Here is a 226,370-nt window from a genome sequence, read left to right on the forward strand (position 1 = left end):
GCAAGAATGGCGGCCTCGCGTTTCACGATCCGTTCCCCACCGCCGGAAGAGGATGGCCGTCCTCTCCGGCGCTTCTTATCTCACCAAGAAGCATGGAAATCATAAGACAAGCATTTCCGGCAAACTCGGGATCATTCTGACGGAGCGATTTTGTGGCGAGATCAAGCCGAGACACGAAGGGCATATCCCTTGATACGGTCGAGTGGCTCGGCGCCAATCGAGAAACAGAATTGACCCGGAGTTTTTCGGAAATGCTTTAGGTTGCCTCAGCCGAGGTGGCGTTCGCCGCGTTTCTTGGCGAGTTCGATCTGCTTTTGCCGCTGTCGGTAACGCAGGCGGTCTTCCTCCGTGCGGCGGTCGTGGCAGTGAGGGCAGGAAACCCCTTCCTCGAACAGCGGTGACGCACGGTCTTCCGGCGTCAGCGGTTCGCGGCAGGCGTGGCAAAGCTTGTGCTCGCCTTCCTTCAGGCCGTGCGTTACGGACACGCGCTCGTCGAAGACGAAGCATGCGCCCTCCCATAGGCTTTCCTCTTCCGGCACTTCCTCCAGATATTTCAGGATGCCGCCCTTGAGGTGATAGACCTCATCAAAACCCTGTTCCTTCATGAAGGCGGTTGCCTTCTCGCAGCGAATGCCGCCGGTGCAGTACATGGCAATCTTGGGCTTGTTGTGCAGGCCTTCGTTGTTGCGCACCCATTCCGGAAACTCCCGGAACGTCTTGGTCTTCGGGTCGACGGCACCCTTGAAGATGCCGATCGCCGTTTCGTAATCATTGCGGGTGTCGATGAGGATCGTTTCCGGATCGGAAATCAGCGCATTCCAGTCCTTCGGGTCCACATAGGTGCCGACGATCCTGTTTGGGTCGATGTCCTCGACCCCCATGGTGACGATTTCCTTCTTCAGCCGCACCTTCATGCGCAGGAAGGGCATTTTCGACGCCCGGCTTTCCTTGTGCTCAAGGGCAGCGAATTCCGGCTGGGCGCGCAGGAATGCAAGCACATTGGCAATGCCTGCGTCCGGCCCTGCGATCGTGCCGTTGATGCCTTCGCGGGCAAGAAGCAGGGTTCCCTTGACGCCGTTTTCATCGCACAACGCCTGCAGCGGCTCGCGGAAGGACTGATAACGCTCAAACCGCGCAAAGTGATAGAGCGCAGCCACGAGGGAGGAGCCGGTCTTGGCGCCGGCAGCGTTTTCGGAAATGTCGATCATGGCCGCGAAATACTGCCAAACGGCCTGTAAAGCAACGGATTTCCGTAGCAAGGGTGCCGGTTTGACTTTGGTCAATTCCAGGCGGCCGCTACTTTCTCATCACATATGTAGTCCCTCCGTTCATCGCTAACGGAGGGATACAGTGCGAGCGGAAGCAGGATCAGGCGGCGTTGGAGAAACGCTGCGATTTGGATTGTCCGTCGAGCGTGAACTGAACCATCAATTCGCTCAGGCGCGCAGCTTCCGTTGCCAGCGCCGCAGAGGATGCGCTGGTTTCTTCGACCATTGCCGCATTCTTCTGCGTGCTTTGGTCCATTTGATTGACCGCGGTGTTGATTTCGCCAAGTCCGGTGGACTGTTCCCTTGCGGAGGTGGCAATGGCGCTGACATGCTCGTTGATCGCAACGATCAGCTTCCCGATCGTTGCGAGAGCCGAACCTGTTTCGGATACCAGTTTCACTCCAGCCTCGACCTCGTTGGTGGAGTTCTGAATGAGATCCTTGATTTCCTTGGCGGCCTTTGCCGAGCGTTGAGCAAGTTCGCGCACTTCCTGGGCAACGACTGCAAAGCCCTTGCCCGCTTCACCTGCACGGGCAGCCTCCACACCGGCATTCAAGGCCAGCAGGTTGGTCTGGAAGGCGATCTCGTCGATCACACCGATAATGTTGGAAATCTGGGTCGCAGAGTTTTCGATGCGGCTCATGGCATCGACGGCCTGGGACACGACGGCGCCGGAGCGCGATGCGCTGTCATTGGCTTCAGTTGCGACGCGCCTTGCTTCCTCCGTCAGCTTCAGCGAAGAGGTCACATTGGCTGTGATCTCGTCCAGCGCGGCTGCGGTTTCTTCCAGAGAGGCGGCTTGCTGCTCGGTGCGGCGTGAAAGATCATTGGTGTTATCGGCAATATTTTGTGTACCGGAGTCAATGTTCATAGCCGCGGTTACGACGACAGAAAGCGTTTGGCGCAACTGGCGAACTGCATTGTTGAAGTTTTCGCGAAGCTCTTCATATTCGGGGGCGAAGCGTTGATCGATCTGAACCGTCATATCGCCCAGCGACAATGCGCGCAGACCTGCCGCAAGGGCGTGGGTTGCTTTGGTCATGTGCGCCAGGCGAACGTGGTCAGCCTCTTCCTTCGTGCGGCGTTCCAATTCGAGTGCCTCGCGGCTTGAGCTTGCATCATGCTGCAGTCTCGCTGTCTCGGCCACGCTATCCTTGAAGTATTGTACTGCTCGGGACATTTCGCCGATTTCGTCGGCGCGATTCTGGTTCGGAACGGGTGTGTCCAGCGCGCCCGTAGATAGTTTGTTCATCACGCGTGAAAGCGACGTCAGCGGCTGGGTGATGGACTTCAGCAGGAAGGCCAGCGCAATGGCCGAGGCAAGCAGCGTCAGGCCTGCGATCCCGGCAAGGCCCGTCAGCGAATTGCGCGTATTCTGCATGATGGATGCCGTGTTGAAGGCAAGCACCATCGTGCCGATGGTCATTTCCTTGTTTTCTTCGGTGTGCTTCAGCGGCACGACTGAAAAGCGCAGTTGATTGCTTTCGTCTTCCGACTGGGTCTTGCCGACTGCCGAAACTGCGGCTGCGACGGTTCCCGCATCCCCCGATGAGAAGAAGGGCTTGCCGGTGTTGTCAACAACCACTGCCGCCTTGAAATCCGTATCGGTGGCAGCCGGCTCGAAGGTATCCTTTGCAAGCCCCTTGTCGAACTGCCACAGAGCGGTTGAAGCGCCTGAGGTCGTCATGGAACTCGTCAGCTTTACCTTGTTGTCAAACATGGCCCGTGCGGAATTGGCCTGCGACCAGCCGGAATAAAGGCTGAGAGCGGCAGAGCCAATCAGGATCAGGGCCAGTGATGGCAGCATGACCTGCATGCGGATGGATTTGCTGTTGAACATGCTATTATCCTGGGGCTTCCGTTTGGCTACGTTGACAAGGCGCTGGCAAGCGCAACTCATTTCTGCGGGTCGAACCAGTATTTCGCATCCATCGCGAGAATGTCGTCCGGCAGATTGGGATTGGGTATCTTGATGATGGTGCGTGTCTTCAGATCGCCCTTGTCGAAGGCGAGCTTGATGTCGGGAAAGGCGGAAAAGACCTTCTCGTATGAACCGTCTTTCCAAGCCGCCTCCAGGCCCCGCATAAGATCGTCGCGAAGTTCCGGCCGCTTCTTCGATATGTAGAAAATGGAGGCGGAGGGGTATTGCAGGATGAGGGTTTTCTCTACCGCGAGACCTGGCACGTCTGAGACAATCTTGGCCTGCTCCGTCAGTGCCTCATTGACGCCACGGGCGAAATAATCGCCGCGACGACCGATGGTCATACGATAAAGGTTCTTCTGCGGCCCGGTGCGCACCGTCAAACCGGAATTACGAAGCACGTCCACATCCGCCCAACCCGTGCCTTGGAGCCCGATGAAGGACTTGAGGTCTCCGAGTGACTTGACCTTACTGAACTCGCTTTGGCGGTCGCCATCGATCAAAAAGAGCCGATAACCGCCAAGGCCACGATCAATGGGGAAAGGAACGGAAAGCAGTTTTGCGGATACGGCTTTTGCGGCATTAACCCAGGCGATGTCGATCTGCGCGCCATTGGCGATTGCATCAACCATACCGGCGTTGGAGCTGTAGCCGGTGGGTGATGGCTTCAAAGCATAGGGCTTGCCGGATTTTTCAATGGCAAGTTTAAGAACTTGAAACCCAAGAGTTTTTTCTTTTTCGCCGGCGGAATTGTAGAAGATGTCGATGTTTTGCTGCGCAAAGGCAGTGCCTGTGAGGCACCACCCTGCAAGACCGATCACGCAAATGCCTCTACGTGTAAACACAGCCAAAGCCCCTCCTGAAATCAAGGGGACTTTGCTGTTTGGGGGTTAACATAGGTTGAAGCGCGTATGCGAAAACTGATAATGTATTTCGATAACTGTCAGGTCTTTCGCATTGCCTGCACGCTACTCCCGATGCATCTCATGCCTCGCCGGGATGGAAGACCCGGATGCGGTGGTTGTCGGCATCGACAGCGGTGAAGGTTCGTCCGAAATCCATTACGCACGGCGCTTGCAGGATGCGTACGCCGAGCTTCGTCCATTCCTCATGGACCGCATCAACTTCGGCATCGCTGGCCGCGCGGATTGCGAGTTCGCAGCCGCCGCCCGTTCCGCCAGAGGCCGGCTCCACCGTGTGGCGCGACCAGAGGCCGAGAACCAGACCTGATGGCAGGGGGAAAAGCGCAAAGGTGGGCGACACCTCCGCCGGCGAAACCTTGAACAGTTTCTCATAGAAGCGCGCGCTGTCTTCCGGCTTGTCGACGTAGAGGATTGTCATCGCGGGGGTCATTGTCTGGCTCATGGATCATCTCCGTTGTTGGGATGAGCGAGACTTACAGCGGCCTCGTGCCAAAAACTGTCAGCATCATTTTACGGCGGTGCTGGACAATCCCTGCTGCTGCTGCCATTGCCGGACAAGCGTGGCCCGGCGTCTGGGGTAACGCTGACCGACGAGTTCCGCGGCCTCGATGCGGTCGGTGCGGAAGTGGCGAAAGTTATGGCGCAGCGTGCACCATGCCACCAGCAGCCGCGTTTCATCGAAATAGGTCAGTGCGCAGGGCCAGATGATGCGGCGCGAGAGCTTGTCCGAGAGATCCCGGTAATCGACCTGGATGGCCTGCTCCTGCCGCATCGCCTGGCGCAGAAAATCGATCGACACCTTCTGTGGCGGCAAATCGGAACTCGGGCCCGCCAGGAATGCGGCTGTTGGAGACTGGCTTCGCAGTTCCGCCGGCAGGACAGCCTCGATCTTGGCGAGCGCATTGACGGCATCTCTGGCAATTTCCGGATCTGCTCTTTGGGAGACGAAGCGGAAGCCGAGGATGAGCGCTTCGATTTCGCCATGGGTGAACATCAGCGGCGGCAGCATGTAGCTGGGGGTCAATACATAGCCGACGCCTGCCTCACCTTCGATTTCTGCGCCCTGGGCCTGGAGAGTTGCGATGTCCCGGTAGAGAGTGCGCAAAGATATACCCAGTTCTTCGGCCAGAACCGTGCCGGCAACCGGGTGACGATAGCGGCGCAATATCTGCAGAAGGTCGAGAAGGCGGGCGGAGCGGCTCATCGCTTAGCCAGATTCTGCCATAGAAGGCGGATCGCGCTTGCCTCCTGCTTCGGGTCCTCGGCGAAGACCAGCGGTGCAAGTTCAAGCGCGTCGCTACGCAGAACCTGCTGCCGTGTGATGATGATGCCGAGAAGGCAGGCCAGCTTGTCGCTGTCGCCAAACAGGGCCGGGCTCTCGTTAACCACCTGCGTCAGGACGCTCAGATCATGCTCATGGCCCAGAAGATCAACCAGTTGTTTCGCATCGGCATGCTTGGCCAGCATGGCTGAAGGCCAGACCTCCTGCAGCAGAGACAGATGCATCCAGTAGACCTGGCCGCATTTGCGCAGGTCGTGAAAGGCTTCAGCATCGCCCTCCGCAAGGCACGCTGCCAGAGCTTCTTTCGCTTGCTTGCCTTGTTTGGCCCAGGCCTTGGCAATGGTCTTCGCCGCCTTGGCGGGCGAGTCCGGCAAGGAAATGTGTTCGGTTGCATCCACCGCCGCATGACATGTTTCCACGGCATCCTGAATTCGTTGCGGGAGGTCGGTTTCGTCAGCGGCGATGCGTTCTCGCCGCTCCGTCAGAACTGACGCGGTGAAGGTGAGGGCATCCTGCTCCTCCGCTGTCGTGGCGTGTTGTGAAAGATAGTCGATGGTTTCAATCAGCGCCGTTGCATCCCTGACGGCCGACAGCGTTCGGGCCATGTCGCGGATACGGGCATTTTCCCGGCGGCGAACATGCCGCGCTTCCGTCTCGATCAAGCGGTAGACGGCGCGAATGCGCTTGAAGCGCTTGCGGGCCGCATGGATGGCCTCATGTGGTCCCTCCGGCTGATCTGTCAGCACATCGATCGCCCGGTTCAACTGCTGTCGGACGACGCGCCGGAACTCCTCGGTGAACGGCTTAGAGGGGTGGATGATAAACGCCATGACCAAGCTCCTTACCCATATCCTGGGTTGCCATGACCATGTTGGAATAGCGCCAGTCGCCGGTCACTTCCTTGCCGATCCACTGTGGGATTGCCGGTGATTGGTCTTCGCTTTCCAGCTCTACCTCGGCCACGACCAAGCCGTGATAGAAGCCCTGGAAGACATCCACCTCCCAGGTGAAGCCTTCATACGGCACGCGGTAACGGGTCTTCTCGATGACATTTCCGATCGCGGCGCGGATCAGATCCTCGCCATGTTCGATTGGAATGTCATATTCGTATTCGTCACGAGCCAGAAGATTGCGTCCGATCTTGATTGTCAAACGCGCAGACTGGCCATCGATTAGCCGCACCCTGACCGAACGATCCTCGCCGATCGCGACATAGCCTTGAACGAATTGGAAAGAGGACGCGACTTGTGAGCGCCAATCCTGCGACTGGACGAGAAATTTTCGCTCGATTTCCTTCGGCATTGCCTGTCCTTCAGTTCATCGATAGCGCTAACCTATTGCAATGGTTTGATCGGCGCCAGAGCTTCTCATCAAGGTTTTTCTCGACAGCGATTGTCTGCCGCGCTATTTCCCTCCACGGATTTAATCGTTTCAAACCGTGTCAAACGGGAGGTTCATCATGAGTGCGAAGACAGAAGCCTTGCTTGCCACCCTGAAGCTGCAGCCGGTGGTTCCGGTTCTGATCGTGGAAGATGCCGCTTCCGCCGTGCCGCTGGCGCGCGCACTTGTCGCAGGCGGCCTGCGGGCGATCGAGATCACCATGCGCACGCCTGCAGCCCTTGATGCCGTTCGCGCCGTTGCCAATGAAGTCGAAGGCGCCAATGTCGGCGCCGGCACCATCCTCAATGCGCGGGATTTCGATGCGGCCGTCAAGGCAGGCTCCACCTTCATCGTCAGCCCCGGCGTGACCGATGGCGTGCTGGCGGCCGCCAAGGATTCGTCCGTGCCGTTGCTGCCGGGTGCCGCGACTGCCAGCGAAGTGATGACGCTGCGCGAAAACGGTTATGACGTCATGAAGTTCTTCCCGGCCGAACAGGCTGGCGGCGCGGCCTATTTGAAGGCTCTGTCTTCGCCGCTGGCAGGCACGCTGTTCTGCCCGACGGGCGGCATATCGCTCAGGAACGCCAAGGACTACCTGTCGCTTCCGAATGTTGTTTGCGTCGGTGGCTCCTGGGTTGCCCCGAAGGAACTGGTGGCCGCGGGTGACTGGGCGGGCATCACCAAGCTTGCATCGGAAGCCTTCGCCCTGAAGGGCTGATTGGTTTGTAAACCCGGCGGAACTTCCTATCTCTCCCTTTGAACGCAAGGGAGAGATGACTGATGTTCGATGCCAAGAAGCTTCTTGACCAGTTCCTGGGTTCGCAGATCCCCGGATTGTCCGGCTCCATGAAGGATCGGGCAGGGCAGGTCGCCGATTACGCCCGCAGCAATCCCATGAAGACCAGCGCGCTGGCGGCTGCCATCCTGGGCACAAAGACTGGCCGCAAGCTGGCGGGCAATGTGGCGACATTGGGTGGTGTTGCCGCGATTGCCGGGCTTGGCTATCTCGCCTATCGGAACTATCAGTCCGGCCAGGCACCGCAAGGCGTGCCGCAGGATGTATCGGCTCTCAACCCGCCGGCCGATTCGCCCTTCAATCCCCAGAATGCGGGCCTCAGCAATGATTTCGCCTTGACGCTTTTGCGCGCCATGATCGCCGCGGCCAAGGCGGATGGCCATATCGACGCCAGTGAGCGGCAGCGGATCATGGAAAAGGTCCATGCCGTGGATCTCGGCTCCGAGGCGGAAGCCTTCCTGGCAAAGGAACTTGCCGATCCCATTGATCTCGATGCGCTCGTGGCGGCTGGCAGGACGGAGGAGCAGCGGGTGGAAATCTACACCGCTTCGCGCTTGGCCATCGATCCGGATACGCGCGCGGAACGCGGTTATCTCGACCTTCTGGCCGGTCGCCTGAGGCTACCGGATGCACTGATCGATCACATTGAAGCAACTGTCGCATCAGCAAAAGTCACGCTTTAGGGTCATTGCGTTTGCCGGTACGCTCCCCTAATCCTCTTCATATCAGGGGAGTTATCAATGCGCGATCTTGCAACGTTCAAGGGATGTCCGCCACCGGCGCCGGTACGGTTGGAAGGACAGTATGTGATTGCCGAGCCCTACGAGCGGGCCGTGCATCTTCTGAGCCTTTGGGAAGCGCTGGGCGGCAAGGACGGCATCAATGACCTCATCCGTTACTTTCCCGGCAAGATTTACCAGACGCCGGATGAATTCGCGGATTGGCTCGATGGCGCCAATCAATCCGGCAGCCTGATCACGCTGGTCTTTCGTGACAAGTCCAATGGCGATGTGGTGGGCATGGCAAGCTACATGCGGCCTGACCCGGCCAATGGGGTGATCGAAGTGGGCTCCGTCGCCCATGGCGCGGCCATGAAGCGCTCGCCGCTTTCGACGGAAGCCCATTACCTCATGGCGAGGCATGTCTTCGAGGATCTTGGCTATCGTCGCTATGAGTGGAAATGCCATAACGAGAACGAGCCGAGCAAGGTGACGGCCAGACGCTACGGCTTCACCTTCGAGGGCGTCTTTCGCCAGCATATGATTTCCAAGGGTGCCAATCGCGACACCGCCTGGTTCTCGATGATTGATTCGGAATGGCCGGTGATCGGAAAGGCATTCGAGGCTTGGCTGGCGCCAGAGAATTTCGACGTGCATGGTCAGCAGACGCGCCGGTTGGAAGACATTCGCGCCGAGTTGCAAGGGCAGGGTTAAGGGTAAGGGCCAAGGGCTTTGAGCACAGACGGAAACGGAAAGTCCAAGTCACCTATGATTGCCGCAGCCATCATCATGGCCGGCTTCATGGTGCTGTTCTTCGTCATGCCCGGCATCATGCTGTGGCTGGCGAAGTTCTCGCCCTGGCTGGCGGCCGCTTTCGGCGCTTTAGCGGTGCTGGCTTTCTTTATGGTGTTCTGGCTGCGGGCTCGCTACCAGAAACGCAGGTGATTAGCCACCCTGCAGGTTCATGCCCTGCAGGGATGCGCCGAGCAGGGCGAGCCCCACCAGCAGGATGAAGAGCGCGCCGAGGATTTCGATCCCGGCTGAAACACGGTGCGCGGCGACCGAGCGGGGTCCGGCAAGGCGAACGGCAATGTCCTTCGCAGTCACTGCTACGAGCGCCAGGATCGAAACCGTGATCGCCGTTCCCAGCGACATGGCAAGAACCGAGAGCGCTCCGCCGATATAGAGTCCGTTCAGGATCGAGAAGCTCATGACTAGGATGGCGCCGGAGCAGGGGCGCAGGCCGACTGCGATGATAGCGGACCAGGCTTCCTGCAGGCCGAACTCACGGCCCTTCAGCGCCTCGGGATCCGGAATGTGCAACTCGCCGCAATCGGCGCAGTAGCTGCCGGCAGCCAGATCATTGTGGTTATGATCCACCTCGATCGCCTGGAAACGGAGGCCTGTCGGGCCCGCACCCGGTGCTGCATTTGCAAAGATGGGCAGTGAGGAACGCCGCGGCCAAAGCTCGTAAACCTTGCGGGCCAGCAGCCAGCCGCCGAACACGGCCACCATGGCAAAGCTCGCCACTTCCATGGCCCAGGTCGCCTTCGTCATCGTGATGCCGGTGCCACGCAGTGCCAGATAGGCGACGGCCACAAGTGCAATCGCCATGGCCCCTTGTACCAAAGCCGAAATCAGCGAGATCAGGATGCCGCGCTTCAAGGCGGTCTCATTGGCGATCATGTAGGACGAGATGACCGCCTTGCCGTGGCCAGGGCCCGCTGCATGAAATACGCCATAGATGAAGGAAATGCTGATCAGCGTCTTCAAGGCCCACGGGTCCGTGCGCATGGCTTTCAACGCACTAGTCAGCGAACGATAGAAAGCCTGCTGGTTGACATTGATCCAGGCAAAGAAGGGACCGAGGAAGCCGGTCGTTTCGAATGAGGGCTCGGCAGCGCCAACGCCCAGCGGCGATTGTGCATGGGCAATGGCGGCAAACCCTGCGAGGGCGATCAAGGTGAGGGCTAGGGTTCGGCGGTTCAGCATGTCACCTCAAGCCGGGTTGCGAACATCTTCGTCATATCCGTGCCCGTCGGGTCGTTGAAGAAAGCTGCGGTCAGCGAATCCTTGTTCTGGGCAATCACCTCATCCGGGTTTGGTCGCACAACCTTGCGCTTGCACGTGGCGAATGCCTTGCCTTCGGTCACAAGATCCTCGTCCTTGGGAAAATCGACGGCTGTGTACATGGAGGGATCATAGACACCGAAGGAGAGCTGGCCTTTCAGCTTTACCGGCTGCGTTGGTTTTACCGCGAAGAAGGCCAGGATCTGTTGATCCTTGTAGACCACATGGATGACATCAGGTTTGGCCACCGGGATGTTCTTTCCATCGACCGTAATGGTCGTGAAGTAGTGAAAATCTGCGAGCGACTTGCGCATCGTCTCACCCAGCTCGGCCAGTTCCTTGTCGTCGAGCTTCAGGTCTGCATTTTTGTCGAAATCGAGCAGGACGCTGGAGGAAAAGACCTCGTCGAAACGCCAGACATTGCGGAGTTCCGCAAGGTTGCCGTCGGCGCCGGCCAATACCTCCAAGCGCGCATCCACGAAGATGTGCGGATGTGCGAACGCCTGCCAAGGCAGCAATGCGAAAGCGGTGGCTGCGAGCCACCCAAGCTTTGTCATGACGTGATTCCAATTGCCCTTTGTGTTGATGTCGACTGCAAATGGGACGGAATTTCGGCTCCGCATTTCACACCTTCCTGAACCAGCTTGACAGGAAGTCTACAAATACGCGCACCTTTGCAGGCAGATACCGTCTATGCGGGTAGACTGCGTAGATGCCGCGATCCTTCACGATATAGTCTTCAAATAGGGAAACCATTTCCCCTGACCGGATGTGCGGGAGGGCTATGAAATCTGGGACCATGGCAAGTCCCAATCCGGCGCGCGCCGCCCGCAACGTTGCCTGCGGGGTGTTGACTTCCAGCGGACCCGTCACCGGGACGCTGATCAGGCCGCCACTCTGATCCTGAAAGCGGATATTGTTGTGCGAGCGTACATTGGTGTCGATGATGACAGGCTTGCCCACAAGGTCTTGCGGATGGTTCAGGGGACCGTGCTTTGCCACATAGTCTGGCGTGGCGCAGGCATAAACCCTGAAGTCGCAGAGCTTGCGGGCGATCATGCCGGAATCCTCCAGCTTGGTGATGCGGATCGCCAGATCGAAGCTTTCCTCAATGAGATCCACGAATCGATCTTCGGCGACGATATCCAGTGATACGTCCGGGTGCTGCTTGGCAAAGTCGATAAGCGACTGGCCCACATCCGCGTCGATGAAGGTTCGCGGCACGGAAACCCGTAGGCGACCTTTGAGGTCGGCATTGTTCTCACGCACGAGATCGGCGAGGTTATCGATCTCCTTGAGGATGTCGGCGGCGGTCCGAAAATAGGTGTGACCGGCTTCCGTGAGCGAGAACTGGCGGGTGGTGCGATTGAGCAGAAGCGCGCCCAGATCATCCTCCAGTTCGCGCACATATTTCGATAGAAGTGCCTTGGAGCGTCCGGTTCGCCGTGCTGCGGCGGAAAACCCTTCTGCTTCAACCACATCGATGAAGGCGCGCATGCGCGTCAGAGTATCCACATCAGGCCTCTCTATGTTGCGATTCCTAGGTGAATGTTCCCCATGTTTTGTGCAACGCAAATTTTTGGCAGATGCTCAAAAAAGTGCTTGATTATGACGGGCGAAAATCTTATCTCCCGGCTTGCCCAAAGTCGCACGTGCCTGTGGGTGTCCGCCGACCCTCGATTAGGTGAGGTCATCGGTAAGGTACCTGGAACTAACCCCTCCAGTCGCTATTCCGGCCAACCGGAAAATGCGAGGACATCTTGAAGCAACGACGGTGCGGGCCTTTCTGGTCTCTGCAGGCTTTCCATCAGCTTGCAATACTGAAGAGGCACACCATCATTGCCGGAAGTGCGGTTGGGATAATCCCTCCAATCCATGGCAGACAAAGCCGGATCAATGCTCTTGGCAGGGCGTTGACCCAAACCCTGCGCATCAGGCGCGAACGAAGCACCGGGATTTCCACCGGCCGGGCCTCGCTCACCTGTCTGCGCGTCTTTGTCCTTCGGCTCGCCGGAGAAGCTTAATAGGGATTAGACCAATGACGACCGCTCGTATCCTTGACTTTCTTCGCACCGAACGTCCGGAAGGCCCGTGCCTCGTCGTGGACCTTGACGTTGTGCGCGACAATTTCCACGCGTTCCGTCATGCTCTGCCGGACAGCGCGATCTACTACGCCGTCAAGGCTAACCCGGAACCGGCGATCCTGAAGCTGCTCGCTTCTCTCGGCTCCAACTTCGACTGCGCATCGGTTGCCGAAATCCAGATGGCATTGACCGCTGGCGCGTCCGCTGAGCGCATCTCCTTCGGCAACACGATCAAGAAGGAGCGCGATATCGCACGCGCCTTCGAACTTGGCGTTGGCCTTTTCGCGGTCGACAGCCATGAGGAAGTCGAAAAGGTTGCCCGTACAGCCCCAGGCGCACGCGTGTTCTGCCGTGTTCTCACGGATGGCGAAGGCGCTGAGTGGCCTCTGTCGCGCAAGTTCGGCTGCGTGCCGCAGATGGCCGTCGATGTTCTGGTCTATGCGCACCAGCTTGGCCTGGAATCCTACGGGGTTTCCTTCCATGTCGGCTCGCAGATGACCAAGGTCGACGCGTGGGACGCAGCTCTTGGCGATGCCAAGCGTGTTTTCGCACAGCTGGCCAAGCAGGGCATTTACCTGCAGATGGTCAACATGGGCGGCGGCTTCCCGACGAAGTACCTGCGTGACGTGCCTTCGGCAGAAGCCTATGGCAAGGCCATCTTCGCCTCGCTGCGCAAGCACTTCGGTAACAACCTGCCGAAGACGATCATCGAGCCGGGTCGCGGCATGGTCGGCAATGCGGGCGTGATCAAGGCGGAAGTGGTTCTGGTGTCCAAGAAGTCGGACAATGACGAACATCGCTGGGTCTTCCTCGACATCGGCAAGTTCGGCGGTCTGGCCGAAACCATGGACGAAGCCATCCGCTACCCGATCCGCACCGAACGTGACGCCGACGAAATGGAAGCTTGCGTGATCGCCGGTCCGACCTGCGATTCCGCCGACGTGCTGTACGAGAAGAACATGTATCCGCTGCCGATCACGCTGACAGTGGGCGATGAGGTTCTGATTGAAGGTACCGGTGCCTACACCACAACGTATTCGGCGGTTGCGTTCAATGGCTTCGATCCGCTGAAGGCCTATGTGATCTGATTTCGCGGGCTCCGGTTTTTACCGGAGCCGCACCCACCCTTATTCATCCGAGCCGTTTGAACGGTATTGAGCTTCGGAGGCCGCCATGGCCGCTGTTCTTGACACTGTGCGCGCATTGTTTGCGCCTGATACCTTTACCGTTGCCGAGGAAAACCCGGCTGATGTCGTTGCCCGCGAAGCGCTGCTGGATCGCCAGATGGGTGCCGACCGCCGCAAGAAGTCTTCCGAAAAACTGCGTCGCGGTCGTCTGCCGGCCCAGGGCCTGGCCTTGGTCGCCCGCGATTCCAAGGGGCATGTTATCGGCACCGTCCGCCTGTGGAATGTCGAGGCCGGCGTTGGCCGCGATGGCGTTCCAGTCGAGGCACTTCTGCTTGGCCCACTGGCGGTTGACTCGGCCCATGAGGGCAAGGGCATCGGCTCGGCTCTGATGCGCGCCGCCATCACCGAAGCGGCCCGCCGTGGTCATGGCGCGATCCTGCTCGTGGGTGATGCACCGTATTATGAGCGATTCGGCTTCTTTGCCGACAAGACCCGGCACCTCATGATGCCGGGCCCCTTCGCCCGTGAGCGCTTTCTCGCGCTTGAACTGAAGGACGGCTGGCTGGAAGCCGCCGCCGGGATGCTGGCGGCAAGCGGCCGGAAACTGTCGCGCCCGACACTGAAGCGGGCTGCATAAGTCCATCTCCGGCGCGCGTCCGCGCTGTCCATAGGCGAAGGAAGAGGCCGGTGCTCCAACCCTGCGGAGCGCCGGCCTTTATTTCTTGCAAAATCGCTGTGCCGACCGATTCTGCTGAGGCATTCCTGCAACAGTTGTGGACAGCGGTTGCGAGACGGGTTCTGAGCTTGGCAAACGTCAAATCGCATTGATCGAAATCAACGAGCTGCATGCACGCGCTGCTACTCCTCTCTTCATCACAGAATGGACGTTTCGAGGAGAATGACATGATCAAGTTTGCGCCCGCCATTGTCGCCGGCCTTCTGGCAACGACAAGCATCCTGGCTGCCGGCGCGGCTTGCGCCGCCGATGTAACCGCTGCTGCTCCGGCTCCCGTTGCGACGGAAGCTGCCCCTTCGCTCAGCCCTTGGCAGATCCGCGTTCGCGCGCTTGGCGTGATCCCGAACGACTCCGGTTCGGTCAATGGTGTTGCTGGTTCGGATCTCAAATACAGCAACTCAATCACGCCCGAACTGGATATCAGCTATTTCTTCACGGAAAATTGGGCAGCCGAGCTGATCCTCGGTACGACAAGCTCCAAGATTGCTGGTGACGGTTCGCTTGCGGGTGTGAATGTCGGCAAGACCTGGATCCTGCCTCCCACTGTTACGCTGCAATATCACTTCACAGATTTCGGTGCATTCCGCCCTTACGTTGGTGCGGGCTTGAACTACACCTTCTTCTACAACGAATCGGAGAAGGCTGGTTTTCGTAACCTCAAGGTCGATAACCACGTTGGTGCGGCTCTGCAGGTCGGCTTCGACTACATGCTCGACGAGCACTGGGGTGTGAACTTCGATGTCAAGAAGATCTTCCTGAAGACCGACTGGTCGGCTGATCACCAGACGCTTGGCCCGCTCTCGGGCAAGGCCAAGCTCGATCCCTGGCTGATCGGCGCCGGTGTAACCTATCGCTTCTAATTAGAAGCAACGAGACTCCAATTCCTGAAGGATCGTCTGGATGGGGGCATCCGGCACCGTGGCAGGTTTCTTCAGGGAATGGGAGGGAGCGGGGATCGGCGCTGACGTGCCGGTCCCCGCTGCCGTTTGTGCGCCTGTCTGCACTTTGGATAATGCGCGATTGCCCGATTGCCATATGGTGATGGACTTGATGACGTTTCTGCCTATTTTCCGCAGGTATGAAAGCAATCGTTACAGGCGGTGCCGGCCTTATCGGCACAGGAATTTGCCGGACGCTTCTTGATCATGGTTGGCAGGTTGCCTCCTTCGATGTGAAGCAGCCAGATACCGGACTTGTGGAGAAGGGGCTTGTTTCCATTCACTGCGATGTCGGCGTTGAAGAGGCCGTGGCGCAGGCCTTCGAGGAACTGGCCTGGCCTTCTCTTGATCTGCTGGTCAACAATGCGGGAAAAGCTGGCCCCGACAACGGGCCGATCGAGAAGATGACGCTTGCAGACTGGCGGCGGGTGACGGACAGCCATCTCACCTCTGCCTTTCTGATGACACGCTCCGCCGTGCCTTTGATGGGTCAGGGTGCCAGCATCATCAACATGGCCTCCACGCGCGCCTTTATGTCTGAGCCGCAAACAGAAGCTTACGCGGCCTCCAAGGGTGGGCTTGTGGCGCTGACCCATGCACTTGCCGTCAGCCTGGGCCCCAAGATCCGCGTCAATGCCATTGCACCCGGTTGGATATCTGATGGCGAGGATCTAAGGCCTGAAGATCATGCCCAGCATCCGGCTGGCCGGGTTGGTATGCCTGAGGATATTGCCGAGGCGGTTGTTTATCTCGCACAGGCCGGTTTCATGACCGGTCAGGTTTTGACGCTGGACGGCGGCATGACGCGCAAGATGATCTACGCGTGATAACCGCTTTGCTAAGATTAGGTAGGGTCAGGCGGCCCGTGATGTCCCGCGTCTGCTGACCTGCGTCTGACTATTGAATTGGAAGCGGTTCACAAGGCCGCGCAGGTTTTGCGCACCTTCCGCCAATGTCTGGCTGATCGCAGAGGTCTCCTCCACCATTGCCGCATTCTGTTGGGTCATCTTCTCGAAACTCTGAATCGCATTCGAGATTTCGTCCAGTCCCGAAGCCTGCTCACGAGAGGCCGTTGCGACAGCATCAATATTCACATCGATGCGTTCCACGAAGCTGCCGATCTGGCTCAGTGCCTGACCCGTCCTATCGACAAGCGTAACGCCGGAGGATACCTCGGCGCTGGTGCGCTGGATCAGAGCATCGATCTCCCGGGCGGCGTTGGCGGAACGCTGAGCGAGTTCGCGCACTTCCTGCGCTACCACGGCAAAGCCTTTGCCTGCTTCGCCTGCACGGGCTGCTTCAACGCCGGCGTTGAGCGCCAGCAGGTTCGTCTGAAAGGCGATGTCATCGATAACCGTAATGATCTTGCCGATCTCGCCGGAAGCGCCTTCGATGCGGTCCATGGCGAGCACGGCATTGCGGACCACTTCGCCAGACGCCACAGCACATTCTCGCGCCTCACGCACCAGTTGGCGCGTAGCGTGAGCCTTTTCCGATGAGTTCCGGACGGTGGAGGTGACCTGTTCCAACGCCGCCGAGGTTTCCTCAATGGCCGCTGCTTGTTGCTCGGTGCGAACAGCAAGGTTGTATGAGGCCTGATGGATTTCCTGACTATTCTCCACCAGATGCTGTGTTTCGTTCAGCACCTGATGCAGAGTTTGTTGGAAGGTTGCGATCGAGGAATTGAAATCCTGACGCAGGGTTTCGAAGCGGTCGTCAAATGGCGTGTTCAGCGTTGCGCTGATATTGCACTCTGCCAACCGGCGCAGACCAGACCCCAGGGCCTCGACGACGCCGCGCAAAGCTTCCGCCTCTATAGTTCTGTTCCGTTCACGCCGGTTGCGCTCTGCGTCTGCCTCTGCGCGTGCGGCTTCAGCATCTAGTTGCAGGCGCTGATTCTCGAGTCCCGCGGCACGAAACACTTCGACGGCCTGCGCGATGCGGCCGATTTCGTCACTGCGATTGAGGAAGGGGGCCGCCTTCGAAAAATCGCCCTGCGCCATTTGGACCATGAATTCGGTAATATTTCCAAGCGGATTGAGAGCCCTGCGACGAATAAAGAAGACAGTTCCCAGAGCGGTTGCGACCAAGACCACCGCAAGCGCAAGCGATAGAAACTCGCCGCTTGCGGTCTGCGCAGCGGAGAAGCTTTCCATCTGCTGACCGTAGACATTAGCCATATCGACCAGATCGTTCACGGCCTTTTCGTGGTCGTGGAAGCGGACCTTGATCGTATCAAGCGCAGTGTCTATGGCCTGCTGGTTTCCGCCCTTCAACGCGGGCACATATTCCCTTTCGATCGCCTGCCAGACCAGATCACCCTTTGCAATCACGGCGTTGTAAAGCTGGGTGCGCAGATTGTCGGGAAGGGTGGATGTTTTCCAGTAATCGCGGCGCTCTTCATACTGCTTTTTCAGTACAGCGAGGCGCGCCATGTTGCCTTCCGCCGTTTCCGGCTGCGTAACTGCCTCATTCAAAAGGGCATAGGTCTCAATCAGGTAAAGCGGTGGTGGCAGGATATCGGCGACCAGATCCTTGCTATCCACGATCTGCCTGTAAATCGGGCCGTTGATCTTCAGCGTTTGGAGCGTCTTTCCACCCACAAGAGAGACGATGACGATGCCGGCAGCCAAGGCTAACCCAGCCGCTGTGACAACCTTTGAGAGTGTAAGACGCATGCCCGTTCATCCTCTTGGCTGCGCGTCCAATAGGCACAGTAAATCGTGCCAACGGGTGTCAGCCGGCGGTTAGTAAGCCAATATCGACGCAATGAGACACAAATTTACACACGAAGGTCTCTATTCCTTCGTTCGGTATCACAGAAATTAAGACGCCAAATACTACCAGCTCGTTAATCGTCACTTGAATTTTTAACTAAATTTTCCGTAACTGCAATCGTTGGTCATGCGCTTGCATGAGGAGCGCTTTTCACGGGAAATGCAATTGCATCAGAATATTAGGGATTCAGGATGCAATGTCGACAATCCCGCAATCGCCAGCTTCAGACCCAAAGGCCAGAAGCTTGCCGGAATTGCTCCAGCTCAGCGCTGTGATTGCACCTTTCCCAGGACGGCGCAAAAGCGCCTCCTTACCATCGGCAACACGAACCGCAAGAATCATTCCATCAATGAAACCGATCGCAAGAACATCGTCGACGGGATGGAAGGACACGCATGTGGCGAGAATGTTGGCACGAGTACCAAGTTCCAGCGGCGCCTTGCCCATGGGGCCATCCTTGCCAGCAAAGGGCCAGACGATCGCGGCAGGTGCACCTGATGATGCCAGCCACTTACCTTTCGCCGACCAGGAAAGCGACTTGACCTTGGCGGGGTAGCCGGTCATGCGCATGTGGCGCGCTTCGCCGGCCTTGCCGTCCAATTTCCAGCCATGCAGCGCGTTTTCCTGCATGGTGGTGACGAGGAAACGGCCATCTGGTGAGAAGGTCACGCCTGTGTGGGCACCTTTCCAGTCCAGATCCACTGGCGGTGCTGTGGTCGTCACCCAATGCAGCGAAACACCGTTGTAGCGGGCAGCTGCAATGCGCAGACCCTTAGCCGCGAAAGCGAGACCTTCGACGGTGCGTTCCTCGGCAAATTCCTTTTCCGTGCCATCCGCCAGTTTGACGATGCTGCTCTTGCCATAGCTGAAGGCGACGGCGCCCTGTGGCCCGCCCGCGACGACCGAGATCCATTTGCGCGGAACCTCGGCAACGACAGTGACACTGCCATCTGGCTGGATACGGCAGACCTTGCCATCTTCGCCACCCGTCAGAAGGCTGTTGCTGAACGGGTCGCGAATGCACGTCAGAAGTCCGTTATGTGCCTCGGTTACCTGCTCGCCATTGTCGAGGCGGCGGATCTCACCGGTCGCCGTCGCGAAAAAAGGCACGTCATTGATGAAGTGCGCGGCGAGCACATGCCCTTCGATGTCGAAAGGTGCAACGGTTGGCATCGTCTCTTCTTTCCCGAATATTATGCGGTGGCCTGGCAGGCGAGGAAGCTCTTCTCGATCTTCTCCCGATCGAGGTCGCGACCAATGAAGACGAGGCGCGATTCGCGCTTTTCATCCGCCTTCCAATCCCGCTGGTGATCACCCTCGATGATCATGTGTACGCCTTGAACGACATAACGCTGCGGATCATCCTTGAAGGCGATAATGCCTTTCAGCCGCAGGATATTCGGGCCATCCGTCTGGGTGATCTTCTGGATCCAGGGGAAGAAGCGTTCCGGGTTCATTTCGCCACCACGCAGCGAAATAGACTTCACCGTCACGTCATGGATGGCTGACGGAGCTGCGTGATGATGATGGTCATGATCATGGTGGTGATGGTGATCATGCCCGTGATCATGGTCATGATGGTGGTGATGATCGTGATCATGGTGATGATGATCGCAATCCGGACCGCAGACATGATCCTCGTGACCATGCTCCAGGAAATGCGGATCGTTTTCCAGCGCGCGTTCCAGGTTGAACGAACCCTGATCGAGCACGCGGGCCAGATCGACGCCGGAACGGGTGGTCTTGTAGACGCGGGCGGTGGGGTTGATGGCGTGCACGACTTCCTCGATCACGGCCAGCTCTTCCGGCGAAACAAGGTCGGTCTTGTTGATGACGACGACATCGGCGAAGGCGATCTGGTCTTCCGCCTCGCGACTGTCCTTCAGACGCAGCGGCAGATGCTTGGCGTCCACCAGCGCCACGACGGCATCGAGCTCGGTCTTGGAGCGCACATCGTCATCCATGAAGAAGGTCTGGGCAACAGGAACCGGATCGGCAAGGCCGGTGGTTTCCACGATGATGCCGTCGAAACGGCCGGGGCGGCGCATCAGGCCTTCCACGACGCGGATCAGGTCGCCGCGCACCGTGCAGCAGACGCAGCCATTGTTCATCTCGTAGATCTCTTCATCCGACTCGACAATGAGATCGTTGTCGATGCCGATTTCGCCGAACTCGTTGACGATGACGGCGTATTTCTTGCCGTGGCTTTCGGACAGGATGCGGTTGAGAAGCGTTGTCTTGCCGGCGCCGAGGTAACCGGTGAGAACGGTTACGGGAACGGGCTTCTGGGTCACGGTATCGGCCATGGGAACCTCCGGGAAAAACTTCGCTCACCGAATGGAGCGACAGGTATTGCCGTCCATATAAGGTGAGCGCTTTGCGAGTTCAAAGGCTTTTTAATGTTATAAGATCACGTCAAGGTGCCCGGATCGAAGCGGTGAACATCCTCCAACAGCTCCAGTATGCCGCGAACGGCGTGGCTAACGAGAACTTCACCCCTTTGCGCTGTCGCGGCAGTGGCATTTCCGGCGACGCCAACAGGGTTGAGATCACTCATCTTCCAACCAAAGGCGTGCGGGCCATAGGCGCGCAGATGGCGATAATCGCGGATGAAGTCGGACTGGCGGGATGAAAACGCGGCCGCCCTGGTCATGTCAACCTTGTCAGGATAGAGCGCCAGCATGACGGAGGTTTCGATGTCCCCGCCGTGGATGTCGATCGCCTTTTCCTCCGGTGAGATCCATCCCTCCGGTTGGCCAAAGCGGGTCCAGCTGGTGGCGACAGCCAGCATGTTGAAGCGAACCCGGGCCTCTGTCGCGACAATGGTCAGGAGGGGTGAATTTCCGCCATGGGCGTTCAGCATCACGAACTTGCGGATGCCTTTTTCATGCAGGCCTTCGGCAATAGCAAGCCAGCGGTGCAGGGCCTGCGAAAAGGTGAGGGTGCGGGTGCCCGCCACATCCATGTGCTCGACGGAATAGCCGATCCGCTCCACGGGAAGAAAGGTTGCCGGCAGTTCTGGCGGCAGCGCCGCAATGACGCGTTCCACGATACCTGCCGCAATGAGGCTGTCCGTCTCGAAGGGTAGATGCGGCCCGTGCTGCTCATGGGCGCCAAGCGGCAAGACGGCAATCCAGTCAGACCGGTCGGCAGGAGAAAGGGTCGGATCGTTATCTTCAAAGCGAGGCCGGGGTAAAGGCATCTGGCGGTAAGGTCCTGCTTTCGCTATGCATGTTGTACCACATATAGCGATTGCGACGACCGGAGCAAACAGCGGGCAGGGGAATGAGCAAGAAGAAGGGCGACAAGAAGAACAAGGCCGGCAAAGCCAAGGAGCCAATTGCTGCCGCCGAACTTGCATCCGCCATCACACAGACGGCGCGGTCATTGCGGACTGTCCTTTCCCGCAGCCTCTCCGAGGCCGGGCTTTATGCCGGGCAGGATGGCGTCGTGCTGCAACTGGCCGAACAGGATGGACAGACGCCTGGTCAATTGGCGCAGCGTCTTGGTGTCAAGGCACCGACCATGACCCGCACCATTGGCCGCATGGAGGCACAAGGCTTTGTCGAGCGAAGGCCGGACGGGCAGGATGGCCGCCTGACCAAAGTCTATCTCACGGCCAGCGGCCGCCTCACCGTCGAGAAGATCGGGCGCTCGATCGAAGAGTGCGGCGCCTTGGCCACGAGTGGCTTTTCCCAGAAGGAGACCCGCACGCTGTTGAAGCTTCTGCGGGTGATGGAAGGCAACCTTCACGGCGTGCCTGTGATGGATGAGGATGAAGAGTGAAAGCCCTGTTTTGGTACTTGACCAGACGCAAAGTGCGGCGTTTAAACTGTTTAAATATTTTAAGAACGGCGTGAGCCGCCCTGAACCACCTCGGGAGGATCTGTGGTCCAGAAGGTCAAACTTTCCACCATCGCTGAAAGCCTCGGGCTTTCGACAGCGACGATATCGCTTGCACTTCGCGATAGTCCACTTGTGGCCGTCGATACCCGCGAAAAGATCAAGGAACAGGCCCGCGCCCTGGGCTATATCTACAATCGCCGAGCGGCCAGCCTGCGCACGTCCCGCTCGGGCATTATCGGCGTGGTCGTTCATGACATCATGAACCCGTTCTATGGCGAAATTTTAAAGGCCATCGAAAGCGAACTCGACCGCAGCCGCCACACCTTCATTCTGTCCAACCATTACGACTCGGTGGAGAAGCAGCGCACATTCATCGAGACACTCCTGCAACTGGGCGGAGACGGCGTCATCATGTCGCCGGCCATCGGTACGCCCGAGGAAGACCTGAAGCTGGCAGAAGCGAACGGCATGCCCGCCATTCTCGTGGCTCGCTCCATGGAGGGGATGGACCTGCCCACCTATCGCGGTGACGATAGCTACGGCATTTCGCTGGCCACCAATCATCTGATCGGGCTGGGGCATCGCACGATTGCTATGATCGGCGGTACCGACCAAACCTCGACCGGCCGTGACCGTTATCAGGGCTATGTCAACGCACTGCGCAAGGCGGGCATCGAGGTCGATCCGAATCTCCGCATTCCGGGTCCGCGCTCCAAGCAGGGCGGTTTCGAAGCAGCTGTCAATTTCCTTTCGCTGCCGCAGAAGCCGACGGCGGCCGTCTGCTGGAACGATCTAGTCGCCATCGGCCTGATGAACGGCATTGCCCGTGCCGGCCTTCAGCCTGGGCGTGATATTTCGGTGACCGGCTATGACGATCTGGAAGAGGCATCGATTGCGACGCCTGCTCTGACCACCGTCTGGAACGGCCAGACGGAAGTGGGGCGGCTCGCCGCCCGTGCACTTCTCGACCGTCTTGCCGGCAGCCACGAGCCCGACGGCATTCATCTCATCAAGCCGGAAATGCGCATCCGCCAGTCCACCGGCCCTTATCATCCCCGCGCCTGAACATCAGGAAGATTTCCCATGACCGATACAAAAGTTGCCGTGCTCGTTCCGGGTCGCATGCATCCTCGTGCGTTGGCGCGATTGAAAGACGCGTTTGACGTGATCGAAGCCTCGGCTGCCGAGATCCCGAGTTTGCCAGAGGAGGTTCGTGGTCGAGTTCGTGGAGCTGCGACGGCCAACTCCATGAGCGCTACCTGGATGGACCTGTTTCCGCAGCTGGAAATCGTGTCCAACTTTGGTGTCGGCTATGATGGTGTCGATAGCAAGCATGCCGGGACGAAGGGCATCCTCGTGACCAACACGCCGGATGTGCTGAATGACGAAGTGGCCGATACGACGATTGGCCTCTTGATCAACACCGTGCGGCGCCTGCCGGTGGCCGAACAATATTTGCGGGAAGGCCGGTGGGAAAAGGAAGGTCCGTTCCCGCTGTCACCGCTGTCGCTCAAGAACCGGCATGTGGGTCTGGTGGGGCTGGGCCGCATCGGGATGGAGATCGCCAAGCGGCTGGAGCCCTTCAAGGTCAAGATCAGCTACCATACGCGCAGCAAGCGGGATGTTGTCTCCTATGATTACTATGGCTCGGTCAAGGAACTGGCCGCGGCTGTCGATACGCTGATTTCGATCATTCCGGGGACGCCGGAAACGCACAAGATCATCAACGCCGAGGTGCTGGAAGCGTTAGGCCCCAATGGCGTCTTCATCAATGTCGGTCGTGGCTGGAGCGTGGACGAGGATGCGCTGATCGCGGCTCTGAAGGCGGACAAGATCGCGGCCGCCGGCTTGGATGTCTTCTATGACGAGCCAAGGGTGCCGGCAGGATTGCTCACCCTGCCGAACGTTTCCGTGCTGCCGCATGTCGCATCTGCCTCGGTGCCGACGCGCAACGACATGGCCGATCTGGTCGTCGACAACCTGATTGCGTGGTTCAGCGAGAAGAAGGTGCTGACGCCGGTGCCGGAAACACCGGTCAAGCGTTAAACTCAATCGCTGAGAAGCGCACCTTCGGTTACGCGGGCGGCAGCATATTCACGGACGGCCTCGCCAAAGGCTTCGAACAGCGCGCGGGAGGGATTATCCGTTTCCGCCCAGTATTCCGGATGCCATTGAACGCCGACGGCAAAGCCCTTGGCATCGATAACCGAGACGGCCTCGATCGTGCCATCGGGTGCCGTGGCTTCCACCTGCAGGCGCGGTGCCGCATCGTCAATGGCCTGGCGATGCAGGGAGTTCACTTGGATTTCCCCGGAAAGGCCAAGGTAACGGGCGATGCAGGAGCCTTCGCGGACAGAGACGGCCTGGCGAATGGCGTACATGTCATCCCGGCTTTCCACCTGCGGCTTGCGATGATCCCAGATGCCGGGCTTTTCCTGGATCTCGCTGGCCAGCGTGCCGCCAAGTGCGACGTTCAATTCCTGAATGCCGCGGCAGATGGCAAACAGCGGGATGCCGCGTTCGATTGCGCGACGGATCAGCGGCAGGCTGGTTGCGTCGCGCGCCGGATCGAACGGACCATCGGATTCCTTGGCTTCGCGCCCATAAAGCGACGGATGAACATTGCTGGCGGAACCGGAGATCAGCACGCCATCGACCCGGTCCAGCACCGCATCAATGTCGTGTCCCTCCTCCAGTGCTGGCACCAAAAGCGGAATGGCCTTGGCAACCTTCACGGCTGCATTGACATATTGCGTATGCACGGCATGCCAGCGGGAATTGTCCAGAATGCGGATATCGGCTGGAATGGCGATGACTGGCAGCGTCATTGATGTCTCCGTCTTTGCAATGCGGCGTGTTCTGATCCTGGCGCTTCGTCAAGTCAAGATAGTGCTTCGGTGCGGCACCTGGATGCGACGTGATGACGGCTGATTTGTCGTATCAGACGAAAGTTGAATTCCAGAGGTGCTTTTTCAGAGACTCGAGAGGTAAGGCGCGTATTGCAACCTTAGTTGCCGCATGTTTACTTCGTTAAAGGACCGGTAAAAGGAGAAGAGGGACTTTACCGGCCCCATGAAAACGGGAGGTAATTCATGGATCGTCGTTCATTCTTTAAAAAGGCGGCAGTCGGCGGCGTCGGTGCTGTTGCTGCTTCCGGTCTCGCTGCACCGGCACTGGCCCAGTCTCTGCCCAAGATCAACTGGCGCATGACGTCGTCGTTTCCGAAGTCGCTGGATACGATCTATGGCGGTGCCGAAGATATTGCCAAGCATGTTGCCGCCGCCACGGACGGTAATTTCTCCATCCAGACCTTTGCGGCCGGTGAACTGGTGCCCGGTCTGCAGGCTGCGGACGCCGTCTCCGCCGGTACGGTCGAAATGTGCCATACCTGCTCCTACTATTATGTCGGCAAGGACCCGACCTTCGCAATCGGTACCGCCATTCCCTTTGGTCCGAATGCGCGGCTTAGCAATTCCTGGTTCTATGAGGGCAATGGCAACAAGCTGCTGAACGAGTTCTACGCGACCCATGGGCTGGTCGGCTTCATCGCCGGCAATACCGGTGCGCAGATGGGCGGCTGGTTCCGCAAGGAAATCAATACCGTCGACGACTTCAAGGGCGTCAAGATGCGTATCGCCGGTCTCGCCGGGCGCGTTCTGGAAAAGCTCGGCGCCGTGCCGCAGCAGATTGCCGGTGGCGACATCTACCCGGCGCTGGAAAAGGGCACCATCGACGCCGCTGAATGGGTCGGTCCCTATGACGACTACAAGCTCGGCTTCTACAAGGTGGCGAAGTATTATTACTATCCGGCCTTCTGGGAAGGCGGCCCGGTCATCCATGCCTTCATCAACAAGGGCAAGTTCGAGGAACTGCCGAAGGCCTATCAGGCGGCCCTTCAGGATGCCTGCGCCTTTGCCAATACCAGCATGATGGCGAAATACGACTTGAAGAACCCGGTCGCGATCAAGCAGATCGTGGCGCAGGGAACTGTTCTGCGCCCCTTCAGCCAGGATATTCTGGATGCCTGCTTCAAGGCGTCAAAGGAAGTCTATGCCGAGATTTCCGCCAAGAACCCTTGGTTCAAGAAAATCTATGAGGATCAGGTGGCGTTCCAGAAGGAAGGCTATCTCTGGATGCAGCTTGCGGAATATACTTACGATACCTTCATGATGATCCAGCAGCGCAACGGCAAGCTCTGATCGCTTTAGTTACTTTCTAATAATGAAAAGCCCCGGTTCGTCGCCGGGGCTTTTTCATGTGTCTGATCAGAACTTCGGTGGCTGGCTGAGATCCGGCTTTGGTGCACCGGCAGGTGCGCCTGGTTGGTCGCCCCCGATCGGCGGCAGGCCGAAATTGGGCATCTGGTTGCCGCCACCCGGATTGCCGAAGGCCGGCACTTCGATCTTGATCGTGCTGAGGTCCACCGGCGGTGTCTTGTCGAGCCAATAGGTCACGGACTCCGGCCAGAAGATGGTGATTGCCACGAGAATGAGCTGCATGAACACCCATGGGATCGCGCCCATGTAGATGTCCGATGTCTTGACCGAACGGGGGGCAATCGAGCGCAGATAGAAAAGCGCAAAGCCGAAGGGCGGATGCATGAAGCTCGTCTGCATGTTGATGCAGATGAGGACGCCGAACCAGATCAGGTCAATGCCCAGCGAGTTGGCGACCGGCGCCAGCATCGGGATGACGATGAAGGCAATCTCGAAGAAATCGAGGAAGAAGGCCAGCACGAAGATGAAGGCGTTGACGAAGATAAGGAAGCCGACCGCGCCGCCCGGCACGTGAGAGAGCATATGCTCGATCCAGCGGCCGCCATCCATGCCCTGGAAGACAAGGCTGAAACAGGTGGCGCCGACTAGGATGAAGGTCACCATGGCGGTGATGTGCATGGTGGAGTGCATGCCCTGCTTGACGAGATCCCAGGTCAGGCGGCGATGCATGGCGGCCAGCGCCAAGGCGCCGACGACGCCCAGAGCGCCCGCTTCCGTCGGCGTGGCAAGGCCCATGAAGATGGTGCCGAGCACGAGGAAGATCAGCACGATCGACGGGATCATGCCCGCCAGCACCTTGAACACCAGCGCGCGGTTCAATTCGCCACGTGCTTCCAGCGGCAGGGGCGGAATGTCCTTTGGCCGGAAGATGGACAGCGCGAAGATGAACAGGACAAAGATCAGCACCTGCAGGATGGAGGGGCCGATGGCGCCGAGATACATATCGCCGACCGACTTGCCCAGCTGGTCCGCCAGAACGATCAGCACGAGCGACGGCGGGATGACCTGGGTGATCGTACCCGAGGCGGCAATGACGCCGGTCGCAAGCCGCGGATTGTAGCCATATTTCAGCATGATCGGCAGCGAGATCACGCCCATGGTAATGACCGATGCAGCCACCGTACCGGTAATAGCGCCCAGAATGGCGCCAACGATGATGACCGCATAGGCAAGTCCGCCGGGAATGGCGCCAAACAGTTTGCCGGTTCCTTCCAGCAGATCCTCTGCCAGTCCGCATCGCTCCAGGATAGCGCCCATCAGGGTGAAGAAGGGAATGGCCAGCAGCAGGTCGTTCGACACGATGCCAAAGACGCGAAGCGGCAGGGCTTGCAGGAAGGCCGGGTCGAAGTGCCCGGTGAAAATGCCGATCACACCGAACAGCAGGCCGACGGCCGCCAGCGAAAAGGCCACCGGAAAGCCATAGAGCATGAAGATGACCATGCTGCCGAACATGGCCGGTGGAAGAATGCCAAAATCAAACATGTAAATCCCCCCGACCTACGCTTACTGCAGCGGCTTTTCGTACTTGGTATCAATCTCGTACGCGCCGCTGAGCGCCGCGATCCGCTTGATGAGCTCGGACAAGCCCTGCAGGGCCAGAAGCGCAAACCCCGCAAAGATGATGAGCTTTACTGGCCAACGAATGAGGCCGCCGGCATTGGAGGAGATTTCACCTTGTTGGTAGGACAAGAGGAAAACCGGCCAGGAGAGCCAGGCGAGGTAGAGACAGGACGGCAGCAGAAAGAGGATGATGCCGATGATATCCACCCACAGGCGCTTGCGGTCAGAAAGTGCGCCGTAGATCAAATCCACCCGCACATGTTCGTTGGCGCGCAGCGTGTGCGACGCGCCCAGAAGCACGACGAAGCCGAACATGTACCACTGAATTTCAAGCCAGGCGTTCGAGCTGTAATTGAACGCATAGCGGATCATCGCATTGCCGGCACTGACCAGGCAGCACAGAAGAACCAGATATCCGGAAAATTTGCCGATGATCTCGCTGACGCGATCGATCCCGCGGCTCAGGCGCAATAGAGCTGACATCGATTTCCCCCACGGACTTATCTTTGATTTTGCCCGCCTCTCACCTTTCGGCTGTATATGAAGCGAGGCAAAAAGAAAAGTCGTCGGCTAGGCGTACTCCCTAGCGCCAAAGGCGCATTGCAATTCCCGGCTCTTTGTGCAACGCCTATGTGTGGTAGGATATCTGTGCCGCATGCGAGGACGCGGTCTCGGCTGCGGCGTGTAGGGGAGAGCAGTCATATGAATGATCACCAGACAGGACCGGTCGAAACGGGCGCGGCGATGGATTATCGCGAGCACGAGAAAACCTATTCCCTTTTTCTCGCTGGCGCGAAATGGGGCACCATGATGGTGGTGGTTCTGATGCTCGCGATGGCCGGCGGTTTCTTCGCCAACGGCGGACTGCTGGGCGGTATTCTGCTTTTCATCATTCTGAATGCGGCTGGTTTCTACCTTCTGCGATAACGACCTTGCAGGGCATGGCGATGCCGCCGGTGCATCGGGTGGCCTTTGACGACGATTCGCGGCAAGGCGGAGGAATTTAATTTGTCTCAAGTTATATTTGTCGGCCGCGAGGCCGGACAGGAAACTCGCGTCTCTGCATCGGCGGAGACAGTAAAACGGCTGAAAGGGCTCGGCTTCGATGTGATCGTGGAGGCCGGTGCCGGTCTCAAGTCCGGTGTTCCAGACAGTGAATTTTCCAGCGCGGGCGCCGAGATTGGTTCCGCCGCGGATATCTCCAAGGCCGATGTCGTGCTGCTGGTCAATCGGCCCCTGGACACGCTGATTCCGCATTTCAAGCGGGGGGCCCTGTTGCTGGCGGTGATGAACCCCTACGATGCCGCAGCGTCGCTTAACCTGCTGGCTGATCAGGGCGTTACGGCGCTTTCGATGGAATTGATGCCGCGAATCACCCGTGCGCAATCCATGGACGTCTTGTCCAGCCAGGCAAACCTTGCGGGCTATCGCGCGGTGATCGATGCGACGCATGAATATGGCAAGGCCATGCCGATGATGATGACGGCGGCCGGTACTGTGCCCGCCGCCAAGGTGTTCGTCATGGGTGCGGGCGTTGCAGGTCTGCAGGCGATCGCGACGGCACGCCGCCTGGGCGCCGTGGTTTCCGCGACCGACGTGCGGCCCGCCGCCAAGGAACAGGTAGCATCCCTCGGTGGCAAGTTCATCGCCGTCGAGGATGAGGAATTCCGCGCAGCCGAGACAGCCGCCGGGTACGCTAAGCCGATGTCCGAAGCCTACCAGCAGAAGCAGGCGGCACTGGTGGCCGATCATATTGCCAAGCAGGATATCATCATCACCACAGCGCTCATCCCGGGTCGTGCGGCACCCCGCCTTGTGACACGAGCGATGCTAGCCAGCATGAAGCCGGGCTCGGTCGCCGTCGATCTCGCCGTGGAGCGCGGCGGCAATATCGAAGGTTCGAAGGCGGGTGAAATCGTTGATGTGGAGGGTGTGCGGGTCATCGGCTACGCGAATGTCCCTGGCCGTGTCGCAGCTTCCGCGTCCGCTCTCTATGCGCGCAATCTTTATGCTTTCCTTGAAACTTTGGTCGACAAGGCTGCAAAAGAGGTGCGGGTCAACCCGGAGGATGAACTCGTCAAGGCGACCATGCTGACCCATGCGGGGGCTGTCGTGCATCCGAATTTCGCGGCCGCTGCGGAGGCTGCTCGTTCGGCTGCGCCGCAGCCGTTGGATAAGGCGGTATCGGCGAAAGCTGCCAAACCGCGCGCCAAGAAAAAGACCGACGGAAGCCCAGAGAAGAAAGAGGAGCTTTGATGGCGGGCGAAACCATGAACAATGCGCTTGAAGCTCTTGATAAGGCCGTTGCGGCCGTGAAGCTGGCAGCAGAACAGGCACCGGACGCGGTTGGTGCAGCAGCGCACGGCGTCTCCGGCGGTGCGATCGATCCTTTCGTCTTCCGTCTCGCGATCTTCGTTCTTTCGATCTTTGTCGGCTACTACGTCGTCTGGTCTGTGACGCCGGCGTTGCATACGCCTTTGATGGCTGTAACCAACGCCATCTCCTCCGTTATTGTCGTGGGTGCGTTGCTGGCCGTGGGCGTTTCGCTCAGCGGCTTTGCCACCGGCTTCGGCTTCGTGGCACTGGTGCTCGTCTCCGTGAACATCTTCGGAGGCTTCCTGGTCACCAGCCGCATGCTCGCCATGTACAAGAAAAAAGATCGCTGAGGCTGCATCCATGTCCCAGAATATCGCAGCCTTTCTCTACCTCGTCTCCGGCGTGCTGTTCATCATGGCGTTGCGTGGTCTTTCCCATCCTTCCACTAGCCGCACGGGCAATATCTACGGCATGGTCGGCATGGCGATTGCGATCGTCACGACCCTGCTGCTGGCAACGCCCAATTTCGGCGGTCTGGTGCTGATCGTGCTGGCGCTCGCCATCGGTGGCGGCGCAGGCGCCTATATCGCCCGCACGATTCCCATGACGGCCATGCCGCAGCTCGTTGCCGGCTTCCACTCGCTGGTTGGCCTTGCCGCCGTCATGGTTGCGGCTGCCGCCCTTTACTCCCCGGTGTCCTTCGGCATTGGAGCGCCGGGTTCGATCCACGGTCAGGCGCTGATCGAAATGGCTCTGGGTGCGGCCATCGGTGCCATCACCTTTACCGGCTCCATCATTGCCTTTCTGAAGCTGGACGGGCGCATGTCCGGCAAGCCGATCCTGCTGCCTTATCGGCATGCCATCAATATCGCGCTGCTGGTGCTCACGGTGATTTTCATCGTGAACCTCGCCACCAGCGAAAGCCATGTGGCCTTCTGGCTGGTGGTGATTTTTGCGCTGGCGCTTGGCGTCCTCATCATCGTGCCGATCGGCGGCGCCGACATGCCGGTCGTCGTCTCGATGCTGAATTCCTATTCGGGCTGGGCAGCTGCCGGTATCGGCTTCACGCTCGGCAATCTGGCGCTCATCATTACCGGCGCACTCGTAGGCTCGTCCGGCGCGATCCTGTCCTACATCATGTGCAAGGGCATGAACCGCTCCTTCATCTCCGTCATTCTGGGCGGCTTTGGCGGTGAAACCGCCAGTGCTGCCACGGATGATGGCGTGCAGCGCACCGTCAAGCAGGGGTCTGCTGACGACGCAGCCTTCCTGATGCAGAATGCGTCTAAGGTGATCATTGTCCCTGGTTACGGCATGGCGGTTGCACAGGCACAGCATGCGCTGCGTGAGCTTGCCGATACGCTGAAGGAGCATGGCGTCGAGGTGAAGTACGCCATCCATCCGGTCGCAGGCCGCATGCCAGGACATATGAACGTTCTGCTGGCCGAAGCCAATGTGCCCTATGACGAAGTCTTCGAGCTGGAAGATATCAATGCCGAATTCGCGCAGGCCGATGTGGCCTATGTGATTGGCGCAAACGATGTCACCAATCCCGCTGCTCGTGACGATAAGTCGTCGCCGATCTATGGCATGCCGATCCTGGATGTCGACAAGGCCAAGACCTGCCTGTTCGTCAAACGCTCGCTCGGCTCTGGCTATGCCGGGATCGACAATACGCTGTTCTACAAGGACGGTACGATGATGCTGCTGGGCGATGCCAAGAAGATGACGGAAGATATCGTCAAGGCAATGAAGGCTTGAACCCTTTCAACGGCAACAAAAAACCCGGCCTTGAAGCCGGGTTTTTTCATGGGAGAATTCCGCTGGATCAGCCGTCGGTGGCGGCGCCACGGGTGCGCGCCAGGCCATCCTGCGCCGGCTGGTAGCGTGGGTCGAGGCGTGCGGCATGGTTATAGGCCTTGGCCGCCTTATCTTTTTCGCCACGTCGTTCGTAGACGAGCGCCTGGTTTGCCCAGGACTCCGCCAGCTTGTCGTTGAGGTCAATCGCGTGGTTGAAGTCGGCGAAAGCGTTTTCGTCGTCATTCAGGGCGAGATAAGAGATGCCGCGACCGTTATAGGGCTCCGGCGAACTCGGCGACAGCGAGATCGCCTTGGAGAAGTCCTCGATCGCCTGAGCATGCTGGTTGCGCAGCTGGTAGATCAGGCCGCGTCCGTGCCATGCACGGCCATCGGTGGTTTCCGCCTGGATCGCCCGGTTGAAGTCGTTGAAGGCTTCGTTGGTGCGGCCAGCCTGGCGGTAGATGTTGCCGCGTCCGATGAGGGCGACGTCGTAGTTCGGGTTGATCTGCAGGGCCGCGTTGTAGTCGTTTACGGCTTCAGCCGGCTTGCCCATGTTGCGATAGACGAGCGCGCGGTTCGCATAGGCTTGATAGAAGCGCGGATTGATCTGCAGAGCACGGTTGAAATCATCGAGTGCGCGGCGGAACTCACCGGCGCGACCATAGGCAGTGCCGCGTACGTTGTAAGCGTCCGGATCCTGCGGGTTGGACTGAATCACGGCCGACAGCGATGCGATGTTCTCTTCCGATCCTTGCGCCCGGTCGAGGCGGATCATGTCGCTCGTGTTGCTGGTCTGGCATCCAGCCAGCAGGGCCCCTGCCATAATCAAGGTTGCACCGGACAGCGCAGCCCGCATGCGGGGAAGGCGTGTAGCGGTTGCAGCAGTAAGGCTTGTCGCTTTCAAAACAACGGCACTCTTGGCAGCCATCAGGCGCAGGTCCTCGTGTCAGAGCTCGGAAACTGGGCGAACCAGAAAACTAAAAAAAGCGGTGGCGCCTTATATCGCCCCCGCCTTCCAATCACGAAAAAACGTCGAAAAAGCGACCGATTAACGGCTCGCGCCCGTGCGGCCGGCGGAAACGAGGCCTTCGCGCTGTGCACGCTTACGAGCCAGCTTGCGAACGCGGCGAACAGCTTCCGCCTTTTCGCGAGCGCGCTTCTGCGACGGCTTTTCGTAGTAGTCGCGCATCTTCATTTCGCGGAAAATACCTTCGCGCTGCATCTTCTTCTTGAGAGCGCGGAGAGCCTGATCGACGTTATTGTCGCGGACAAGTACCTGCACGTGAATCCCGTTCCTTTGGTTTTTGAGTTAAACGCCCTGAAACTGCGCAGCGGTCAGAGCGATATAATACTACTGCCCGGCTTTTGGCCGTGCGATTGGGGAACGCAGATAGCAGAAGGCTGTTGCAAAGTCTAGCGGGACTCTGGCCCGTCTTCTCAAAAAACCCCGCAATTCCCATGCGAGTTTACAGCAGCGGTGCAAACCGGGTTTTCAATGGCAGATTGCGCGACATATGTTCCCCGTACCACTGCCTATTCATACTCAAAGGAGAACTTTGATGCGAGCGATTTCCTACTCTCAATTTGGCAAACCATCCGATGTCGTCCGTGTGCTTGATGTGCCGACGCCTGTACCTGGGCCGGGTGAGGTGCTCTTGCGAATGCACATGGCGCCGATTCACAATCATGATCTGCTGACAGTCGAGGGGCGCTATGGCTACAAGCCCGCTTTGCCGGCGCTTGGGGGAAGCGAGGGTGTTGGTACGGTCGAGGTTCTGGGCGAGGGCGTGAGCAGCGTTCAGCCGGGACAGCGTGTGGCGGCCAGCGGGCTCAAGGGGGCCTGGGCGGAATTTGCCATTGCCCGGGCCGCTTCAGTGGTTCCCCTGCCGGATGCCGTTCCTGACGAGGTTGGCGCTCAGCTGATTGCCATGCCGCTCAGTGCCCTGACGCTTCTGGAGTTTGCCGAAGCCAAGCAGGGGCAGTGGCTTATACAGAATGCGGCCACGGGCGCTGTCGCCAAGGTCGTATCCCAGTTGGCGAAGTTTCGCGGCATCCATGTGATCAATCTCGTGCGTCGCGCCGAAGCGGTGGCGGAGCTTGAGGTTCTCGGAATCGGTCAGACGGTCTCCACCGCCGAAGATGGCTGGAAGGAAAAAGTGCGTGCGCTGACCGGAGGGCAGGGCATTTCCGTCGCGGTCGATAGTGTTGGCGGCAAGGCCTCCGGCGATCTCCTGTCGCTTCTGGGTGAAAATGGTTTGCTGGTGTCCTTCGGACTGATGTCCGGTGAGCCGATGCAGATTTCTTCCGGCGATCTGATTTTCAAGCAGGCGACCGTCAAAGGCTTCTGGCTGGGCAAGCTGATGGAAACGATGCCGCGCGAACAGGTTGGCCGTTTGATTGGGGAACTGGTCAAGCGTGCGGCATCCGGTGAGTTGGTGTTGCAGGTGGATGGCATCTATCCGCTTGCCGAGGGTTCCAAGGCTCTCGCGGCTGCCGCAGAGGGCGGTCGCCAGGGCAAGGTGCTGATCCAGCTCTAAACGATACCGATAATTTTGCCGGTGTCGAAAGCAAGAAGCGAATGCGTCGCAAAGCAGCCATTGCGACGCCTTGCGATTTGCGATTTGTATGGCTCCACGACAGGCTATTTCGCCTCAAGGAGCTAAAGGCAGATATGCGCAAATATTCGGTCTTTGCGGTGGCCCGAGAGGCCATGCGCAGCCACAAGGGCTGGGAGCAGCAATGGACTTCCCCCGAACCGCGGTCTTCTTATGATGTCATCATCATTGGCGGCGGCGGCCATGGACTGGGTGCTGCCTATTATCTGGCAAAAGAGCACGGCATCACCAATGTGGCGGTGATCGAAAAGGGATGGCTGGGTGGTGGCAATACGGGCCGCAACACCACCATCATTCGCTCCAACTATCTCTATGAAGAGAGCATGGACATTTACGAGCATTCCCTGAAGCTGTGGGAAGGCTTGAGCCAGGATCTCAACTACAATGTCATGTATTCGCCGCGCGGCGTGATGATGCTGTCGCACAATACGCACGACATGCAGAGCTTCAAGCGGCACATCAATGCCAACCGGCTGTATGGAATCGACAATGAGTGGCTGACGCCGGAAGAGGCGAAGAAGTTCTGTCCGCCGCTCGATATCTCCAAGACGGCGCGTTATCCCATCAATGGTGCGGCGCTGCAAAAACGCGGCGGCACGGCGCGACATGATGCGGTGGCATGGGGCTATGCCCGTGCGGCATCCGATCGCGGCGTCCACATCATCCAGAACACCGAAGTCACGGGCATTCGCCGTGGTCCGAATGGTGAAGTCACCGGCATCGAGACCAATCGTGGTTTCATTGGCGCCAAGAAGATCGGCGTTTCCGCAGCTGGCCATTCCTCGGTGGTCATGCAGATGGCAGATGTTCGTGTGCCGCTGACCAGCAACCCGCTGCAAGCGCTGGTGTCGGAGCCTTTGAAGCCGATTTTCCCCTGTGTGGTCATGTCCAACACGGTGCATGCCTATATCTCGCAGTCGGACAAGGGCGAGCTGGTGATTGGTGCGGGCACGGACCAGTATCATTCCTACTCGCAGACCGGCGGTCTGCAGATCATCACCCATACGCTGGATGCGATCTGCGAACTCTTCCCGATCTTCCGCCGTGTGAAGATGATGCGCCAGTGGGGCGGCATCACCGACAACACACCGGATCGCTCCGCCATCCAGAGCGTGACGCCGGTGCCGAACCTGTTCGTCAATTGCGGCTGGGGCACGGGCGGTTTCAAGGCAACGCCAGGTTCCGCCAACCTGTTTGCCTGGCTGATTGCCAAGGGCGAGCCGCACCGGCTGGCGCAAGGCCTGACGCTCGACCGCTTCCGCACCGGACGCCTGATCGACGAAGCGGCGGCTGCCGCCGTCGCGCACTAAGAAGGGGAAACCGATGCTTCTGATCCATTGCCCCTATTGCCGTGACGACCGATCCGAACTGGAGTTCCGCTGGGCGGGCGAGGCACATATTGCCCGCCCCGAGCAGATCTCCGAGATTTCGGACGAGGCTTTTTCCGAGTATTTTTTCATGCGTGACAATACCAAGGGTATTGCCTGGGAGCGTTGGCGCCACATTCATGGCTGTGGACGCTTTTTCAATGCCATCCGCGACACCGTCAGCGATAAATTCCTGTTGACCTACAAGGCCGGACTGCCGCGCCAGCCGGTGCCGGGAACAGAAACAGCAGGCGTTGAGACGGTTGAAGGAGGTGCTGCATGACCTCCTATCGTATCAAGGGTGCAGGCCGTCTGACCCCCGCTCGCACCGCGCGCTTTACCTTCGATGGCAAGATCTACACGGCGCTGGAAGGTGATACGGTTGCCTCTGCGCTTCTGGCGAATGGCGTGCATCTCATGGGCCGTTCGTTCAAATATCACCGCCCGCGCGGCATTCTCTCCGCAGGTGCGGAAGAGCCGAATGCGCTACTGGATGTGGCACGTGATGCCGCCCGCCGTCAGCCGAATGTGCGCGCCAGCGTGCAGGAAGTGTTTGACGGGGCCATTATCCAGTCGCAGAACCGCTGGCCAACGCTCGGCTTCGATATCAGTTCGATCAACAATCTGCTCTCGCCCTTCTTCGCGGCAGGCTTTTACTACAAGACCTTCATGTGGCCGCGTGAGGCCTGGGCGAAACTCTATGAGCCCATCATCCGCCGCGCTGCCGGTCTTGGTGTTGCGCCGAAGGAAGAAGACCCGGACCACTATGCCAACCGCTTTGCTCATTGCGATGTGCTGGTGGCCGGTGCCGGTGCCGCTGGTTTGACGGCTGCGCTTTCTGCAGCCGAAACGGGTGCATCCGTCATCCTGGTGGATGAGCGGGCCGAAGTGGGCGGCGCGCTGCTGTTCGATACGTCTGTCACGATCAATGGCCAGTCGGGCTATGATTGGGCGCAAGGTGTTCTGGTCAAGCTCGCCGCCATGCCGAATGTGCGGGTGCTGACGCGCACGACCGTGTTCGGCTATTACAACCACAACTTCATCGGTCTTGTGGAACGGGTGACGGATCACATGCCGCGTCCGGACAAGTTGCTGCCGCGCGAGCGGTTGTGGCAGGTGCGCGCCAAGAAGGTGGTGCTGGCAACCGGCGCCATCGAGCGCCACATGGTGTTCGCCAACAATGACCGCCCTGGCATCTTGCTGGCCTCTGCGGCGCGCATGTACCTCAACCATTACGGTGTGGCTGTCGGCTCCCGGATCGGTGTCTACACGGCGCATGATTCCGCTTATGAAGCGGCGATCGACCTTAAAAAGGCCGGCGTCGAGATCGCGGCGATCGTCGATTGCCGTGCCAAGCCCGGTGATGCTGTCGTATCCGCGGCCCGCAATCTCGGCATCGAGGTGCTGACCGGCTATTCTGTCATCGATACCGCCGGGCGTCTTCGCATCTCCTCTATGACGGTGGCGCGCAATAGTTCCACCAATCACCGCAAGATCGCGGTCGACGCGCTTTTGATGTCCGGCGGCTGGACGCCGTCCGTTCATCTCTTCTCCCAGTCTCGCGGCAAGCTGAAATTCGATGCGGAGAACCAGCGTTTCCTGCCGAACATCTATGCCGAAAACAGCATCTCGGTCGGCGCCTGCAACGGCACGGATGATCTGAATGCGCTGCTGACCGAGGCATCCGCTGCGGGCGGCGGTTCGGTATCCGTTTCTGGCGATTCCGCATTCACCTGGACAGGTGGCATGATCGGTGCCGCCGAAGGCGCGGGCAAGGATACCACCGTCAAGGCTTTCGTGGATTTCCAGCATGATGTGACGGCGAAGGATATCCGCCTTGCCGTGCGCGAGGGGATGCATTCGATCGAGCACATCAAACGCTTCACTACCAATGGCATGGCGTCTGATCAAGGCAAGCTTTCCAACATGCATGGTCTGGCGATCGCGGCGGAAGTTCTGGGCAAGGAAATCCCGCAGGTCGGTCTCACCACCTTCCGCGCGCCTTATACGCCAGTCACCTATGGCACGCTGATTGCCCATTCTCGTGGAGACCTGTTCGATCCAGCCCGCAAGACGCCGCTGCATGCGGAACTGACCAAGGCCGGCGCCGAGTTCGAGGATGTCGGCAACTGGAAGCGCGCCTGGTACTTCCCGCGTCGGGGCGAGGACATGCATGCGGCCGTCAACCGCGAGTGCCGTACGGCGCGTGAAGTGGCGGGTATCTTTGACGCTTCCACGCTTGGCAAGATCGAGGTGGTCGGCCCGGATGCGGCGAAGTTCTTGAACCTCATGTACACCAATGCTTGGGACAATCTGAAACCCGGCAAATGCCGCTACGGCATCATGACCCGCGAAGATGGCTTCGTTTATGATGACGGTGTTGTCGGGCGCTTGGCGGAAGACCGTTTCCATGTGACGACGACGACGGGCGGTGCGCCGCGCGTGCTGCATCACATGGAAGACTATCTGCATACCGAGTTCCCGGATCTCAAGGTGTGGCTGACATCCACGACCGAGCAATGGGCTGTCATTGCCGTGCAGGGACCGAAGGCGCGTGAAATCATCGAACCGCTGGTGGAAGGACTGGACCTCTCCAGCGAGGCTTTCCCGCATATGAGTGTGGCGGAATGCACGGTCATGGGTGTTCCGGCGCGGCTGTTCCGCGTGTCTTTCACCGGCGAAGTGGGCTATGAAGTCAACGTGCCCGCCGATTACGGCGCCTCCGTCTGGAAGGCGATCTGGGAGCGTGGTGAAGCGCTGGGTGCCTGCCTCTATGGCACGGAAACTATGCACGTTCTGCGCGCTGAGAAAGGCTATATCATCGTCGGGCAGGATACGGATGGAACCGTGACGCCTGACGACGCCGGCTATGGCTGGGCGGTGTCGAAGAAGAAGACTGACTTCGTGGGCATTCGCGGCCTGAAGCGCCCCGATCTCATGCGCTCCGGTCGCAAGCAACTGGTCGGACTTTTGACGGCGGATCCGCTGGAGGTTCTGGAAGAAGGCGGCCAGATCGTCGCTGATCCGAACGAGCCGAAGCCGATGACCATGCTCGGTCATGTTACCTCCGCCTACTGGTCTGAAAATCTTGGCCGCTCCATCGCCATCGCTTTGGTGGCGGATGGCCGCGCACGCATGGGTCAGACCGTCTATATTCCGATGAAAGACAAGACGATTGCCGCTACCGTGAGCGACATGGTGTTCTTCGACAAGGAAGGGGGCCGCATCCATGGCTGATCTCGCAATCCGCACATTGCCGCTGGCCGGTGCTCATGGTGGTTCTGCCTCGGTTCGGCTGGAGCCGGCGCAACCGGCACGCCGCATTTCCCTGCGCGCAGGAGCAGAGGCCGTCGCGGCGTTGTCGACGGCGCTTGGGGTGAACCTGCCGACGGAGCCGAGGACATCTGCCTCGAATGATTCACGTACGGCGCTGTGGCTCGGGCCGGATGAGTGGCTGGTGATCGATGAGGGCGCCGTTGACCTCAACGACAGCGGCACGGGTGTCGCAAACGGTTTGATCAATGCGGCTGCCGGTACCGGCGTGGCGCATTCGGCAACGGATGTCTCTCACCGCAATACGGCCATCCTCGTTTCCGGTCCGGCTGCGGCAGATGTGCTGAATGGCGGCTGCCCGCTTGATCTGTCGCTCAAAGCCTTTCGGGTCGGGGCCTGCGCCCGCACGCTGTTCGGCAAGATTGAAGTCGTCTTGCTGCGTACCGGTGAGCAGAATTTCCGCTTGGAATGCTGGCGCTCGTTTTCGGAATATGCTTTCGGTTTACTTCGTCAGTCGGCAGAAGATCTATAATCTCTATCATGTTTTGCGGGGCCGTGTTTTCTGCGGCCTCGCTGCGGGAATTATTTTGTAAGTTTCGACGAAGATTTACGAAAATTTTAACTATAATCAACTACCCCTGTGATCTTTGATACCCTGTAGTATTGGGAGGGGTGCAGGTGGTTTTCTTTCAGAATTTGAAAATTTCAAGCAGAACGCGGCTGCTTACAGCGCTATCGCTTCTCGGTCTCATCTGTATTACCGGTTTATTCTGGAAAGAGCGCGCTGCAGAGCAAATTCTATCAGAACGCATTCAAGCTGCTGACGTGCTAGACGTTAGCCTTTCTAGGCTCAACGGACTTTTTCTGCAGATCCGTCGACATGAAAAGGACTTCCTGTTGCGGCGGGATGAGGCCTCCGTTGAGAAGCATACTGCAACAAGCCAGCAGATCCAGGCGATGCTTCAGGCCTTTGATAGCGATATCATCGTCGCGGACACAAAGTCTTTGCTGCAGCAGATCCGTAGTGGCTACCAGCAATATTCCGGGAATTTCGAAAAGCTGGTACGGGAGAATCGTGTTCTCGGCCTCAATGCGGATAGCGGCCTGGAAGGCCAAATGCGTAAGGCTGTGCATGCCATCGAAGCTTCACTCGAGTCTGTCAAAAATCCAGATCTGATGGTCGTGATGCTGATGATGCGCCGACATGAGAAGGATTTTATCATGCGGCGTAGTGCCCAGTATGTCGAGGCTTTCGAGCAGCAAGTAAAGCTCTTCAAAGCTTTCCCGGCCTCTGCTTTTGGTACGGCTGATGCCGTTGTAATCCAGAAGAACCTAGACACCTATCAGCAGGCCTTCCGTGCCTATGGGCAGGCGACGCTTGAGGAGGCGCAAAGCCGTCAGGCCGTTTCGGAAAGCTTTTCCGCTATCGAGCCGATCTTCCAACGCCTTTCGGATCGTCTCGCAGCGGATAGGCTCAAGGTGAGTCAGGAGGCAGAGGCCGCGAAGATGGAAGCCATGCGTCTGCTGTTGGTGTCGCTAGTTTTGCTGACAGCCCTGCTTTTTGTCATCGCCACCGTAGTTGGCCGTTCCATCTCCAAGCCGATCGTCCGAGTTACCGAGGCGATGAAAGCTCTAACGGCCGGCAAATTGGATGTGTCCATTCCCGGTGTGGGCTTGAAAAACGAGCTAGGGGAAATGGCTTCAGCTGTTGAGGTGTTCCGATCCAACGCGTTGAGCAACCGGCAACTTGAGGCTGAGACACAGGCGCAACGTAAGGAGGCCGAATTGCTCCGCGCTACGAACGAGCGGGAAGCCTTGTTGCGCGCGCGGCAAATGCAGCATGCTACTGAAGCCTTGGGCGTCGGCCTGAAGAACCTGGCGGCCGGGAATCTCGGCTACTCAATCCAGGAGCCGCTGGCTCCGGATTTCGAGAGCTTGCGCAGCGATTTCAACAGTTCGGTTGCGCAACTTTCCGCAACGATCGCTTCCGTCATCGACGTCTCCCGCTCCATTGATACGGGCGCACGTGAGATTACCGAGAGTGCCGGTGAACTTTCCCAGCGGACAGAGCAGCAGGCAGCGTCCCTGGAGCAGACGGCTGCTGCGCTGGATCAGATCACCACCAATGTTGCAGGCTCCAGCGCCAGCGTGCAGCAGGCGCGTGATGTGGCGGTACATGCCGAGCGCAACGTCGTCGCCTCCAGCGAGGTACTTGGCCGCATGACAAATGCGATGGAGCTCATTGAAAATTCGTCACAACAGATCCGAACGATTATCTCTGTCATTGACGAAATCGCCTTCCAGACGAATCTCCTCGCGTTGAACGCGGGCGTGGAAGCGGCTCGTGCAGGCGAGGCGGGACGCGGTTTTGCGGTGGTTGCGCAGGAAGTTCGTGAACTGGCCCAGCGGTCGGCTAAGGCCGCAGGCGAAATCCGAAACCTCATTGGCCAATCCGGCTCGCATGTCAGCGATGGCGTCGCGTTGGTGCGCGATACTGCAAATTCCTTGCAGTCGGTGGAGGAATCCATCCGCACCATCAACCAGCATATGATGTCCATTGCCAGCGCAACCAAGGAACAGTCGACGGGCCTCGCAGAAGTCAACAATGCCGTCAACCAGATGGATCAGGTGACTCAGCGAAATGCCGCGATGGCAGAGGAAGCAACGGCCGCAAGCGGCATGCTGGCCAAGGAAAGCGCCCGACTGCGCGCCATGGTCTCCCAGTTCACCATCCAGCAGGATGCCCGCTACGCCGTACGCGCGGCGTAGCGCTTGATGGCAGTCGACTAGAGCCTATCAGGGCTAAATGGAATCGTTCTGCCGGAAGCTGCAGATAATGGCGGAAAATGATCCGGCCCGTCAGGTTGGCTGATGCGGGTCATCTGCTTTGTCGAGCGGCTTGGCCGTATGCATTGGCTACGACACGCGCCGCTCTCCTCGCATATGACCCCGCCTGAGCCAACAGAACTGTTTCCATTTAACCCTGATAGGCTCTAATCTTCCGGCCGGTCCTTGGGGTCGAACTGGCAGATGGTGGTCCAGGTGGCAGTCAGGGCCGGCTTCTTCTCGTTCTCGATTTCGACCGTCACGTCATAGGTGGTCATCAGCATGGCGGCGCCGCGAAACCGCGCTTCCGCCAAGATGAAACGTCCCCGCACCCTTTGCCCGGAGCGGACGGGTGAGGCGAAGCGGATCTTGTCGAAGCCGTAGTTCAGCCCCATCACTTGCTCGCGAATGCGCGGTATTGCCGAGTAGTTCAGGGCCGAGAGCAGCGAGAGCGTGAGGAAGCCATGGGCAATCGTGCCACCGAACGGGCTTTCCTTGGCGGCGCGCTCCGGATCCACATGGATGAACTGGTGGTCATGGGTGGCGTCGGCGAATGTGTCGATCATCATCTGGTCCACGACGAACCAGTCGGAGACGCCGACCTGCTGGCCTTCGAGCGCCTTCATCTCCTTCAGCGAAATTTCACCCGGCATGCCTTCATCCATTTCATTTCAGTTCGCGCAGCAGGTGGCGTGCTTATCCGATGTCCTGCAGGCACCATGTGACGGAGCGCGGTGGAAGCACTCCTCCATACTGTCCATTGGACAGGAGGTCCAGCCAGTCGCCGTCGGGGAGGCTCGCAGCCAGCGGCTGCGGACTGCGGTTGAAGATGATGGCGAGTCTCACAGGTTTGCCGGTCGCCGTGTCGTCGGTGCGCAGAACCATGGTCAGCTGCTTGCGTTCAGGCTCTTCCCATTGCTGCACGTTCATGGGCAAACCATCCGCGTTCAGCCAGACGACGTCCTCATTGTGCCCTGTAAAGAATTGCGTTTGCGAAAAGACGCTAAAGCGTCGACGCAGGCTTGCGAGACGGGCCGTGTGATCCACCAGTTCGGGATCGAGTGCGGCCCAGTTCAGCCAGGTGATGCCATTATCCTGGGCATAGGCATTGTTGTTGCCCTGCTGGCTGCGGCCGCCCTCATCGCCCGCCGTCAGCATGATCGTGCCGCGCGTGGCAAACAGGGTGGAGAGAAGGGCTGCCACGTCCCGGCTGCGGGCAGAGAGCACTTGCGGATCGTCCGTCTCGCCCTCGACGCCATTGTTCCAGGAGTGGTTATCATTGTGGCCGTCGCGGTTTTCCTCGCCATTCGCCTCGTTGTGCTTGTGGGCGTGGGAGACGAGGTCCGTCAGCGTGAAGCCATCATGGGCGGCGAGGAAGTTCACGCTGCGCGTTTCATTCAGGCCGTGACGGGAAAAGATGTCGGATGAGCCGGCAAGCGCATGCGCCAGCGCACCCGTCTTGCCGGCATCGCCCCGCCAATAGAGCCTGAGATCATCGCGCGCCCGGTCGTTCCATTCCAGAAACGGGGGCGGAAAATTGCCGAGCTGATAGCCGCCGGGACCGATATCCCAGGGCTCGGCGATCATCACTCTGTCGGATAATACCTCGTCATTCAGGATGGCAGCGAGCGTCTCGCTGTCGCGGGAAAAACCATGCTGGCTCCGACCAATGACGGTTGCCAGATCGAACCGGAAGCCATCCACGCCCGCATGGAGAACGAAGTGGCGCAGGCTGTCGATGATCAGCTGCCTCACCATGGGGTGATCGCAGGCGACCGTATTGCCGGTGCCGGTGTCGTTGATCAGTTCACCAGGGCTGCCGGGCACATGCTGGTAGTAACTCAAATTGTCCAGCCCGCGCATGGAAAGCGTCGCGCCATAGCGATCGCTTTCGCCGGTGTGGTTGAAGACGAGATCGAGGATCACGCCGATGCCGTTTGCGTGCAGCGTCGCAACCGTCTCTGCCAGTTCCCGCATGCCGCCCGGGCAGAGGCGCGGATCGAGTGCCATGAAGCTGACGGGATTGTAGCCCCAGCCATTGGTGAGGCCGAGCGGCGGCAGGTGGCGCTCGTCGATCCAGGCGACGATGGGCATGAGTTCGACGGCATCGACTGCGAGGCGCTTCAGATGCGCCAGCACGGAAGGGTGGGTGAGGGCAGCAACGGTGCCGGCCAGCTTCTCCGGCATATCGGGGTGGCGGATGGTGAAGGGTCTGACCGCGATCTCGTAGACCAGCCCGCCCTTGCGGAAGAGGGGCGCGCTCAGCACCGCCGGTCTGTCACGCGTCACAATCGCCTTCGGCACCAGGGATGCGGTGTCCTTGCCCTTGAGCCATAGCCTCGCATCATGGCGAAAGGGGCGGTCGAGCTCCTTGGCATAAGGGTCTACCAATAGCTTCGACGGATCGAACCAGAGACCGAGATCGGGATTGTAGACGCCATGGGCGCGGAAGCCGTAACGGGTGCCTTCCGGCGCGTCTTTCACGTCAAGTGCAAAAAGCGTATCGCCTTGCCGCTGCATGGGCAGCCGCACTCGCTCGTGCACGCCGTCCTGTTCGAACAGACAAAGATCGATGGCTTCGGCATGCGCCGAATAGACGGAGAAGCGGGTGCCTTTTTCCTGAAGAACTGCGCCAAGCGATTCGTTGCTCATCACTGCACCATTGGGTTGCCGATGCGGTATTCTTAATGCACAAATCTTGCTCAAGGCATGGGAAATAATCGGCAACTGCCCTAGCTAGGTTTATCGCTATCGAAAAATGCTCAGGGAGGAGCGATCATGGCATTTTCCATTCGGCTGCACCGGGTGCTGAGGGCACCGCCGGAGCGTGTCTTTCGTGCCTTCATGGATGCGGATGCCATGGTCAAATGGAACCCGCCCTCCGGGTTCACGGCCCGCATGCATGACTATAACCCCGTGGTGGGCGGCAGCTTCCGCATGTCGTTTACGAACTTCACCACCCAGCAAAGCCATTCGTTTGGCGGCCGCTACCTCGAGATCATTCCCAACGAGAAGATCCGCTACACGGATGCGTTCGACGACCCGAACCTGCCTGGCGAGATGATGATGACTGCGGAGTTTGCCGCTGTGGTGGTGGGGACGGAACTGAAAATCACCCAGGAAGGCATACCGGATGTCATTCCGGAAGCGGCCTGCTATCTCGGCTGGCAGGAGTCGCTGAACCAGTTGGCGCAACTTGTGGAACCGGAAATCCGCGAAAGCTGAGAGAGGCGGGAGGAGGCGACCTCCTCCCCCACACATCCGATCAGGTGATAACCGTTGGCGCGTTGCGACCGGTGCGCGTCTTGATCTCGGCGATCTCGTCGGCAACGGCAATGAGATCGGCCAGTGCCGTCTGCGTTTCGATGCCGTGGCGGCTTGCGTCAGGCTCATAGCGCTCGACATAGACGCGCAGCGTCGCGCCCGAGGTGCCGGTGCCGGACAGGCGGAAGACCACGCGGCTGCCGCCTTCGAACAGCACGCGAATGCCCTGGTTCTTCGAGACGGAGCCATCGATCGGGTCGTTATAGGCAAAGTCGTCGGCGCTTTCGACCTTCAGCGCACCGAAGCTCTTGCCCGGCAGGCTAGCAAGCTTATCGCGCAGATTGGCCACCAGCGCATTGGCCGCTTCCGTATCCACTTCCTCATAGTCGTGGCGGGAATAATAGTTGCGGCCGAATTCCGCCCAATGGCTTTCGACGATCTCCTTCACGCTCTTCTTCTTGGCCGCCACGATGTTCAGCCAGAACAGCACGGCCCAGAGGCCATCCTTTTCGCGCACATGGTTCGAGCCGGTGCCAAAGCTTTCTTCGCCGCAGACGGTTGCCTTGCCTGCATCCAGCAGATTGCCGAAGAACTTCCAGCCTGTCGGCGTTTCATAAATGCCGATGCCGAGCTTTTCGGCCACCTTGTCGGCGGCCGCACTGGTCGGCATGGAGCGGGCGATGCCAGCGATGCCATCTTTGTAGCCTGGGGCGCAGGTGGCGTTGGCGGCGATGATCGCCAGACTGTCCGACGGGGTCACGAACATGCCCTTGCCGACCACCATGTTGCGGTCGCCATCGCCATCCGAGGCGGCGCCGAAGTCGGGGCCTTCGGGGCTCATGACATCGTCATAGAGTTCCTTGGCGTGAACGAGGTTCGGGTCCGGGTGGTGATGACCAAAGTCCGGCAGGGGTTCCGAATTGCGCACGGAGCCCGCGGGCGCGCCGAGACGCTTCTCCAGGATCTCGACGGCATAAGGGCCGGTGACGGCGCTCATGCTGTCGATCACGACGCGGAAGCCGGATTGGATCAGGCCACGGATCGCGCCGAAGTCGAACAGGCTTTCCATCAGTTCGGCATAGTCGGCGACCGGATCGATCACTTCAACGGCAAGGCCTGCGAGATCGGTGCTGCCGATCGTGTCGAGATCGACATCGGCGGCATCAACGATTCTGTAGGTGTCGATGACCTTGGTGCGGGCATAGATGGCGTCGGTGATCTTTTCCGGTGCCGGACCGCCATTGCCGATATTGTACTTGATGCCGAAATCTTCCGTCGGGCCGCCGGGGTTATGGCTGGCGGAAAGCACGATGCCGCCGAAGGCTCCATATTTGCGGATGATGTTGGAGGCCGCAGGCGTCGATAGAATGCCGCCCTTGCCGACCAGCACCTTGCCGAAGCCCGCAGCCGCGGCCATCTTCAGCACCTTCTGGATGACTTCGCGATTGTAGTAGCGGCCATCGCCCCCGACCACCAGCGTCTTGCCCTCAAAGCCTTCCAGCGAGTCGAAGATCGACTGGATGAAGTTCTCGGCATAGTTTTCCTGGGCGAAAACCGGAACCTTCTTGCGCAAGCCTGACGTGCCGGGCTTCTGGTCCTGGTAGGGGGTGGTCGAAACTGTCTTGATCATCAATGCGAACCTTTCGGTAGAAGGCTGGAATAGAGATCGGCGTAGATGGCCGCGCTCTTCTCCCAGGAAACATCTGACTTCATGCCCTGCTTCTGGATCTGTAACCAGGTCTTCGGGTCATGATAAAGGCGGATGGCGCGGCGAACGGCGCGACGCATGCTGTCGAGCGTCACGGGGCCGAAGGAGACGCCGGTTGCGCTTTTTGCGGCAAGCGCCGCGGGATTGGCGTCGATGACCGTATCGTTGAGGCCACCGGTGCGGGATACGACCGGCACGCAGCCATAGCGCAAGCCATAAAGCTGGGTGAGGCCGCAGGGCTCGAAGCGGGACGGAATGAGGATCGCATCGCAGCCCGCCTGCATGAGATGCGACAGCGGCTCGTTATAGGTGACGGCAATGCCGATGCGGCCCGGATGGCGGGCTGCCGCCGCCTGCAGGGCACCCACCAGATCCGCATCGCCCGACCCCAGCACGGCGAGGCGCGCACCCTGCGCCACCATGTCATCCGCCAGCTGAGCAACCAGATCCATGCCCTTCTGCCAGGTCAGGCGCGAGATGACGCAGAACAGCGGTCCGTCGTCTTCGACAAGACCAAACTGTGCTTCCACGGCACGCTTGTTTGCTGGGCGCGTTTTCAGATCGCCGGCAGCGTAGTTCTTGGCGATCGAGGTATCCGCCTGCGGGTCCCAGACATCCGTATCGATGCCGTTGACGATGCCGTGCAGGTCAGAGGCGCGCCGGTTCAACAGGCCTTCCAGACCCATGCCGAATTCGGGCGTCAGGATTTCCTCGGCATAGGACGGGCTGACGGTGCTGACCGCCCAGGCGGTCTGGATGCCGGCCTTGAGGTAACCGACCTGCCCGTAATATTCGACGCCCTCCAGATCAAAGGCATGCGGCGGCAGGCCAAGGCGCGGGAAGATTTCCCGGCCAAAATTTCCCTGGAAGGCAATGTTGTGGATGGTCATGACGCTTGGCACCGCAGGTGCTGCGTCATAACGCAGATAGGCGGGAACGAGACCAGTCTGCCAGTCGTGGACATGCACCAGATCCGGTTGCCAGTCCGGCAGGCGGCCTTGGGCAATATCTGCGCCTGCGCGCGAAAGTGCTGCAAACCGCAGCCAGTTGTCTCCGTAGTCCTTTCCATTCTGATCGAGATAGGGCCCACCGGCACGGTCGAACAGGTCAGGCGCATTCAAAACCAGAAGCTTCAGGCCGGCCACCTCCGCTTCCAGTATTTCCGCACGCACGCCCAGCAGGTCTTCGTATTGAAGGCTGAGCACCGGCGCCTGAAGCGCCTTCATGACGGCAGGGTGACCGGGAACGAGGGTCCTGGTTGCCACGCCCTGTTTCTGCAGGGCCAAAGGCAGAGCGCCCGCCACATCGGCGAGCCCTCCTGTCTTGATCAAAGGGTAGATTTCGGAAGCAACCGAAAGAACCTTCATATGTCTCCCAACGCCTTTGTTCAAAGGTCGAGCTTGTCAATCATCTGCTGTGTAATAAGGCAAATTCCGTTTTCGGTACGGCGGAAGCGCTTGCCATCCAGTTCCGGATCTTCGCCCACCACCAGTCCTTCCGGAATGGTTACACCGGCATCGATGACGACATTGCGAAGCTGGGCGCGACGGCCGACCCGCACATTCGGCAAAATGACCGCTCCCTCAAGACGAGAATAGGAGTTGGCGCGAACACCGGTGAAAAGAAGACTGTTATAGAGCGACGAGCCGGAAATGATGCAATCGCCCGATACGACGGAGGAGACGGCGGAGCCGCGGCGATCCTCATCGTCATGCACGAACTTGGCCGGCGGCGTGATCTCCGCATAGGTCCAGATCGGCCAGGACTTGTCGTAGATATCGAGTTCCGGCACCACGGCCGTCAGGTCGATATTCGCCTGCCAATACGCGTCGATCGTTCCCACGTCGCGCCAATAGGACTTCTTCTCGAAGTCGGAGCGTACGCAGGAATTGGCAAACCGATGTGCCACCGCTTTGCCGTTGGCGACGATCCACGGAATGATGTCCTTGCCGAAGTCGCGGCTGGAATTGGGGTCTGCCGCATCGCGCCGCAGGCATTCCATCAGGAATTTGGTGTGGAAGACATAAATACCCATCGAGGCCAGCGCAAAATTCGGATTGCCCGGAATGCCTGGCGGATCGGCTGGCTTTTCAACGAAAGCGCTGATCTCGTCCTTCTCGTTGACATGCATGACGCCGAAGCCGGTCGCTTCCATGCGCGGCACTTCCAGACAGCCGATCGTGACATCGGCGCCGGAGTCGACGTGCTGCTGCAGCATCTGCTCGTAGTCCATCTTGTAGATGTGGTCGCCGGCCAGGATGACCATGTATTCCGGGTTATAGGCCTCGATGATGTCGATGTTCTGGTAGACCGCGTCCGCCGTGCCTTCATACCACTGGGTTTCGGAAACGCGCTGCGAGGCCGGCAGGATGTCGAAGCTTTCGTTACGTTCCGGACGGAAGAAGTTCCAGCCGCGCTGCAGATGGCGGATGAGGGAGTGTGCCTTGTACTGGGTTGCCACGCCAAAACGGCGAATACCGGAGTTCAGGGCATTGGAGAGTGCGAAATCGATGATGCGGGCCTTGCCGCCGAAATAGACCGCAGGCTTGGCGCGACGGTCCGTCAGTTCCTTCAGGCGGCTGCCTCTTCCGCCCGCCAATACGTAGGCCATCGCATCACGCGCGAGTGGCTGAACACGCTTTGTTGTCATCAATCTTCCTCCCTTACGCAATCAGTATTAGTTTTCCGGCTCAAGCATGATCGTGGCAAGAGGCGGAAGCGTTACGTCAGCATAAATCGTGCCACCGGCATCAACTGCCTGAACACGTCCCCCATTGCCCTTGCCGCTACCGCCATAAATTTCCGCATCCGTATTCAGCACTTCGCGCCAGCGACCGGCACTTGGCAATGGAATGCGATAGTTTTCCCGATAGACGGGTGTGAAATTGGAGATCACCACCACCGGCTTTTCGCCCGGCGCCTTGCGCAGCCAGGCATAGACCGAGTTTTCCGCGTCATCCGCCAGGATCCATTCAAAGCCTTCCGGCTCGCAATCGCGGGCATGTAGCGCAGGCTTAGAGCGATAGGTGAAGTTCAGATCGCGCACGAGACGGCGCATGCCTTCATGCGGATGGTAATGCAGGAGGTTCCAGTCGAGCGAGCGCTCCTCGCTCCATTCGCTCCACTGGGCAAATTCCTGACCCATGAACAGCAGCTTCTTGCCGGGATAGCCCCACATGAAGCCGTAATAGGCGCGCAGGTTCGCAAACTTCTGCCAGTCATCCCCGGCCATCTTGGCAATCAACGAGCCCTTGCCATGCACCACTTCATCATGGCTGAGCGGCAGGATGAAGTTTTCTGAGAAGGCATAGAGCAGGCCGAAAGTCAGTTCATTGTGGTGGAACTTGCGATACACCGGCTCCCGCTTCAGGTAGCTCAGCGTATCGTGCATGAAGCCCATATTCCACTTGAAGCCGAAACCGAGGCCCCCTTCATGCACAGGGTGCGAGACCTTGGGCCAGGATGTCGATTCCTCGGCAATCGTCATCACACCAGGATGGGCGGAGTAGCTCAGTGTGTTCAGCTTCTGCAGGAAACGAACCGCCTCCAGGTTTTCGCGCCCGCCATATTCGTTGGGGATCCACTCGCCTTCCTTGCGGGAATAATCGAGGTAGAGCATTGAGGCGACTGCATCGACGCGAAGGCCATCGAGATGGAATTTCTCGGCCCAGTAAAGAGCGTTGTTGATCAGGTAGGACAGCACCTCGATCCGGCCGAAATTGTAGATCGCCGTGTTCCAATCCGGGTGATAGCCCTGGCGTGGATCGGCATGTTCATAGAGCGCGGTGCCATCGAATTCGCGAAGGCCATGGGCATCGGTCGGAAAATGCGCGGGCACCCAGTCAAGGATGACGCCGATACCGACCTTGTGACAGCCATTGACGAAGCGGGCAAAGCCCTCGGGTTCGCCGAAGCGGGCCGTCGGTGCGTAAAGCCCCGTCGTCTGGTATCCCCAGGACGGGTCATATGGATGTTCGGTAATGGGCAGGAACTCGATATGGGTAAAGCCCATATCGACAACGTAAGGGATCAGCTCTGCCGCCAACTCATCCCAGCTCATGAAGGTGCCATCTGCCCGGCGGCGCCAGGAGCCGGCATGGACTTCATAGATGGAAATCGCTTGGCGACGGTGATCTGCCTTTTCCCAGAAGTCGCGATGGGCCTTGTCGTCCCACTTCTGCTCCAGTTCGGGAGCCGCGACGGAAGCCGTCTGTGGGCGAAGCTCCGCGCGGCGGGCATAGGGATCCGCTTTCAGTGGCAAAGGTTCGCCCGTTTTGCCAATGATCTCGAACTTGTAGGTCGCACCGGGGCGTACATCGGGCGCGAAGATTTCCCAGATGCCTGTATCGACGCGCAGGCGCATGACGTGCCTGCGTCCGTCCCAGTTATTGAAATCGCCAACCACGGAAACGCGTGCCGCATTGGGTGCCCAGACGGCGAAGTGGAAGCCTTCAACGCCCTCATGCTTGATAGGGTGTGCGCCCATCTTGTCGAACAGGCGCAGGTGCGAACCTTCACGGACGAAGTAATCGTCCATGGGGCCGAGGATGGGGCCGAAGCTGTAGGGATCGGTAATTGCCCATTCCACATCGCCGCGATAGGCGCGATAGCGTACGGGTTTTGGGCTTGGCAGCGCAACCGTGCCCTCAAAATATCCGGCTTCGTGGGCAAGCGATAATTCGCCAATTTCGCTCCCGTCGAGCGACAGAACCGTGACCGCTTCCGCACCGGGAATGAAACAGCGGGCGACGACGAAGTCGCCCGCTTTATGGGTGCCGAGGACTGCGAAGGGATTGCCGTGGGAACCGCGGATGATCGCCTCGATCTCGGTAGGAGCAATTGTGCCGGGTCGTCCGTCCTTACCGAGCTGCTTAGGCGTATCGATCATCAGGCTCTCCAGATCTCCGTCGCATACTGGCGAATGGTTCGGTCCGAAGAGAACCAGCCCATGCGCGCGGTGTTGCGGATCGTCTTGGCATACCAGCTGGTCTGGTCGTTCCAGATCTGGTCGACTTCACGCTGCGCTTTCGCATAGGCGTCGAAATCACCAGCGACCATGAACCAGTCGTGATTGTAGATGCCGTCCATCAGGCTGGTGAAGCGGGAACGGTCATCCGGTGAGAAGACACCAGACGCGATGGCCGCCAGCGCCTGTGCCAGTTCGCGCGAGCTTTCGATAATGGCGCGCGGATTGTGACCATCGGCGCGGGTGCGTGCGACTTCCTCGGCGGTCATGCCGAAGATCACGATGTTTTCCGGGCCCACATGGTCACGCATTTCCACATTGGCACCATCCAACGTGCCGATAGTCAAGGCACCATTCAATGCAAATTTCATATTGCCTGTGCCGGAGGCTTCCATGCCGGCGGTCGAAATCTGCTCCGACAGGTCGGCCGCAGGCACCATGACTTCCGCCAGCGATACATTGTAGTTCGGCACGAAGACGACCTTCAACAGACCACGTACCGCCGGATCGTTGTTGATGACGCGGGCAACATCATTGGCCAGTTTGATGATCAGCTTGGCATTGTGATAGCTCGGCGCCGCCTTGCCGGCGAAGAACTTGACGCGCGGCACCCAGTCCAGCTCCGGATGGGAACGGATCTGGTCATAGAGCGCCACCGCCTCAATGATGTTGAGAAGCTGACGCTTGTATTCGTGGATGCGCTTGATCTGGATGTCGAACATGGCCGACGGATCGAGCCTGATGCCCATGCGGCTGCCGATCAGATTGGCGAGCTGAACCTTGTTGGCCCGCTTGATGGCGGCGAACTTCTCCTGGAAGCTCTTGTCGTCGGCAAAGGCGTCCAGCGCCTTAAGCTGCTCGGTGTCGTCCTCGAACGCATCGCCGATCGCATCGCGGATCAGGTTGGTGAGGCCCGGATTGCATTGCATCAGCCAGCGACGCGGCGTGATGCCGTTCGTCTTGTTGTTGATCCGCTCCGGATAGAGGGAGTGCAGGTCGGCAAACACGGTTTCCTTCATCAGGTCCGTGTGAAGGGCAGATACGCCATTGATCGAATGGGAGCCGACAAAGGCGAGGTTGCCCATGCGCACGCGACGGTCGCCGTTCTCATCGATCAGCGAGATCGCGCGGATCTGCGTGTCGCCAAACTTCTTTTCCTTGCGCGCATCGAGCAGGATCTTGGTGTTGATCGTGTAGACGATCTGCATGTGGCGCGGCAGCATGCGCTCGAACAGCGGCACGGGCCAGCTCTCCAATGCTTCCGGCAGCAGCGTGTGGTTGGTGTAGGAGAAGGTCTGTCGGGTGATATCCCAAGCTTCATCGAAATCCATGCCGTGGACATCGCACAGCAGGCGCATCATTTCGGCAATCGAGACGGCAGGGTGGGTATCGTTCAGCTGGATCGAAACCTTCTCGTGAAGGTTTGTAAAATCCGGATACTGCTGCAGATGGCGGCGCAGGATGTCCTGCAGCGATGCGGAGGAGAAGAAGTACTCCTGGCGCAGACGAAGTTCCTGACCGGCTGGGTTTGCATCCGCCGGATATAGAACGCGCGTCAGCGTTTCGGCTTTTGTGCTTTCGCGCAGTGCGCCGATATGATCGCCGGCGTTGAAGGCGTCGAGCAGGATTGGGTCGATCGGTTGGGCCGACCAGAGACGCAGCGTGTTGACGCGCTTGCCGCGCCAGCCGACGATCGGCGTATCATAGGCCATCGCAATCACGCGCTCGGCGGGCTTCCACACGTAGCGCGGCGGTTCGTCATAGCCGCCGACCGTTTCGACGGAGCCGCCAAAACCGATTTCATAGGAGCTTTCGCGGCGCTCAAATTCCCAAGGGTTGCCGTGGGCCAGCCAGCTTTCCGGCAGCTCCACTTGCCAACCATCGGCCATCTGTTGACGGAAAAGGCCATGCACGTAGCGAATACCATAGCCATAGGCCGGGATATCGACGGTGGCCATGCTTTCCATGAAGCAGGCTGCCAGGCGGCCAAGGCCACCATTGCCCAAGGCGGCATCCGGCTCCAGGCCGGCAATGACATCAATGTCTACGCCCAGCGACGTCAGCGCATCGCGGATTTCGTTCAGAAGGCCCATGTTGCTGACAGCGTCGCGCATCAGCCGGCCGATCAGAAACTCCAGCGATAGGTAGTAAACGCGCTTGTCACCAGTACGATAGACCTTGCGGGTGGATTCCATCCACTTGTCGATGACTCGGTCTCGCACGACAAGGATTGTTGCCGTCAGCCAATCATGCGGCTTGGCCACCTTGGCATCCTTGCCGATACGGTAGGTCAACCGTTCGATGATCTCCTCGGCCATGATTTCGGGGCGGGAGCTGCGGGGAGCCGGCTGAGGGATGTCGACTGGGGAGAGATTGTTGCTCATGTGGTAGCCAACTTTGCTGGTGGAACGTGGGAGGGGGCGTTCAAATCAGTCCATCTGGCATGATCTTGGGCAACAGTTTATGCACCGTTATGATGCAGATGCAATGCCTTCTTCACGAGGGTGCGAAAGACTTGGCGAGCAGCACAAGCTATTCCACTTGCTCCGGAAAATGAAAACGCCCGCCAAAAGGCGGGCGACGAATTGCAGATGTTGATCTGTTTCAATTTGTCAATCGGGTAGCAGATTTTGCAGCCTTGTTGGCGATGTCGCCGAAGGCCTGGACAAGTTCAGCCATGTCGTCTGGCTCGTAGTAATAATCGCTGGAGCTTGCGCAGTAGCTTAGCAGCGATTTGCCACGAGTCGGTGCCATGAAGGCGACCGTGAAAATCTTGATACCATCGTTCTTTGCTGCTGCACAGGATGTGCGCACTTGCTGGTCCAGCGAGGAGTCCCAGTAGGAACTGTTGCCGGTCATTTCGCCGTCAGTCATCAGCACGATGAAGCGGTTGAAACTGTCATTGCCTTTGGCTTTCTGGGCGCTCGCTTCCGTTGAGTTGGAGCTTTTGAGTGCATCATAGGCAATCTTCATTGCTCCCGTTGCGTCGGTGCCTCCGGTGGGCCTATTAGGCAGTGCGCTGACATAGCTTGATGCTGCGGCGGTCCCCCAGCTTATGGGAGTGGGTTGCTGCGTTTGGTCCGTATAAGAAACTGCTCCTACCCGCACCAGTGTACCGGCTGGATCCGACTTGTTCAGAGAGTTGAACAACACATTTGCCGCTGTCTTCAGCGCTTCCACTTTGCGGATGTAGCACGGGTAGTAGAACGCTGCATTTGGCCAGGAGTCTTCGGTGTAATTACTGCAAGAGTTGACCGAAGGGTTTTTCTGATCGGTAATGAAAGACATCGAGCCGGAGCGGTCGAGTGCCAGGTACATGGAGATGCCGTTCTGTGTGTCCATGTTACTCGATGCGGTCGATATAACGCGGATCGTCACTGTCTTTCCGGCAATCAGGCTGGTAATCGGGTTCAGTTGGAGATTGTAAGCGGTTTCCAGTTTCAGTTGGAAGCCTTTGCTGGAGCCGGTATTGACCGTCTGGGATGAGCTTACGACCGTGGCTTTTTTGATTTCGTCCTTCAGGGCTGCGCGGTCTGCATCCGACATGCCGCTATCTGCGCTGTGATCAAGAAGTTGGCTCGCCAAAATGTCCCGGGCAAGCGTTTGTGCATCCGGCAGGGGCATGCCCTTTTGGGCCATAGCGGATGCGGCAGCCAGTGCTGCGGCATCGGCCGTTGCCTGAATGTCGTTCTTCTTCTGCATGGCGTTGTTCACGTCCAATGCAATACCGGCAACGCCGATCGTAATCGGAAAAAGCAAGGCACTCATCATGGCGAAATTACCGCCGCGGTCCTTGAGAAGCCTTGTTATGGAAAATGCATTCATTTGCGCCATCCGGTTCACATCATTGAACAGGACTACGGATACATATGAGCTGTATCTGAAGAACTAACCCGATTGATCGGAATTTAATGAATCGCCCGAAATCGGAGCGAATTAGGCTTTAAGCGGGATGACGTCGACGGATTGAATGGTCTGATGCTGGCCATAACTTTTCAGCACACCGATGACGGGTGCGACATCCGAATAGTCGCGACCATAGCCGACCACGATATGATCGGAGGTTGCGGGGATGTTGTTGGTTGGATCGAGTTCGATATAGCCCGTGCTCTTGCCGCACCAGATGCGCACCCAGGCATGCATGGCATCCGCGCCTTCCAGACGCTCCTTGCCCGGCGGCGGAATCGTGCGCAGGAAGCCGCTGACATAGCCTGCGGGAATGCCGAGGCTGCGCAACGCCACGATCATGATGTGGCTGAAATCCTGACACACTCCGCGCTTCAACCGAAAGGCTTCCTTCGGCGTCGTATCGACGGTGGTGGCTTTCGAATCGTAGGTGAAGTCCTTGTGGATGCGCGCACAGATCGCCATCGCGATCTCGCGGACCGTTTGTCCCGGCGTGATGAGCTTGCGAGCGTATTCGGCAATCTGCGCGTCTTCAGGCAGCCGCGGACTGGGCGAGATCAGATGATGCGGGGAATCGGCTGCCACTGACCGCAAGGCCAGTAGTTCCTCGCGCAGCTTCGGCAGTTCCGGTGATAGATCGGCCATCAGCGCCGGTGTCTCGACCTGCACGCGGGCCTGCATGCGAATATCGAGCCGCTCATGCGGGGAGCGAAACAGGATAGAGGTTGCCTGCTGACCAAAGAAGTCGATGAAGCTTGCGCGTTCGTCGGCATGGGGTGATACGGTCAGGGAGCCTGCGATCAGCCGCTGACGGTCCGGAATGGAGATGGGCATGACCCGCAGAAGGTGCCGTGCACCGGAGGGCGGTGCTTCATAGAGATAGCCCATGTGCAGGTGAAGATCATAAAGCATGGGTCTATCCGAAGTAGGTCTGACCAAGCAGGTCGGAAAGCTTTTCCATTTCCGATTCCAGCTTCTGGTAAACCTCGTTGGTCATGGCTTCCGGCGTCATGACGGCAAGGCCCGAATGCAGGCGCATCGCCTCGCGGTCGAGCGGCGACATTTGCCCGCTGCCGAACGGATGCGGCAACTGTTCCACCTCGGTACGGATTTCGTTCAACTGGAACAGGATCGAGCGCGGGTTCAGCGGATCGAGCGCCAGAAGGTCCGTCACCGTCAGGCGGGCGGTGTTCACATTATAACGGCGCCGATGGGTCATGACGCTGTCGCCGATTTCGAGCAGCATGTCGAGCGAGCCATCGGGCGCATCGGGGCCGGACATATGGCCCAGCATGCGCGTCATATGCAGGCCGCGTTCCAGATAACGGCCGATGGAGAGAAAGCGCCAGCCTGTGAAACGGTACATGTTTTCATGCACGAGACCTGCAAAGCCAGCAAGCTTGCGCAGGAGAACGGTCATCGCGTGGGCTGCGTCGTCTCCCGGCTGCACCGCTTCATGGAAGCGCTTGGCGGTCTTGGCGAGATCGTTCAGCGCCAGCCAGCCATCCGGCGAGAAGCGGTCGCGAATATTGCTTGCAGAATAGATGGCGCTGTCGATGTTGCGGATCAAAGGCTCCGGCACGGCTTTCGCCATGTCGATGTCGATACCCTTCATGTAGCGGGTCACGTCTGCCAGCAGCGGCTGGCTCGGATCGGCCGATTCTGCAAAACGCATATGCCACGCACGCAGGATGCGAAGTGCACCTTCCGCCCGCTCGATATAGCGACCCAGCCAGAAGAGGTTATCGGCGGCCCGGCTCGGCAGGCTGCCCGGCATGTTGCGCGAGAAGGTTTCTTCCGGGGGCAGCAGCGTCTGCCGCTCCACCGGCTTGTCGGACACGATCCACACATCCGCGGCCGTGCCGCCCGCTTGCATGGCAATCGCGGCCACATCATCGCCGGAACCGATCCGGGCAAAACCGCCCGGCATGATCTGCCAGCCCTTTTCCGTCCGCGCTGCAAAGACACGCAGCGACATGGGCCGAGGGATAAGCTTGCCGTTGACGTAAGCCGGGGTGGTGGAGAGCGTTACCAGTTCCTGACCGACAAGCTGGTTGCCTTCCGCGGCCAGCCATTTTTCTATCTCGGCCTTCGTGCCGCCGCGCTTTGCGCCGAGCACAGACTGGCCGTTGTCATCAAAGAAGGGCGCGCGCGAATAGGCGGGTCCGATCACCATCTTCCCGATGTTTTCGGCCACATGCTCCCGCTCCGTCTTCTGGCCGCACCACCAGGTGGCGATGGATGGCAGCAGCAGATCCTCATCCAGCAGATGGCGGGAGATGCGCGGCGTGAATGCCAACAGAGCGCGCGTCTCCAGAATGCCGGAGCCCAGAGCATTGACGATTGTGACGGACCCGGCCCGCAGGGCCTGCACCATGCCGGGCGTGCCGATATGCGAATACTGGTTGAGTTCGAGCGGATCGGCATAGGACGCATCGAGACGCCGCCAGAGTACGCCGACCGGCTTCAATCCGGCAACGGTGCGCACCATCACCCGGTCGTTGACGACGGCCAGATCTTCGCCTTCCAGCAGCATGAAGCCGAGATAGCGGGCGATATAGGCATGCTCGAAATAGGTTTCGTTGGCTGGGCCTGGGGTTAGAACGGCGATGCGGTCATCCGGATATTGCTTGTGGGCCTGCAGCGCGTTGCGGAAGGCGCCGAAGAAAGAGGCGAGCCGATGCACATGCGTTTCGCCATAGATATCCGAAAAGGCGCGGGTGGTCGCCACGCGGTTTTCCAGCGCAAAACCTGCGCCTGATGGCGCCTGTGTGCGGTCGGCCAGAACCCACCAATTGCCATCGGGACCGCGACCGATTTCGAAGGAACAGAAATGCAGGTAGTGGCCGTGTGCGGGTTTCACACCCACCAGCGGCCGCAGGAATTCCGGATTGGAGGCGACGAGTGCCGGCGGCAGGATACCTTCTTCCACCAGCCGGTTGTCGCTGTAGATATCCGCGACGGTCCTTTCCAGGAGTTCGGCCCGCTGAACCAAGCCGCGCTCGACCTTCTCCCATTCCTTTGCATCGATCAGGACAGGCACATGCGAAATCGGCCAGCTGCGCTCGCCGCTGCCCTTGGCGCCATAGGCCCTGTAGAACACGCCGGCATCGCGCAGGTAACGATCCGCACGCGCGAAGCGCTCATGCAATTCGCTTTCCGACATGCAGCTCAACGAATCGATCAGGTTTTGCCAGACCGGGCGGATCTGCCCGCTCCGGTCCAGCATCTCGTCCGGCACACCCGGCAGCGCGCGATAGCCAAGGATCGGATCGGTGCCGATCGCTTCGCTCAGTTTCACCGCTTCGCTTGCCGGGGTCACTGCCAATTCACACTCCTATCGGCCGGCGCAGGTCGAGCGTCAGAGGAAACTCTGGCGAAACCAGTTCCGGCATCAATGCATATCGGCCCGCCGTATGCCCCCATGGTTCGAAACGTGCAAGCCTGCGCGCTTCGGCCTCATTGCCATTGACCGGGAATGTCTCGTAATTACGACCCCCGGGATGCGCGACATGATAGACGCAACCGCCGACCGACCGGTTTGACCAGCTATCGTAGATGTCGAACGTCAATGGAGAGTTGACGGGAAGGACCGGATGCAGACCTGACGCAGGCTGCCAGGCCTTGAAACGAACGCCTGCGACCGAAACGCCCGATATGCCTGTGGGCTTGAGCGGGACGGCGCGACCATTGCAGGCCACCTTGTAGCGTTCCGGATTGCTCGTTTCCAGCCTGACCTGCAGGCGCTCGACGGAGGAATCGACATAGCGCACGGTGCCACCGATGGCGCCCTGTTCGCCCATGACATGCCAGGGTTCCAGCGCCTGGCGCAGTTCGAGTTTGGCACCCTCGTATTCCACCTCGCCGAAGAAGGGGAAGCGGAATTCGAGCTGAGCCTCGAACCATTCTGGCCGGAAATCGAAACCGTTCTGGCGCAGGTCCGACAACACATCCATGAAATCGGCCCAGATGTAGTGGGGCAGCATGAAGCGATCGGCAAGCGCCGTGCCCCAGCGCACAAAGGAGCCCTGCACGGGATTGCGCCAGAAGCGGGCAATCAGCGCACGCACCAGCAATTGCTGCGCCAGCGACATGCGGGCGTTCGGCGGCATTTCGAAGCCGCGGAACTCGATCAGCCCCAGGCGACCCGTTGGTCCATCGGGTGAGAAGAGCTTGTCGATGCAGATTTCGGAGCGATGCGTGTTGCCGGTGACGTCCGTCAGCAGGTTGCGGAACAGGCGATCCACCAGCCAGGGCAGGGGAGGAAGCCCTTGTCCCGGTGCTGGCACCTGCGCCAGCGCTATCTCCAGCTCGTAAAGGCCATCATGCCGCGCCTCGTCGATACGGGGCGCCTGGCTGGTCGGGCCGATGAACAGGCCGGAGAACAGGTAGGAGAGCGATGGGTGGCGCTGCCAGTGCAGCACGACGCTCTTCAACAGGTCCGGCCGGCGCAGGAACGGGCTGTCATTCGGATTTGCGCCGCCAACCACAACATGGTTTCCGCCGCCGGTGCCGGTGTGGCGACCGTCGATCATGAATTTGTCGGCACCGAGCCGGCTCTGGCGTGCTTCTTCATAGATGGCGGTGGTGATCTCCACACAGTCCTTCCAGTTGGAAGCCGGGTGGATGTTGACTTCGATGACGCCGGGATCGGGGGCGACGCGGATGACATTCAGCCGCTCGTCATGCGGTGGGGTGTAGCCCTCGATATGGACAGGCAGGCCAAGCGCCTTGGCCGCCCGCTCCGCCGAAGCGATGAGATCAAGATATTCTTCCAGGGCAGCGGTTGGCGGCATGAAGACGCAGAGGCGTCCGTCGCGCACTTCCACCGAAATCGCGGTGCGCACGCGCCCCCCGATTTCCTCATAGGACTGGCCAAGCTGGGTCTGCTGGGCGATGTCGGGCCTCAGCGAATGCTCCGGCATGACGCGACCCTTTTCGGTCGAGAAATCCGGCAGCGGTGGCCGCTCGATCGTGGGATCGACGGGGTTGATATAAGGATACCAGGAGGGCGCGATATAGGGCAGGGAGTTCAGCGGCAGGCGGAAGCCGACGGGGCTGTCGCCGGGGATAAGATAGAGCCGCCCACGCCGGGTGCGCCACTTCTCGCTGACCCAGGTGCGCCCCGAGGCGCGGCTCTGCCAAGCCTGAACCGGCAGCACGTAGCCTGCGGGCGTCGTCAAGCCTTGTGAGAACACCTTGGCAATGCGATTGCGCTCTTCCGGGTCCTTCAGCTTGGAATTGGCTGGATCGACGTTTTCGGGAAGGCTGGCTTCCTTGATGATCCACTCGGCCGGGTCTTCATAGGCGGGTGTCACGTTTTCGGTGGAGAGGTCCAGCTCCAAAGCAATCGCCTGCAACAGACGCGCCGCATCCTCATGGGTCACCTTGTGATCGCGATTTTCGACGGCAATCAGATCCGGGTCGCTCCAGATCGGCAGGCCGTCCTTGCGCCAATAGAGCGAGAAGGTCCAGCGCGGCAGGCTCTCGCCCGGATACCACTTGCCCTGGCCGTAATGCAGGAAGCCACCGGGCGCGAAACGCTCGCGCAGTTTGCGAATCAGAACATCGGCGCGGTCGCGCTTGGTAGGGCCGACGGCCGCCGTGTTCCATTCGTCGGACTGGAAGTCGTCGATGGAGACGAAGGTCGGTTCGCCACCCATGGTGAGGCGCACGTCCTGCGCCTGCAGAACCGCGTCCACCTTTTCGCCGAGCGCGTTGAGGGCATCCCAGCTTTCGTCGGAGAAGGGCTTGGTGATGCGCGGATGTTCGGAAACCCGCGCCACCTTCATGTCGAAGTCGAAGCTGGTTTCGGCCTCGCCGAAGTAACCGCCGGAAATGGGTGCTGCGTTCTTGTAGTGAGGCGTTGCCGCTAATGGGATATGGCTTTCCCCGGTCAGCAGGCCTGAGGTGGGGTCGAGACCCACCCAGCCGGCGCCCGGCAGGTAGACTTCCGCCCAGGCGTGCAGGTCCGTAAAATCGTATTCCGTGCCGGAGGGGCCGTCGAGTGCCTTCAGGTCCGGCGTCAGCTGGATCAGATAGCCGGACACGAAGCGCGCCGCAAAACCCAGATGCCTGAGGATCTGGACAAAAAGCCAGCTCGTATCGCGGCATGAGCCTTTCGCACGCTCGAAGGTTTCCTCCGGCGTCTGGACGCCCGGCTCCATGCGTACGATATAGCCGATCTCGCGCTGCAGACGGGCGTTGAGAGCGACCACCATGTCGACGGTCGGCTGTTCCGAGCGGTCGAGCGTGTCCAGAAACGCCTGCAGAAGCGGACCCGCAGGTTCAGGCGTGCGGTAGATGGAGAGATCCTCCACCAGGTTTTCCGGGTAGTCGAAAGGCCATTTGGTTGCTTCTTCTTCCACGAAGAAGTCGAAGGGATTGTAGACCGTCATGTCCGCGATCAGATCCACTTCTATCTTCAACTCGGTCACCGGATCCGGGAAGACATAGCGGGCCAGATAATTGCCGTAGGGGTCCTGCTGCAGATTGACGAAATGGTTGGCAGGAGAAACCTTCAGGGAGTGGCTGAGTACCCGTGTCCTGGAATGCGCTGCCGGCTTCAGTCGAATGATCTGGGGACCGAGCCGGACGGGTCTGTCATATTTATAATGGGTGAGATGATAAATACTGGCCTTGATCGACATGGGGCTCCTTGTCGGCTCCTGGGCGGCAAGCCGAGGCGAATGAAGAGCCCGAGTTTGTTCAAAGGCAAGGCATAAAGCAAGGTGTCTTTAAGATTTCCTTGCCGAGAAACAAGGTGATTTCAAGCATTTAGAGATAGCGGAAATACCGCAACTAGATCAAATTTTCGGCGCGTCGCATATTTTCTTGGCAGGCCATTGTATGAGCTGCCTCAAATGCGGGCTGCAATAGCGCTCTGAACGGGCTTCCGGTCAGGTTCGCCAAAAATTGCGCCGAATGCCATGTCCACAGGCATGGGCATATTCATCACCGATGTCGAAGTCTAAAAACTAGGCAAAAGCCTAGTTGTTGGGCTTTTGAGCCTAATTTCTGTGCGCCGCCGTATTAGTGGCTATTGGGCTTGTCCTGTTCGGTCAATGCAGCCTCGTGATACCAGCTGCCGCCAAACGCGAGATCCGAGCAGGCGGTCGATGCGGCCGGCTGGATTGCCTTGTTCTTCTCCTGTGCCCAGCGCACATTGCTGCGGCCACCAAAGGGGAAAGGGATGATCTCTGCGGTAGGTCTTTGAATTTCAGTCATTTTCTTCAACCTTGCTATCGATCCGCCTGCTTTGAATGCACAATAAATAATCATGATGCATTCTTTTGCGTCGATTTTGTTGTCTTCTATTTGTGCATTATGGCCATTTTTTATTCAAAAATCAAGATGCCGACGGAGAGATGCTTTCCGAACTGGCCCATGGCCACCTGCTCAACCCGCTAGGGGAGGTGCAGTTCCTTATGGCCGCAAAAACTACGGATTAGCCCCGGAAATGCAGGGGGGCATCACGGTCTCGTGTAAGGCTTTGGCGGAGGAAGCTCTCAACTGGCACGCAATATGCATTTCCTCTTGCAGTCCCGGAGGCGACCTTCATGAGGAAGCGGCGCGAGCCTGGATCTGCAAAAACCTCGCAGCATAGAAACGAGAGATGACTATGACGAAATACAAGCTCGAATATATTTGGCTCGACGGTTACAAGCCGGTGCCGAATCTTCGTGGTAAGACCCAGATCAAGGAATTCGATGCGTTCCCGACGCTGGAGCAGCTGCCGCTCTGGGGCTTCGACGGTTCCTCCACGATGCAGGCCGAGGGTCATAGCTCCGACTGCGTTCTGAAGCCGGTCGCAATCTATCCCGATCCGGCTCGCACCAACGGTGCGCTGGTCATGTGCGAAGTCATGATGCCGGATGGCGTAACCCCGCATCCCTCCAACAGCCGCGCAACCATCCTGGACGACGAAGGCGCCTGGTTCGGCTTCGAACAGGAATACTTCTTCTACGAAAACGGCCGCCCACTCGGCTTCCCGGAACAGGGCTATCCGGCTCCGCAGGGTCCTTACTACACGGGCGTCGGCTACAAGAACGTCGGTTCTGTTGCTCGCGAAATCGTTGAAGAGCACCTCGACCTCTGCCTCGCTGCCGGCATCAACCACGAAGGCATCAATGCCGAAGTGGCCAAGGGCCAGTGGGAATTCCAGGTATTCGGCAAGGGCTCCAAGCGCGCTGCCGACCAGATCTGGATGGCACGCTACCTGCTTCTCCGTCTGTGCGAAAAGTACGGCATCGACGTTGAGTTCCACTGCAAGCCGCTCGGCGACACCGACTGGAACGGCTCGGGCATGCACTGCAACTTCTCCACGACCTACATGCGCGAAGTTGGGGGCAAGGAATATTTCGAAGCCCTCATGGCTGCCTTCGCAAAGAACTGGAAGGAGCACATCGACGTTTACGGTCCGGACAACCACCTGCGTCTGACCGGCAAGCACGAAACCGCTCCGTGGAACAAGTTCTCCTACGGCGTTGCTGATCGTGGCGCTTCCATCCGCGTTCCGCACTCCTTCGTGAACAACGGCTACAAGGGTTACCTGGAAGATCGTCGTCCGAACTCCCAAGGCGACCCCTACGCGATCGCTTCGCGCGTTCTCGCAACGATCGCAGAAGTTCCGACGGCTGCTTCGGCTGCTGCCTGATCGATTTGATCCACCGCGCATAACAAACGGCACCGGAGCGATCCGGTGCCGTTTTGCTTTAGGGAATTCATGACGCGGCTTGCGTTACACCTCGCCGACGGCTTCCCGCCGGCGACGGTCAAGCTCCTCGCTGTAACGACGTAGCGTATGGGCTTCGCTCAGCTGGCCGATCACACGGCGCTCGATCATGTCGTTGACGACGGCGAGCGCTTCGCTCTTCGTCTTGTCGAAGATGGCAGTGGCCTGCTTGGCATTCATCTGCGGCTGCAGGAAATCATTGCGAAACTGGGCAAAATCGATCAGCTGGCTGCGCGGCTCGGTCTGGTCCACTTCGTCGGCATAGATCTCCGGCACGAGGACGATGCCGACATAGCGCTCGCTTTCATCAACCAGGATCACGCGCTGGGCCGAGCCCAATGGAAAAGCTTCGCGGAAATCCTTGAGCGCCATGTCGGCGCGCGCCTTCTTCACGTCCGCACGCATCAGTTTGTCCACTGTCAGGTTCCGGATCCAGCCGACATCATGGGCACTGCGAATACTTTCGCCTCTGAGATGGAAGCGCCAGGTGGCGAATGAATAGCCAAACGTGTTGCGCACCACGAGAGACGAGGTGATGACGGCGGCCAGCACCAGGGCGGTGATGGGAAAGTCGCCGGTAATCTCCAGCGCCAGGAACGTCATGGTCAAGGGACCGCCGATGACGGCGACCGCCAGAGCGCTCATGCCGACCACTGCCAGCACCGTTGGGGTCAGCGTGCCGGTCGTCAGCATGTCGGCGGGTATTGCGAAGATCTTGCCGACCAGCGAGCCCATGAAGAGCGAGGCGAAGAACAGGCCGCCTCTGAAGCCGGATCCAATCGAAATGGCCGAGGCGAAGGATTTCAGAAGGAAGATCCCGATCAGGATCTGTACCGGTGCCTCTCGGTCCAGGTTGATATGCAGGGCTCCGTGTCCGGCCGACAGGACCTGCGGCGTGACAAGGCCCAGCAACCCGACAATTATGCCACCAAGCGCGGGACGCACATAGGGCGGTATCGAGCTTTTGCGGGCAAGCTCCTCCACCCAGGCGACGCCCTGCATGATGAGGATACCGACGGCGGCGCAGGTGGCGCCGAGCAAGATCGCGGGCACATAGTCGGCCGGTGTGATCAGGCCGATTTCGCCCACCTCAATGATGAAGCTGTTTCCGGAAAAGGCGCGCGCGGCGAAGGTAGCGATGATGGCGGCGCCCACGACGGGTGCCAACGCCACCATGCTATAGGTGCCTATGATCAGCTCGAAGGCATAAAATGCGCCCGTCAGAGGGGCGTTAAAGGCGGCCGCAATCGCACCCGCCGCGCCGCAGCCCACCAGAACGCGCATGTCCTCGCGGCGGAGCTTCAGCTTGTTGCCAAGCTTGGAGGCGAGCCCTGCGGAGAGCTGCGTATAGCCGGCCTCAAGCCCCACAGATGCGCCAAAGCCGTTCGAGATCAAATTCTGCACGGCGACGATAACGCTGTCCGTCAGCGAGATGCGTCCGCCATACAACGCGTTTGCCTCAATGGGGTCAACGATCTGGCGCTTCCGCCGCCTCGCCAGAATGAACAGAGTTATGCCGAGCAGTATGCCGCCACAGATAGGGGCGAGAAGCACGATGAGCTGGTTTTCGATTTCCGAGGCGCTGAGCCAGTCATTGTGCCCAATGCCGAAGATCAGGCTGTGCAGGCTGCGCGAGATCCAGCTCATCAGGCTGACAGCACCGCCTGCGGCAAGCCCAATGACCGCCGCGGAAAGGATGAGCCCGAACTCGCTGCCACGAGCGAATGTTCGCGCCTTCACCAGGGCGGCGGTTGATCGAAACACCTGTGTGATTGCGTCGATTGAAAGCGTAGCCATGACTGTTCTTACTCTGTGCCTGCGGCAGCGCTCTGCTTCAGAGGTACCTGCCACTTTGCGCGGTAAAGACATGAGGCTTGCGTTGATTTCAAGGCTCGTATCCTCGGCGGTGTTTCTTGTTAGCAGGATCATTTAGGGCGGTAGATGACGAAGCTACCCCTCAATTTTTCCTGAACGGGCAATTCAGCCGTCATTCAGTCTGCCGGGCCTAACGTCCACCTCAGACATCCACTCGTGAGGTTCTGAAATGAAGGCTCTTCTTATTGCTGCTGGAATCGTTCTGGCCGGAGCGTCTGCAAGTCTCGCACAACCTATCCCCGCGGATCCGCTGCCGCATGAGGGGCTGGTGCAGAAGATCGATTGGGAATGCGGCCGTGGCTGGCGCTTGAACCGCTGGGGTGATTGCGTGCCGATCCGCCGGTACGAGCCGCCACCGCGTTACTGGCACCGCCCGCCGCCTCCACCGCCGCCGGGCTGGGGCCCGCCGCGTGGTGTCTGGGGCCACCCACCACCGCCCCCGCGTGATTGGGGACCGCCGCCGCGCTGGTACTGAGCGACATAAGGGAGCAGATCGAAAGGTCTGCTCCCTTTCCAATGATGAAGCAGCCTTCTGATAAGGTTTCTCTGTAGATCTATTCTTGTTGACGTACGGACATTCAAGTTAACTGCAAAGTAAAAGTGTCGCTCACTCAACTCGCTTAATCGTTGTGTGTTCTAAAGATATTCGATACGCGATATTCAGCAAACGATGTCGAAGGGTTTAAAGTGCGGCATTCAATTTATATTGCGATGCGACGTCTCAAGGCGCTGCATTACGATGAAAAGCTCGCAGTGTTGTCTCTTCATTATCGCAGCGGCCGGATCCGGCAGCTGAAAGATGTGACGCCGGTCATGGCCATGCGGCTGATGGCTTTCCTGCGCCGCATTCATTCCGGTTATCTTGCGCTGATTTGCTCGCTCATCTGAAAGAAAAGAGCCAAACTTTGTTAGCCTGCAACACGTGAGCTGATAACGCTGCGCGCGGCGCCGGGCCCAGAAATGGAAAAATCCGCCGAAGCGGATTTCTCAACATTTTCAATTGGAATGGTGGGCGTGACAGGGATTGAACCTGTGACCCCTACGATGTCAACGTAGTGCTCTCCCGCTGAGCTACACGCCCTTCCGTGGCGGCGGATAGACCATAAAAGCGGTCGCGCCGTCAACCCGTTTTTTTCCGCTTGTGACTGTTTTTTTACAGCCCTCACGGAAAGCCCGGAAAACCGGGCTCAAGCGGCCAGGAGCTTGTTCACTTCGTCCACGAGGTCGCGCAGGTGGAAAGGCTTGGAAAGCACCTTGGCATCCTTCGGCGCCTTGGAATCAGCATTGAGAGCGACAGCTGCAAAGCCGGTGATGAACATCACCTTCAAGTCCGGGTCCAGCTCGGTGGCGCGTCGTGCCAGTTCGATGCCGTCCATTTCGGGCATCACGATGTCTGTCAGCAGAAGGGCGAAAGGCTCTTCGCGCAGGCGGTCATAGGCGCTTGCCCCATTGTCGAAGGACGCTACCTTGTAGCCTGCCTTCTCCAGCGCCTTCACGAGGAAGCGGCGCATATCGTTATCATCTTCAGCGAGAAGGATTTTATGCATCATGGGACCGTTTTGGTTCTCATTCATTCTTCAGCCGCCAAGCTTACCTGTCCGCGCTTAAAAACCGATGAAGGTGGCGGGCGGCAGAGTTTCAGGTAGGGATGTAGATAGTATGGACTTAATGACAGGCAACTGGCAACATGGTGCTTCGACAAGTTCACGACATGGTAAAGGCGGGATGGACTGGGTATCAGGCGAGAGTGAGCCCTTTGAGGTGCGAGAGCCTGAGGTCCAGAGTGTTCCCCTCGTGTTCAGCTCTCCCCACAGCGGGCGCGCTTATCCTTCCGAGTTTCTGGAAAGCTCCAGGCTCGATGCCCTGTCGATTCGTCGTTCGGAAGATCACTTCGTTGACGAACTCTTTGCGGATGCAACGGAATTTGGCGCGCCTTTCCTCGTCGCCCATTTTCCGCGCGCCTATCTGGACGTGAACCGCGAGCCTTATGAGCTTGATCCGCGCATGTTCGATGGTGCCTTGCCGTCCTATGCCAATATCGGTTCCATGCGGGTTGCCGGTGGCCTCGGAACCATTCCTCGAATCGTTGCCGAGAATATGGAGATTTATCGCCACCGCATTTCCGTCGAGACGGCGCTTTGGCGAATCGAAGGTATCTATAAGCCGTTTCATGCGACGCTGAGGCGGCTGATTGCCCGCACACATGCGCGATTCGGGCTTGCCGTGCTGATCGACTGCCATTCCATGCCAGGCAACATCCGGCTTTCAGGCTCTGATCTGCGGCCGGACTTCATCATTGGCGACCGTTACGGCACCAGTGCCTCGGCCGAACTGTCGCGCGCCGCTGTTCATTTCCTGGAGGAGATGGGTTTCACGGCAGTACGCAACAAGCCTTACGCGGGTGGCTTCATAACGGAACATTATGGTCGACCGGTGCGTGGGCTGCATGCGCTGCAGATCGAGGTCAATCGCGCGCTCTATGTGGATGAGGCGACGCTAGAGAAGCGTCCCGAATTCGACATCATTGCCGCGGCGCTTTCTGCCTTCATGCGGCAGATGATTGATTTTGCAGAAGATTACCGCCGCGAAACGGCGCTTGCTGCCGAATAAGCCTCCGGCATCCCAAATTATCCAGAGCGGCCGAGGAGCGAAGTTCTGCCTTGCGGATGTGCCTGCATTGGAGCGCAGGCTAAAAAAAACCGCGCTCAGGGCGCGGCTTTGAGTCTAGGGAGGAAACACCCAAGGAGGGTATTTACAGTCAAAAGACTGTAATGTGACGCTATGGCCGATGTGCCCAAATGTCAAGCACATTGTGTGAGTGACTAAACTCGCGGCAGTTATTTCATGTGGGTCCCGTATTGCCCGCTTCGCCGGATCGTCTAAAAGAGGCGCGTACCCAATATCTGCGAGACCATTATGCTGCCAGATCGTGCTTTTTTCGACAGCCTTGCCGATGCCGCCAAAGGAGAGACGCTGCCGCGCTTTCGCACAGGCACGCTTGTCTCCAACAAGCTTGCAGGCGGGTTCGATCCGGTTACGGAAGCAGACCAGGCTGCAGAGACGGCCATCCGCGACCGCATCATCCAGCATTTCCCGGCGCACGGCATTCTGGGGGAGGAGCACGAATCGATCGGCCTCGATCGCGATTTGGTCTGGGTCATCGATCCGATCGACGGAACCCGTGCTTTCATTTCCGGCGTGCCCGTATGGGGAACGCTGATTGGTCTTTACCAGAAGGGCCGGGCGGTGATGGGCCTGGTCGATCAACCCTTTACGGGAGAGCGCTATTTTGCCGACGGGCAACGGGCCTGGTATCGCGGGCCGGATGGCGAGCGGCAAATTCACACCCGAGATTGCGGTGGCCTTGGCAATGCAACGCTTTTCACCACCTCTCCCCATATCTTCCAGGGTGGAAGCTATGATTTGTACAAGGCGGTTGAGAGCAAGGTCCGGCTGTTCCGCTACGGGGTGGATTGCTACGCCTATGCGCTGCTGGCCGCTGGCCATATCGATCTCGTCATCGAGGACAGCCTGAAGCCCTATGATGTTGGCGCGCTGATCCCGCTCATCGAGCAGGCGGGCGGCATCGTCACGACCTGGGATGGTGGGCGCCCGGAAATGGGTGGCAACATTATCGCTGCCGGTAGCCATGCGGTTTATGAGGAGGCGCTGGCCATTCTCCAGGGTAAAGCCTAAGTTACGCCATCTCGCTATCGAAGGCCTGCGCTATCTCTGTGCCGTTGAAGAAGGCATCAATCGCTGCCAGGACCTGCACACGATAGATGTTTCGCTCCTGAAACAGTTCGTGCCGGGCGCCCGTGATCGTGATCAGCTGACCCGCCCGAAAATTTCTGGAGAGATTTTCCTGTGCCGCATAGGGCACCACGCCATCTAGCATGGGTGCCAGAACGAGCGTCGGTACGGTAATGCGTGTCAGGTGCGTTTGCTGGCGAATGCGAGCGGCAACCTGCAGGCTTTCGTGCAGCCAGCGGGCGGTGGGTGCGCCGATGGTCAGCTCGGGGTGGGCTGCGATGATAGCGGCATTGCGGGCAAAACGGGCTGGATCCGAGGTCAATGGGTTGTTGTCATAGGGCCGATGGCTCTGGTCCTTGCTCAAGGTCACGCGGCCGAAGCCGGTCTTGCTCAAAAGGCCGGACAAGCGGCGCACCGTTCCTTCCGAAGGTCCCTGACCTGTCAGCCCGACGAACGGAGCCGCGAGGGCCATCCGCTCGATGCGGTTTGCCAGTCGCGGTGCATGCGCAAGCGCGATCAAGGCGCCGGTGGAATGGGCCGTCAGGTAGAAGGGAAGGCGGGTATCGGGCAGCACGATCTGTTCCAGGAAGAGGTCCAGGTCCCGCTGATAATCCCGGAAGCGCGCGACGTGGCCCTTTCGAGAATCCTTCAGCAGCCGGTCCGAGCCGCCCTGTCCGCGCAGGTCATAGGTCGCGACCCAGAAGCCGAGGGCATTGAGATCGCGGATTGTCTCAAAATACTTTTCGATGAACTCGTTGCGGCCATGCACCAAAACGATCGTGCCGCGTGCCGGCGAAATTTCCGAACGGAAAATGCCGTAACGCAGACGGATACCGCGATGCCCTTCGAAAAAGCCCGCCGTATGGTTGGCGGGAACAGGGTTGTCAGGCGTCGAATAGAGGATGTCGTCCATGGCTCGCCGCATTTTCAGTTGCTGGAATCTGTAGGGCGCGCTCTGACTTGCGTCAAAGAAAAAAGCACCGGGACCGGCGGGGTCGATAGTGGTCCCGGCGCAAAGGTCAACTGGAGGGAAAGGCACCTCGCTCCAGCCACCGGATGCAAATGCGTCCGGTATTTGCGAGGCTAAGATAGCCAGCCTGAATGCCACAGGAATTGGTCATTCATCATCGGTTCAGGCAGAAAACACGGGCCAAAATTTTCCGCAAAGCAGGGTCTTGAAGCGGCCAAAACCACTTCCCATCTGAGTTCTTGCAGGCGCCAAACGGGCCTGCAAGAACCGGCCAGCGTCGCCAGAAGGGACGCTCGCCCGAACATTAAGATCGCACACGTCGCTTCACAGGAGGACACCATGCGTCACGTTGATTTTTCCCCTCTCTATCGTTCCACCGTCGGCTTTGACCGTTTGTTTTCCATGCTTGACGGCATCGGCCAGCCCGAGCAGGCCCAGACCTATCCGCCCTATAATATCGAGCGCACGGGTGAGAACACCTATCGCATCACCATGGCCGTTGCTGGCTTCGACGAGCGTGAGCTCAGCATTGAAGCACACGCCCATGTGCTGACGGTGAAGGGTGAGAAGTCCGAGGACGAGAATGCCGGAAAGAGCGAATATCTCTATCGCGGTATCGCCAAGCGCGCCTTCGAGCGCCGCTTCCAGCTTGCCGATCATGTGGAAGTGCAAGCCGCCTCGCTAAAGAACGGTCTGTTGCATATCGACCTGCTTCGCAATATTCCCGAAACTCTGAAGCCGCGCCGCATCGCGATTGCTGGCGATCTCGCTGATGCTCCGAAGACCATCGAGGCCCAGCAGGCTCCGCAGCAGATCAACTAACTGCCTAGCCCCTCTCGAATTGGCAGACGTTCAGGCCTCTCCCCCGCGGGAGAGGCTTTTGTCATTATACGGTGGCCGCCACGGGTTTCTTCTGCTGCTTTGCGGCATACCGTTGTGCAAGCACTGCGCAGGCCATCAGCTGGATCTGGTGGAAGAGCATCAGGGGCAGAACGATCGCGCCAATGCTTTGGCCCGCGAAAATCGCACTCGCCATGGGCACGCCGCTTGCAAGGCTTTTCTTCGAACCGCAGAAGGTGATGGTGATTTCGTCTTCCTTGTTGAAGCCCATCAGTCGGCTGCCGAACATGGTCAGGCAGAGGATGGCAGCGAGAAGAATGCCGTTGACCACGATGACCACGGCAATATCTGTAATCGAGAAGGTGTGCCACAGCCCCTCATTCACGGACTCGCTGAAGGCGAGATAGACGACCATCAGGATCGAACCGCGATCAACAGGCATGAGGATCTTCTTGCGGGCGCGGATCCAGCTGCCGATCCAGGGTTCCAGAACCTGGCCCAGGATGAACGGCGCCAGAAGCTGCAATACGATGGTTTCCAATGCGCTGAAGGAGAAGCCGGACTGGCCTTGCGTGGTGAACAGCAAGCCTACCAGGAGCGGGGTCAGGAACATGCCGAACAGGTTGGAGGCGGATGCCGAGCAGATCGCCGCCGGTACGTTGCCGCCGGCAATTGAAGTAAAGGCAATCGACGACTGCACGGTGGATGGCAGAACGCACAGATAAAGGATGCCAATGTAGAGCTTGGGATCCAGAATGGACGGGGGGATGAAACCTAGCGCCAACCCGACCAGCGGAAAGACCGCAAAGGTGGTGAGTAGGATGGTCAGGTGAAGGCGCCAGTGCAGGATACCGGCAATCACCACATCCCGCGAAAGCCGCGCACCGTGTAGGAAGAACAGAAGGGCAATCGCGCAATTGGTTGCGACGTTGAAGTAGGACGCAAAGGCGCCGTGTGCCGGGAACAGGGAAGCAATGATGACCGTCGTCACTAGCATCAATGTGAACTGGTCTGGCAAGAAACGCTGCATGGCGAAATCCTCAATCGTGGCTGCTTTACTTCTCCGTCATCACAAAGCAAGATGCAATAACTAACAGTTATCGCGAAGTGCAATAACATGCTGAGCCTCACGCATCTCAACAGCTTCGTCATGCTGCACCAGACCGGTTCTTTCACTGTGGCCGCCGAGCGGCTGGGGCTTGGGCAATCGACGGTGACCCAGCATATCCAGCGGCTCGAGAAATCTGTCGGAAAGCAGTTGATCTTTCGCAATACCCATCAGGTCCGTATTACCGCGGAGGGGGAGGCCCTGCTCAGCTACGCCCGCGGGATGCTGGAGCTGAACGGCAAGGTCATGTCCCTGTTCAGCGAAAGCCGCCTGCGCGGACGCCTTCGTCTCGGCGTGTCCGAGGATGTCGTCGAAAACCGCCTCACTACAATTCTGGAAGATTTCATCCGTCTGCATCCGCTTGTCGATCTCGAACTCACGGTGGACCTCAGCGTCAACCTCTACCAGATGCTGGAGGTGGGCGATCTCGATCTCGTGCTTGCCAAGCGTCATCTCGGCGAGACCCATGGACAATTGCTCTATCGCGAGCCGCTTGTCTGGCTGGCGCGCGATCCGGATCTGATTCTTTCGCGCGGGGATCCGCTGCCGCTGATCGCCTTTCCGGCGCCGAGTATCACCCGGCGTCTGGCACAGCGGGCACTGGACCGTGAGAAGTGGGCTTGGCGGATCGTCTGCACCTGCGGCAGCCTTTCGGGACTGACCGCTGCGGCTCGCGCCGGCATGGGGGTTTTGGTGCAGCCGCGCAGCATGGCGCCGTCGGGCCTGCGGGAAATACCGGCAGACCGCTTGCCGGCACTGGAGGATGTGGAATTTGTTCTGGTGCCGCGCCGGGGTGCCGACGCGGCGCTGCTGGCCGCCCTGTCAGACCTGATCACGAAGCGGATCGCGCCGCATGCGGGATTGGCGACCGATTAAGCGGTGTCAGCCCGCCGCCACCAGGCGCAGGAATGCATCGACATCGTCTGGTGTTGTTGCAAAGCTGGTGACGAGGCGGATCAGCACATCCTGTTCACTGACCGGTTCCGCCATATCCTTTGGCTCTAGCCAGTCGTAAAATTTTGCACCCTTTTCCCCGGCCGCCTTGGCCGTTGCCTTGGGAAGAACAGCAAAAACCTCGTTGGACCGGGTTTCCCAGGCCAGGCGCGCAGTGTTGGAGCCGTTCAGTCCTGCGCGAAGACGATCAGCCATGGCGTTGGCATGGCGCGCAAGATCCAGCCAGAGGTCATCCTGCAGATAGGCCTCGAACTGGGCGGCGATGAAACGGGACTTGGAAAAGAGCTGGGCAGAGCGCTTGCGGATGAAGGGAAGTTCCTTCGCCATGGCAGGGTCGAAGAATACGATGGCTTCCGCGCACCAGCAGCCGTTCTTGGTGCCGCCGAAAGAGAGGACATCGACGCCGCGCTTCCAGGTCATTTCGGCCGGTGTCGCCCCGAGGTTGACCAGCGCATTGGCGAAGCGCGCACCATCCATGTGCAGCGGCAGGCCATGTTCATGGGAAATGCGGGCGATCTCCTCGATTTCGTCGAGGGTATAAATGGTGCCGGTTTCGGTCGCCTGCGTCATGGTGACGGCGGTCGCGCGGCCATGGTGGACGGCATCCTGAGGATACCGAGCGATGCGGGAGACGAGATGCCTCGGGTCCATCTTGCCGTGCGGACCGTCGACCGGCGACATGCGCATGCCGCTGAAGAAATCCGGCGCGCCACATTCGTCTTCGATGACATGCGCTTCGGAATGCGCAAAGGTCACGCCGCCCGGCTTTGCCAGGCTTGCCAGCGCCAGAGAATTGGCGGCCGTACCGGTCGCGACAAAGAAGACCGAGACCTCGCGTTCGAAGATTTCGTTGAAACGCTGCTCGATGGCGAGGTCCAGTTCACTCGTGCCGTAGGCTGCGGCAAAGCGGGTCGATTCCTTCAGCAGGCGTTCGTTGATGGCGGGATGTGCGCCCGCCCAGTTGTCCGAGGCAAAAAACATGGGGTCGGCTTTCGCAGGTAAGATGACAGCGGCCGGAGATTAGGCTGATCCTCCGTCGGATCAATAGTCTCGGCGCGATAAACCCGCGGACCTGTGTGCGAACGCAATCTTGCGGCTCGAAATGCAGGCCTCTGATAAGAAAATTGCCCGGAACCCACCTCGGCCGTAATTTTCCCTCTAGGAGATCGTTAATTTTCTGGTCTGCGCTCTTGCGGGGCTATAAGCTTTCTGTCATAGATTTTGAAAACTAGGACAGAAATGCTGTCCTAATTCAATTGATCGCCGGATGATATCGTCGCTTCGAAAGAGGGGAGGGTTGTCATCTGGCGGTGCGGTGTCTGGTGTAGGTGCCCTTTGGGTGCAACGCCGGGCTGGCTGTTCAAGATGGTCCCAAGTGGCCGATTGGAGGAATATGATGACGAAGCCTGTATCCACTCCCCACGAGGGTGAGAGCATGAAAGCCGTTATCCCAGCCCGTCTGTCGCCGTCGGGCATGCCCTTCGCGCAGGGTCTCTACGATCCGCGCAACGAGCATGATGCCTGCGGCGTCGGCTTCATTGCCCATATGAAGGGGCAGAAGTCGCATCAGATCGTCAAGGATGGCCTGTTCATCCTGGAAAATCTCACGCATCGCGGCGCTGTCGGCGCTGACCCGCTGATGGGTGATGGCGCGGGCATTCTGGTGCAGATCCCCGATCGCTTCTTCCGTGAGGAAATGGCGAAGCAAGGTGTCACGCTGCCGAAGGCTGGCGAATATGCCGTTGGCCACATCTTCATGCCGCGCGACCCGGAGCAGATCGAGCACTTCAAGAAGGTGATGATCGAGGTCATTGCCGAAGAGGGCCAGCAGTTCCTCGGCTTCCGCGATGTGCCTGTAGATAACTCCTCGCTGTCCAAGGCGCCGGATATTGCCGCGACCGAACCCTATCACTGTCAGATCTTCATCGGCGCCGGCCGCGATGCCGCGACGAACCATGATTTCGAGCGCAAGCTGTTCCTGCTGCGCAAGGTCATCTCCAACCGCATCTACGACCAGTTCGGCGGTCAGGAAACCGGCTTCTATCCGGTCTCGCTGTCCTCCTCGACCATCGTCTACAAGGGCATGTTCCTGGCCTATCAGGTTGGCGCTTATTACAAGGACCTGAGCGATCCGCGCTTTGAGTCTGCGGTTGCCCTCGTGCACCAGCGCTTCTCCACCAACACCTTCCCGTCGTGGAAGCTGGCGCACCCGTACCGCATGGTTGCCCATAACGGCGAAATCAACACGCTGCGCGGCAACGTCAACTGGATGGCGGCGCGTCAGGCCTCCGTGTCCTCGCCCTTCTTCGGCGACGACATCTCCAAGCTCTGGCCGATCTCCTATGAAGGTCAGTCGGATACGGCCTGCTTCGACAACGCACTCGAATTCCTCGTGCGCGGCGGCTATTCCATGGCGCATGCCGTGATGATGCTGATCCCGGAAGCCTGGGCCGGCAACCAGTCCATGAGCCCGGAGCGCAAGGCATTTTACGAATACCACGCTGCCCTGATGGAACCGTGGGATGGTCCGGCAGCGGTTGCCTTCACCGATGGCAAGCAGATCGGCGCGACGCTCGATCGTAACGGTCTGCGTCCGGCACGTTATGTTGTGACGTCCGACGATCGCATCATCATGGCCTCCGAAGCGGGCGTTCTGCCGGTGCCGGAAGAAACCATCGTCAAGAAGTGGCGCCTGCAGCCCGGCAAGATGCTGCTGATCGACATGGAAAAGGGCCGCATCATTTCCGACGAGGAAGTGAAGAGCGAGCTTGCCACTCAGCATCCCTATCGCCAGTGGCTCGACCGCACCCAGATCATTCTGGAAGAGTTGAAGCCGGTAGAGCCGCGCGCGCTGCGCCGCGACGTGTCGCTGCTCGACCGCCAGCAGGCCTTTGGTTACACCTCTGAGGACACCAAAATCCTGATGTCGCCGATGGCGACCACGGGCCAGGAAGCTGTCGGCTCCATGGGCACCGATACGCCGATATCGGCGATGTCGTCCAAGTCGAAGCTGCTCTACACCTATTTCAAGCAGAACTTCGCGCAGGTGACGAACCCGCCGATCGACCCGATCCGCGAAGAGCTTGTCATGAGCCTCGTCTCCTTCATCGGCCCGCGCCCGAACATTCTCGACCATGAAGGCATGGCCAAGGCCAAGCGTATGGAAGTTCGCCAGCCGATCCTGACCAATGGCGATCTCGAAAAGATCCGCTCCATCGGTCACATGGAGGACCACTTCGACACCAAGACGCTCGACTTCACCTATGATGTGGAGCGCGGCGCCGAAGGCATGCCGGAAATGCTGGATCGCCTTTGCGAGCGTGCGGAAGCAGCCGTTCGCGGCGGCTACAACATCATCGTTCTCTCTGACCGCCAGATCGGGCCGGACCGCATTGCCATCCCGGCGCTACTGGCCACGGCTGCCGTGCACCATCACCTGATCCGCAAGGGGCTTCGTACCTCCGTCGGTCTCGTCGTGGAATCCGGCGAGCCGCGCGAAATCCATCACTTCTGCTGCCTGGCCGGGTTCGGTGCGGAAGCGATCAACCCCTACCTTGCCTTCGATACGCTGACGGACATGCATGCCCGCGGCGAATTCCCGAAGGAAGTCGATGCTGAAGAAGTGGTCTATCGCTATATCAAGGCGGTCGGTAAGGGCATTCTCAAGGTCATGTCCAAGATGGGCATTTCCACCTACCAGTCCTATTGCGGCGCGCAGATCTTCGACGCGATCGGCTTGGCATCCGAACTGGTCAACAAGTACTTCTTCGGCACCGCCACGACCATTGAAGGCGTGGGCTTGACGGAAATTGCGGAAGAAACCTTTGCCCGCCATAAGGCAGCTTTCGGCAAGGATCCGGTTCTGGCCTCCACGCTCGATATCGGCGGCGAATATGCCTACCGTATGCGCGGTGAAAGCCATGCCTGGACGCCGGACGCGGTTGCCTCCCTGCAGCACGCCGTGCGCGGTAACAGCCAGGATCGCTACCGCGAATTTGCAGCCATGGTGAACGAGACCTCGCTGCGCATGAACACGATCCGTGGTCTGTTCAAGATCAAGTCCGCGGAGCAGATCGGCCGCAAGCCAGTCTCGATCGATGAAGTCGAACCGGCGGTCGATATCGTCAAGCGCTTCTCCACCGGTGCCATGTCCTTCGGCTCCATCAGCCGCGAGGCGCACACCACGCTGGCGATTGCCATGAACCGCATTGGCGGCAAGTCGAACACAGGTGAGGGTGGCGAAGAGAGCGACCGTTACATGCCGCTGGCGGATGGTTCGCAGAACCCCGAGCGTTCGGCCATCAAGCAGATCGCTTCCGGCCGCTTCGGTGTGACGACGGAATATCTCGTCAACGCCGATATGCTGCAGATCAAGGTGGCGCAGGGTGCAAAGCCCGGCGAAGGCGGGCAGCTGCCCGGCCATAAGGTGGATGCGACGGTTGCCAAGACCCGTCACTCCACGCCGGGTGTCGGCCTCATCTCGCCGCCGCCGCACCATGACATCTATTCGATCGAAGATCTGGCGCAGCTGATCTTCGACCTGAAAAACGTCAACCCGGCTGCCGATATCTCGGTCAAGCTCGTCTCGGAAGTCGGCGTCGGCACGGTTGCTGCCGGTGTTGCCAAGGCACGCGCCGACCATATCACGGTTGCCGGCTTCGATGGCGGCACGGGTGCCTCGCCGCTGACCTCGCTGAAGCATGCCGGTTCCCCTTGGGAAATCGGTCTTGCCGAAACCCAGCAGACGTTGGTGCTGAATGGCCTTCGCTCGCGTATCGCCCTGCAGGTCGATGGTGGCTTGAAGACCGGTCGTGACGTGATTGTCGGCGCGCTTCTCGGTGCGGATGAATTCGGTTTCGCAACGGCTCCGCTGATTGCGGCTGGCTGCATCATGATGCGCAAGTGCCATCTGAACACCTGCCCCGTGGGCGTTGCGACGCAGGATCCGGTTCTGCGCAAGCGCTTCAAGGGCACGCCCGAGCACGTCATCAACTACTTCTTCTTCGTAGCGGAAGAGGTGCGCGAGATCCTGGCTTCGCTGGGCTTCACCCGGCTTGACGAGATCATCGGTGCTTCCGAACTCCTCGAAAAGGATGAGATGCTGGCGCACTGGAAGGCTAAGGGTCTCGACTTCAGCCGTATCTTCCACAAGGTGGAGGCGCCCAAGGCAGCCACCTACTGGACCGAGCGCCAGAAGCACCCGATCGACGACATTCTCGACCGCAAGCTGATCGAGAAGTCACTGCCCGCGCTGGAAAGCAAGGAGTCGGTGGTCTTCGAAGTGCCGATCAAGAACGTGGACCGCTCCGCAGGTGCCATGCTGTCCGGTGCGCTTGCCAAGCGTTGGGGTCACAAGGGTCTCAAGGACGATACCATTCATGTCACCCTCCGTGGCACGGCTGGTCAGTCCTTCGGCGCCTTCCTCGCACGCGGCATCACCTTCGATCTCGTGGGCGATGGCAACGACTATGTGGGCAAGGGTCTCTCTGGTGGCCGCATCATCGTGCGCCCGCCGGAAAACTCCAAGCTTGCCGCTGAGCAGTCGATCATCGTTGGCAACACGGTGCTCTACGGCGCCATCACCGGCGAATGCTACTTCCGCGGTGTTGCGGGTGAGCGTTTTGCGGTTCGCAACTCCGGTGCCATTGCCGTCGTCGAAGGCGTGGGCGATCACGGCTGCGAATACATGACGGGCGGCATCGTCGTGGTTCTCGGCGAAACCGGCCGCAACTTCGCAGCCGGCATGTCCGGTGGCGTGGCTTACGTTCTCGATGAGAGCGGCGATTTCGCCAAGCGCTGCAACATGGCCATGGTCGAGCTGGAGCCGGTTCCGGAAGAAGACGACATGCTGGAGAAGCTCCACCATCACGGTGGCGATCTCATGCACAAGGGACGCGTGGACGTTTCCGAGGACATGACGCGCCATGACGAAGAGCGACTCTACCAGATGATTTCCAACCATCTCCACTACACGGGCTCCACCCGCGCCAAGGAGATCCTGGATCGCTGGAGCGAGTATCGTCCGAAGTTCCGCAAGGTCATGCCGGTCGAGTATCGCCGTGCGCTTGAGGAAATGGAACGCATGCGCATGGGCGTTGCGGCGGAATAGTTCGACAGGCTCCATCGTTGTGATATGCTATCGGCATATGACGGCTTTGGAGGTGGATATGAACGAGCATGGAAAGGACGCGCGTGGAGATGGTGAGGTCGCAGCCGCCATCTTCAAAAATGGTCGAAGCCGGGCGGTTCGCATACCGAAGGAATTCGAGTTCGATGGTGATCGGGCCGTTCTTGTGCAGCAACCGGATGGCTCGATCCTGATGCGGACGGCAGTGACTGCTGGCCTCATCGAGTATCTCAAGCAGGCCGAAGCCTGGACCGGAGAAGACTTCGTTGAAGAGGACGATGATCTTCCACCGCTCCGAGAGGTCGAGATCTGATGCGGTACATGCTCGACACCAACATCGTTTCGGCGATCGTTCGGGACCCGCGTGGGAAGGTTCTTGAACGTCTTCTCGAGGTTGGTGAGGAGAACGCCTTTATCAGTATCATCACCCATGGTGAGATCTGGTACGGCGTAAAGAAGAACGGCTCCGAGGAGCTCGCACGAAAGGTCTCGGCGGTCACGCGGCGGCTTTACGTAGCGCCCCTTCAGTTGCCGAGCGACCAGCGTTATGCCGAGATCCGGCTGGCGTTGAGACAGGGAAAGAATATCGGTCCAAACGACCTTTGGATCGCGGCACATGCAGTGGCGCTCGATGCCGTGCTCGTGACGAATAATGAAACCGAGTTTTCCCGGGTTCCGGGACTGAAGATCGAGAACTGGCTGCGATAGCGGCGGAGAGGAAGCAGAATGCGCAAAGTGCATCTCCTAGTCTCCATCATGCTGGCTACCGCAGTTCCGACCGCCGGCTATCTGGTCAACGGATCGATCGGATTGGAGTTTATCGTGCAGGGGGCGATCATCGGCTTCGCCTACTGGTATTGGGGGCCTTTGGGCCTGCCGTTTTGAAAGGGTAAGACATGGGCAAGGTTACGGGTTTCATGGAAATCGACCGGCAGGTGGCAAAGTACCAGCCTGCGTCGGATCGCATTCGCCATTTCCGCGAGTTCACCATTCCAATGTCGGATGCCGAGGTGACGAAACAGGCAGCGCGCTGCATGGACTGTGGCATTCCCTATTGCCATGGCCCGACCGGCTGTCCAGTTCATAACCAGATCCCTGATTGGAACGACCTCGTCTACAACAACAAGTGGGAAGAGGCGATCCGCAACCTCCATTCCACCAACAACTTCCCCGAATTCACGGGTCGCGTATGCCCGGCACCTTGCGAGGAAGCCTGCACGCTGAACCTGGAAGATGCTCCCGTGGCGATCAAGACGGTCGAGCAGGCCATTGCCGACAAGGCCTATGAGCTTGGCTTCATCTCGCCGCAGCCGCCGACCATCCACACCGGCAAGAAGGTGGCCATCATCGGTTCGGGTCCTGCGGGTCTTGCCGCGGCCCAGCAACTGGGCCGTTCCGGCCATGAGGTTCATGTCTATGAGCGTGAATCCAAGCCCGGCGGGCTGCTTCGCTACGGTATCCCTGATTTCAAGATGGAGAAGAACTTCATCGACCGCCGCGTCGAGCAGATCAAGGGCGAGGGCGTCACCTTCCATTGCGGCGTCAATATCGGCGTCGACCTGCCGATGGAAAAGCTGCTGGCAGACCATGATGCGGTGATCTATTGCGGCGGTTCGGAAACGCCGCGTCCTGCCGGTATTCCAGGTGTGGACCTGCACGGCGTCTATGATGCCATGCCTTATCTGGTACAGCAGAACCGCCGCGTCGGTCGCGAAAATATCGATAGCGTGGGTTGGCCGTCCGAGCCGATCCTGGCTGGTGCAAAGCACGTCGTCGTCGTCGGCGGTGGCGATACGGCATCGGACTGCGTCGGCACGGCCTTCCGCCAGGGTGCCGTGAAGGTCACCCAGCTCGACATCCGCCCCATGCCGCCGGAAAAGGAAGACAAGCTTGCCGTCTGGCCTTTCTGGGCCACCAAGATGCGCACCTCGTCGTCGCAGGCTGAAGGCGCAAACCGCGAATTCCAGGTTGCGACGCTCGAATTCGTGGGCGAAGACGGTCAGTTGACCGGCGTGCGCTGCTGCCAGGTGGATGAGCGCCGCAAGCCGATTGCTGGTACGGACTTCATCATCAAGGCTGATCTCGCCTTCATCGCCATCGGCTTCTCCGGCCCGGCGAAGGATAGCGTGCTGAAGGATCTCGGCGACAAGCTTACGCTCAATATCGATCGCCGTGGCTCCACGAACGTGGTCGCCAACGAAAAGGACTACAAGACCTCCGTCGATAAGCTCTGGGCAGCCGGTGACGTCCGCCGCGGCCAGTCGCTGGTGGTCTGGGCCATCCGCGAAGGCCGTCAGGTGGCCCGCGCCGTGGACGAGGCCTTGATGGGCTCGACGGTTCTGCCGGCCTGATAGGCTCTAAAAGTGATCTTCATCAGCCCGGTTCGCCGGGCTGATCTGTTTCAGCATGCTGACATATTGGACACCATTGATGGCTCTGAAGTTTTATCTTGCCGGACCGGAAGTTTTTCTGCCCAACGCCCGCGATATGCTGGATGCAAAGGCTGCGATGACCCGCGCCTACGGGTTCGAGCCGATCTGTCCTGGTGACGTGACGATCGAACCTGCGCCGACGCTGCATGAATTCGGTCTCAAGATCAGTGCGGTCGATGAGGACATGATGAACCGCGCCGATGGCGTGATTGCCAATCTGACGCCCTTCCGTGGCATCGCCGCCGATGTCGGCACCGCTTTCGAGCTGGGGTATATGTGCGCGCAGGGCAAGATCGTTTCTGCTTATACCAATGTGGCGGAGAACCATTTCCAGCGGACATCCGGTTTCTACAACGGCGAAGTGCGGGAAACAGCGGATGGCCGCAAGCGCGGGCCGGATGGCATGTCGCTTGAGAATTTCGACATGATCGAAAACCTGATGCTGCATGGCGGCGTGGAGCGTCGTGGCGGCTTCATTGCCACGCATGCCGCATCACCCGAGGCGCTTTACACGGATCTGACTGCTTTCGAGGCCTGCCTGAAATGGGTCGCCAGCCGGCATGGCTGATTGCGCAGGCTTCCCTACTGCGTCGAGCCGGTGACTTCGGTCTGATAATAATCGACGCGCCCTACGGGCGGCGAGGGCAGCACCCCCTTGGTCAGCAGCATGTTGCGCGGTGAATCCGGGCTCGGCACGGCGGAATCCTGGCCGCCCAGCAAATCCTTGCCGCCATCGAGATCCGGGTCCGTCAGGGCCACCGGCTGAGAAACAACCTTGGCCTTGTTTTCCGGCGGAACGGCAGAGAGCAGCGGCAGGTTGCCGGAATCAAGCCGGATCAGATTGCCAACCGATAAATCGCCGAGATGGCGGCGGATGAATTTTTCCGCGTAGAAGGCAAGCTTGCGTTTGCCCGCGGTCGTGAAGCTAACGCCGTCTTGTCCGCGCAGGCGCACTGGCTGCCCATTCACGTCGGAACCTGTCATGACAAATTCGCCACCTTCATCCACAAAGCCATCCCAGACGTCGACGAATTCGCCGCCGACTTTTTCCACCTGGTCGCGATAGATGCCGTTCAACGTCAGGGCATCCGCCGTGAGTGCCGGTGACTGAAAGGCGGGCAGGCCCACCCACAGAAGGGGCAGCTTCTGGTCCGTCACCAGTTTCGCAAGCTCGCCGACACGCTGCTCGTATTCTGCCATCCACTTCTCGGAACGGAACTTTTCGCGGTTCTCACCCAATTGCATCTGCTGGCGGTCGTTCGCGCCGAGCATCACGATGACGAGGGCCGGCTTTTCGCTTGCCAACAGTTTTGCCAATTCCCTTGGCCATTCTAGATGATCTTGCCGCACCAGACCGGATGCGCTCTCGCCATGTTCGCTGATCACGATGGAGGGGTCCGGTGCAAAGGCGTCTTCCAAGCCACTACCGAGGCTCATGGCCGTGAAATCACCGATGACGAGTACGCGGCGCGCATTATCGAATTTCTGCGCGGGTTCCGGCTTTGCAGCGGTCGTCGGGGCTGCGGGTGCGGGCACGACGCGGCCTGTCGTTGGGCGATTGCGCTGGCGAGGTTCGCGGATGATGCGCTGCTCCCGCTGGCGCTCATAACCTTCTTCACGCTGCGACGCGCGATTGCCGCCAAAGAGGAAGTCAAACAGAGTCCGTCGTTCCTGCGCGAAGGCCGCGCCAGCATCCAGATGGAAAACCAACAAGGCGCACACCACAGCACTCAAGCGCAGCTTGCGCGATGCCATTGCGCCCTTTCCTGTCCCTGGATCTCTCATGTCAGTCTTTCGCTGGCGGTGCCGCCCGCGACCGAAGCTGTGTTCGGGCACGGCCTAGGGTGAGGACCTGATCATATTGTTGAAATGGCGCGATGAACGGCCATGATATGCGAGGAGAAGCACGCACGGATGGGTTCCAGACCCATTCAAGTGCTTCGACAAAGCAGATCGCAGCCGTTCGCGCGTCCTCTGGATGTGGGCGCTCCGGCGAGCTACATCGTTGAAAAGCCTCGCCGATGCCTGAAGCATCGCCTGCGTTTTCCGCCTCGTATCTCATCCGGATCGCCTCACACCATTTCAACAAGATGATCGGGTCCTCACCCTAATCCACCGTATTCTTATGAAGCATGTGGGCCGAGGGCTCGGCTTGTCAATTGCGCAGCGCTTTCAGCAACGACTTTGATGGTTCGCCATCCGCCTGCATGCCCAACCGGGTCTGGAGCGCGCTGATGGCGGCTTTGGAACCCGAGCCGAAATTGCCATCGACCTCACCCTGATAATAGCCCAATTGTTTCATCCGGTGCTGCAGTTCGAACTTTTCCTTCACATCCAGCACGTTCTGGGGGCGCGGCCAGGTTTGCACCATGCCGCCATAGCCGGCAATTTCATCGGCCAGGAGGCCGACTGCAATCGCGTATTTGTCGGAGGCGTTGTACTTCTTGATGACGAAGAAGTTGTTCATCATCAGGAAGGCCGGGCCCTGTCCGCCAGCCGGCAGCTTCAGCTGCGCGCGATCGTTGCCGCGCGGGAAGGGCTTGCCGTTTGGACGCGTGAAGCCGAGTGCTGCCCATTGTGCCAGCGTCTTTGTCTGGCCGGAGTAACGTGCAGCGCCGGCTGGCAGGGCCGCTTCGTAGCCCCAGGTCTTGCCGTTTTCCCAGCCGTTTTTTGAGAGAAGGTTGGCAGAGGTTGCTAGCGCATCCGGGATCGAATGCCAGATGTCGCGCTTGCCATCGCCATCGGCATCGACAGCATAAAGCAGATAGCTGGTGGGAATGAACTGGGTATGGCCCATGGCACCCGCCCAGGACCCCGTCAGCTGCTTCGGCGTCACATCGCCCGCCTGCAGGATTTTGAGGGCTGCGATCAGCTGCGTCCTGGCAAATTTTGCCCGCTTCTCATCCGCCCAGGCGAGCGTGGCAAGTGCCTGCGGCACAGAATGCAGGCGATCCGGCTTTTCCAGAACCGTGCCGTAATTGGACTCCATCGACCAGATGGCGAGCAGGATGTTGCGGTCCACGCCGAAATGCTTTTCCACGGCCGCCAGCGTGCGGCCGTGACGGGACGCCATTTCGCGGCCGATCTTGACGGTATAGGGGTTTACGCGCGAATCCAGATAGTCCCAAATTTCCGTGGTGAATTCCGGCTGCGTGTTGGCCTTGCGCAGAACGTCCTGATCCGGCTCGCTAATTCCGGCAAATGCGCGCTCGTAGGTCGTACGGCTGATGCCGCTTTTGGCCGCGGTCTCATAGAATTTCGCGATCCACGACTTGAAACCTGAGTCTGCCTTGGCATCTATCGCACTGGTTGCCAATGTGAACGCGGCGATCAGTGAAAACGCGGTTCGGGCGAGGCGATGCTGTTTGATAACTGTCATCGGCAGATTGTTCCTTGTCCATCCCGTCTCAAAAACGCCAGGATCGGGAACCACGCCCTGGCCTTACACGACAGGGTAGGCGAACAGTGTCAACAAATTCTTTACCATGTTCAGGCTGTGTTGTCATTCTTCGTGAAAAGATAGCGGTGCTTCGCTAAATGTGTTGGTGCAATGGCACCACAATGATTGTTTGTGCTTCAGGAGGCATGTGTGGGACAACAGAAAATCCGTAAGGCCGTCTTTCCGGTGGCAGGGCTTGGAACGCGTTTCCTGCCTGCAACGAAGGCTGTTCCGAAGGAAATGCTCACGGTGGTTGACAAGCCGGTCATCCAGTACGTGGTAGACGAGGCGGCGGAAGCAGGGATCGAGCACTTTGTCTTCGTGACCGGTCGCGGTAAGGGCGTCATCGAAGATTACTTCGATATCCAGTTCGAGCTCGAGCAGATGCTGCGCGAGCGCAACAAGAATGCCGAGCTGACGCTGCTGGCGGATCTGCTGCCCAAGGCTGGTACCGCAAGCTTTACCCGCCAGCAGGTTCCGCTTGGCCTTGGCCATGCCGTCTGGTGTGCGCGCGATATCGTCGGCAACGAGCCCTTCGCCGTTCTCTTGCCTGACATGATCATGGCATCGGAAAAGAGCTGCCTGAAGGGCATGGTCGAGCTTTACGACAAGACTGGTGGCAATGTTCTCGCCGTCGAGGAATGCGCGCCCGATCAGGCGCACAAGTACGGCATCGTCGGCGTTGGCGACAAGGTCGGCAGCGAAGGCTTCAAGATCACCCAGATGGTCGAAAAGCCGGCCAAGGGCACGGCTCCCTCGAACTTCTTCATCAACGGTCGTTACATCCTCCAGCCGGAGATCTTCAAGATCCTGGAAACGCAGGAACGTGGCGCCGGCAATGAAATCCAGCTGACCGACGGCATGCTGGCGCTGGCGAAAAGCCAGGAATTCGCCGCCTATCACTTCAAGGGTGAAACCTTCGACTGCGGCGCCAAGGACGGCTTCATTCTCGCCAACCTTGCCTTCGCACTGAAGCGCGCCGATATCCGTCCGCTGATCGAAGGTCCGCTGAAGGACATCACGTCCAAGCTCTGATCGATCTTTGACGTTAGACCCCAAACCCCGTTCGCCGAGATGCGAGCGGGGTTTTCCTTGAGCCATTTATGGTGATAGAGGCGTGAGAGGGGCCAGCTTACCGCCGCAGCGTAAGGCCAACGCCTGCGCGCCAGACATTGCTGCTGGCAGCACTACCGTTATCGTTATACTCGTAGCCGATATTGGCTGTAGCATCGAAGTAGCGGTTGATGTTCCAGACTAGGCCGAATCCTGCCTGCCAGCTGGTTTCATCGCTCTGGTAGGAAAAATCGCGCAGCGTGGTGGAACCGGTCACACGGGCAGTGAGATCGTTCAACAGTTGATGCGACAAGCCCGCCGTCAGCTGATATTCGGTCCAGCCGCTCAGGCCCGCCGTTGTGGAATCCTGCACGCTGGTTTTCAGGCCCAGATCGACATTGGTGCCTCGGCGGGGCGACCAAGCAATATTCCCATCGATCGTGAAGGCATTAATGGTTTGCAGGCGGCTGTCGTCATAATCCACCGTGGCATAGCCGAGCCCCAGCTCCCCGCGCAGCTTTTCACTGAAATCAAACTGCACGCCGGTGCGTGCCGCATAGCTGTAGGAAGAGCGCGCATAGCCGGAATTGTCGAATTCCTGATCATAGAAGGAGCGCCCGGCTGCGAGTTCCACGAAGGGGATGATGGCCTGCGAGAGTTCGTAGCCCAAGCGGACGCGTCCTTCGACTGCCGTGCGGTCGCGGTCGGCAAGGCTGAGGCGGCTGCCATCCGCAAGCCCGATATCACCATACACCGCGCGGTTTGCGGCAATCGCTGCGGTACCACGTAAGACGCCGAAATCCCGCTCGACGGAGGCGCCGCCGGTGAAGCGGTTGACGCTGGCCTGGTTCGTTGCATCGCTGGTCGCGTTTGGGCTATTGGCGTCTTCCTTCTGATAGGCATAGCCGCCGGTGATGTGTGCAACGGTGCTGTTGGAAAGATCGAGCCGCAGGTCCGCATCGAGACGGCCATTGGGCTGGCTGCTGCTACTGCTACTTTCTCCTGAAAGGGTACGATCAAACGTGCCTTCGCCGGTGATGGTCAGGGCATGGCGGCCCCAATCCGAGCTCAGCGTGCCGTTGACGGTGGTCGCGAGATAGCTATGCGAGCTTGATGTTCCCGCGCTCTTGGTACGCTCTGTGTTGACGCTCTGGTTCACAGAGGGCCGCAGAATGAAGCTGCCGAGCCGCACGCCGGTGGCATCGGTGGAGCGTGCTGCTGCTGCGCCGTCCCCGCCGTCAATCGCGGGTTCCGCCGGGTTAAGGCTTTCATCCGTGCTCTGCGTCAGCTGGTTCAGATCATCCGCATCGGTATCATCGGCGCGGCGAAGCGGCGTGGATTGCAGCAGGTTGTTGCCGCGCAGCGTCGTGCTGCCGATCGGGTTCTGGATGTAGTTGGTCGTGTTGGTCTGGCTAGCCGCCGTTGTGTCGGTGCCTGACGTATTGGTCGCAAGACCAGTGGCAGACGGTGCCGTGCTGGAAGACAGGATTCCTGATGTGGTGCCTGCTGTGGTCGCCGTCGATCCGGTGGGCGAGGCGAGGGTCGAAGCGGCGCCTGACGTGGTCGAGCGGTTCGTCAGGCTCTGCGCCCCAGCCGAACAGGTCATCGCAATGCCTGCGCCGGCCATCAGCAATGCCGCTGATGCCCTTCGCAGGACGCGAGTAGAACCATTCACCCTGTTCGTTATCATTGAGCCTGCCCGGCATTGGAATACTTACCCAAAGGTAAAGCGCGATGGTTAATTTTTGGTTGTCACAGCAGTCGTCTTGCCGAACGCAAGGTCGCATGGACAAGCGTGCTGAAGAGCGATAATGCTCCCGCCATGATCAAGAAAGCCGTTCAAACCGTTGATGCAGACAGCGTCCATTCGGCGCTTCGAACCATTGCCGCCGAGAAGGAAGGCCTGGCCGCCATTGAGCGCGCGCTGACCGGTGAACTGGGTGATGCCTTTCGCGCTGCCGTCGATATCATCGCCTCGATTCCGGGACGGGTGATCGTGACGGGCGTCGGCAAGAGCGGCCATATCGGGGCGAAGCTCGCCGCCACCTTTGCGTCAACAGGAACGCCTGCCTCCTTCGTGCATGCGGCGGAAGCCAATCACGGCGATCTCGGCATGATTGCGTCCGGCGATGCGGTGCTGGCGCTGTCTAAAGGCGGCGAAAGTGCCGAACTGAAAAGCATCATCGCCTATACGCGCCGCTTTTCCATTCCGCTGATCGCCATGACGGCATCCTCCGAAAGCTCGCTTGGTCGCGCCGCGGATGTCGTGCTGCTTTTGCCGGATGCGGAAGAAGCCTGTCCGCATGGTCTGGCGCCCACGACTTCGACACTGATGCAGCTTGCTCTCGGTGACGCGCTGGCGCTGGCGCTACTGGAGGCGCGCGGCTTTTCGGCGGCGGATTTCCGCGTCTTCCATCCGGGCGGCAAGCTCGGCGCGCTGCTGACCCATACCGGCGATATCATGCATACCGGCGACCGCTTGCCGATCGTGCCGCTGGGCACGGATATTCCGCGGGCCGTTCAGGTGCTCTCCGACAAAAAGTTTGGCTGCGTCGGGATCGTCGATGGCGAGGGCGTGCTTTGCGGCGTCATCACCAATGGCGATATTGGCCGCCAGCTGCACCGCAACCTCGGCAGTCTGGTCGTCGAGGACATCATGACCCGTTCACCCAAGGCGGTGAAGGCGGATCTGGTGGCAGGTGCTGCGCTTGCTTTCGTGAACCAGCACAATATTTCCGCGCTGTTCGTGGTGGATGACGAGAACCGCCCGATCGGCGTGCTCGGCTTCCACGACCTGCTGCGCATCGGCGTGGCTTGAGGTGTAAAGCACGCTGCGGCTATCAGCCTCCCCGGTAGGTCGCGTTCCCTTGGCAGCGTTTTGCTTACCCCCCTCTGCCCTGCCGGGCATCTCCCCCACAAGGGGGGAGATCAACTTGTGGCACTGCCTCGACCTTTCTGGGCCGTTGGGAAAAGTCGCTTCATCGTGGCGCGCTGGAGAGACGACGAGCGGGAACCGTTCTGCTGATCTCCCCCCCCCCCCGTGTCGGGGAGATGTCCGGCAGGACAGAGGGGGGTAACGACGATCTATGAGCGTTGTGCCGTGTCTTGCAACCAGTCGCGATCAGCCGTGCTTTAGGCCACCGGCTCCACGACCAGTTCGCGGCCGTTCCATGCGGCGACGCGCACCTTCATGCCCGACGGCAGGTCAGGGCCCGACACGGACCACCAGGTATCATCCAGTTTGATGCGGCCACGCCCGTTGCGGATGGGCTCAGCCAGGCTTGCGGTGCGCCCCACAAGGCTGTCGCCGCGCCGGTTCAGCAGAGGCTCGTCCGTGGCACCTTCGCGCGCGGCGAAAACGCGGCGTCCGATTAGGGTCACGACGACGGACAAAGCGGCGAAGAGGATAAGCTGGTTCTGCCAGGTCCACAGTGCCTGATCCCAGAGCGCCAGCGAGGCCGCGCCGATGATGATCGCGGCAACGCCGATCCAGATCAGGAACATGCCGGGGGCTGCCAGTTCGGCAGCCAGCAGCACAAGGCCGAGCAGCCACCAGTTCCAAGGGCCTAGCGATGACACGAGCGACTGGATCATGGCTCAGCTTTCCGAACGGGAAAGCGGATTGACGCTCGGCGTGCTGCGGGGCGTTGCGTTGCGGCGTGGGCCCGCTTGCCCTTCGCTGCCATCCCCGAACACCTCCCGTGCAATCGCACCGATGCCGCCGAGCGAGCCGATCAGCGAGGAGGCTTCCATCGGCATCAGCACCACCTTGGAGTTCGGGGCCGAACCGATCGAGGCCATGGCTTCGGTATATTTCTGCGCCACGAAGTAGTTGATGGCGTTCACATCACCGGCCGCAATCGCCTCCGAGACCAGACGCGTCGCCTTGGCTTCGGCTTCGGCCAGACGTTCACGTGCCTCGGCCTGCCGGAAGGCGGCTTCCCGCTCGCCTTCCGCCTGCAGAACGGCAGCCTGCTTGGCACCTTCGGCCCTGAGGATCGCGGCATTGCGCGAGCCTTCCGCCTCCAGCACCTGGGCGCGCTTTTCGCGCTCTGCCTTCATCTGGCGGCCCATGGCAGTCACCAGATCGGCTGGCGGCTGGATATCCTTGATTTCGATGCGGGTGACCTTGATGCCCCAGGGATGCACGGCGTCATCCACCACGCGCAGCAGTCGCTCGTTGATCGACTCGCGGTTGGAGAGCAACTCGTCCAGATCCATCGAACCCATCACCGATCGGATGTTGGTCATGGTGAGGTTCTGGACAGCGTTTTCCAGATTGGCCACCTGATAGGCCGCCTGTGCAGGGTTCAGCACTTGGTAGAAGGCAACCGCATCGGCAGAAATGCTGGCATTGTCGCGGGTGATTACCTCTTGTGTTGGTACGTTCAGCACCTGCTCCATCACATTCATCTTGGTGCCGATGCGCTCGATGAAGGGCGTAATCAGGTTGAGGCCGGGGTCAAGCGTGCGTGTGTAGCGCCCAAAACGCTCGATCGTATAGCGATAGCCCTGTGGAACCGTCTTGATGCCGGCAAACAGCACGAGGATGACGAAGGCAACGAGAGCGATGACGAGGATATCGAAGCCGGACAGAACCATCTCGGGGTCTCCTGAGGGTGAGGGGCCGTGCCCTTGATGTAAGGGAACATCAATCGACTTGCCAGTGGGGTGTTGTATGGCACTGGAACATGACGTTTGCATCAGGGGCCTGTTTGGAGTATGTGGCGCCCGGGTCAAACCCGCCCGGTCGCAGCCTACCCGGTAAAAACAAGGACACTTGATATGAAGACTCTCGTCGTCTGCTCCGGCGGACTCGATTCCGTTTCGCTTGCGCATAAGGTCGCAGCTGAACAAGATCTGATCGGCCTGATCTCCTTCGATTACGGCCAGCGCCACAGGAAAGAACTGGATTACGCGGCGCTGTGCGCCAAGCGCCTCGGCGTGCCGCACCAGATCATCGACATGGCCTCGATCGGCCGCCAATTGTCCGGCTCGGCGCTGACCGACAATGTCGATGTGCCGGATGGGCATTATGCGGAAGAGACCATGAAGGTCACCGTGGTGCCGAACCGCAATGCCATCATGCTCACTATCGCCTTCGGCATTGCCGCGGCCCGCAAGGCGGATGCCGTGGCGATTGCCGTGCATGGCGGCGACCACTTCATCTATCCCGATTGCCGCCCCGGCTTCATCGACAGCTTCCAGCAGATGCAGAACCACGCCCTGGAGGGCTATGCGGATGTGAAGCTGCTGGCGCCCTTCGTGAATGGTTCCAAGGGCGATATCGTGACGGAAGGGGCAAGGCACGCTACGCCGTTTGCGCAGACCTGGTCCTGCTACAAGGGCGGCGAACGCCATTGCGGGCGCTGCGGTACCTGCGTTGAACGCCGCGAGGCCTTTCATCTGGCCGGTGTTGCGGATCCAACCGATTATGAAGACCCGGATTTCTGGGTGGCGGCCACCAGAGGCTTCAAGGCCGAGGAAGTCTGACGCCCATGTATCGGATTGCCAATGAACCTCACCTCGTGACGGAAGGTGAGGCACCGACGATCCGCATCAGCGAGATTTTTGGCCCGACCATCCAGGGCGAGGGCTTGCTGATTGGTCAACCGACTATCTTCGTGCGCACGGGCGGCTGTGACTTCCGCTGTTCGTGGTGCGACAGCCTGCATGCGGTGGAAAGCCGTTTTCGCGAGGACTGGAAACCAATGTCCGTCGCCGCCATCTGGACGGAAGTGGAGCGCCTGTCCGGTGGCCAGCCGCTGATGGTGACACTTTCCGGCGGCAATCCGGCCATCCAGCCGCTGGAGCCGCTGATCGCGCATGGTCATCAGCGCGGCTATCGCTTCGCGCTGGAAACACAAGGATCGATCGCGCGGCCGTGGTTTGCGGATCTCGACGTGCTGGTTCTTTCGCCAAAGCCTCCGTCCAGCGGCATGGATTTCGACGGCATGCAGTTACGATCCTGCATTGCTGCTGCGGGCAACGGCCCGCGCATGGTGCTGAAATTCGTCATCTTCGACGATGCGGATTTTGCCTTTGCCAGAGAGGTTTCTGCCCTCTGTCCCACCTTGCCGGTCTATCTGCAACCCGGCAACCACACGCCTCCGCCGCCGGAGGATGATGACGCGCGCATCGATCTCGACGGCATTACTGAGCGAATGCGCTGGCTGGTGGACCGGGTGGTGGAAGAGCGCTGGTTCTCCGCGCATGTCCTGCCGCAACTGCATGTGCTCTTGTGGGGTAACAGGCGTGGCGTGTGAGTCAGCGCTCCAGACTGCCGATAAAGCTGGTTCTCCATAATGAATGTGGGGGGCTCGCTCCTAAACCCCCTCTCCCCGCGCGCGGGGAGAGGGCTGGGGTGAGGGGCAAATACATTGAAATAACTTGAGAAATCGCCCCTCATCCGGCTGCCGCCACCTTCTCCCCGTTCTGACGGGGACAAGGAGATCCGCCGCACCATCTCGGCCCGAACTCGACAAGCCGGATTTGTGAGCACGCGGAAGCGGGGGACCTCACTCCCATTCCATCCTTTGATTGGATCATCAATGCGTCCTGACGCAGTCTGTGTCCGTGCAGGCTTGGGGCTCTCATGCAGGACGTTTTCAGCTACCTGGAGCGCGACGCGTTCAAGACGATTTCTCTTCTGAAGCATCTGCAATCCTATCCTGAGGATAGGCAGGCGTTTCATGTTCGGGAGGACGAAAGAGAGGCGGTGCTGGTGCTGCTGCGCAATGCCGCCAGCCCCTATGATCGCGACACCTATCCGGCAGCGGAATACACGGCCTTCATCGCGAGCGATCATCTGGATCTGACCACCCGCTTGCTGGTCCATCTGCCGCATCCTGTTGGGATCGTATTCAAGCTTGGCTCCGAGGCGGACCATGCAGCCGTGGCGCAATCCTACGATCTGACCTGCACAACCAGCCTGCTATCCTTCACGGATTCCGGTGCAGTCGAGCCTTGTGATGTCGGTTCATTGATCGCGGTGACCCATGCTCCGCAGCTGGAGACATGGTCATTGTTTGAAGCAAGAGGTTATGGCCGTGATTGGTTGATGCCGCTTCTTGCCTGTGGCAATGCCTTCGTGGTCGAAATCTGCCAGGCCGGTTCGATTGTCTGCGCCTGCTTTGCCTTCCAGAATTATGGCAGCATCTGGGAGGTTGGCGGTCTTTCCACGCGCCTGGATGCTCGACGTCAGGGCCATGCCGTGCGGGTGGTTCGCTCGGCGCTGGCGGAGATCCAGAGGCGAGGGTTGCAGCCGCGCTATGTGGTCGAGGAAAGTAATGAGGCTTCCCTGCAGCTTGCCCGTAAAATCGGCCTGCACCATGTGTTGACACTGACGCATTTTCTCAGCCTTGCACCCACCGGCACAAGGGGTATTCCATGAAAATTCGCCTCATCCGCAATGCGACACTCAAGCTTGACTATGCTGGCCGGACCATTCTGATCGATCCCTATTTCGCCCCGCGCCACAGCCTGCCATCCTATACCGGCAAGTCGAAAAACCCGCTGGTGGAATTGCGGCTGCCCGTCGACGAGATCCTGTCCGGTGTGGATCTGGTCATCATATCCCACTTGCATTCGGATCATTTCGATAGCGTCGCCAAGGAAAGAGTGCCGAAGACGCTGCCGATCCTCTGCCAACCGGGTGATGAGGAGAAGATCCGCGCTGCCGGTTTCGCGGATGTCACGCCGCTGACAGATGACATCACGTGGAACGGCATCACCATCACCCGTCGCGAAGGCAGCCATGGACTAGGCCCCGTGCAGGAAGCCATGGGCTCGGTGATGGGGATAAGTGTGGAAGCCGTGGGAGAGCCGCATCTTTACTGGCTGGGCGATACGGTGCTTTACCCGCCGGTGCTGGAGGTGATCGAGCGGACGCAGCCTGATGTCATCGTCAGTCACTCCTGCGGCGCCTATTGGGGCAAGGACCTGATCGTGATGGATGCGGCGGAAACCGTGGCGCTCTGCGAAGCGGCGCCGTTTGCAACGGTCATCGCCACGCATATGGAAGCGTTGGATCACGCAACGGTCAGCCGGTCCGATCTGCGGGCGGCAGCCGATGATGCGGCTATTGCTCCTTCACGAATGATCATTCCCGCTGATGGCGAGGAAATCATTCTGACGGCCGCCCGTTAACGCAGGGAGAGTACCTCTTACACCCAGCCCTTCAATTCCTGGCGCACGATGTGCTCGAGAACCCGCATGCCTTCCGCGCTGTCGTTGAGGCAGGGGATATGTGAAAACTTTTCGCCGCCATTGTGCAGGAAATCCTCGCCCGCTTCACCGGCGATTTCCTCCAGCGTTTCCAAGCAGTCGGAGACGAAGCCGGGGTTCAGGATGGCGATGCGCTTGACGCCTTCCTTGGCCAGCTTTTCGACGGTCTTGTCCGTATAAGGCTGCAGCCATTCCTCCGGCCCGAACCGTGACTGGAAGGTCACCATCAGCTTTTCCTTTGGCCAGCCCAGGCGGTCGCGCAGCAGGCGTGTCGTCTTGTAGCACTGGCAGTGATAGGGGTCGCCCTTCTTGAAGTAGGACATGGGGATGCCGTGATAGGAGGTAATCACCAGTTCCGGATCCCAGTCGAGCGTCGCCAGATGTTTCTCGATGGAGGTGGCGAGCGCATCAATATAAACCGGGTCGTCGTGATAGCGCGGCACGGTGCGCAGCGCCGGCTGCCAGCGCATTTTCAGAAGCGCCTTGAAGGCTTCGTCGTTGACCGTCGCTGTCGTTGCAGCGGCATATTGCGGATAGAGTGGGAAAAGCAGGATCTTTTCGCAGCCCGCCTTTTGCAACTCATTCATCTTTGACTGGATGGATGGCTGGCCGTAACGCATGGCCCAGTCCACCTGCACATGCGGCATGTCCGTGAAGGCAGCGGCCATCTTCTCTGCCTGATTGCGCGTATAGGTGCGCAGATAGCTCTCATCCAGATCCTTGTTCCAGATGCTTTCATAGGCCTTGCCGACCTTTTGCGGGCGCTTGTTCAGTACGATGCCGTAAAGGATCGGGTACCAGAGCAGCCGAGACCACTCGATCACGCGCCGGTCTGTGAGGAACTCGGCAAGATAGCGGCGCATGGACCAGTAGTCGGTTCCGTCTGGTGTCCCCAGATTGACGAGCAGCACGCCAACCTTGCCGAAACGAACCGGCGGGTGATCAGAAGGCAGGTGATTGGCGGGCGCGTTCATCATGATGTGCTGGTCCGGGTTTGGGGAATACCGCCTATACGCAGGCAAAAGACGATTGGTTCTATCTAGAAATAAAAAACGGTCCGGGAAAGCCCCGGACCGTCCAACCACATAGACAAATTGTCTTACTTGCTTGGGGCAACTGTTGCAGCTGCGCCAGCCGTTGCAGGCTTGGCAGCTGGAGCGACGTAGCCAGCCGGCGTGGTTTCCGTAATGCGGCCGTCCGTGTACGGCTTGTAAGGCGCATTGGCCGCAATGTACTCGGCCGTCACGTCGGCCAGATCCGGGCCGTAGTCATAGGCGTTCTTGCCGTTCTTGGCGAAGACGCTGTAGCCGTCGCCACCGGCGCGCATATAGTTGTTGGTGACCACGTTATAGGTCTTTTCCGGGTCGATGGCGACGAACTTGCCACCTTCCTTCACCTCGACAGTGCCGAGACGGCTACCGGCTGGCTTGGAGCGATCGAAGGTGTACTTGATGCCAGACACCTGCGGGAAGCGACCGGCGCCGTCATCGATCTGGGACAGACCGTTTTCGAGAGCGGCCTTCACGTCGGAACCCTTCAGCTGGAAGGTTGCCAGCGTGTTCTGGAAGGGCAGCACCGTGATGACGGCACCCATCGTCACCTTGCCTTCGCCGATAGACGTGCGCAGACCGCCGCCGTTCTGGATGGCGATGAACTCGCCCTGGTTCTTCACGCGGTCAACCATCGCGTCGGCAACCAGGTTGCCCATGGAGCATTCCTTGACGCGGCAGATATTGCTTGCGCCTTCGATCGGACCAGCGGATTCGCCTATGATCTTTTCGCGCAGCGCCTTGATCGGGCCGGCCAGTTCCTTAACGCGGGCTTGCATGGCCTCATCCGGCTTGAACGAGGAGTCGATCAGGATCGGATCGCCCTTGGCGCTCTTGACCACGCCGTTGTCATCGAAGGTCACGACCACATCGCCGAGATACTTGCTGTAGGAGGCAGCGGTGACGACCGGCACCTTGTAGCCGCCCGGATTGTCGACCATGGTCGGGTAGGGACCAGCAGCCTTCGGATCGGTATTGGAGAGCAGCGTGTGCGAATGGCCACCGACAACGACATCGACATCAGGGATCTTGGCAATGGCTTCAAGGTCCCGGTTGTAGCCGATATGCGTCAGCGCGATGATCTTGTTGATCCCTTGCGCCTTCAGCTTTTGTGCTTCAGCCGTGATGGCCGCAGCCTCTTCCGTGAACTTGACATAGGGGCCCGGCGAAGCGAGTTCCGGCGTGTCGGCGGTGACTACGCCGATAATGCCGATCTTCTGGCCGCCCACTTCCACGATGGTGGACGGCTTTATGTTCTTCAGCGTGGACTTCGGGTCCAGCGTGATATTGGCGGTGACGACCGGGAACTGCACCTTTTCGAGGAAGGGAGCCAGCGCCTTTTCGCCATCGTCAAATTCGTGGTTGCCGAGCGTCATGGCATCGAACTTGATGGCGTTCATCACCTCAAGCTCAGCGCCGCCCTTGTAGGTGGTGTAGAACAGGGAGCCCTGGAAGTTGTCGCCGGCGTTCAGCGTCAGCACATTCTTGCCAGCCAATGATGCGCGCAGCTGATCGATCGCCGTCTTCAGGCGGGCCGCGCCGCCGAAGCACTGGTTCTTGCTTTCTTCTTCGGCCGAGCAAGTGGAATCGTACTTGTTGATCGACTCGATGCGGCTGTGAAAATCGTTGATATGCAGGATGTTGAGCTCGAAATCTGCGAATGCCGCACCGGCTGAAAGGCCAAGGGATGTCGCGGCCAGTAGGCCAAGACCGAGTTTCTTCATCATGACAAATGCTCTCCTACGTCATTCGGGCTTGTGTCTGTGCCCTGTTCCGCCTGTTTGTATTTGTTGTTTGTGACACGCGTTAGAATTCCATGGTTTCATCATGAGCTGATGACTTCAAGCGAAATATGACAGACGCGAACCGGAATAAAATGCACGCAAAAAGAAACCCCGCGTGAGCGGGGTTCGCATAAATGGATGGTTGGACCGTTACATCCGGCGCGTCAGCGTGAACTGGGAACCGGCGTCCGAGGTGCAGTTCAACTGCGCCGGGGTGACCAGTGCGCAATTCACCTTCGACTGCTTCTGACGCAAGATTGAGGTCATGCTGATTTCCACGAGCGTCGGCGACGTGTTGACATAGGTGCCCGTGGCCAACAGCGCGTTGTTGTCCGTGGAGCGCGTGTTGAACTGGCCCGCCTGGAACGTGGATAGGATACCGTTCGGGTCCGCCCAGGTGCCTTCCACGCCCTGTGGCTGTACCGGTGGCGGCAGGGGCCGGGGACTGGGGGATGATACGCACGCCGTCAGCATGGCTGAGGCGGCAATGAGCGCGAGGCTCGCCTTGATCTTCATTCTTGTCTCCCGCGATTCGGACGCGTCACGTGCGGAACGATGGCGCGAAGCCCTATGTAATGCAAGGAGGAGCTGATCAAAGAGGCATTTCCAGTTTATCCCCGCCTGCGTCATGCACAGGCGGGAATGAATGCGACGAAATTCTGGACGGCGATCAGGTCCGAACCAGGATGTTGCGGAACTGCCAGGGATCCTTCTCGTCCAGGTCTTCCGGGAAGAGGCCCGGACGGCCGTCGAGCGGCGTCCAGTCGGTGTAGTGGCCTTCGACCGGGCCGAGATAGGGCGACTGCACTTCCAGGCAGCGCTTGTAATCCATCTCGTCGGCTTCCACGATGCCAGCCTTCGGGTTCTCAAGCGCCCAGACCATGCCGGCCAGAACGGCAGACGTTACCTGCAGACCGGTGGCGTTCTGGTAAGGGGCGATCTCGCGGGTTTCTTCCAGCGAAAGGCGCGAGCCGTACCAGTAGGCGTTCTTCTCGTGACCGTAGAGCAGGACGCCCAGTTCATCGACGCCGTCCACCAGTTCGTTCTCGTCGAGAACGTGCAGAACCGGCTGTGCATTGCCGCCATTGCCGAACATTTCGTGCAGCGACAGAACCGCATCATTGGCCGGGTGATAGGCGTAATGGCAGGTCGGGCGATAGGTCACGTCGCCGTCCTTGTCGCGAACGGTGAAGTAATCGGCAATCGAGATCGACTCGTTGTGGGTGACGAGGAAGCCGTATTGCGGGCCAGGTGTTGGGCACCAGGTGCGCACGCGGGTGTTGGCGCCGGGCTGTTCCAGATAGATGGCGGCCTGGCAGCCCTTTTTGTGCTTCTTGGCGTTCTTCGGCATCCAGTTTTCATGGGTGCCCCAGCCGAGTTCGGAGGGCTGCAGGCCTTCGGAAATGAAACCTTCGACCGACCAGGTGTTCCAGAACACGTTCAGCGGCTTCGGGTTCTTCGTGCGCTGCGTATCGCGTTCGGCAATGTGAACGCCCTTGACGCCCACCTTCTTCATCAGCTTGGCCCAGCCTTCGCGGTCATCCGCTGCCGGCTCGTCGAACTTCAGACCCGTCTCGTTGGCGATGTTGAGGAGCGCCTGTTTTACGAACCAGGAGACCATGCCGGGATTGGCGCCGCAGCAGGAAACGGCCGTCGTGCCGCCTGGGTTCTTCTTCTTCTCGCTGCGCACGGTTTCGCGCAGCGCGTAATTGGTGCGGTCGGCATTCTTCATGCTCTTGTCGAAATAGAAGCCGAGCCAGGGCTCGACGACCGTATCGATATAGAGAACATCGAGCTTGCGGCAGAACTTGATCATATCAAGCGAGCCGGTATCGACGGAGAGGTTCACGCAGAAACCCTGGCCTTCGCCTTCGGTCAGGAGTGGCTTCAGTAGTTCCTTGTAGTTCTCCTTGGTCACGTGGGCCTGGATGAACTTGATGCCGTGCTTGTCGAGGATCGCCTTGTCGTCATCGCGCGGGTCGATGACAACCATCCGGCTCTTGTCGAACTTGAAGTGACGTTCGATCAGCGGCAGGGTGCCGCGGCCGATCGATCCGAAACCGATCATCACGATCGGGCCGGTGATTTCGGCATAAACCGGATAGGTCTTCTCTGACATTTCTTGCTCCTTCGGCCCTTCGATCTTCTGCCGGGAAGGGCCGTGTTTCGGCTGTGGTTGAATACGCGTGCCACGCATGTGATCGCGCTAGATCACAAAACGTGGTCACAATAAAGAGACCAACGCGACAAGCCTATGGCAGCGGTTGGGGATGGCCCAAGTTTTCTGCGCTCTTTATCAGAAGCTCGACAAATTCCGCCCTTCGATGGGTGAGTCCCTTGTAGGCGGCCTCTTCTGATGTCAGCGCATCCAGTTGGGCGGCGAGATGACGCATCAGCTGAGCGCCATCGGGTTCACGCGCGAGGGCTGCGATCGGGTCCATGTAGATGCGGATGGTGAAGAGGATGTCTCCCGTTTGCGGAAGTTTCCGCAAGGTCTGGCGCTCCACCCGGATAAAACTTTCGGCCGCCGGGATGTCGGGCACCACCCGATCCGACTTCGGCTTTGGGGAGAACAACGCCTCGCTCCAGTTGATCGACCAGTTCAGTCGCTTTACGGATCGGTCGGGCTGAAGACGATCGAACATGCGATTGATCAGCTCCGCATTGCGGCTGCCGCCCTCGAAGCCGGGTACGTCGGCATGGACCTCGTCCATCACACGGCCGAATTTTTCCTCCAAGGACCAGGAGGAGGGGAAGGCTACGAAGGCCGCAGCAATGCGCCAGCCATTGTCGCCGCGCCGCATGATGACCAGATCGTTCTGCACTAAGAGTCCCGCCCGCATCAGCGGCGGCAGGTCGCTTGACCCGAGCGACACGGTGGCTGCGCCCACGACTTCGATGGAGCGGTCTTTCGGTCGGTAAAGGTTCGGATAGCGTTCCGGCAAATAGTCCGCCAGGAGCGTCAGCACTTCCTGCTGTGCGTCCAGCGTGTCCGGCTCTGCACGGAATATGACGTCGCGCTGTGTCGCCAGAAGACGTCGCTTTTCCGTCAGGTAGCGTGCCAGGTCACCGTCCGGCTCGATCCAGTCATTGAGATCCAGCTGCGTCAGGCCAATGGTGAACGGCGTGGAGGAGCCGTCATAGGGCGTGTAGGTTACCATATGCGTTTCTAATCGATCGCCAGCACCGCCGGGATCAGTCCGCGCAGCGAATTCCCGACGAAAATCTTCCGGTCGACCAGATCGGTCGGCTTGAGAACTTCACTTCGCGCTTTCCGTTCCCGTATGAGGTCTGCGCGCAACACGCCCGGCAGCAGCCCGCTGCTGAGCGGCGGGGTGATCAGCTGTCCGTCAGCGGCTTCGACAAAAAGGTTGGTGATGGTGCCCTCGCAAAGCTCTCCCCGCTCGTTGAGCAGCAGCACCTCGTCGGCTTCATCAGGCTTGAATTCGGCACGCGCGGCCTCATAAGGCTCGCGGCGGGTGGTCTTGTGGCGAAACAGGCTATCTTCGGAATCGAGTTTCGTGCGGGCAATCCGCAACCGCCAAACGGTATCTTCGGCAACGGGCTCGAAAGGCGTCGCTGCGACCTCCACCTTGCCACGGAAGGTCATGGTGAGGCGCACCCGCAGCGGCACGTCACCGGTGGCAATTTCCTTCAAGACCTCGTCCGGCTTGACGGGCTGGCGAAAGCCGAGCGCATCGGCTGAACGGCTGAGCCGCCGCAAATGCTGGTCAAGCCGCAGGAAGCCTTGCTCTGGCTCCCAGCGCAAGGTTTCGATCAGCAGGAAATCTGCTGAGGGTTTACTGCGAAGCGCGCTTTGAGAAGACATTCGTCGTATTCCGCCTCCGCCGTCGAATCGTAGACAATTCCGCCGCCGACATTGAAGACCGCTCTTCCGTCCTTGAAAAGGGTCAGCGTTCGAATGGCCACCGAAAAACACATGGGCCCTGCGGGATCGCAGTAACCGATGGCGCCACAATAGACATCACGCGGCCCGGCTTCCAGCTCCCCCAGAATTCTCATGGCCCACATTTTGGGCGCTCCTGTGACGGAACCACAGGGAAACAGCGCCCTCAATATGTCCGGCAAGCCGATCTTGGGCAGGAGTTTTGCGCGCACATGGCTCACCATCTGGTGGACGGTTGGATAGGTCTCGATGTCGAAAAGCCGGGGTACGGTGAGGGTACCCACTTCGCTGATGACGGACACGTCATTGCGCAGGAGATCAACGATCATCCGGTTCTCGGCCTGCGTCTTCTCGTCGGCCAGCATGGCGGCAATGATCGCCTCGTCCTCTTCCGGGGTGGCCCCGCGCGGTGCCGTGCCCTTCATCGGGTGGGTTTCGATGATGCGATCGGCATCTACCTTGAAGAAGAGTTCCGGCGAGCGCGACAGGATGGTCGGGCCGCCGAGATCGATCAGCGCGCCATAGCGCACCGGCTGTCGCTCGGCAAGCGACAGGAAGAGGCTGTGCGGATCGCCATGCCAATGGGCCGTGATCGGCATGGTCAGGTTGGCCTGATAGCAATCTCCGCGACGAATATGGGTATGCAGGCGCGCGAAACGTTCGCGGTAGGTTTCGAAATCCCAGGCGGCGACAGGATTGGTCAGTCCTGCGGATTGACCGGCCTCGGCTGCGCCGCCTTCGACATTGGCTGTTCGTTCCGGTGCCTCAAAGATGCCCATGGCGATCAGCGGGGTTTCCCGGTTCGGCACGATCATAGCTTTGAGCTTTTCCTCAAAGATATGACCAGCCTCATAGGCGATATATCCGGCCAGCCAATGACCTTGCCGCCTCGCTTCTTCCAATCGGGCAAGGGCAGGGATGATGTCGTCTGACGTGTGTGCGGTGACAATGTCCAGTGGCTGCGTGAAGGTCATCGTCTGTCCGCTGCGATCGTCGCGCAGCAGAACATAAGGCATTGAGTGCGGCTTTTGAGATTGCATCCCCCCCTATTGCCATAGGCGGATCGGTCTCACAACGCCGCTCAAAAGCTGGATCAGGCGCTTGCTGTCAGACGCTTCGGTCCGAAGGCATCATGTCCAGATACGGACTGATTGCGGCCGTTCGTCTTGGCGATGTAGAGCGCGCGGTCGGCGCAATCGATGAGCTCGCTCTCGGTCATCGGTTGTGATGGGAGAGCAGTTGCAAATCCAAGAGAGATTGTTATCTGCCCCCATGGTAGATTGTGGGCATGCCCAATTCCAAGCGCCACCACGGCGTTGCGGATCGCTTCGGCCATCTTACGGGCCTCACCTTCCCCGCAATTTGGCAGAAGCACAACCAGTTCTTCACCGCCATAGCGCGCCGCCAAGCCATTCATATTGCTGAGTTGCACCTGTATTGCGGCTGCCACATCTCGCAGTGCGTTATCGCCCGCCCGATGGCCGTAGGTATCGTTGTATAGTTTAAATCGGTCGAGATCGATCATCAGAAGTGACAAGGGCGTTGCCAATTTCTTCGCCTTGGCCATGCAAGCGTCAAGCTGCGCATTGAAATGCCGCTTGTTGTAGAGCCCGGTCAAGCCGTCCGTCGTTGCCAGAGCGTCCAACTCCAGCTTGAGCTTTTGCTGGCGGGTAACATCGCGCGTAATCACAACGATTGCGTCGGGAGCATCACTGCTTTCGTCATGGGTGCAGGACAGCACGCTTTCGAGCCAGATCGTGCTTCCATCCGCCCGTTGCCGTTTTGTCAGCACCGACTCGCTGGTTGAGCCTTCCTTGATCCGGTTCAATGCATCCCGCCAAGCCGCTCGATCTTCCGGATTGTGAGTGTCCAGAATATTCGTACCCAACAGGGTTTCTGCCCTTTGGTCGAAAAGTTTCTCGGCAGCAGGGGATACATATTCGCGCACGCCCTCAATGCTGATCTTCTCGATGACATCGAGCGATAGGCTCGCAATCATCCGGAATTCAGCCTCGCGTGCTACGACCTTCTGTTCACCTATTTCTCTCAACTCGATTTGCCTGACCCACCGGATGGCCAGTCCCATGCCGATCAGATAGGCGAAGATGATACTGAGCCACGGGTATTTCGATTGGTTCAGCCAGAGAAACAGGATCGATTGTTTTGTGCGCGTCGCTATCGCGGTTACGCCCGTCTCCCGGCTGCGATAGAAACCACCGATGCGATCTTGGCCATCGAAACGGGATATGTATTCATAGTTGCCACGCATCACTTTCATGATGTGGTTGCGGTACAATTCCGTATCGGCGATGTTGCTGCCCATCGCCTTCGGGTCGAGTGGCAAGCGTAGCAATATGCCGCCATCCTCCCGCATTAGCGCAAAGGCGTTGTCTTCGTTGACACCGAATGTTTCGATATATTTGACCAGGTGATCGATATCGATCGTGGCGACGATGACGCCGGCAAAGCTGCCATCTGTGTCGTCGACCCTCTTGCTGATCGGAATGAACCATTTTCCGGTTGTCTGGCTTTGCGACGGCAAGCCAAAGCGAGGCGCTATCGAAGCGTTTGTTTGATGAAAGATGAAATATTCGCGATTGGTCAAATCCATGCCTGCCGAGTTGGCGACAAGCGTCGAGTCGACCAAGCGACCATTGGCATCGGCATAGGCAAGGCTGCGCAGCAGCGGGGAGGTCTGCACGACCCGCTGCATTTCCTCGAGAAGGTGCTGGCTTTTGGCTGTGTCGCCCAAAGCTTCTTTCGCATGGGCCGTCAGGTTGTTGAGAGGCTGTTGAACAAGAGCCATGATGTCATTGATGTGCAGCGCAATGGCTCTGGCCGTTTCCATCTGGCGATTTGTCGCGCTTTGCAGCAAGCGTTGCCAATTGGTGTATTCGGCCCACGTGCCGAGAGACGCAAACACCGTTCCTGCCGCGAGGACGACGGCGAGGCGAAACCGGGATCGTTTCTTGACGTTCCGAGGGATCATACGTTCGTAACGGATTCAATTTAAGGAAATCCGATATTCGCTGACATGAGTGAAAAAAATAATAATTGCTTAGACGCTTCTATTAATGACAGCTGCGTCTTGCAGTTGCGGTCGCTTATTATTGTTCACCGCAACTGCATTGTTTCGCTTTAGGCTTGCATTTTACATGCGATCCAGCGTCTCCAATTCGTCGATCAGGCCCTCGATCATGGAAAGGCCCTTGCTCCAGAAGGAAGGATCGGTCGCATCCAGGCCAAACGGTTTGAGAAGCTCGGAATGATGCTTGGTGCCGCCCGCCTTGAGCAGTTCGAAATACTTCTGCTGGAAGCCCTCATTGGCGTTTTGATAAACCGCATAGAGCGAGTTCACCAGGCAATCGCCGAAGGCATAGGCGTAGACGTAGAAGGGCGAATGGATGAAGTGGGGAATATAGGTCCACCAGGTTTCATAGCCTTCGGAAATACGGATCGCCGGCCCCAGGCTCTCGTTCTGGACGGAGAGCCAGAGTTCGCCGATCTGGTCGGCGGTCAATTCGCCTTCCTTGCGGGCGGTGTGCACCTTGCGCTCGAATTCATAGAAGGCAATCTGGCGCACGACCGTGTTGATCATGTCCTCCACCTTCTGGGCGAGCATGGCCTTGCGCTCGCGCTTGTCCTTCGTCTTGTCGAGAAGGGCGCGGAAGGTCAGCATCTCGCCGAAGACGGATGCCGTCTCCGCAAGCGTCAGCGGCGTCTGGCACATCAGCGCGCCCTGGCCGCCGGCCAGCACCTGATGCACGCCGTGGCCCAGTTCATGAGCAAGCGTCATGACATCGCGCGGCTTGCCGAGATAGTTCACCAGAACATAAGGATGAGCGGACGGAACGGTGGGATGCGCAAAGGCGCCGGGCGCCTTGCCGGGACGGGCGGGTGCATCGATCCACTGCTCATCGAAGAAGCGCCGGGCAATCGCGGCCATGTCCGGCGAAAAGGCGCCATAGGCGGACAGCACCGTCTCCTTCGCTTCCGCCCAGGGAATGAGCGCCTTCGGCGTTTCCGGCAGCGGTGCGTTGCGATCCCAGAAGTTCATCTGCTCCATGCCGAGCCATTTCGCCTTCATGGCGTAATAGCGGTGGGAGAGGCGGGGATAGGCTTCACGAACCGCTGAAGCGAGCGCATCCACGACCTCCCGCTCCACGCGGTTGGACAAGTGACGGCTGTCGGCAATGTCTTCGAAGCCGCGCCAGCGGTCGCCGATTTCCTTGTCCTTGGCGAGCGTGTTGGTGATCAGCGTGAAGATGCGGAGGTTGTCCTTGAATGTCTTCGACAGCGCTTCTGCCGCTTTGCGGCGTGTCTCTTCCTCCGGCTCCTGCAGCAGGTTCAGTGTGCGCTCCAGCGGCAGCATCTCACCATCGATCTCGAACCGAAGCTCCGCCATGGTCTCGTCGAACAGGCGGTTGAAGGCGGCGGCGCTCGTCATGGATTTTTCCAGGAAGAGCTGCTCCAGCTTGTCATCCAGCTGGAAGGGCTTGTCCTTGCGCAGGTCGAGAATCCAGGGCGCATAATGGGCGGTCTTGGCATCGGCCTTGATCGCCGCGTCGATGATGGCGTCCTCGATCCTGTTCAGCTCCAGCGGGAAGAACAGAAGATGGGCGGAGAGATCCGTCAGCCTGGACTGCACATCCCCGTAGAACTTCCCGTTGGCGGGATCCGACGTGTTGGAGAAATAGGTGAGGCCTGCAAAGGAGGCGATACGGCCGAGCAGGTCATCCAGCGCATCATACTCCTCGATTGCCGAACCAAGACCCTTATCCCCAGATGCTTTTGCTGCCTCGGTCAACTTGCCCTTCCACTTGGCCTCGAATGCAGTTGCCATCTCGTCCGCGCGGGAAAGATCGGCACGAAAGGCCTCGCTGTCGCGGGAGGGGTACAGGTCTTCCAGCCGCCACAGGGGCAGATCGCCCAGCTGCGCTTCCGTGTTTGCCGCGGCGGAAGCGGCATACTGCGGTGCTCTTGGCGCCGGAGGGAAGGTCGGGTGAACGGGGTTAAAGTGAGACACAAGCAAGCTCCCATTTTCCTGAATGGCGCAATTCGGGGCGCCTCTGCTGTTTTCATGGTCGGCCGTTAAAATGCAAGCTTTTCTCAAAAGGGGATGTTCAACCCTATCTGAGACAACGCGTCATGCAGGTCCTCGTGGGACATTTTGAATTCTGGAGCGAGCATGACGGCCCATATTCTTGTTGTGGATGACGATCCCGTCCAGCGGCGCGTTCTCAAGAACGCTATCGAGCGCTATGGACACGCGGCGCATCTGGCCGAAAACGGCCGGATCGCGCTTGAGTTCCTCAAGCGCAACAGCCGCCAGTTCAACGTCATCGTGCTCGACCTGATGATGCCGGAGCTGGATGGCCTCGGCTTCCTGCAGGCTGCTGCCGAGCTGGGGATGGATATTCCGGTTATCGTCCAGACGGGGCAGGGCGGTATCGAGACTGTCGTGCAGGCCATGCGGGCCGGTGCTTTTGACTTTGTCGTGAAGCCTGTCTCCCCGGAACGCATCGCGGCATCTATTTCGAATGCGCTGAAGGTAGACCATCGCGAAGCCAAGGTGCGGGCCGTTCGCAAGCTGAAGAGCGCCACCGTCGGTTTCGGCGATATCGCATCCGCCAGCCCGGATATGCTGCGCGTCATCGACCTCGCCCAGCGCGCCGCGCAATCCAACATCCCGGTTGTGCTGGAAGGTGAATCCGGCGTCGGCAAGGAGATGATTGCCCGCGCCATCCAGGCCAGCGGCGACCGTGCCAACAAGCCTTTCATCACCGTCAACTGCGGTGCAATCCCTGCTAATCTGGTGGAAAGCATTCTGTTCGGCCACGAGAAGGGCGCGTTTACCGGTGCGACGGAGCGTCATACCGGCAAGTTCATGGAAGCCGATGGCGGCACCCTGTTCCTTGACGAAATCGGCGACTTGCCGCTGGAAGTGCAGGTGAAGTTGCTGCGCGCCGTCCAGCAGGGCGAAATCGAAACCGTCGGTGCCGGCAAGGTGCAGAAGGTGGATGTGCGCCTTATCTCCGCCACCAACAAGGACCTGATCGAAGAAGTACGCGCGGGCCGTTTCCGTGAAGATCTCTACTACCGCCTGAACGTCTTCCCGATCACCATTCCGGCGCTGCGCCGCCGCAAGGAAGATATTCCACATCTGGCGCGTATCTTCACCGAACGCTTCTCGGCGGAACAGAAGCTGGACCAACCGCTTCATGTAGGCGCCGGTGCTATGGCACTTCTCACGGCTTATGATTGGCCGGGCAATATCCGCCAGTTGGAAAACGCCGTCTTCCGTGCTGTGGTGCTCTCGCAAGGTACAGAGCTGACCGAAGCCGACTTTCCGCAGATTGCCGCCCAGATACCGGATTTTCAGAGCGACGAACTGCTTTCGACCGCAGATATTCCGGAGCCGGAACCTGACTTTACCCGGCACGATATTGCTGTGGCGAATGCGGCGCGCCAGCTTCGCTCCGAACTGTCATCGCATCTCTATTCTTCCCCGGAAAACATCATCGTCAGCACCGATGATACCGGCGAGGTGCGTAAGCTCGCGGACGTGGAAGAAGAGCTGATCCGCTTTGCCCTCAAGTTCTACCGTGGGCAGATGAGCCAGGTCGCCCGTAAACTGGGCATTGGCCGTTCAACACTTTATCGCAAGCTCAAGGATTACGGGATTGATCCCGACGACCCTTTGAAGGAGGCGGCGTGAACCCTGCGTCGCCTCATAACCCTGACGACATTGAGTAACATCACAGCTGCGTGAGTTTGCCCGGTCATCTTCGGGCAAGCCTTTTCCCTTACTGATTGTCAACCTTTCGGTAGTGATTTGTTGACTATGAAAGAAGTGCTTGTACATGTGTGGCAGATTTGCCATCGTGTCACCGCATTTCACAGTCATGTGAGGCAGCACCGGTGTTGTCAATCGGACGGGGAACGAATTGCCTTATCAGTTTGCAGATTCCACGCCTTCGGGTGACAGCGGGCGTTGCGTGAAAACGCGCAAATTCTCATTTGTAATGAAGCAGTTGGCAAGCTTTGCATTGTTGGCGGTTATCGCTGCATCGACCGTTTCGCTACCGGCGGGGCCTGCAACCGCTGCAGGAGAGACTCGCAGCCTCAAGCTTTATTTCGTGCATACGGGTGAACGGGCCGTCATCACGTTCAAGCGCAACGGTCGCTATGATGCTTCGGGCCTGCAGCAGTTGAACCAGTTCCTGCGTGACTGGCGCCGTAATGAACCGACCCGCATGGACCCCCGCCTTTTCGATCTGGTCTGGGAAGTCTATCGCCGCTCCGGCGCCACCGATTATATCCACGTCGTTTCCGCCTATCGCTCCCCCACGACCAACGGCATGCTGCGCTCGCGCACCAAGGGTGTGGCTGAGCATAGCCAGCATATGCTCGGCAAGGCGATGGACTATTTCATTCCCGGCGTAAAGCTGGCGGATCTGCGTGCAATCGGCATGAAGATGCAGGTGGGCGGCGTCGGCTTCTATCCCACATCGGGCTCGCCCTTTGTGCATATGGATGTTGGCGGTGTTCGCGCATGGCCGCGTATGTCGCGAGAAGAGCTGGTTCGCCTGTTCCCCAACGGCAATACCATGCATCTTCCGGCAGACGGCAAGCCGCTGCCCGGTTACGAGCAGGCCGTTGCCGATTACAAGCGTCGGGTCGGTGCCGATTCTATCCAGATCGCCAGCACTGCTGGCGGTGCGCCTTCTGTTTCGCGTAAGAAGCCGACCAACCTGATGGCGATGCTGTTCGGCAATAGCGGTGATGAAGACGAGGATGCCGAAGCCATTTCTGCACCTGACAATGTGCCAGCACGTCCATCTGCGCCTGTTCGCACCGCACCGGTGGCCGATACGCCCGCGCAGGCACCGGTTGCCGTGGCTTCCGCCCAGCCTGTAAAGCCACCGCAGCCCGCAGCCGAGCTTCAGGTGGCTTCCGCGCCTGTTCCTCTATCTCGCCCTGCTTTCCGCGAGGATGCAGCACCGGCCGGTGGTCTTGCGACCGCTCTTTATTCGCCTCCGAAGAACACGGCGCAGGAGGCTTTCCTGGCGGCATTGCCCGCAACGCCGGTGACCCCGCTGGCGCGCCCGACGCAGGACAAGGATTTCGAGGATCTCGCCAATTACAGCATTCCCGTTCCCACGCTGCTTGGGCCGCGGGGCCTGAAGGGCGATGCCGAAGGTTCCGGCGTGCAGACTGCTTCGCTCGACAAGAGCTCGCCGGTTGATTTTGCGGCTTCCGCCGTTCCAGTCCCCGTGCACCGGCCTGAGGCTGTTGCTGAGGCCGTGGCTGCTGCTCCGGTTGCCTCGAAGGCGCTGGTCGAACCCGGTTCCGACAAGAAGACATTGACGCCTGAACTCGTTGCCGAGCTTGCCAAGTCTGCGGATGATGCGCCCGTGCTTGCACCGCAGGCAAAGCCCGTGCAGCAGGCTGCTCAGCCTCAGCCGACCCAGCCTGTGCAGGTTGCCATGGCGAATGCACGATCGGATGAAGGTCGTGGACGCGACATGATGTTTGGTGACGGCTTCGATGCGCCCAAACCGGCTGCTGCGCCCGTGCCGAAACCGGCACCTGCAAGCGCGGCGACCTCCGGCAAGGTGGTAAAGGGTGGGGCTGTGTCCAAGCTCGGTGGGCGTCCGGCCAATCCCGGTACGCAGGTGCTGACCCGCGATATGATTGCGCAGTGGGCGCTTGACAAGAATCATGCTGCGCCGACTGCATCGACCAAGGCGCCGCGCGTGGTGAACCGTACGCTGACAGCGGATACCTCGGTTGCCTATGGTGGTGGCTTCAAGCCCGTGACAACAGCCGTGTCCATCGACGAGAACCGTTTCCAGTAACGGACCCCTCTGACCTGTTTTGTAGAAATGAAGAAGCCGTCCCGATTGCTCGGGACGGCTTCTTGCGTCTGGGTTCTCTCAGTATGATCAGGCGGCTTCGTCAGCCGGCGCGATCACCATGCCGAGAGCCTGCAGGTAGGTGTCGAGGATCAGATCCTCTTCCATCCGCTCCTGCTCATCCTTCTTGCGCAGCGCAATGACCTTCTTCAGGATCTTGGTGTCGAAGCCCATCGACTTGGCCTCGCCATAGACATCCTTGATGTCGTCGGCGATGGTCTTCTTCTCTTCTTCCAGTCGTTCGATGCGCTCGACAAAAGCGCGGAGTTGGTCGCGGGCGACGCCATGAGCATCAGACATCGGGGCCTCCTGTCTCTAAGGGGACATGTGTTCGGGTGGTGTCACCTGCCGTGAAGTGCAGGCAAGGTCAAGGCGTTTAACAACGCCTGTGATCATTTGTGCGGGTTGTTGGCGGCGAATGCGGCTTTTTGTGTGTCGCTTGCCTCGTTCTGGTAGCGGCTTTTCCACTCCTCATAGGGCATGCCGTAGACCATTTCGCGCGAGGCATCCTTGCTCACGGGAAGTCCAGCCTCTTCGGCGGCTTCACGATACCAGTTCGACAGGCAGTTGCGGCAGAAGCCGGCGAGATTCATCATGTCGATGTTCTGCACATCGGTGCGTTCGCGAAGATGCTGGACCAACCGCCGGAAAGCCGCCGCCTCCAGTTCCGTCTTCTGCTGTTCGCTGAGTTCCGTCATCCAGTTTGCTCCATCAGGGCCGTTGTCAGGCATATGGCCCGGTGCGTGAGGCGAAAATTTGGTATTCGTGCAAGGCCGGGTCGTCGTTCATCCGATCGAAGATCGGCGCCAGCCGATCCGCCCAGCGGTCGATGCTGTCATCATCGCCGATCAGATCCTGCCGCACTTCCAGAAGTGCGTGGGGAATGCCAGCAAGCATACAGTGCCGATACATGGTATCGCCCTTCAGCGCGCCGTCATAGGGCTCATTGTCACCCACCAGAATATCGCCCGGTTCGCGGAGCAACTGCAGAAGCGGTGCAACGGCACGGTGGTCTGTATCCCAAAGGACAGCGGCGTGCCAGGGTCGGGGCACGCCCTTCCAGGCGGGAGTGTAGGAGTGCAGCGAAAGCACCAGCGGTGCCTTGCCAGACGCCTCCGCCACCGAGGCGATCATGTTTTCCACCGCTTTGTGATAGGGGCGATGATAGGTCTCGAGCCGATGGTTCCACTCTTCCGCTGAGATCGGATGATTGCCGGGAATGATGGCGCCGTCAGAGATGCGCATGATGAGGGTGGGGTCGTCCTCGCCCCGGTTCGGATCGATCAGAAGACGGGAAAAGCGGGAAAGGACGGCGGGAACGCCGAGTCTGGCCGCCAGACGTCGTGTCAAACCTTCGACGCCGATGTCATAGGCGATGTGGCGGGCAAAGGCGGACGCATCCAGCCCCAGCGATCCGTACTGCGGCGGCAGGAGGTTCATGGCATGATCGGCAAGCAGCACCAATCCCTTGTCACGATTGCCATCTATGATTTCATGCGAATCAAATGCCTGCCTTGCCATCTCGCTGCCAAATTCCTCTGCGTTTTGCCCTCCTGTTTGCCTGCTACAGGAGACTTGCGCAAGGGAAAGCGGAATGAAGTCAACTGCTAACCTTGGCAATATAATCGATTAGATTTCATTGACTTTCCAGTGGTGGCGAGCGAAGACAATGCACATGAAATATCATGGAGTCCCAACGGAAGCCGTGCCCAACGTTTTTTCCTCTTTGTTTAGCTGCCGCATGATGCCGGCAATCGTTTTTGCTCTGGTGGGAGCGCCAGTGCTGACGGTTGCCAATGTGGCACATGCGGATTTCCGCGTTTGCAACGGCACCCAGAATCTCGTTGGGGTGGCGATTGGCTATAGGGCCAGCGAAGGCTGGATCTCCGAGGGCTGGTGGCAGGTACCGGCCTCCAGTTGCGCAACCCTCATCGAGGGGGAACTGCAATCGCGCTATTATTACCTCTATGCCGAGGATGCCGCCCGCGGTGGCCGCTGGACGGGCGAGGTGAACATGTGCGTGGCCGAAAACGAGTTCAAGATCACCGGTGTCGGTGACTGCTTTGCCCGCGGGTACCAGCGCATGGGATTCAAGGAATATGATACGGGCCGTCAGGGTAGCTGGATGGTCCAGCTGTCGGATACGCCCGGTACGCAAGAAGGCCGCAACTGATGAAGCGCAATCGCAAAGTTAAAATCCTCGCAACCCTCGGACCTGCTTCTTCCGAAGAGGCGATGATCGAAAAGCTGCATCTTGCCGGCGCCGATCTTTTCCGCATCAACATGAGCCATGCCAGCCACGACCTGATGCGCACGCTGATCGAGCGTATTCGCGCTGTCGAGGCGCGCAATGGCCGCCCGATCGGCATTCTGGCAGACCTTCAGGGCCCGAAGCTGCGTGTCGGTAAGTTTGCCAATACCAAGGTTACGCTGACGCCCGGCCAGACCTTTACGCTGGATAATAATGAAGCGCTTGGCGACGAGACGCGCGTGTTCCTGCCGCATCCGGAAATTCTTCAGTCGGTGAAGGCGGGCGACCGCCTTTTGATCGATGACGGCAAGCTGATGCTGAAGGCCGAAAAGGCGGACGGCAAGAGCATCGTCTGCAAGGTAATTTCGGGCACTTCGATCTCCGACCGCAAGGGCGTGAGCCTCCCCGATACGCTGCTGGCTGTAGGCGTTCTGACCGACAAGGACCGCGCGGACCTCGACGCCGTGCTCGCCACCAACGATGTCGACTGGGTGGCACTCTCCTTCGTGCAGCGCCCGGAAGACCTGGCGGAAGTCCGCAAGATCTCCAAGGGTCGCGTTGGCCTGATGTCGAAGATTGAAAAGCCGCAGGCGATCGAGCGTATCGATGAAATCATCGAACTTTCCGACGCTCTGATGGTGGCCCGTGGCGACCTCGGCGTGGAAATGCCGCTGGAAGCTGTACCCGGTCTGCAAAAGCAGCTGACCCGCGCCTGCCGCCGCGCCGGCAAGCCGGTGGTGGTTGCGACCCAGATGCTCGAATCGATGATCACCGCACCGGTGCCGACCCGCGCCGAAGTCTCCGACGTGGCAACGGCCGTGTTCGAAGGTGCCGATGCGATCATGCTGTCCGCCGAGTCGGCCTCCGGCCAGTATCCGGTCGAAGCCGTCTCCACGATGGCTTCCATCGCCACCACGGTCGAGCAGGATCCGTATTATTCCAACATCATCTACGCACAGCGTCCGCAGCCGGAAGCCACCGGTGCCGATGCGATTTCGCTCGCTGCCCGCCAGATTGCCGAGACGCTGAAGCTGCAGGCAATCGTCACCTATACGTCGTCGGGCAATACGGGTCTTCGCGCCTCGCGTGAGCGGCCGCAGGTGCCGATCATCGCGCTTTCGCCGATCGTCCAGACGGCACGCCGCCTGTCGGTCTGCTGGGGCCTTCACTGTGTGATCGCCGATGAGCCGAGCAACCTTGATGACATGGTCAACAAGGCCTGCCGCATCGTGGTGCAGGAAGGGTTCGGCAAGCCGGGCGATCGCGTGATCGTTTCGGCTGGTGTGCCGCTGGGAACGCCCGGCTCCACCAATATGCTGCGCATTGCCTATATCGGTCCGGATGGCCAGTCCGGCGTCTGATCCGCAGGAATTAAAAGGGGGCTTCGGCTCCCTTTTTCTGGGCTCAATCCTTGATGAGACCGCCGCAGTAATCGAGAGCGTAGGCGACGTCTCCCTCCACCTCGATAATTTCCCTTCCGGAAAAATGGCTGGCATTCCCGTCGTTGCTATCGAGGTAGCGTCCGTATGGACCAATCCATTCAAACCCTCCCAGGAAACGCTGCTCCTGATAGAGAGCCGACAACGCGGCCTTAATGGTCCAGCCGGCGCGCTCGCCGTCAATCAGGTCTGGCCTCAGAATGTATCCGTAATAATTCATGGCCCACACAGCGGTATCGCCGTGCCACAAGACTTCCTGACCGATGAAGTCTGTCCCACCGAAATAGCTGTCGAGATATCGCCACTCGCCTTCCTGCCAACTGAGATCATGAGACCCCACGCGGCAGGAAGCGCTTTTGCGACCGCCACCCACATAGGTCGCCGCTTTGGCGGTGACGATGATCTGATTCAACCGCGACTCGTCCATCTCTCATCTCCCATATATGGAACGAAAGAGGAACATATGTGCATTGTATGGTCAAGGGAGTTTCAGCGATCGCCCGTATCCGCTCGCGCGAGCCTGGCTTCGACCAGGCGTGCCAGTCCTTCCAGATCGCGGTCGTGACCCGCAAGCTTTTCGATGGCGGCGATTGCCAGATCGGTCGCCACGTAATCTGGCTTGTGGCCGAGCCCCTTCACCCAGATCAGTTCGGAATTGCGGATATCGTGCTTCAGGCCGACCGAATGGATATTGGCAAGCACGATCTTGTCCTGATTCCCGGTGATGATGATCGCGGGCGTTTTGATCTCGGTGTACCGGGGTGAAATGCGCGTGACATAGTCCAGGAGGTTTGCAACGTCCTCAGCATTATAGCGGAAGGTATCCGGCCTCAGCACGAGCGCGGGCGCACCCTCATCCACATAGCGCTCGCGGCGCTTGTTGGGGCTGAACACGGATTGCGTCGCTCCGTCCAGCATGGTCAGCCCGGCCGGCATCACAAGTGTATGGCTGAACAGCCAGCCGATGACGGGCGTAGACGTCAGGCGGTAGTGCCAGTCGATACCGCCCGGCCAGGGATGGGTAGCGGGCGACAGGAAGACGGTGCCGAGGGTCCGATCGGGATGGAAGAGGGCGAAGCTCGCGGCAATCGCTCCACCGAAAGAGTGGGCGACGATGATCGCTTTCTCGATGCCATAGGCGGACATGAGCTTGGCGATGGCAGCTGCCTGGCCGTCGGGAAAAGCATTTTCCGGGCCGCCGCGCTCCGAATAGCCATGGCCGGGTCTGTCCACGAACAGCATTTCGGCGCGTCCCATCAGGGGGCGGAGGAAGGTCGCTTCCTGATCGCGGAGATTGCCGCTGGCGCCATGGATGAAAACGAGCGGCGGCAGATCAGCCGCCGGGCCTGCCGGAATGTGCAGCGCGTTCATCCGGTAGCCGCCGACATCCGTCAGCGTGCCGATATTGGGAAACTGCTTTTCGATGGCACGTGCCTTCCAGGCGGTGAAGCCGAAGGCAACTCCAAAGATAAGACAAAGGACGAGCGTCGCTGAAAATAGATAGGCCAGGGGATACCTCAGGTCCGGCTACCGGCCAGCTTTTCGGAAAGCTTGGTCACCTGTTCCTGCGCCTCGCGGTCGGCAGGGTAGACGCTCAGGTAACGCTCCCAGGCCTTCAATGCCAGTTCGTCCTGTCCGTTCTCGGTCAGGATGGTTGCCATGCCGGCAATGGCCGGAAAATAGCGCGGCTCGCGGCGCAGCACCTGCTCGATGTCAGCCATGGATTTGCGCGGATTGCCCATGGTGTAATGCAGCGTGGCGCGGCGGTTCCAGGCTTCCGTATAGGCAGGCTCCAGCAGTGTCACCCGATCCAGAAAATCCAGCGCAGCCGCGTTCTTCTTGTCGGTGATGGCCTTGTTGGCCCATTGCATAAGGAGATTGACCGTTGCGCTGCCGGAATCCGTCCAGTTGGAGGCAATCTGGCTGGCGATACCCTTGGCTTTGTCGGGATCACGTTCGCGCTTGAGCGCCTCGAACAGCTTGTCTGTCGTGACTTTGGCAGACGCCGTGACGGCGGGCTGTGCAGGGGAGGGCGTCGGTGCCGGAGGCAGGGGCGCAGCCGTTTGTGCGGCCGCCATATCGGCAGCCAGAACCAGCACGGGTAGAATCAGAAGGCCAAAACGAAGAAAGCGCATGCGGACAAATTAGACCGCATGCGCTGAACTTCAAACCGAAATTTCAAAGCTTTCGACAAAGTGATGTTGAGAACCGACGAGCGGTTCTAACGATCAGCCCTGGCGAGCCTTGAACCGCGGGTTCTGCTTGTTGATGATGTAAACGCGGCCCTTGCGGCGAACCAGACGGTTATCGCGATGACGGGCCTTAAGCGCTTTGAGCGAGTTCTTGATCTTCATTGTTCTGGTCCGCGTATTCCAGGCCGATAGCGGCCCTGATGTCTCTTACAATCAAAAGCGCGCCCAAGGCTCGCTCTTTAGGATGGGAGGCTGATACAGGTTCACTCCCGGCCTGTCAACCGCAGCCGGGGGCAAAGCCCCGGCATTTCACGGCAAAAGCTGTGTGACATGGCCCATCTTGCGGCCCGGCCGCGCTTCCGTCTTGCCGTAGAGGTGCACCAGAACCTGCGGTCTGGCGAGCCACTCCGGTAGGGAATCGATGTCGTCGCCGATCAGGTTGGTCATCACGCAATCGGAATGACGGATCGGGTTGCCGAGCGTGAGGCCAGCGACCGCGCGAATATGCTGCTCGAACTGGGAGATCACGCAGGCGGCCTCCGTCCAGTGGCCGGAATTGTGGACGCGTGGTGCGATCTCGTTGGCAATCAGCGTGCCATCGGGCATCACGAAGAATTCCATGCCGATCACCCCGACATAATCGAGGGCGGTGAGAAGCCGCTCTGCCGATTCTCTCGCAACCGTCGCCGTCTCAGCGCCGATCGTGGCGGGCAGGGTGGAGGTATGCAGAATGCCATTGCGGTGCACATTCTCCGCAACATCGAAGCAGAGGATCGTGCCATCCTGGGCGCGCGCCGCAATCACCGATACCTCACGCTCGAAGGGCACGAAGCTTTCGAGAATCTGCGGTACGCCTCCCAGCGCCTCGAAGGCACCGGCGGGGTCATCCTGCGGACCCTTGAAGACCCGCTGCCCCTTGCCGTCATAGCCCATGCGCCGGGTCTTCAACACGCCACGTCCGCCGAATTCGGCAAGGGCTGCTTCGAGATCCGCCTGGCTGTCGATGGCACGAAACTCGGCCGTGACGATGCCGCAGCTGTTGAGAAAGCGCTTTTCCGTCAACCGGTCCTGCGCCACTTCCAGTGCTTTGGCGGGCGGGAAGACCGGTCGGTGCGCGGCAAGGCGTTCTGCGGCGCTGACCGGCACGTTCTCGAACTCATAGGTGATGACGTCGCAAGTAGCCGCGAGTTCATCCAGCGCTGCCGGATCGTCATAGGCTGCAACGATCTGCCGGTTTGCTACCTGGGCAGCGGGCGAATCGGGCTGCGGCTCCAGAATGATGGTCGTGAAATTCAGGCGGGCTGCGGCCACGGCCAGCATGCGGCCCAGTTGACCGCCGCCGATGATGCCGATCGTTCTCACCATCAAGGTGCCTCGTCGATGGGGTATTCGGCCACGGAAGCCGTCTGTCGTGCGCGGTACTCGTCCAGCCTGTCGGCAAGATCGTCATCGGAGAGGGCGAGCACGGCGGCTGCCAGAAGGGCGGCATTGACGGCACCGGCGCGACCGATGGCAAGCGTGCCGACGGGAATGCCGGCCGGCATCTGCACAATGGAGAGAAGGCTATCCTGACCGCTGAGCGCCTTGGATTGCACCGGCACGCCGAACACCGGAAGCGGTGTCATCGATGCAGCCATGCCGGGCAGATGAGCGGCGCCGCCAGCGCCTGCGATGATAACCTTGAAACCCTCGTCACGGGCGCTCTTGGCGAACGCTACCAGGCGATCCGGCGTGCGATGGGCGGAGACGATGCGGGCTTCGTAACCGATGTCGAGCGCGTCGAGCGTGTCGGCGGCATTCTTCATCGTTTCCCAGTCGGACTGGCTGCCCATGATGATGGCGACGGGAGGTCTTTCCAACGGCATCTGGTTCTAATACCCCTGTCAGGCAATAATATCCGGAATGATCTGGTCTTCGAGCTGGCTCATCTTGTCCTTGATGGCCAATTTCTTCTTCTTCATGCGCTGTATACGAAGCGCTTCGCAGCCGGTTTCAATCATGGCATTAATCGCGGCGTCGTAGTCTTCATGCTCCTGACGGAGCCTTGCCAGCGCCAATCTGATATCAGCCTGTTCCTGATCGGCCATGTCTTTCGTCCCCATCTATGATTCCGGTCTTTGTCCTGCCGGGGAAATGCCGGAAGCTCCTATCATCAAACCACCGGAACGACTAGTGCAGGCTCCTGCAATTCTTCAAGAGTTTCACGGCAGAAGCTGCCCGCAAGCTTACCAGAACGCTTGGATTTTGAGCAGAACCTCTGCTTTGTGCTGGCTTGAGGCAGGGTTAACGCTCGCGACACTGCCGTTCAACATCATTTAAACATGACCACCAATTCGCCGCACCGAAACCACGTTTTCGCCTTCGACAAAGCCGTTTGTTCGTGTCACAATTCCTTTGCAAACCTGAAGCCATTGGCTGGAGGAAGGCTGGTGGCAGGTAAAAAGGAAGGACGTGCCACATGACCATTCAGGCTCATATCGCATCGCTTGAAAAGAAACACGGTGCTCTTGAGGAGGAGCTCCAAAGCGTTCTTGCGTCCCCCTCATCAGACGATCGAATGATCGCGGAATTGAAGCGTCGTAAACTGCGTCTCAAAGACGAAATGGAGCGGCTGAAGAAAGACACCCGCCATTGATCTTTTCACGGTTCCTATGAGTTCATGAAATGGCCGCCGCCCGGCACGTGTTTCAGATTTCCGTGGCGGTGGTTCTTGTTTTCAGGACCAGAACTGGTCCAGCCAGATATTCAGTTTCTGAAATCCCTTGGCATTGACGGCGTAAATTCGCTTCGTCCCTTGCGACGTCACAGTCACAAGGTTGCTGTCCAGCAATGCTTTAAGATGTTGCGACACTGCCGGTCGGCTGATTGGCAAGCCGTCAGCCAGTTCATTCACCGTTTTGGGTGCGCGTCGTAATTCCTCCAGCAGATAGCGCCGGTTCGGATCTGCTATGGCTGCGAAGGGATCGATTGTGGACATGCTTCAAGCTTACGCGATGCGCGTATCCGCCGCAAGGATATTTGTGCGACGCAATATAAGTCGTTTGTCGTATTCGTCTACGCGAAGAAAGCATCCCAAAGCAGTTTCAAGGATGCGGCCAGTCCCAGGCCATAGGCCAGTGGATAGAAGACATCGGGCTTCAGGCGGCGCACGATCATAGCGCCTGCAAAGGTTGCCAGAAGCGCCACCGGCAGCAGCGTCAGAGAGGTGCTGAAGTTGCGCATGTCGAGCGCGCCGAGCGCCACATAGGGAACGACCTTGATGGCATTGACCAGCGCAAAAAAGCGGACACTGGCGCCGGTATACTTTTTCGGGTCCAACCTCAGGGGAAGCGCGTAGATCTGGAAGGGTGGGCCTCCGGCATGGGCCACAAAACTGGCGTATCCGCACAATGTGCCCCAGAGTGCGGCGGGTCCGATGCGGTGCGGTTTCGGCTCGATCGGCTGGCCCTTGCCGGGACCAAAGGTCTGCCAAAAGTAGCGCAGCGAAAACAGCACCATGGAGACCGAGATCACCACTTTCAGCGCATCCGGCGAAACGAGCGCCGATGTTGCCCAGCCCAGCGCCACCCCCACAAGGCCGCCGGGCAGGATGTAGAGGAAGAGCGTGCGGTCGTTGTGGTGCCGCCAGGCCCAGAGCGCCACCATGTCCATGACGATCAGGATCGGCAGGAAGATGGCCGCTGCATCGAGCGGGCTCACCACCAGCGCCATCAGCGGCACGCCCATCAGCGCGAAGGCACCGCCAAGCCCGCCCTTGGAAAGGCCGACCAGCGTGACGGCGGGCACGGCGGCTGCAAAGAAGGCGAGGCTTGGAAAGGTTATGCCGAACATGGAGCAATCATGGTTGATCGTTAAGCCACTCCGGTCTATCGGGTTTCTGGATGAATGACGAGCCCGGATTCCCTTATGCGGTACTCCGTGCCATGTTCCGCATGCCTTTGCTTCACAACGCCAGATGGGATTACAGATGACCCTTGCCGAAGATCGTTGCCGTCTCGTGCTGATCCTGCCCGATATCGCCGATGATGCGGTTCTTCTGGAGAAGCTGGAGCATGGTTTTCGCGGCGGCGATGTCGCCTCGGTCATCCTGCCGCAATACGGGCTGAACGATTCCGATTTCCAGAAGCGGGCGGAAAAGCTGGTTCCGGTCATTCAGGATGCGGGTGCTGCCGCCATCATCGCGGGTGATAGCCGCGTGGCGGGCCGCGCGCGCGCCGATGGCCTGCATATCGAGGGTAGCATCGAGGAACTGGGCGAGGCGATCGAGAAGTTCACGCCGAAGCTGATCGTCGGCGCCGGTGGGGCGGTGGACCGCCACACGGCGCTTGAGGTCGGTGAAGCTCGTCCCGACTACATGTTCTTCGGCAAGTTCGATGGCGACATCAAGCCGGAGCCGCATCCGAAAAACCTGGCGCTGGGCGAATGGTGGGCCTCGATGATCGAGATCCCCTGCATCGTCATGGGCGGCACGGATGTGGCGGGCGTCGTGGCCGTGGCGGAAACCGGAGCGGAGTTCGTGGCGCTCAGAAGTGCGGTCTTTGATCATTCTGCCGGCATTGCTGCCGCAATTGCCGAAGCGAACGCGCTTTTGGACGAAAAAGCGCCACGGTTTGGCGCTTGAAGGACGCCATGCGTCGCACCGTTCAAACCTTTCGATCCGTTCTTATCCTTGCTGCCGCCTGCGCGGCGAGCGTGCCATTCAACGTTGGCCAGGCTTTTGCGGAGGATGGAGCACGTCGCGCGATATCGCGCCCGGCAGGCGAGGGGGCCGAAACGCTGCGCAAGGCAGTGCCTGATAATGGCGAAGCGGGGAGCGATGCCAATGGCGTCAAGAAGGGCGGCCGTCCGGACGTAGATCTCTATCCTTCCAGTGGCGTCACGCTCTACCAGCGCATGGGCAGCATTCTTCCGCCGCTGCCGCCGGAAAAACCCTACACCGGTCCGATTGACGAAGCCTTCGGTGCCTATCAGCGCGGCCTCTACGAACTCGCTCTGAAGAAGGCGCTGCCACGCGCCGAAGCGGGGGACGCCGCCGCGCAGACGCTTGTGGCTGAAATGATGGTGCGTGGCCAGGGCCTGCCGCAGGATACGCAAGGGGCCGTGTTCTGGTACGGGGAAGCTGCCAAGCGCGGCGATCCCGCCGCCATGTTCCAATACGCCCTGGTGCTGATGGATGGCCGTTATGTCGCCCGCGACAAGGCCAAGGCGGACGATTACATGCGTCGCGCCGCCGAGGCGGGCAATTCCTCCGCACAATTCAACTGGGCGCAGATCTTGGTCTCCGATCATCCGGGCGAGAGCGGCCTGAAGATGGCGCTGCCTTTTTATGAGAAGGCAGCCGCGCAGGGCGTTGCGGATGCGCAATATGCCGTTGCGCAGCTTTATGTGGCGATCAAGGATCTGCCGGCCGAGAAGAAGGCGAAGGCGCGCGACTGGCTGCTGCGCGCCGCCAAGGCTGGCTATGATACGGCCCAGCTCGACATGGGCGTCTGGTACGTCAACGGTGTGGGCGGGGACAAGGATTACGAGCAGGGCTTCAACTGGCTGCGGATTGCGGCATTGCGTGGAAATGTGGTGGCGCAGAACAAGCTGGCGCATCTTTACATTTACGCGCTTGGCACGCGGCCCAATCCCGTCGAGGCCGCCAAATGGTATGTTCTTTCCCGCAGGGCCGGGCTTTCCGATCCTGAGCTTGAGGATTTCTACCTCGGCATCAATGACGATCAGCAGAAACAGGCCATCGACGCCGCCAACAAGTTTCGCAGAAGCGGAAGCTGACCGCCCAAGACGCCGCCAAAGCCTTGTCCTTAACCGCTTGGGCAGACATATTGGCCGCTATGCCTTGAATTCCGGCTCGTTTTGTGGTTCTGAACCCGCCACTCATAGAAGAACGAATACTCGACTGTTCCTGACGACGCAGGGACATCATCCGCACATCCAAGGATCACCTCATGGCTCGCTCAGCCCTTCTCAATGTCATGGTTCAGGCCGCGCTCAAGGCTGGCAAGTCGCTCTCGCGCGATTTCGGCGAGGTGCAGAACCTGCAGGTTTCGGTAAAGGGGCCGAGCGACTTCGTGTCCCAGGCAGACCTGAAGGCAGAAAAGATCGTTCGTGACGAACTTCTGAAGGCGCGTCCTACCTATGGTTTCCTCGGCGAGGAAAGCGAGGAGGAAAAGGGCACCGATGGCGCCCACCGCTGGATCGTCGATCCGCTTGATGGCACGACCAACTTCCTGCACGGCATTCCGCAGTTCGCGGTCTCCATCGCATTGGAGCGCAATGGTGAAATCGTGGCCGGCGTCATCTTCAATCCGGCAACGGATGAACTGTTCACGGCGGAAAAGGGTGGCGGCGCCTTCCTGAACGATCGCCGTCTGCGCGTTGCCTCACGCCGCGTTCTCTCCGATTGCGTCATCGGCTGCGGCGTGCCGCATCTTGGCCGCGGCAATCACGGCAAGTTCCTGGTGGAGCTGCGCCACGTCATGGGCGAAGTGGCCGGTATCCGTCGCTTCGGCGCAGCGGCGCTTGATCTCGCCTATGTTGCGGCAGGCCGCATCGATGGTTTCTGGGAAGTCGATCTCTCGCCCTGGGACATGGCGGCTGGCCTCGTCCTGATTCGTGAAGCAGGTGGTTTCCTGTCCGATATGAAGGGCGGCACGGATGTCTTCAGCCATCGCAGCGTCGTGGCCGGCAACGAGCTGATCCACAAGCAGTTGCTGGAAGTGGTCAACCGCCCGATCCCCTCGAACTGAGGATTTTCGAGCGCGTTCGTGAAAGCCTTGGAAAGACGCGATTTTTCTGAGGCTCCATCACTTCAATTCGTCTCATTTTTGCACTAGCTTCCCGCGCAATGGTAGAGCAGAGGCTGCGTACAAGATGGCGAATGACTCCCTGGCGGATGTGAACGGTTCGGAACTGGCGCCACGCGCCGCGAGCTACAAGCTGTCGAACCCGGTGCCGTTCCTGTGGACCATGGTGATCTTCCTGATCATCATCGGCTTTCTGGCCGCCATTCTCTACCGTCAGGCGCACAATGCCTTCATGACCAATCCGGGCCTGAACAGCCTGATCCTGGGCGTTCTGGCGATTGGCGTCATCCTGATCTTCAACCAGGTGATCAGCCTCATCCCCGAGGTGCGGTGGTTCAATTCCTTCCGGGCGGCCGGCAGCGCAGACCGCGTTGGGCGCAATCCGCGCCTTCTGGCACCGATGCGGGCGCTGCTTGGCCGCAGTCAGAACCTTGCCGTCACGACGACCGTTCTCCGCTCCATCCTCGATTCGATCGGGACACGACTCGATGAGTCGCGCGATATTTCCCGCTACCTGATCGGCCTGCTGGTCTTTCTCGGCCTGCTCGGCACCTTCTGGGGTCTGATCGGCACGATCGGTTCCATCAGCGATGTTATTCAGGGGCTTGATCCGAACTCCGGCAGCAGCAGCGATATTCTGACCGCGCTAAAAACCGGCCTGACGGCACCGCTGTCCGGCATGGGCACGGCGTTCTCGTCCTCGCTGCTGGGTCTTTCCGGCTCGCTGATCCTGGGTTTCATGGATCTGCAGGCGGGGCGCGCGCAGAACCGCTTCTATACGGAGCTGGAAAACTGGCTCTCCTCCATCACCGATGTAACGTCCGAGTTGGCGCGCGCACCCGACAGCGATGCCACGCCGACCGATGATCTCCGGCTGATCGCAGACCAGTTGCGCAAGCTGGTCGCGGCCCAGGCAAAGCGCGAGGATGCCCAGACGGAGCGGTCGCTGGCCGCCATGAACAATCTGGCCGAGAGCATCCAGGGTCTGGTGAAGAATATGCGCAATGAGCAGCAGATGCTGCGCGACTGGATCGAGGCCCAGCAGGAAGAGGCCAAGGCCATGCGCCGCACGCTGGACCGTCTTTCCGACAAAATCTCCGACAAGACCGGGGGCAAGTGAGCCATGGCGCTGGGCAGGAACCGCCGCCGTGAGCGCGGCGTGGATTATTGGCCGGGATTCGTCGATGCGCTGTCGACGCTGCTGCTGGCAATCATGTTCCTGCTGACGGTGTTCGTGTTGGCGCAGTTCATCCTCAGCCGCGAAATCTCCGGCCGTGATGAGGTGCTGACTCGTCTTAACAGCCAGATTGCCGAACTGACGGAACTTCTGGCTTTGGAGAAAAGCGGCAAGCAGGATGTCGAGGATACGCTTGCAAACCTGCAGGCATCCCTGCAAGCCTCCGAGACGGAACGCTCGCGCTTGCAGGCGCTGCTGGAACGGGGCGCCGGTGCCAGCGATACGGCCAACGCCAAGGTGGGCGCGCTGACCGAGCAGCTGAACCAGGAAAAGCAGGTCAGTGCGCGCGCCATGAATCAGGTGGAACTGCTGAACCAGCAGATCGCCGCCCTCAGGGCGCAGATCGCGGCGGTTGAGGCAGCCCTCCAGGCATCGGAAGCCAAGGACCAATCCTCGCAAGCCAAGATCGCCGATCTCGGCCGTCGCCTCAACGTGGCGCTGGCGCAGCGCGTGCAGGAGCTCAACCGCTATCGCTCGGACTTCTTCGGCCGTCTGCGGGAAATCCTCTCCGACCGCCAGAATATCCGTATCGTCGGCGATCGCTTCGTGTTCCAGTCCGAAGTGCTTTTCCCTGTCGGCGGCAGCGAGCTGGATGATGCGGGCCGCGCCGAGATGGACAAGCTCGCCACTGCGCTGCTGGAGCTTGCCCGCGAAATTCCCGCCGAGATCAACTGGGTGCTGCGTGTGGACGGTCACACCGACAATGCGCCACTGTCAGGCACCGGGCGCTACCGCGACAACTGGGAGCTTTCGTCCGCCCGCGCGACGTCCGTCGTCAAATACCTGATCTCCAAGGGTGTTCCGGCCAATCGGCTGGTCGCTGCCGGCTTCGGCGAATTCCAGCCGATTGCCGAAGGCGATACGCCGGAGGCACGCGGACAGAACCGCCGTATCGAGCTGAAGCTTACCGAGCGTTGAAGTCGTCTGTGCGGATTGATCTTTCGGCTTGCCGACATCTTACGTTTGCGTAAAAGTAAATCCGTGGAGCAGGCTTTGCTCTCATCCTTGGGAGGGGATGGATGGATTTCTTCGACGTGATCGTCGTTGGGGGAGGGCTTGCGGGCCTTGTCGCGGCAACGGAGGCTGCAGGCCGTGGGTTGAAGGTCTGCCTTGTCGATCAGGAAGGACCGCAGAACTTGGGCGGTCAGGCCTTCTGGTCCTTGGGTGGCTTGTTCTTCGTCGATAGTCCGGAACAGCGCTTCATGCGCATTCGCGACAGCCTGGAACTGGCCACGCAGGACTGGTTCGGCTCGGCGGCATTCGACCGGCCCGAGGATCACTGGCCGCGCCAATGGGCCAAGGCCTATCTGGAATTTGCGGCGGGTGAAAAGCGAAGCTGGCTGCACGGGCTTGGCATGCGCTGGTTCCCGGTGGTGGGCTGGGCGGAACGGGGTGGTTCTCATGCGGATGGGCATGGCAATTCCGTGCCGCGCTTTCACATCACCTGGGGTACCGGGCCAGGCGTTCTTGAGCCGTTCGTCAAGCGGGCGGAAGCGCTCGCCGCCGAGGGGCGCCTGCATCTGCGCTTCCGGCATCAGGTGGATCATCTCGTCATGCAGAATGGTGTCGCAACCGGCATTGCCGGAACCATTCTGCAGGATGATCCCGTGCTGCGGGGACAGAAGAGTTCGCGCGTAGCGGTTGGTTCGTTCGAATATGGAGCTAGTGCCGTGGTGGTCGCGTCCGGCGGCATTGGCGGCAATCATGATCTGGTGCGGCGAAACTGGCCGGTCGAGCGTCTGGGGCCCCCGCCGCAAAGCATGGTTTGCGGTGTGCCGGCACATGTGGATGGGCGCATGGTGGGCATCTGCCAGGAGGCGGGCGCCTCCGTCATCAATGGCGACCGCATGTGGCATTATACGGAGGGCCTGAGGAACTATGATCCTATCTGGCCGAACCATGGCATACGCATCCTGCCCGGCCCTTCCTCCTTCTGGTGCGACGCGGACGGCAGGCGGTTGCCGGCTCCGGCCATGCCCGGTTTCGATACGCTGGCAACCTTGAGGATACTGGGCGAACGGCGGAGCCCCTATAGCTGGTTCATCCTCAACAAGGCGATCATCAAGAAGGAGTTCGCGCTCTCCGGCTCCGAACAGAATCCTGATCTGACGGGCAAGGATATCCGCCTGCTGTTGAAGCGTTTAGGCTCTAATCCGCCCGGTCCTGTCCAGGCCTTCATGGACAGGGGCGAGGATTTTGCCGTGCGGGAGAACCTTGAGGATCTGGTGACAGCCATGAATGCGATCAGCGGCGAGAACCGGCTGGATCCGGCTGATATCCGCCGTCAGATCGAAGCGCGCGACCGCGAGATCACCAATGGTTTTTCCAAGGATGCGCAGGTGACGGCGATCCGGGGTGCGCGCGGCTATCTCGGTGACAGGCTGATGCGCACCGCTAAGCCGCATCGCCTCCTGGACCCAGCGGTAGGGCCGCTCATCGGCGTTCGGCTCAATGTCCTGACCCGCAAGACACTGGGCGGCCTGCACACCGATCTTTCAGGCCGCGTTCTCGATGCAGCCGGCAATCCGGTGCCGGGTCTCTATGCGGCAGGCGAGGTGGCAGGCTTCGGCGGCGGCGGCATGCATGGCTATAGCGCACTGGAAGGCACCTTCCTGGGTGGCTGCCTGTTTTCCGGCCGTATCGCTGGCCGAAGCGTCGGCGCGTGAAAGCGACGACAGGCCTTATTGCGCCGCGATGAAATCCTGGCTGCCTGCCTCGAACTGCAGGCGGGCAACGCTGGCATAAAGGCCGCCCCTTGCCACCAGCTGCGCATGCGTGCCTTCCTCGACCACGCGGCCCTGATCCATGACCAGAATGCGGTCAGCCTTCAGCACCGTTGCGAGGCGATGGGCGATCACGATTGTGGTCCGATTCTTCATCAGCCCGTCCAGAGCCTTCTGTACCAGTGTTTCGCTTTCGGCATCGAGTGCGGAAGTTGCCTCGTCCAAAAGCAGCACGGGCGCATCCTTCAGGATCGCACGGGCGATGGCGATGCGCTGGCGCTGACCGCCGGATAGCGTCACGCCACGTTCACCGGCCATGGTGTCATAGCCATGATCGAGGCGGGAGATGAACTCGTCCGCTTGCGCGGCAATGGCTGCCTGCCGCACGGCTTCGCGGCTGGCGTTGGGCAGGCCAAAGGCGATGTTGTCATGGATCGAGGCGGCGAAGATCGTTACATCCTGCGGCACGATCGCCATGCGGGCGCGAAGATCTGCAAGCCGTGCCTGGCGCAGGTCGACGCCATCCAGCCGGATGCTACCTGATGTGGGATCGTAGAAGCGCAGCAGCAGCGACAGTACCGTGCTCTTGCCCGCACCGGACGGCCCGACGATCGCGACTGTTTCCCCGGCCTTCACCCGGAAGGAGAGGCTTTCCAGCGTGACGGCGCTGACACGCGATGGGTAGGCGAAGGAGACCTGGTCGAATTGCACGTCCCCTTGCGCGGGCGAGGGAAGGGCGACCGGCTTTTCTGGATCCTCGATGGCAGGCACTTCGCGCAGCAGCTCCGTCAGTCGCTCGGCGGCCCCGCCTGCCTGCGAAAGATCGCCCCAGACTTCCGAGAGCTGGCCGAGCGAGCTTGCGGCAATCACCGAATAGAGAACGAACTGGCCAAGGGTCCCGGCGCTCATCGTGCCGGCAAGAACGCTTTGCGCGCCGTACCAGAGCACGCCGACAATGCTGCCGAACACCAGCAGAATCCCGAAGCCCGTCAGAAAGGCGCGGGAGCGGATCGCAGCGCGTGCCGAAGAATAGGCCGTCTCGACGGTGCTGCCGTAGCGGTCGCCGGCGGCCTGTTCGGCGCCAAAGGCCTGGACGGTACGGGAGGCGGCGATGGTTTCCGAGGCAAAGGCAGACGTCGCCGCCAACGTATCCTGCGCGGCACGGGCGCGGCGGCGAACAGAACGCCCGAAGCCGACCAGCGGAAACACGATCAGCGGAATGGCGCCCAGCACGAGAGCCGAGAGTTTCGCGCTGGTCAGGATCATCATGCCGACCGCGCCGAGACAGAGGATCATGTTGCGCAGCGCCTGCGAGGCGGAGGAACCGAAGGCGGATTTGATCTGCGTGGTATCGGCAGTCAGGCGCGAGACGATTTCACCGGACTGGTTGACGTCGAAGAAGGACGGTGAAAGGCGGGTCACATGGTTGAAGACTTCGCGCCGCAGATCCGCCACCACGCGCTCGCCAATGGTGATGACATAGTAATAGCGCAGCGCGCTGGAGATCGCGAGGAGCGATGCCAGCACCAAGAGCATGCCGAAATAGTTATTGACGAAATTGCCGTCGGCGCCCACGAAGCCATGGTCGATCATGCGGCGGACGGCCAGCGGCAGCGCCAGCGTCGTGGCGGCGGCGAGGCCGAGAAAGACGACGGCTGCGATCACCATGCCCCGGTAGCGGGCAACGTAAGGAAAGAGCCTGACGAGGGGCTGTGGCGACCGGCGGGTCTTCTCTGTAGGGGTGCCGATGTCTGTCACGATCGCCTCATTCAACGCGTCCGGGAGAACTTTCCCGGGTACTTGTGCTTTTGGTGACCTTCCTGTATAGGCTCCGCATCAAATTGGGAAGCCGGGGCCGATAAGGTCTGCGGCTTCATTTATTGAATAGGGTCGCTCGCTGCAATTGCGACAAATGGCCCGCCCAGCAGGAAGAGTGTCATGAAGGCCAACATCCATCCCGACTACCACAAGATCAAGGTCGTCATGACCGACGGCACCGAATATGAAACCTACTCCACGTGGGGTTCTGAAGGCGCGGTCATGAACCTCGAAATCGACTCCAAGTCCCACCCGGCCTGGACCGGCGGCAACCAGCAGCTCATGGACCGCGGCGGTCGCGTTTCCAAGTTCAACAAGCGTTTCGGCGGCCTCGGCCTCTAATTGCTTGCGGGCGCTGGGCCCAATGTGCTGAAACTTATGAGCCGCCCGAAACCTCGGTTCGGGCGGTTTTTCGTTGTCCGTGTGATGGCGCAGTTCGAGGTTCACCCTTGCTGCCCGTCCCACAACCAGATGAGCCTGTCATGCTGCATTCCCTCGGGCGCTTGGGCGCCAAGATTGTTTTCGGTGCAAGCCTTTTCGCCATCAGTGCCGCTGCCGCCTGGGCTGGAGAGGCCCGCATGCTGGTCGACATGACTACCGGCCGTGTTCTGGAGCAGGAAAATGCCGACGCCCTGAACTACCCGGCTTCGCTGACCAAGATGATGACGCTCTACCTCACCTTCGAGGCGCTGCATTCCGGCCGCCTCACCTGGGATACGCGGATCACCATGTCCGAAAATGCCAACGGCAAGGAGCCGTTCAAGTTCGCGATCGGCGCCGGCAAGACGGTAACCGTGCGCGAGGCGGTGACCGGCATGATCGTGCTTTCCGCCAATGATGCGGCTGTCGCCATGGGCGAGGCGCTGGGTGGCTCGGAAGCCGGGTTCGGGCAGATGATGACGGCGAAGGCACGCGCGATCGGCATGGGCCGCACGGTGTTTCGCAACCCAGCCGGTCTGCCTGACCCGGAACAGGTGACGACGGCTGCCGACATGGCGCGGCTCGGTCAGGCGCTGATCCACGACTTCCCTGAGGAATACAAGCTGTTCTCGCAGAAGAGCATGGTGTTTCGCGGCATGAAGCTGCGCGGCCATAACGGTGTGCTGAACACCTATGCCGGCGCGGACGGTATCAAGACAGGCTACACGGAAGCGTCCGGCTATAATCTCGTGACCTCAGTTTCGCGCGGCGGGCATCGATTGGTTGGTGTTGTGCTCGGCGGCAAGACAGCCCAGACGCGTGACGAGCAGATGAAGGCAATGATGGATCGCTACCTGCCGCAGTTGCCGGTTGCCTCACAGAAGCAGCCCGCCAAGGTCAAGACCGCAGCCGCTCCGGCAAAAGTGGCGCAGCCTTAAGAATTCCGGCTTATTGATCCATCGAATGCGCAAACAAAAGCCGCGGATTGATCACGTCCGCGGCTTTCAATTTGAATAGATCTCTTGGATATCAGCCTGCGTTAAAGGCTGTGCGCAGCAGATCCAGCTGAGCGCGAACACTATTTTCGTTGTCTGGAACGATGGCTTCCGCAGGGCGATAGATCTCGCGGTCAAGCAATGCCACGCGGTTTTGCAGGCGGAGCGAGCGCTCAATCAGATCGCGGAAGCCTTCCGGCAGATCACCCCAGCCCGGTGCTAAGCGATCGACGTTAAAGCCGTCCAGGCGCACCTTGCTCTTTTCAGAGAGAACCTGCTCGTGGCTCATTTCGCCGTTGTTAACGGCTCGCTGCAAGAGAAGCCAGGATGCCATCTGCATCAGGCGGGTCGTCAGACGCATGGATTCTGCCGCATAAAGAACAGTGGCAAGGCGCGGAAGAACCTTGGAGGCTGCACGGCCAGGACCATCCAGATAAGCCGCCGTTTCTTCCACGAGGGCCATTCCTTCGGCATAGAGAGCCTTGAACTGCGACGAGTTAGCGACGCGGCCGGCGAAACTGACGGTATTCAATACCTGTTCTGACATTGGGATAATCCTGCTAACGCATCAACTTGATCAGGCTAATGACGCAGCGGCTATTAAGTTCCCTGCGTCGTTTTCATGCTCAGAAGATGATACCTCTAGCTCAAATCCGCAAGCCAATTCTTAAAGAAGGGTTAATTCCCACAATTTACACAGGATCGTAAAAAAAAGAGCCGCGGGAAGCGGCTCTCAAGGTAAAACAGGGAGAAATCAGACCAATTCGCCGATAGGAGAAACCGTCTGAGTCCGGCAGAACCGAACAGATATGATAATCGTCTAGAATGCTTAATATACAGTTAATTTGATTATTCTAAGTATAGATAAATGTATCGTAAGGTTTTTCTCGTTTTCACTTGAAGAGGCTGCCGGCAGCCTTGCGTCCTGCGGCCTTGCGTTCCTTCTCCGCCTCAAGACGGGCAATCTCGCCCTGCAGTAGGAGGATGCGTTGCTGCAGCTCTTCAACTGAAAGTGATGACAGATCGCATCCAATTTCGTGGCTGCTGCGCTTCTTGGGCGCTTCTTCGTCGAACAAATCCATGGGGTTACCTCCAGAAATCGGGAATCGTTTCAGTGAGTCGCGGGCCCAATCTGAGAGGCGCGATCTTTTCAGCGAGGCCAGTGGAGTCCGATATTTCAACACCCACACCGCAAATCGTCGCTGGGCCGCTGGCAGCTTCGAACCGTCCCTTCGGCATCTTGGAGATAAAGCGATTGAGTGGTTCTTCCTTGTCCATACCGAGGGAGCTGTCGTAATCGCCGCACATGCCGGCATCGGACATATAGGCCGTTCCGCCATTCAGGATCTGGTGGTCAGCCGTCGGAACGTGCGTATGCGTGCCCACGACGAGGCTGGCGCGCCCATCCACGAAGTGGCCGAAGCATTGTTTTTCGCTCGTCGCTTCCGCATGGAAGTCGAAGACGATCGCATCCGCCTGTTCCTTCAGCGGGCAGGCAGCAAGGATCGCCTCGCCGGACTTGAAGGGATCATCCAGTTCCGGATGCATGAACACGCGACCCATAATGTTGGCGACGAGAACGCGGGCCCCATTGCGCGCGTAGAACAGCCCTGAGCCTCGACCCGGCGTCCCCGCTGGATAATTGGCGGGGCGCAGGAACTGGTCATGACGGCCGGCAAAGGCCACCGCATCCTTCTGGTCCCAGACATGGTTGCCTGTGGTGACCACGTCGGCGCCAGCATTGATCGTCTCGAGATAGATCTCCTCGGTGATCCCAAAACCGCCGGCGGCATTCTCGCCGTTGACGATGACGAAATCCAGCTTGAGGTCCGAGATGAGGCCGGGCAGACGGTCCCACACTGCCGTGCGGCCGGTCTTGCCTACCATGTCTCCGAGAAAGAGAAGTCGCATACCTATCCAATCAAAGTTCAAAGCGACGGAAACCGCTTTCCGTCAGCACGGCATTCAGCCTGATATCGTGAGGTTCTGCGGGCACTGATGCCACCTCCTGACAATCGAAGGCAATGCCAATCAGCGCTGGCGTCCTGCCTTTTTTACGCATCTGGTCAATAGCACGGTCGTAATAGCCGCCTCCGTAGCCAATTCTCTGGCCTTCAGCATCGAAGGCGGAAAGAGGCATCAGCATGATATCTGGGTCAAGAACCGCGGCATTCGGTCCTGGTCCAAAGGTGCCGAAACCCATCGGCACCAATGGCGCGTCCGGCAAAAGCTCGCGAAACACGATCGTGATCTTGTCGAGGATGACCGGAACGCAGATGCGTGCGCCGCGGGAGCGAAGGATGGAGAGCAGGGGGCGGATATCGGCCTCCGATCGGATCGGCAGGAAGCCGGAGACGATCGAACCCGGCGTGATCGCAACGGCTTCTGCACCGTGTTCGGCAATGGCAAGGCTCTTTTCGATGCGAAGGTCAGGTGGCAGCGCATCCCGCGCCGCCAGCCGTTCCTTGCGCAATTGCGCCTTTTCCGTCTGCCTGTCCGTCATGCCTTTTCCGTTGCGCGGCTCACCAGCAGCTTGTCGATACGTCGGCCATCTAGGTCGATGACTTCGAAGTTCCAACCGTTCCAGCTGAAGCGCTCGCCCAGTTCCGGCAGGTGCTTCAACTCGTCCAGCACAAAGCCTGCCACGGTTTCGTAGTCGGGATCTTCCTTGAAGGAAAAGCCCATCTGGTGCGCGAACTCATCGACAGGCATCCAACCGGCAACCAGATAGGAGCCGTCCTCGCGCTGGACGATGGCTGGTTCCTCGATCTCGTCCTCCTGGAAGACGCCGGTAATGGCTTCCAGAATATCGCCTGAGGTGATGATGCCTTCGAAGTGGCCGTATTCATCATAGACCAGCACCATGTGGGCACTGGATTTGCGCAGTGCCTGTATGACATCCAACGCGCCGGACAGGTCTGAAACGACCGGGGCTTCGCGCATGCGGCTGCGAATATCCGGGTCGGTCCCCTGCATGATGGCTTCATAGGCATCCTTGACGAACAGGACGCCGAGGATTTCATCCGATGAGCCGTTGCGGACCGGCAGGCGAGAGCGCTGGGTTGCCCTCAATTGTGCGCGGATTTCGCTGATGTCGTCTTCTATGTCGATGACTTCCACATCGCGGCGTGGCGTCATCAGGCCGCGCGCGGTGCGATCCGCAAGGCGCATGACGCCGGAAATCATCGCCGACTCCTCGGTCTCGATGACGCCTGCAATCTGTGCTTCGGCCAGAACGGTACGGATTTCCTCGTCCGTGACGCGCTCTTCCGTCTCTCCTTTCTGGCCAAGAATGGAGAGGACCAGACGGCCGGAGGTGTCGAGCAGCCAGACCAGTGGCAGCGCGAAGCGCGACATCAGCAACATGGCCGGTGCCACCTTGGCCGCGACCATTTCCGGCGCACGCAAGGCAATCTGTTTCGGCACAAGCTCGCCGACGATCAGAGACAGATAGGTGATGGCTACGACGACCGAGCCGACGCCCAAGCCATCTGCCCAGCCGGGCGGCAGGCCCTGTGCCTGCAGCCAACCGGCAAGACGCGCGCCAAGCGTGGCACCCGAAAAGGCACCGGAGAGAACGCCGACAAGCGTGATGCCGATCTGGACGGTCGAGAGAAAACGGCCTGGATCTTCTGCCAGGCGTGCTGCAAGAGCTGCGCCGCTGTTGCCTTGCTCTGCCAAAACTCTCAACCGAACTGGACGAGAGGACACAACGGCGAGTTCAGACATGGATAAAACGCCGTTGAGGATGGTGAGAAAGACGACAATCAGTATTTCGGTTATCAAGAGACGCTCATTTGTTACCGTCAGGGCTGAAATGCCATGGATCAGACGAACGATCCCGGAGTGCGCGAAGGCGCCGGCCTGACCTGATGCGCAAACCCAGGATGCGGTATGTTGTTCCGCAAGGGTTGTGCATCAGCTGACGTTGGGAACAATCTTAGCGGCGGCATGCGGCTATTGCAACGCGTTCACGCGGATGGAACCAGTTCCAGATTGAGTTCTGCACGGGTGCCGGCGGGGGAGGGGACGTAAGTCACACTCGAGCCGAGCGTTGCCGCCATGGAACGGATGATGCGGCTGCCGAGCCCCGTCCCCTTTGGAAGGTCGCCCTCCACGAGGCCAATACCGTCGTCCTCCACTGCCAGAAGGGCAGTAGCCGGATCCCGCTGCTCGAGGATGACCCGCACCTCGCCTTCGCCACCGGCTGGATAGGCGTATTTGATGGCGTTGGTCAGCAGTTCGGTCACGATCATGCCAACCGAGACGGCCCGATCCGAGGTGAGGGATACAGGTGCCGCGCGCAGTGTGATGATAGGCCCCTGACTATCCATGTTGACGGAGCGCTGCACTTCCCGCACCAGCGTTTCGAGGTACTTGTCCATCTCCACATGCCGTACATCATCGGATGTGTAGAGGCTGCGGTGCATGCCGGCAATGGCGGTGATGCGCGCCTGCGTTTCCGTCAACGCCTCGCGCACGGTTTCGTCCTTGCTGTTGGAAACCTGCAGCCGGATCAGGGCCGCAACCAGCGCCAGACTGTTGGCGACGCGATGATTGACCTCCGCCAGAAGTACTTCGGCACGCTCCTTGCCAAGCCGGATTTCCTGCTCGGCCTTTTCCTTGGCGCGCTTCAGTTCCGCCGTCGCAATCGCCTGCCGCAAGGCGTTTTCCATCAGCGACCAGAATTCCTCGCCAACCGTTTTGACCACATAATCGGATGCGCCGCTTTTCAATGCGTCTACGGCAATCGTCGCCTCGCTCGAACCGGTCACATAAATAGTCGGAATGGTGATGTCGCGGGCATTCAGTGCCCGCAGGATATCGAGGCCCGTCTCCGCGCGCAGGTAATGATCGAGAACCACCGCATCGAAATGCCCCTCTGTCAAAGCCGAGAGGCATGCCGTACCATCCGTCACATGCTGGACGTCAAAACCCAGCCGGCCAAGTGAACGTTGAGCCAGGCGCCCCAGCGCGACGTCGTCGTCAACATAAAGGATGGCCTGCGGCATCTGCTTCTATCGATGTTCAAGGGATCTGCATGACGGAGAAGAAAAGCCCCAGCTGCCGGATGGCATTCGCAAAGCTTTCATAATCCACCGGTTTGGTGATGTAGACATTGGCGCCAAGATCGTAGCAGCGCTGAATTTCACGCTCGTCATCCGTGGTCGTCAGGATTACGACCGGCAGACGCTTGGCGTGGGCATTGGATTTCACTTTTTCCAGAATGTCGATGCCCGACATATCCGGCAGGTTCAGGTCGAGCAGGATCAGCATGTAGCGACCCTGGATATTGTCGCCTGTACGATCGGCGCCAAGGATGTAATCCAGCGCCGCATTACCACTGGTGAACGGTACGATCTCGTTGTTGACGCCCGCGCGGCGCACGTTCTTCTCGATGAGGCGGGCATGCCCTTCATCGTCTTCCACCATGACGATGGTGACTTCGCGGCCAGCTGCTTTCAAGACCCGTTACTCCTCACATATTGGGATAAATCCAGCGGCAGACGGATAACAAACGTCGCACCGCCACCGAGCGTGGAGGTCACCGTGATCTCGCCGCCCAGATTTCGTATTAGTGACCTGACATGCGCCAATCCGATACCTTCACCCGGCTTGTCTTGCAACCCGGAGCGGCGGAAAAGCTCAAAAACACGCTCATGATCCTCAGGCGCGATCCCACGCCCGTTGTCTGCCACCTCGATTCGAGCCGCTTTGGGCCCGAGCAGATACGCTTTTACACTGAGATGCAAGGCTCTGTCGGGATGCTTGTATTTCACGGCATTGTCGAACAGGTTTCCAAACACCTGCTCCAGCGAGAAACGATCGCTGATGAGAGAACGGACCGAACCCACCGAGATCGTCACCTCGCCACCCGCATCCGACACCTGATGGTTGATCGTCGCTGCAGTGGTTTCCAGCATCTCTGCGAGATTGATCTTTTCCGGCTTCAGTTCGCGGCGCCCGTCGCGGGAAATCTTCAGGATGGCATTGATAAGCCCGTCCATCTTCTTGGTGGAAGAGCGAATGAACGAGATGGCCTCCGGCAGGTCCTCTTCCACGGCAAGCCGGGCTTCGCGAACCTGCTCTTCGTTCAAGGGGGTTCCGTCGGCCAGAATATAAGTGCGGATCGATTTCAGGGTTGCGTCCAGTTCGCTGGTAAAACCCATGATGTTGACCAGCGGTGCTCGCAAGTCGTGGCTGACGATATAGGCGTAGCGCTGGATCTCGCGGTTTGCCTGCATCAGGTCTTCGGTGCGTTCGTTGACGCGCTCTTCCAGATTGGTGTTTAGCTCCTCCACCGCCTGGCGCGCACGCGACAGTTCACGCACATGCTGGTTGACGATGGCGATAGCGCCGCCGACCACCACCAGAATGATGATGCCGCCACCCACCGTAAACCACTGAAGCGCGGAGGCGCTGTCGCGCAGGTCCCGCACGCCCTCATTCAGGCGGCGGTCCAGGTCGCGGATCAGCGTTACCAGTTCCGCGCTGATTTCATCCATGATCTGGCGGCCGGCCGAGCTTCTGAAGATGTCGATTCCCTGATCGAACTTGCCTTGCTCCGCAAGATCGACGGTGCTTTTCATCTCTGCGAGTTTTGCATCGAGAAGCTTCTCGAAATTGTCGATAGGGAACTGGACGAAGCTCTGGGAGCCGTAGATGCCCCGTAACCGCTCTCTCTGCTGCTGCATCCGCTGCGTCGCGGCGATATACGGATCGAGATATTGCTTATCGCCACTCAACAAATAACCACGCTGTCCGGCTTCCGCCGCGCGCAGATAAAGAAGCATATCGGCCGACGCACTGCGCAGTTCGCGCAGTTGAACGACGTCGTTGAAGAAGGATTGCGTCATGCGTGCAATCACCACCGACGAAATGACGATGGCAGCAAGAACAATCGCGCCAATCGTCAGCATCAGCAGCGATGAGCGCGCAAACTTTGTCGTAAGAATTGGCATAATGCGAAAATGACCTGACCCCTGCGGATAAGGTGGGGCGGTCGTCTGAGTTTTCAAGGAAGCGCTAAAGCTAAATATCCTTTAGCCCTGATAGGCTCTAGTCGCGTCCGTAAGTTGCCGAAGCGGAAAAGGGTGGCGAGGTACGATCCACGGCGACCGATGGAGATTTACGATCCTGGGTGCCTACAAACGTAGGTGGGCGCCATATGTCCAAGCCCACAGGCCTGGTCAGGGACAGCTCCCTTTGGATCGAGTATGGCCCCAGGGATTGTGGTTCCTGTCGAGAAGCGCAGACCGTGATCAGGAATATAGGTGAGGATGAAACGTTCCGCCAGTGGGTCCCCACGACTTTCCAGCGCCGCGAATCCGCAATCAGTTTGTGGAGGGCGCGATGCGGGAAACCAGTTTTGCGGTCAGCCCGTCCAGCTTTGTCGTGAGTTCACCGAGGACCGCAACCATCGCTTCTTCGCTGCGCAGTTGGGTTTCCACCGCGCCATCGCGATTGGCTCTCAATCCGGCCAGCTCACTTTCCAGTGATGCAATCCGGCGGTTCAATTCCGCCAATTCGTCCATGACCATGATTCCGGCCATGACGGTGACGCGCAGATCGCCGATCTCGCCGAACTGGCTTTTCAGATGCCCGACATAGCGATCGAAGCGGCTTGCCAGTTCTTCCAGATGGCTTTCCTGGCCTTCTTCGCAGGCCATGCGGTAAGCCTTGCCATCAATGATTACGGTAACCTGGGCCATGGCCGTTCAATCCTTGTCAGCGGTCGAGAACCGCGCGGATTGTCTCCATGGCCGTGACGAGCCGGCGGGAAACCTCGCGGTTCACTTCCTCCAGGCGATTGGCCCGGAATTCAGACTGGTCCAGTTCCTGCGCGAGGCGTGCCCTGTCCGCGTGGACACGCCGCACCTCGGCGTCGACGTCAGCGGTTTCACGCTGGCGCTCGATGCGCATATCGATCGCGTTCTCAAGGCTGCCGATGGCGGCCCAGAGTTCGGATATGGCTGAATCCAACGTTTTTTGCACCGGCATCCTGCTGGTATCGGGGGTTCGGCGAAGCGCGACGAATCGCTTGTTTCCACTGCTTTATCAGTCTTCGACAGTATGCGGGGCAATTATGGTGGTCAATAAAGCGGGTTCCAGCGCGCTTCCTTTGCTGTGGATCAAGGCGCCTCGTGTCCAGATGTTTGAGATGCCTAAGTCTTGGGCAACGCATGGATGATTCGATCAGGAACGTGCCACAGAGGAGCCAGTTTTGTTGACTTGGGCGTCGCACCTGATAAGGATCGGGCGCTCCTCACTTGGTCCCTGCCGGGGCCGTGATTGACACTGCGAACCAGCGGGCTAGCCATGACCTCTTCAGAAAAATATAGCCGGATGGCCAATGCGATCCGTTTCCTTTCTATGGACGCCGTCGAGAAGGCCAATTCCGGGCATCCCGGCCTGCCCTTGGGGGCAGCCGATGTAGCCACGGTTCTTTTCAGCCGTTACCTGAAGTTTGATCCGAAGAATCCGCTTTGGCCGGACCGCGACCGTTTCGTGCTGTCGGCTGGCCATGGCTCCATGCTTCTCTATTCACTCCTCTACCTAACCGGTTATGAGGACATGACGATCGAGGACATCAAGCAGTTCCGCCAGCTGGGTTCCAAGACCGCCGGCCACCCGGAATATGGTCATGCCTCCGGTATCGAAACCACCACGGGCCCGCTCGGTCAGGGCGTTGCCAATGCTGTCGGCATGGCGATTGCCGAAAAGAAGCTTGAGCAGGAATTCGGCTCCGATCTGCAGAGCCACTTCACCTACGCGCTTGTGGGCGACGGCTGCCTCATGGAAGGCATCAGCCAGGAAGCCATCGCGCTGGCAGGCCATCTGAAGCTGAACAAGCTCGTTGTGTTCTGGGACAACAACAGCATCACCATCGACGGCGCCGTTTCGCTCTCCGATTCGACCGATCAGATCGCACGCTTCAAGGCCGTGCACTGGAACACGATTGAGGTCGACGGCCACGACCAGGACGCCATCGCCGCTGCCATTGAGCAGGCGCACAAGTCTGACCGCCCGACCTTTATCGCGTGCAAGACGATCATCGGTTTCGGCGCGCCCAACAAGCAGGGCACGCACAAGGTGCATGGCAACCCGCTGGGTGCCGAGGAAATCGCGGCTGCCCGCAAGCACCTGAACTGGGACGCAGAAGCCTTCTCCGTACCGGCTGATGTTCTCGATGCTTGGCGCGAAGCCGGCCAGCGTTCTGCCGGCGCCCGCAAGGCCTGGGAAGATCGTCTCGCGGCTGCACCTGCCGATATCCGCGCCGAATTCGTTCGCCGTTTCGCCGGCGATCTGCCGGAAGGCTTTGATGCCGCCATCGACGCCTTCAAGAAGAAGGTTGCTGAAAACAACCCGACGGTTGCCACCCGCAAGGCCTCCGAAGACGTTCTCGAAGTCATCAATGGCCTGTTGCCGGAAACGCTAGGCGGCTCTGCCGACCTGACGCCGTCCAACAACACCAAGACTAGCCAGATGCATTCGATCTCGCCGACCGATTTCTCCGGTCGCTACATGCACTGGGGCATTCGCGAACATGCAACCGCCGCTGCCATCAACGGCATCGCGCTGCATGGTGGTCTCATTCCCTATTCCGGCGGCTTCCTGATCTTCTCCGACTACTGCCGTCCGTCCGTTCGTCTGGCCGCCCTCATGGGCATTCGTGTCGTTCATGTCTGGACGCATGACTCGATCGGCGTTGGCGAAGACGGCCCGACCCACCAGCCGGTGGAGCATCTGGCGTCGCTGCGCGCCATCCCCGGCCTGCTTCTGTTCCGTCCGGCCGATGAAACGGAAACGGCGGAATCCTGGCAGCTCGCTCTCAACAACAAGCATCGTCCGTCCGGCCTGGCGCTGACCCGTCAGAACCTGACGCCGGTTCGCAAGACCTATGAGCAGAAGAACCTGACGGCGCAGGGCGCTTACGAACTCGTCTCCGCAGCCGATGCGAAGGTCTCCATCTTCGCCTCCGGTTCGGAAGTCGAGCTGGCGGTCAAGGCAGCCGAAACGCTCTCGGCCAAGGGTGTTGCGACGCGTGTCGTGTCCGTACCGTGCGTCGAACTGTTCTTCGAGCAGTCGGATGAATACCGCAAGTCGGTCATCGGCACGGCGCCGGTGAAGATTGCCGTGGAAGCGGCCGTTCGCGAAGGCTGGGATGCTTTCATCGGCAGCGATGGCGTCTTTGTCGGCATGAAGTCGTTCGGTGCATCCGGTCCGGCGAAGGACCTCTTCAAGCATTTCGGCATCACGGTTGATGCGGTGGTTGCTGCCGCCGAAGCAAAGCTCTGATCCGATCGGGCGCCGCGATGGCGCCCGTTTTTCTTTCGTAAGCTCATTTTGAGGGAGTGAAACACATGACTGTCAAGGTTGCCATCAACGGCTTCGGCCGCATTGGCCGCAATGTTCTCCGCGCCATCGTCGAATCCGGCCGCACCGACATCGAAGTCGTCGCCATCAACGATCTGGGCCCGGTCGAGACAAATGCTCACCTGCTGCGCTACGACAGCATTCACGGCAAGTTCCCGGCAGACGTGAAGGTCGAAGGCGACACGATCATCGTTGGCGGTGGCAAGCCGATCAAGGTAACCGCGATCAAGGATCCGGCCACCCTGCCGCATGGCGAACTCGGCGTTGATATCGCGCTGGAATGCACCGGCATCTTCACGGCGCGCGACAAGGCTGCGGCACACCTGACGGCTGGCGCCAAGCGCGTTATCGTCTCGGCCCCGGCTGATGGCGCTGACCTGACCGTTGTCTTCGGCGTCAACCATGACAAGCTGACCAAGGACCATCTGGTCATCTCCAACGCATCCTGCACCACGAACTGCCTTGTGCCGGTCGTCAAGGTTCTCGATGACGCTGTCGGCATCGATCACGGCTTCATGACGACGATCCACTCCTATACGGGTGACCAGCCGACGCTCGACACCATGCACAAGGACCTGTATCGCGCCCGCGCTGCTGCCCTTTCCATGATCCCGACGTCGACGGGCGCTGCCAAGGCTGTCGGTCTGGTTCTGCCGCACCTCAAGGGCAAGCTGGACGGCACCTCGATCCGCGTGCCGACCCCGAACGTCTCGGTCGTCGACTTCAAGTTCGTCGCCAAGAAGGCAACCACGGTTGCCGAGATCAACGAGGCGATCAAGGCTGCCTCCAACGGCGCGCTGAAGGGCATCCTCGGCTACACGGACGAGCCGCTGGTATCGCGCGACTTCAACCATGACAGCCATTCCTCGATCTTCGCGATCGACCAGACCAAGGTTCTGGAAGGCAACTTCGTGCGTATCCTCAGCTGGTACGACAACGAGTGGGGCTTCTCCAACCGCATGGCCGACACGTCCGTCGCCTTTGCAAAGCTCATCTGAGCTTCCAGAGTGGTATCAACCATTGTCGGGCGGAGTTTCTCCGCCCGATTTTTTATGCCCTAATTAAGCAAGCGAACGTTCTTTGTTCCGTTGCTGCTGCCCGACGACCCGCCTTGATAGGGCTCCATCTTCCAATTCGATGAATTCATGATCATCGAATTGACGACCATGCTGATCTTGCTGGTCTGGTTCGTTGTGGAGTTGTAGGTCACGTCGCGGTTGGGCAGATAGATGATGCCCTCGATCGTCTCGCCCTTCGAGCCATTGAAGATGTACTGCTGCTTGTTGGCATTGTTGCTGCTGTCCGAGGTTTTCTCGAACATCAACAGACCCTTGTAGGTGCCGCTGGTTGGCGCGGTTCCCGTAAAGGTCAGTGCCCCGTTGGCGCGCACTTCGCTATTCACGTCAGGAAAATAGAAGGTCACGCCGTTTGCGATCACGGTGGACCCCGAATTGACGATCATTCGTCCCTTGATGATGTGCAGGCCGGGCTTGAACGTGATTGTCGGGCTGCCGTTGAATGTCACGTCGCAGTGCAGGCCTGGATCGAGCGAAATACTCGTGCCATCCTTCGTGCCGGACGTGGTGCATGTCGCTGGAAGATTAGGTTCGCTGAATCCGCTGGCATAGGGATTGGAGACGGAGCAAGCCGTCTTCAGGTTCGTGAGCGTACCGCCATTCTTGATGTAGTTTGTCCCGGTTACGCAGAACTTCGCGGTATCAATCGTGGAACCGCTATTCATGATGAAGGCCGGATTGGATGTTGACGCGACATCAATCTCGCAAGCCGTGGATTTGACGTTCACCCCCGAATTGACCAACACGGCTTGGCTCTGCTTGCCAAGGACCGTAATGCAGGGCGCAGCAGTGCTCGCTGGTGTCGAGCCTGATGCGAGTGCCGTGGATCGTACGGTAAGCTCGATGGTTCTTATGCCCAGCAGCCCCAGAAACCCGGTCTGGTAGGCGCGTTGATAGGTGGAGGTAAGGCTGCCGTCACTGTTAGGCGTTGCCGTCATGCGTTTCGAGAGGGCCGGCGTCTCGCTTGACGCGCCCAAATCCTGGTCGAACCCGGTCAGGAAAGCTGTGATGGCCTGCTGCTGTTTTTGAGGGTCGGTTTCCTTGGCTGCAACTAGAACAGCGCCATCCAGCGCCACCTGCATTCGCGCGCGTTTATCGGAGGCCATGTAGAGATCCAACGCTCCACCGGCACTACCGATGAGCAATGGCAAAAGGAGAGCGGTGATCAGACCGAAATTTCCAGATCTATCACGGCACAGGAAGTTTAATTCCTGTCTTAATTTTAAAAGATTTTCAACGTGCATACTAACAACTCGATTGTGATGAAAGTTGCCGCAATCTGTGGCTGACGCGCTGAATTCGACTTAATTGAAACTCTAAAATGCGAGGCAAATGTTGGCAGATGGTTCATTGTCAGTCGTTGCGGCATTTTCGCGGTTAACAGTGTGCGGTTAAATAACTTAGGATTGCCCTTCTATTGCCGGATTCGAACCGGTCTAATGTGGATAAAGATTCTCGGCCGGGTTCTCTGGCAATCTGCCAAACCGCCACATGCTCCAATCGAGAACAGGGGTGGTCTGCCGCGTGCTCGCACACTGGTGAAGAACGAATCTATTTTGATCGCGGCACATATGACTGCCGGACGATACTGTGAGATACGGAAGAAGGGGCTTTAAACATTGGAGGCGTTTTACATCATTCTCCTGGTGGGCACGATTCTGGTGCTGGTATCAGCCTTCTCCAGTCTTCTCGCCTTTCGCTTTGGTGCGCCTCTTCTGCTTGTCTTCCTGTTGATCGGGCTGTTGGCTGGTGTGGATGGCCTTGGTATCCATTTCGATAACTACCCGATGGCCTACATGCTGGGATCACTGGCGCTGGCAGTCATCCTGTTCGATTCCGGTTTCGGCACATCCCTGCACGCCTTCCGCATCGCGGCGGCGCCGGCCATTACGCTCGCCACCGCGGGGGTCGTGCTGACCGCCTCGATCTTTGCCTTCGCCGCCTCGCTGCTTCTGGGGCTCAGCTGGTTGGAGGGCTTGTTGCTGGGCTCTGTGGTTGCCTCCACTGATGCGGCGGCTGTATTCTTCCTGCTGCGCATCGGCGGCATTCATATTCGCGACAAGGTGCGTTCGTCGCTTGAAGTGGAATCCGGGACCAACGATCCCATGGCGGTATTCCTCACGGTGTCGCTGGTGGAGATCATCAGCGCCGGACATGGCTCCGGCGGCTTCAATCTCAAGCTCTTGGCCATGTTCCTGGAGCAGATGGGGCTTGGCGTGGCACTGGGCCTGCTCGGCGGCATCATGATCGTGAACGTACTGAACCGGTTGCCCGTCGACCGCGGGCTTGCGCCCATCTTCGTGCTGGCGCTGGCCATGCTGGTGTTCTCCTTCACCGGCGCGGTGGGCGGCAGCGGCTTCCTCGCGGTCTACGTGGCGGGCATGTATGCCGGCAACCGCAAGATCTTCGCCAAGGAAGCGATCACCCGTTTCCAGGACGGGCTGACCTGGCTTGCCCAGATCATCATGTTCCTTGTGCTGGGCCTGCTTGCTACGCCCTCGCAGTTCCCGTCCATCTTTTTGCCCGCCGTGGGCCTCGCGCTGTTCCTGATCTTCGTGGCGCGGCCGATTGCGGTTTGGCTCAGCCTGCTGCCCTTTGATTTCACGCAGCAGGAAATCGGCTTCATCGCCTGGGTCGGTCTGCGCGGCGCCGTTTCCATCCTTCTCGGCATCATGCCCACGCTGGGCGAGATCGATTCCGGCCATATCTTCTTCAACACGGCCTTCATCATCGTACTGGTGTCGCTTCTGGTGCAGGGGTGGACGATCAAGCCGGTAGCGACGAAACTCGGGCTTCTCATTCCGCCCCGCATGGGCGAGGTCGACAAGGTTGAACTGGACCTGCCGGGCCGCGCCACACACGAGCTGATCTCATACCGTGTGATCAAGGACAGTCCGGTGCTGCGGGGCGAGCGCATTCCGCGCTGGGCGATGCCCTCGCTCGTCATCCGCGATGGGCGGAGCATGCGTTATCAATATGCGGGACGGCTGAGAGAGAACGATCAGGTCTATCTGTTCATCGCGCCCGGTTACTCCCGCCTTCTCGACCGGCTGTTTGCCAGCCGCGCGCCTGTTGAAGAGGATGATGCGGATTTCTTCGGGGCTTTTGCGATTTCGCCCTCGCGTCCTGCCAAGGAACTGGATGCCGCTTATGGGCCGGGCCTTCTGTCCGTCGCGGAGCAGGGCATGACGATTGGCGACCTGATGACGCATCGCCTGGGCGGCAAGGCTGATTTTGCCGATCGCGTGCGTCTCGGTTCCATCATCCTCATCGTACGCGAGCTGGATGAGCATGAGCATATCTCGTCTGTCGGCATTTCGCTGGAGCCGGTGGAGCCCGCAACGCGACTGCCGATCTTCATCAACATGCGAGAAATTGCCCACCGTATTCGCGACACGCTGCGCCGTTATCGCGGCAAGAGCGTGCCGCAGGCGGCCGCTGTCTCCGGCCCACCCGGCGGTGGTGAAAATACGAACTGACCGCCTTGCGTCGGGTGGCAGGTCGGGTATGGTCCGCTTCGAAATTCCAACCCATCGAAATGGATTGATACCATGGCGGCCTTCAAGACCCTGGACGACCTCACAGACATCGCTGGCAAGCGCGTACTCGTGCGCGTCGATCTCAACGTGCCCGTGTCGGATGGCAAAGTCACCGACGCAACCCGCATCGAGCGCGTGGCGCCGACAATCCTGGAACTGTCCGAAAAGGGCGCCAAGGTGATCCTGCTCGCGCATTTCGGCCGCCCGAAGGGCGAACCGGTTGCCGACATGTCACTGAAGCTGATCGCCCCTGCCGTCGAGCAGGTTCTGGACCATGCGGTCCTGTTTGCCGATGACTGCATTGGCGCGCCCGCTGCGGAAGCCGTGGCCAAGATGGGCAATGGCGATATCCTGCTTCTGGAGAACACACGCTTCCACAAGGGCGAAGAAAAGAACGACGCGGAGTTCACCAAGGCTCTCGCCGCCAATGGCGATATCTATGTGAATGACGCCTTCTCGGCGGCTCACCGTGCGCATGCATCCACCGAAGGCCTTGCACACCATCTGCCGGCCTATGCAGGCCGCACCATGCAGGCAGAACTGGAAGCGCTCGAAAAAGGCCTCGGCAATCCGTCTCGACCGGTCGTGGCGATCGTCGGCGGCGCCAAGGTGTCGACCAAAATCGATCTTCTGATGAACCTCGTGAAGAAGGTGGATGCGCTCGTCATCGGCGGCGGCATGGCCAACACCTTCATCGCGGCGCGTGGCACCAATGTCGGCAAGTCGCTTTGCGAGCATGATCTGGCCGAAACCGCCAAGCAGATCATGATCGAAGCCGCCAGCGCGCAATGCGCCATCGTGCTGCCGGTGGACGGCGTTGTCGCCCGCGAATTCAAGGCCGGTGCTGCCAACGAGGTGGTCGATATCGAAGCCATTCCGGCTGACGCCATGGTGCTCGACGTCGGCCCGAAGTCGGTCGAAGCCGTCAATGAATGGATTTCGCGCGCACACACGCTCGTCTGGAACGGCCCGCTCGGCGCCTTCGAAATCGAGCCCTTCGATACTGCCACTGTCGCGGCAGCCAAACATGCGGCCGAAGCGACGAAGGAAGGCAAGCTGGTTTCGGTTGCCGGCGGCGGCGACACCGTCTCTGCTCTGAACCACGCTGGCGTGGCCGACGATTTCACTTATGTATCGACCGCAGGTGGTGCCTTCCTGGAATGGATGGAAGGCAAGGAACTGCCGGGCGTAGCCGTTCTGTCCAAGACAGCCTGATCGATAATTACGAAAATGAAGCGCGCCATATAGAGCGGCGCGCTTCGCGGTAAACGATTTAAACTTTTTCACCATCTTTTAAACGATTGAAAAAAATTCAATCGTTTCAAGCGCTAAGCGCAGGATTTCCCTTTAAAAAAACTTCTGTTATCCGCGAGTGATATACAGGGAGTATGAGCGTGTTGAGCGCCAGTTTAAGGGATAGGAGCATGAGTATGGTGGACACCAAGATGTTGAACAAGATCAGTTCCGCACCCGGTTTCATTGCGGCGCTGGATCAGAGCGGTGGTTCAACACCTGGCGCACTCCGCCTGTACGGTGTCGCCGATACGGACTACCAGAGCGAAGAAGAGATGTTCCGCCTGATGCACGCCATGCGCGTCCGTATCATGAAGGCGCCTGCTTTCACCGGTGAGAAGGTGATCGGCGCGATTCTGTTCGAGCGCACTATGGATGGCGATGTCGATGGACAGCCGGTTCCCTCCTATCTCTGGGACAATCGCGGCGTCGTTCCCTTCCTCAAGGTCGACAAGGGCCTCAATGCTGAGGAGAACGGCGTTCAGACACTGAAGGACATGCCGGAACTCGACGCTCTGCTGATCCGTGGCCGCGAGAAGGGCATTTTCGGCACCAAGATGCGCTCGGTCATTGCGCATGCCGACAAGGCGGGCATCGCTGCCGTCGTCAAACAGCAGTTCGAGATTGCACGGCAGATTATCGGCCAGGGCCTGATGCCGATCATCGAGCCGGAAGTTCTCATCAAAAGCCCGACCAAGCAGGAAGCGGAAGCCATTCTTCGAGACGAGATTGCCGCACAGCTCGACAAGCTTCCGGCTGGCGAGACCGTCATGCTGAAACTGACGATCCCGACGGTTCCGGATTTCTATGCGCCGCTGATCGCGCACAAGTCCGTGGTGCGCCTCGTCGCGCTTTCCGGTGGTTACACCACGGCCGATGCCTGTGAGAAGCTCAGCCACAACCGCGGTATGATCGCAAGTTTCTCGCGTGGCCTGACGGAACAGCTTCGTGTTTCCATGAGTGACGCGGAATTCAACGAAAGCCTCGGCAAAACGATCGACCAGATTTACGCCGCGAGCGTCAACAAGGTTTGATCTGATCCTGCCGAAGTATCTGTAAGGCCTGATCTAACGAGATAAAAACGCGACCCGAAGGAACGGGTCCGCCAACCTGCGGGGGAGAAGGCCGCTCTATATGGGGCGGCCTTTCGCGTGTCACAGCCAATGATGGTATGATCACGAACTGGAATTGGTCTTGCTGATGAAGGCGAGATAGACCCTCTGACGATCTAATTCTGGAGGGGGTTGCTATGCCCGCTGCAGGTTTTGTCACCGTTGATGTATTCACCAGGGAGAGGTTTGCGGGAAATCCGCTGGCTGTCTTTCCCGATGCGCGCGGACTTTCGGACGAGCTGATGCAGAAGATCGCCGCTGAGTTCGGCTATTCGGAGATCACCTTCGTCCTGCCGCCGGAGGACCCGAGCAACGATGCGCGTGTTCGCATTTTTACACCCACCGCTGAAATTCCCTTTGCAGGCCATCCCAATGTCGGTACGGCCTTCGTTCTGGGGCAGCAGAAGGAGCTGTTTGGCAAGCCCATTGGCAGCTCGCTGCGTTTCGAGGAACTCGCTGGTCTCGTTGAGATCGAAGTGCTGCGGGATCAGGATGCAGTGGTCGGGGCAACCATCAGGGCGCCGCGACAGCTTGACGTAGGCACAACCGTGCCTGTTGATCGGGTGGCCGATTGCCTCTGCCTTTCGCCTGATGACGTGAAGGTGGTGCGCCATCAGCCGATCACGGTCTCTGTGGGGCTTCCCTTCGTGGCTGCGGAGTTGGTGAACCTCGACGCTTTGGCAAAGGCGTGCCCGAATATTTCCGCCTTCCATAGGGCGCGAGATGCAGCGCCTGAACCCGGATCTGATTTTTCGCTCTTTGCCTATGTTCGTGATCCGCAGGATGAGGGACGTGTTCGAGCACGCATGTTTGCACCGCTCGACAACGTCATCGAAGACCCCGCGACAGGAAGTGCATCCGCCGCGCTTGGCTCCTACTTGGCTGCACAAAGCGGTCAGGCAGACGGTACTTTCTCCCTTGTGATACAGCAGGGAGTTGAAATGGGGCGACCAAGCGAAATCCTGTTGCGCGTTACCCTGCAGGATGGACGCCCAAGCCAAGTGCTCATCAGCGGTCATTGCGCTATGGCCATGCGTGGCGAGATCGATTCCATTTAGCCCTGATAGGCTCTAAGAAACTGGCTCACAGTGCTTGGGCAATGTGAGTACCATCCTGTGCACAATCAGCTGCAATGTGGTCTGCAACGGCCTTTGCCTGCACGCGAATATCAGGCACGGCCGTGATTTCCCAGAAGCGGCTCGCGGTCAGTGCGCCGACGGCAAACAGGCCCGGCTGGATCTCACCTCGGTTGTTCATGACACGAGATTGCGTGTCTACCTCAATGCCAAGGCCAAGCGGGTTGGCACTCACGATCTCGTTGTCGCGCATTTCCCGAAGCAGGGGCGAATGGGCAATGCCTGCGCGTTCCATGCCAGTGCAATTGACGACCCAGTCGGCGGCGATGGTTCGCTGTGACTGCTCGCCCCGCGGTCTATAGTGTATGCAGGCACGTCCACGGTTTTCATCGATGGCTTGCACATAGCCGGCGTGGTTGATGAGCGTGCCTCCCTCCACCAAACCGATGAAGCGCTCGTAAAGAGCGGGATCGATGCGGTGTCGGTGAACATTCCACCAGGGCATGGCATGACGCAGGAAGCGGGCCTTCTGTGCATCCGTCAATTCCTGCCAGAGCGACTGTGTTATGGGCCGTAATCCATCCATCACGCTGCGCCAGGCCACGCCGCTACGCACTTGCTTTCGCAGTGCCGCCAGAATCTGGCTGATCTCGCGCGTTTCCGGCAATTCGGGTTTTTGGGGTGCGCCGTGGCGCAGGTCGTGCGGGTGGGGCAGGAGCCCGCGCCGTGACAGCACATGAATTGCGCCGCGATGTCCTTGCGCGCGCAATGCAAGCACCTGATCGATCATCGTGAGGCCTGAACCCAGCAGGCAGATCGAATCATCACGTCCCACACGCGAAAGCCAACTGAGCCGCCAGGGGCTTTCAATAACCCTTCTACGGATGGCGTGATCAATCATATCATCCTTTACGGGCAGGCGCGCCGCACCCACGCCGAGACAGAGTACGACCTGACGCGCCAGGAGATCTGCCGTGCCGTCGATGCGGAAGCGCCAGCCGTCAGCATCGCTTGTAACGCAGCCGGTTGCTTTCCTGCGGATGAAGTCCACACGCGCGCGGCCATTGCGATTGCGAAGAAGGCCAGCGAGCGTGTCACGCAGATAAAGGCCATAATCATTGCGAGAGGCGAAGAGTTCGGGTGAAACAGATCGCCCCTTCTTCTCCAGCCATTCGAGGAAATTATTGGGTTCTTCCGGCAAGACGCTCATGCGCCCCGCGGGCACGTTGAGCCGGTGAATGTAGAATTCACTGCGATAGGCTGTTCCCCGGCCAAAGCCGGGATCATCGCCGATGACGGCGATCGAGCAATCGCACGGCAATTGCTTCAACAGGTTGATGGTCACTGCGATGGCGGAAAAACCTGCCCCGACGACGGCGACATCATAAGCCATGAAAGCTCCCGCTGCGATTTGATGCTATCCAACGCGCTATACGGCCCACTGGTTCACACGCAGCCGAATGTCTATCAATCCGGTCGTGTTGGCAATCGGGAGGTCGACATCGTATACCAAATCTCGATGATAGGAACCGATTGCGCCGGAGCGATTTTGGTTTCCGGCGAGGAGAAAACCACAGTCGGACCCGTTGGTCCGGCGCGGATTTTCGACGACGTCCGGAGGCGTAAAGCGCCCGGTCCCCTGGCCACGCCGCTTCGCTGAGCGAAGCGGGAAGCTGTGGCCATGGAACATCTCGTTTGCAGGGTTGCCAAGGCAATCCTGCGGCGGGATGGGCCGGAAATCCTTCACCGACTTTGTCGCAATCCTCGACCGATGCGGGAGCATCGCTCTCCGGTATGCGATCCACGTCGGATGAAGGCCTCCGGTCCCACGCAATCGGTTCCTATCATCGAGATTTGGTATTACGCATTCACAGGAAGTCGCGGGCAAGAAGCGTGACGGCCCAGAGCGCCATTGCCAGCAACGCAAGTTTCCAAAAATCGCTACGCCGCTTCAGCAGGGGTAGACCGAGAGGCTTGATGATCTGAACCACCATGGCCAGCATCAGAAGAATGGAAATGAGTTTGGTCATGGATTTTTCCTGAGGCGGCGTGCGTCAGCCACAGGCTGGACATTTTTTGACGTCACCACAGATAGGCGACGGGGGAGATTCGCAACATCCGATTTTTTTGAAGCGGTGCGATTCTGTTCAATGTCCGGAAGATTTTCCGGGTTGGAGCAATCGAAAGATCAGACTTTTAACGATTGTTCCAGACCGGTCGTATAAAATTTAAACAGATCAAACCTCAGCGGCCGATGTCATGCCATCCAATATTTTGCCTGTCTTCAGCCTCCTCGTTGGTACCCTCTTCATCTTTCTCGGCAACGGTCTGCAAGGGTTGCTGCTACCCGTGCGCGGCACGCACGAAGGCTATTCCAACGAAGTCCTTGGTCTGCTGGGAACATCCTGGGCTGCCGGCTTCGTGATCGGCTGCTTCGTTGCGCCTCAGGTCGTGCGCCGCACAGGCCATATCCGGGCCTTTTCCGGCTTTGGTGCCGTCATCTGCATGAACGTGCTGGTGACGGGCATCTTCGTGGACGATGTGGCATGGCTGGTCTTGCGCGCGGTCACCGGTTTCTGCACGGCCGGTACCTCGATGATCATCGAGAGCTGGCTCAATGAGCGTTCCACCAATGAAAGCCGGGGGGCGATCTTCTCGCTCTATATCGCGATTACCTTGATGGGCGTCGTCGGCGGTCAGGTGATCGTCGGCATGGTGGATGTCACGACGCCACTCCTGTTCATGATCTGCGGTATTCTCTATTGCTTCGCCATCCTGCCGACCACGCTTTCCAAGGCGCAGTCGCCGCAACCGCTGAAGCGAGTGAAGCTTGATCTGAGAGCGCTTTACCGCAATTCGCCGATTTCCTTCGTCGGAATTTTAATGATCGGTATGGCGAACGGCGCCTACGGCACGCTGGGTGCCGTCTTTGCCGCCCAGGCCGGTTTGGGCCAGAAAATGATCGCGGCCATGGTCAGCATCACCATCTTCGCCGGTGCGGTCATGCAGTTCCCGGCAGGACGGCTGTCCGACCGCATGGACCGGCGCCATGTGCTGGCGGGATTGTCCCTGGTCAGCGCAGTGGCCGGCCTCGCTGTCGTGCTGTTCCACCCGATGCATGTCTATGCAGTCATCGCGCTGGTTGCTGTCTATGGTGCCGCCGCCAATGCGCTCTACCCCATTGCGGTTGCCCATGCGAATGATTTTGCCGCGCCGGAGGAGTTCGTGAAGGTGTCAGGCGGTCTGCTGCTCCTCTACGGTATCGGCACGATCATTGGCCCCACGCTTGGCGGTCCGGTCATGACGCATTTCGGCCCGCATGCGCTCTTTGCAGTGACGGCTGTGGCGCATCTCGCCGTGGCGGGTTACGCGATCATCCGCAGCCGCCAGAGAGCAGCACCGGCTACGGCAGACAAGGATCTCTATACGACAGCGCCGACCGCTGCCGCGCAGCTGGCCACCCCCGAAAGCGTGATGCTGGATCCCCGCGCGCCAAGCGAAGGTCAACCATCCCGGCGATGACACAAATGTGAGGGCTGGCTGCGGCTTTGCGCTTTACGTGCCATGGGCACTGACCCATCCTCGTCTCCATACCTGAAGGCGGGGGAGGGTGGCATGATGCTGCGGACTGTCGTTCTTGCCGTAATATCATTGATGGCGCTTGTCTCGGTTTCGGAGGCGCAGCAGGAAAAGATACCCCCCAGTCAGTGCCAGGCGATTGCAGGCACCTTGCCCGGCGCCACCTTCGTGCGTTTCCAGCTGCCGCAGTTTGCGCAAGCGACGAACAAGGATGAGGTGAAGATCACCTTCGTCGGGCATTCGACCTACCAGATCGAGAGCCCCGGCGGCGTGGTGATCGCGACCGATTACAACGGCGTCTATACGACACCGAAATTGCCGACGGTTGTCACGATGAACAAGGCGCATTCCACCCACTACACGCTGACGCCCGACCCTTCCATCAAATATGTCCTGCATGGCTGGAGCGATACTACGGGCGAAAAGGCGGAGAATCATGTCGTGGTGGGCGACACCTATATCCGCAACGTTTCGACGGATATCCGTGGCTATGGTGGCTACGAGAAGAACGGCAATTCAATCTTCATTTTCGAGATGGCAGGATTGTGCATCGGCCATCTCGGCCATCTGCATTATGAGCTATCAGACAGCCATTATGCCCAGATCGGTCGCCTTGATGTGGTGATGGTACCCGTGGATGGCGGGTTGACCATGGGAGCCGACAGCATGAGCCGGGTCGTCCAGCGTCTGCGCGCCTCGCTGATCCTGCCCATGCACCGCTTCGGCCCCCCGCTTGAGCGCTTCCTCGGCATGTTCGACGGGTCGAAGTTTAGCGTGTCCTATGCGGAGCAACCGGTCATTACCGTGTCGCTCCGCAGCCTGCCGAAAAAGCCCCTGATCCTCATTCCCCAGGGGCTTTGAAAGGTCGTTAGGCGAAGGTCAGGTGCTGTTTCACGCCGACATCCGGCATTTTCTCGTCGCTCAAATTGGCCTTGGCAATTTCCCAACCGAACTTGAGAGAGCTGTCGGTGGAGGCCCAGATCTCCGCATCATCCACGTGAAGGGCCAGCATGGTCAGCGAGGGATCGCTCTTGCCATGTTCATACCACGCTGCGGTGACGCTGCTCCAGAACTCGTCGATCTTCGCGGGGTCCTTGCGCACGTCGATCACGCCGGCCAGGCAGGCGTGATAATCATGGTTCTTACCGACCACGCAGAAGTGCGCGCGGGTGCCGGGGCGGATAGCTTGAACCAGATCGGTATCGGTCTTGGTATAGAACCAGATGGTGTTCGTCTTCGGGTCGGCATGCGGCGCCATGGGCTGCATATGCATATGTGAGCCTTCGATACCGAGCATGCCTGCATGGATCGAGTTGATTTCCTCCCACAACTGGCGTGCGGGCGCTTCGCGTGCTTCGGTCAGGCTGGCCATACGTCGTCCTCTTTGCTGATTGGTGTTGCACCGAAAAACGACAGCGGGTGCAGGTTTGTTCCGCGATGAGGATGGATGCCTCCGGTGCTGTCTGCGGGTTTGGTCAGAGCTTCGGGCGGTTTTCGCTTGAACCCGCGGCCTTTCGTGCCTATAAGCCCGCCATTCCGGACATTTCAGTGAACAAGGGGTGCCATGGCTGGCCATTCACAGTTCAAGAACATCATGCACCGCAAGGGCAAGCAGGACGGCATCCGCTCCAAGATGTTCTCCAAGCTCGCGCGCGAAATCACCGTGGCTGCAAAGGCCGGTCTGCCCGACCCGACCATGAATGCCGCACTTCGTCTGGCTGTGCAGAACGCCAAGGCGCAGTCGATGCCGAAAGACAATATCGACCGCGCCATCAAGAAAGCATCTGGCGCTGACGCAGAAAGCTATGATCCGATCCGTTACGAAGGCTACGGCCCGGGTGGGGTTGCGGTCATCGTGGAAGCGCTGACCGACAATCGCAATCGTACCGCGTCGAATGTACGCTCGATCTTCACGAAGGCTGGTGGCGCACTGGGTGAAACCGGTTCCGTTTCCTTCTCCTTCGATCACGTCGGCGAAATCGTCTACAAGGCTTCCGCAGGGAACGCCGATGCGGTGATGGAAGCGGCCATCGAAGCCGGTGCAGACGACGTGATCTCCGATGAGGAGAGCCACACGATCATCTGCGCCTTTGAAAGCTTGGGCGAAGTCTCCAAGGCTCTCGAAGCAACACTTGGCGAAGCCGAAACCGTGAAAGCCGTTTGGAAGCCGCAGAACACGGTGCCGGTGGACGAGGAAAAGGCGCAGTCCCTGATGAAGCTCATCGACAATCTGGAAGACGATGACGACGTGCAGAACGTCTATTCCAACTTCGAAGTGTCGGACGAAGTCATGGCGAAGCTTTCCGCCTGATCCACCCTTCAGTCATTCATCGAGAACGCCGTCCCTAGGGGCGGCGTTTTTCGTTTGAGCGGCCGCCGCTACTTGATCTCTTTAGGCAATGTCCGCAGGTTCTCATGATATCTGAAAACTAGTCATAGTTGTTATTTTCGACAGGTAAGCCTCGCGCAGGTTTAAGGTCGGAACGTCTCCCTAAGAACATTTGGTCAGTGTGCTGATCGATCTTGAAGCTTCGCCGGGGGGCAACAATGGTTTCATCCGTCAATTCTACTCGTCTATGGGCTATGCAAACCGTTACGCGCGTGTTCCGGGAAACGAGCAGCTCCTCGAATTCAGATCAGAACGCGTTGAGGCAATCCATTCTGCAGCAGTATGGCGTCTCAACCGATAGCGGTCATGCATCCAGTCTCGCTGATTATCTGATGAGCGATGACAACCAAGATACCTACGGTCTGCCGTCATCTGTCAGCCAGGCCGTTTCCGCAGCTGAAAACCAGTCGCAGCCGGCCAACACAGCGATCGATTCCGTTGCCTTCATGCAGGGTCTGAAGGCGAAGATCAGCGACATGAGCAAGGATCCAAACACAAAGGATCAGGCCGACCAGATGATGAAGGCGCTGCAGAACGGCACGTTGACAATCACCGACGCCGAGACCGGGCAGCAGGTAAAGGCTTGGGATCCCGGTTCGAAGACAGCAACGCCACAGCGAGCGACAAGCACGCCGAAGACCGACTGGGGCTCCTTCCTTCGAGATCATCTGACGCGCGAAAGTGGTGGACGCTACGTGCGCGATGCAAGCGGCAGCAATATCGAGCGTAGCACCGGCAATAGCGCCTATTTCGGCACCCTGAACGATAACTACTATTACATGACCTGGAAGCCGCAGGCCTGAGCAATCAGGCCGCTTCAGCCCAGCGCATTGGCTGCATGAGTGGCAGGCTCGCGAAAAGCTCGACTGAGCGCAGCCGTGCCTTGATATCGTGGATGGGCATCGAAATGATCAGCTCATTCGCGCCAGTGTCGCTGAGGAATGCCGACAACTTGTTCTCGACCGTCGAGCGCGAACCCACGGCCGCAAAGCGCAAGGTGTGTTCCACGTTCGCACGCTCCATATCGTTCCATATGCCATCCATGCTGGACACAGGTTTCGGGAACTTCGTGCGCACATTGCGCCGGAGATTGATGAACTGTTGCTGCGCGGAGGTGAAGAGGCGCTGAGCTTCCTCATCCGTGTCGGCGGCAACCCCCATGACACCCACCATCACATAAGGCTTGCTCAACGTTTCCGAAGGCTGGAAACGTTCACGGTAGATGGCGATCGCGTCAAACAGCATGTCGGGCGCGAAGTGCGAGGCAAATGCGTAGGGCAGGCCGAGCGCGGCTGCCAGATGTGCACTATAGATACTCGATCCCAGGAGCCAGACCGGTACGTCAGTGCCGGTACCGGGGACGGCAAGAATGCCTTGGTCTTCAGACTGAGAGGACGACATCAGTCGCTGCAATTCGATGATGTCATGCGGGAAGTTTTCGGCGCCTGCGTCGAGATTGCGCCGCAACGCCCGCGCGGTCCGCATATCCGTGCCGGGCGCACGGCCAAGCCCCAGATCCACCCGGCCCGGAAATAAGGCGGCAAGTGTTCCAAACTGTTCGGCAATCACCAAAGGCGAATGGTTTGGTAGCATCACACCACCGGAGCCGATGCGGATATGCTGCGTTGCCGCTCCCACATGCTGGATAACGAGTGCCGTGGCGGCACTTGCAATGCCGGGCATGCCGTGATGTTCGGCCAGCCAGACCCGATTGTACCCACTTTCTTCTGCCTTTCGAGCCATCTGGCGCGAGTGATCCAGTGCGTCGGAGACTGAATGGCCTTCCGGCACAGGCGAGAGGTCGAGGATGGAGAAAGGTATCATGGCTTGCGAACTTCCGAGCTTATTTCGTGTCGCAATCCTATTTAGGTGTTCGCGGCGCGATCGTAAGGGGAAGGGCTATATTTCCTTCCCCTGAGTGACCAGTTTCATTTGACGCAGCGCAGATGAGGGCGACGGGTTTCGACCGTTGTCCCCGCCGAGGCGGGCACCGCATCGGGTGAGAAGAGTGAAAGGCGGTTGCGGATCATACCTGCCTCCTGAAGGATGCGCCCATATGTGGTGTGATGGGCTTCGACTTCCGTCTTTACGTCGTGAATAATTGTGTCGACGCGTGTAATGGCCGTATTGGCAAGCGATAGCCGCTGAAGCTCCAGATCCACGTGCTGCCGAATGCGGATCATCGTATCCTTCGCGCCAGCCATCTCGAGCTCCCCCTGACGAAGCGATCGCTGCGCTTCCTCGTTTGCAGACTGAAGGGTTCTAATGCGCCCATCCGCATAATGTGATTGAACCGTCAGTTGTCGGGCAAGCTCGGTCCATTGCTCGGCGAGTTCGGTTAGCGCGGTGCCGGCTGATGAAATGCCATCACGTTGATCTGCCGCGGAACGGTGTGCCTGAATGGCGAGATCTCCGGCTTTTTGTGCAAGCTTATTCAGGTGGGTATTGGCAACACGCTCCGCTTCCAGCCCTTGTTGTGATTGCACCAGAGAGGCCTGGACGCTTTCAACATGCTTGGCTGCCCTGAAGGCCTGCGCTTCCGTGCCCTGTACGTCCTGTTGGCGAAGCTTGGCGGCACGCGCGAGAATCCCTAGCGCCGTCGAGGCCTGATGCGACGCCGCACTGGCTTCCTGCAAGTTTGCCAAGGTCTCGCCAGATGCCCTCTGGATGTCCCGCACGGTATCGGCAATGCTCATGCTACCGGGGATGACGCCGGAAAGATTGGCATTCAAAACCGCAATCAGGCGGTTGAAGCGGACGCGCAGACCTTCCAGCTCCTCCGGGAAGCTGCTGTAGAGAACGGCGCCCAGGTCGCCGTTGGACAGGCGCAACAATGCCTGCTCCAGACGAACAAGTGCTGTGGCCTGTTCGCCGTTGCGCGACGCAATGATGGCCCGCATCCGGGCAATACCGCGGGCGATAGAGCCGAGATCATCGCGCCGTGCGCGATCCATCAGGTCCTTGTCGCAATCCGGCTGTTCGCTATCGGTTGCATGGCGCGCAAGACGTGCCAGCGGCTCACAGAGCCGGCAGACCAAAAGAAACAGTGTTGCACAGCAGGCAAGCGCCGCTGCAATGCTGAAGCCTGCGACCTCAGGCGAAAACCGGTATGCCTTTAGGGCAATCAAGGTTAGCGCTACGAGAGTGAACGCTGCGAGCAGAAGGGTCGCCTCGATCGGTCGATGCTTCAAGCGAGTGAACATCATCATGATGGACCTCCAGTCTTGAATGTACGCGCTCACATAATGTGAGTCGGGCTCGACAGTTGCTCCCAAGGTTTAGAACGACCATGGAAAACTCTTGTAAACTTTAACGCGGCGTTAATCTTCACAGGTGTTTGTTTCGTTTTTGTTCACCTCGGCCATGGCGTGTATCGAAGCCGGACATTAGGATTGGCGGAATGACAGAAACGATTCGTATCATCGGCATTGATCCCGGCCTGCGCCGTACCGGCTGGGGGGTCATCGACACGCTCGGCAACAGCCTGAAGTTCGTTGCTTCAGGCACCGTGACCTCCGATGGTGACATGGACCTTGCCTCCCGTCTTTGCCAGTTGCACGACGGACTGGCCGAAGTGGTGCATAGTTACCGTCCGGATGAGGCCGCGGTCGAGCAGACCTTCGTGAACAAGGACGCGGTCGCGACTTTGAAGCTGGGTCAGGCGCGCGGCATTGCCATGCTGGTACCGGCGCGGGCCGGGCTTCCTGTTGCCGAATATGCACCGAATGCCGTCAAGAAATCCGTGATTGGCGTGGGCCATGGCGAAAAGCAGCAGATTCACATGATGCTGAAGATCCTGATGCCGAAGGTCGAGTTCAAGGGCAATGACGCCGCCGATGCCCTGGCTATCGCCATTTGCCACGCCCATAACCGGGGCGGAGACCGCTTGCGCAAGGTGCTGGCCCGCGCCTAAATGTTCTTGACTTGTTCTTGTGCGTCGTTAAGCAATCAATCCCGGCATTCCCTGTCTTGCTCCTTACACTTCGCATGGATCACCAACGATGATCGGAAAACTCAAAGGCACCATCGACGAGATCGGCGATGATTATGTTCTCGTTGATGTCCATGGTGTTTGCTATGTCGCCCATTGTTCGTCGCGCACGCTGTCGCGCATCGGATCTGCGGGCGAGGCGATTGTCCTCTTCATCGAGACCTATGTGCGCGAAGACCAGTTGAAGCTGTTTGGCTTCCTCAGCGCGCTGGAGCGGGAGTGGTTTCTGCTGCTGCAGAGCGTGCAGGGGGTGGGCACCAAGGTGGCGCTTGCCATTCTTTCCACACTCACGCCGTCTGAATTGGCGAATGCCATTGCGCTGCAGGACAAGGCGGCGGTGTCGCGAGCGCCAGGTGTGGGGCCGAAGGTGGCGATCCGCATCCTGACCGAGTTGAAGAACAAGGCTCCTGCCTTTGCGGGCGAAGCATCCGGCAATATCGGCTTCAAGCGGGAGCTGGCGGAAGGCGTTGCCTCAGCACCCGTCGCGGACGCCGTCTCTGCGCTCACCAATCTCGGCTACTCCCGCGACCAGGCCGCCAATGCGGTTGCCGCAGCTCTCAAGAATGGCGGAGAGGGCGCCGACAGCGCCAAGCTGATCCGGCTGGGATTGAAGGAGCTTTCGCGGTGATTTCCTCCGGTTTTGATTTTTTCTCCCGAATTTGATATCGTCCGACGATGTCCAGAAATGGAGGAATGAGATGACGGTCTGGGAAGCTACACTCTCCTCCAAGGGGCAAGTGACAATCCCGAAGGAGATGCGCGAGGCCTTGAAGCTGAGGCCCGGCGATACGCTTGTTTATTGCCTCATTGACGGTGAGGTCATTATGACGCCGAAGAATATCGATTTGAAAGACTTGGTGGGTTTGCTCGGTGAACCACCTGGAGGGCCGGCGACGCTTGAGGAGATAGAAGACGCAGCGGTAAAGGCCGCGGCTGACAACGTGTTCGATATGTCGGATGACAATGGTGAAGATGTTGCCGCATGATGATGATCGGTTTGGACACGAATGTCCTCGTGCGTTTATTGACAAACGATGATCTGCGCCAGCGACAGGCGGCGCTTGCATTCGCGGAGGGTCTTGGTGAGGCCTATATCGCGTTTGTGTCGCTTCTGACGCTCGTCGAGCTCGATTGGGCGCTGAGAACACGCCTTCGTTATAGTCGTCAGGATGTGGTGCGCAGCATCAGCCTCTTGCTGCAGGCGAGAGGTATGGTTTTTGAACACCATGACCTTGTCGCGCAGGCCTTAGGTCTCGTATCGCGTAAAAATGTAGATTTCGCCGACGCCCTGATTGCCGCGCGCGCATTGCAGGCCGGTTGCCAGTCGGTCAAAACCTTTGACAGAAAAGCCGCAGCCCGCGTACCCGGCATGGAACTCCTCGCATGAGCGCTCACAATCCCGTTCTGACCCCGGAAAAGCGCGGCGAGGATCTTGATGCGGCGCTGCGCCCGCAGTCGCTGGACGAGTTTACCGGTCAGGCGGAGGCGCGCGCCAATCTCAAGATTTTCATCGAGGCGGCGAAGAACCGCGGCGAGGCGCTGGATCACGTGCTGTTCGTCGGGCCGCCTGGACTTGGCAAGACCACGCTCGCGCAGATCATGGCCAAGGAACTGGGCGTCAACTTTCGCTCCACCTCTGGCCCCGTAATTGCCAAGGCTGGCGATCTAGCGGCCTTGCTTACCAATCTCGAAGAGCGCGACGTTCTCTTCATCGACGAAATCCACCGGCTCAATCCGGCGGTCGAAGAAATCCTTTATCCCGCCATGGAGGATTTCCAGCTGGATCTGATCATCGGCGAGGGGCCGGCGGCGCGCTCGGTGAAAATCGACTTGTCCAAATTCACGCTGGTGGCCGCGACCACGCGCCTCGGCCTGCTGACCACGCCGCTGCGCGACCGCTTCGGCATTCCGGTGCGTCTCAATTTCTACACGGTCGAGGAACTGGAATCGATCGTGCGCCGCGGTGCACGTTTGCTGGGCCTCGGCATGACGGACGAGGGTGCCCGGGAGATTGCCCGACGCGCGCGCGGCACGCCGCGCATTGCCGGTCGCCTTCTGCGCCGCGTGCGCGATTTTGCGGAAGTGGCCCGCGCCGAAGCCGTGACCCGCGAGATTGCCGATGAAGCGCTGACCCGCCTGCATGTAGATCATGCGGGTCTCGATCAACTGGACAAGCGCTATCTCAACATGATCGCGGTGAATTTCGGCGGCGGGCCGGTCGGCATCGAAACCATTGCGGCGGGTCTCTCCGAGCCGCGCGATGCCATCGAGGACATTATCGAACCCTATATGATCCAGCAGGGTTTCATTCAGCGCACGCCGCGCGGGCGTATACTCACCGCTACCGCCTGGAAGCATCTTGGCCTGCAGCCGCCCAAGGATCTGGAAGCCGCGCAGTTTCGCCTTACCCTTGAGGATGATTAAGTGATCCGCCGCCGGACCCTTCTCAAGCTGTTGTTGGGCGGCTTCATGAGCCTTGTCGCGACAGCCAGCTATCCATTCGTGGAGTCGATGGGGCGCCCGCGCATCACTCGCTATCGGCTGACCCCCGGTCATTGGGCGCCGGGCCTGAAGCTCAAGATCTGCGTGCTCGCCGATTTTCATGCCTGCCGACCCTGGATGACACCGGCACGCATGCGCTCGATCTGCGGGCAGGCGCAGGAACTCGGGGCCGATATCATCCTGCTGCTCGGTGATTACCTTCCAGGTGTGAAGGTGATGACCGAGAAATTGCCGCCGGAGGAATGGGTGGCGCCGCTGAAAGGGCTCAAGGCACCACTTGGGGTGCATGCCGTTCTCGGCAATCACGATTACTGGGGCGATCGCGAATTTCAAAACGATCCGACGCGTGAGAGCTTTGTGGCCCGCACGCTGAGCGATGCGGGTATCTCCGTCTACATCAACCGCGCCGCTCGTATCGAAAAGGATGGTCAGGCTTTCTGGCTGGCCGGGCTGGGCGACCAATTGGCCATACTGCCGCGAGACCGGCTCAGCCGCGATGATGTCACCGGTATCGATGATCTGCCGGCTACGCTTCTGCAGGTCCGGGATGATGCGCCCGTCATTCTGATGGCGCATGAGCCGGATGCCTTCTTCGATGTCAGCGAGAGGATCGCCTTGACGCTGAGCGGACACACCCATGGTGGTCAGTTCAATCTGTTCGGCTGGCGCCCCTTCACCTCAACGGATGGGTCGAAGCGTTATCCCGCAGGGCTTTACCGCGAAAAGCAGGGCGATCTTATTGTGTCCAAGGGCCTCGGCTGTTCGGCCTTGCCGCTGCGTATCGGCTCATGGCCGGAAATTCTTTTGATCGAATTGGGGTGACAGACGTGGGCAAGCGTATCCGCATCAAGACCAAACCGAAGAAGACATTCCAGATGCGGATCGCGGGGTTGGGCTTTCGCGATGGCCATGTTCTGGTCCATCGCGCCACGCATGAGGATTTCTGGACTTTTCCGGGCGGCGGTGCAGAAATCGGCGAAACCTCGGAAGATACGCTGTTTCGCGAGATGATCGAGGAGATCGAGACGGAGGTTAAGGTCGTCCGGCTCCTCTGGGTAGTCGAGAATTTCTTCAAGCACGAAGCCCGCGATTGGCATGAGCTTGGCATGTATTACCTGATGGAGATCCCTGAGAGTTTTCCATTCGCCTCGGAGGAGATCATTCATCGCATTCAGGACGGCGACAACGAACTCGAATTTAAGTGGGTGCCCGCGACGACCGAGGCACTGACGAAACTCGATATCCCGCCCTACTTCATTGCGGCTGAAATCGAAAACCTGCCGGAAACGCCAAAACACTTGGTCTGGCATGACCATGATCTGGATACGAAGTAGCGGAACCGCTTACGCCGTCTCCCGTTCCTGTTGTGATATAAACGGGAGCGAGTGATGAGCAAGATCAAAGAGGGTGACGAGGTTACCTGGCAGTGGGGGCGCGGCGAGGCTGAAGGCAAGGTGGTCGACACCTTCACGGATGACGTGACGCGCCTCATCAAGGGTAAGAAGATCAAACGCAAGGCCAGTGCAAAGGAGCCGGCCGTTCTCGTACGTCAGGACGACGGCGCCCGCGCGCTGAAAAGCAGTTCGGAAGTCCATAAGAGCTAAGACGGCTGGTCCCCATTTCAACTTCATGCCCTAGAATTGCCCCGGTTTCTATTGCTACAGGCAAGCGACAGAGATTTCAGGGGCACTGGGTTTATGCAGCACCAAGCATTTCATCTGGCCGGCCAGCTTCAGGATGATGGAAGCCATCGGCTGGTTCAGCGGGTCTATTACGAAGACACGGATTTTTCGGGACTGGTGTATCATGCGCGCTACCTGCATTTCTTGGAGCGCGGCCGCACCGATTACCTTCGCTGCCTGGGGTGCGAGCAAAGCCAGCTCGTCAGCGTGGACGAGGAGGGGCTTGTCTTCGTGGTGCACCGCATGGAGATCGACTTCAAGTCACCAGCCCGCATGGATGATGTGCTTGATGTAACAACGCGAACGGAAAAAGCGGGTGGCGCCAAGATGGTGATCCAGCAGGAAATCCGTCGAGGCGAAGTGTTGTTGATCCAGGCGAAGGTCGTGATCGCGGTCATTAACCGTAATGGGCGCCCACGCCGTTTGCCGGAAACTTTGGCTGAGGCTTTTCTTGGGACTCCCCAGTTTAAATCAGATTGATCCGATAGTAACGCATTTTTAACGCTAATATTGTCTTACTGGCATCGATCTACATTGTGCGGTGCACGCCTTCCTTTGACCAAAATTGAAGGCGAGAAGGCCTTGGAAAGCTGGGCTGGCGGGCATGTCAAGCATCCGCACCAATATGAGTGAACGCCATTGAACCGGCCCGTGTCATCGCGCCGGCCGATGGGATTCGGGGATTAGGATAGATGGAACACGCGGATTTGGCGGCGGCTGCAACCTCGGTAAGCCTCCTGTCGCTCTTCATGCAGGCGGGTCTGATCGTCAAGCTGGTCATGATCGGCTTGATCGGGGCGTCGGTCTGGACCTGGGCGATCGTCATCGACAAGTACATCAACTTCGGCAAGGCACGCCGCCAGTTCGATCAGTTCGAACAGGTCTTCTGGTCGGGCCAGTCGCTGGAGGAGTTGTACCGGACGCTGGCCGAGCGCCAGAACACCGGTCTTGCCGCCATCTTCGTCGCCGCGATGCGCGAGTGGAAGAAAAGTTTCGAGCGCGGCGCCCGTTCCCCGATCGGTCTGCAGATGCGTATCGACCGCGCCATGGACGTGACGATGGCGCGCGAAGGCGAGGCGTTTGAAGCCCGCCTCGGATCGCTTGCGACGATCGGTTCCGCCGGTCCCTTCATTGGTCTCTTCGGTACGGTTGTCGGTATCATGACCTCGTTCCAGGCGATTGCCGGTTCGAAGTCCACCAATCTTGCGGTCGTGGCACCGGGTATCGCGGAAGCGCTGCTGGCAACCGCCATCGGTCTCGTCGCCGCTATCCCGGCCGTTATCGCCTACAACAAGTTCACCGCCGATGCCGGCAAGCTGTCGGCGCGCATGGAAGGTTTCGCGGACGAGTTCTCCGCCATCCTGTCGCGCCAGATCGATGAAAAGCTGCAGCCGCGCCAGGCCGCCCAGTAAGGCGAAGCGGCCCCGCGTTTGAAGGAGTAATTCCATGGGTATGTCGGCCGGAGGTTCCAAGGCAGCAGGCGGTGGCCGGCGCGGTCGCCGTTCGCGCCGTCACGGCGGTGCCATCAGCGAAATCAACGTCACGCCACTCGTCGACGTCATGCTCGTGCTGCTGATCATCTTCATGGTGGCCGCACCGATGATGACCGTCGGCGTGCCGGTTGACCTGCCCCAGACATCGGCAAATCCGATGAATGCGGATACGCAGCCGATCACCATTTCCGTCAATGCCAAGGGCGAGATCTATCTGCAGGAAACGCCGATCGTTCTCGATGAGATCGTGGCGAAGCTGCAGGCCATTGCCAAGACTGGCTACAACGAACGCATCATGGTGAAGGCCGATACGGTCGCCGCCTATGGCGTCGTCGCGCAGGTTCTCGGCAGCATTAATTCGGCAGGCTATAAGAATATTGGCCTGATCACTGCACCGAAGCAGGGGAAGTAATCGGTTCGCGATGAGGGGTAGTCTCGGCACATCGCTGGTTCTGCATTTTCTGGTGCTCACCGCGGCGCTGCTGTCACTCAGCGCGCCGGCGCCATTCGAGGTGACGCCGGAGGAATCCGTATCCGTCGATATCGTTCAGTCCATCACCCAGACCCAAAAGGGCGAGGAGAAGGCGCCGAAGAACGAGAAGCCGTCGCCCAAGCCCACCAAGAACCAGAAGGTCGTCGAGAACGCCGAAAATTCTGGCGAGAACGATGTCGACCTGAAAAGCCCGCCGACACCGGCCAAGAAGCCGGTGCAAACGGAGACTGCTGCCGCGCCGCCCAAGGCTGAGCCTGTACCGACCCCGACGCCCGAAACCAACAAGGTGAAGGACATCGTCAAGGAAGAGACGGCGCCGAAGCCTGAAGAGGTGGCAGCCCTTCCGATCCCGAAGCCGGAAATGGTGCCCACGCCGAAGCCCGAGCCTCAGCCAGAACCGAAGCCGCAGGAGCAGAAGACGGAAGACGCGCCGGTGCCGGATGCCATTCCGCTGCCAGCCTCCCGCCCTAAGCCGGAGCCGCCGAAGGAAGAGGCCAAGCCGGTCGAAAAGCCCGTTGAGAAACCGCCGGAAAAGAAGCCCGAGACCAAGCCTGCCGAGAAGACACCTGACAACAAGAAGGTGGCCGACAAGAAGCAGGAGACCGCCAAGTCTCAGGCCGTCAAGGAAAGCGAATTTAACGCCGACCAGATTTCCGCCATGCTGAACAAGCAGGAAGCCGCGGGTGGTGGCGCCAAGCGATCTACCGAAACAGCCTCGCTCGGCGCCAAGAAGACGCTCGGCACCGGTCTCAGTGCTAGCGAAGTCGATGCGGTCAAGGGCCAGATCCAGGGCAACTGGTCGCTTGTGGCCGGCCTCACGGGCGTCGAGCAGGTACGTGTGAAGATCAAAGTGCAGCTGGATAAGTCCGGCAACATCATCGGTACGCCCGAAGTGACGGCAACCGGTGGCCCGGATGCGACCCGCCGCGCTGTCGAAAGCAGTACACGTCGCGCGCTTTTGAAGTCGGCGCCGTTGAAGAACCTGCCGGTCGACAAATATGACGGCGAAAAAGGATGGAATACCCTGGTGCTGAATTTCGATCCAACGGAGTTCGCACTGTGAGCTGGCGTGGTTTGGACAAAATGCTGATCGAAAACCGCTCCCAAATTTCTGTGCCAAACTTTTGTGTAAGGCTGAAAGGCTTGTCTCAATGATCAAGAAATCTCTTCTCCACGCTCTGGCCGTGGCGGCGAGCATGCTGGCGGCGTTTGTCGTTGCGACGCCCGCCAACGCGCTTGTGGAAATCAACATCAACAAGGGCAATGCGCAGCCGCTGCCGATCGCAATCACGGACTTCATTTCCGGCAATGAGCTGGGTGCGCAGATCTCCGGCGTGATCGCCGCCGACCTGCAGCGCTCCGGTCTATTTGCGCCCATCAACAAGAGCGCCTTCATCGAGAAGGTCTCCGACCCCAGCAAGATGCCGCGTTTCGAGGACTGGAAGGTCATCAACGCCCAGGCACTCGTGACCGGTCGCGTGACCCGTGAAGGCGATGGCCGCCTGCGCGCGGAGTTCCGCCTGTGGGATACGTTTGCCGGTGCCCAGATGACGGGCCAGCAGTTCTACACCCAGCCGGAAAACTGGCGCCGTGTGGCCCATATCATCGCAGATGCGATCTACAAGCAGATCACCGGCGAGAGCGGTTATTTCGATACCCGCGTCGTCTTCGTCTCCGAAAGCGGCCCCAAGAATGCGCGCCAGCGTCAGCTTGCGATCATGGACCAGGACGGCTTCAACGTCCGCATGCTGACCAATACCAAGGACATCGTTCTGACGCCGCGCTTCTCGCCGAACCGTCAGGAAGTGACGTACATGTCGTTCGAGGGCCAGCAGCCGCGCGTTTACCTGCTGCAGCTTGAAACCGGACAGCGCGAAGTGGTCGGCAACTTCCCGGGCATGACCTTCTCGCCGCGCTTCTCGCCGGACGGTCAGAAGGTCATCATGAGCCTTCAGCAGGATGGCAACTCCAACATCTACACGATGGACCTGCGCTCGCGCACCACGACGCGCCTGACCAGCACCTCGGCGATCGATACCTCGCCTTCCTATTCACCTGATGGCTCCAGGATCGTCTTCGAAAGTGACCGTGGCGGTCGTCAGCAGCTCTATGTGATGGGCGCGGATGGCTCTGGCCAGACCCGTATCTCCTTCGGTGATGGTGCTTATTCGACACCGGTCTGGTCTCCGCGCGGTGACCTGATTGCCTTCACCAAGCAGTCCGGGGGCAAGTTCTCTATTGGCGTGATGAAGCCGGATGGTTCGGGCGAACGCATCCTCACCAGCGGCTTCCATAACGAAGGCCCGACCTGGGCGCCGAATGGCCGCGTGCTGATGTTCTTCCGTCAGAATGCCGGTGCCGGTGGCCCGCAGCTCTATTCCATCGACCTGACTGGCTATAATGAACAGGCCATCAAAACCCCGGCCTTCGCGTCCGACCCGGCTTGGTCGCCGCTGCTTGAATAGTCTTCGAATTTGAGGCGGGCGAGAGCCCGCCTTTTTCCTGCCGCAATGTCCTGAAAATGCGCCAAATGGGACAATGGTTGCGGATCGTTAACCATAACTGTTGTTACTGGATTAACCAGAAACGGTTAGACTCTGGCAACGCTGTAAATTGTGATCAAGGAGAGACCGGCTATGAGCCGCACCTACACCCCGGCGATGAGCCGCATGCAGACCCTGGCCCGCAACCCGGCCGTTATCGCATTGACGCTGGCATTGGCCCTGGCTGGTTGCGCCAACAAGAAGAACATGCCGAACAATGCTGGCGATCTCGGTCTGGGCGCTGGCAGTGCCGCGACCCCGGGTTCGGCACAGGACTTCACCGTCAACGTCGGCGACCGCATCTTCTTCGACACCGATTCGACCTCTATCCGCGCAGACGCCCAGCAGACGCTCGACCGTCAGGCCCAGTGGCTGCAGCGCTATCCGCGCTACGCCATCACCATTGAAGGCCATGCTGACGAACGCGGCACGCGCGAATACAACCTCGCACTCGGCGCTCGTCGTGCCGCTGCAACGCGTGACTACCTGGCTTCGCGTGGCGTTCCGGCCAGCCGCATGAAGACGATCTCCTACGGCAAGGAACGTCCGGTTGCTGTCTGCGACGACATTTCCTGCTGGTCGCAGAACCGTCGCGCTGTCACCGTTCTCGGCGGTGCTACGAAGTAAGCTTAGTCTTCACGACATTGAGATCAGGGGCGGCCTTTGTGCCGCCCTTTTGGTTTTTTCATAGTTTAGCCGAAGTTCGGTTGTCTTTTCGCGGATAACGCGATTGCATTTTGCCGACATTTGGAAAAATCTCTGCGCGCGCCAAATCAGCGCAGCGTCACGAAAAGCAGGACGGACGACATGAAGAAACTTGTTCTGGCAGCAATGCTGGGGCTTGCGGCCACAAGTGGCCAGGCAGGGGCCTTTTCGCTGTCGAGCTTTAATCCCGGTGCAGGACGCACGGCCCAGCCGTCGCAATCCTCGCAAGCCCCGGTGATCAAGGTTCAAAGCGCCGGTGACTCGGTTCGTATTCAGCAACTGGAGGAGAGTATCCGCCAGCTGAACGGCCGTGTCGAAGAGATGAGCTTCCAGTTGCTGCAAATGCAGGAGCAGATTCGCAAGGCTCAGGCGGATAACGAATTCCGTTTCCAGGAGCTTGAGAAGGGCTCCGGTAGCGGTTCCGCTCCCTCTGTCGCTGCCGCGCCGGCAGCCGGCTCAAAAAAAAACGATGAAATAAGCCGAATCATCGAGACTCCCGCACCGTCTTCTCCGTCCTCCACCGCCAAGACAGCGCCCGGTGAAACCACTCTGGGCTCGATGGAAGTGGATAAATCCGGGGCGCCGGTGCGGGCATCGGCCAATTCGAACGTCAAGAATTCCTCGTCCCTGCCGGGCGTCGATACAGGCGCGCCCGCGCCTTCGCGCGACCAGCAGCAGACGGCCTCGCTTGGCAATGAAAGCGATGCCTACAAGGCCGCCTATAACCATGTGCTCTCCGGTGACTATCAGGTCGCGGAGAAGGAATTCAGCACTTATCTGCAATCCTATCCAAAGAGCGCGCGCGCACCCGATGCCAGCTTCTGGATGGGCGAAGCCCAGTATTCCCAGGGCAAGTATAACGAAGCGGCCAAGACCTTCCTGAACGGTCACCAGACCTATGGCAGCTCGCCCAAAGCGCCGGAAATGCTGCTGAAGCTCGGCATGTCCTTGGCTGCACTCGACAACAAGGAAACGGCCTGCGCAACGCTGCGGGAAGTGCCGAAGCGTTATCCCAATGCTGGCAAGCCGGTGCTGGGCAAGGTTACCAGCGAGCAGAAGCGCCTGGGCTGCAATTGATCACGCGCTTTGCGGCTTCGTCCTCCGTCCTGCTTCCGAAGCCGCCGCGGGATGCTCTTCGTGATATGCTGCACAGGCTGCGTCAGCCGGGGCGCCTGCTGATCGCAGTATCAGGCGGCAGCGATTCGACCGGCCTGCTCGTCGTCCTGCATCAAATTCTCGCGGCGCACGCTGCCGAATTTCCCGACATCTCCCTTTGCGCAGTAACCGTCGATCACGCCTTGCGAGCAGAATCGACAGCCGAAGCGCTGCGTGTCGCAGAGCTTTGTCACTCTCTCTCCATCCCGCATGAAATTGTGAGGTGGGAAGGCGAAAAGCCGAGGACTGGCGTTTCCGCTGCTGCCCGCGAGGCGCGTTACGGCCTGCTGGTGGAGGCCGCGACCCGTCTTGGCGCGACCGCCATCCTGACCGGCCATACGCTGGATGACCAGCGCGAGACGATTGCCATGCGCGCCGAGCGCGGTGGTGATGAGGCTGCCGGGCTTTCCGGCATGGCGCCCTCTGTCCTGCTGCATGGGCGGCATTATCTCTTGCGTCCGTTTCTACACACGACCCGGCAGGCGATTCGCGAGGAACTGGTGGCCGCAGGCATTGGCTGGATCGATGACCCCAGCAATGAGGACCGGCGCTACGAGCGTGTGCGGGTGAGGGGGCTTCTCGCCGACTCAGAATCGGTCTCGTTCGCAGAAATACAAAGGGCTCAGGCCGAGCGTCAGGCCCTCTCTGATCGAGCCGCCGATCTGCTGTCGCGCCATCTGACCATCCGTCACGCGGTGCTTGGACATCTGGCACGTCCGGCTTTGGACGCTGAATGGTCTGTTCTGCGACACGCGCTGCGTTCACTTGCCGCCGTTTTGGGTGGGCGTGACCATTTGCCGCCGGTGGAAGCCGTGGAGCGCCTGCAAGCGCTTACTGGCTCCGGTGAAGCCTTTCGCACCACAATGGGTCGCGTGCTTTTTCATGCCAATAGCGGTGGGCTTTATATCCTGCGTGAGCGGCGCGGGCTTTCTGTCATCATGGTAGCGCCGGGCGAGACTACGGTTTGGGACGGACGCTTTCGGGTGGCCAACTTCAGCGAGCGACCCGTTCGCATTGGCCCGTGCGATGACCCTTTGAGCGACGTAGAGGAGCCTCTTTCCTGTCCGCCGAGCCTTGCGCAGCTTGCCGCTTTGGTGCGGCCAAGGGCTGTGTATGCGGAGCCTTGGAGTGAGGAGAAGATCAGGATCCAGCCGATCCTCGCGCCTTTCGGCCGCTTTCTGCCGCAGTTCGAGAGCAATCTCGCAAAGGTTATTGCCGAAAAATTAGGTCTACCGCCGCTTCCTCTTGGACCATTTAACGCTTTGGAACGGAAAACATGATGGTAAAGAGCGGTTCGCCTTGGCAACGGGTCAGGGCAATCCTATGTTAAGCGGCAAGAAAGATGGGCGCCTTGAGTGGCCCATCATTGTCCGGGGAGTTCGATGAACCCAAACTTTCGTAATTTCGCCTTGTGGGCGATTATAGCTCTTCTGCTGATCGCGCTGTTCAGCATGTTCCAGACGGCGCCGACGCAGACGAGCTCGCGGGAAATTCCGTATTCACAGTTCTTGCGCGACGTCGATTCCGGACGCGTCCGCGATGTCGTGATTACAGGCAACCGCGTTCTCGGTACCTATTCGGAAAATGGTGCCGGCTTCCAGACCTATTCTCCCGTCGTGGATGATACGCTGGTCGATCGCCTGCAGAACAAGAATGTAAATATCGTGGCGCGGCCTGAATCCGATGGCTCGTCCGGCTTCCTGAGCTATCTCGGTACGTTGCTGCCGATGCTGCTGATCCTCGGCGTCTGGCTGTTCTTTATGCGCCAGATGCAGGGCGGTTCGCGCGGCGCGATGGGCTTCGGCAAGTCCAAGGCCAAGCTTCTGACGGAAGCACATGGCCGCGTGACCTTCGAAGACGTCGCAGGTGTCGACGAAGCTAAGCAGGACCTGGAAGAGATCGTGGAATTCCTGCGTGACCCGCAGAAGTTCCAGCGTCTCGGTGGCCGCATTCCGCGCGGCGTGCTGCTGGTCGGCCCGCCCGGTACCGGTAAGACGCTTCTCGCACGCGCTATCGCCGGCGAAGCCAATGTTCCCTTCTTCACGATCTCTGGCTCCGACTTCGTTGAAATGTTCGTTGGCGTGGGTGCAAGCCGCGTCCGCGACATGTTCGAACAGGCCAAGAAGAACGCGCCCTGCATCATCTTCATCGACGAAATCGATGCGGTCGGTCGTCATCGTGGCGCCGGTCTCGGCGGCGGCAATGACGAGCGCGAGCAGACGCTCAACCAGTTGCTGGTAGAGATGGACGGTTTCGAAGCCAATGAAGGTATCATCCTGATTGCCGCGACCAACCGTCCTGACGTTCTTGACCCTGCGCTGCTGCGTCCGGGCCGCTTCGACCGCCAGGTCGTCGTCCCGAACCCTGATATCGTTGGCCGCGAACGCATTCTGAAGGTTCATGCCCGCAACGTGCCGCTTGCGCCGAATGTGGACTTGAAAACCCTTGCCCGTGGTACGCCCGGCTTCTCCGGTGCCGACCTGATGAACCTTGTCAACGAAGCCGCCCTCATGGCCGCCCGTCGCAACAAGCGACTGGTTACCATGCAGGAGTTCGAAGACGCCAAGGACAAGATCATGATGGGTGCGGAGCGTCGCTCCTCCGCCATGACCGAGGCCGAAAAGAAGCTGACTGCCTATCACGAGGCTGGTCACGCCATCACTGCGCTCAACGTGCCGGTGGCCGACCCGCTGCACAAGGCGACGATCATTCCGCGCGGCCGGGCCCTCGGCATGGTCATGCAGCTGCCGGAAGGTGACCGCTATTCCATGAGCTACAAGTGGATGGTGTCGCGCCTCGTCATCATGATGGGTGGCCGTGTTGCGGAAGAGCTGACCTTCGGCAAGGAGAACATCACGTCTGGTGCATCCTCCGACATCGAGCAGGCCACCAAGCTTGCCCGCGCCATGGTGACCCAGTGGGGCTTCTCCGACATTCTCGGTCAGGTTGCCTATGGCGAAAACCAGCAGGAAGTCTTCCTAGGTCATTCCGTCTCGCAGTCGAAGAACGTTTCCGAGGCCACCGCGCAGAAGATCGACAACGAAGTGCGCCGCCTGATCGACGAGGCGTATACGGAAGCCCGCCGTATCCTGACGGAAAAGCATGACGAGTTCGTCATCCTGGCGGAAGGCCTGCTGGAATACGAAACGCTCTCCGGCGAAGAGATCAAGGCGCTGATCAAGGGCCAGAAGCCGTCGCGCGATCTGGGGGACGATCAGCCGACGTCGCGTGGCTCTGCCGTGCCGAAGGCTGGCACCAAGAAGGATGAGCCGAAGGGTGACGAGCCGGAAAGCGGCCTGGAACCTCAGCCGCACTAAAGGCAACCGCCTTGACTATACCAAAGGCCGCTTCGGGAAACCGGAGCGGCCTTTTGTGTTGTGCAAGCCAGATCGCGATGTTTACCCGATGGTAACGGGATATAATCGATTTTGACGGTAATTTATGTGCTTGGACAGCCGAGATATGGCATGAGCAGGCTTGCAAAGCCTTGTAGAGGATAGCCTCGGCTTTGTTGTTCCGCGCAGGCTTTTCCAAAAGCGCGCGACCTTGAAGGAGCTTCTATGACACGTCGCTATTTTGGCACTGACGGCATTCGGGGTCAGTCGAACGTTTTCCCCATGACGCCGGATCTTGCTATGCGCGTCGGAATTGCCGTCGGCACAATTTTCCGCAAGGGCAACCATCGCCATCGCGTGGTGATCGGCAAGGATACGCGTCTCTCCGGCTACATGCTGGAAAATGCATTGGTTGCCGGTTTCACCGCAGCGGGTCTCGATGTCTACCTGCTGGGACCGATCCCGACGCCCGCCGTTGCCATGCTGACCCGTTCGCTACGCGCCGATATCGGGGTGATGATCTCCGCCTCGCACAATCCCTTTGCCGATAACGGCATCAAGCTGTTCGGCCCGGATGGTTACAAGCTTTCCGACGAACTGGAGCAGGAGATCGAGGATCTTCTCGACAAGGATCTCTATTCGCAGCTTGCCAAGCCGAACGATATCGGGCGCGCCAAGCGCGTCGATGGCGACATCTATCGCTATATCGAATTTGTGAAGCGGACGCTCCCGAGGGATGTCACGCTGCACGGCCTGCGCGTGGCGATCGATTGCGCCAATGGCGCTGCCTACAAGGTGGCGCCTGCCGCGCTTTGGGAGCTGGGCGGCGATGTGGTGACCATCGGCAATACGCCGAACGGCACCAATATCAATCTCGATTGTGGCTCCACCAGCCCGGATGCCCTGCGCAAGAAGGTTCACGAAGTGCGCGCCGATATCGGCATCGCGCTGGATGGCGACGCCGACCGTGTGATCATCGTGGATGAACGCGGCGAAATCATCGATGGCGACCAGCTGATGGCTGTCATTGCGGAAAGCTGGGCCGAGGATGAGAAGCTGCGCGGCGGCGGCATTGTCGCAACCGTCATGTCCAATCTCGGTCTGGAACGCTTCCTCAAGGGCAAGGGCCTGTCGCTGGCGCGCACCAAGGTGGGCGACCGCCATGTGGTGGAACACATGCGCCAGCACGATTACAACATCGGCGGCGAGCAGTCCGGCCATATCGTCTTGTCCGACTTCGGCACCACCGGCGATGGTCTGGTGGCGGCGCTGCAGATCCTGGCGGCCGTCAAGCGCACCGGCAAGACTGTGAGCCAGGTCTGCCATCGCTTCGAGCCGGTGCCGCAATTGCTGCGCAATGTGCGCATTGGCGGCGGCAAGCCGCTGGATGACATCATCGTGCGCCAGGCGATCGAAAGCGCCGAGGCCGAACTGAATGGCAGGGGCCGTCTGGTCATCCGCCCCTCCGGTACCGAGCCCCTGATCCGGGTGATGGCGGAGGGCGATGACCGCGGCCAGGTCGAGCGGATCGTCAACGAGTTGATCGGCGTGATCTCGAACGTGCGCACCGCCGCCTGAACGATAACCTCCATAAATTCCCAGGAAAGCCCGCGGTGATCAGCCGCGGGCTTTTGTTTTTAGAGCCATGCAAAGTCTGAATAAGGAGAAGCGTTTCTACCTATGGCTTTACATCTCATTAGGCTTAATCGCTCCTTAACCTTTATCCTTAATAGTTCAACCGATCCCAATTCTGGACGCGTTGCGCGCCGAGAAATAAAAGCTTGGAGTAGGACCTATGAGGAAATCCCTTTTCGGCGCGCTTGCCGTCGTGCTTGGTGCAGCATGGGGCGCGCAGTCTGCCGATCTTTATCAACCCCAGCCCGAACCGCCCCTGCAGGCACCGGAAGTTGCAATACAGCAGTCATCCAGCGGCTGGTACCTGCGTGGTGATGTCGGCTACGGTTTCAAGGATCTGCGCGGCGCAAACTTCTACCAGGGCAATGATTTCAGCGAGAAGGTGGGCTTCTCCCATTCCGAGCTGAAGGATTCCTTCATTCTGGGCGCGGGCGTCGGTTACCAGGTCAACAACTATCTGCGCACCGATCTCACCTTTGACTACCTGTTCAAGAGCAAGTTCGAAGGCTCCACCGTTGGCGGCGGATCCGAATTCGGCGCTTGCGTCGATAGCTGCACCTCCCGCGACCGTTCCAACATGCGCGCCTATAGCTTGCTCGCCAACGCTTATGTCGATCTCGGCACCTACGGCTATGTAACGCCTTACCTCGGTGCTGGTATCGGTGGTACCTATGTGAAGTGGGACAAGCTGCGCAACACGTCCTGCGCCGACGATGGCAGCGGTTGCGATGACACCGTTGAGCATGGTGGCAAGGGAAGCTGGCGCTTTACCTATGCGCTTATGGCCGGTGCATCGATCGATGTGACCTGCAACCTGAAGGCCGATATCGGCTATCGCTACCGTCACGTGAACGGTGGCGACATGTTTGGTTGGGCTGAAAACGGCGGCCCGGGCTTCGACAAGGGCTTTGATGTTCACGAAGCGCGTCTTGGCGCCCGCTATACCTTCGGTGGATGTGACCAGCCGACCTATATGCCGCCTGCGGAAGTGCCGGTTCAGCCCATCGTATATAAGTAAGAACTGCCGCAAGGCGTTTCAAATGCAAGAAAGGCCACCCGTTGCGGTGGCCTTTTTCATGTGCAGGATAAAGAAATGCCCGGCAGCGATGCCGGGCATTCGACAGTCGTCAGCAGCAGTCTTAGAACTCGCGCTTGATCAGCAGCTTGTCCATCGACCAGTGGCCGCCGCCATGGGCGGCAAAGAGGAAGACGCCACCGGTCCAGAATAGCGAAGCCAACTCGGCCTTGGTCTGTACCTGTTCCAGGAAGAAGATGCCGCCATCGGCCAGACGCTTGATGCCGTCAGGCGTGAAGAACGGGCTGCCCGATTTCAGTGCCGCAACGCCCGCATCGGTCAGGAAGGCATGTCCGTAGGGGAAGGCGAAGTGGAACCAGAGCGTGATCGCGAGCATCACGCCGTTCGCAAGCGCAATCGGGCGTGTGAAGAGACCGAGTGCGATCATGATGCCGCCAAAGAACTGCATGGCCGCCAGCATCGGCGAGAAGAGCCAGCCCGGATGGAAGCCGAGGTTCTCGACGAAGCCCACTTGAGCCATAGGCGCCATGATCTTCGGATAGCCTTCCACCATCAGCATGCCGCCAATCGCCACGCGGAAGGCTGTCCAGGCAAATGGTTCTGCAATTTTTTCATAGAATGTACTGAGGAACGGAAGAAAATAATGGCTTTTTTCTTCTGTCTTGCCAGGTGTGTACGTTGCTTGAATAGTCATTGTCAGCCCCTTGGAATAGATCTCGCGCTCCTGCTTTTGCAGACAGGCTTGCCGAACGAATAATCTTGTTTGCCAACCGATCGCGGCAAGCCTTGGGAGGGTGCTCGTCTGCAACCGATGCAGGCAAAACTAGACCTGTTGCGGCAAAATATGTTGATGCAGATCAAGTTTTCTGTGCCGCGTTGAACGGCGCAAAAAAGATGCTTTCTTGCCTTGTCGCGACTTGACCGAACGCACCCATTCCACTAACAACGCTGGCGGGACACCTCTCCCCAACGAGAGGCTAATTACCTGGAAGGGTATCTATATGGCTGATATCGTCGCCCCCGCCGCGCGTCCGGCAAACACTCATTTTTCGTCTGGCCCTTGCTCGAAGCGCCCCGGTTGGTCGCTCGAAGCGCTCTCCGATGCCCCGCTCGGTCGTTCGCACCGCGCCAAGGTTGGCAAGGACAAGCTGAAGCTGGCCATCGACCTTACCCGCGAAATTCTCGAAGTTCCGGCCGATTATCGCATCGGCATCGTGCCTGCATCTGATACCGGCGCCGTTGAAATGGCGCTCTGGTCGCTGCTCGGCGAGCGCGGCGTCGACATGCTGGCCTGGGAAAGCTTCGGCGCTGGCTGGGTCACCGACGTCGTCAAGCAGCTGAAGCTGAAGGACGTTCGCAAGTTCGAGGCCGACTACGGCCTGCTGCCGAACCTCGCTGAAGTCGATTTCGACCGCGACGTGGTCTTTACCTGGAATGGCACCACGTCTGGTGTGCGCGTTGCAAACGCCGATTTCATTCCGGCTGATCGCAAGGGCCTCACCATCTGCGATGCAACCTCTGCCGCTTTCGCGCAGAACCTTGATTTCGCCAAGCTCGATGTCGTCACCTTCTCCTGGCAGAAGGTTCTGGGCGGCGAGGGCGGTCACGGCGTGATCATCCTGTCTCCGCGCGCTGTCGAGCGCCTGACGACCTATGTTCCGGCTTGGCCGCTGCCGAAGATCTTCCGCATGACATCAGGCGGCAAGCTGATCGAAGGCATCTTCGTCGGCGAAACCATCAATACGCCGTCCATGCTCTGCGTCGAGGATTACGTCGATGCGCTCAAATGGGCCAAGGAAATCGGCGGCCTTGAGGCACTGATCGCCCGTGCCGATGCCAATGCCAAGGCGATCTTCGATTTCGTCGCCGCCAATGACTGGATCGAAAATCTCGCTGTTGATCCGGCGACGCGCTCGAATACGTCCGTCTGCCTGAAGATCGTTGATCCGGAAGTGACGGCACTTGACGCCGACAAGCAAGCAGCCTTTGCCAAGGGCATTGCCTCCGCGCTGGAAAAGCAGGGTGTGGCCTATGATATCGGTGCCTACCGCGATGCGCCGGCAGGCCTTCGCATCTGGGCTGGTGCGACGATCGAGACAGCAGACATGCAGGCCCTGATGCCGTGGCTGACCTGGGCTTACGAGACCCAGAAGGCGACGCTCGCCAAGGCCGCTGCCTGATCGAGTTTTTCGGCTTCGCCGCAAGGCGAAGCCACCGCATTCCATTTCCCTGATTGATTGAAACGAACTCTTTGAAGGAGGCCTCGTCATGGCACCTCGCGTTCTCGTGTCCGACGAACTGTCGGAAACCGCCGTCCAGATCTTCCGCGATCGCGGCGTTGAAGTCGATTTTCAGCCGCAGCTCGGCAAGGACAAGGACAAGCTGCAGGAAATCATCGGCAATTATGATGGCCTGGCGATCCGTTCGGCCACCAAGGTCACCGAAAAGCTGATCTCCGCTGCCACCAATCTGAAGGTCGTCGGCCGCGCCGGTATCGGTGTCGACAACGTCGATATCCCGGCTGCGTCCAAGCGCGGTATCATTGTGATGAACACGCCGTTCGGCAATTCCATCACCACGGCAGAACACGCCATCGCGCTGATGTTCGCCGTTGCCCGCCAGCTTCCCGCCGCCGACGTTTCCACGCAGGCCGGCAAGTGGGAAAAATCCAAGTTCATGGGTGTCGAAATCACCGGCAAGACGCTCGGCGTCATCGGTGCCGGCAATATCGGCTCCATCGTTTGCTCGCGTGCCATTGGCCTCAAGATGCACGTGCTGGCCTATGATCCCTTCCTGTCGGCCGAGCGCGCCCAGGAAATGGGCGTTAAGAAGGTTGAGCTGGACGAATTGCTGGCGCAGGCAGACTTCATCACCCTGCACGTTCCGATGACCGACAAGACGCGCGGCATCCTGAACAAGGAAGCGCTGGCCAAGACCAAGCCCGGCGTCCGCATCATCAACTGCGCCCGTGGCGGCCTGGTGGATGAGGCAGCACTCGCCGATGCCATCAAGTCCGGCCATGTTGCCGGTGCCGGCTTCGACGTTTTCGAAGTGGAGCCCGCCAAGGAAAGCCCGCTGTTCGGCCTGCCGAACGTCGTCTGCACGCCGCACCTTGGCGCATCGACCACGGAAGCACAGGAAAATGTTGCCCTGCAGGTTTCCGAACAGATGGCTGACTATCTGGTCAAGGGTGCCGTTTCCAACGCCATCAACATGCCGTCCATCACGGCTGAGGAAGCCCCGATCCTGAAGCCGTTCATCAAGCTGGCGGATGTTCTGGGTGCCTTTGTCGGCCAGGTCACCGAAGGTCCGATCAAGGAAATCGAGATCCTCTATGATGGCCAGACGGCCACCATGAACACCAAGGCCCTGACGTCGGCGCTGCTCGCCGGTCTGATCCGTCCGCAGGTCTCTGACGTCAACATGGTGTCGGCACCGATCATGGTGAAGGAGAAGGGGATCATCCTCTCCGAAGTGAAGCGTGACAAGACCGGTGTGTACGACGGCTTCATCAAGCTGACGGTCACGACCGACAAGCAGACCCGTTCCGTTGCCGGCACGGTGTTCTCGGATGGCAAGCCGCGCTTCATCCAGATCAAGGGTATCAACATGGATGCCGATGTGGGAAGCCACATGATCTACATCACCAACACCGACGTTCCCGGCATGATCGGCTTCATGGGCACGACGCTCGGCAATGCCAAGGTCAACATCGCGAACTTCCAGCTGGGCCGCGAAAAGGAAGGCGGCGATGCGATCGCACTTCTTTACGTCGATGGTCCGGTCGAGGATGCAGTTCTGGCGCAGCTGACGGCCAACCCGGCCATTAAGCAGGCCAAGCAACTGCAGTTTGCTGTCGAATAATTTCGGCAGACGGCAGGTTTAACGAGGCCCGGTGGAGCGATCCGCCGGGCCATATTTGTAATCCACTCGGCTTCTTCTTTTCCTGTTCAAGGCCGATCTTCACCAAGTTTCGGCAAAACCATACGGCGACCTCTAAAATCCTTCACAAAAATCGCTATATAGAATGCGACGCCACAGGTGTGGCTTTGAGAGGAGAAAACGATGTTGTCATCCCTTCGACGCTTCAAGCACGTGTTTGCCGTGCTGGCGATCGGATCGGTGGTATCTCTGGCAGCGGTGGATATGGCCGAAGCGCGACGTGCGAGTTCCAGCGGCAGCCTTGGCAGCCGTGGCGAGCGCACCTTTTCCGCACCGGCCACGACCAATACGGCGCCGGGCACCGCTGCGCCGATCCAGCGTACGATGACACCGAACCAGCAGCAGACGGCTCCGGGCGTGAATGCGCCACAGACCGCACAGCCGCAGCAGCCGCGTCGCGGCCTGTTCAGCGGCTTCGGCGGTGGCCTTATGGGCGGCCTTTTGATGGGCGGCCTTGTCGGCATGATGCTGGGCCATGGTTTTGGCGGCTTCGGCGGCCTGTTGCAGATCCTGCTGATCGGCGGTCTGATCTTCCTCGCGATGCGCATGTTCGCGCGTCGCTCGCAGCCGGCTGCCGATACGGGCCGCTATGCCTATGAGCCGCCGCCGGCGCAGGGTCCGGGCTTCCGCATTCCGCAGATGGGCGGCGGTCCTGCCGCCGCTCCGGCAGCGCCGCGTCAGGCCTCGGCCGCAACCGATGAGATCGGCATCACCAACCGCGACCTCGATGCCTTCGAAGGCATGCTGACGCGGGTGCAGACCGCCTATGGTGCGGAAGACTATGCAAGCCTGCGCGCCATTACGACGCCGGAAGCCATGTCCTATCTGGCGGAAGAACTGGGCGATAACGCCACCCACGGTCTCAAGAACGAGGTGCGCGACGTCAAGCTTCTGCAGGGCGACCTGTCTGAATCCTGGCGCGAGAATGGCCATGAATATGCGACGGTCGCCATGCGCTACCAGAGCATTGATGTGATGCGCGAGCGTGCGACCGGCCGTCTGGTGCAGGGCGATCCGGATCGCCCCACCGAAGCGGTGGAAGTCTGGACCTTTGTCCGAGAGCCGGGCCAGGAGTGGAAGCTCTCGGCCATCCAGGCCGCTCACTGATCGCGAAGCAGTTCGACCGTCTTCCGGTCGGGCTCGCCCTCATAAAATCCCTGAAGGGCTCGCTCGAACGGCGAGCCCTTTTCGCTGACCGCTGCAAACAAAGTCAGGCAGGAACGGAACTTCATGTCATCGGGCGAGCCGAGAATGGCATGCGCTGACTTTTCGCCCGCGTGCCGAAGAACTGTTTCGGTACATTCAATCAGTCGAATTCCCAGTAGCGGATGCGCCAGATAGGCCTTGGCTTCGCTCCGATCATGGATGGCATAACGCTGAGCCATGGCGGAATGCCCCAGACCCTCGATCTGCGGAAAGATGAACCACATCCAGTGGCTGCGCTTGTGGCCGGCTGCCAGTTCCGCCAGAGCCTGGAGGTAGATAGAGGCTTGGGCGGTCACGAAGCGTTGGAGGTCAAATGGATCGTTCTGCATGGTCATTCCTCCCCGGTACGATGAGCGTGTTTGTGACTCACGTTTTTGTCAGCCATTTTATATGATGGTGCGGTTTAATTTGCTGCACTGCACCCTAACTGCCACTGCATGAGACAGCATCTTGAACAATTCATTCTGGCCGTGATTGGTTTCCTACCCGATTGGCTGATCAGCATGATGGTGCTGATTGCAGCAGTGTTTGTCGGCTGGTTCATTCACCGCGTCGTCTTTCGCTTGCTGACGCGGATTGTCGCGGAGCGTGACCTCTTCTGGCGCTCATTGGTGTCGCGCAACCGCCGACCCTTAAGGCTCGCAATCGTCGCCTGGACGCTCACGCCGGCCGTTGCCATCGCTCCGCTGACTGACCCGCAGGCGGGTTTCGTCCGCCATCTGCTCCTGCTGGCGTTCATCCTGATCGTCGGCTGGATGACGCGCACGGCGCTGCACATCTGGATGACGGTCTATCTGCGCCGCTTCAAGCTGGATGCGGAAGACAATCTACTCGCGCGCAAGCATGTCACGCAATCGCGCATCATGGAACGAGTTGCCGCGATCCTGATCGTTTGCGTTACGCTCGCGGCAACGCTGATGACGTTCCCGACGGTCCGGCAATATGGGGTGTCACTGCTGGCCTCTGCCGGTGTGGCCGGTATTGTGCTGGGTCTTGCGCTACAGCCGTTGTTGAAGAATCTGTTCGCGGGCATCCAGCTTGCCATCACCCAGCCCATCCGCATCGACGATGCGCTGCTGGTGGAAGGGGAGTGGGGCAAGGTGGAAGAGATCACCTCGACCTATGTGGTGGTGAAGCTCTGGGATTGGCGGCGCATGGTTCTGCCGCTTGGCTATTTCATCGAAAAGCCTTTCCAGAACTGGACGCGGGAAGGGGCCGCGCTGATCGGTACCGTGATGATCTACCTGGACTATACGGTTCCCGTGGCCGATATCCGCCGCAAGGTGGAAGAGATCGCTGCGAACTCCAGGCTTTGGGACCGACAGGTGGTGAATGTCGCGGTGACCGACTTCAAGGAGCGGGTCATGGAGATCCGAATCCTCGTCTCCGCCAGCGATGCGGGAAAGACCTTCGATCTGCGCTGCGAAATGCGCGAGAAGCTGATCGATTTCATCCAGCGGGAACATCCGCACGCGTTGCCGAAGTTCCGGGCGGAAATGCCTGAGAGTTCTGGCATCGCACGCAGACAGGAGAAGGGGCAAATGCGCAGCGTGCAAGGCTGACGCGATTCGCAAATCTTGCGTTTTTCACTCTTCCTTTCTATATCCGCGCAAAGAAGGCGGCGGCCGATCCCGCCCATGCGACAAGCTTTTTCGCACAATGTGTGGTAAGCCTTGTTCAGATCAGATTGAGAGAGTTTCCGTGAATACGCTGGATTTTGACAAGAGACCGGAGGATACGCGCGTTGTCGTGGCGATGTCCGGTGGCGTGGATTCCTCTGTGGTAGCGGGACTGCTCAAACGCCAGGGCTATGACGTACTTGGCATTACCCTGCAGCTCTACGATCATGGCGCCGCGGTTCACCGCGCGGGCTCCTGCTGCGCGGGCCAGGATATTGATGACGCGCGCCGGGTCTGCGAGACGCTTGGGATTCCCCACTACGTGCTGGATTACGAACGTCGCTTCCGCGAAACCGTGATCAACCCCTTCGCGGAAGCCTATGTGGCGGGCGAAACGCCGATCCCCTGCGTTGCCTGCAATCAGACGGTGAAGTTTGCAGATCTGCTGGCGACGGCGCGTGAGTTGGGCGCGGATGCGCTGGCGACCGGCCACTACATCCGCTCGCGTCCCAATCCGACGGCAGACAACCCGAACCGTCGGGCGCTGTACCGTCCGGTCGACAGCGATCGAGACCAGAGCTGGTTCCTGTTTGCCACCACGCAGGAGCAGATAGATTATCTGCGCTTCCCGCTGGGCGGCATGCCGAAGGCCGAGGTTCGCAAGCTGGCGGAAGAGATGGGGCTCGTGGTGGCCAATAAGGCCGACAGCCAGGACATCTGTTTCGTGCCGCAGGGCAAGTATGCCGACATCATCACCAAGATCAAACCGAATGCAGCGCTGGCGGGTGACATTGTGCATCTCGATGGCCGCGTTCTGGGCCGTCACGATGGCATCCTGCATTACACGATCGGGCAGCGGAAGGGGCTGGGCGTTGCCACCGGCGAGCCGCTCTATGTGGTCTATCTCGATGCGCGCGGCCGCCGGGTGATTGTCGGGCCAAAGGAAGCGCTCGATACGCATCGCGTTTATCTGCGCGACGTCAACTGGATCGGCGATCGTTCGCTTGAAGCGGACGCAGGCCAGGGCTTCGAGTGCTTTGCCAAGGTGCGCTCCACCCGTCCTCCGACACCCGCTGTTCTGCATTGCGATGAACGCGGCGTTTACGTGGATCTGACAGTGGGTGAAGCCGGCGTGGCGCCCGGCCAGGCCTGCGTTCTCTATTCCGCCGAAGGGCCGGATGCCCGCGTTTTCGGGGGCGGTTTCATTGACCGCTCGGAACGGGCCGCAGATGCGGAAGCATCGTTGAAGGCCCTTCTCTCGGCACCGGTTGCTGCCTGAACCAGGTCATTCACGCCGAGGAGGAAAAGCATGGCTTTTCCTCCAAAGCGCGCTTGACTTTGGTCCGAGCCTGCCTTTATAAGCCCCCCATCGCGCCGGACGAGACACATAATTGTCGCAGAAGCGCGGTCCTTGGCGGGGTAGCTCAGTTGGTGAGAGCGCAGGATTCATAACCCTGAGGTCGGCGGTTCAATTCCGCCCCCCGCTACCAAACAAACCAATTTTCTCACAATGTAGATTGCACGCCTTGTCGGAGGTGCAACGCTTGATTTTGCGCGTGTTTCTTCGTCGGGTGTCTATTCTTTTCCTGCAATGGAATTATCGGCAGGCAATTGATTAGATCAAAACGCCTGATATTCTCCCTCCGTCAAAACAATACCTGTTAGCTCAGCGTAAGGGCAGGGGAGAGATCATGAAGCTTAAGAAACACCCATTTATCACCGGCCTGTCTGTTGCTGTTCTTCTCTCGCTTTGCGCGGAAAACGCGTTGGCCTTCGGCGCGATTGCGGTGAATGATGAGCGCGGTCTGGCCGCACGCGATGTTGGTTATGGCGTTGGGTGGGGCAGCACCCGCCGCGATGCCGAACGCGATGCCATCCGCCAGTGCCGGAATGCCGGCAACGATGAATGCAAAGTGGCTGTCTGGTTTGAAACCTGCGGTGCCTATGCGGGCAACCGCGTCCGCTTCGGCATCGGCTATGGCAGCAGGCTCGGTGATGCGGAGCAGGATGCTCTCGACGCCTGCGGCGACAGCAACTGCCGGATCATCGTTTCCGATTGCGAATAACGCCTTTTAAAACAAAGAAGCCCGCCGCTGGTTGATCCAGGGCGGGCTTCTTTGTGTCTGGTGTGGATTATCGCATCAGAGAAGGCACTTGCAGGGCCGAAGCAAGCCGTCGTACCCGGCTCTCGTCATGGTCCCGCCCGCGTTCGATCGCCTCGATTTCTGACACGGTCAGGCCTGAGGTCACCGCGACATCTTCGAGGCTGTAGCCGGCGGCTTGCCGTGCACTAGCGATCGTTTGTGCCACGGAAGCGGCATTGGGATGATCTATGTGATTAAGAGAAATGGTCATTCAGAACTCCTTTGGTAGTGCCGACCGAAGTCGGACGTGAGGGCATCAGCCCAAAGGATGCATTCACTGTCGGCATCTATGCCGCAGTGCAGCATACATAATCCCTAACTTTAAGGGGGCCAACCCCTCATGCTGGGATAAATGGCGGCAGCACGTCAAAAGGCCGGCGTGATCACCGGATTTTGACCATCTGAGTGCGTCTTTGTGGCGGTCTCTGGATTAGGCAGCCACAGGATATATAATTCCGCCTAATGCCTAATATTCCGGCACATGCACGTCCCGCATGATATTTTTCTCTTGAGAGCCTGCCAGTATGGTAAAGTGTTTCTTAGCTCTCTATTGACCTTTCACAAAACTTGAGTTGAATTTCCCTTGAGCATCAGGCTCTTTCCAACTGGAGGCTTCAATGATGATTGCTGGCTTTACCTTGTTTGGCTTTGATTTGTTCGGTCTGTCGCGGCGTCAGCCAGCAGACAAAGAGCGTGTGCAGGTGGCGGAACGCGTCGGCGAACAAAAAAAGGCCGATGATAAGACCGAGGCGGAAACGCGCCCCGATCCGTCCGAGAGTTTCTTCTGGGGCATGTACCCGGTGTACTGAGGTCACAGCACCGCAGGGCACACACGCCCTGCGGTGATGACTACCTGTCTTTTGTTCCTGATCAAAGCGCCATCTCATCAATCTGCTAATCCCCTGAAGGCAAGGTCGCCACACTACGGCCTGTTCAAGTTCTGACCCCGGGGAAAACGTCATGGCCAAGATCCTTTCCATCACGCTCAATCCCACCATCGATCTTTACAATGATGCTGACCGCGTGGTGCCGACGCACAAGGTGCGCGTGCGTGACCAGCGGCAGGAAGTGGGCGGCGGGGGCATCAATGTCGCGCGTGTGATTGCGGAACTGGGGGGCGAGGCGCATGCGGCGTTCCTTTCCGGTGGAGCCACCGGAGCGTTGCTGGAGGAGGCCCTGAGGTCGCTCGGCATTCACTCTCGCGCCTTTCCCATTGCTGGTGCCGTGCGGGTTGCCTTCATGGTGCGGGAGGAGGCGACCGGGCTTGAATATCGTTTCGTGCCCGAGGGGCCGGAGGTGAGCTGGCAGGAGGTTGAGCCGCTTCTGCAAGCCGTCGAGCAGTCCGGCGCCCCCTATGTCGTTGCCAGCGGCAGCCTGCCGCGTGGCCTGCCGGTCGATACCTATGCCCGCATCGCCCGAATCACGGCGCAAAGCGGCTCACGTTTCGTGCTGGATGTATCGGGCGAGCCTTTGCGGGCTGCCGTGGAAGCGGGTGGCCTTTTTCTCATGAAGCCCAGCCTCAGCGAGTTGGAGAAACTGATCGGCCACTCCCTGGATCGCAAGCAAGCCTCGGAAGCGCTGGAGGCTTTGGTAGCGCGCGGCGTTGCTGAGCACATCGCCCTCACACTCGGCGAAGATGGCGCCATTTTGGCCAGTGCGGACGGCGTGCTTGCCGCGCCTGCCATTTCCGTGCCCGTTCGCTCCACGGTTGGGGCGGGCGACAGTTTCGTCGGCGCCTTGGTCTGGGCACTTACGGAAGGCTGGTTGCCGGCAGATGCCTTTCATCTGGGGCAGGCGGCCGGTGCCGCAGCGGTGATGACGACAGGCACCGACATCTGCAAGCGCAGCGATATTCTCCAACTTTACGATCGGGAAAAGGCAGCGAGTGGAATGGTCCCACGCAAATTTGCTGCGGTTTGACCAAGATCATGTGAGCTCTTATCAGAGGTTCCTAAGGTTCTTTCATTCCCGCCGGACAGGATCGGCAAAACAGGGAAGGGAGAAACACCATGCTCTTCAAGACTATTCTCACTGTTATCGGTAGCAAGGAAGGCGAAGCGGATCTGAACCGCGCCATCGAGTTCGCCACCCAGCTTGGCGCGCATCTCACCGTTCTTGCCGTTGATGTGGCGACACCGCCCGTGCTTTCGGATTATCCGGTCGATGTGCTGTGGCTGGAGCAGCGCACAGCCGAAATGAAGACGCTACACGCGGCAGCTGACAAGGCGCAGGCTGCCTGCCAGGTGGCCGGAATTCCCTTCGACCTCGAGCGTTACTATACAGAGGGCGGACTTATCGCGGAGGTTATCTTCCGCAAGGCGCTTTATTCGGATCTGGTGCTGATCGGCGAAAAGGTGCGAGCTTCAAATGATCTGCTGCGCGCTATCGTCGATGGCGCCGTTTTTGAAGCGCAGCGTCCACTTCTGGTGTTGCCGAAGAATGATGCGCTGCCAGCCACGATCAAGACCGTTCTGCTCGCCTGGAATTCGCGAGCCGAGGCAGGTCGGGCCACGCGCGAAGCCATCGAATTCCTTGCGCAGGCGGATGTCGTGCATGTGGCGGTGGTGGACCCGGATGCAGCTTACAGCGAAAACGGCGGAGAGCCGGGCGCGGATGTGGCCGCCTTTCTGGATCGCCATGGCGTCGATGTGACGGTCCACCAGATCGCCAGCGGTGGCCGTCCCGTTCAGGATGTGCTGGCACAATATGCGGCGGATCTCGGTGCGGATCTGATCGTCATGGGGGCCTATGGTCATTCACGTATGCGGGAGCGCATCTTTGGCGGTGTGACGCAATCCATGCTCGAAAGCCCGCCGGTGCCCGTGTTCATGGCGAGGTAAGGAATCAACCGAGCTCGAGCGTGGTAACACCATAGACAAGGCGCTGCTCCAAATCGGGGGCGGCGCCTTTATACATGCGGGTGGTATCGAAGCTTTTGGTAAAGCCGATGTTGGTGAGATGCGCCGAGAAGACGTCTTGCATCTCGGGAACGTCGATAGACACGGGTTCGCCATCCGACGCGACGGTCAGCGCCGCGAACAGAGCGCAGGCGTCTTCATCGCTTTCGGCAAATAGTGGTCCGATCTTGTAGCCATCATGGCAGCGGCGCAGAACGCCATAGCCTGTCAATGTGCCATTACGGATGACCGCGAGTGCGTGCCGCGGCACGCCAGTCCAGCTATCCAGAAAAGCTGAACGGGAAGCGGGGAAGGCGCGTTTGTCCAATGCGGCAATGGCGTCGTGAAGGTCCGGCGTCAGCGCAACAATACCGGCTGCCGTGGGGGAGGGGCTTTGGCTGACACGTCCCGACCAGCGCCAGGTACGGTAAGCCTGAGCAAAGCCCATTCGGGCGTAATTGGCCTGCTGGGCGGGAACGCCATCTAAGCCGATGGTGCGATCTCCGAGGTATGCCATCGCGTGGTCCCAGACCCGCTTACCATGCCCTTTCCCGCGATGGAGAGGCTTACTGATGTAAAGCCCAATGAAGCCAAAGCCCTCGTCGTAAGCGACCGCAGAGATGGCAGATGCCAATTCGCCATTTACGAAACAGCCGAAAAATCCCTGGGGGTCGGCTTCGTAAAAGGCGGTGGCATCGTCAAGCCCCGGGTTCCATCCCTCCAGCTTTGCCCACTTCAGCAGGCATTCGATTTCGCTTTCCAGGAGGGTTCGGATTTGTCGGGTCATCCTGCCTTTAGGGTCTTGGGTTCAAAGCCTTGGAGAAGCCCCAGATAGGGTTTCGAGATAGGTGTAGCGTAGGCTCCTCGCTTTGTGGTTGTCAACCCGAGAGATATCAACCCCTCCGCTTGTTTGACCGCAGCAGCGACGCCATCTACGACGGGGACGTCGAATTCCTCTGCCAAGGTGCGTGTCAGATCCGCCATGCCGGCACAGCCAAGAACGATGGCTTCTGCCTTGTCCTCCCGCAGCGCGGTGGCGATCTCGTTGCGCAAACGGTCGCGGGCGTTGGATTGTGGATCTTCCAGCGACAGAACAGGAATGTCTGCGGCACGCACCTTCACCCGTCCGCTCATGCCATAGCGATGCACCAGATGTTCCAGCGGAAGGCGCGAGCGCTCCATGGTGGTGACGATGGTGATCCGCTGGGCGATGAAGGAGACGCTGGCGAGCGCCGCCTCGCAAATGCCGATGACGGGAATGTTGGCCAGCGCCCGGGCCGCGTCGAGCCCTGTATCATCGAAGCAGGCAATGATGGCGGCATCGGCGCCAGCCTTTTCGCCCTTGGCGATTTCCATCAGCAGTCCGGGCACGGCAAAGGCTTCGTCGTAATAGCCTTCAATGGACACCGGCCCCATGCTTGACGTGGCGGGCACGATCTCCGTTCCAACGGCTGCGACACGCCGTGCCGCGTCGGCCGCCGTCTCGGTCATGGTGGCGGTCGTATTTGGGTTTACCAGTAGAATTTTCATCAGCTGCGTGCCCTGCGCCGGTTCACGGCGATGATGAGGGCAAGCGTGCCCCCGATGACGAGGAAGGAAAAGACAGTCGTGACGGTGCCGAGCGCATAGAGCACAGGCGTCGTGACATTGGTGGTCATGCCGTAGATTTCGAGCGGCAGCGTATTGAAGGTGCCAGCCGTCATCAGCGTGCGGGCAAATTCGTCATAGGACAGGCTGAAGCCGAACAGGCCAACGCCGATCAGGCTGGGTGCGATCATCGGCAGTAGAACGTGCCGAAACGTCTGCCAGGCGCTGGCGCCGAGATCGCGTGCCGCTTCCTCGTAAGAGGGCGAGAAGCGGTTGAACACGGCAAACATGATCAGCACGCCGAAGGGCAGTGTCCAGGTGAGATGCGCACCGAAGGCGGACGAGTACCAGGAGGGCTGGAAGCCGACCTGCTGGAACACGACGCCGATGCCGAGCGAGACGATGATGGAGGGCACGACGAGGCTTGCGACCGAGAGGTAGAAGAGGGGCGTGGCGCCGATGAACTTGCGGCGGAAGGCAAGGCCCGCCAGCAGCGAGACCAGCACCGTCGTGACCATCACCATTAGCCCGAGCGTCAGCGAACGCTGGAAGGAGCCACCGAAATCACCCACGGCCTGCGTCTCAAACAGATTGAAGAACCAGTGCAGCGATACCCCGTTGAGCGGGAAGGTGAGGCCGCCATTTGGTCCCTGAAAGGAGAGGATCAGGATCGCCGACAGGGGGCCGTAGAGAAACAGCACGAAGACGGCGAAGAAGGCGGCGAGAATGTAGAATTCGCGGGAGCGTTTGTCTGAATGCATCTCACAGCTCCTTGCGGATATCGACGATGCGGAGGATCCCCGCGACCATCAAGAGAACGAGGATCAACAGCACTACGGCATTGGCGGCGGCGGCAGGATATTGCAACAGCGACATCTGGTTTTTCATCATCAGCGCAACCGAGGCGCTCTGGCCGCCGGACATGACCTGCACGGTGGAGAAATCCGCCATGACCAGCGTGACCACGAAGATCGTGCCGATCGCCATGCCGGGCTTGGCAAGCGGAATGATGACATTGGCGAGGATCTGCCAACTGGAGGCGCCAGCATCGCGAGCCGCTTCGACAAGAGATTTATCGATGCGCATCAGCGTGTTGAAGATCGGCGTCACCATGAACAGCGTGTAGAGATGCACCATGGCCAGCACCACGGCGAAATCGGAATAGAGCAGCCATTCGATTGGCTCCGGCACGATGCCGGCGCTGACCAGCGCCGAGTTGATCAGGCCGTTGCGGCCGAGCACCGGGATCCAGGAAATCATGCGGATAATGTTGGAGGTGAGGAAGGGTACGGTGCAGACCAGGAAGAGGACGGTCTGCATGGCGGCGGTTCTGATATGGAAGGCCAGGAAATAGGCGACCCAGAAGCCGACGAACAGCGTGATGCCCCAGACGATGACCGCGAATTTCAGCGTGTTGAGATAGGTCTTCCAGGTGACCCAGGAACCGAGCGTTTCGGCATAGTTCATGGTCACGAAGCCCGGATACATCTGGGCGAAATCATAATCCCAGAAGCTGACGACCGCGATCATCAGCAAAGGCAAGAGCAGGAAGCAGGCAAGGATCAGCGTCAGCGGTGCCGCCTGCAGATAGGCCGGCAGCCAGCCGGGCAAGCGGATCTCGCGCTTCGGCTTCGGTTCTCCGACACCCAGGAATCGCACTGTTGCCATTGATCGTTTTCTCCCACATTCGAGGCTATCCTCGATGCATTCACGTCGAGGGTTGCCCCTCATCCCCCTGCCGGGACCTTCTCCCCGCTAACGGGGAGAAGGGGAAAACCGCACCGTTTCGCTTCCCCACAAAACTCTAAGGCATCCGATAAGGCTGCCGTAGTCTCGTCCCCTCTCCCCGCAGGCGGGGAGAGGGTTAGGGTGAGGGGCAGTTCTTTTGTCTGCCGGTCCTTACGCCGCGATGAACTCGTTCCAGCGGCGAACCATGTAGCGGTCTTCGTCCATGACGGAGTTCCAGCAGGCGACCTTGCCCATGCGGTCTTCGAAGGCGCCACCGTCACGCACGGCGCCGGCCTTCTCCATGACCTTGCCTTCCGGCGAGAGGATGTCGCCCTTGGCGGCCTTGCCGTCGATCCAGTAGCCCCATTCGTCTTCGGTCATGAATTTCTTGGCCGTTTCCATGCAGGCCGAGTAGTAGCCCTGACGGTTCAAGTAAGCGCCAACCCAACCGGATGTGTACCAGTTGATGTATTCATAGGCGGCATCCAGCTGCGCGCCCTTGAGGTGGGATGCGAGACCCAGACCGCCGCCCCAGGCGCGGTAACCTTCCTTCAGCGGCTGGTACTTGCAGGCGATGCCCTTGGAGCGGACAGCTGCCACAGCCGGCGACCACATGGACTGGATGACGACTTCGCCCGATGCCATCAGGTTGACCGATTCATCGAAGCTCTTCCAGAAGGCGCGGAACTGGCCCTGCTTCTTGAGGCCGATCAGGAAGTCGATCGTCTTGTCGATCTCTTCCTTGGTCATGTTGCCCTTGTCGGCATATTTGATCTTGCCGGCGGCTTCCATGATCATCGCGGCATCCATGATGCCGATCGACGGGATGTTGAGGATGGAGGTCTTGCCCTTGAAGGCCGGGTCGAGAATGTCGGCCCAGGTGGTGATTTCGCGGCCGACCAGGTCCGGACGAATGCCGAGCGTGTCGGCGTTGTAGATCGTCGGCATCATGGTGAACCATTCGGTCTCACCCTTGGCGAAGGTCTTTGTGCCGGGCTTTTCGACATAGCCGACCGTGTGCGGAGCGGTGCCCTGCGCGATCACGCTATCGGCCTTCAGCTTGCCGTTCTTGAACAGCGGCACGACGCTGCCGTAATTCTTCAGCTTCTTTACGTCCATCGGCTGGATGACGCCGGCCGGATAGACCTTCTTCAGGATCCAGTATTCGATATCGGCGATATCGTAGGAGTTCGGCTGGGTCACGGCGCGCTGGGCGGCGGCGTCGGAATCGGTCGCCGTCATTTCCAGCGTGATGCCGAGGTCCTTCTTGCACTGCTCGGCAATGGCGTTGATGTTGGAAACGCCGGTGCCGAACTGGCGAAGCGTGATCTTCGACTGCGCCCAGATGGTGGGGAAGCCGGTGATGGCGCCGGAGCCGGCTGCGAGACCCGCAGCGGCGGAAGCGGTCTTCAACAGGCTGCGGCGTGTGATGCCGGACGGCTTCTTGGGAGTATCGGTCATTTCGTTATTCTCCTCTGGTGGTTGTTTTTGGCAGTGATGATCAGTTTCCTGCGCGTCCGAGGACGATGACGTCCTCCGGCGCCCAGGACAGCTGAATGGCTTCCCCGACCTTGACCGGGTTGGAAAAGAAGACCTTGTCGCCCAGGATGGCGGTGAATTCCTCGATGCCGGCGCCTGTCGCGGTCAGCTTCACGGACGAGCCGCGATATTCGATGTTGGAGACGGTGCCGGTGAAACCGAAGCCCTCAATGGCGGTCTCGCCGATGCGGATGTGATCGGTGCGGATGGCGATATCGATCGGTTCGCCTGTCTCGGCAGCACTGCCTTCGGCTCGGAAGTCTGCACCTGCGGGCACGGACAGCGTCACCGATCCGTTCTCCGTCTGGCTGACACGGCCGGAAATGACGTTGTGATCCCCCATGAAGCGGGCGACGAAGGCGGTCGCGGGACGCTCGAAGACGGTGCGGGGATGGGCGGCCTGCTCGATGCGACCGTCGTTCATGACCACGATCAGGTCCGCCAGCGCCATGGCCTCTTCCTGGCTGTGAGTGACATGGACGAAGGAAATACCGAGAGAGGTCTGCAGCTTCTTCAGTTCCGCGCGCATGCGGATCTTGAGGAAGGGGTCGAGGGCTGAGAGCGGCTCGTCGAGAAGCAAGGCTTCCGGATCAGTAATCAGGGCGCGCGCCAGGGCCACGCGCTGCTGCTGGCCGCCGGAAAGCTGCGCGGGGTGGCGGTTGGCATAGGGCTCCAGCTGCATCAGTTTCAGCATGTCGAGCGCCTTGGCGCGGCGCGTGTCCTTGTCGACGCCCTTCATCTTGAGGGAGAAGGCGACATTGTCGACGAGATCGAGATGCGGAAACAGCGCGTAGGACTGGAACATCATCGCCGTGCCGCGCTTGGCGGGCGGCAGGTCCGTCACATTGGCGTTGCCAAGCAAGATATCGCCGCTGGTAATGCTTTCATGACCGGCGATCATGCGCAGCGTCGAGGTCTTGCCGCAGCCGGAAGGGCCGAGCAGGCAGCAATAGGTGCCGGCCGGAATCTTCAGGCTGATGGCATGCACGGCAACCGTGTTGCCATATGCCTTGGTAACGGATGCAAGTTCTATCTCTGCGGCCTTCGTCATGAATGTCTCCCGTGACGGCGAGATACATGCAGACTTCATGCCAACTGAATTTCCAGAGCCACACGGCGCGATTTTGGGCGCCTAATGTTCAGGCAAAATGGCGTACGCACAAATGAACGGCAGATGCTGCGCAAAAAATGGCCGTTCGTGTACAATATATGTGTTCGATCGTCGACAATGCAGGATCCGGTTTCGCGATCGGGTCTTTTCAGCCCGCATCATTCGCGTTACAACTGCCGGAACTTGGAAGCACAAATGAATATCAGCGAGAATATAGGCCCTTTCGAACACGCCCCGGATGACCGGGCTGTCGCTATTCGCGATGCACTGCGCAACGCAATCGTCGATCGGCGCCTGGGTCCGGGCACCAAGCTTTCCGAAAGCGAAGTCGGCGCGTTGTTCGACGCCAGCCGCACCGTGGTGCGGGCGGCGCTGCAGATGCTTGCCTTCGAAGGGCTGGTGAAGACGGAACGAAACCGGGGTGCTTTTGTATCCAATCCGACGCCGGAAGAGGCTCGGCAGGTTTTCGCGTCGCGCCGTCTCATCGAACCCGGTATTGTTGCAGCCGCCGTTGAGCGCCTCACACCCGCGGATATCGATGGCTTCCGGCGGCAGCTGGATGAAGAAGTGCGCTTCATGAACGAGCGGGGACCAGCGGCCCGTCGCGCCGAGATCAAGGCTTCCGGCGATTTTCATCTGATGCTGGCGGCTGTCGCCGGCAATGCCATTCTGCAGCGCTTCATGGATGAGCTTGTCGCTCGCTCATCGCTGGTCATTGCGCTCTACGGCAGCACAGGCGTTTCACGCTGCGGCCATAGCGAACATGCCGATATTCTGGATGCCCTGGAAAAGCGGGACGCCAAGCGCGCTTCCGATCTGATGCTGCACCACATCGATCACATCGAAGCGGATCTCGATATCCGTGTGCGCGAGAGCTTGGCGCTCAAGGAAGCGCTGGGCTGAACTTCATTTATACAAAAAGGGCCCCGGAAATTCCGAGGCCCTTTTTGCTGAAATGCGGTGCTCCAATCAGACTAGGCTGCGCGGTCCCATCGGGCGGCGCGATTGGAGGTTTGTGCCTGTGCCGCCAGCCGGAACTGTGCCAGAAGGCGCAGCAGTGCATCAGACTCGGAAGCAAGGGAATGTGCGGTGGCGGTTGCCTCTTCCACCATGGCGGCATTTTTTTGGGTGCCCTGATCCATGGTGTTGACGGCGGTGTTGATTTCCTGAAGGCCGAGCGATTGTTCGCGATAGGCATCGGCGATTGCCTGAACGTGGTTGCTGATATGCTGAACCTGTTCCACGATGTTTTCCAGTGCCTTGCCGGTATTGCCAACCAACGTGACGCCATTGGCGACCTGTTCGCTCGATGTGTTGATCAACGCCTTGATCTCCTTGGCTGCAGAGGCTGAGCGCTGGGCCAGTTCGCGCACTTCCTGGGCCACAACCGCAAAGCCTTTGCCAGCTTCGCCGGCACGTGCCGCTTCCACGCCGGCGTTCAGAGCCAGAAGGTTCGTCTGGAATGCGATATCGTCGATGACGCCGATGATGCTCGAAATCTCACCAGAGGATTTTTCGATGCCGTGCATGGCATCCACGGCTGACCGAACAACCGTGCCAGACTTCCGGGCATCCTCGCCTGTCGTCACGACCAGACGGCGGGCTTCCTCGGCGCGCTTTGCGCCATCCTTCACAGTGGTGGTTATCTCTTCCAGAGCGGCAGCGGTTTCTTCGATCGAGGCTGCCTGCTGCTCGGTGCGTCGGGCAAGATCGTCGCTGGAGGATCGGATCTCGCTTGCGCCGGCGCTGATCGTGTTCGCATTGCTTCCAACGGCCTGCATCGTCTCGTTCAGTTTCTCGACCGACTGATTGAAATCGACTCGCAGCGAATCGAGTTTCTGCGTGAACGGACGATCGATGCGGTGAGATAGGTCGCCATTGGCCAGCGCCTTCAGACCGCCAGCGAGGGCGCCGACCACGTCGGCCAGTGCGGATGCTTCTTCGGCCTTGGCGGCTTCGTGCGCCGCACGTTCAGTTTCGGTCTGCTGACGGGTTGCTTCGTTTGCTGCTGCAAGCCGCGAGCGTTCGATAGCGTTGGAGCGGAAGACTTCAACCGTGTTGGCCATGACGCCGATTTCATCGCGGCGGTCGATGCCATCGATCGGAGTCTCGGTCTCGCCATGGGCCAGCGATTGCATGCGCTCACGCAGACGCTGCATAGGCTTTGTAATGCCGGCACTTGCAACGTAATAGGCAAGGCCAATGGTTGCGATGACAGAGAGGACAAGCGCAATCAGTGTCCTCTGGATGATCACATCCGTTTCAGCAGCGATCGTTTTGCCACCGGTGTCGACGAGAGCTGTTAGATTGCCGTTGTTCGCGCCGGATTTCGCTGAAAAAGATGCTGCAAGCTTATCAAGCGAGCGTGCCAGCTGAATGGCTTCGTCCGTCTTGCCTGCTTCCTTGGCCGCGACGACCTTGGTGAAAACATTCGAAAATTCATCTGCGATCCCAAGAAGTTCGTCGGCTGCCGGCTTTGTCACCGGTACCATCCGGGATATGTCCCTGAGCTTCTGTCGCGCGCCCTCGATGTTCTGGGTGAATACGCCCTTGGCTTCGTCATAAGCCGGAGTGCCCTTCTCCTGGATGGCCACACGATAGATGCCATTCACAGCCGTCCACATGCCAGCGGATGAGCGTGCGCCCAACACGGCTGCACCGGCGTCGTTCACGATAAACGCCGCATAACGATCGTTCGCGATATCAAAGCGATTACTCATGAAGGCTGTGCCTGCCAATGATACCGCTCCCAAGAACAGAATTACGGAAACAATTTTCATCCGGATGGAAAGATGGCGTAACATAATGAACCTACAGGCGCTAAGGCAGCTGGACGGCCAGACGTGATGTCGGCGCGGCGAAGCAAGTGAGGCAGATCACCTCTCCTCAAGGCGTTTGTCATTCTGCTTGGCGGATCATCAGGGGAAATGGTTAAGTTGATCTATAAAATTGCGCCTACTGAAAATAATTATTGTGTATGAAAAGCACGTCAGGGATGTATTTGAGGTCATCCTCAATAAGTCGGAACAAATGCTTTGGGATTGCGTTTTTGCCAGACAACATTACCAGCGCCATCTCGGCTGAAGGCGCAAAGGAGGAAGTCATGTTGAAACTGGTTTCTGTATCCGCACTTACCGCCTTGATGAGCGCCGCTTCCTTTGCGGCAAGTGTTCAGGCGCAAGATCTGGAGCTGCGTGTCGGACCTGACGGTGTTCGTCCTGTTATTCGCGATAACCGCGCACCGGCCTACCGCGAGCGTGGCTGCAGTGAACGCGAAGCGCGTGCCGCTGCTCGCGAATCTGGCCTGCGGGACCCTGAGGTCGTGAGGGTTACGGATCGTCGCGTTGTCGTGCAAGGATTTTCACGACGCGGACAGGAGCGGATCACCTTCGCCAACGAACCGGGATGCCCGGAAATCTAATAGTTCAATGTAACGAAAAACCCCGCTGATCGCAGCGGGGTTTTCTGTACGATGCGTACAACGTGATAGCCACCAAGGGTTGCTTGAGCAGTTATCACGTATATTGCATGTTCCGCGTCCATTTTACCAAATGAGAGTTAGCGATGTCTCTGCCATTTTCCCCAGCCGCCATCTGGCCGATCGTTATGCTGTTCGCCTCCAACATCTTCATGACCTTCGCATGGTACGGGCACCTGAAGCACAAGGGGACCGTGCTGTGGATCGCGATCGTCACCAGCTGGGCGATTGCCTTCTTCGAATACTGCCTCGCCGTACCGGCAAACCGCATCGGCTCCGACGTCTATTCAACTGCCCAATTGAAGACGATGCAGGAGGTGATCACCCTTCTCGTCTTCTCCGGCTTCTCCGTCTTCTGGCTGGGCGAAAACCTCACCTGGAACCACGCCATCGGCTTTGCGCTGATTGCGGTCGGTGCCTCCTTCATCTTCAGGGGCTGATGCGTTTCAGCCATGCGCGCTCGGTGGCGGGCGCTTCATCCGTCGTCACCTGATCGGGCTTGAGGGCCATCAGTGCCGAGAAGCGCTGCCATTCGACATCGCTGAACCCGGCTTCGGGGTCGGCGAGGTTGAAGGTCCATGCATCGACAAGCTTGCTCTCAGCGTGGCAGACGGCAATGAGATCAAGCCCCAACTCATTTGCCTTCAAGATCAGCGGCCAGGACAGATAGACCATGTCTGGCTGCGTCGGCCCGTTGATATCGGCGATCAGCGTTTCTTCTACCATGCGGGGGCCTTCGGCGTCCAAGAGGTCGCGCAACTTGTCGGTGGGATCTATACCTCGGCGGATATCCGGCATCGTGTTTGCCAGATGCGCGATGAAGTCCAAGTCACCCCCGCTGATGATGATGGAGCGGCCGGCATTGGCGAAGTAGTCCCTCAGATGGCTGAGGCCCTTGTCGCCGATGGTGGCGAGAGTGTCCTTCACATCGAATTGCAGCCGGGCTTCCGGGTGGGCGCTTTTCAGCATGTGGGCCAAGTCCTCGCTGAGGATCGGTGCCGTGCCGCCCGAGAGCATCCGGGCTGAGCGGATCGTTTCGGCATTTGCCTCACGCACCGGGCCATGGCCGGTGGTTTCCCCTTGCAGGTCTGCGTCATGCAGGACGACGAAACCGCCATCAGCCCGCACCCGCAGATCCAGTTCCATCGAAGCACCCACCTGAAAGCCCTTTGCCATGGTCTCGGCAGAAAATAGCGGGTCGGCCAGACGACAACGCAGGCGGTGCCACTTCAGCCGGGTCCGGTGACCCTGATGGTAGAGATCCAGTCCGACATTGGGCGCGTGTGCCATGTGCTCTCCACTGCTTGCCTGATCTCCGGTTAGGCATCATTCGAGCCGGAGGCAATCCGTATCATCACCGAGCTACATGTAACTTGTATGGCAGATCGCGCGAACCCGGATGGGGATCTCACTTATGCGATCCGGGAACTGCGAAGGTCCCTTGCAGTTGATACCGTGTCTCCCAACGAACACGAGGTATCAGAATGTCGCAATATCCCACGCCACCGTTTCCGGAACAGCAGCAGCCCATGCCAGGACGTACCGCCGATATGCAGCCGGTGCCTGATCATGGCGAACAGAGCTATCGCGGTTCCGGTCGCCTCGCCGGCAAGAGGGCCGTGATTACAGGGGCTGACAGCGGCATTGGCCGCGCGGTTGCCATTGCCTATGCCCGCGAGGGCGCGGATGTTCTGATCGCCTATCTCGACGAGCACGAGGATGCCGAGGAAACGAAGCGTCATGTGGAGGAGGCGGGCCGTAAGGCGGTGCTGGTGCCGGGCGATCTGCAATCGGCGCAACATTGCCGGTGGATCATCGATCAGGCGGTGAAGGAACTCGGGGGCATCGACATTCTCGTCAACAATGCCGCGCATCAGGCGACCTTTTCCTCCATTGGTGACATCAGCGACGAGGAGTGGGAGCTGACCTTCAAGGTCAACATCCATGCCATGTTCTACCTGACCAAGGCAGCTGTGCCGCATATGAAGCCGGGAAGCGCCATCATCAACACCGCCTCCATCAATGCCGATAATCCCAATCCGTCGCTGCTGGCCTATGCGACGACCAAGGGCGCTATTCAGAACTTTACCGCCGGCCTTGCGCAACTCTTGGCCGAGAAGGAGATCCGCGCCAATGCGGTGGCGCCCGGGCCAATCTGGACGCCGCTGATCCCCTCGACCATGACAGCAGACAAGGTCAAGAATTTCGGCATGCAGGTGCCAATGAAGCGTCCCGGCCAGCCGGCGGAGCTCGCGACTGCCTATGTGATGCTGGCGGACCCTCTCTCCAGCTATGTCTCCGGCACCACGATTGCCGTCACGGGCGGCAAGCCTGTTATCTAGAACTGTGTGAGGCTGTCCTGCATGCCCACTGCCGGGCGTACATCCCCCATAAGGGGCAGTGTTACAGGGGATTCTGATGAGGTTCTGCTTGGAAAAGCATTGTTAGCATTACCTCCAGCATGTCGCGAGTTTGGGAGAGCGCTTTGAGCGGCGAATATTGCTGTACCTTGAAGGGTAGATCGGCGCGAACAGCGCTCATAGGCGGTTAACTTTGCGTCACCTCTGCGCGCACTTCCCAAACCGCGTGCCATCCCCTATCTCTGCCCGCGACCATTCATGGGAGGACATTATGGGCAAGCGTATCATTTTCACCGGCGGCAGCGGCAAGGCGGGGCGGCATGCCATCCCTTATCTGCTGGACAAGGGGCATACGGTTTTGAACCTGGACCTGAAGCCGTTCCCGGATCAATCGGTGCCGACGCTGATCACCGATCTCACCAATTCCGGCGAGGTGTTCAACGCGCTCTCCCAGCATTTCGGCTTCGAGGGACTGGAAACGGGCGAGGGCGTGGCGAAGGTGGATGCCGTGGTGCATTTTGCCGCCATTCCGCGCATCCTGATCCAGCCGGACAATACGACCTTCGCGGCCAATACCGTCTCCACCTACAATGTCATCGAAGCAGCGATGAAGCTCGGCATCCGCAAGGTGGTCATCGCGTCGAGCGAAACCACCTATGGCGTCTGCTTTGCGGAAGGCGATAAGGACTATCATGAGTTCCCGCTGACCGAGGACTACGATGTCGACCCCATGGACAGTTACGGCCTTTCCAAGGTGGTGAACGAGAAGACGGCGCGCGCCTTTGCCATGCGTTTCAAGGCGGATGTCTATGCACTGCGGATCGGCAATGTCGTCTCGACGGAGGATTACGCCCGCTTCCCCGAGTATCTCGCCAATCCGCCCATGCGCAAGCGCAATGCCTGGAGCTATATCGATGCCCGCGATCTCGGCCAGATCGTCGACCTCTGTATCGAAAAGGATGGCCTCGGCTTCCAGGTGTTCAACGCCGTCAACGATACCATCACCGCTAATGAACCGACCCGGGAGTTCTTGGCTAAATATGCACCCGGCACGCCGATCAAAGGCGAGCTATCGGGTCAGGATGCGCCGATCAGCAACCGCAAGATCCGCGACGTGCTTGGCTTCAAAGAGCAGCATAACTGGCGCAATTACGTGAAGGGGTGAGGCATAATGCCTCACCAGCCCGCACCTAAAGCTTGACCGGTCGTCAATTTGCAGCTTCGCCAAAGGCTTTCGGCGCGGCTGCTTCAATGCTTTGGCCGCCCTTATTTATCAGTTGTCAATTGCAATAGAATTCAACTTTAATAACATTTAAAGAATTAGATAAATTTAATATTAAAGAGAATTTTTACCCACCTTTGCAACCCTGCCATGCGCAAGGGGGGCTATTATCATGCGTTTTTCCGACCTTTCCATTTCCACGCGTCTTGGTATCTGTGCCATCGTGCCGCTGATTGCCGTGGCGGTGCTGGCCTGGCTGCTGCTGCTCGACAAGTACGAGACCTATCAGGCCGCAACGCGTATCGCGCAATCCAGCCAGCAGATCGAAGCCATGAGCCGGACGATCAATCGTCTTCAGCTGGAGCGCGGCCGCGCTGCTGGCTTTCTTGGGTCTGGCGGCAAGGCAGGCGGATCGGATTTAAAGGATGCGCGCGAGCACACCGATAAGGAACTTGCACAGCTGCCGGCCGTCCTCGATCAGGCGGTCGCGCTTGGCCTGAAGGCGGATATGCGCGCGAAGATCGTTGCAAACCTTCCTGGTCTTGAACCTTTGCGCAGCAACATCGATCAACTCAAGGCAACGCCTCCGCAGTCTTTTGCCTTTTACACCGGTCTTGTGGCCGATCTTCTCGATGCGACACGCAAGCTGGCGCGGGGTGGCGCGGAAGGTGATGTGGCGACGCGCCTGGAGGCCTATCTCAACCTTGCCGTTGCCAAGGAACTGGCCGGGCAGGAGCGTGGCATGGGCAATGGCTTCATTACATCTGGCCAGGTTCCTGCTGATCTTTATCTCGCTTTTGCGCGGTTTTCCGGCGCCGGCGATATTCTGCTGAAGGAGTTCGCCAAGGTCGATACGGCCGTCGCGGAGACAAAGCTGAAGCCGTTTGCGAACAGTGCCGATGCCGCAGATATCGATCGCTATCGCCTGCAGATGCTGCGTTCCGCCGAAGGAGCTGCGCTGACGGGACTGGACGCCAAGGAATGGTTTGCCAAGACGACGGCGCGCATCAACGCCATTTATGAGGCCGAGGTGGCCGAACTGGCACAGATCCGCAATGCAGCTCATGCCGCTGCAGATGATGCCTACGGCAATGTGGTTCTGGCGACGCTGGTTGCCGGCAGCGCGGTGGCGCTGACGTTGTTTTTGAGCTTCCTCACCATGGTGGCCGTGGTGCGCCCGTTGCGGCGCATGGTTGACGTGACGGAGCGTTATGCCCGCGAGGAACCCGGCCAGACGCTGGCGGTCACCGATGCCAAGGATGAAATCGGCCGCTTGGGACGCGCCATCCTGAAATGCCTCGATAATCACGAGCGCAAGACCCGCGAGGATGCCGAGGAGCGTCAACGCCAGGCAGAATTGCGCTGGCGCGAGAACGAGGAGCGCCATGCCGCCGAGACAGCACGTGCGCGTGCCGTGGAGCTGGCAGTCAAGGAGATCGGCCAAGGCCTTGATCATCTCATTGCGGGCAACCTGACCTATCAGATCTCCGCCACCTTCGTGGCCGAACTGGAGCCGCTTCGCACCGCCTTCAACGATGCCATCCGCCAGTTGAACGGAATTATCCGCAGCGTCTCTTCCACCGCCATCGTTGTCTCCAGCGGCGTTAGCGAACTCCGTGCCGGTGCCGACGATCTGTCAGAGCGCACGCAGCGCCAGGCTGCCTCGCTTGAAGAGGCATCGGCGGCGCTGACGCAAGTCATGGCCACCATGACGGAGACCGGCGAGCGCATGCGCACCGTGACCGGCGTCACCGCTGGCGCGCGCCAGAGCGCCGAGACCTCGCAGAAGATTGCGACAGAGACAGTTGGCGCCATGGAGCGGATTGAAGCCGCCTCCGGCCAGATCGTGCAGATCATCGAAGTCATCGACACCATCGCCTTCCAGACCAATCTTCTGGCGCTGAATGCTGGCGTCGAAGCCGCCCGCGCGGGCGAAGCCGGCAAGGGCTTTGCCGTGGTCGCGCAGGAGGTGCGTGAACTGGCGCAGCGCTCTGCTACCGCCGCGCGGGAAATTCGCGGCCTCATCCAGAACGCTGCGGATGCCGTCCACACGGGCGTCGAACTGGTGCAGAAATCCGGTGAGCATATGGCCGAAATCGGCAACCACATTCTGGCGATTGACCGGGAAATCTCCAACATCGCGGAAGGGGCGCGCCAGCAGTCTACGGCGATTTCCGAAATCTCGTCCGCAGTCAATGACATGGACCAGATGACCCAGCGCAACGCCGCCATGGTGGAAGAAAGCAATGCCGCCACCCAGGCGCTGGAGCAGGAAAGCACGCAACTCAGCGAAAAGGTCCGTCGCTTCCGGGTGGAGGAAGGGATGGCACAGTATGCTGGCTATCGCCGCAGCGCCTGAGCCTTCGATTTCTACAAAGAGTCATGCGGGCCTCAGGCCCGCATTGCCGTTTCCAGTACCTCCCACACCTTCGACTCGGTCATCTGCGCCACGTTGAAGCGCATGAAGTTTTCCGCTGTCCGGGCATGGCTGAAGATATTGCCGGGCGCCAGCAGCACGCCTTGGCGCAGGGCCGCTTGCGCGATCGCAGCGGAATCAACTTCGTCTGGAAGGCGGCACCAGAGATAGAAGCCGCCGCGCGGCACGTTCCAGGGCGCAATACCAAGCCGCGCCAGCCGCTCCGCGGCCTCGCGCCTTGCGCGGGCAAGCCGGCGGCGCACTTCCTCCATGTGTTTTCGGTAGCTGCCGCCGGTCAGCACATCGGCAATGATTTCGGTCGCCATCGGGCTCGGGCCGCCAAAATTGCTCGCCACCTGCAGATCGACAAGCCCGTCGATCCAGTCGCGCTTCGCCGCGATATAGCCGCAACGGATGGAGGCCGACAGCGTTTTTGAAAAGCTGCCGATGCGGATCACGTGGGTCAATCCGTCCAGCGCCGCCAATCGCGTCGAAGGCTCCGGCTCGAAATCGGCAAAGATCTCATCCTCCACGATGATGAGGTCATGGGCGGAGGCGAGGTTCAGCAGCCGGTGCGCCTTCTGCGGCGAAATGCTGGCGCCCGTCGGGTTCTGCAGCGCCGAATTGGTGAGGTAGAGGCGGGGCTGGTGGGTGGTGAGCGCGGCCTCGAAGGCGGCCATATCAGGCCCGTCGAGCGTATATGGAACGCTCTCGATCTTCACCTGATGGGCACGGAGCAGCGCCTGAAAATTGAAATAGCAGGGGTCATCCACCAGAACCACATCGCCGGGGCGCAGCAGGAAACGGCAGAGAAGATCCAGCGCCTGGCTGCCCGAGGCTGTCAGCATCAACTGCTCCGGCTCTATCCGCAATCCGTCCTCCGCCGCGCGGCGGATCAAGAGCTGCCGGAGTGTTAGCGAACCAAGCGAACTGCCGTAATCGGTCAGCAGCGTTGTGGAGGCGCGCGACAGGTTCCTGAGGCTCTTGCGAAGGGCCGCTTCCGGCATCCAGGCGGGTGGCAGCCAGCCGCAGCCGGGCATCAGCGCGTCGTCCTCCGCATCCAGCGACTGGCGCGACACCCAGAAGGGATCGACCGCGCGTGCCTGCGGCGTTGCCGTCCTGGCGAGTTTGAGCGGCGGTAGCGCAGTGGCGGAGACATAGAAGCCGGAGCCGGGCTGCGCGCGAATTAGCCCCTCCGCCGCCAGCCGGTCATAGGCCTCAACCACCGTGGAGGGGGAAACGCCCATGGTACTGGCAAACCGGCGGATGGAGGGCAGCCGGTCGCCCGTTGTCAGCGCGCGAGCCTCGATCCTGGCGCGGATGGCGGCCATCACTCTGCCGGTCTGGGAGGTTTCGGTTTGCATGCCTCTTCACTTTCACTCGATGACTTGCCCAATTCACCCCCCTCTGTCCTGCCGGACATCTCCCTCACACGGGGGGAGATCAGCAGAACGGCTCTTCCATCGCTTCCTCTCTGATGTCGAACTGCCAGCATGAAGTTGCCGACGTTCAAGAGGACGTGAGGTGGTCACCACCAGCCGATCTCCCCCCGTGTGAGGGAGATGCCCGGCAGGGCAGGGGGGCACAACCGGAGGTCCATCAGCACCGCTGTGTGGAGCATATGAGCCATACAGTTCATCCAAATTGTACTGTACCGTTTCTGTCCTGAAAAGCCCCGAGGCCGTATAGCTGTCACCCAAATCAAAAGGTGCGGGCATGAAAACATCCATGGAAGGCTTTGGCAGCGGGCTGATCGGCGTTCTGATCTTCAGCGGTTCGCTGCCGGCCACGCGGGTCGCGGTGGCGGATCTGTCGCCGCTGTTTCTGACTTCGGCGCGGGCCGTGATTGCGGCGGCTTTGGCGGCGGCACTGCTGGTGGCTTTGAAACAGGCGCGACCGCAAAAGGCGGATCTCCTCTCGCTCGCCATCATCGCCGGCGGCGTGGTTGTCGGATTTCCGCTGCTGACGGCGCTGGCGCTCAGGCACATCTCGTCCGCCCATTCCATCGTCTTCATAGGTCTGCTGCCGCTCGCCACCGCCATCTTCGGTGTCTTGCGCGGGTCGGAACGGCCAAAACCGCTGTTCTGGCTGTTTTCCGGGCTTGGCAGTGCGCTGGTGGTGGGCTTTGCGCTGGCGAGAGGCGGCGAGGCCTCACTGGCCGGTGACCTGCTGATGCTGGCGGCGATCCTCGTCTGTGGCCTCGGCTATGCGGAAGGGGCCAAACTGTCCCGCAAGCTGGGTGGCTGGCAGGTGATTTCCTGGGCACTGATCCTGTCGCTGCCGCCAATGCTGGTCCTGGCGGTTGCCACACTTCCGGTAGGGTTTGGCAGCATCACGCCCTCCGCTTGGGCGGGGCTGGCTTACGTTTCCGTGTTCAGCATGCTGGTCGGCTTCATCTTCTGGTATCACGGCCTGGCCCGCGGCGGCATCGCGGCAGTGGGACAGCTGCAATTGCTGCAGCCTTTTTTTGGCCTGCTGCTGGCCGCCTGGCTGCTGCATGAGGACGTGACGGCCATGATGCTGCTCAGCACCGCCGGCGTGGTGGCCTGTGTCGCGGCGGCACGGCGGTTTGCACGATAGGGTGGATTTCAACAATGCTACTTTTAACTTTCTGGGCGTCTCTCGTAGGGCAGTGCTTGGGATTGGCGGTGTTTACGTTTCGCTCCTCCGGGTGCTGGCGGGAAATGTGACCGACGCGTTCTCATCGATCAGGCGGGCGCCGCGTTGTCGCGTGGCGTAGCGCCAGAGCCACTGGATGGTAACGAGAAGCCGCTTTTCAAAGTTCACCAATAGATAGACATGCACGAGCGCCCAGAGAAACCAGGCGAGGCGGCCCTTCAGCTTCCATGAGCCAAAGTCGAAGATGGCCGAGTTGCGACCGATGACGGCGGTGTTGCCGCGATTGTGGAAGTGGAAGGGAGGGATGGGCTTGCCTTCAAGCAGGTCCGCCTTCAAGGCCCGCCCCAGATGCTGACCCTGTTGCTTGGCAACCTGCGCAAGCGCCGGCAGCGGCTTTCCGTCATCACCCATGCCAAGCGACGTATCGCCGATCGCGAAGATATCGGGGAAGCCGGTGATGCGCAGATCGGGATCAACAGGGATGCGTCCTCCCACCTTGGCGTCGATGCCAAGCCATTTCGCAGCCGGTGAGGCCTTCACCCCCGCGCCCCAGATAACGCAGCCGGTGCGCAGCCTCTCGCCACCGGCAATCACTTCATCCTGGCCAACCTGTTCGACCCGCACGCCTGTTCGGACCTCAACCCCCATCTTTGCGAGCGAGCGGGTGGCGTAATCCGTCAGGTCCTGCGGGAAGGCTGCAAGAATCCGTGGACCTGCCTCGATCAGGATGACGCGCATATGGTCCGGCGAAAGTTTCCGGAAATCCCGCGTAATCATGAAGCGGCCGAGCTCCGCGATGGCGCCTGCCATTTCGACGCCGGTCGGGCCGCCGCCAATGATGATGCTGGTCAGCAGCGCCTTCTTCTCCTCCGGTTCCTGCGAAAGCTCGGCCCGCTCGAAGGCAAGCAGCAGGCGGTGGCGGATGAGCCGCGCTTCGTGGATGGTTTTGAGACCGGGAGCGACGGCCCGCCATTCATCATGGCCGAAATAATTGTATTCCGAGCCGGTGGCGATCACGAGCCGGTCATAGGGGATCGGCGCGCCATGATCGATCAGAACGTTCTTGCCGGCCACGTCGATGCCATTGGCTTCGGCCAGCATGATGTCGATGTTGGAATAGCGGCCGAGCGTGCGCCGTATAGGCTCGGAGATATCCGCTGGCGATAGAGCCGCGGTTGCCACCTGATAGAGAAGTGGCTGGAAGAGGTTGTGATTCCGGCGATCGATGACCGTCACGTCGATCTCGGAATTGCCAAGCTCTTGTGCCGCCGCCAGTCCACCAAAACCCGCGCCGATGATGACGACCCTGAGGCGCGGTACAAGGGGGCTTTCCTGGCGCAGGGTATCAGCGGGAGAGGTCATCGGCAATTCCTTGATGCTTTGGGAGCGCAGCATCCAGCCTGCCGGTCGGACGCTGCCTCAACCTGTGCCTGCTTCGAAGGTTCCAGCGGAACCTTTGGCAGCCCAATCCGTTCATTTGTCGAAACAACAGGAGGTAAGACCATGAACAGTATCGTTTGGCTTGTGGGCGCCGTCGTGATCGTCATTGCGGTTCTCAATCTCGTCGGTTTCGCTTGAAACCATTGAGCTTGATGGCATCAATGATGCCGTTTGAAGCGGAAATAGCGCCGCCCGTCAGTTCGGGCGGCGCTATTTCTTTTGGTGGGAACACTTATTGTGGATTGTCTTCGTTGCGCATCTTTGCTCAGTGACCCACCTCGCCGGATATCGCCCCCCCTCTGTCCTGCCGCTGCTGGTCGAGCCACGCGTCTCGCCCCGTCCTTCGGACCCCCGCCACAAGGGGGGAGATCGACCCGCTGCGGCCTCTCAATCCCTCTCGGCCGGTATCAGATTCTGGCGACGCTTATTTTTTCGTAGAAGCGAGCGGTCAACGTTCCGCTGATCTCCCCCCTTGTGGGGGAGATGTCCGGCAGGACAGAGGGGGTAAGTTATTCCGACACCAGCACCGCAAAAGGCCATTCGGCAAACAGGGCCGAAAGCACCAGATCGCTCTCCTTGCCATATTGTTCATCGGAAATCACATTGCGGAAGTGCCGGGGACCGATGGCAGAGAGCGGCAGCACGGTCTCGTTCCAAAAATCCTTTGGCACCGGAAGGCCGGTCTTTTCGATGGTATCCAGCACCATGCGCGCGCCGATCACCACCAGACGCTTGCCATCCCATTCGCGGGCGAAGGCGACGATGTGATCGGCCTTAGGTCCGATTGCCTGCAGCGGCACATAATTGCCCTTGGCAAAGAGAGCCGGCAGGTCCTGCCGCAGCGACAGCACGGCCGCAATCATCGCCTGTTTCAGGCGGGCGCTTTTCCAGAATTCGGCTTCCACCACGGCTTCGCCGAAGAGATCTGCGATGAGTGTATCGAAATCGGGTTCGCGCCGGTTATCGGGATCGACCAGACTGAGATCGAAGCCTTCGCTGCCCTGGTAGATGTCGGGAATACCGGGCGCCGTCAGCTTGATCAGCGTCTGCGTCAGGCTGTTGACGGCACCGGCCTGGAAAACAGGCTGCATGGAGGCGGTAAAATCCTGCAGGAAAGTCGCGTTCGCCGGGTCCAGCAGGTGCGAGACATAGGCTTTTACGGCCTTCTCGTAATCCTCGTCACCGTCAGTCCAGGCGGTGCGCAGCTTGGCTTCGCGCAAAGCCTTTTCCGTATAGGCAAGCAGGCGCTCTTCCAGCGCCTTCAGCCCTTGCGGGTCGTCAATCGAGAGATCAACCGGCCAGACACCGACGAGAGCCTGATAGATCATCCATTCCACTTCGGGTTCCGGCGCTGCGCCCTTCTGGAGCGTCTGTACGGCAGCCCTGTTCATGTCCCGCCAGCGCCCGAAACTCTGCTGCCACAGATCAGGGGCTTCGCTGAGAGCATAGAGGCGCGCGCGCGCATCTTCGCCCCGTTTGGTGTCATGCGTGGAGGTGCCGGACAGGCCGTGTGGCTGGCGCTCCTGTCTGGTCTGCATCTCCCGGTGAAAGGCCTCGACGGAAAAGTCGCGCAACCCCGGTTCGCCACCCACCTCGTTCAGGGCGAGCAGCGGGTTGAGGCGGAAGAACAGCGTATCCTCCAGGGACTTTGCCATCAGCGGTCCGGTCAATTGCTGGAAGCGGGTGCGGAACAGCGCGGCCTTTTCATCGAATTGCTGATCGACATCGCCCATCAGGATCCGCGCCAGCAGCATCAGTGCCTGCTCATCCGGCGGCTCCGGGCTTTTGCGCGTCTCGTCCAGCACGTCCTTCAGGCGCTGGTGATCGTGCGGCTCCAGTCCCATGCGCGTGCCATAGGTGCGGTAGACCGGGAAGGCGATCAGAAGCTCGCGCAGGGCCCTGTGCAGCGCCTCCTTTGAGAGCGACATGGTGGCCGCATCACCCGCCGCCATCTCCTGTGCGAGCTTGAGGAGGGTGGAGACTTCGCCGGCAAAATTCACATCCGCCATCAGGCCCTTCGCCTTGCGGAATTCGGCTTTCGCATCGCTGACGCGTCCGGCCGAGGCATCATAAGCCTTGACCAGTTCGGCAGCTTTCACCGGATCGACAAAGAGTTCGGAGAGCGAGGCGATGAATTCGTAACCCGTTGTGCCCTGGATCGGCCAGTCAGAGGGCAGGTTCTCGCCATGGCCAAGGATCTTTTCGATCCAGATGTTCACATCCGGCCCGACCGCCTCGCGCAACCGCTTCAGGTAGCCGGCGGGATCGGCCAGCCCATCCACATGGTCGATACGCAGGCCATCGACGGCGCCGGAATGAACGAGCTCCAGAATGGTGCGGTGGGATTCCAGAAACACCTCCTCATCCTCCACACGCAGGCCAGCAAGGCCGGTGATTTCGAAGAAACGGCGATAGCTCAGGTCCTTGGGTGCATCGCGCCAGGAGGTGAGGCGATAGGTCTGCTGGTCGTGCAGTTCCCGCAGAAATGCGCGGTCGCGGGATTTCTGCGCCAGCATGTCCACGATGTCGCGCGCATCCGCCCGCGAGGCAAAGCTGCGCATGGTGTCGTGAAACGCCTCTTCCAGCTTGGGGCGGGCGGTGGCGGCAAACTCGGCCATCTCGCGTGCGAGCGTCGAGCCGATGCCGGACAGTGCAAAACCGTAACTGGATGGGTTGAGGGGGTAGTGGGTCTCGAAGTAAGCGAAGGCGAGGCAGCCTTGCTCCGGATCGAGGATCACGGATATGTCTCCCGCATCCACGACCTTGTCGAAATCATCACCCAGGAAGGGCAGGGTCAGGCGTCGCTTCCAGTCGACATCGAAAAAATGGCCGTAGCGGCTTGCCTTGCCCCATTCCACAATGCTCCGCCACCAGACATTTTCCAGCGCTGCCGCCATGTGGTTGGGCACGATGTCGAGGATCAGTCCCATCTCCGACTGCTTGAGCGTTGACGCCAGTCTTTCCAGACCTACGCGCCCGCCGAGCTCCGGCTCGATCTTGTTGGGATCGGCCACATCATAGCCATGGGTGGAGCCGGGTGCTGCGGTAAACACCGGCGAGGCATAGAGATGGCTGATGCCCAACCGCTTGAGATAGGGCACCAGATCGACTGCGCGGTCGAACGTCATGCCGTTGCGGAACTGAATGCGGTAGGTCGAGGTGGGCAGGGTCAAGCGGGCAGCCTCCGGCGCTCAAGGTGGGGAGCCCCATGAACGCCAGCGGAGGCTGCAAGTTCCGGGCGATTATCGTTCCGGATTGTCGGCATTCGCCATCGGGCTCGGGCGGCCGTCCTCGCCATCGGTATCCTGGCGCTGGTCCAGGTCTTCCAGATCGCTTTCGACGAGATAGGTATCGCCTCCGCCCAGCCGGGCTGCTTCCTTCACGGCATCCAGATTGGTCATGTCCATCTGCGCATGCAGCGCATCGTCCAGGCGTTCGCGATTGTCACCTTGGAAGCGGCGGCTTTCCTCGCTGCCGATCTTGTCGCTTCTGTCCATCTGGTCCTTGGTCGGGTCTTTGGCGGTCATGGTGTTCTCCTTTGACAGGACCTTGAAACCCCTGAGATGTGTTTCCGGTTCCGCAAGTCGCCTCGGAACCCCATCAGGGTCGATCTTGTTGATCCTGCGTGTTCAACCAAGGAGAACGAACATGCCGGCAAAATCCAAGGCACAGCAGAAGGCAGCGGGTGCAGCGCTGGCCGCCAAGCGCGGTGACATCAAGAAAGGTGAGCTGAAAGGTGCCTCGAAAAGCATGGAAAAATCCATGTCGGAGAAGGAGCTGCATGACATGGCTTCCACAGGCCGCAAAGGGAAACCCGAACATGCGGGCAACCGATGAGTTCCTCCGGAGCGAAAATTTTCCCTCGGAACCAGCTTGCAAGAGACGGCGTTGGGTCGCCGTCTCTCATTCTGTTTCGAGGTCATAGTTGATGTCATTGTTTCCCAGTCCGTCTTCAAAACCAGATCTTGAACCCCGCACCGGCAGCCCCAGCCCTCGCATGGGCCGCGATCAATTTCGCAAGCGTTTCATGACCCAGTTTCGCGACAAGGCGTTCGCGCCGCTCAGCGAAGAACTGGACCGGATCGCTGAGGCTGCCTGGGATGCCTACGAAAATTCTCGCAAGAGCCCGCTGACTCGCAAGGCAGGTCCCGGCTTTGCCGATCCCGATTACGACCTGTCCGAAGACTGGCTGGCGGCGCGCGATGCCATCCGCGAGGCGGGACTTCGCTATCGCGATCCATCCGGCCCTCTGCGCATGCTGCTCGTCAGTGCCTCCTCACGCAGCGAACACACCTGTCCGGGCGAGCTTTCCAAGAGCTATCGTATGGTGAAGATTGCCGAAGAGGCCATGAAACGACGCGGGGCGGAGGTGCGTGTTCTGGACCTCAGCCGTTTGGCCTCCGAATATGGACGGCAGATCCACCCCTGCAAGGCATGCTTTTCCACCGCTGCCGCGCTCTGCCACTGGCCCTGCTCCTGCTATCCCAACTATTCTCTGGGCCAGGTGCATGACTGGATGAACGAGATCTATCCGATGTGGGTGGAGGCGCATGGCGTGATGATCGTCACGCCCGTCAACTGGTATCAGGTGTCCTCGCCGTTGAAGCTGATGATGGACCGTCTGGTCTGCGCCGATGGCGGCAATCCCGATCCGACAAGCACGCATGGCAAGCACGCCAAGGATGCCAAGCAGCTGGAAATGCAGGGCTGGGATTACCCGCGCCATCTCGCCGACAGACATTTCTCGGTCATCGTGCATGGTGATGCGGAGGGTGCGGAAAATGTGCGCCGCAGCCTGTCCGACTGGTTGAAGTCGATGAAGCTTTTGCCTGCGGGACCGGCTGCCGAGGTTGATCGCTATATCGGCTATATGGAGCCGTATGCTACAAACCACAGCGCGTTCGACCGCGACAAGGCCATGCAGCAGGAGGTGCGCAATGCCGCCGAAACCCTGCTGGAGGCGGCCATTGCCAAACGTCTCGGGCAGATCACAGCCGCGGGGACGAACCTGCCGGACCCGCGACCGAAGTGATGAAGCTGCAGTGATCAGGCTGCCTGTGAGCTCTTGCCGTCGCGGCCTTCGTGGATGATCACCTCGAAGCCTTCGAATTGCGGGCTGGAGAGATATTCCACCTTACCGCGGCTTTCGCCGGCGCGGGCATGGGCGGCGCGAAATTGCTCCGATTTCGTCCAGGCGGTAAAATGCTCATGGCTTTCCCAGAGCGTGTGGGAGGCATAGAGCGTGTGGTCATCCAGCTTCGGACCGCGCAGCATATGGAATTCGATATAGCCGGGCACGGTGGAGAGATGGCGCTCCCGGCTTTTCCAAATGTCCTCGAATGCCTCTTCCGAACCATGGGCAATCTTGAAGCGGTTCATGGCGATATACATGGGTGACCTCCAAAACTTTCCTTCAGTGTTCAAGATATCGTTTTTACCTCGGCGGGTGAAGCCCCGTCACGTTTCGCCACCGCCGTCCGGCCTGGTGACGACGAAGAGACCGGAACCGCAGAGGATGGCGAGTACCAGCAGCGCCCGCCATAGAGGTGGCGAGGTGCCGAACACGAAGATCGTATAGCTCAGCGCCATCATCGCAACGGCCGCAATCTTTGCCTTGCGTGGAATGGAGCCGTTGCTGCGCCAGTTGCGAAGGGGAGGGCCGAAGCGCGGATGGGCCAGCAACCATGCCTCCAGCCGTGGCGAGGAGCGGGTGAAGCAGGCGAGCGCCAGCAGCAGAAACGGCGTGGTGGGCAGGAGCGGAAGAAATGCCCCCGCAATGCCCAGCGCCACGAACAACCACCCCAGGCTCAGGTATATCAAGCGCATTGATGCCTCATCGCTCTTTAAGCCGACACTGCATTGATCGACCCTTTGAGTTTGACCTTCATCGATCAACGAACTATCGTATCTGTATTACAAATGGAGGCAAAAAACATGTCGGAGCGTGAGCTGTCAGATCCGATCACCATGCGGCTTCCCTTGGATATCCTATCTGAAATCGAACAGATTGCTGAAATATGTGATCGCAGCCGAAGCTGGGTCTTCGTCCGCGCTCTTAAATCATATTTGGCCGCGGAAGGGCGTGAGATCATCGAACTTGCTCAGGCAAGAAGCGACATTGAAAACGGTCGGGGTCATGACCTTAACGACGTGATTGATGAAGTCGATGCAATCGTCAAGGGAGCCGCTGCTTGAAGGTCACGCTCTCGCCGAAAGCACGAGACTATGTGAGGCGGGAGGCGAAATACCTTTATTCTGGAAATCCCAGAGCAGCACAACAATTTGCTGATGACATCAAGCGCCTACGGCAGGGGCTTAGCCGCTTTCCGGAGATGGGAAAGTTCAACGACGAAATTCCGGTTCCTGGGGTTTTACGCTTTGTCATGGGAGCCTATCTCGTGGATTACGAGATCAGAGGCGACGAGATTTTGATTTTCGCTATCCGTCACGGCCGCGAACGTCCGCCCCGTGTCGAGATAGATGACGATTTCGATCTGGAAGATTGATCCTCCCTTAAAGCCCATTTCCTGTGGTTCGCGTGGTGGCTCCATTTTCCCGGACTGGCAATCGCCGCGACCGTCTTTATATTCCGAGCCAGTTGCAACGGAGTCGCGATTATCCATGTCGAAAAAGAAGGTCCTCGTTGTCGGCGGTGCCGGCTATATCGGTTCGCATACATCCCTTCTTCTGGCAGAGCGCGGCTATGAGCCCATCGTCTTCGATAACCTGTCGAACGGACATGCGGAATTCGTCAAATGGGGGCCGCTGGAACAGGGTGACATCCGCGACCGCAAGCGTCTGGACGAGGTCTTCGCCACCCACAAGCCGGATGCGGTGCTGCATTTTGCGGCGCTGATCGAGGTGGGTGAATCGGTGAAGAACCCGGTTGCCTTCTACGACAACAATGTCATCGGCGCGCTGACGCTGCTGTCCGCTGCCATGGATGCAGGTGTTCAGGCCTTCGTCTTCTCTTCCACCTGCGCGACCTATGGTCTGCCGGAGCGGGTGCCGATGGATGAGACGCATGGTCAGGCGCCGATCAACCCTTACGGCCGCACCAAATTCATCATCGAACAGGCGCTGAAGGATTACGGCACCTACAAGGGCCTGCGCTCGGTGATGCTGCGCTACTTCAACGCAGCTGGTGCCGATTTCGAGGGCCGCATCGGCGAGTGGCACACGCCGGAAACCCATGCCATTCCGCTGGCGATCGAGGCCGCACTCGGCCGCCGCCAGGGCTTCAAGGTGTTTGGCTCCGATTATGACACGCGCGACGGAACCTGCGTCCGCGACTATATCCACGTTCTCGATCTGGCCGATGCGCATGTGCGCGCCGTCGACTATCTGCTCAATGGCGGCGAGACGGTGGAACTCAACCTCGGCACCGGCACCGGCACGACGGTGAAGGAGCTTTTGAACGCGATTTCCGAAGTGTCCGGCAAGCCGTTCCCTGTGGAATATGTCGGCCGCCGCGATGGTGATTCCACGTCGCTTGTGGCCAACAACGACAAGGCCAAGGCCGTGCTCGGCTGGGAGCCGAAATATACGCTTGAGGATATCATCCGCTCGGCCTGGAGCTGGCATTCCAAGGCGAATTTTCATCTGCAATAACAAGAGGCAAGGCAGTCATGGCAGAGAGCGGCGTGAAGCTTGAAGAGAGCTGGAAGCAGGCGCTCGCGCCGCAGTTTGCCGATCCCTACATGGCGGAGCTTCGCCGCTTTTTGACGGCGGAGAAGGAGGCGGGCAAACGCATCTTTCCGAAAGGCAGCGAGTATTTTCGCGCGCTTGATCTGACGCCGATTTCGAACGTCAAGGTGGTCATCCTCGGCCAGGATCCGTATCACGGCGCGGGGCAGGCGCATGGGCTCTGCTTCAGCGTTCGGCCCGGTGTTCGTATTCCGCCTTCGCTCGTGAACATCTACAAGGAGATGCAGACGGATCTCGGCATTCCGCCCGCGCATCACGGCTTTCTGGAGCACTGGGCAAAGCAGGGTGTGCTGCTTCTGAACAGCGTGCTGACGGTGGAGGAGGGGCGCGCCGCCGCTCATCAGGGCCGCGGCTGGGAACGCTTCACTGACGCGGTCATCCGTGTTGTCAACGATGAGTGCCAGCATGTCGTGTTTATGCTCTGGGGCTCCTATGCGCAGAAGAAGGCGGCCTTCGTGGATCAGCGGCGGCATCTGGTGCTGAAGGCGCCGCATCCGTCACCGCTTTCCGCCCATAACGGCTTCTTCGGATCGCGGCATTTTTCCAAGGCCAATGCCTACCTCATTTCCAACGGTCGCGATCCCGTCGATTGGCAGCTGCCGGATAATCCCGGTCTCGATGCGTGAGCTGAAAAGACAGAAAACTGTGAACAATGCGTTTTGATTGTTCACTCTATGCGAGAGCGTCTGTTGTCGCCATCTTCCAGGTCATGAAAACGGCACGCGCATAGTTGCCGTGGAAGATTGAAAGGCTATCGCCATGCTCAAGCAGATCAAGGGCCTGCACCATGTTACTTCGATGGCTGCGAATGCCCGCACAAACAACAGGTTCTTCACCGATACGCTCGGTCTTCGCCGCGTGAAGCAGACGGTCAACTTCGATGCGCCTGACGTCTACCATCTCTATTACGGTGACGAGGTCGGCACGCCCGGTTCTGTCATGACCTATTTTCCCTTCCCACATATCGCCAAGGGCCGTCCTGGCACGGGCGAAGTCGGCACGACAGTCTTCTCCGTTCCTGAAGGTGCGATCAGCTATTGGGGCAACCGTCTCGCTGCCAAGGGCAGTCTGGAAATAAAGGTGGATGAGGCCTTTGGTGAAAAGCGCCTGAACTTCTTCGGTCCTGATGGTGATGGTTTCGCGCTGGTCGAGGTGAAGGATGATGCCCGCGCGCCCTGGACCGGCAATGGTGTCGATACCGATCACGCGATCCGTGGCTTCCACTCGGCCTCGATGCGCCTGCGTGATGAAGGTGCCACGGCAGAGCTTCTGAAGTTCATGGGTTACGAGGAAGTCGACCGCGCCGATGGTGTCGTGCGGCTTGGCATTCCAAGTGGCAATGGTGCCGATTTTATCGACATTGAAACCATGCCGAACATTTCCCGGGCGCAGCTCGGCGCTGGCTCCGTGCATCATCTGGCCTTTGCCGTCGAGAACCGCGAAAAGCAACTGGAAGTGCGTGAAGCGCTGATGGATACGGGCTATCAGGTTACGCCGATCATCGACCGTGATTACTTCTGGGCCATCTACTTCCGCACGCCGGGTGGCGTACTGTTCGAGATCGCCACCAATGAACCGGGCTTTGATCGCGATGAGGACACTGCGCATCTCGGCGAAAGCCTGAAGCTGCCCAGCCAGCATGCGCATCTGCGCTCCTATCTTGAGCAGCATCTGGAAAAGCTGGAAGGCTGATCGGATCCTCACCCTAACCGGCGAGAGGACTCATTCAAAAGTTGCGTGGCCACTGGGGGCCGCGCCCCAATAAGCCTCTCGTACAGTGGGCTGATCCCCAGCAGCCGAATTGATATTTTAGCTGACACTAAATGTTTAGCATTGACTAAATATTTAGTGTCGGCTATCTCTTTGGCATGATCCATCTGCAATCCATCAATGACGTCATGAAAGCGCTTGCCGACCCCACACGGCGAGCCGTTTTCGAGCGTATTGCAAGCGGCGGCGAAATCACGGTTGCCGACTTGACGCGTGGAAGCGGCGTCACGAAAGGCGCTATCTCGCAGCATCTGAAGACGTTGAAGCAGGCAGGTCTGGTCAGTGAAAGACCGCAAGGCCGCAATGTCTATTATCGCGCGGAGCCTGCCGGCCTGGCACCTCTGGCGGACTGGATGAGCCATTACGACCTCTATTGGCGCCAACGTTTCACAGTCCTCAGGGATGTTCTTAAGGAGATAGACCCATGACGGATGATCTGGCGACAGCGGAGACCCGGAGCATTGTAGTTGAGGAGGTTTTTCCTCATTCACCGCAGGTCATCTGGAGAGCGCTCACCGACGGAAATCTGATCGCGCGCTTCCTGATGCTACCTACGAATTTCGCGCCAATGGTCGGCACGCGCTTCACCTTCCAGACAAAACCCGCGGGTGCCTGGGACGGCACGATCCACTGCGAAGTGCTCGAAGTCGTCGACTGTCAGCGCTTTTCATTCTCCTGGAAGGGCGGCGATGATCGCAATGTCGGCTACGGCTCCCGCCTCGATACGGTCGTTACCTGGAGTCTGTCGCCAACGGCAGGTGGCACACGGCTGCGCCTCGTTCATTCTGGCTTTGAGCTTCCGAGAAATGAAACCGCTTACGCGAACATGAGCGGCGGTTGGACCAAGGTGGTGCCCGGCATTGCGCCATTGCTGCATGAGATTGGCGAGCCGGACAAAATCAAGGAGTAGGTTGATGAGCATTCCTTATACGGGCGGCTGCGCGTGCGGCGCTCTTCGTTACTCTGTCGCTGGTGAGCCCGTCGCCATGGTGGATTGCCAATGCCGGCAGTGCCAGCGTGAAAGCGGAACGGGCCATCAATCACATCTGGTCTTTCAGGCCTCCGAGGTCAAAACCCACGGCGATGCTACGGAGTGGCAGATGACGGGCGATGGCGGAACGGTGAAGCGTCGCGCCTTCTGCCCCGTTTGCGGGTCACCCGTGTCCATGATGTTTCCGGCCATGCCGGACATCTTTATCATCCGTGCGGCCAGCCTCGATGAGCCTGCACGCTATGCGCCGACCATGGTGACCTGGACGGATGCGGCTCAGCCCTGGGATCACATTGATGCGACCCTGGTTCAGTTCCGCCGCATGCCGGTACCTTGATCAAGGCCTCCTCCACAACGGGGTCCGTCGCTCTTGAATGACCAGGGACCTTCGCCGATAGTCTCGCTCAACTGCGTCGCATCTGGAGTTGGTTCGTGAGCAAACAGGTCTTCAATCCGCCCTCTGTCCGAAAGCCGTTCGGACATTACAATCACGGACTACTGGTGCCGCCGGGCGCATCGCTGCTGGTGACTTCCGGCCAGCTCGGTATCGCGCCTGATGATACCATTCCGCCCGATGTTACCGGCCAGGCGGAACTCTGCTTCGAGGCGATCAAGGCCATCCTCGCCGAAGCGGACATGACTTTTGCCGATGTCATCCGCATTTCCGGCTTCGTGACGAAGCGCGAGGATTTTGCCGCCTATATGGCGGTGCGCGATCGCTACACGCTGGAGCCCAAGCCGGTTTCCACGCTGATTGTCGTCGGCGGGTTCACAAGGCCTGAATTCCTTGTGGAGGTGGAGGTGACGGCAGCGAAGGTGGTGTGAGGCGGGGCTCATTCCAAGCCCTGCACCGTGTTTGGAACCACCACCCTCTGGCCTGTCGGCCATCTCCCCCACAAGGCGGAGATCGACTCGTCGCACCGCCCGGGCAATCCTCCACAATTGATACAGACGGTCAGGTCGGCGGCCCTCGCACAGAGTTTGCGAGTGAGCGAACGGGGAGCCATTCTGCCGATCTCCCCCCTTGTGGGGGAGATGTCCGGCAGGACAGAGGGGGTAATCTACGCGAGGCAATTGGTGGTCAGGTGAGGGGGGCTCAGCCCTCATCCGGCAGCCAGCTCTTCAGTGCCCGCAGCATGGAAGTCTTCTTGAATATATGCTCGTCCATCCGCGCCAGCAGGTGGTCAAGCACTTCTACCGCTTCCGCTACGGCGGGGCCCTTGTTCAGCATCACGCATTCGGCGCGGGCCGCCATGGCGGCATCTGTCATCTCGCCGCGCGAGGGAAGGCCGTTCTTCACGAGATCCTCCAGCACCTGCGTGGCCCAGATCGTCGGCACCGAGGCTGCCTCGCAGATCCAGAGAATTTCCTCCTGCATCTCGGCCACACGTTCGAAACCGAGTTCGGCCGCCAGGTCGCCGCGCGCGATCATCACGCCAAAGGGGCGCTGATAGCGGAAGGCGGTGGCGATGAGGGCCGGCAAATTGTGGACCGCTTCCGGGTGCTCGATCTTGGCGACCAGACCAAGCGGCTTTTCGCGCGCCGGGGCAGAAGCCAGCGCCGTTTCCAGAAGATCGATATCCTGCGGGCGGCTGACGAAGGAATAGCCAATCATATCGGCGCATTCCACAACCGTTGCCAGATCGGCCTCATCCTTGGCGGTCAACGGTGACAGGCCGAGGGATGTGTCGGGTAGGTTCAAACCCTTTTCCGGCTTCAGCTTGGCGCCGCCTGCCCTGGCCCGGTTGACTCGGACCACCGCTTCATTCCGCGAAAGGCCCTCGACAATGCCTTCCAGCTTGCCGTCATCATAGCGAATGCGGTCGCCGATCGAGAGGCGGGTCACAATTTCCGGTACAGAGACAGAGGCGCAGGCCTGCACGTCATCGGTCAATTCCGGCTCGGCATCGGTCACCAGCCGGAAGAGGTCACCGACATGCAGCTTGATCTTGGCAGGCAAGACCGTTTCAGTCCGGATCTTCGGGCCGGCAATATCCATCAGCACAGGGATCTCGCGGCCCACCTCCTGCGCCGCCTTGCGCACATGGTCCGCCATGGAAAGCCAGGCGTCACGGTCATCATGGGCGCAGTTGATGCGGGCGACGTTCATGCCGCGCTGCGTGAGTTCCAGAATGAAGTCCGGATCATCGGCCGCTTCGCTTGGCAGCGTTACCATGATGCGGCCGCGACGATTGGCTGGCGAGGGGCCAAGCAGCTCTGCGGCTGCCATGTCCAGCAGCGCTTCACCCTGGAAGAAGGCTTCTTCTGTGGGGCGAGGATAGGGCTTCTCGGCGCCGGCGTTGGGCGCAAGGCTTGCCAGCACGGCATCGAGCCCTGCTTGAACGCGGCTTTCAATGCGGCCGAGGGAGGAGAAGCCAAGTGCCATCAGTCGGCGCTGCAGCGGTCTTACGTCGCGGGATCGCAGGGCAAGGTAGCGCGCCAGATTCTCGATCTTATTGCGATCGTCGTCGCTGAGGCTGGCCCCCTGGATCAAGCCTGACAGTGTTTCCTGCGCCTCGCGCTCCACGGTATCACGCAACGTGCGCAGTTCGTCCATCAGTCTTGAAAGTGCGGCCTGTTCGCTTTGGGGGGCTGTTTGCAACATGGTACTCTCCCGTTAAGTCCGAGCTAGAGTGCGGCGCGGACTTAACGGGTAGATGACAGGGATCGTCGGGGATTTGACGATGCGCAAGCTGCTTGAGGACTAATAGCCGCAGGCGTGCAGTTGTTTTTCGTAACGGGCGGCCATGCTAGCGGAACGTTGCGCGGCAGCGCGGATGGCGGAGGTGAATTGGCCCCGCGCATAGCCTTTGTGGCCGGCGTAATAGGCGAGATAAAGGCGGTAGCCGTCATTCAGTGCGATGCCGTTCTGGCGGTTGCTCTTGTTATGGAACCAGGCGACGAAATGGATGGAATCGCCGAAATCGGTGCGGCTTGCGCCCCAGCGCCCGGTTTCCCGCTTGTACACGGCCCAGGTGCCGTCCAGCGCCTGCGCATAGCCATAGGCTGTCGAAAGTCGCTTCCAGGGGATGAAGCCAAGAATGTAAGTGCGGCGCGGCTTGGCATAGGCGCGGAAACCGGATTCGGTATAGATCGTCGCCATCAATACGGGAACGGGCACGCCATATTGGCGCGAGGCATGGCGGGCTTCACGCGCCCAGTTGTTGAACAGCCCGTCACGCTGCGCAAAGATGGCGCAGGCATTGTCAATTCTGCTGGGCGTGCTCGCGCAGCCTACAAGAAAAAGAAGGGCGATGAAAAACGCATAACGCATCGCACGATCACTCTGTTTGGCCAGAGCTTACGCGTAAGAATTAATGAAACCTTTAATGAATGGTGGCCGATCCACTGTCCGGTGTGGAAATGAGCACGTTGCGCAGGATGACGCCAAGCGCCGTGCTGGCGGCGATGCATCCGAGCGCCGGGCAGAGATCCATGCCGATGGCGGTTATGCTCACCGTCAGCAGGCTGGATGCCGGCAGTGCGAAACGGCCAGGGCCATGGGCTGCAACGCGGTCGCGCACGAACCACAGCGCGGCAAGATAGAGCGCGACGGGGATGGCAACGGAGGCTTCGGCGAGGAATTGCGGAAGATGCGATGCCTTGGTGGTCACATCCACCACGACCCCGAAACCTGCACCGGTCGCTGCGCCAGAAGCAAAAATCAGAAAATGGCCGTAACCCCATAGCAGCGTGTGCCGCAGCCCGGGCCGGTTAAGGTGCCGTTCATCGCCGAAATAGGACCACCAGAGCGAAAAGACGATGACCAGCGAAAACAGCGCCGTCAGCGCAAGTGTGGCGTTGAAACCTGTGGCGATGTCGCGCAAGGCGGTGGAGCCGGATAGTAGCGTTTCGCCGAGCACGATCAGGTTCAGCAATCCATAGCGCTCGACGATGTGATGGCGGTGCCAGGGGGTGTTGCTGCTCAACGGTTCGGCAACCGCCGGAACCAGAAGCTCCAGAACCACGCCGACCAGGAAAAGGCCGTAGCCGAGATTTTCGCCGATCGGCTGGATGGCGAGAAGCGTGATCCAGTAAATCTGCGTCAGGAAGATGCCGGCTGCGTAGGCCAGCGCCGTTCTCCGCCGGGCGATATCATGGGCCGCCGCGCGCAGCCACAGCGTAATCATGCCGACCCGCATGATCGAATAGCCGAAGATGACGAGGGTGAAATTGGGAAAGTCGCCAATCACGTTCGGGATGCCAGCCGCTATGACCAGAGCGCCCGCCATCAGAAGCATGATCAGCAGGCGATAGGCGGGATCGTCGTTATCATAGGCGGATGCGAACCATGTGAAATTCATCCAGGCCCACCAGATCGCGAAGAAGGCCATCAGAAAGGTGATGATCCCTCCCGCCGCGTGGCCTGCCGCAACCGCGTGATGCAGGCCGGCAGCTGCCGAGGCAATGGCAATCACCGTCACCAGATCGAACAGCAGTTCCAGCGGTGTCGAAACGCGGTGGTGTTCGTGCGGGTCGCGCGGGTGAAGCGGACGGAGAAACCGCGCCTGAAGGGTCGTCTTGAGAGCCAAACCTATCTCCTTTGCAAACCGCTCCCTTTCTTTGCAAAGAATTTATTGTCAGCACAAGCGCCCGTGCTACGGTCACGCCATTACGGCTCGCCCACGTCGTCCGGAACTTGTGATGCGAGGGGTGAATATTTTATTGCATGCCGCGGGAGCCCAGAATGGCAAAGCGCAGTTTTTCGTTTCCCGCAGCTCAACAGCGGTCGCGCGCGCTGGGGGAAATTCACTCTCGCCCCTATACACTGGTGTCGCTGCCGCGGGTGATTTTCCAGCTTGCTTTTCTGACGGAAGCCGATTTTGCTGCGGATCAAGCAATTCTGGCGGATCTGTCGCTGGGGCAGGGTGTGCCGGCGCCGGCACCCGATACCAATCACCATACGATGAACTGGGGCAGTGGGACGCTGCGCTGGGAACGGCACACGGAATTCTCAACCTATTTCTGGGACAGTCCCGCACCGACGACATTTGGTGCCGATATTCCCTTCAATCCATTCGGAGCAAGCTTCAAGGCGCCAGGCCCCTTTATCTCGGGGGTGCGGATCGAGATTCGCCCTGACGACGCCTCGGTCGAGGACGTTCTTGTCCATTTCGATGCGACCAGTCTTTGCCGCAGCATCGTGGCGGATGGGCAGGCCACTGTCATTACGGATTTCCGGCAGGATGGTGATGGGCTGACCAAATTCCTCATTCTCGACCGGGGGATCAGTGACGGTGCCCGCGGTGCGCTCGTCCAGCGCCTGCTTGATATCGAAACCTATCGGACACTCGCGATGATGGGGCTGCCGCTTGCCCAGACTCTCTCTCCGGAAATCCGCCAGATCGAAAATGGCCTGACCACCATCACACAGCGCATGAGGCAGCACGCCCGCCGGGATGCTGATGCCATGCTGACGGAGATCACGCATCTGGCTGCCGAGCTGGAGGCGAATGCCGCGCTCAGCCTCTATCGCTTCGGGGCCAGTCGCGCCTATTACAATATCGTGCTGGAGCGCGTTGCCACGCTTTCAGAAAAGGCCGTCGGCGGCAACGAGACACTTGGCGGCTTCCTGCAGCGACGCTTAGCGCCCGCCATGCGGACATGCCAATCGGTGGAGGAGCGTCAGGCGAATCTATCCCGCAAATTGGCGCGCGCGACATCCCTTCTGCGCAGCTGGATTGATGTTGATCTGCAGAAGTTCAATACGGAGCTTTTGCATTCGATGAATCAGAGGGCGCAATTGCAGCTTCGCTTGCAACAGACGGTGGAAGGTCTCTCAGTTGCGGCAATTTCCTATTATGTGATCGGACTGATCGGCCATCTTGCCGAGTTGGGGCATGAGGCCGGTCTGGTGCTTCCGGCTGAAAGTCTGACTGGTGCGGCCGTTCCGCTGGTTGTTCTGGCTGTCTGGTGGACGGTAAGCCGCATCCGCAAGCGCCATGAGGACCACGACGGGACCCACGGTGCCTGACGCCGACACAGGAAGCGGTCAGAACGCTTCCATGCGGTGCTTTACCTTGGCGAGGAAGGCTGCGCGCGTCTCCTCCGTGCAGTTGTTCATGTCGTAGTGGGCCAGGAATTCCACCGGCGCGCCGATCTTGATCTGCACGCGGATCACCCGCTTGATGATCTTCTTGGGCGGATTTCCGGCCAGAAATGCACGCATCGGCGTCGCGCCATAGGTCACCACTGCCGACAGCTTCTGGATATGGCGCAGCGTCGGCGTCAGCTTGCCGTCTTTCAGCGCGAAGGAGACGCCGGGCAGCCAGACCCGGTCGAAATAGCCCTTCAGCATGGCCGGAAAACCAAAATTCCAGATCGGTGTGCAGATGACCAGCGCCTCAGCCGCCATCAGGCGATCCACATGGCTTTTTACGGGGCCGAGATTGTCCGGGTAATCATGATAGATGCGGCGCTCGTCGGCCGTCAGAACCGGGTTGAAGCCTTCCGCGTAGAGGTCGCAGCCATCGACCTCGTGACCGGCTTTTTTCAGGCTTTCGCAGGTCTGGCGATAGAGCGCCTTGCCATAGCTTTCTTCGACGGGGTGGGAGTGAAGGACGAGCACGCGCATATAGTCAAAGCTCCAAATCGTTGCCCACCGTTTGCCGATGGGGTTCAGTTCAAAACTTCCGCGCCGTTTGTCCCAACCGCTTTACCCTGCGCCGCCAATCCGAGGGTTTGAAGCTGCCATGTGTTTGATTGCATGAGCCGGTTCACCCGGCCGGGAGTACCTTCGGAATGGATGTGGTGGCGGTTTCAATTTTCGTGCTTTCGACTGGCTCCGTCAGGCCCTTTTTCTTTCCGTCATCCTCGGGCTTGACCCGAGGATCCATCACCTTTGTATTGTCGGCGATGTTGATGGATGGTCGGGTCAAGCCCGACCATGACGCCGAGAAAGGGGCGATTATTCCCCCGCTTCGGCAAAGGCCTGCAAGCCGGGAAAGAGGTAATTCTTGCCCGCCTTGAAATCGAAATCGGGATTGTCCCAGGCAATCATCTTGCCGGGGTTCAGCAGGCCCTGGGGGTCGGTCTCCTTCTTGAAGGAAAGCTGAACTTCATCCGTCTGCTTCATGCCGCCTTCTTCCAGCGTATAGCGGTGCGGGTTGAAGATCGGGCAGCCATTGTCCTCGTGGATGCGGATGATTTCTTCCAGCCGCTCCTTCGTGGTGTAGCGCACCAGCGGCAGGCCGGAGCACTGCATGCGGCCATCGAACTTCAGGAATTCCAGATGGCCCGGCACTTCGTCGCCAAAGATCTGCACCATCTTGCCGACCTTCCCCACATGGTCCGGGCTCGGATACTGCACCTGCAGATAGGTGAAGGTGGGGTCCACCTTCAGCGCGCGCAGCGTCGTATGGTTCCAGCAGAGTTCATAGGCATGCGGAATGCCCTTCATGCTTTCCACCTTGTCGGAGCGGAACAGCAGTTCGCCCTTCATGCGCTCCGTCAGGGCCGTGAAGGCATCGATGGAGTGGGGCGCGACCATGACAACCACAATCGACTGGCCGCGATGGCGGATGAACGGCTTGTGGCGCGGGAAGTAATCATACGGGATCGGTGCTGCGATCGGCGCTACTTCCTTCAGCAGCAGGCCGTTCTTATGCGCCAGCGTATCGGCGAAGCGAACCGCATCCATGTAGTCGTCATAGCCGACCAGCACATCCACCCAGTCGTAAGCTGGTGCGAGCGGCATTTCCACTTCGGTGATGATGCCATTGGTGCCATAGGCATGGGTTACCTTCTGCAGGTCCCAGGCGGTCAGGTCGAGAACGCGGGGTTCGGCTTCCATGGTGACGACGCGGAGCCGCAGGATGTTGCCAAGGTCGCGAAGACCGCCCCAATGGATCGAGCCGACGCCGCCGGAGCCGCCGGCGATGAAGCCGCCAATGGTGGCCGTCTGGGCCGTCGAGGGGTGGAAGCGCAGTTCCTGGCCGGAATGGGCCTTGGTCTGCTTATCGAGTTCGGAAATCACAATGCCGGGCTCGCAGATGACGCGGCCGGGATGGATCTCCTTCACCTTGTTCATGTTGATGAGGTTCAACACGATCCCACCGGACAGCGGCATGGCCTGGCCGTAATTGCCAGTGCCGGCGCCGCGCGGCGTGATCGGCACGCCATGGGCGAAGGCCACTTTCAGCGTGCGGATGACCTCTTCCTCGGACTTCGGCGAGACGACGAGATCGGCCGTCACATTGTCCAGCTCGGCTTTGAGGATCGGCGAATACCAATAGAAGTCCCGGCTTTTCTGGCGCACCAGGGCCGGATTGTCCTCCACGGCGATGCCCTCCAGATCCTTCTTGATTTGCGCGTAATCGGCCATGGCACTCACTTCGTCATGATTGGGTCAAGGTCGCGGTAATCCGGCAGGCGGCGGTCGATGCCCATGCCATTCCGCATCACGATGCGGTCCGCCTGCGGACGGGAAAGGAATTCGCTCCAGCGACGCGCGCTGAACAGGATGAGATCGGCGGGTAAGCCCGCCTTGATGCGCCCGATATCCGGACGTCCCAGAATATCCGCAGGCGTGGTGGTGACGACGCGGGCGGCGTCCGTCAAAGGGTGATCGAGGTGCAGGATGCGCACGGATTCGCGAAACACTTCCACGCCATCCAGATCGCCATAGGCATAGAAGGGGTCGCGGGTGTTGTCGGAGGCGACGGCCGTCTTCACGCCAGCAGCCGCGAGTTCATGGAACAAAGTGACGCCACGCCAGCGCGGCGTGCGGCCCGCATGACGATCCTGAAGATACATGTTGCACATGGGCAGCGACACGACGGAGAG

213 protein-coding genes, 2 tRNA genes, 1 other RNA gene and 2 pseudogenes (1 of these 218 running past the window's edge) are annotated in these 226,370 nt (G+C 59.5%); 114 read left to right on the forward strand and 104 right to left on the reverse strand.

Annotation, left to right across the window (positions count from 1 at the left end; translation table 11 throughout):
* Window positions 1-266: 266 nt before the first annotated feature.
* From trhO to Q2T52_RS07360, 7 genes are all read right to left on the reverse strand, one after another.
* The gene (gene trhO / locus Q2T52_RS07330; protein WP_302076700.1) at window positions 267-1,208 is read right to left on the reverse strand and encodes an oxygen-dependent tRNA uridine(34) hydroxylase TrhO; all 942 of its coding nucleotides are present in this window, start codon (window positions 1,206-1,208) and stop codon (window positions 267-269) included.
* A 160-nt stretch (window positions 1,209-1,368) separates the two neighbouring features.
* Window positions 1,369-3,108, reverse strand: a complete 1,740-nt coding sequence (locus tag Q2T52_RS07335) for a methyl-accepting chemotaxis protein (RefSeq protein WP_302076065.1) — start codon at window positions 3,106-3,108, stop codon at window positions 1,369-1,371.
* Window positions 3,109-3,164: 56 nt separating this feature from the next.
* Window positions 3,165-4,034 (reverse strand): type 2 periplasmic-binding domain-containing protein, encoded by an 870-nt coding sequence (locus tag Q2T52_RS07340; protein ID WP_302076066.1) that lies wholly within the window; start codon window positions 4,032-4,034, stop codon window positions 3,165-3,167.
* 139 nt (window positions 4,035-4,173) lie between these two features.
* The gene (locus Q2T52_RS07345) at window positions 4,174-4,554 is read right to left on the reverse strand and encodes a VOC family protein (protein WP_436799506.1); all 381 of its coding nucleotides are present in this window, start codon (window positions 4,552-4,554) and stop codon (window positions 4,174-4,176) included.
* Window positions 4,555-4,617: 63 nt separating this feature from the next.
* Window positions 4,618-5,316 (reverse strand): helix-turn-helix transcriptional regulator, encoded by a 699-nt coding sequence (locus tag Q2T52_RS07350; protein WP_302076067.1) that lies wholly within the window; start codon window positions 5,314-5,316, stop codon window positions 4,618-4,620.
* The gene (locus tag Q2T52_RS07355; RefSeq protein WP_302076068.1) at window positions 5,313-6,224 is read right to left on the reverse strand and encodes a CHAD domain-containing protein; all 912 of its coding nucleotides are present in this window, start codon (window positions 6,222-6,224) and stop codon (window positions 5,313-5,315) included. Before Q2T52_RS07355 ends, Q2T52_RS07350 begins: the two co-directional genes overlap by 4 nt.
* Window positions 6,199-6,696 (reverse strand): CYTH domain-containing protein, encoded by a 498-nt coding sequence (locus tag Q2T52_RS07360; RefSeq protein ID WP_302076069.1) that lies wholly within the window; start codon window positions 6,694-6,696, stop codon window positions 6,199-6,201. The genes Q2T52_RS07355 and Q2T52_RS07360 overlap by 26 nt, the downstream gene beginning before the upstream one ends.
* 157 nt (window positions 6,697-6,853) lie before the next feature.
* On the opposite strand from Q2T52_RS07360, the gene Q2T52_RS07365 reads away from it, so the two are divergent.
* The 4 genes from Q2T52_RS07365 to Q2T52_RS07380 all read left to right on the forward strand — a co-directional run bounded on the left by Q2T52_RS07365 (window position 6,854) and on the right by Q2T52_RS07380 (window position 9,234).
* Window positions 6,854-7,492, forward strand: coding sequence for a 2-dehydro-3-deoxy-phosphogluconate aldolase (locus tag Q2T52_RS07365; RefSeq protein ID WP_302076070.1), 639 nt, complete (start codon window positions 6,854-6,856; stop codon window positions 7,490-7,492).
* A 62-nt stretch (window positions 7,493-7,554) separates the two neighbouring features.
* Window positions 7,555-8,253 carry a tellurite resistance TerB family protein gene (locus tag Q2T52_RS07370; protein WP_302076071.1) on the forward strand — a complete coding sequence of 233 codons (699 nt, stop codon included), beginning with the start codon at window positions 7,555-7,557 and terminating at the stop codon, window positions 8,251-8,253.
* 57 nt (window positions 8,254-8,310) lie between these two features.
* Window positions 8,311-9,003 (forward strand): GNAT family N-acetyltransferase, encoded by a 693-nt coding sequence (locus tag Q2T52_RS07375; protein ID WP_302076072.1) that lies wholly within the window; start codon window positions 8,311-8,313, stop codon window positions 9,001-9,003.
* Between the two features lie 54 nt (window positions 9,004-9,057).
* A complete protein-coding gene (locus Q2T52_RS07380; RefSeq protein ID WP_302076073.1) occupies window positions 9,058-9,234 on the forward strand; it encodes a hypothetical protein in 177 nt (58 codons plus the stop codon).
* Here Q2T52_RS07380 and Q2T52_RS07385 read toward each other — a convergent pair whose 3' ends face one another.
* From Q2T52_RS07385 to Q2T52_RS07395, 3 genes are all read right to left on the reverse strand, one after another.
* Window positions 9,235-10,281 (reverse strand): nickel/cobalt transporter, encoded by a 1,047-nt coding sequence (locus Q2T52_RS07385; RefSeq protein ID WP_302076074.1) that lies wholly within the window; start codon window positions 10,279-10,281, stop codon window positions 9,235-9,237. It abuts the gene before it with no gap.
* Window positions 10,275-10,916: a DUF1007 family protein gene (locus Q2T52_RS07390; RefSeq protein WP_302076075.1), complete on the reverse strand. Its 642-nt coding sequence runs from the start codon at window positions 10,914-10,916 to the stop codon at window positions 10,275-10,277. The genes Q2T52_RS07385 and Q2T52_RS07390 overlap by 7 nt, the downstream gene beginning before the upstream one ends.
* Before the next feature lie 67 nt (window positions 10,917-10,983).
* Entirely contained in the window at window positions 10,984-11,874 is an 891-nt protein-coding gene (locus tag Q2T52_RS07395; RefSeq protein WP_302076076.1) for a LysR family transcriptional regulator, read from the reverse strand.
* 523 nt (window positions 11,875-12,397) lie between these two features.
* On the opposite strand from Q2T52_RS07395, the gene odc2 reads away from it, so the two are divergent.
* From odc2 to Q2T52_RS07415, 4 genes are all read left to right on the forward strand, one after another.
* Complete coding sequence (gene odc2 / locus Q2T52_RS07400; protein ID WP_302076077.1) at window positions 12,398-13,531, forward strand: ornithine/lysine decarboxylase; 1,134 nt, start codon at window positions 12,398-12,400, stop codon at window positions 13,529-13,531.
* Between the two features lie 85 nt (window positions 13,532-13,616).
* Window positions 13,617-14,207, forward strand: a complete 591-nt coding sequence (locus Q2T52_RS07405) for a GNAT family N-acetyltransferase (protein WP_302076078.1) — start codon at window positions 13,617-13,619, stop codon at window positions 14,205-14,207.
* Between the two features lie 266 nt (window positions 14,208-14,473).
* Complete coding sequence (locus Q2T52_RS07410; RefSeq protein ID WP_302076079.1) at window positions 14,474-15,166, forward strand: OmpW/AlkL family protein; 693 nt, start codon at window positions 14,474-14,476, stop codon at window positions 15,164-15,166.
* A 218-nt stretch (window positions 15,167-15,384) separates the two neighbouring features.
* Window positions 15,385-16,071 (forward strand): SDR family oxidoreductase, encoded by a 687-nt coding sequence (locus Q2T52_RS07415; RefSeq protein WP_302076080.1) that lies wholly within the window; start codon window positions 15,385-15,387, stop codon window positions 16,069-16,071.
* Between the two features lie 27 nt (window positions 16,072-16,098).
* Here the strand turns inward: Q2T52_RS07415 and Q2T52_RS07420 are convergent, their stop codons facing one another.
* The 4 genes from Q2T52_RS07420 to Q2T52_RS07435 all read right to left on the reverse strand — a co-directional run bounded on the left by Q2T52_RS07420 (window position 16,099) and on the right by Q2T52_RS07435 (window position 21,224).
* Complete coding sequence (locus tag Q2T52_RS07420) at window positions 16,099-17,922, reverse strand: methyl-accepting chemotaxis protein (protein ID WP_302076081.1); 1,824 nt, start codon at window positions 17,920-17,922, stop codon at window positions 16,099-16,101.
* Window positions 17,923-18,208: 286 nt separating this feature from the next.
* On the reverse strand, window positions 18,209-19,195 hold the full coding sequence (locus Q2T52_RS07425; protein WP_302076082.1) for a WD40 repeat domain-containing protein: 987 nt from the start codon (window positions 19,193-19,195) through the stop codon (window positions 18,209-18,211).
* Window positions 19,196-19,215: 20 nt separating this feature from the next.
* Window positions 19,216-20,328, reverse strand: coding sequence for a CobW family GTP-binding protein (locus Q2T52_RS07430; protein ID WP_302076083.1), 1,113 nt, complete (start codon window positions 20,326-20,328; stop codon window positions 19,216-19,218).
* 104 nt (window positions 20,329-20,432) lie between these two features.
* Window positions 20,433-21,224 (reverse strand): creatininase family protein, encoded by a 792-nt coding sequence (locus Q2T52_RS07435; RefSeq protein ID WP_302076084.1) that lies wholly within the window; start codon window positions 21,222-21,224, stop codon window positions 20,433-20,435.
* An 83-nt stretch (window positions 21,225-21,307) separates the two neighbouring features.
* Between Q2T52_RS07435 and Q2T52_RS07440 the strand changes: the two genes are divergently transcribed.
* From Q2T52_RS07440 to Q2T52_RS07450, 3 genes are all read left to right on the forward strand, one after another.
* Window positions 21,308-21,808 (forward strand): MarR family winged helix-turn-helix transcriptional regulator, encoded by a 501-nt coding sequence (locus Q2T52_RS07440; RefSeq protein WP_302076085.1) that lies wholly within the window; start codon window positions 21,308-21,310, stop codon window positions 21,806-21,808.
* 102 nt (window positions 21,809-21,910) lie between these two features.
* Window positions 21,911-22,933 carry a LacI family DNA-binding transcriptional regulator gene (locus Q2T52_RS07445; protein WP_302076086.1) on the forward strand — a complete coding sequence of 341 codons (1,023 nt, stop codon included), beginning with the start codon at window positions 21,911-21,913 and terminating at the stop codon, window positions 22,931-22,933.
* A gap of 18 nt (window positions 22,934-22,951) precedes the next feature.
* A complete protein-coding gene (locus Q2T52_RS07450) occupies window positions 22,952-23,914 on the forward strand; it encodes a 2-hydroxyacid dehydrogenase (RefSeq protein ID WP_302076087.1) in 963 nt (320 codons plus the stop codon).
* Window positions 23,915-23,916: 2 nt separating this feature from the next.
* On the opposite strand, the gene Q2T52_RS07455 is transcribed toward Q2T52_RS07450, so the two are convergent.
* On the reverse strand, window positions 23,917-24,696 hold the full coding sequence (locus tag Q2T52_RS07455; RefSeq protein WP_302076088.1) for a gamma-glutamyl-gamma-aminobutyrate hydrolase family protein: 780 nt from the start codon (window positions 24,694-24,696) through the stop codon (window positions 23,917-23,919).
* Between the two features lie 264 nt (window positions 24,697-24,960).
* Here Q2T52_RS07455 and Q2T52_RS07460 point away from each other — a divergent pair, with 264 nt between their 5' ends.
* Window positions 24,961-26,067, forward strand: a complete 1,107-nt coding sequence (locus Q2T52_RS07460; protein ID WP_302076089.1) for a TRAP transporter substrate-binding protein — start codon at window positions 24,961-24,963, stop codon at window positions 26,065-26,067.
* 66 nt (window positions 26,068-26,133) lie between these two features.
* Here Q2T52_RS07460 and Q2T52_RS07465 read toward each other — a convergent pair whose 3' ends face one another.
* Complete coding sequence (locus tag Q2T52_RS07465; protein WP_302076090.1) at window positions 26,134-27,627, reverse strand: TRAP transporter large permease; 1,494 nt, start codon at window positions 27,625-27,627, stop codon at window positions 26,134-26,136.
* A gap of 21 nt (window positions 27,628-27,648) precedes the next feature.
* The gene (locus tag Q2T52_RS07470) at window positions 27,649-28,188 is read right to left on the reverse strand and encodes a TRAP transporter small permease subunit (protein WP_302076091.1); all 540 of its coding nucleotides are present in this window, start codon (window positions 28,186-28,188) and stop codon (window positions 27,649-27,651) included.
* Between the two features lie 219 nt (window positions 28,189-28,407).
* Here Q2T52_RS07470 and Q2T52_RS07475 point away from each other — a divergent pair, with 219 nt between their 5' ends.
* The 4 genes from Q2T52_RS07475 to Q2T52_RS07490 all read left to right on the forward strand — a co-directional run bounded on the left by Q2T52_RS07475 (window position 28,408) and on the right by Q2T52_RS07490 (window position 31,782).
* Complete coding sequence (locus tag Q2T52_RS07475; RefSeq protein WP_302076092.1) at window positions 28,408-28,632, forward strand: aa3-type cytochrome c oxidase subunit IV; 225 nt, start codon at window positions 28,408-28,410, stop codon at window positions 28,630-28,632.
* 81 nt (window positions 28,633-28,713) lie between these two features.
* Window positions 28,714-29,961, forward strand: a complete 1,248-nt coding sequence (locus Q2T52_RS07480) for a Re/Si-specific NAD(P)(+) transhydrogenase subunit alpha (protein WP_302076093.1) — start codon at window positions 28,714-28,716, stop codon at window positions 29,959-29,961.
* Window positions 29,961-30,371, forward strand: a complete 411-nt coding sequence (locus Q2T52_RS07485) for a proton-translocating transhydrogenase family protein (protein WP_302076094.1) — start codon at window positions 29,961-29,963, stop codon at window positions 30,369-30,371. The genes Q2T52_RS07480 and Q2T52_RS07485 overlap by 1 nt, the downstream gene beginning before the upstream one ends.
* 10 nt (window positions 30,372-30,381) lie before the next feature.
* Entirely contained in the window at window positions 30,382-31,782 is a 1,401-nt protein-coding gene (locus Q2T52_RS07490; protein ID WP_302076095.1) for an NAD(P)(+) transhydrogenase (Re/Si-specific) subunit beta, read from the forward strand.
* Window positions 31,783-31,849: 67 nt separating this feature from the next.
* Here the strand turns inward: Q2T52_RS07490 and Q2T52_RS07495 are convergent, their stop codons facing one another.
* The gene (locus Q2T52_RS07495) at window positions 31,850-32,677 is read right to left on the reverse strand and encodes a tetratricopeptide repeat protein (protein ID WP_302076702.1); all 828 of its coding nucleotides are present in this window, start codon (window positions 32,675-32,677) and stop codon (window positions 31,850-31,852) included.
* A gap of 192 nt (window positions 32,678-32,869) precedes the next feature.
* Complete coding sequence (gene rpsU, locus Q2T52_RS07500) at window positions 32,870-33,103, reverse strand: 30S ribosomal protein S21 (RefSeq protein ID WP_302076096.1); 234 nt, start codon at window positions 33,101-33,103, stop codon at window positions 32,870-32,872.
* A gap of 277 nt (window positions 33,104-33,380) precedes the next feature.
* Between rpsU and Q2T52_RS07505 the strand changes: the two genes are divergently transcribed.
* The 6 genes from Q2T52_RS07505 to Q2T52_RS07530 all read left to right on the forward strand — a co-directional run bounded on the left by Q2T52_RS07505 (window position 33,381) and on the right by Q2T52_RS07530 (window position 41,845).
* On the forward strand, window positions 33,381-34,358 hold the full coding sequence (locus tag Q2T52_RS07505; RefSeq protein WP_302076097.1) for a zinc-binding dehydrogenase: 978 nt from the start codon (window positions 33,381-33,383) through the stop codon (window positions 34,356-34,358).
* 134 nt (window positions 34,359-34,492) lie between these two features.
* Entirely contained in the window at window positions 34,493-35,746 is a 1,254-nt protein-coding gene (locus tag Q2T52_RS07510; protein ID WP_302076098.1) for a sarcosine oxidase subunit beta family protein, read from the forward strand.
* A gap of 13 nt (window positions 35,747-35,759) precedes the next feature.
* Window positions 35,760-36,086: a sarcosine oxidase subunit delta gene (locus Q2T52_RS07515; RefSeq protein WP_302076099.1), complete on the forward strand. Its 327-nt coding sequence runs from the start codon at window positions 35,760-35,762 to the stop codon at window positions 36,084-36,086.
* Entirely contained in the window at window positions 36,083-39,040 is a 2,958-nt protein-coding gene (locus Q2T52_RS07520; protein WP_302076100.1) for a sarcosine oxidase subunit alpha, read from the forward strand. Before Q2T52_RS07515 ends, Q2T52_RS07520 begins: the two co-directional genes overlap by 4 nt.
* The gene (locus tag Q2T52_RS07525; protein ID WP_302076101.1) at window positions 39,033-39,608 is read left to right on the forward strand and encodes a sarcosine oxidase subunit gamma; all 576 of its coding nucleotides are present in this window, start codon (window positions 39,033-39,035) and stop codon (window positions 39,606-39,608) included. Before Q2T52_RS07520 ends, Q2T52_RS07525 begins: the two co-directional genes overlap by 8 nt.
* A gap of 365 nt (window positions 39,609-39,973) precedes the next feature.
* Entirely contained in the window at window positions 39,974-41,845 is a 1,872-nt protein-coding gene (locus Q2T52_RS07530; RefSeq protein WP_302076102.1) for a methyl-accepting chemotaxis protein, read from the forward strand.
* A 224-nt stretch (window positions 41,846-42,069) separates the two neighbouring features.
* Here Q2T52_RS07530 and Q2T52_RS07535 read toward each other — a convergent pair whose 3' ends face one another.
* Both Q2T52_RS07535 and glgX read right to left on the reverse strand, forming a co-directional pair.
* Window positions 42,070-42,555, reverse strand: coding sequence for a MaoC family dehydratase (locus tag Q2T52_RS07535; RefSeq protein ID WP_302076103.1), 486 nt, complete (start codon window positions 42,553-42,555; stop codon window positions 42,070-42,072).
* A gap of 43 nt (window positions 42,556-42,598) precedes the next feature.
* Complete coding sequence (gene glgX, locus Q2T52_RS07540; RefSeq protein WP_302076104.1) at window positions 42,599-44,554, reverse strand: glycogen debranching protein GlgX; 1,956 nt, start codon at window positions 44,552-44,554, stop codon at window positions 42,599-42,601.
* Between the two features lie 126 nt (window positions 44,555-44,680).
* On the opposite strand from glgX, the gene Q2T52_RS07545 reads away from it, so the two are divergent.
* Complete coding sequence (locus Q2T52_RS07545; RefSeq protein ID WP_302076105.1) at window positions 44,681-45,127, forward strand: SRPBCC family protein; 447 nt, start codon at window positions 44,681-44,683, stop codon at window positions 45,125-45,127.
* Window positions 45,128-45,167: 40 nt separating this feature from the next.
* Here Q2T52_RS07545 and Q2T52_RS07550 read toward each other — a convergent pair whose 3' ends face one another.
* From Q2T52_RS07550 to Q2T52_RS07595, 10 genes are all read right to left on the reverse strand, one after another.
* Complete coding sequence (locus Q2T52_RS07550) at window positions 45,168-46,796, reverse strand: alpha-D-glucose phosphate-specific phosphoglucomutase (RefSeq protein WP_302076106.1); 1,629 nt, start codon at window positions 46,794-46,796, stop codon at window positions 45,168-45,170.
* The gene (gene glgA, locus Q2T52_RS07555) at window positions 46,796-48,241 is read right to left on the reverse strand and encodes a glycogen synthase GlgA (RefSeq protein WP_302076107.1); all 1,446 of its coding nucleotides are present in this window, start codon (window positions 48,239-48,241) and stop codon (window positions 46,796-46,798) included. The genes Q2T52_RS07550 and glgA overlap by 1 nt, the downstream gene beginning before the upstream one ends.
* Before the next feature lie 20 nt (window positions 48,242-48,261).
* A complete protein-coding gene (glgC, locus tag Q2T52_RS07560) occupies window positions 48,262-49,524 on the reverse strand; it encodes a glucose-1-phosphate adenylyltransferase (RefSeq protein ID WP_302076108.1) in 1,263 nt (420 codons plus the stop codon).
* 27 nt (window positions 49,525-49,551) lie between these two features.
* Entirely contained in the window at window positions 49,552-51,762 is a 2,211-nt protein-coding gene (gene glgB, locus Q2T52_RS07565) for a 1,4-alpha-glucan branching protein GlgB (RefSeq protein ID WP_302076109.1), read from the reverse strand.
* Window positions 51,762-54,224 carry a glycogen/starch/alpha-glucan phosphorylase gene (locus Q2T52_RS07570; protein ID WP_302076110.1) on the reverse strand — a complete coding sequence of 821 codons (2,463 nt, stop codon included), beginning with the start codon at window positions 54,222-54,224 and terminating at the stop codon, window positions 51,762-51,764. Before Q2T52_RS07570 ends, glgB begins: the two co-directional genes overlap by 1 nt.
* 220 nt (window positions 54,225-54,444) lie before the next feature.
* On the reverse strand, window positions 54,445-55,665 hold the full coding sequence (locus Q2T52_RS07575) for a vWA domain-containing protein (protein ID WP_302076111.1): 1,221 nt from the start codon (window positions 55,663-55,665) through the stop codon (window positions 54,445-54,447).
* Window positions 55,666-55,776: 111 nt separating this feature from the next.
* Entirely contained in the window at window positions 55,777-56,658 is an 882-nt protein-coding gene (locus tag Q2T52_RS07580) for a transglutaminase family protein (protein ID WP_302076112.1), read from the reverse strand.
* A gap of 4 nt (window positions 56,659-56,662) precedes the next feature.
* Window positions 56,663-59,047 (reverse strand): circularly permuted type 2 ATP-grasp protein, encoded by a 2,385-nt coding sequence (locus tag Q2T52_RS07585; RefSeq protein ID WP_302076703.1) that lies wholly within the window; start codon window positions 59,045-59,047, stop codon window positions 56,663-56,665.
* Window positions 59,048-59,075: 28 nt separating this feature from the next.
* Window positions 59,076-62,396 carry a transglutaminase family protein gene (locus tag Q2T52_RS07590; protein ID WP_302076113.1) on the reverse strand — a complete coding sequence of 1,107 codons (3,321 nt, stop codon included), beginning with the start codon at window positions 62,394-62,396 and terminating at the stop codon, window positions 59,076-59,078.
* A gap of 382 nt (window positions 62,397-62,778) precedes the next feature.
* Window positions 62,779-62,973 carry a DUF2735 domain-containing protein gene (locus Q2T52_RS07595; RefSeq protein WP_302076114.1) on the reverse strand — a complete coding sequence of 65 codons (195 nt, stop codon included), beginning with the start codon at window positions 62,971-62,973 and terminating at the stop codon, window positions 62,779-62,781.
* Between the two features lie 394 nt (window positions 62,974-63,367).
* On the opposite strand from Q2T52_RS07595, the gene Q2T52_RS07600 reads away from it, so the two are divergent.
* Window positions 63,368-64,402, forward strand: coding sequence for a glutamine synthetase beta-grasp domain-containing protein (locus Q2T52_RS07600; protein ID WP_302076704.1), 1,035 nt, complete (start codon window positions 63,368-63,370; stop codon window positions 64,400-64,402).
* An 84-nt stretch (window positions 64,403-64,486) separates the two neighbouring features.
* Here Q2T52_RS07600 and Q2T52_RS07605 read toward each other — a convergent pair whose 3' ends face one another.
* Entirely contained in the window at window positions 64,487-66,277 is a 1,791-nt protein-coding gene (locus tag Q2T52_RS07605; protein ID WP_302076115.1) for a chloride channel protein, read from the reverse strand.
* A gap of 247 nt (window positions 66,278-66,524) precedes the next feature.
* On the opposite strand from Q2T52_RS07605, the gene Q2T52_RS07610 reads away from it, so the two are divergent.
* Both Q2T52_RS07610 and Q2T52_RS07615 read left to right on the forward strand, forming a co-directional pair.
* Window positions 66,525-66,830, forward strand: a complete 306-nt coding sequence (locus Q2T52_RS07610; RefSeq protein WP_302076116.1) for a hypothetical protein — start codon at window positions 66,525-66,527, stop codon at window positions 66,828-66,830.
* A gap of 212 nt (window positions 66,831-67,042) precedes the next feature.
* Entirely contained in the window at window positions 67,043-67,243 is a 201-nt protein-coding gene (locus Q2T52_RS07615) for a hypothetical protein (protein ID WP_302076117.1), read from the forward strand.
* A 118-nt stretch (window positions 67,244-67,361) separates the two neighbouring features.
* On the opposite strand, the gene Q2T52_RS07620 is transcribed toward Q2T52_RS07615, so the two are convergent.
* A tRNA-Val gene (locus Q2T52_RS07620) sits at window positions 67,362-67,436 on the reverse strand.
* Between the two features lie 106 nt (window positions 67,437-67,542).
* Window positions 67,543-67,905 (reverse strand): cell cycle two-component system response regulator CpdR, encoded by a 363-nt coding sequence (cpdR, locus tag Q2T52_RS07625; protein ID WP_302076118.1) that lies wholly within the window; start codon window positions 67,903-67,905, stop codon window positions 67,543-67,545.
* Window positions 67,906-68,080: 175 nt separating this feature from the next.
* Between cpdR and Q2T52_RS07630 the strand changes: the two genes are divergently transcribed.
* Both Q2T52_RS07630 and hisN read left to right on the forward strand, forming a co-directional pair.
* On the forward strand, window positions 68,081-68,965 hold the full coding sequence (locus tag Q2T52_RS07630) for an N-formylglutamate amidohydrolase (RefSeq protein ID WP_302076119.1): 885 nt from the start codon (window positions 68,081-68,083) through the stop codon (window positions 68,963-68,965).
* Window positions 68,966-69,271: 306 nt separating this feature from the next.
* Complete coding sequence (gene hisN, locus Q2T52_RS07635) at window positions 69,272-70,051, forward strand: histidinol-phosphatase (RefSeq protein WP_302076120.1); 780 nt, start codon at window positions 69,272-69,274, stop codon at window positions 70,049-70,051.
* 1 nt (window position 70,052) lies between these two features.
* On the opposite strand, the gene Q2T52_RS07640 is transcribed toward hisN, so the two are convergent.
* Window positions 70,053-71,021 (reverse strand): alpha/beta fold hydrolase, encoded by a 969-nt coding sequence (locus tag Q2T52_RS07640; protein WP_302076121.1) that lies wholly within the window; start codon window positions 71,019-71,021, stop codon window positions 70,053-70,055.
* A gap of 396 nt (window positions 71,022-71,417) precedes the next feature.
* On the opposite strand from Q2T52_RS07640, the gene Q2T52_RS07645 reads away from it, so the two are divergent.
* Window positions 71,418-71,900: an Hsp20 family protein gene (locus Q2T52_RS07645; RefSeq protein WP_302076122.1), complete on the forward strand. Its 483-nt coding sequence runs from the start codon at window positions 71,418-71,420 to the stop codon at window positions 71,898-71,900.
* 64 nt (window positions 71,901-71,964) lie between these two features.
* Here Q2T52_RS07645 and Q2T52_RS07650 read toward each other — a convergent pair whose 3' ends face one another.
* Window positions 71,965-72,948, reverse strand: coding sequence for a bile acid:sodium symporter family protein (locus Q2T52_RS07650; protein ID WP_302076123.1), 984 nt, complete (start codon window positions 72,946-72,948; stop codon window positions 71,965-71,967).
* Window positions 72,949-73,035: 87 nt separating this feature from the next.
* Here Q2T52_RS07650 and Q2T52_RS07655 point away from each other — a divergent pair, with 87 nt between their 5' ends.
* Window positions 73,036-73,902, forward strand: coding sequence for a LysR family transcriptional regulator (locus Q2T52_RS07655; RefSeq protein WP_302076124.1), 867 nt, complete (start codon window positions 73,036-73,038; stop codon window positions 73,900-73,902).
* A gap of 6 nt (window positions 73,903-73,908) precedes the next feature.
* Here the strand turns inward: Q2T52_RS07655 and Q2T52_RS07660 are convergent, their stop codons facing one another.
* Window positions 73,909-74,961 (reverse strand): threonine aldolase family protein, encoded by a 1,053-nt coding sequence (locus tag Q2T52_RS07660; RefSeq protein WP_302076125.1) that lies wholly within the window; start codon window positions 74,959-74,961, stop codon window positions 73,909-73,911.
* Between the two features lie 454 nt (window positions 74,962-75,415).
* On the opposite strand from Q2T52_RS07660, the gene gltB reads away from it, so the two are divergent.
* The 6 genes from gltB (at window position 75,416) to Q2T52_RS07690 (ending at window position 83,107) form a co-directional block, all read left to right on the forward strand.
* A complete protein-coding gene (gene gltB, locus Q2T52_RS07665) occupies window positions 75,416-80,089 on the forward strand; it encodes a glutamate synthase large subunit (protein ID WP_302076705.1) in 4,674 nt (1,557 codons plus the stop codon).
* 58 nt (window positions 80,090-80,147) lie between these two features.
* On the forward strand, window positions 80,148-80,420 hold the full coding sequence (locus Q2T52_RS07670; protein ID WP_302076126.1) for an antitoxin: 273 nt from the start codon (window positions 80,148-80,150) through the stop codon (window positions 80,418-80,420).
* An 8-nt stretch (window positions 80,421-80,428) separates the two neighbouring features.
* Window positions 80,429-80,815, forward strand: a complete 387-nt coding sequence (locus Q2T52_RS07675; RefSeq protein WP_367187287.1) for a type II toxin-antitoxin system VapC family toxin — start codon at window positions 80,429-80,431, stop codon at window positions 80,813-80,815.
* 18 nt (window positions 80,816-80,833) lie between these two features.
* On the forward strand, window positions 80,834-80,992 hold the full coding sequence (locus Q2T52_RS07680; RefSeq protein WP_302076128.1) for a hypothetical protein: 159 nt from the start codon (window positions 80,834-80,836) through the stop codon (window positions 80,990-80,992).
* A gap of 11 nt (window positions 80,993-81,003) precedes the next feature.
* Window positions 81,004-82,458 carry a glutamate synthase subunit beta gene (locus Q2T52_RS07685; RefSeq protein ID WP_302076129.1) on the forward strand — a complete coding sequence of 485 codons (1,455 nt, stop codon included), beginning with the start codon at window positions 81,004-81,006 and terminating at the stop codon, window positions 82,456-82,458.
* A gap of 79 nt (window positions 82,459-82,537) precedes the next feature.
* Window positions 82,538-83,107: a nucleoside 2-deoxyribosyltransferase gene (locus Q2T52_RS07690; RefSeq protein WP_302076130.1), complete on the forward strand. Its 570-nt coding sequence runs from the start codon at window positions 82,538-82,540 to the stop codon at window positions 83,105-83,107.
* A 14-nt stretch (window positions 83,108-83,121) separates the two neighbouring features.
* Here the strand turns inward: Q2T52_RS07690 and Q2T52_RS07695 are convergent, their stop codons facing one another.
* Together Q2T52_RS07695 and Q2T52_RS07700 are read right to left on the reverse strand one after the other, a co-directional pair.
* Entirely contained in the window at window positions 83,122-84,294 is a 1,173-nt protein-coding gene (locus Q2T52_RS07695) for an SGNH/GDSL hydrolase family protein (RefSeq protein ID WP_302076131.1), read from the reverse strand.
* Window positions 84,295-84,694: 400 nt separating this feature from the next.
* On the reverse strand, window positions 84,695-85,918 hold the full coding sequence (locus Q2T52_RS07700; protein ID WP_302076132.1) for a lytic murein transglycosylase: 1,224 nt from the start codon (window positions 85,916-85,918) through the stop codon (window positions 84,695-84,697).
* 210 nt (window positions 85,919-86,128) lie between these two features.
* Between Q2T52_RS07700 and galU the strand changes: the two genes are divergently transcribed.
* On the forward strand, window positions 86,129-87,013 hold the full coding sequence (gene galU, locus Q2T52_RS07705; RefSeq protein ID WP_302076133.1) for a UTP--glucose-1-phosphate uridylyltransferase GalU: 885 nt from the start codon (window positions 86,129-86,131) through the stop codon (window positions 87,011-87,013).
* A 97-nt stretch (window positions 87,014-87,110) separates the two neighbouring features.
* Here galU and Q2T52_RS07710 read toward each other — a convergent pair whose 3' ends face one another.
* On the reverse strand, window positions 87,111-88,658 hold the full coding sequence (locus Q2T52_RS07710) for an outer membrane beta-barrel protein (protein WP_302076134.1): 1,548 nt from the start codon (window positions 88,656-88,658) through the stop codon (window positions 87,111-87,113).
* A 195-nt stretch (window positions 88,659-88,853) separates the two neighbouring features.
* On the opposite strand from Q2T52_RS07710, the gene Q2T52_RS07715 reads away from it, so the two are divergent.
* Entirely contained in the window at window positions 88,854-89,849 is a 996-nt protein-coding gene (locus Q2T52_RS07715) for a KpsF/GutQ family sugar-phosphate isomerase (protein WP_302076706.1), read from the forward strand.
* Between the two features lie 314 nt (window positions 89,850-90,163).
* Here the strand turns inward: Q2T52_RS07715 and Q2T52_RS07720 are convergent, their stop codons facing one another.
* Both Q2T52_RS07720 and Q2T52_RS07725 read right to left on the reverse strand, forming a co-directional pair.
* Window positions 90,164-90,625, reverse strand: a complete 462-nt coding sequence (locus tag Q2T52_RS07720; protein WP_302076135.1) for an NfeD family protein — start codon at window positions 90,623-90,625, stop codon at window positions 90,164-90,166.
* Window positions 90,626-90,628: 3 nt separating this feature from the next.
* The gene (locus tag Q2T52_RS07725; RefSeq protein ID WP_302076136.1) at window positions 90,629-91,633 is read right to left on the reverse strand and encodes an SPFH domain-containing protein; all 1,005 of its coding nucleotides are present in this window, start codon (window positions 91,631-91,633) and stop codon (window positions 90,629-90,631) included.
* Window positions 91,634-91,816: 183 nt separating this feature from the next.
* Between Q2T52_RS07725 and queC the strand changes: the two genes are divergently transcribed.
* From queC to Q2T52_RS07745, 4 genes are all read left to right on the forward strand, one after another.
* Window positions 91,817-92,524 carry a 7-cyano-7-deazaguanine synthase QueC gene (gene queC, locus Q2T52_RS07730; RefSeq protein WP_302076137.1) on the forward strand — a complete coding sequence of 236 codons (708 nt, stop codon included), beginning with the start codon at window positions 91,817-91,819 and terminating at the stop codon, window positions 92,522-92,524.
* Between the two features lie 5 nt (window positions 92,525-92,529).
* On the forward strand, window positions 92,530-93,297 hold the full coding sequence (gene queE / locus Q2T52_RS07735; protein WP_302076138.1) for a 7-carboxy-7-deazaguanine synthase QueE: 768 nt from the start codon (window positions 92,530-92,532) through the stop codon (window positions 93,295-93,297).
* Between the two features lie 329 nt (window positions 93,298-93,626).
* Complete coding sequence (locus Q2T52_RS07740; RefSeq protein WP_302076139.1) at window positions 93,627-94,424, forward strand: GNAT family N-acetyltransferase; 798 nt, start codon at window positions 93,627-93,629, stop codon at window positions 94,422-94,424.
* Window positions 94,421-95,179 carry an MBL fold metallo-hydrolase gene (locus Q2T52_RS07745; protein ID WP_302076140.1) on the forward strand — a complete coding sequence of 253 codons (759 nt, stop codon included), beginning with the start codon at window positions 94,421-94,423 and terminating at the stop codon, window positions 95,177-95,179. Before Q2T52_RS07740 ends, Q2T52_RS07745 begins: the two co-directional genes overlap by 4 nt.
* Before the next feature lie 17 nt (window positions 95,180-95,196).
* Here the strand turns inward: Q2T52_RS07745 and hemH are convergent, their stop codons facing one another.
* The 9 genes from hemH to Q2T52_RS07795 form a co-directional block, all read right to left on the reverse strand.
* Window positions 95,197-96,231: a ferrochelatase gene (hemH, locus tag Q2T52_RS07750; RefSeq protein ID WP_302076707.1), complete on the reverse strand. Its 1,035-nt coding sequence runs from the start codon at window positions 96,229-96,231 to the stop codon at window positions 95,197-95,199.
* A gap of 125 nt (window positions 96,232-96,356) precedes the next feature.
* Window positions 96,357-98,033: a bifunctional metallophosphatase/5'-nucleotidase gene (locus tag Q2T52_RS07755; RefSeq protein ID WP_302076141.1), complete on the reverse strand. Its 1,677-nt coding sequence runs from the start codon at window positions 98,031-98,033 to the stop codon at window positions 96,357-96,359.
* 207 nt (window positions 98,034-98,240) lie between these two features.
* Window positions 98,241-98,606 carry an outer membrane lipoprotein Omp10 gene (gene omp10 / locus Q2T52_RS07760; RefSeq protein ID WP_302076142.1) on the reverse strand — a complete coding sequence of 122 codons (366 nt, stop codon included), beginning with the start codon at window positions 98,604-98,606 and terminating at the stop codon, window positions 98,241-98,243.
* A 154-nt stretch (window positions 98,607-98,760) separates the two neighbouring features.
* Window positions 98,761-100,209, reverse strand: a complete 1,449-nt coding sequence (locus Q2T52_RS07765) for a homospermidine synthase (protein WP_302076143.1) — start codon at window positions 100,207-100,209, stop codon at window positions 98,761-98,763.
* Between the two features lie 133 nt (window positions 100,210-100,342).
* Entirely contained in the window at window positions 100,343-101,251 is a 909-nt protein-coding gene (locus Q2T52_RS07770; protein ID WP_302076144.1) for a heme-dependent oxidative N-demethylase family protein, read from the reverse strand.
* Window positions 101,252-101,259: 8 nt separating this feature from the next.
* Window positions 101,260-101,919 carry an aminotransferase class IV family protein gene (locus Q2T52_RS07775; RefSeq protein WP_302076145.1) on the reverse strand — a complete coding sequence of 220 codons (660 nt, stop codon included), beginning with the start codon at window positions 101,917-101,919 and terminating at the stop codon, window positions 101,260-101,262.
* Window positions 101,868-103,013, reverse strand: coding sequence for an aminodeoxychorismate synthase component I (locus Q2T52_RS07780; protein WP_302076146.1), 1,146 nt, complete (start codon window positions 103,011-103,013; stop codon window positions 101,868-101,870). The genes Q2T52_RS07775 and Q2T52_RS07780 overlap by 52 nt, the downstream gene beginning before the upstream one ends.
* 77 nt (window positions 103,014-103,090) lie before the next feature.
* On the reverse strand, window positions 103,091-104,986 hold the full coding sequence (locus Q2T52_RS07785) for a diguanylate cyclase (protein ID WP_367187288.1): 1,896 nt from the start codon (window positions 104,984-104,986) through the stop codon (window positions 103,091-103,093).
* Between the two features lie 162 nt (window positions 104,987-105,148).
* The gene (locus Q2T52_RS07795) at window positions 105,149-107,023 is read right to left on the reverse strand and encodes a M3 family oligoendopeptidase (protein ID WP_436799507.1); all 1,875 of its coding nucleotides are present in this window, start codon (window positions 107,021-107,023) and stop codon (window positions 105,149-105,151) included.
* A 162-nt stretch (window positions 107,024-107,185) separates the two neighbouring features.
* Here Q2T52_RS07795 and Q2T52_RS07800 point away from each other — a divergent pair.
* From Q2T52_RS07800 to Q2T52_RS07805, 3 genes and pseudogenes are all read left to right on the forward strand, one after another.
* A pseudogene (locus Q2T52_RS07800) lies at window positions 107,186-108,371 on the forward strand (sigma-54-dependent transcriptional regulator); the annotation flags it as partial.
* A gap of 167 nt (window positions 108,372-108,538) precedes the next feature.
* Window positions 108,539-108,715 (forward strand): annotated as a pseudogene (locus Q2T52_RS26880) (helix-turn-helix domain-containing protein); the annotation flags it as partial.
* A 307-nt stretch (window positions 108,716-109,022) separates the two neighbouring features.
* The gene (locus Q2T52_RS07805; protein WP_436799520.1) at window positions 109,023-110,858 is read left to right on the forward strand and encodes a peptidoglycan L,D-endopeptidase MepK; all 1,836 of its coding nucleotides are present in this window, start codon (window positions 109,023-109,025) and stop codon (window positions 110,856-110,858) included.
* Between the two features lie 87 nt (window positions 110,859-110,945).
* On the opposite strand, the gene Q2T52_RS07810 is transcribed toward Q2T52_RS07805, so the two are convergent.
* From Q2T52_RS07810 to Q2T52_RS07820, 3 genes are all read right to left on the reverse strand, one after another.
* Window positions 110,946-111,215: a DUF2312 domain-containing protein gene (locus tag Q2T52_RS07810; RefSeq protein ID WP_062555709.1), complete on the reverse strand. Its 270-nt coding sequence runs from the start codon at window positions 111,213-111,215 to the stop codon at window positions 110,946-110,948.
* A 92-nt stretch (window positions 111,216-111,307) separates the two neighbouring features.
* On the reverse strand, window positions 111,308-111,613 hold the full coding sequence (locus Q2T52_RS07815) for a DUF1244 domain-containing protein (protein WP_302076151.1): 306 nt from the start codon (window positions 111,611-111,613) through the stop codon (window positions 111,308-111,310).
* Window positions 111,614-111,638: 25 nt separating this feature from the next.
* Window positions 111,639-112,436, reverse strand: coding sequence for an N-formylglutamate amidohydrolase (locus Q2T52_RS07820; RefSeq protein ID WP_302076152.1), 798 nt, complete (start codon window positions 112,434-112,436; stop codon window positions 111,639-111,641).
* Between the two features lie 220 nt (window positions 112,437-112,656).
* Here Q2T52_RS07820 and Q2T52_RS07825 point away from each other — a divergent pair, with 220 nt between their 5' ends.
* Both Q2T52_RS07825 and pyk read left to right on the forward strand, forming a co-directional pair.
* On the forward strand, window positions 112,657-113,088 hold the full coding sequence (locus Q2T52_RS07825; protein ID WP_436799508.1) for a DUF1036 domain-containing protein: 432 nt from the start codon (window positions 112,657-112,659) through the stop codon (window positions 113,086-113,088).
* Window positions 113,088-114,527, forward strand: a complete 1,440-nt coding sequence (gene pyk / locus Q2T52_RS07830) for a pyruvate kinase (RefSeq protein WP_302076154.1) — start codon at window positions 113,088-113,090, stop codon at window positions 114,525-114,527. Before Q2T52_RS07825 ends, pyk begins: the two co-directional genes overlap by 1 nt.
* A gap of 43 nt (window positions 114,528-114,570) precedes the next feature.
* On the opposite strand, the gene Q2T52_RS07835 is transcribed toward pyk, so the two are convergent.
* The 7 genes from Q2T52_RS07835 to Q2T52_RS07865 form a co-directional block, all read right to left on the reverse strand.
* Window positions 114,571-115,032 (reverse strand): DUF5680 domain-containing protein, encoded by a 462-nt coding sequence (locus Q2T52_RS07835; RefSeq protein WP_302076155.1) that lies wholly within the window; start codon window positions 115,030-115,032, stop codon window positions 114,571-114,573.
* Between the two features lie 62 nt (window positions 115,033-115,094).
* A complete protein-coding gene (locus Q2T52_RS07840) occupies window positions 115,095-115,976 on the reverse strand; it encodes an alpha/beta fold hydrolase (protein WP_436799509.1) in 882 nt (293 codons plus the stop codon).
* A gap of 146 nt (window positions 115,977-116,122) precedes the next feature.
* A complete protein-coding gene (locus Q2T52_RS07845) occupies window positions 116,123-116,740 on the reverse strand; it encodes a tetratricopeptide repeat protein (protein WP_302076156.1) in 618 nt (205 codons plus the stop codon).
* 93 nt (window positions 116,741-116,833) lie between these two features.
* The gene (ykgO, locus tag Q2T52_RS07850) at window positions 116,834-116,959 is read right to left on the reverse strand and encodes a type B 50S ribosomal protein L36 (RefSeq protein WP_003497670.1); all 126 of its coding nucleotides are present in this window, start codon (window positions 116,957-116,959) and stop codon (window positions 116,834-116,836) included.
* 147 nt (window positions 116,960-117,106) lie between these two features.
* Complete coding sequence (locus Q2T52_RS07855; protein ID WP_302076157.1) at window positions 117,107-118,165, reverse strand: 5-(carboxyamino)imidazole ribonucleotide synthase; 1,059 nt, start codon at window positions 118,163-118,165, stop codon at window positions 117,107-117,109.
* Window positions 118,162-118,662, reverse strand: coding sequence for a 5-(carboxyamino)imidazole ribonucleotide mutase (gene purE / locus Q2T52_RS07860; RefSeq protein ID WP_302076158.1), 501 nt, complete (start codon window positions 118,660-118,662; stop codon window positions 118,162-118,164). The genes Q2T52_RS07855 and purE overlap by 4 nt, the downstream gene beginning before the upstream one ends.
* Before the next feature lie 18 nt (window positions 118,663-118,680).
* On the reverse strand, window positions 118,681-118,884 hold the full coding sequence (locus Q2T52_RS07865; protein ID WP_143127737.1) for a YdcH family protein: 204 nt from the start codon (window positions 118,882-118,884) through the stop codon (window positions 118,681-118,683).
* A 371-nt stretch (window positions 118,885-119,255) separates the two neighbouring features.
* Between Q2T52_RS07865 and Q2T52_RS07870 the strand changes: the two genes are divergently transcribed.
* A complete protein-coding gene (locus Q2T52_RS07870) occupies window positions 119,256-119,432 on the forward strand; it encodes a YdcH family protein (RefSeq protein ID WP_302076159.1) in 177 nt (58 codons plus the stop codon).
* A gap of 81 nt (window positions 119,433-119,513) precedes the next feature.
* On the opposite strand, the gene Q2T52_RS07875 is transcribed toward Q2T52_RS07870, so the two are convergent.
* A complete protein-coding gene (locus tag Q2T52_RS07875; RefSeq protein ID WP_302076160.1) occupies window positions 119,514-119,774 on the reverse strand; it encodes an ArsR/SmtB family transcription factor in 261 nt (86 codons plus the stop codon).
* A gap of 77 nt (window positions 119,775-119,851) precedes the next feature.
* Window positions 119,852-120,628 (reverse strand): sulfite exporter TauE/SafE family protein, encoded by a 777-nt coding sequence (locus Q2T52_RS07880; protein WP_302076161.1) that lies wholly within the window; start codon window positions 120,626-120,628, stop codon window positions 119,852-119,854.
* Between the two features lie 136 nt (window positions 120,629-120,764).
* Between Q2T52_RS07880 and Q2T52_RS07885 the strand changes: the two genes are divergently transcribed.
* The 6 genes from Q2T52_RS07885 to Q2T52_RS07910 all read left to right on the forward strand — a co-directional run bounded on the left by Q2T52_RS07885 (window position 120,765) and on the right by Q2T52_RS07910 (window position 127,509).
* Window positions 120,765-121,418 (forward strand): thiamine phosphate synthase, encoded by a 654-nt coding sequence (locus Q2T52_RS07885; RefSeq protein WP_302076162.1) that lies wholly within the window; start codon window positions 120,765-120,767, stop codon window positions 121,416-121,418.
* Window positions 121,419-121,426: 8 nt separating this feature from the next.
* On the forward strand, window positions 121,427-122,575 hold the full coding sequence (locus Q2T52_RS07890; protein WP_302076163.1) for a tetratricopeptide repeat protein: 1,149 nt from the start codon (window positions 121,427-121,429) through the stop codon (window positions 122,573-122,575).
* Between the two features lie 173 nt (window positions 122,576-122,748).
* The gene (locus Q2T52_RS07895; RefSeq protein WP_302076164.1) at window positions 122,749-123,549 is read left to right on the forward strand and encodes an inositol monophosphatase family protein; all 801 of its coding nucleotides are present in this window, start codon (window positions 122,749-122,751) and stop codon (window positions 123,547-123,549) included.
* A 124-nt stretch (window positions 123,550-123,673) separates the two neighbouring features.
* Window positions 123,674-124,726 (forward strand): MotA/TolQ/ExbB proton channel family protein, encoded by a 1,053-nt coding sequence (locus tag Q2T52_RS07900; RefSeq protein WP_302076165.1) that lies wholly within the window; start codon window positions 123,674-123,676, stop codon window positions 124,724-124,726.
* Window positions 124,727-124,729: 3 nt separating this feature from the next.
* Window positions 124,730-125,761 carry a peptidoglycan -binding protein gene (locus tag Q2T52_RS07905; protein ID WP_302076166.1) on the forward strand — a complete coding sequence of 344 codons (1,032 nt, stop codon included), beginning with the start codon at window positions 124,730-124,732 and terminating at the stop codon, window positions 125,759-125,761.
* A gap of 101 nt (window positions 125,762-125,862) precedes the next feature.
* Window positions 125,863-127,509, forward strand: a complete 1,647-nt coding sequence (locus tag Q2T52_RS07910; protein ID WP_302076167.1) for an FAD-binding dehydrogenase — start codon at window positions 125,863-125,865, stop codon at window positions 127,507-127,509.
* 15 nt (window positions 127,510-127,524) lie between these two features.
* Here Q2T52_RS07910 and Q2T52_RS07915 read toward each other — a convergent pair whose 3' ends face one another.
* Window positions 127,525-129,324, reverse strand: a complete 1,800-nt coding sequence (locus tag Q2T52_RS07915; RefSeq protein ID WP_302076168.1) for an ABC transporter transmembrane domain-containing protein — start codon at window positions 129,322-129,324, stop codon at window positions 127,525-127,527.
* A gap of 180 nt (window positions 129,325-129,504) precedes the next feature.
* Here Q2T52_RS07915 and rpmE point away from each other — a divergent pair, with 180 nt between their 5' ends.
* Entirely contained in the window at window positions 129,505-129,726 is a 222-nt protein-coding gene (gene rpmE / locus Q2T52_RS07920) for a 50S ribosomal protein L31 (protein WP_268157271.1), read from the forward strand.
* Window positions 129,727-129,866: 140 nt separating this feature from the next.
* Entirely contained in the window at window positions 129,867-130,742 is an 876-nt protein-coding gene (locus tag Q2T52_RS07925) for a D-alanyl-D-alanine carboxypeptidase family protein (RefSeq protein ID WP_302076169.1), read from the forward strand.
* A 91-nt stretch (window positions 130,743-130,833) separates the two neighbouring features.
* Here the strand turns inward: Q2T52_RS07925 and rcdA are convergent, their stop codons facing one another.
* From rcdA to Q2T52_RS07980, 11 genes are all read right to left on the reverse strand, one after another.
* On the reverse strand, window positions 130,834-131,346 hold the full coding sequence (gene rcdA / locus Q2T52_RS07930; RefSeq protein ID WP_302076170.1) for a protease adaptor protein RcdA: 513 nt from the start codon (window positions 131,344-131,346) through the stop codon (window positions 130,834-130,836).
* Between the two features lie 346 nt (window positions 131,347-131,692).
* Window positions 131,693-131,881: a DUF1192 domain-containing protein gene (locus tag Q2T52_RS07935; protein ID WP_302076171.1), complete on the reverse strand. Its 189-nt coding sequence runs from the start codon at window positions 131,879-131,881 to the stop codon at window positions 131,693-131,695.
* Window positions 131,882-131,885: 4 nt separating this feature from the next.
* Window positions 131,886-132,710: a TIGR00282 family metallophosphoesterase gene (locus Q2T52_RS07940; protein WP_302076172.1), complete on the reverse strand. Its 825-nt coding sequence runs from the start codon at window positions 132,708-132,710 to the stop codon at window positions 131,886-131,888.
* 10 nt (window positions 132,711-132,720) lie between these two features.
* Complete coding sequence (locus Q2T52_RS07945) at window positions 132,721-133,302, reverse strand: 5-formyltetrahydrofolate cyclo-ligase (RefSeq protein ID WP_302076173.1); 582 nt, start codon at window positions 133,300-133,302, stop codon at window positions 132,721-132,723.
* A complete protein-coding gene (locus Q2T52_RS07950) occupies window positions 133,299-134,570 on the reverse strand; it encodes a hemolysin family protein (RefSeq protein WP_367187295.1) in 1,272 nt (423 codons plus the stop codon). Before Q2T52_RS07950 ends, Q2T52_RS07945 begins: the two co-directional genes overlap by 4 nt.
* 200 nt (window positions 134,571-134,770) lie before the next feature.
* On the reverse strand, window positions 134,771-135,811 hold the full coding sequence (locus Q2T52_RS07955) for a sensor histidine kinase (protein WP_302076175.1): 1,041 nt from the start codon (window positions 135,809-135,811) through the stop codon (window positions 134,771-134,773).
* Window positions 135,812-135,827: 16 nt separating this feature from the next.
* Entirely contained in the window at window positions 135,828-136,265 is a 438-nt protein-coding gene (locus tag Q2T52_RS07960; protein ID WP_302076176.1) for a response regulator, read from the reverse strand.
* Window positions 136,262-137,761 (reverse strand): sensor histidine kinase, encoded by a 1,500-nt coding sequence (locus Q2T52_RS07965; RefSeq protein ID WP_302076177.1) that lies wholly within the window; start codon window positions 137,759-137,761, stop codon window positions 136,262-136,264. Before Q2T52_RS07965 ends, Q2T52_RS07960 begins: the two co-directional genes overlap by 4 nt.
* 140 nt (window positions 137,762-137,901) lie before the next feature.
* Window positions 137,902-138,060: non-coding RNA, 6S RNA (ssrS, locus tag Q2T52_RS07970), on the reverse strand.
* 73 nt (window positions 138,061-138,133) lie between these two features.
* Entirely contained in the window at window positions 138,134-138,511 is a 378-nt protein-coding gene (locus tag Q2T52_RS07975) for a cell division protein ZapA (RefSeq protein ID WP_302076178.1), read from the reverse strand.
* Between the two features lie 16 nt (window positions 138,512-138,527).
* Window positions 138,528-138,800, reverse strand: coding sequence for a DUF4164 domain-containing protein (locus Q2T52_RS07980; protein WP_302076179.1), 273 nt, complete (start codon window positions 138,798-138,800; stop codon window positions 138,528-138,530).
* Window positions 138,801-139,118: 318 nt separating this feature from the next.
* Between Q2T52_RS07980 and tkt the strand changes: the two genes are divergently transcribed.
* Together tkt and gap are read left to right on the forward strand one after the other, a co-directional pair.
* Window positions 139,119-141,098 (forward strand): transketolase, encoded by a 1,980-nt coding sequence (tkt, locus tag Q2T52_RS07985; RefSeq protein ID WP_302076180.1) that lies wholly within the window; start codon window positions 139,119-139,121, stop codon window positions 141,096-141,098.
* A gap of 65 nt (window positions 141,099-141,163) precedes the next feature.
* Entirely contained in the window at window positions 141,164-142,174 is a 1,011-nt protein-coding gene (gene gap / locus Q2T52_RS07990; protein ID WP_302076181.1) for a type I glyceraldehyde-3-phosphate dehydrogenase, read from the forward strand.
* 59 nt (window positions 142,175-142,233) lie between these two features.
* Here the strand turns inward: gap and Q2T52_RS07995 are convergent, their stop codons facing one another.
* Complete coding sequence (locus tag Q2T52_RS07995; protein WP_302076182.1) at window positions 142,234-143,496, reverse strand: pilus assembly protein TadG-related protein; 1,263 nt, start codon at window positions 143,494-143,496, stop codon at window positions 142,234-142,236.
* A gap of 375 nt (window positions 143,497-143,871) precedes the next feature.
* Between Q2T52_RS07995 and Q2T52_RS08000 the strand changes: the two genes are divergently transcribed.
* The 4 genes from Q2T52_RS08000 to Q2T52_RS08015 all read left to right on the forward strand — a co-directional run bounded on the left by Q2T52_RS08000 (window position 143,872) and on the right by Q2T52_RS08015 (window position 149,254).
* Window positions 143,872-145,731, forward strand: coding sequence for a potassium/proton antiporter (locus tag Q2T52_RS08000; protein ID WP_302076183.1), 1,860 nt, complete (start codon window positions 143,872-143,874; stop codon window positions 145,729-145,731).
* Window positions 145,732-145,803: 72 nt separating this feature from the next.
* On the forward strand, window positions 145,804-147,006 hold the full coding sequence (locus Q2T52_RS08005) for a phosphoglycerate kinase (RefSeq protein WP_302076184.1): 1,203 nt from the start codon (window positions 145,804-145,806) through the stop codon (window positions 147,004-147,006).
* A gap of 215 nt (window positions 147,007-147,221) precedes the next feature.
* A complete protein-coding gene (locus Q2T52_RS08010) occupies window positions 147,222-148,118 on the forward strand; it encodes a fructose bisphosphate aldolase (protein WP_302076710.1) in 897 nt (298 codons plus the stop codon).
* Window positions 148,119-148,333: 215 nt separating this feature from the next.
* A complete protein-coding gene (locus Q2T52_RS08015; protein WP_302076185.1) occupies window positions 148,334-149,254 on the forward strand; it encodes a PhzF family phenazine biosynthesis protein in 921 nt (306 codons plus the stop codon).
* A 25-nt stretch (window positions 149,255-149,279) separates the two neighbouring features.
* Here Q2T52_RS08015 and Q2T52_RS08020 read toward each other — a convergent pair whose 3' ends face one another.
* A complete protein-coding gene (locus Q2T52_RS08020) occupies window positions 149,280-150,665 on the reverse strand; it encodes an FAD/NAD(P)-binding protein (RefSeq protein ID WP_302076186.1) in 1,386 nt (461 codons plus the stop codon).
* A gap of 475 nt (window positions 150,666-151,140) precedes the next feature.
* Window positions 151,141-151,302: a hypothetical protein gene (locus tag Q2T52_RS08025; RefSeq protein WP_302076187.1), complete on the reverse strand. Its 162-nt coding sequence runs from the start codon at window positions 151,300-151,302 to the stop codon at window positions 151,141-151,143.
* 229 nt (window positions 151,303-151,531) lie between these two features.
* On the opposite strand from Q2T52_RS08025, the gene Q2T52_RS08030 reads away from it, so the two are divergent.
* Window positions 151,532-152,794, forward strand: a complete 1,263-nt coding sequence (locus Q2T52_RS08030; protein ID WP_302076188.1) for an MFS transporter — start codon at window positions 151,532-151,534, stop codon at window positions 152,792-152,794.
* 93 nt (window positions 152,795-152,887) lie between these two features.
* On the forward strand, window positions 152,888-153,712 hold the full coding sequence (locus tag Q2T52_RS08035) for an MBL fold metallo-hydrolase (RefSeq protein WP_302076189.1): 825 nt from the start codon (window positions 152,888-152,890) through the stop codon (window positions 153,710-153,712).
* 7 nt (window positions 153,713-153,719) lie between these two features.
* On the opposite strand, the gene Q2T52_RS08040 is transcribed toward Q2T52_RS08035, so the two are convergent.
* Window positions 153,720-154,223: a pyridoxamine 5'-phosphate oxidase family protein gene (locus tag Q2T52_RS08040; protein WP_302076190.1), complete on the reverse strand. Its 504-nt coding sequence runs from the start codon at window positions 154,221-154,223 to the stop codon at window positions 153,720-153,722.
* 192 nt (window positions 154,224-154,415) lie between these two features.
* Between Q2T52_RS08040 and Q2T52_RS08045 the strand changes: the two genes are divergently transcribed.
* Window positions 154,416-155,162, forward strand: a complete 747-nt coding sequence (locus Q2T52_RS08045; RefSeq protein ID WP_302076191.1) for a YebC/PmpR family DNA-binding transcriptional regulator — start codon at window positions 154,416-154,418, stop codon at window positions 155,160-155,162.
* Between the two features lie 410 nt (window positions 155,163-155,572).
* Complete coding sequence (locus Q2T52_RS08050) at window positions 155,573-156,043, forward strand: hypothetical protein (protein WP_302076192.1); 471 nt, start codon at window positions 155,573-155,575, stop codon at window positions 156,041-156,043.
* 4 nt (window positions 156,044-156,047) lie between these two features.
* On the opposite strand, the gene Q2T52_RS08055 is transcribed toward Q2T52_RS08050, so the two are convergent.
* Window positions 156,048-157,064, reverse strand: a complete 1,017-nt coding sequence (locus Q2T52_RS08055) for an LLM class flavin-dependent oxidoreductase (protein WP_302076193.1) — start codon at window positions 157,062-157,064, stop codon at window positions 156,048-156,050.
* 104 nt (window positions 157,065-157,168) lie between these two features.
* Window positions 157,169-158,449, reverse strand: coding sequence for a methyl-accepting chemotaxis protein (locus Q2T52_RS08060; RefSeq protein ID WP_302076194.1), 1,281 nt, complete (start codon window positions 158,447-158,449; stop codon window positions 157,169-157,171).
* A gap of 191 nt (window positions 158,450-158,640) precedes the next feature.
* Between Q2T52_RS08060 and ruvC the strand changes: the two genes are divergently transcribed.
* The 19 genes from ruvC (at window position 158,641) to Q2T52_RS08155 (ending at window position 175,792) form a co-directional block, all read left to right on the forward strand.
* Window positions 158,641-159,153: a crossover junction endodeoxyribonuclease RuvC gene (gene ruvC / locus Q2T52_RS08065; RefSeq protein WP_302076195.1), complete on the forward strand. Its 513-nt coding sequence runs from the start codon at window positions 158,641-158,643 to the stop codon at window positions 159,151-159,153.
* A gap of 88 nt (window positions 159,154-159,241) precedes the next feature.
* Complete coding sequence (gene ruvA / locus Q2T52_RS08070) at window positions 159,242-159,859, forward strand: Holliday junction branch migration protein RuvA (RefSeq protein WP_302076196.1); 618 nt, start codon at window positions 159,242-159,244, stop codon at window positions 159,857-159,859.
* Between the two features lie 70 nt (window positions 159,860-159,929).
* Window positions 159,930-160,217 carry an AbrB/MazE/SpoVT family DNA-binding domain-containing protein gene (locus tag Q2T52_RS08075; RefSeq protein ID WP_302076197.1) on the forward strand — a complete coding sequence of 96 codons (288 nt, stop codon included), beginning with the start codon at window positions 159,930-159,932 and terminating at the stop codon, window positions 160,215-160,217.
* Complete coding sequence (locus Q2T52_RS08080; protein WP_302076198.1) at window positions 160,214-160,618, forward strand: type II toxin-antitoxin system VapC family toxin; 405 nt, start codon at window positions 160,214-160,216, stop codon at window positions 160,616-160,618. Before Q2T52_RS08075 ends, Q2T52_RS08080 begins: the two co-directional genes overlap by 4 nt.
* Complete coding sequence (ruvB, locus tag Q2T52_RS08085; RefSeq protein WP_302076199.1) at window positions 160,615-161,655, forward strand: Holliday junction branch migration DNA helicase RuvB; 1,041 nt, start codon at window positions 160,615-160,617, stop codon at window positions 161,653-161,655. Before Q2T52_RS08080 ends, ruvB begins: the two co-directional genes overlap by 4 nt.
* Entirely contained in the window at window positions 161,656-162,555 is a 900-nt protein-coding gene (locus tag Q2T52_RS08090; RefSeq protein ID WP_302076200.1) for a metallophosphoesterase, read from the forward strand. It abuts the gene before it with no gap.
* 53 nt (window positions 162,556-162,608) lie between these two features.
* Complete coding sequence (locus Q2T52_RS08095; RefSeq protein WP_302076711.1) at window positions 162,609-163,067, forward strand: NUDIX hydrolase; 459 nt, start codon at window positions 162,609-162,611, stop codon at window positions 163,065-163,067.
* Window positions 163,068-163,121: 54 nt separating this feature from the next.
* Window positions 163,122-163,337: a hypervirulence associated TUDOR domain-containing protein gene (locus Q2T52_RS08100; RefSeq protein ID WP_302076201.1), complete on the forward strand. Its 216-nt coding sequence runs from the start codon at window positions 163,122-163,124 to the stop codon at window positions 163,335-163,337.
* Between the two features lie 93 nt (window positions 163,338-163,430).
* Window positions 163,431-163,895 carry a tol-pal system-associated acyl-CoA thioesterase gene (gene ybgC / locus Q2T52_RS08105; RefSeq protein ID WP_302076202.1) on the forward strand — a complete coding sequence of 155 codons (465 nt, stop codon included), beginning with the start codon at window positions 163,431-163,433 and terminating at the stop codon, window positions 163,893-163,895.
* Between the two features lie 212 nt (window positions 163,896-164,107).
* On the forward strand, window positions 164,108-164,827 hold the full coding sequence (tolQ, locus tag Q2T52_RS08110) for a protein TolQ (RefSeq protein WP_302076203.1): 720 nt from the start codon (window positions 164,108-164,110) through the stop codon (window positions 164,825-164,827).
* A 34-nt stretch (window positions 164,828-164,861) separates the two neighbouring features.
* A complete protein-coding gene (locus tag Q2T52_RS08115; protein ID WP_302076204.1) occupies window positions 164,862-165,320 on the forward strand; it encodes an ExbD/TolR family protein in 459 nt (152 codons plus the stop codon).
* A 10-nt stretch (window positions 165,321-165,330) separates the two neighbouring features.
* Window positions 165,331-166,464, forward strand: coding sequence for a cell envelope integrity protein TolA (tolA, locus tag Q2T52_RS08120; protein ID WP_302076205.1), 1,134 nt, complete (start codon window positions 165,331-165,333; stop codon window positions 166,462-166,464).
* 88 nt (window positions 166,465-166,552) lie between these two features.
* Window positions 166,553-167,866, forward strand: a complete 1,314-nt coding sequence (tolB, locus tag Q2T52_RS08125; protein ID WP_302076206.1) for a Tol-Pal system beta propeller repeat protein TolB — start codon at window positions 166,553-166,555, stop codon at window positions 167,864-167,866.
* Between the two features lie 171 nt (window positions 167,867-168,037).
* The gene (gene pal, locus Q2T52_RS08130; protein ID WP_302076207.1) at window positions 168,038-168,571 is read left to right on the forward strand and encodes a peptidoglycan-associated lipoprotein Pal; all 534 of its coding nucleotides are present in this window, start codon (window positions 168,038-168,040) and stop codon (window positions 168,569-168,571) included.
* A 180-nt stretch (window positions 168,572-168,751) separates the two neighbouring features.
* Window positions 168,752-169,726 carry a tol-pal system protein YbgF gene (ybgF, locus tag Q2T52_RS08135; protein ID WP_302076208.1) on the forward strand — a complete coding sequence of 325 codons (975 nt, stop codon included), beginning with the start codon at window positions 168,752-168,754 and terminating at the stop codon, window positions 169,724-169,726.
* A gap of 65 nt (window positions 169,727-169,791) precedes the next feature.
* Entirely contained in the window at window positions 169,792-171,084 is a 1,293-nt protein-coding gene (gene tilS, locus Q2T52_RS08140; protein ID WP_302076209.1) for a tRNA lysidine(34) synthetase TilS, read from the forward strand.
* Window positions 171,085-171,186: 102 nt separating this feature from the next.
* Window positions 171,187-173,121, forward strand: coding sequence for an ATP-dependent zinc metalloprotease FtsH (gene ftsH / locus Q2T52_RS08145; RefSeq protein WP_302076210.1), 1,935 nt, complete (start codon window positions 171,187-171,189; stop codon window positions 173,119-173,121).
* Window positions 173,122-173,364: 243 nt separating this feature from the next.
* Window positions 173,365-174,717 carry a phosphoglucosamine mutase gene (gene glmM / locus Q2T52_RS08150; protein WP_302076211.1) on the forward strand — a complete coding sequence of 451 codons (1,353 nt, stop codon included), beginning with the start codon at window positions 173,365-173,367 and terminating at the stop codon, window positions 174,715-174,717.
* Between the two features lie 217 nt (window positions 174,718-174,934).
* Complete coding sequence (locus tag Q2T52_RS08155) at window positions 174,935-175,792, forward strand: outer membrane protein (protein ID WP_302076212.1); 858 nt, start codon at window positions 174,935-174,937, stop codon at window positions 175,790-175,792.
* Between the two features lie 121 nt (window positions 175,793-175,913).
* On the opposite strand, the gene Q2T52_RS08160 is transcribed toward Q2T52_RS08155, so the two are convergent.
* Window positions 175,914-176,504, reverse strand: coding sequence for a DoxX family protein (locus Q2T52_RS08160; RefSeq protein ID WP_302076213.1), 591 nt, complete (start codon window positions 176,502-176,504; stop codon window positions 175,914-175,916).
* Between the two features lie 307 nt (window positions 176,505-176,811).
* Here Q2T52_RS08160 and Q2T52_RS08165 point away from each other — a divergent pair, with 307 nt between their 5' ends.
* From Q2T52_RS08165 to Q2T52_RS08175, 3 genes are all read left to right on the forward strand, one after another.
* Window positions 176,812-177,990 (forward strand): phosphoserine transaminase, encoded by a 1,179-nt coding sequence (locus tag Q2T52_RS08165; RefSeq protein ID WP_302076214.1) that lies wholly within the window; start codon window positions 176,812-176,814, stop codon window positions 177,988-177,990.
* 88 nt (window positions 177,991-178,078) lie between these two features.
* Window positions 178,079-179,674: a phosphoglycerate dehydrogenase gene (gene serA / locus Q2T52_RS08170; RefSeq protein ID WP_302076215.1), complete on the forward strand. Its 1,596-nt coding sequence runs from the start codon at window positions 178,079-178,081 to the stop codon at window positions 179,672-179,674.
* 201 nt (window positions 179,675-179,875) lie between these two features.
* Window positions 179,876-180,859, forward strand: a complete 984-nt coding sequence (locus tag Q2T52_RS08175; protein WP_302076216.1) for a Tim44 domain-containing protein — start codon at window positions 179,876-179,878, stop codon at window positions 180,857-180,859.
* Here the strand turns inward: Q2T52_RS08175 and Q2T52_RS08180 are convergent.
* Window positions 180,853-181,287 (reverse strand): DUF1810 domain-containing protein, encoded by a 435-nt coding sequence (locus Q2T52_RS08180; RefSeq protein ID WP_302076217.1) that lies wholly within the window; start codon window positions 181,285-181,287, stop codon window positions 180,853-180,855. The genes Q2T52_RS08175 and Q2T52_RS08180 overlap by 7 nt on opposite strands.
* Before the next feature lie 108 nt (window positions 181,288-181,395).
* On the opposite strand from Q2T52_RS08180, the gene Q2T52_RS08185 reads away from it, so the two are divergent.
* From Q2T52_RS08185 to Q2T52_RS08200, 4 genes are all read left to right on the forward strand, one after another.
* A complete protein-coding gene (locus tag Q2T52_RS08185) occupies window positions 181,396-182,520 on the forward strand; it encodes a mechanosensitive ion channel family protein (protein ID WP_302076218.1) in 1,125 nt (374 codons plus the stop codon).
* A 139-nt stretch (window positions 182,521-182,659) separates the two neighbouring features.
* Complete coding sequence (gene mnmA / locus Q2T52_RS08190; protein ID WP_302076219.1) at window positions 182,660-183,856, forward strand: tRNA 2-thiouridine(34) synthase MnmA; 1,197 nt, start codon at window positions 182,660-182,662, stop codon at window positions 183,854-183,856.
* 134 nt (window positions 183,857-183,990) lie between these two features.
* Window positions 183,991-184,067: transfer RNA gene (locus Q2T52_RS08195), tRNA-Met, on the forward strand.
* A 201-nt stretch (window positions 184,068-184,268) separates the two neighbouring features.
* Window positions 184,269-184,643: a DUF4189 domain-containing protein gene (locus tag Q2T52_RS08200; RefSeq protein WP_302076220.1), complete on the forward strand. Its 375-nt coding sequence runs from the start codon at window positions 184,269-184,271 to the stop codon at window positions 184,641-184,643.
* 67 nt (window positions 184,644-184,710) lie between these two features.
* Here the strand turns inward: Q2T52_RS08200 and Q2T52_RS08205 are convergent, their stop codons facing one another.
* Entirely contained in the window at window positions 184,711-184,932 is a 222-nt protein-coding gene (locus tag Q2T52_RS08205) for a helix-turn-helix domain-containing protein (protein ID WP_302076221.1), read from the reverse strand.
* Window positions 184,933-185,338: 406 nt separating this feature from the next.
* Here Q2T52_RS08205 and Q2T52_RS08210 point away from each other — a divergent pair, with 406 nt between their 5' ends.
* The 3 genes from Q2T52_RS08210 to Q2T52_RS08220 all read left to right on the forward strand — a co-directional run bounded on the left by Q2T52_RS08210 (window position 185,339) and on the right by Q2T52_RS08220 (window position 187,561).
* Complete coding sequence (locus Q2T52_RS08210; RefSeq protein WP_302076222.1) at window positions 185,339-185,530, forward strand: hypothetical protein; 192 nt, start codon at window positions 185,339-185,341, stop codon at window positions 185,528-185,530.
* 151 nt (window positions 185,531-185,681) lie between these two features.
* Window positions 185,682-186,641, forward strand: a complete 960-nt coding sequence (locus Q2T52_RS08215; protein WP_302076223.1) for a 1-phosphofructokinase family hexose kinase — start codon at window positions 185,682-185,684, stop codon at window positions 186,639-186,641.
* A gap of 89 nt (window positions 186,642-186,730) precedes the next feature.
* The gene (locus Q2T52_RS08220) at window positions 186,731-187,561 is read left to right on the forward strand and encodes a universal stress protein (RefSeq protein ID WP_302076224.1); all 831 of its coding nucleotides are present in this window, start codon (window positions 186,731-186,733) and stop codon (window positions 187,559-187,561) included.
* Window positions 187,562-187,565: 4 nt separating this feature from the next.
* Here Q2T52_RS08220 and Q2T52_RS08225 read toward each other — a convergent pair whose 3' ends face one another.
* The 6 genes from Q2T52_RS08225 to Q2T52_RS08250 form a co-directional block, all read right to left on the reverse strand.
* A complete protein-coding gene (locus Q2T52_RS08225; RefSeq protein WP_302076225.1) occupies window positions 187,566-188,405 on the reverse strand; it encodes a GNAT family N-acetyltransferase in 840 nt (279 codons plus the stop codon).
* Window positions 188,402-189,148: an aspartate/glutamate racemase family protein gene (locus Q2T52_RS08230; RefSeq protein ID WP_302076226.1), complete on the reverse strand. Its 747-nt coding sequence runs from the start codon at window positions 189,146-189,148 to the stop codon at window positions 188,402-188,404. The genes Q2T52_RS08225 and Q2T52_RS08230 overlap by 4 nt, the downstream gene beginning before the upstream one ends.
* Window positions 189,148-189,966 carry an ABC transporter permease gene (locus tag Q2T52_RS08235; RefSeq protein WP_302076227.1) on the reverse strand — a complete coding sequence of 273 codons (819 nt, stop codon included), beginning with the start codon at window positions 189,964-189,966 and terminating at the stop codon, window positions 189,148-189,150. Before Q2T52_RS08235 ends, Q2T52_RS08230 begins: the two co-directional genes overlap by 1 nt.
* A 1-nt stretch (window position 189,967) precedes the next feature.
* The gene (locus Q2T52_RS08240; RefSeq protein ID WP_302076228.1) at window positions 189,968-190,873 is read right to left on the reverse strand and encodes an ABC transporter permease; all 906 of its coding nucleotides are present in this window, start codon (window positions 190,871-190,873) and stop codon (window positions 189,968-189,970) included.
* A gap of 231 nt (window positions 190,874-191,104) precedes the next feature.
* Window positions 191,105-192,394, reverse strand: a complete 1,290-nt coding sequence (locus tag Q2T52_RS08245; protein WP_302076229.1) for an ABC transporter substrate-binding protein — start codon at window positions 192,392-192,394, stop codon at window positions 191,105-191,107.
* A 40-nt stretch (window positions 192,395-192,434) separates the two neighbouring features.
* Window positions 192,435-193,523, reverse strand: a complete 1,089-nt coding sequence (locus tag Q2T52_RS08250; RefSeq protein WP_302076230.1) for an ABC transporter ATP-binding protein — start codon at window positions 193,521-193,523, stop codon at window positions 192,435-192,437.
* A 255-nt stretch (window positions 193,524-193,778) separates the two neighbouring features.
* On the opposite strand from Q2T52_RS08250, the gene Q2T52_RS08255 reads away from it, so the two are divergent.
* On the forward strand, window positions 193,779-194,486 hold the full coding sequence (locus tag Q2T52_RS08255; protein ID WP_302076231.1) for a GntR family transcriptional regulator: 708 nt from the start codon (window positions 193,779-193,781) through the stop codon (window positions 194,484-194,486).
* Between the two features lie 71 nt (window positions 194,487-194,557).
* On the opposite strand, the gene Q2T52_RS08260 is transcribed toward Q2T52_RS08255, so the two are convergent.
* Window positions 194,558-196,303: a methyl-accepting chemotaxis protein gene (locus Q2T52_RS08260; RefSeq protein WP_302076232.1), complete on the reverse strand. Its 1,746-nt coding sequence runs from the start codon at window positions 196,301-196,303 to the stop codon at window positions 194,558-194,560.
* Between the two features lie 383 nt (window positions 196,304-196,686).
* Here Q2T52_RS08260 and Q2T52_RS08265 point away from each other — a divergent pair, with 383 nt between their 5' ends.
* On the forward strand, window positions 196,687-197,004 hold the full coding sequence (locus Q2T52_RS08265) for a hypothetical protein (RefSeq protein WP_302076233.1): 318 nt from the start codon (window positions 196,687-196,689) through the stop codon (window positions 197,002-197,004).
* A 143-nt stretch (window positions 197,005-197,147) separates the two neighbouring features.
* On the forward strand, window positions 197,148-197,501 hold the full coding sequence (locus Q2T52_RS08270; protein WP_436799510.1) for a DMT family protein: 354 nt from the start codon (window positions 197,148-197,150) through the stop codon (window positions 197,499-197,501).
* On the opposite strand, the gene Q2T52_RS08275 is transcribed toward Q2T52_RS08270, so the two are convergent.
* A complete protein-coding gene (locus Q2T52_RS08275) occupies window positions 197,491-198,351 on the reverse strand; it encodes a glycerophosphodiester phosphodiesterase (RefSeq protein ID WP_302076234.1) in 861 nt (286 codons plus the stop codon). The two genes, Q2T52_RS08270 and Q2T52_RS08275, sit on opposite strands and share 11 nt — an antisense overlap.
* 194 nt (window positions 198,352-198,545) lie before the next feature.
* Between Q2T52_RS08275 and Q2T52_RS08280 the strand changes: the two genes are divergently transcribed.
* From Q2T52_RS08280 to Q2T52_RS08290, 3 genes are all read left to right on the forward strand, one after another.
* On the forward strand, window positions 198,546-199,403 hold the full coding sequence (locus Q2T52_RS08280; RefSeq protein ID WP_302076235.1) for an SDR family oxidoreductase: 858 nt from the start codon (window positions 198,546-198,548) through the stop codon (window positions 199,401-199,403).
* Between the two features lie 289 nt (window positions 199,404-199,692).
* Complete coding sequence (locus Q2T52_RS08285; RefSeq protein WP_302076236.1) at window positions 199,693-200,586, forward strand: NAD-dependent epimerase/dehydratase family protein; 894 nt, start codon at window positions 199,693-199,695, stop codon at window positions 200,584-200,586.
* A 229-nt stretch (window positions 200,587-200,815) separates the two neighbouring features.
* Window positions 200,816-203,002 carry a methyl-accepting chemotaxis protein gene (locus Q2T52_RS08290; RefSeq protein WP_302076237.1) on the forward strand — a complete coding sequence of 729 codons (2,187 nt, stop codon included), beginning with the start codon at window positions 200,816-200,818 and terminating at the stop codon, window positions 203,000-203,002.
* 32 nt (window positions 203,003-203,034) lie between these two features.
* On the opposite strand, the gene Q2T52_RS08295 is transcribed toward Q2T52_RS08290, so the two are convergent.
* Window positions 203,035-204,423, reverse strand: a complete 1,389-nt coding sequence (locus Q2T52_RS08295; protein WP_302076238.1) for an aminotransferase-like domain-containing protein — start codon at window positions 204,421-204,423, stop codon at window positions 203,035-203,037.
* 352 nt (window positions 204,424-204,775) lie between these two features.
* On the opposite strand from Q2T52_RS08295, the gene Q2T52_RS08300 reads away from it, so the two are divergent.
* A complete protein-coding gene (locus Q2T52_RS08300) occupies window positions 204,776-205,639 on the forward strand; it encodes a DMT family transporter (protein WP_302076239.1) in 864 nt (287 codons plus the stop codon).
* Window positions 205,640-205,711: 72 nt separating this feature from the next.
* Here the strand turns inward: Q2T52_RS08300 and Q2T52_RS08305 are convergent, their stop codons facing one another.
* The 3 genes from Q2T52_RS08305 to Q2T52_RS08315 all read right to left on the reverse strand — a co-directional run bounded on the left by Q2T52_RS08305 (window position 205,712) and on the right by Q2T52_RS08315 (window position 210,645).
* On the reverse strand, window positions 205,712-207,040 hold the full coding sequence (locus Q2T52_RS08305) for an NAD(P)/FAD-dependent oxidoreductase (protein WP_302076240.1): 1,329 nt from the start codon (window positions 207,038-207,040) through the stop codon (window positions 205,712-205,714).
* A 587-nt stretch (window positions 207,041-207,627) separates the two neighbouring features.
* Window positions 207,628-210,291, reverse strand: a complete 2,664-nt coding sequence (treY, locus tag Q2T52_RS08310) for a malto-oligosyltrehalose synthase (RefSeq protein ID WP_302076241.1) — start codon at window positions 210,289-210,291, stop codon at window positions 207,628-207,630.
* 69 nt (window positions 210,292-210,360) lie between these two features.
* The gene (locus Q2T52_RS08315; protein ID WP_302076242.1) at window positions 210,361-210,645 is read right to left on the reverse strand and encodes a hypothetical protein; all 285 of its coding nucleotides are present in this window, start codon (window positions 210,643-210,645) and stop codon (window positions 210,361-210,363) included.
* Window positions 210,646-210,766: 121 nt separating this feature from the next.
* Here Q2T52_RS08315 and Q2T52_RS08320 point away from each other — a divergent pair, with 121 nt between their 5' ends.
* Both Q2T52_RS08320 and Q2T52_RS08325 read left to right on the forward strand, forming a co-directional pair.
* The gene (locus Q2T52_RS08320; RefSeq protein ID WP_302076243.1) at window positions 210,767-210,955 is read left to right on the forward strand and encodes a DUF3008 family protein; all 189 of its coding nucleotides are present in this window, start codon (window positions 210,767-210,769) and stop codon (window positions 210,953-210,955) included.
* 91 nt (window positions 210,956-211,046) lie between these two features.
* Window positions 211,047-212,150, forward strand: a complete 1,104-nt coding sequence (locus Q2T52_RS08325; protein WP_302076244.1) for a flavodoxin family protein — start codon at window positions 211,047-211,049, stop codon at window positions 212,148-212,150.
* A gap of 14 nt (window positions 212,151-212,164) precedes the next feature.
* Here the strand turns inward: Q2T52_RS08325 and hmuQ are convergent, their stop codons facing one another.
* Both hmuQ and Q2T52_RS08335 read right to left on the reverse strand, forming a co-directional pair.
* Window positions 212,165-212,509, reverse strand: a complete 345-nt coding sequence (gene hmuQ / locus Q2T52_RS08330) for a heme-degrading protein HmuQ (protein WP_302076245.1) — start codon at window positions 212,507-212,509, stop codon at window positions 212,165-212,167.
* 66 nt (window positions 212,510-212,575) lie between these two features.
* The gene (locus Q2T52_RS08335) at window positions 212,576-212,944 is read right to left on the reverse strand and encodes a YbaN family protein (protein ID WP_302076246.1); all 369 of its coding nucleotides are present in this window, start codon (window positions 212,942-212,944) and stop codon (window positions 212,576-212,578) included.
* Between the two features lie 108 nt (window positions 212,945-213,052).
* Here Q2T52_RS08335 and Q2T52_RS08340 point away from each other — a divergent pair, with 108 nt between their 5' ends.
* The 9 genes from Q2T52_RS08340 (at window position 213,053) to Q2T52_RS08380 (ending at window position 218,411) form a co-directional block, all read left to right on the forward strand.
* On the forward strand, window positions 213,053-213,313 hold the full coding sequence (locus Q2T52_RS08340; protein WP_302076247.1) for a CopG family ribbon-helix-helix protein: 261 nt from the start codon (window positions 213,053-213,055) through the stop codon (window positions 213,311-213,313).
* Window positions 213,310-213,624, forward strand: a complete 315-nt coding sequence (locus Q2T52_RS08345; protein ID WP_302076248.1) for a type II toxin-antitoxin system RelE/ParE family toxin — start codon at window positions 213,310-213,312, stop codon at window positions 213,622-213,624. The genes Q2T52_RS08340 and Q2T52_RS08345 overlap by 4 nt, the downstream gene beginning before the upstream one ends.
* Window positions 213,625-213,739: 115 nt before the next feature.
* Complete coding sequence (gene galE / locus Q2T52_RS08350) at window positions 213,740-214,729, forward strand: UDP-glucose 4-epimerase GalE (protein ID WP_302076249.1); 990 nt, start codon at window positions 213,740-213,742, stop codon at window positions 214,727-214,729.
* A gap of 17 nt (window positions 214,730-214,746) precedes the next feature.
* Window positions 214,747-215,451 (forward strand): uracil-DNA glycosylase, encoded by a 705-nt coding sequence (gene ung, locus Q2T52_RS08355; RefSeq protein ID WP_302076250.1) that lies wholly within the window; start codon window positions 214,747-214,749, stop codon window positions 215,449-215,451.
* A gap of 133 nt (window positions 215,452-215,584) precedes the next feature.
* Complete coding sequence (locus Q2T52_RS08360; protein ID WP_302076251.1) at window positions 215,585-216,517, forward strand: ring-cleaving dioxygenase; 933 nt, start codon at window positions 215,585-215,587, stop codon at window positions 216,515-216,517.
* A 176-nt stretch (window positions 216,518-216,693) separates the two neighbouring features.
* The gene (locus tag Q2T52_RS08365; RefSeq protein ID WP_302076252.1) at window positions 216,694-217,023 is read left to right on the forward strand and encodes an ArsR/SmtB family transcription factor; all 330 of its coding nucleotides are present in this window, start codon (window positions 216,694-216,696) and stop codon (window positions 217,021-217,023) included.
* Window positions 217,020-217,505 (forward strand): SRPBCC family protein, encoded by a 486-nt coding sequence (locus tag Q2T52_RS08370; protein WP_302076253.1) that lies wholly within the window; start codon window positions 217,020-217,022, stop codon window positions 217,503-217,505. The genes Q2T52_RS08365 and Q2T52_RS08370 overlap by 4 nt, the downstream gene beginning before the upstream one ends.
* 4 nt (window positions 217,506-217,509) lie before the next feature.
* A complete protein-coding gene (locus tag Q2T52_RS08375; protein ID WP_302076254.1) occupies window positions 217,510-217,923 on the forward strand; it encodes a GFA family protein in 414 nt (137 codons plus the stop codon).
* 95 nt (window positions 217,924-218,018) lie between these two features.
* Window positions 218,019-218,411: a RidA family protein gene (locus tag Q2T52_RS08380; protein WP_302076255.1), complete on the forward strand. Its 393-nt coding sequence runs from the start codon at window positions 218,019-218,021 to the stop codon at window positions 218,409-218,411.
* Between the two features lie 271 nt (window positions 218,412-218,682).
* On the opposite strand, the gene Q2T52_RS08385 is transcribed toward Q2T52_RS08380, so the two are convergent.
* The 3 genes from Q2T52_RS08385 to Q2T52_RS08395 form a co-directional block, all read right to left on the reverse strand.
* Window positions 218,683-220,191, reverse strand: a complete 1,509-nt coding sequence (locus tag Q2T52_RS08385; RefSeq protein WP_302076256.1) for a pyruvate kinase — start codon at window positions 220,189-220,191, stop codon at window positions 218,683-218,685.
* A gap of 99 nt (window positions 220,192-220,290) precedes the next feature.
* Complete coding sequence (locus tag Q2T52_RS08390) at window positions 220,291-220,860, reverse strand: transglycosylase SLT domain-containing protein (protein ID WP_302076257.1); 570 nt, start codon at window positions 220,858-220,860, stop codon at window positions 220,291-220,293.
* Between the two features lie 52 nt (window positions 220,861-220,912).
* The gene (locus Q2T52_RS08395) at window positions 220,913-222,118 is read right to left on the reverse strand and encodes a low temperature requirement protein A (RefSeq protein WP_302076258.1); all 1,206 of its coding nucleotides are present in this window, start codon (window positions 222,116-222,118) and stop codon (window positions 220,913-220,915) included.
* A gap of 155 nt (window positions 222,119-222,273) precedes the next feature.
* On the opposite strand from Q2T52_RS08395, the gene Q2T52_RS08400 reads away from it, so the two are divergent.
* Window positions 222,274-223,560, forward strand: coding sequence for a DUF3422 family protein (locus Q2T52_RS08400; protein WP_302076259.1), 1,287 nt, complete (start codon window positions 222,274-222,276; stop codon window positions 223,558-223,560).
* An 18-nt stretch (window positions 223,561-223,578) separates the two neighbouring features.
* Here Q2T52_RS08400 and Q2T52_RS08405 read toward each other — a convergent pair whose 3' ends face one another.
* The 3 genes from Q2T52_RS08405 to Q2T52_RS08415 all read right to left on the reverse strand — a co-directional run.
* Window positions 223,579-224,160, reverse strand: coding sequence for an NAD(P)H-dependent oxidoreductase (locus Q2T52_RS08405; RefSeq protein ID WP_302076260.1), 582 nt, complete (start codon window positions 224,158-224,160; stop codon window positions 223,579-223,581).
* Window positions 224,161-224,493: 333 nt separating this feature from the next.
* Window positions 224,494-225,909 (reverse strand): FAD-binding oxidoreductase, encoded by a 1,416-nt coding sequence (locus tag Q2T52_RS08410; RefSeq protein ID WP_302076261.1) that lies wholly within the window; start codon window positions 225,907-225,909, stop codon window positions 224,494-224,496.
* Between the two features lie 5 nt (window positions 225,910-225,914).
* Window positions 225,915-226,370, reverse strand: partial view of a cytosine deaminase gene (locus tag Q2T52_RS08415; RefSeq protein WP_302076262.1) — the final stretch only. Its footprint extends 852 nt past the window's final position; the window shows 456 of its 1,308 coding nt (coding positions 853-1,308); the start codon falls outside the window, past its right edge — the gene reads right to left on this strand; it ends in the stop codon at window positions 225,915-225,917.

Source organism: Rhizobium oryzicola (assembly GCF_030504645.1).
Lineage (GTDB): Bacteria > Pseudomonadota > Alphaproteobacteria > Rhizobiales > Rhizobiaceae > Neorhizobium > Neorhizobium oryzicola.

Excerpts from the sequence above, each read along its gene's own strand:
- trhO (WP_302076700.1), bottom strand. The coding sequence starts at position 1,208 with ATGATCGACATTTCCGAAAACGCTGCCGGCGCCAAGACCGGCTCCTCC.
- Q2T52_RS07335 (WP_302076065.1), bottom strand. The coding sequence starts at position 3,108 with ATGTTCAACAGCAAATCCATCCGCATGCAGGTCATGCTGCCATCACTG.
- Q2T52_RS07345 (WP_436799506.1), bottom strand. The coding sequence starts at position 4,554 with ATGAGCCAGACAATGACCCCCGCGATGACAATCCTCTACGTCGACAAG.
- Q2T52_RS07350 (WP_302076067.1), bottom strand. The coding sequence starts at position 5,316 with ATGAGCCGCTCCGCCCGCCTTCTCGACCTTCTGCAGATATTGCGCCGC.
- Q2T52_RS07355 (WP_302076068.1), bottom strand. The coding sequence starts at position 6,224 with ATGGCGTTTATCATCCACCCCTCTAAGCCGTTCACCGAGGAGTTCCGG.
- Q2T52_RS07360 (WP_302076069.1), bottom strand. The coding sequence starts at position 6,696 with ATGCCGAAGGAAATCGAGCGAAAATTTCTCGTCCAGTCGCAGGATTGG.
- Q2T52_RS07365 (WP_302076070.1), top strand. The coding sequence starts at position 6,854 with ATGAGTGCGAAGACAGAAGCCTTGCTTGCCACCCTGAAGCTGCAGCCG.
- Q2T52_RS07370 (WP_302076071.1), top strand. The coding sequence starts at position 7,555 with ATGTTCGATGCCAAGAAGCTTCTTGACCAGTTCCTGGGTTCGCAGATC.
- Q2T52_RS07375 (WP_302076072.1), top strand. The coding sequence starts at position 8,311 with ATGCGCGATCTTGCAACGTTCAAGGGATGTCCGCCACCGGCGCCGGTA.
- Q2T52_RS07380 (WP_302076073.1), top strand. The coding sequence starts at position 9,058 with ATGATTGCCGCAGCCATCATCATGGCCGGCTTCATGGTGCTGTTCTTC.
- Q2T52_RS07385 (WP_302076074.1), bottom strand. The coding sequence starts at position 10,281 with ATGCTGAACCGCCGAACCCTAGCCCTCACCTTGATCGCCCTCGCAGGG.
- Q2T52_RS07390 (WP_302076075.1), bottom strand. The coding sequence starts at position 10,916 with ATGACAAAGCTTGGGTGGCTCGCAGCCACCGCTTTCGCATTGCTGCCT.
- odc2 (WP_302076077.1), top strand. The coding sequence starts at position 12,398 with ATGACGACCGCTCGTATCCTTGACTTTCTTCGCACCGAACGTCCGGAA.
- Q2T52_RS07405 (WP_302076078.1), top strand. The coding sequence starts at position 13,617 with ATGGCCGCTGTTCTTGACACTGTGCGCGCATTGTTTGCGCCTGATACC.
- Q2T52_RS07410 (WP_302076079.1), top strand. The coding sequence starts at position 14,474 with ATGATCAAGTTTGCGCCCGCCATTGTCGCCGGCCTTCTGGCAACGACA.
- Q2T52_RS07415 (WP_302076080.1), top strand. The coding sequence starts at position 15,385 with ATGAAAGCAATCGTTACAGGCGGTGCCGGCCTTATCGGCACAGGAATT.
- Q2T52_RS07420 (WP_302076081.1), bottom strand. The coding sequence starts at position 17,922 with ATGCGTCTTACACTCTCAAAGGTTGTCACAGCGGCTGGGTTAGCCTTG.
- Q2T52_RS07425 (WP_302076082.1), bottom strand. The coding sequence starts at position 19,195 with ATGCCAACCGTTGCACCTTTCGACATCGAAGGGCATGTGCTCGCCGCG.
- Q2T52_RS07430 (WP_302076083.1), bottom strand. The coding sequence starts at position 20,328 with ATGGCCGATACCGTGACCCAGAAGCCCGTTCCCGTAACCGTTCTCACC.
- Q2T52_RS07435 (WP_302076084.1), bottom strand. The coding sequence starts at position 21,224 with ATGCCTTTACCCCGGCCTCGCTTTGAAGATAACGATCCGACCCTTTCT.
- Q2T52_RS07440 (WP_302076085.1), top strand. The coding sequence starts at position 21,308 with ATGAGCAAGAAGAAGGGCGACAAGAAGAACAAGGCCGGCAAAGCCAAG.
- Q2T52_RS07450 (WP_302076087.1), top strand. The coding sequence starts at position 22,952 with ATGACCGATACAAAAGTTGCCGTGCTCGTTCCGGGTCGCATGCATCCT.
- Q2T52_RS07455 (WP_302076088.1), bottom strand. The coding sequence starts at position 24,696 with ATGACGCTGCCAGTCATCGCCATTCCAGCCGATATCCGCATTCTGGAC.
- Q2T52_RS07460 (WP_302076089.1), top strand. The coding sequence starts at position 24,961 with ATGGATCGTCGTTCATTCTTTAAAAAGGCGGCAGTCGGCGGCGTCGGT.
- Q2T52_RS07465 (WP_302076090.1), bottom strand. The coding sequence starts at position 27,627 with ATGTTTGATTTTGGCATTCTTCCACCGGCCATGTTCGGCAGCATGGTC.
- Q2T52_RS07470 (WP_302076091.1), bottom strand. The coding sequence starts at position 28,188 with ATGTCAGCTCTATTGCGCCTGAGCCGCGGGATCGATCGCGTCAGCGAG.
- Q2T52_RS07475 (WP_302076092.1), top strand. The coding sequence starts at position 28,408 with ATGAATGATCACCAGACAGGACCGGTCGAAACGGGCGCGGCGATGGAT.
- Q2T52_RS07485 (WP_302076094.1), top strand. The coding sequence starts at position 29,961 with ATGGCGGGCGAAACCATGAACAATGCGCTTGAAGCTCTTGATAAGGCC.
- Q2T52_RS07490 (WP_302076095.1), top strand. The coding sequence starts at position 30,382 with ATGTCCCAGAATATCGCAGCCTTTCTCTACCTCGTCTCCGGCGTGCTG.
- Q2T52_RS07495 (WP_302076702.1), bottom strand. The coding sequence starts at position 32,677 with ATGCGGGCTGCGCTGTCCGGTGCAACCTTGATTATGGCAGGGGCCCTG.
- Q2T52_RS07505 (WP_302076097.1), top strand. The coding sequence starts at position 33,381 with ATGCGAGCGATTTCCTACTCTCAATTTGGCAAACCATCCGATGTCGTC.
- Q2T52_RS07510 (WP_302076098.1), top strand. The coding sequence starts at position 34,493 with ATGCGCAAATATTCGGTCTTTGCGGTGGCCCGAGAGGCCATGCGCAGC.
- Q2T52_RS07515 (WP_302076099.1), top strand. The coding sequence starts at position 35,760 with ATGCTTCTGATCCATTGCCCCTATTGCCGTGACGACCGATCCGAACTG.
- Q2T52_RS07520 (WP_302076100.1), top strand. The coding sequence starts at position 36,083 with ATGACCTCCTATCGTATCAAGGGTGCAGGCCGTCTGACCCCCGCTCGC.
- Q2T52_RS07525 (WP_302076101.1), top strand. The coding sequence starts at position 39,033 with ATGGCTGATCTCGCAATCCGCACATTGCCGCTGGCCGGTGCTCATGGT.
- Q2T52_RS07535 (WP_302076103.1), bottom strand. The coding sequence starts at position 42,555 with ATGCCGGGTGAAATTTCGCTGAAGGAGATGAAGGCGCTCGAAGGCCAG.
- glgX (WP_302076104.1), bottom strand. The coding sequence starts at position 44,554 with ATGAGCAACGAATCGCTTGGCGCAGTTCTTCAGGAAAAAGGCACCCGC.
- Q2T52_RS07545 (WP_302076105.1), top strand. The coding sequence starts at position 44,681 with ATGGCATTTTCCATTCGGCTGCACCGGGTGCTGAGGGCACCGCCGGAG.
- Q2T52_RS07550 (WP_302076106.1), bottom strand. The coding sequence starts at position 46,796 with ATGATCAAGACAGTTTCGACCACCCCCTACCAGGACCAGAAGCCCGGC.
- glgA (WP_302076107.1), bottom strand. The coding sequence starts at position 48,241 with ATGAAGGTTCTTTCGGTTGCTTCCGAAATCTACCCTTTGATCAAGACA.
- glgC (WP_302076108.1), bottom strand. The coding sequence starts at position 49,524 with ATGACAACAAAGCGTGTTCAGCCACTCGCGCGTGATGCGATGGCCTAC.
- glgB (WP_302076109.1), bottom strand. The coding sequence starts at position 51,762 with ATGATCGATACGCCTAAGCAGCTCGGTAAGGACGGACGACCCGGCACA.
- Q2T52_RS07570 (WP_302076110.1), bottom strand. The coding sequence starts at position 54,224 with ATGAGCAACAATCTCTCCCCAGTCGACATCCCTCAGCCGGCTCCCCGC.
- Q2T52_RS07575 (WP_302076111.1), bottom strand. The coding sequence starts at position 55,665 with ATGAATGCATTTTCCATAACAAGGCTTCTCAAGGACCGCGGCGGTAAT.
- Q2T52_RS07580 (WP_302076112.1), bottom strand. The coding sequence starts at position 56,658 with ATGCTTTATGATCTTCACCTGCACATGGGCTATCTCTATGAAGCACCG.
- Q2T52_RS07590 (WP_302076113.1), bottom strand. The coding sequence starts at position 62,396 with ATGTCGATCAAGGCCAGTATTTATCATCTCACCCATTATAAATATGAC.
- Q2T52_RS07595 (WP_302076114.1), bottom strand. The coding sequence starts at position 62,973 with ATGACTGAAATTCAAAGACCTACCGCAGAGATCATCCCTTTCCCCTTT.
- Q2T52_RS07600 (WP_302076704.1), top strand. The coding sequence starts at position 63,368 with ATGACGAAATACAAGCTCGAATATATTTGGCTCGACGGTTACAAGCCG.
- Q2T52_RS07605 (WP_302076115.1), bottom strand. The coding sequence starts at position 66,277 with ATGGCTACGCTTTCAATCGACGCAATCACACAGGTGTTTCGATCAACC.
- Q2T52_RS07610 (WP_302076116.1), top strand. The coding sequence starts at position 66,525 with ATGAAGGCTCTTCTTATTGCTGCTGGAATCGTTCTGGCCGGAGCGTCT.
- cpdR (WP_302076118.1), bottom strand. The coding sequence starts at position 67,905 with ATGATGCATAAAATCCTTCTCGCTGAAGATGATAACGATATGCGCCGC.
- Q2T52_RS07630 (WP_302076119.1), top strand. The coding sequence starts at position 68,081 with ATGGACTGGGTATCAGGCGAGAGTGAGCCCTTTGAGGTGCGAGAGCCT.
- hisN (WP_302076120.1), top strand. The coding sequence starts at position 69,272 with ATGCTGCCAGATCGTGCTTTTTTCGACAGCCTTGCCGATGCCGCCAAA.
- Q2T52_RS07640 (WP_302076121.1), bottom strand. The coding sequence starts at position 71,021 with ATGGACGACATCCTCTATTCGACGCCTGACAACCCTGTTCCCGCCAAC.
- Q2T52_RS07645 (WP_302076122.1), top strand. The coding sequence starts at position 71,418 with ATGCGTCACGTTGATTTTTCCCCTCTCTATCGTTCCACCGTCGGCTTT.
- Q2T52_RS07650 (WP_302076123.1), bottom strand. The coding sequence starts at position 72,948 with ATGCAGCGTTTCTTGCCAGACCAGTTCACATTGATGCTAGTGACGACG.
- Q2T52_RS07655 (WP_302076124.1), top strand. The coding sequence starts at position 73,036 with ATGCTGAGCCTCACGCATCTCAACAGCTTCGTCATGCTGCACCAGACC.
- Q2T52_RS07660 (WP_302076125.1), bottom strand. The coding sequence starts at position 74,961 with ATGTTTTTTGCCTCGGACAACTGGGCGGGCGCACATCCCGCCATCAAC.
- gltB (WP_302076705.1), top strand. The coding sequence starts at position 75,416 with ATGAAAGCCGTTATCCCAGCCCGTCTGTCGCCGTCGGGCATGCCCTTC.
- Q2T52_RS07670 (WP_302076126.1), top strand. The coding sequence starts at position 80,148 with ATGAACGAGCATGGAAAGGACGCGCGTGGAGATGGTGAGGTCGCAGCC.
- Q2T52_RS07675 (WP_367187287.1), top strand. The coding sequence starts at position 80,429 with ATGCTCGACACCAACATCGTTTCGGCGATCGTTCGGGACCCGCGTGGG.
- Q2T52_RS07680 (WP_302076128.1), top strand. The coding sequence starts at position 80,834 with ATGCGCAAAGTGCATCTCCTAGTCTCCATCATGCTGGCTACCGCAGTT.
- Q2T52_RS07685 (WP_302076129.1), top strand. The coding sequence starts at position 81,004 with ATGGGCAAGGTTACGGGTTTCATGGAAATCGACCGGCAGGTGGCAAAG.
- Q2T52_RS07690 (WP_302076130.1), top strand. The coding sequence starts at position 82,538 with ATGGCTCTGAAGTTTTATCTTGCCGGACCGGAAGTTTTTCTGCCCAAC.
- Q2T52_RS07695 (WP_302076131.1), bottom strand. The coding sequence starts at position 84,294 with ATGGCATCGCGCAAGCTGCGCTTGAGTGCTGTGGTGTGCGCCTTGTTG.
- Q2T52_RS07700 (WP_302076132.1), bottom strand. The coding sequence starts at position 85,918 with ATGACAGTTATCAAACAGCATCGCCTCGCCCGAACCGCGTTTTCACTG.
- Q2T52_RS07710 (WP_302076134.1), bottom strand. The coding sequence starts at position 88,658 with ATGGCCGGCGCAGGCATTGCGATGACCTGTTCGGCTGGGGCGCAGAGC.
- Q2T52_RS07715 (WP_302076706.1), top strand. The coding sequence starts at position 88,854 with ATGATCAAGAAAGCCGTTCAAACCGTTGATGCAGACAGCGTCCATTCG.
- Q2T52_RS07720 (WP_302076135.1), bottom strand. The coding sequence starts at position 90,625 with ATGATCCAGTCGCTCGTGTCATCGCTAGGCCCTTGGAACTGGTGGCTG.
- Q2T52_RS07725 (WP_302076136.1), bottom strand. The coding sequence starts at position 91,633 with ATGGTTCTGTCCGGCTTCGATATCCTCGTCATCGCTCTCGTTGCCTTC.
- queC (WP_302076137.1), top strand. The coding sequence starts at position 91,817 with ATGAAGACTCTCGTCGTCTGCTCCGGCGGACTCGATTCCGTTTCGCTT.
- queE (WP_302076138.1), top strand. The coding sequence starts at position 92,530 with ATGTATCGGATTGCCAATGAACCTCACCTCGTGACGGAAGGTGAGGCA.
- Q2T52_RS07740 (WP_302076139.1), top strand. The coding sequence starts at position 93,627 with ATGCAGGACGTTTTCAGCTACCTGGAGCGCGACGCGTTCAAGACGATT.
- Q2T52_RS07745 (WP_302076140.1), top strand. The coding sequence starts at position 94,421 with ATGAAAATTCGCCTCATCCGCAATGCGACACTCAAGCTTGACTATGCT.
- hemH (WP_302076707.1), bottom strand. The coding sequence starts at position 96,231 with ATGAACGCGCCCGCCAATCACCTGCCTTCTGATCACCCGCCGGTTCGT.
- Q2T52_RS07755 (WP_302076141.1), bottom strand. The coding sequence starts at position 98,033 with ATGATGAAGAAACTCGGTCTTGGCCTACTGGCCGCGACATCCCTTGGC.
- omp10 (WP_302076142.1), bottom strand. The coding sequence starts at position 98,606 with ATGAAGATCAAGGCGAGCCTCGCGCTCATTGCCGCCTCAGCCATGCTG.
- Q2T52_RS07765 (WP_302076143.1), bottom strand. The coding sequence starts at position 100,209 with ATGTCAGAGAAGACCTATCCGGTTTATGCCGAAATCACCGGCCCGATC.
- Q2T52_RS07770 (WP_302076144.1), bottom strand. The coding sequence starts at position 101,251 with ATGGTAACCTACACGCCCTATGACGGCTCCTCCACGCCGTTCACCATT.
- Q2T52_RS07775 (WP_302076145.1), bottom strand. The coding sequence starts at position 101,919 with ATGTCTTCTCAAAGCGCGCTTCGCAGTAAACCCTCAGCAGATTTCCTG.
- Q2T52_RS07780 (WP_302076146.1), bottom strand. The coding sequence starts at position 103,013 with ATGCCTTATGTTCTGCTGCGCGACGATCGCAGCGGACAGACGATGACC.
- Q2T52_RS07785 (WP_367187288.1), bottom strand. The coding sequence starts at position 104,986 with ATGATCCCTCGGAACGTCAAGAAACGATCCCGGTTTCGCCTCGCCGTC.
- Q2T52_RS07805 (WP_436799520.1), top strand. The coding sequence starts at position 109,023 with ATGAAGCAGTTGGCAAGCTTTGCATTGTTGGCGGTTATCGCTGCATCG.
- Q2T52_RS07810 (WP_062555709.1), bottom strand. The coding sequence starts at position 111,215 with ATGTCTGATGCTCATGGCGTCGCCCGCGACCAACTCCGCGCTTTTGTC.
- Q2T52_RS07815 (WP_302076151.1), bottom strand. The coding sequence starts at position 111,613 with ATGACGGAACTCAGCGAACAGCAGAAGACGGAACTGGAGGCGGCGGCT.
- Q2T52_RS07820 (WP_302076152.1), bottom strand. The coding sequence starts at position 112,436 with ATGGCAAGGCAGGCATTTGATTCGCATGAAATCATAGATGGCAATCGT.
- Q2T52_RS07825 (WP_436799508.1), top strand. The coding sequence starts at position 112,657 with ATGATGCCGGCAATCGTTTTTGCTCTGGTGGGAGCGCCAGTGCTGACG.
- pyk (WP_302076154.1), top strand. The coding sequence starts at position 113,088 with ATGAAGCGCAATCGCAAAGTTAAAATCCTCGCAACCCTCGGACCTGCT.
- Q2T52_RS07835 (WP_302076155.1), bottom strand. The coding sequence starts at position 115,032 with ATGGACGAGTCGCGGTTGAATCAGATCATCGTCACCGCCAAAGCGGCG.
- Q2T52_RS07840 (WP_436799509.1), bottom strand. The coding sequence starts at position 115,976 with ATGAACGCGCTGCACATTCCGGCAGGCCCGGCGGCTGATCTGCCGCCG.
- Q2T52_RS07845 (WP_302076156.1), bottom strand. The coding sequence starts at position 116,740 with ATGCGCTTTCTTCGTTTTGGCCTTCTGATTCTACCCGTGCTGGTTCTG.
- ykgO (WP_003497670.1), bottom strand. The coding sequence starts at position 116,959 with ATGAAGATCAAGAACTCGCTCAAAGCGCTTAAGGCCCGTCATCGCGAT.
- purE (WP_302076158.1), bottom strand. The coding sequence starts at position 118,662 with ATGCCGTTGGAAAGACCTCCCGTCGCCATCATCATGGGCAGCCAGTCC.
- Q2T52_RS07865 (WP_143127737.1), bottom strand. The coding sequence starts at position 118,884 with ATGGCCGATCAGGAACAGGCTGATATCAGATTGGCGCTGGCAAGGCTC.
- Q2T52_RS07870 (WP_302076159.1), top strand. The coding sequence starts at position 119,256 with ATGACCATTCAGGCTCATATCGCATCGCTTGAAAAGAAACACGGTGCT.
- Q2T52_RS07875 (WP_302076160.1), bottom strand. The coding sequence starts at position 119,774 with ATGTCCACAATCGATCCCTTCGCAGCCATAGCAGATCCGAACCGGCGC.
- Q2T52_RS07880 (WP_302076161.1), bottom strand. The coding sequence starts at position 120,628 with ATGTTCGGCATAACCTTTCCAAGCCTCGCCTTCTTTGCAGCCGCCGTG.
- Q2T52_RS07885 (WP_302076162.1), top strand. The coding sequence starts at position 120,765 with ATGACCCTTGCCGAAGATCGTTGCCGTCTCGTGCTGATCCTGCCCGAT.
- Q2T52_RS07890 (WP_302076163.1), top strand. The coding sequence starts at position 121,427 with ATGCGTCGCACCGTTCAAACCTTTCGATCCGTTCTTATCCTTGCTGCC.
- Q2T52_RS07895 (WP_302076164.1), top strand. The coding sequence starts at position 122,749 with ATGGCTCGCTCAGCCCTTCTCAATGTCATGGTTCAGGCCGCGCTCAAG.
- Q2T52_RS07900 (WP_302076165.1), top strand. The coding sequence starts at position 123,674 with ATGGCGAATGACTCCCTGGCGGATGTGAACGGTTCGGAACTGGCGCCA.
- Q2T52_RS07905 (WP_302076166.1), top strand. The coding sequence starts at position 124,730 with ATGGCGCTGGGCAGGAACCGCCGCCGTGAGCGCGGCGTGGATTATTGG.
- Q2T52_RS07910 (WP_302076167.1), top strand. The coding sequence starts at position 125,863 with ATGGATTTCTTCGACGTGATCGTCGTTGGGGGAGGGCTTGCGGGCCTT.
- rpmE (WP_268157271.1), top strand. The coding sequence starts at position 129,505 with ATGAAGGCCAACATCCATCCCGACTACCACAAGATCAAGGTCGTCATG.
- Q2T52_RS07925 (WP_302076169.1), top strand. The coding sequence starts at position 129,867 with ATGCTGCATTCCCTCGGGCGCTTGGGCGCCAAGATTGTTTTCGGTGCA.
- rcdA (WP_302076170.1), bottom strand. The coding sequence starts at position 131,346 with ATGTCAGAACAGGTATTGAATACCGTCAGTTTCGCCGGCCGCGTCGCT.
- Q2T52_RS07935 (WP_302076171.1), bottom strand. The coding sequence starts at position 131,881 with ATGGATTTGTTCGACGAAGAAGCGCCCAAGAAGCGCAGCAGCCACGAA.
- Q2T52_RS07940 (WP_302076172.1), bottom strand. The coding sequence starts at position 132,710 with ATGCGACTTCTCTTTCTCGGAGACATGGTAGGCAAGACCGGCCGCACG.
- Q2T52_RS07945 (WP_302076173.1), bottom strand. The coding sequence starts at position 133,302 with ATGACGGACAGGCAGACGGAAAAGGCGCAATTGCGCAAGGAACGGCTG.
- Q2T52_RS07955 (WP_302076175.1), bottom strand. The coding sequence starts at position 135,811 with ATGCCGCAGGCCATCCTTTATGTTGACGACGACGTCGCGCTGGGGCGC.
- Q2T52_RS07965 (WP_302076177.1), bottom strand. The coding sequence starts at position 137,761 with ATGCCAATTCTTACGACAAAGTTTGCGCGCTCATCGCTGCTGATGCTG.
- Q2T52_RS07975 (WP_302076178.1), bottom strand. The coding sequence starts at position 138,511 with ATGGCCCAGGTTACCGTAATCATTGATGGCAAGGCTTACCGCATGGCC.
- Q2T52_RS07980 (WP_302076179.1), bottom strand. The coding sequence starts at position 138,800 with ATGCCGGTGCAAAAAACGTTGGATTCAGCCATATCCGAACTCTGGGCC.
- tkt (WP_302076180.1), top strand. The coding sequence starts at position 139,119 with ATGACCTCTTCAGAAAAATATAGCCGGATGGCCAATGCGATCCGTTTC.
- gap (WP_302076181.1), top strand. The coding sequence starts at position 141,164 with ATGACTGTCAAGGTTGCCATCAACGGCTTCGGCCGCATTGGCCGCAAT.
- Q2T52_RS07995 (WP_302076182.1), bottom strand. The coding sequence starts at position 143,496 with ATGCACGTTGAAAATCTTTTAAAATTAAGACAGGAATTAAACTTCCTG.
- Q2T52_RS08005 (WP_302076184.1), top strand. The coding sequence starts at position 145,804 with ATGGCGGCCTTCAAGACCCTGGACGACCTCACAGACATCGCTGGCAAG.
- Q2T52_RS08010 (WP_302076710.1), top strand. The coding sequence starts at position 147,222 with ATGGTGGACACCAAGATGTTGAACAAGATCAGTTCCGCACCCGGTTTC.
- Q2T52_RS08015 (WP_302076185.1), top strand. The coding sequence starts at position 148,334 with ATGCCCGCTGCAGGTTTTGTCACCGTTGATGTATTCACCAGGGAGAGG.
- Q2T52_RS08020 (WP_302076186.1), bottom strand. The coding sequence starts at position 150,665 with ATGGCTTATGATGTCGCCGTCGTCGGGGCAGGTTTTTCCGCCATCGCA.
- Q2T52_RS08025 (WP_302076187.1), bottom strand. The coding sequence starts at position 151,302 with ATGACCAAACTCATTTCCATTCTTCTGATGCTGGCCATGGTGGTTCAG.
- Q2T52_RS08030 (WP_302076188.1), top strand. The coding sequence starts at position 151,532 with ATGCCATCCAATATTTTGCCTGTCTTCAGCCTCCTCGTTGGTACCCTC.
- Q2T52_RS08035 (WP_302076189.1), top strand. The coding sequence starts at position 152,888 with ATGATGCTGCGGACTGTCGTTCTTGCCGTAATATCATTGATGGCGCTT.
- Q2T52_RS08040 (WP_302076190.1), bottom strand. The coding sequence starts at position 154,223 with ATGGCCAGCCTGACCGAAGCACGCGAAGCGCCCGCACGCCAGTTGTGG.
- Q2T52_RS08045 (WP_302076191.1), top strand. The coding sequence starts at position 154,416 with ATGGCTGGCCATTCACAGTTCAAGAACATCATGCACCGCAAGGGCAAG.
- Q2T52_RS08050 (WP_302076192.1), top strand. The coding sequence starts at position 155,573 with ATGAGCGATGACAACCAAGATACCTACGGTCTGCCGTCATCTGTCAGC.
- Q2T52_RS08055 (WP_302076193.1), bottom strand. The coding sequence starts at position 157,064 with ATGATACCTTTCTCCATCCTCGACCTCTCGCCTGTGCCGGAAGGCCAT.
- Q2T52_RS08060 (WP_302076194.1), bottom strand. The coding sequence starts at position 158,449 with ATGATGATGTTCACTCGCTTGAAGCATCGACCGATCGAGGCGACCCTT.
- ruvC (WP_302076195.1), top strand. The coding sequence starts at position 158,641 with ATGACAGAAACGATTCGTATCATCGGCATTGATCCCGGCCTGCGCCGT.
- ruvA (WP_302076196.1), top strand. The coding sequence starts at position 159,242 with ATGATCGGAAAACTCAAAGGCACCATCGACGAGATCGGCGATGATTAT.
- Q2T52_RS08075 (WP_302076197.1), top strand. The coding sequence starts at position 159,930 with ATGACGGTCTGGGAAGCTACACTCTCCTCCAAGGGGCAAGTGACAATC.
- Q2T52_RS08080 (WP_302076198.1), top strand. The coding sequence starts at position 160,214 with ATGATGATGATCGGTTTGGACACGAATGTCCTCGTGCGTTTATTGACA.
- ruvB (WP_302076199.1), top strand. The coding sequence starts at position 160,615 with ATGAGCGCTCACAATCCCGTTCTGACCCCGGAAAAGCGCGGCGAGGAT.
- Q2T52_RS08095 (WP_302076711.1), top strand. The coding sequence starts at position 162,609 with ATGCGGATCGCGGGGTTGGGCTTTCGCGATGGCCATGTTCTGGTCCAT.
- Q2T52_RS08100 (WP_302076201.1), top strand. The coding sequence starts at position 163,122 with ATGAGCAAGATCAAAGAGGGTGACGAGGTTACCTGGCAGTGGGGGCGC.
- ybgC (WP_302076202.1), top strand. The coding sequence starts at position 163,431 with ATGCAGCACCAAGCATTTCATCTGGCCGGCCAGCTTCAGGATGATGGA.
- tolQ (WP_302076203.1), top strand. The coding sequence starts at position 164,108 with ATGGAACACGCGGATTTGGCGGCGGCTGCAACCTCGGTAAGCCTCCTG.
- Q2T52_RS08115 (WP_302076204.1), top strand. The coding sequence starts at position 164,862 with ATGGGTATGTCGGCCGGAGGTTCCAAGGCAGCAGGCGGTGGCCGGCGC.
- tolA (WP_302076205.1), top strand. The coding sequence starts at position 165,331 with ATGAGGGGTAGTCTCGGCACATCGCTGGTTCTGCATTTTCTGGTGCTC.
- tolB (WP_302076206.1), top strand. The coding sequence starts at position 166,553 with ATGATCAAGAAATCTCTTCTCCACGCTCTGGCCGTGGCGGCGAGCATG.
- pal (WP_302076207.1), top strand. The coding sequence starts at position 168,038 with ATGAGCCGCACCTACACCCCGGCGATGAGCCGCATGCAGACCCTGGCC.
- ybgF (WP_302076208.1), top strand. The coding sequence starts at position 168,752 with ATGAAGAAACTTGTTCTGGCAGCAATGCTGGGGCTTGCGGCCACAAGT.
- tilS (WP_302076209.1), top strand. The coding sequence starts at position 169,792 with ATGCTGCACAGGCTGCGTCAGCCGGGGCGCCTGCTGATCGCAGTATCA.
- ftsH (WP_302076210.1), top strand. The coding sequence starts at position 171,187 with ATGAACCCAAACTTTCGTAATTTCGCCTTGTGGGCGATTATAGCTCTT.
- glmM (WP_302076211.1), top strand. The coding sequence starts at position 173,365 with ATGACACGTCGCTATTTTGGCACTGACGGCATTCGGGGTCAGTCGAAC.
- Q2T52_RS08155 (WP_302076212.1), top strand. The coding sequence starts at position 174,935 with ATGAGGAAATCCCTTTTCGGCGCGCTTGCCGTCGTGCTTGGTGCAGCA.
- Q2T52_RS08160 (WP_302076213.1), bottom strand. The coding sequence starts at position 176,504 with ATGACTATTCAAGCAACGTACACACCTGGCAAGACAGAAGAAAAAAGC.
- Q2T52_RS08165 (WP_302076214.1), top strand. The coding sequence starts at position 176,812 with ATGGCTGATATCGTCGCCCCCGCCGCGCGTCCGGCAAACACTCATTTT.
- serA (WP_302076215.1), top strand. The coding sequence starts at position 178,079 with ATGGCACCTCGCGTTCTCGTGTCCGACGAACTGTCGGAAACCGCCGTC.
- Q2T52_RS08175 (WP_302076216.1), top strand. The coding sequence starts at position 179,876 with ATGTTGTCATCCCTTCGACGCTTCAAGCACGTGTTTGCCGTGCTGGCG.
- Q2T52_RS08180 (WP_302076217.1), bottom strand. The coding sequence starts at position 181,287 with ATGCAGAACGATCCATTTGACCTCCAACGCTTCGTGACCGCCCAAGCC.
- Q2T52_RS08185 (WP_302076218.1), top strand. The coding sequence starts at position 181,396 with ATGAGACAGCATCTTGAACAATTCATTCTGGCCGTGATTGGTTTCCTA.
- Q2T52_RS08200 (WP_302076220.1), top strand. The coding sequence starts at position 184,269 with ATGAAGCTTAAGAAACACCCATTTATCACCGGCCTGTCTGTTGCTGTT.
- Q2T52_RS08205 (WP_302076221.1), bottom strand. The coding sequence starts at position 184,932 with ATGACCATTTCTCTTAATCACATAGATCATCCCAATGCCGCTTCCGTG.
- Q2T52_RS08210 (WP_302076222.1), top strand. The coding sequence starts at position 185,339 with ATGATGATTGCTGGCTTTACCTTGTTTGGCTTTGATTTGTTCGGTCTG.
- Q2T52_RS08215 (WP_302076223.1), top strand. The coding sequence starts at position 185,682 with ATGGCCAAGATCCTTTCCATCACGCTCAATCCCACCATCGATCTTTAC.
- Q2T52_RS08220 (WP_302076224.1), top strand. The coding sequence starts at position 186,731 with ATGCTCTTCAAGACTATTCTCACTGTTATCGGTAGCAAGGAAGGCGAA.
- Q2T52_RS08225 (WP_302076225.1), bottom strand. The coding sequence starts at position 188,405 with ATGACCCGACAAATCCGAACCCTCCTGGAAAGCGAAATCGAATGCCTG.
- Q2T52_RS08230 (WP_302076226.1), bottom strand. The coding sequence starts at position 189,148 with ATGAAAATTCTACTGGTAAACCCAAATACGACCGCCACCATGACCGAG.
- Q2T52_RS08235 (WP_302076227.1), bottom strand. The coding sequence starts at position 189,966 with ATGCATTCAGACAAACGCTCCCGCGAATTCTACATTCTCGCCGCCTTC.
- Q2T52_RS08240 (WP_302076228.1), bottom strand. The coding sequence starts at position 190,873 with ATGGCAACAGTGCGATTCCTGGGTGTCGGAGAACCGAAGCCGAAGCGC.
- Q2T52_RS08245 (WP_302076229.1), bottom strand. The coding sequence starts at position 192,394 with ATGACCGATACTCCCAAGAAGCCGTCCGGCATCACACGCCGCAGCCTG.
- Q2T52_RS08250 (WP_302076230.1), bottom strand. The coding sequence starts at position 193,523 with ATGACGAAGGCCGCAGAGATAGAACTTGCATCCGTTACCAAGGCATAT.
- Q2T52_RS08255 (WP_302076231.1), top strand. The coding sequence starts at position 193,779 with ATGAATATCAGCGAGAATATAGGCCCTTTCGAACACGCCCCGGATGAC.
- Q2T52_RS08260 (WP_302076232.1), bottom strand. The coding sequence starts at position 196,303 with ATGAGTAATCGCTTTGATATCGCGAACGATCGTTATGCGGCGTTTATC.
- Q2T52_RS08265 (WP_302076233.1), top strand. The coding sequence starts at position 196,687 with ATGTTGAAACTGGTTTCTGTATCCGCACTTACCGCCTTGATGAGCGCC.
- Q2T52_RS08270 (WP_436799510.1), top strand. The coding sequence starts at position 197,148 with ATGTCTCTGCCATTTTCCCCAGCCGCCATCTGGCCGATCGTTATGCTG.
- Q2T52_RS08275 (WP_302076234.1), bottom strand. The coding sequence starts at position 198,351 with ATGGCACACGCGCCCAATGTCGGACTGGATCTCTACCATCAGGGTCAC.
- Q2T52_RS08280 (WP_302076235.1), top strand. The coding sequence starts at position 198,546 with ATGTCGCAATATCCCACGCCACCGTTTCCGGAACAGCAGCAGCCCATG.
- Q2T52_RS08285 (WP_302076236.1), top strand. The coding sequence starts at position 199,693 with ATGGGCAAGCGTATCATTTTCACCGGCGGCAGCGGCAAGGCGGGGCGG.
- Q2T52_RS08290 (WP_302076237.1), top strand. The coding sequence starts at position 200,816 with ATGCGTTTTTCCGACCTTTCCATTTCCACGCGTCTTGGTATCTGTGCC.
- Q2T52_RS08295 (WP_302076238.1), bottom strand. The coding sequence starts at position 204,423 with ATGCAAACCGAAACCTCCCAGACCGGCAGAGTGATGGCCGCCATCCGC.
- Q2T52_RS08300 (WP_302076239.1), top strand. The coding sequence starts at position 204,776 with ATGAAAACATCCATGGAAGGCTTTGGCAGCGGGCTGATCGGCGTTCTG.
- Q2T52_RS08305 (WP_302076240.1), bottom strand. The coding sequence starts at position 207,040 with ATGACCTCTCCCGCTGATACCCTGCGCCAGGAAAGCCCCCTTGTACCG.
- Q2T52_RS08315 (WP_302076242.1), bottom strand. The coding sequence starts at position 210,645 with ATGACCGCCAAAGACCCGACCAAGGACCAGATGGACAGAAGCGACAAG.
- Q2T52_RS08320 (WP_302076243.1), top strand. The coding sequence starts at position 210,767 with ATGCCGGCAAAATCCAAGGCACAGCAGAAGGCAGCGGGTGCAGCGCTG.
- Q2T52_RS08325 (WP_302076244.1), top strand. The coding sequence starts at position 211,047 with ATGTCATTGTTTCCCAGTCCGTCTTCAAAACCAGATCTTGAACCCCGC.
- hmuQ (WP_302076245.1), bottom strand. The coding sequence starts at position 212,509 with ATGTATATCGCCATGAACCGCTTCAAGATTGCCCATGGTTCGGAAGAG.
- Q2T52_RS08335 (WP_302076246.1), bottom strand. The coding sequence starts at position 212,944 with ATGCGCTTGATATACCTGAGCCTGGGGTGGTTGTTCGTGGCGCTGGGC.
- Q2T52_RS08340 (WP_302076247.1), top strand. The coding sequence starts at position 213,053 with ATGTCGGAGCGTGAGCTGTCAGATCCGATCACCATGCGGCTTCCCTTG.
- galE (WP_302076249.1), top strand. The coding sequence starts at position 213,740 with ATGTCGAAAAAGAAGGTCCTCGTTGTCGGCGGTGCCGGCTATATCGGT.
- ung (WP_302076250.1), top strand. The coding sequence starts at position 214,747 with ATGGCAGAGAGCGGCGTGAAGCTTGAAGAGAGCTGGAAGCAGGCGCTC.
- Q2T52_RS08360 (WP_302076251.1), top strand. The coding sequence starts at position 215,585 with ATGCTCAAGCAGATCAAGGGCCTGCACCATGTTACTTCGATGGCTGCG.
- Q2T52_RS08365 (WP_302076252.1), top strand. The coding sequence starts at position 216,694 with ATGATCCATCTGCAATCCATCAATGACGTCATGAAAGCGCTTGCCGAC.
- Q2T52_RS08370 (WP_302076253.1), top strand. The coding sequence starts at position 217,020 with ATGACGGATGATCTGGCGACAGCGGAGACCCGGAGCATTGTAGTTGAG.
- Q2T52_RS08375 (WP_302076254.1), top strand. The coding sequence starts at position 217,510 with ATGAGCATTCCTTATACGGGCGGCTGCGCGTGCGGCGCTCTTCGTTAC.
- Q2T52_RS08385 (WP_302076256.1), bottom strand. The coding sequence starts at position 220,191 with ATGTTGCAAACAGCCCCCCAAAGCGAACAGGCCGCACTTTCAAGACTG.
- Q2T52_RS08390 (WP_302076257.1), bottom strand. The coding sequence starts at position 220,860 with ATGCGTTATGCGTTTTTCATCGCCCTTCTTTTTCTTGTAGGCTGCGCG.
- Q2T52_RS08400 (WP_302076259.1), top strand. The coding sequence starts at position 222,274 with ATGGCAAAGCGCAGTTTTTCGTTTCCCGCAGCTCAACAGCGGTCGCGC.
- Q2T52_RS08405 (WP_302076260.1), bottom strand. The coding sequence starts at position 224,160 with ATGCGCGTGCTCGTCCTTCACTCCCACCCCGTCGAAGAAAGCTATGGC.
- Q2T52_RS08410 (WP_302076261.1), bottom strand. The coding sequence starts at position 225,909 with ATGGCCGATTACGCGCAAATCAAGAAGGATCTGGAGGGCATCGCCGTG.